196 protein-coding genes, 4 tRNA genes and 3 pseudogenes (1 of these 203 cut by a window edge) are annotated in these 230,686 nt (G+C 72.4%); 124 read left to right on the plus strand and 79 right to left on the minus strand.

All coding sequences use genetic code 11. The annotated features are described in order from the left end of the window. The 3 genes from ASD33_RS14470 to ASD33_RS14480 form a co-directional block, all read right to left on the minus strand. Positions 1-1,471, minus strand: the 5' portion of a protein-coding gene (locus tag ASD33_RS14470) for an FtsX-like permease family protein (protein ID WP_056561385.1). It extends 1,355 nt beyond the left edge of the window; only the first 1,471 of its 2,826 coding nucleotides appear in the window; the start codon lies at positions 1,469-1,471; its stop codon lies off the left edge, out of view. A gap of 200 nt (positions 1,472-1,671) precedes the next feature. After that, positions 1,672-5,034, minus strand: a complete 3,363-nt coding sequence (locus tag ASD33_RS14475; RefSeq protein ID WP_056558768.1) for an FtsX-like permease family protein — start codon at positions 5,032-5,034, stop codon at positions 1,672-1,674. Between the two features lie 188 nt (positions 5,035-5,222). Continuing rightward, a complete protein-coding gene (locus ASD33_RS14480; protein ID WP_056558771.1) occupies positions 5,223-5,627 on the minus strand; it encodes a globin in 405 nt (134 codons plus the stop codon). 85 nt (positions 5,628-5,712) lie between these two features. On the opposite strand from ASD33_RS14480, the gene ASD33_RS14485 reads away from it, so the two are divergent. Next, positions 5,713-6,666, plus strand: coding sequence for a methyltransferase domain-containing protein (locus ASD33_RS14485; RefSeq protein ID WP_056558775.1), 954 nt, complete (start codon positions 5,713-5,715; stop codon positions 6,664-6,666). Between the two features lie 9 nt (positions 6,667-6,675). Here the strand turns inward: ASD33_RS14485 and ASD33_RS14490 are convergent, their stop codons facing one another. The 14 genes from ASD33_RS14490 to ASD33_RS14555 form a co-directional block, all read right to left on the minus strand. Beyond that, positions 6,676-8,052 (minus strand): FHA domain-containing protein, encoded by a 1,377-nt coding sequence (locus ASD33_RS14490; protein ID WP_056558778.1) that lies wholly within the window; start codon positions 8,050-8,052, stop codon positions 6,676-6,678. A 41-nt stretch (positions 8,053-8,093) separates the two neighbouring features. Next, a complete protein-coding gene (locus ASD33_RS14495; RefSeq protein ID WP_056558781.1) occupies positions 8,094-9,419 on the minus strand; it encodes a VWA domain-containing protein in 1,326 nt (441 codons plus the stop codon). Positions 9,420-9,472: 53 nt separating this feature from the next. After that, the gene (locus tag ASD33_RS14500) at positions 9,473-10,963 is read right to left on the minus strand and encodes a PP2C family serine/threonine-protein phosphatase (RefSeq protein WP_107103720.1); all 1,491 of its coding nucleotides are present in this window, start codon (positions 10,961-10,963) and stop codon (positions 9,473-9,475) included. A 2-nt stretch (positions 10,964-10,965) separates the two neighbouring features. Further along, positions 10,966-13,434 carry a serine/threonine-protein kinase gene (locus ASD33_RS14505; RefSeq protein WP_242426982.1) on the minus strand — a complete coding sequence of 823 codons (2,469 nt, stop codon included), beginning with the start codon at positions 13,432-13,434 and terminating at the stop codon, positions 10,966-10,968. 59 nt (positions 13,435-13,493) lie between these two features. Further along, the gene (locus tag ASD33_RS14510; protein ID WP_056558787.1) at positions 13,494-14,771 is read right to left on the minus strand and encodes a hypothetical protein; all 1,278 of its coding nucleotides are present in this window, start codon (positions 14,769-14,771) and stop codon (positions 13,494-13,496) included. A gap of 72 nt (positions 14,772-14,843) precedes the next feature. Then, a complete protein-coding gene (locus tag ASD33_RS14515; protein ID WP_056558790.1) occupies positions 14,844-15,881 on the minus strand; it encodes a glutamate ABC transporter substrate-binding protein in 1,038 nt (345 codons plus the stop codon). Between the two features lie 11 nt (positions 15,882-15,892). After that, a complete protein-coding gene (locus ASD33_RS14520; protein WP_242427034.1) occupies positions 15,893-17,182 on the minus strand; it encodes a hypothetical protein in 1,290 nt (429 codons plus the stop codon). A gap of 390 nt (positions 17,183-17,572) precedes the next feature. Beyond that, complete coding sequence (locus ASD33_RS14525) at positions 17,573-18,553, minus strand: BadF/BadG/BcrA/BcrD ATPase family protein (RefSeq protein WP_056558794.1); 981 nt, start codon at positions 18,551-18,553, stop codon at positions 17,573-17,575. Further along, positions 18,544-19,809, minus strand: a complete 1,266-nt coding sequence (locus ASD33_RS14530) for a 6-phospho-beta-glucosidase (protein ID WP_056558797.1) — start codon at positions 19,807-19,809, stop codon at positions 18,544-18,546. Before ASD33_RS14530 ends, ASD33_RS14525 begins: the two co-directional genes overlap by 10 nt. Before the next feature lie 8 nt (positions 19,810-19,817). Further along, entirely contained in the window at positions 19,818-20,717 is a 900-nt protein-coding gene (locus ASD33_RS14535) for a carbohydrate ABC transporter permease (protein ID WP_056558798.1), read from the minus strand. Between the two features lie 3 nt (positions 20,718-20,720). Next, positions 20,721-21,722, minus strand: coding sequence for a sugar ABC transporter permease (locus tag ASD33_RS14540; protein WP_056558801.1), 1,002 nt, complete (start codon positions 21,720-21,722; stop codon positions 20,721-20,723). Positions 21,723-21,738: 16 nt separating this feature from the next. Further along, the gene (locus ASD33_RS14545; protein ID WP_056558804.1) at positions 21,739-23,082 is read right to left on the minus strand and encodes an ABC transporter substrate-binding protein; all 1,344 of its coding nucleotides are present in this window, start codon (positions 23,080-23,082) and stop codon (positions 21,739-21,741) included. A gap of 52 nt (positions 23,083-23,134) precedes the next feature. Then, positions 23,135-24,349: an ROK family transcriptional regulator gene (locus ASD33_RS14550; protein WP_056558807.1), complete on the minus strand. Its 1,215-nt coding sequence runs from the start codon at positions 24,347-24,349 to the stop codon at positions 23,135-23,137. Positions 24,350-24,549: 200 nt separating this feature from the next. Continuing rightward, positions 24,550-25,629, minus strand: coding sequence for a mechanosensitive ion channel family protein (locus tag ASD33_RS14555; RefSeq protein WP_079044777.1), 1,080 nt, complete (start codon positions 25,627-25,629; stop codon positions 24,550-24,552). 238 nt (positions 25,630-25,867) lie between these two features. Between ASD33_RS14555 and ASD33_RS14560 the strand changes: the two genes are divergently transcribed. Next, positions 25,868-26,431: an HNH endonuclease gene (locus tag ASD33_RS14560; RefSeq protein WP_056558814.1), complete on the plus strand. Its 564-nt coding sequence runs from the start codon at positions 25,868-25,870 to the stop codon at positions 26,429-26,431. Between the two features lie 99 nt (positions 26,432-26,530). Here ASD33_RS14560 and ASD33_RS14565 read toward each other — a convergent pair whose 3' ends face one another. Beyond that, positions 26,531-29,728, minus strand: coding sequence for a beta-N-acetylglucosaminidase domain-containing protein (locus tag ASD33_RS14565; RefSeq protein ID WP_079044778.1), 3,198 nt, complete (start codon positions 29,726-29,728; stop codon positions 26,531-26,533). Positions 29,729-29,963: 235 nt separating this feature from the next. Between ASD33_RS14565 and ASD33_RS14570 the strand changes: the two genes are divergently transcribed. From ASD33_RS14570 to ASD33_RS14580, 3 genes are read left to right on the plus strand one after another with little or no spacing between them, the layout of a single operon-like run. Next, positions 29,964-30,164, plus strand: coding sequence for a hypothetical protein (locus ASD33_RS14570; RefSeq protein ID WP_056558816.1), 201 nt, complete (start codon positions 29,964-29,966; stop codon positions 30,162-30,164). A 1-nt stretch (position 30,165) separates the two neighbouring features. Next, a complete protein-coding gene (gene malQ / locus ASD33_RS14575) occupies positions 30,166-32,274 on the plus strand; it encodes a 4-alpha-glucanotransferase (RefSeq protein WP_056558819.1) in 2,109 nt (702 codons plus the stop codon). Positions 32,275-32,294: 20 nt separating this feature from the next. Beyond that, positions 32,295-32,522 carry a hypothetical protein gene (locus tag ASD33_RS14580; RefSeq protein ID WP_056558822.1) on the plus strand — a complete coding sequence of 76 codons (228 nt, stop codon included), beginning with the start codon at positions 32,295-32,297 and terminating at the stop codon, positions 32,520-32,522. Between the two features lie 135 nt (positions 32,523-32,657). Here the strand turns inward: ASD33_RS14580 and ASD33_RS14585 are convergent, their stop codons facing one another. After that, positions 32,658-33,170 (minus strand): MarR family transcriptional regulator, encoded by a 513-nt coding sequence (locus ASD33_RS14585; RefSeq protein ID WP_056558826.1) that lies wholly within the window; start codon positions 33,168-33,170, stop codon positions 32,658-32,660. Between the two features lie 142 nt (positions 33,171-33,312). Here ASD33_RS14585 and ASD33_RS14590 point away from each other — a divergent pair, with 142 nt between their 5' ends. The 4 genes from ASD33_RS14590 to alc are packed head-to-tail and all read left to right on the plus strand — an operon-like array spanning position 33,313 to position 37,384. Continuing rightward, positions 33,313-34,266, plus strand: coding sequence for an EamA family transporter (locus ASD33_RS14590; protein ID WP_056558829.1), 954 nt, complete (start codon positions 33,313-33,315; stop codon positions 34,264-34,266). 5 nt (positions 34,267-34,271) lie between these two features. Further along, positions 34,272-35,249, plus strand: coding sequence for an EamA family transporter (locus ASD33_RS14595; protein ID WP_079044779.1), 978 nt, complete (start codon positions 34,272-34,274; stop codon positions 35,247-35,249). A gap of 25 nt (positions 35,250-35,274) precedes the next feature. Next, complete coding sequence (locus tag ASD33_RS14600) at positions 35,275-36,201, plus strand: LysR family transcriptional regulator (RefSeq protein ID WP_056558832.1); 927 nt, start codon at positions 35,275-35,277, stop codon at positions 36,199-36,201. Between the two features lie 58 nt (positions 36,202-36,259). Next, complete coding sequence (gene alc / locus ASD33_RS14605) at positions 36,260-37,384, plus strand: allantoicase (protein WP_056558835.1); 1,125 nt, start codon at positions 36,260-36,262, stop codon at positions 37,382-37,384. 120 nt (positions 37,385-37,504) lie between these two features. On the opposite strand, the gene pepN (ASD33_RS14610) is transcribed toward alc, so the two are convergent. From pepN (ASD33_RS14610) to ASD33_RS14620, 3 genes are all read right to left on the minus strand, one after another. Continuing rightward, entirely contained in the window at positions 37,505-40,078 is a 2,574-nt protein-coding gene (gene pepN / locus ASD33_RS14610; protein ID WP_056558838.1) for an aminopeptidase N, read from the minus strand. A gap of 159 nt (positions 40,079-40,237) precedes the next feature. Beyond that, the gene (locus tag ASD33_RS14615; RefSeq protein ID WP_056558841.1) at positions 40,238-41,257 is read right to left on the minus strand and encodes an aspartate-semialdehyde dehydrogenase; all 1,020 of its coding nucleotides are present in this window, start codon (positions 41,255-41,257) and stop codon (positions 40,238-40,240) included. Between the two features lie 114 nt (positions 41,258-41,371). After that, positions 41,372-41,926 (minus strand): CGNR zinc finger domain-containing protein, encoded by a 555-nt coding sequence (locus tag ASD33_RS14620; RefSeq protein WP_056558844.1) that lies wholly within the window; start codon positions 41,924-41,926, stop codon positions 41,372-41,374. Between the two features lie 134 nt (positions 41,927-42,060). Between ASD33_RS14620 and ASD33_RS14625 the strand changes: the two genes are divergently transcribed. From ASD33_RS14625 to ASD33_RS14640, 4 genes are all read left to right on the plus strand, one after another. Continuing rightward, complete coding sequence (locus tag ASD33_RS14625) at positions 42,061-42,963, plus strand: pyridoxamine 5'-phosphate oxidase family protein (protein WP_056558847.1); 903 nt, start codon at positions 42,061-42,063, stop codon at positions 42,961-42,963. Between the two features lie 132 nt (positions 42,964-43,095). Beyond that, positions 43,096-43,644, plus strand: coding sequence for an HPP family protein (locus ASD33_RS14630; RefSeq protein ID WP_056558849.1), 549 nt, complete (start codon positions 43,096-43,098; stop codon positions 43,642-43,644). Between the two features lie 9 nt (positions 43,645-43,653). Next, entirely contained in the window at positions 43,654-44,121 is a 468-nt protein-coding gene (locus ASD33_RS14635; protein WP_056558852.1) for an NUDIX hydrolase, read from the plus strand. Between the two features lie 101 nt (positions 44,122-44,222). Further along, positions 44,223-45,374, plus strand: coding sequence for a serine hydrolase domain-containing protein (locus ASD33_RS14640; protein WP_056558856.1), 1,152 nt, complete (start codon positions 44,223-44,225; stop codon positions 45,372-45,374). A 4-nt stretch (positions 45,375-45,378) separates the two neighbouring features. Here ASD33_RS14640 and ASD33_RS14645 read toward each other — a convergent pair whose 3' ends face one another. Then, on the minus strand, positions 45,379-46,386 hold the full coding sequence (locus ASD33_RS14645; protein ID WP_056558859.1) for a hypothetical protein: 1,008 nt from the start codon (positions 46,384-46,386) through the stop codon (positions 45,379-45,381). A gap of 148 nt (positions 46,387-46,534) precedes the next feature. Further along, positions 46,535-49,084 carry an aminopeptidase N gene (gene pepN, locus ASD33_RS14650; RefSeq protein WP_056558863.1) on the minus strand — a complete coding sequence of 850 codons (2,550 nt, stop codon included), beginning with the start codon at positions 49,082-49,084 and terminating at the stop codon, positions 46,535-46,537. Between the two features lie 145 nt (positions 49,085-49,229). Here pepN (ASD33_RS14650) and ASD33_RS14655 point away from each other — a divergent pair, with 145 nt between their 5' ends. Continuing rightward, positions 49,230-49,865 carry a DsbA family protein gene (locus tag ASD33_RS14655; RefSeq protein WP_056558866.1) on the plus strand — a complete coding sequence of 212 codons (636 nt, stop codon included), beginning with the start codon at positions 49,230-49,232 and terminating at the stop codon, positions 49,863-49,865. A gap of 112 nt (positions 49,866-49,977) precedes the next feature. On the opposite strand, the gene ASD33_RS14660 is transcribed toward ASD33_RS14655, so the two are convergent. The 3 genes from ASD33_RS14660 to ASD33_RS14670 form a co-directional block, all read right to left on the minus strand. After that, positions 49,978-50,622, minus strand: a complete 645-nt coding sequence (locus ASD33_RS14660) for a superoxide dismutase (RefSeq protein WP_056558869.1) — start codon at positions 50,620-50,622, stop codon at positions 49,978-49,980. A 214-nt stretch (positions 50,623-50,836) separates the two neighbouring features. Further along, positions 50,837-52,249 (minus strand): amino acid permease, encoded by a 1,413-nt coding sequence (locus ASD33_RS14665; RefSeq protein WP_056558874.1) that lies wholly within the window; start codon positions 52,247-52,249, stop codon positions 50,837-50,839. Between the two features lie 114 nt (positions 52,250-52,363). Continuing rightward, complete coding sequence (locus tag ASD33_RS14670) at positions 52,364-53,737, minus strand: amino acid permease (RefSeq protein ID WP_056558878.1); 1,374 nt, start codon at positions 53,735-53,737, stop codon at positions 52,364-52,366. Between the two features lie 254 nt (positions 53,738-53,991). Here ASD33_RS14670 and ASD33_RS14675 point away from each other — a divergent pair, with 254 nt between their 5' ends. Beyond that, positions 53,992-54,585 (plus strand): biotin transporter BioY, encoded by a 594-nt coding sequence (locus ASD33_RS14675; RefSeq protein ID WP_056558881.1) that lies wholly within the window; start codon positions 53,992-53,994, stop codon positions 54,583-54,585. A 113-nt stretch (positions 54,586-54,698) separates the two neighbouring features. Here the strand turns inward: ASD33_RS14675 and ASD33_RS14680 are convergent, their stop codons facing one another. Next, on the minus strand, positions 54,699-56,162 hold the full coding sequence (locus ASD33_RS14680) for an amino acid permease (RefSeq protein WP_056558885.1): 1,464 nt from the start codon (positions 56,160-56,162) through the stop codon (positions 54,699-54,701). A 196-nt stretch (positions 56,163-56,358) separates the two neighbouring features. Between ASD33_RS14680 and ASD33_RS14685 the strand changes: the two genes are divergently transcribed. Then, positions 56,359-56,853: a ribose-5-phosphate isomerase gene (locus tag ASD33_RS14685; RefSeq protein WP_056558888.1), complete on the plus strand. Its 495-nt coding sequence runs from the start codon at positions 56,359-56,361 to the stop codon at positions 56,851-56,853. After that, a complete protein-coding gene (locus ASD33_RS14690; RefSeq protein ID WP_056558890.1) occupies positions 56,853-57,662 on the plus strand; it encodes a DNA-formamidopyrimidine glycosylase family protein in 810 nt (269 codons plus the stop codon). Before ASD33_RS14685 ends, ASD33_RS14690 begins: the two co-directional genes overlap by 1 nt. Positions 57,663-57,687: 25 nt before the next feature. Here the strand turns inward: ASD33_RS14690 and ASD33_RS14695 are convergent, their stop codons facing one another. Next, the gene (locus ASD33_RS14695) at positions 57,688-58,917 is read right to left on the minus strand and encodes a GNAT family N-acetyltransferase (protein WP_056558893.1); all 1,230 of its coding nucleotides are present in this window, start codon (positions 58,915-58,917) and stop codon (positions 57,688-57,690) included. A 106-nt stretch (positions 58,918-59,023) separates the two neighbouring features. Here ASD33_RS14695 and ASD33_RS14700 point away from each other — a divergent pair, with 106 nt between their 5' ends. Next, a complete protein-coding gene (locus ASD33_RS14700; protein WP_056558895.1) occupies positions 59,024-60,169 on the plus strand; it encodes a PP2C family protein-serine/threonine phosphatase in 1,146 nt (381 codons plus the stop codon). Between the two features lie 155 nt (positions 60,170-60,324). Continuing rightward, positions 60,325-60,519, plus strand: coding sequence for a hypothetical protein (locus ASD33_RS14705; protein ID WP_056558898.1), 195 nt, complete (start codon positions 60,325-60,327; stop codon positions 60,517-60,519). A 9-nt stretch (positions 60,520-60,528) separates the two neighbouring features. Here the strand turns inward: ASD33_RS14705 and ASD33_RS14710 are convergent, their stop codons facing one another. Both ASD33_RS14710 and ASD33_RS14715 read right to left on the minus strand, forming a co-directional pair. Then, a complete protein-coding gene (locus tag ASD33_RS14710) occupies positions 60,529-60,960 on the minus strand; it encodes an amphi-Trp domain-containing protein (RefSeq protein ID WP_056558901.1) in 432 nt (143 codons plus the stop codon). A 138-nt stretch (positions 60,961-61,098) separates the two neighbouring features. Then, positions 61,099-61,172, minus strand: a tRNA-Gly gene (locus tag ASD33_RS14715). 132 nt (positions 61,173-61,304) lie between these two features. Between ASD33_RS14715 and ASD33_RS14720 the strand changes: the two genes are divergently transcribed. From ASD33_RS14720 to clpX, 5 genes are all read left to right on the plus strand, one after another. After that, positions 61,305-61,381: transfer RNA gene (locus tag ASD33_RS14720), tRNA-Pro, on the plus strand. A gap of 171 nt (positions 61,382-61,552) precedes the next feature. Then, positions 61,553-62,938, plus strand: a complete 1,386-nt coding sequence (tig, locus tag ASD33_RS14725) for a trigger factor (RefSeq protein WP_056558904.1) — start codon at positions 61,553-61,555, stop codon at positions 62,936-62,938. Positions 62,939-63,189: 251 nt separating this feature from the next. Continuing rightward, a complete protein-coding gene (locus ASD33_RS14730) occupies positions 63,190-63,807 on the plus strand; it encodes an ATP-dependent Clp protease proteolytic subunit (RefSeq protein WP_056558905.1) in 618 nt (205 codons plus the stop codon). A gap of 63 nt (positions 63,808-63,870) precedes the next feature. After that, positions 63,871-64,533, plus strand: coding sequence for an ATP-dependent Clp protease proteolytic subunit (locus tag ASD33_RS14735; protein WP_056561395.1), 663 nt, complete (start codon positions 63,871-63,873; stop codon positions 64,531-64,533). A 156-nt stretch (positions 64,534-64,689) separates the two neighbouring features. Then, positions 64,690-65,973 (plus strand): ATP-dependent Clp protease ATP-binding subunit ClpX, encoded by a 1,284-nt coding sequence (gene clpX / locus ASD33_RS14740; RefSeq protein WP_015033605.1) that lies wholly within the window; start codon positions 64,690-64,692, stop codon positions 65,971-65,973. Positions 65,974-66,042: 69 nt separating this feature from the next. Here clpX and ASD33_RS14745 read toward each other — a convergent pair whose 3' ends face one another. Next, the gene (locus tag ASD33_RS14745; RefSeq protein WP_056558909.1) at positions 66,043-67,020 is read right to left on the minus strand and encodes a hypothetical protein; all 978 of its coding nucleotides are present in this window, start codon (positions 67,018-67,020) and stop codon (positions 66,043-66,045) included. Between the two features lie 138 nt (positions 67,021-67,158). Here ASD33_RS14745 and ASD33_RS14750 point away from each other — a divergent pair, with 138 nt between their 5' ends. Then, positions 67,159-69,786: a valine--tRNA ligase gene (locus tag ASD33_RS14750; protein ID WP_056558914.1), complete on the plus strand. Its 2,628-nt coding sequence runs from the start codon at positions 67,159-67,161 to the stop codon at positions 69,784-69,786. Between the two features lie 137 nt (positions 69,787-69,923). Continuing rightward, complete coding sequence (locus ASD33_RS14755; RefSeq protein WP_242426983.1) at positions 69,924-71,063, plus strand: ATP-binding protein; 1,140 nt, start codon at positions 69,924-69,926, stop codon at positions 71,061-71,063. A 115-nt stretch (positions 71,064-71,178) separates the two neighbouring features. On the opposite strand, the gene ASD33_RS14760 is transcribed toward ASD33_RS14755, so the two are convergent. Continuing rightward, positions 71,179-72,201, minus strand: a complete 1,023-nt coding sequence (locus ASD33_RS14760; RefSeq protein ID WP_199863526.1) for a rod shape-determining protein — start codon at positions 72,199-72,201, stop codon at positions 71,179-71,181. 100 nt (positions 72,202-72,301) lie between these two features. On the opposite strand from ASD33_RS14760, the gene ASD33_RS14765 reads away from it, so the two are divergent. From ASD33_RS14765 to galE, 20 genes are all read left to right on the plus strand, one after another. After that, entirely contained in the window at positions 72,302-73,801 is a 1,500-nt protein-coding gene (locus tag ASD33_RS14765) for a folylpolyglutamate synthase/dihydrofolate synthase family protein (RefSeq protein WP_056558923.1), read from the plus strand. Between the two features lie 4 nt (positions 73,802-73,805). Then, on the plus strand, positions 73,806-74,162 hold the full coding sequence (locus ASD33_RS14770) for a DUF4233 domain-containing protein (protein WP_056558926.1): 357 nt from the start codon (positions 73,806-73,808) through the stop codon (positions 74,160-74,162). Between the two features lie 66 nt (positions 74,163-74,228). After that, positions 74,229-74,642, plus strand: coding sequence for a nucleoside-diphosphate kinase (ndk, locus tag ASD33_RS14775; RefSeq protein ID WP_056558929.1), 414 nt, complete (start codon positions 74,229-74,231; stop codon positions 74,640-74,642). 210 nt (positions 74,643-74,852) lie between these two features. Beyond that, entirely contained in the window at positions 74,853-75,872 is a 1,020-nt protein-coding gene (locus ASD33_RS14780; protein ID WP_056558932.1) for a rod shape-determining protein, read from the plus strand. 137 nt (positions 75,873-76,009) lie between these two features. Then, positions 76,010-77,008, plus strand: coding sequence for a rod shape-determining protein MreC (gene mreC, locus ASD33_RS14785; protein WP_056558934.1), 999 nt, complete (start codon positions 76,010-76,012; stop codon positions 77,006-77,008). Further along, positions 77,005-77,673 (plus strand): rod shape-determining protein MreD, encoded by a 669-nt coding sequence (gene mreD, locus ASD33_RS14790; RefSeq protein ID WP_056558937.1) that lies wholly within the window; start codon positions 77,005-77,007, stop codon positions 77,671-77,673. The genes mreC and mreD overlap by 4 nt, the downstream gene beginning before the upstream one ends. A 19-nt stretch (positions 77,674-77,692) precedes the next feature. Beyond that, the gene (gene mrdA, locus ASD33_RS14795; RefSeq protein ID WP_056558939.1) at positions 77,693-79,915 is read left to right on the plus strand and encodes a penicillin-binding protein 2; all 2,223 of its coding nucleotides are present in this window, start codon (positions 77,693-77,695) and stop codon (positions 79,913-79,915) included. 5 nt (positions 79,916-79,920) lie between these two features. Beyond that, positions 79,921-81,120 (plus strand): rod shape-determining protein RodA, encoded by a 1,200-nt coding sequence (rodA, locus tag ASD33_RS14800; protein ID WP_056558942.1) that lies wholly within the window; start codon positions 79,921-79,923, stop codon positions 81,118-81,120. Between the two features lie 19 nt (positions 81,121-81,139). After that, a complete protein-coding gene (locus ASD33_RS14805; protein WP_056558945.1) occupies positions 81,140-82,654 on the plus strand; it encodes a CYTH and CHAD domain-containing protein in 1,515 nt (504 codons plus the stop codon). Between the two features lie 52 nt (positions 82,655-82,706). Further along, complete coding sequence (locus ASD33_RS14810) at positions 82,707-84,635, plus strand: TIGR03960 family B12-binding radical SAM protein (RefSeq protein ID WP_056558947.1); 1,929 nt, start codon at positions 82,707-82,709, stop codon at positions 84,633-84,635. 64 nt (positions 84,636-84,699) lie between these two features. Beyond that, positions 84,700-85,362, plus strand: a complete 663-nt coding sequence (locus tag ASD33_RS14815; protein ID WP_056558949.1) for a hypothetical protein — start codon at positions 84,700-84,702, stop codon at positions 85,360-85,362. A 230-nt stretch (positions 85,363-85,592) separates the two neighbouring features. Next, positions 85,593-86,384, plus strand: coding sequence for a TIGR03936 family radical SAM-associated protein (locus ASD33_RS14820; RefSeq protein ID WP_056558952.1), 792 nt, complete (start codon positions 85,593-85,595; stop codon positions 86,382-86,384). A gap of 233 nt (positions 86,385-86,617) precedes the next feature. Continuing rightward, entirely contained in the window at positions 86,618-90,388 is a 3,771-nt protein-coding gene (locus ASD33_RS14825) for an Rne/Rng family ribonuclease (RefSeq protein ID WP_056558955.1), read from the plus strand. Between the two features lie 242 nt (positions 90,389-90,630). Then, positions 90,631-90,951 carry a 50S ribosomal protein L21 gene (rplU, locus tag ASD33_RS14830; protein WP_056558958.1) on the plus strand — a complete coding sequence of 107 codons (321 nt, stop codon included), beginning with the start codon at positions 90,631-90,633 and terminating at the stop codon, positions 90,949-90,951. Between the two features lie 13 nt (positions 90,952-90,964). Then, positions 90,965-91,219, plus strand: a complete 255-nt coding sequence (gene rpmA / locus ASD33_RS14835) for a 50S ribosomal protein L27 (RefSeq protein WP_056558961.1) — start codon at positions 90,965-90,967, stop codon at positions 91,217-91,219. A gap of 105 nt (positions 91,220-91,324) precedes the next feature. Next, positions 91,325-92,764, plus strand: a complete 1,440-nt coding sequence (gene obgE, locus ASD33_RS14840; protein WP_056558964.1) for a GTPase ObgE — start codon at positions 91,325-91,327, stop codon at positions 92,762-92,764. A gap of 578 nt (positions 92,765-93,342) precedes the next feature. Next, complete coding sequence (locus ASD33_RS14845; protein ID WP_079044780.1) at positions 93,343-94,980, plus strand: glycosyltransferase; 1,638 nt, start codon at positions 93,343-93,345, stop codon at positions 94,978-94,980. A gap of 208 nt (positions 94,981-95,188) precedes the next feature. Then, the gene (locus tag ASD33_RS14850) at positions 95,189-97,972 is read left to right on the plus strand and encodes a CDP-glycerol glycerophosphotransferase family protein (protein ID WP_056558970.1); all 2,784 of its coding nucleotides are present in this window, start codon (positions 95,189-95,191) and stop codon (positions 97,970-97,972) included. Next, complete coding sequence (locus ASD33_RS14855; RefSeq protein WP_056558973.1) at positions 97,965-99,119, plus strand: glycosyltransferase; 1,155 nt, start codon at positions 97,965-97,967, stop codon at positions 99,117-99,119. The genes ASD33_RS14850 and ASD33_RS14855 overlap by 8 nt, the downstream gene beginning before the upstream one ends. A 130-nt stretch (positions 99,120-99,249) precedes the next feature. Beyond that, positions 99,250-100,242: a UDP-glucose 4-epimerase GalE gene (galE, locus tag ASD33_RS14860; RefSeq protein ID WP_056558976.1), complete on the plus strand. Its 993-nt coding sequence runs from the start codon at positions 99,250-99,252 to the stop codon at positions 100,240-100,242. 121 nt (positions 100,243-100,363) lie between these two features. Here the strand turns inward: galE and ASD33_RS14865 are convergent, their stop codons facing one another. Beyond that, positions 100,364-101,941: a hypothetical protein gene (locus ASD33_RS14865; RefSeq protein WP_056558979.1), complete on the minus strand. Its 1,578-nt coding sequence runs from the start codon at positions 101,939-101,941 to the stop codon at positions 100,364-100,366. A gap of 230 nt (positions 101,942-102,171) precedes the next feature. On the opposite strand from ASD33_RS14865, the gene ASD33_RS14870 reads away from it, so the two are divergent. The 7 genes from ASD33_RS14870 (at position 102,172) to ASD33_RS14900 (ending at position 108,720) form a co-directional block, all read left to right on the plus strand. Continuing rightward, positions 102,172-103,167 (plus strand): glycosyltransferase family 2 protein, encoded by a 996-nt coding sequence (locus tag ASD33_RS14870; RefSeq protein ID WP_056558982.1) that lies wholly within the window; start codon positions 102,172-102,174, stop codon positions 103,165-103,167. Then, a complete protein-coding gene (locus ASD33_RS14875) occupies positions 103,167-103,634 on the plus strand; it encodes a GtrA family protein (protein WP_056558986.1) in 468 nt (155 codons plus the stop codon). The genes ASD33_RS14870 and ASD33_RS14875 overlap by 1 nt, the downstream gene beginning before the upstream one ends. Positions 103,635-103,767: 133 nt before the next feature. Then, complete coding sequence (gene proB, locus ASD33_RS14880; protein ID WP_056561396.1) at positions 103,768-104,871, plus strand: glutamate 5-kinase; 1,104 nt, start codon at positions 103,768-103,770, stop codon at positions 104,869-104,871. A 155-nt stretch (positions 104,872-105,026) separates the two neighbouring features. Beyond that, entirely contained in the window at positions 105,027-105,548 is a 522-nt protein-coding gene (locus ASD33_RS14885) for a hypothetical protein (protein WP_056558989.1), read from the plus strand. A gap of 64 nt (positions 105,549-105,612) precedes the next feature. Further along, positions 105,613-106,896 carry a glutamate-5-semialdehyde dehydrogenase gene (locus tag ASD33_RS14890; protein ID WP_056558992.1) on the plus strand — a complete coding sequence of 428 codons (1,284 nt, stop codon included), beginning with the start codon at positions 105,613-105,615 and terminating at the stop codon, positions 106,894-106,896. Positions 106,897-106,973: 77 nt separating this feature from the next. Further along, positions 106,974-107,534: a hypothetical protein gene (locus ASD33_RS14895; RefSeq protein ID WP_056558994.1), complete on the plus strand. Its 561-nt coding sequence runs from the start codon at positions 106,974-106,976 to the stop codon at positions 107,532-107,534. A gap of 97 nt (positions 107,535-107,631) precedes the next feature. Next, positions 107,632-108,720, plus strand: a complete 1,089-nt coding sequence (locus ASD33_RS14900; RefSeq protein ID WP_056558998.1) for a hypothetical protein — start codon at positions 107,632-107,634, stop codon at positions 108,718-108,720. A 23-nt stretch (positions 108,721-108,743) separates the two neighbouring features. On the opposite strand, the gene ASD33_RS14905 is transcribed toward ASD33_RS14900, so the two are convergent. Next, on the minus strand, positions 108,744-109,868 hold the full coding sequence (locus tag ASD33_RS14905) for a M48 family metallopeptidase (protein WP_056559000.1): 1,125 nt from the start codon (positions 109,866-109,868) through the stop codon (positions 108,744-108,746). Between the two features lie 128 nt (positions 109,869-109,996). Between ASD33_RS14905 and ASD33_RS14910 the strand changes: the two genes are divergently transcribed. The 7 genes from ASD33_RS14910 to ASD33_RS14935 all read left to right on the plus strand — a co-directional run bounded on the left by ASD33_RS14910 (position 109,997) and on the right by ASD33_RS14935 (position 114,365). Continuing rightward, a complete protein-coding gene (locus ASD33_RS14910) occupies positions 109,997-110,293 on the plus strand; it encodes a hypothetical protein (protein ID WP_056559002.1) in 297 nt (98 codons plus the stop codon). A gap of 83 nt (positions 110,294-110,376) precedes the next feature. Beyond that, complete coding sequence (locus ASD33_RS35775) at positions 110,377-110,538, plus strand: hypothetical protein (protein ID WP_188270280.1); 162 nt, start codon at positions 110,377-110,379, stop codon at positions 110,536-110,538. Positions 110,539-110,589: 51 nt separating this feature from the next. Continuing rightward, positions 110,590-111,210 carry a nicotinate-nucleotide adenylyltransferase gene (gene nadD, locus ASD33_RS14915; protein ID WP_056559007.1) on the plus strand — a complete coding sequence of 207 codons (621 nt, stop codon included), beginning with the start codon at positions 110,590-110,592 and terminating at the stop codon, positions 111,208-111,210. Between the two features lie 19 nt (positions 111,211-111,229). Next, complete coding sequence (locus ASD33_RS14920) at positions 111,230-112,996, plus strand: LCP family protein (protein ID WP_056559010.1); 1,767 nt, start codon at positions 111,230-111,232, stop codon at positions 112,994-112,996. Positions 112,997-113,079: 83 nt separating this feature from the next. Further along, positions 113,080-113,547 (plus strand): ribosome silencing factor, encoded by a 468-nt coding sequence (rsfS, locus tag ASD33_RS14925; RefSeq protein ID WP_056561397.1) that lies wholly within the window; start codon positions 113,080-113,082, stop codon positions 113,545-113,547. Then, on the plus strand, positions 113,544-114,197 hold the full coding sequence (locus tag ASD33_RS14930; RefSeq protein ID WP_056559012.1) for a histidine phosphatase family protein: 654 nt from the start codon (positions 113,544-113,546) through the stop codon (positions 114,195-114,197). The genes rsfS and ASD33_RS14930 overlap by 4 nt, the downstream gene beginning before the upstream one ends. 95 nt (positions 114,198-114,292) lie before the next feature. Continuing rightward, a tRNA-Ala gene (locus tag ASD33_RS14935) sits at positions 114,293-114,365 on the plus strand. A gap of 3 nt (positions 114,366-114,368) precedes the next feature. Here ASD33_RS14935 and ASD33_RS14940 read toward each other — a convergent pair. After that, complete coding sequence (locus ASD33_RS14940; protein ID WP_056559014.1) at positions 114,369-115,310, minus strand: helix-turn-helix transcriptional regulator; 942 nt, start codon at positions 115,308-115,310, stop codon at positions 114,369-114,371. A gap of 101 nt (positions 115,311-115,411) precedes the next feature. On the opposite strand from ASD33_RS14940, the gene ASD33_RS14945 reads away from it, so the two are divergent. Together ASD33_RS14945 and ASD33_RS14950 are read left to right on the plus strand one after the other, a co-directional pair. Continuing rightward, the gene (locus ASD33_RS14945; RefSeq protein ID WP_079044781.1) at positions 115,412-116,911 is read left to right on the plus strand and encodes an MFS transporter; all 1,500 of its coding nucleotides are present in this window, start codon (positions 115,412-115,414) and stop codon (positions 116,909-116,911) included. Between the two features lie 71 nt (positions 116,912-116,982). Further along, a complete protein-coding gene (locus tag ASD33_RS14950; protein ID WP_056559019.1) occupies positions 116,983-117,216 on the plus strand; it encodes a hypothetical protein in 234 nt (77 codons plus the stop codon). Here ASD33_RS14950 and ASD33_RS14955 read toward each other — a convergent pair. Continuing rightward, the gene (locus tag ASD33_RS14955) at positions 117,195-118,415 is read right to left on the minus strand and encodes a glycosyltransferase 87 family protein (RefSeq protein ID WP_056559022.1); all 1,221 of its coding nucleotides are present in this window, start codon (positions 118,413-118,415) and stop codon (positions 117,195-117,197) included. The genes ASD33_RS14950 and ASD33_RS14955 overlap by 22 nt on opposite strands. Before the next feature lie 123 nt (positions 118,416-118,538). Here ASD33_RS14955 and ASD33_RS14960 point away from each other — a divergent pair. From ASD33_RS14960 to ASD33_RS15000, 10 genes are all read left to right on the plus strand, one after another. Then, a tRNA-Ala gene (locus tag ASD33_RS14960) sits at positions 118,539-118,611 on the plus strand. A gap of 267 nt (positions 118,612-118,878) precedes the next feature. Beyond that, on the plus strand, positions 118,879-121,773 hold the full coding sequence (gene leuS, locus ASD33_RS14965) for a leucine--tRNA ligase (protein WP_056559024.1): 2,895 nt from the start codon (positions 118,879-118,881) through the stop codon (positions 121,771-121,773). Between the two features lie 121 nt (positions 121,774-121,894). Beyond that, the gene (locus tag ASD33_RS14970; protein ID WP_056559027.1) at positions 121,895-122,647 is read left to right on the plus strand and encodes a collagen-like protein; all 753 of its coding nucleotides are present in this window, start codon (positions 121,895-121,897) and stop codon (positions 122,645-122,647) included. A 114-nt stretch (positions 122,648-122,761) separates the two neighbouring features. Next, complete coding sequence (locus ASD33_RS14975) at positions 122,762-123,607, plus strand: DegV family protein (RefSeq protein ID WP_056559030.1); 846 nt, start codon at positions 122,762-122,764, stop codon at positions 123,605-123,607. 411 nt (positions 123,608-124,018) lie between these two features. Continuing rightward, positions 124,019-124,846, plus strand: a complete 828-nt coding sequence (locus ASD33_RS34165; RefSeq protein WP_347232285.1) for a ComEA family DNA-binding protein — start codon at positions 124,019-124,021, stop codon at positions 124,844-124,846. An 89-nt stretch (positions 124,847-124,935) separates the two neighbouring features. Continuing rightward, a complete protein-coding gene (locus ASD33_RS14985; RefSeq protein WP_056561403.1) occupies positions 124,936-127,467 on the plus strand; it encodes a ComEC/Rec2 family competence protein in 2,532 nt (843 codons plus the stop codon). A gap of 15 nt (positions 127,468-127,482) precedes the next feature. Beyond that, complete coding sequence (locus ASD33_RS14990; protein ID WP_056559032.1) at positions 127,483-128,112, plus strand: helix-turn-helix domain-containing protein; 630 nt, start codon at positions 127,483-127,485, stop codon at positions 128,110-128,112. After that, positions 128,109-129,059: an MFS transporter gene (locus tag ASD33_RS14995; protein WP_242426984.1), complete on the plus strand. Its 951-nt coding sequence runs from the start codon at positions 128,109-128,111 to the stop codon at positions 129,057-129,059. Before ASD33_RS14990 ends, ASD33_RS14995 begins: the two co-directional genes overlap by 4 nt. 29 nt (positions 129,060-129,088) lie before the next feature. Beyond that, a complete protein-coding gene (locus tag ASD33_RS36295) occupies positions 129,089-129,412 on the plus strand; it encodes a hypothetical protein (RefSeq protein ID WP_242426986.1) in 324 nt (107 codons plus the stop codon). A 179-nt stretch (positions 129,413-129,591) separates the two neighbouring features. Further along, on the plus strand, positions 129,592-130,494 hold the full coding sequence (locus ASD33_RS15000; protein ID WP_056559035.1) for a YceI family protein: 903 nt from the start codon (positions 129,592-129,594) through the stop codon (positions 130,492-130,494). A 92-nt stretch (positions 130,495-130,586) separates the two neighbouring features. Here ASD33_RS15000 and ASD33_RS15005 read toward each other — a convergent pair whose 3' ends face one another. Beyond that, positions 130,587-130,829, minus strand: a complete 243-nt coding sequence (locus ASD33_RS15005; RefSeq protein WP_056559038.1) for a hypothetical protein — start codon at positions 130,827-130,829, stop codon at positions 130,587-130,589. A 51-nt stretch (positions 130,830-130,880) separates the two neighbouring features. On the opposite strand from ASD33_RS15005, the gene holA reads away from it, so the two are divergent. Continuing rightward, positions 130,881-131,873, plus strand: a complete 993-nt coding sequence (gene holA, locus ASD33_RS15010; protein WP_056559041.1) for a DNA polymerase III subunit delta — start codon at positions 130,881-130,883, stop codon at positions 131,871-131,873. A 523-nt stretch (positions 131,874-132,396) separates the two neighbouring features. Here the strand turns inward: holA and rpsT are convergent. Then, complete coding sequence (rpsT, locus tag ASD33_RS15015) at positions 132,397-132,663, minus strand: 30S ribosomal protein S20 (RefSeq protein ID WP_056559045.1); 267 nt, start codon at positions 132,661-132,663, stop codon at positions 132,397-132,399. Positions 132,664-132,846: 183 nt separating this feature from the next. On the opposite strand from rpsT, the gene lepA reads away from it, so the two are divergent. From lepA to hemW, 3 genes are all read left to right on the plus strand, one after another. Further along, entirely contained in the window at positions 132,847-134,712 is a 1,866-nt protein-coding gene (gene lepA, locus ASD33_RS15020) for a translation elongation factor 4 (protein WP_056559047.1), read from the plus strand. Between the two features lie 198 nt (positions 134,713-134,910). Beyond that, on the plus strand, positions 134,911-136,788 hold the full coding sequence (locus ASD33_RS15025) for a long-chain fatty acid--CoA ligase (protein WP_056559050.1): 1,878 nt from the start codon (positions 134,911-134,913) through the stop codon (positions 136,786-136,788). Between the two features lie 117 nt (positions 136,789-136,905). Continuing rightward, positions 136,906-138,147 carry a radical SAM family heme chaperone HemW gene (hemW, locus tag ASD33_RS15030; protein ID WP_056559053.1) on the plus strand — a complete coding sequence of 414 codons (1,242 nt, stop codon included), beginning with the start codon at positions 136,906-136,908 and terminating at the stop codon, positions 138,145-138,147. Between the two features lie 84 nt (positions 138,148-138,231). Here the strand turns inward: hemW and ASD33_RS15035 are convergent, their stop codons facing one another. From ASD33_RS15035 to ASD33_RS15045, 3 genes are all read right to left on the minus strand, one after another. Next, entirely contained in the window at positions 138,232-138,606 is a 375-nt protein-coding gene (locus ASD33_RS15035; protein ID WP_056559055.1) for a hypothetical protein, read from the minus strand. Between the two features lie 118 nt (positions 138,607-138,724). After that, positions 138,725-139,531: a DUF3097 domain-containing protein gene (locus ASD33_RS15040; protein WP_056559058.1), complete on the minus strand. Its 807-nt coding sequence runs from the start codon at positions 139,529-139,531 to the stop codon at positions 138,725-138,727. Positions 139,532-139,541: 10 nt separating this feature from the next. Further along, positions 139,542-140,270: an MBL fold metallo-hydrolase gene (locus ASD33_RS15045; RefSeq protein ID WP_056559061.1), complete on the minus strand. Its 729-nt coding sequence runs from the start codon at positions 140,268-140,270 to the stop codon at positions 139,542-139,544. A gap of 148 nt (positions 140,271-140,418) precedes the next feature. On the opposite strand from ASD33_RS15045, the gene hrcA reads away from it, so the two are divergent. From hrcA to ASD33_RS15065, 4 genes are all read left to right on the plus strand, one after another. Beyond that, positions 140,419-141,438 carry a heat-inducible transcriptional repressor HrcA gene (gene hrcA, locus ASD33_RS15050; RefSeq protein WP_056561405.1) on the plus strand — a complete coding sequence of 340 codons (1,020 nt, stop codon included), beginning with the start codon at positions 140,419-140,421 and terminating at the stop codon, positions 141,436-141,438. Further along, complete coding sequence (dnaJ, locus tag ASD33_RS15055; RefSeq protein WP_056559063.1) at positions 141,439-142,575, plus strand: molecular chaperone DnaJ; 1,137 nt, start codon at positions 141,439-141,441, stop codon at positions 142,573-142,575. Between the two features lie 116 nt (positions 142,576-142,691). Further along, a complete protein-coding gene (locus ASD33_RS15060) occupies positions 142,692-143,774 on the plus strand; it encodes a nitronate monooxygenase (protein ID WP_056559066.1) in 1,083 nt (360 codons plus the stop codon). Continuing rightward, entirely contained in the window at positions 143,771-144,514 is a 744-nt protein-coding gene (locus ASD33_RS15065; protein WP_056559068.1) for a 16S rRNA (uracil(1498)-N(3))-methyltransferase, read from the plus strand. The genes ASD33_RS15060 and ASD33_RS15065 overlap by 4 nt, the downstream gene beginning before the upstream one ends. 62 nt (positions 144,515-144,576) lie before the next feature. On the opposite strand, the gene ASD33_RS15070 is transcribed toward ASD33_RS15065, so the two are convergent. After that, positions 144,577-144,939 (minus strand): hypothetical protein, encoded by a 363-nt coding sequence (locus ASD33_RS15070; RefSeq protein WP_063991957.1) that lies wholly within the window; start codon positions 144,937-144,939, stop codon positions 144,577-144,579. A gap of 96 nt (positions 144,940-145,035) precedes the next feature. On the opposite strand from ASD33_RS15070, the gene ASD33_RS15075 reads away from it, so the two are divergent. The 5 genes from ASD33_RS15075 (at position 145,036) to ASD33_RS15095 (ending at position 149,817) form a co-directional block, all read left to right on the plus strand. Continuing rightward, on the plus strand, positions 145,036-146,352 hold the full coding sequence (locus tag ASD33_RS15075) for an ATP-binding protein (protein WP_056559071.1): 1,317 nt from the start codon (positions 145,036-145,038) through the stop codon (positions 146,350-146,352). After that, positions 146,349-147,443 (plus strand): tetratricopeptide repeat protein, encoded by a 1,095-nt coding sequence (locus ASD33_RS15080; protein WP_056559074.1) that lies wholly within the window; start codon positions 146,349-146,351, stop codon positions 147,441-147,443. The genes ASD33_RS15075 and ASD33_RS15080 overlap by 4 nt, the downstream gene beginning before the upstream one ends. Positions 147,444-147,519: 76 nt before the next feature. Then, positions 147,520-147,879 (plus strand): histidine triad nucleotide-binding protein, encoded by a 360-nt coding sequence (locus ASD33_RS15085; protein ID WP_056559078.1) that lies wholly within the window; start codon positions 147,520-147,522, stop codon positions 147,877-147,879. Positions 147,880-147,893: 14 nt separating this feature from the next. Next, positions 147,894-148,796, plus strand: coding sequence for a ribonuclease Z (locus tag ASD33_RS15090; protein ID WP_056559082.1), 903 nt, complete (start codon positions 147,894-147,896; stop codon positions 148,794-148,796). Positions 148,797-148,806: 10 nt separating this feature from the next. Next, positions 148,807-149,817 (plus strand): adenosine deaminase, encoded by a 1,011-nt coding sequence (locus ASD33_RS15095; protein WP_056559085.1) that lies wholly within the window; start codon positions 148,807-148,809, stop codon positions 149,815-149,817. Between the two features lie 70 nt (positions 149,818-149,887). Here ASD33_RS15095 and ASD33_RS15100 read toward each other — a convergent pair whose 3' ends face one another. Continuing rightward, the gene (locus ASD33_RS15100; RefSeq protein WP_056559088.1) at positions 149,888-151,234 is read right to left on the minus strand and encodes an MFS transporter; all 1,347 of its coding nucleotides are present in this window, start codon (positions 151,232-151,234) and stop codon (positions 149,888-149,890) included. 270 nt (positions 151,235-151,504) lie between these two features. Between ASD33_RS15100 and ASD33_RS15105 the strand changes: the two genes are divergently transcribed. From ASD33_RS15105 to ASD33_RS15125, 5 genes are all read left to right on the plus strand, one after another. Beyond that, positions 151,505-152,623 (plus strand): PfkB family carbohydrate kinase, encoded by a 1,119-nt coding sequence (locus ASD33_RS15105; protein WP_056561409.1) that lies wholly within the window; start codon positions 151,505-151,507, stop codon positions 152,621-152,623. 105 nt (positions 152,624-152,728) lie between these two features. Continuing rightward, positions 152,729-153,763, plus strand: a complete 1,035-nt coding sequence (locus ASD33_RS15110; protein ID WP_056559090.1) for a PhoH family protein — start codon at positions 152,729-152,731, stop codon at positions 153,761-153,763. Positions 153,764-153,775: 12 nt separating this feature from the next. Next, on the plus strand, positions 153,776-154,273 hold the full coding sequence (ybeY, locus tag ASD33_RS15115; protein ID WP_056559093.1) for an rRNA maturation RNase YbeY: 498 nt from the start codon (positions 153,776-153,778) through the stop codon (positions 154,271-154,273). 5 nt (positions 154,274-154,278) lie between these two features. Beyond that, positions 154,279-155,574 (plus strand): hemolysin family protein, encoded by a 1,296-nt coding sequence (locus tag ASD33_RS15120; protein ID WP_056559096.1) that lies wholly within the window; start codon positions 154,279-154,281, stop codon positions 155,572-155,574. Then, positions 155,571-155,924 carry an MmcQ/YjbR family DNA-binding protein gene (locus ASD33_RS15125; protein ID WP_056559099.1) on the plus strand — a complete coding sequence of 118 codons (354 nt, stop codon included), beginning with the start codon at positions 155,571-155,573 and terminating at the stop codon, positions 155,922-155,924. Before ASD33_RS15120 ends, ASD33_RS15125 begins: the two co-directional genes overlap by 4 nt. A 1-nt stretch (position 155,925) precedes the next feature. Here ASD33_RS15125 and ASD33_RS15130 read toward each other — a convergent pair whose 3' ends face one another. After that, entirely contained in the window at positions 155,926-157,344 is a 1,419-nt protein-coding gene (locus ASD33_RS15130; RefSeq protein ID WP_056559102.1) for an MFS transporter, read from the minus strand. A gap of 91 nt (positions 157,345-157,435) precedes the next feature. Here ASD33_RS15130 and ASD33_RS15135 point away from each other — a divergent pair, with 91 nt between their 5' ends. The 6 genes from ASD33_RS15135 to era all read left to right on the plus strand — a co-directional run bounded on the left by ASD33_RS15135 (position 157,436) and on the right by era (position 163,062). Continuing rightward, complete coding sequence (locus ASD33_RS15135; RefSeq protein WP_056559105.1) at positions 157,436-158,323, plus strand: helix-turn-helix transcriptional regulator; 888 nt, start codon at positions 157,436-157,438, stop codon at positions 158,321-158,323. A gap of 123 nt (positions 158,324-158,446) precedes the next feature. Beyond that, the gene (locus ASD33_RS15140) at positions 158,447-158,809 is read left to right on the plus strand and encodes a hypothetical protein (RefSeq protein ID WP_056561412.1); all 363 of its coding nucleotides are present in this window, start codon (positions 158,447-158,449) and stop codon (positions 158,807-158,809) included. Positions 158,810-159,022: 213 nt separating this feature from the next. Further along, on the plus strand, positions 159,023-159,502 hold the full coding sequence (locus tag ASD33_RS15145; RefSeq protein ID WP_056559107.1) for a hypothetical protein: 480 nt from the start codon (positions 159,023-159,025) through the stop codon (positions 159,500-159,502). A gap of 202 nt (positions 159,503-159,704) precedes the next feature. Beyond that, the gene (locus tag ASD33_RS15150; RefSeq protein WP_056559110.1) at positions 159,705-161,039 is read left to right on the plus strand and encodes a hypothetical protein; all 1,335 of its coding nucleotides are present in this window, start codon (positions 159,705-159,707) and stop codon (positions 161,037-161,039) included. A 68-nt stretch (positions 161,040-161,107) separates the two neighbouring features. Then, on the plus strand, positions 161,108-162,082 hold the full coding sequence (locus tag ASD33_RS15155) for a DUF916 domain-containing protein (protein ID WP_056559113.1): 975 nt from the start codon (positions 161,108-161,110) through the stop codon (positions 162,080-162,082). A 38-nt stretch (positions 162,083-162,120) separates the two neighbouring features. After that, positions 162,121-163,062 carry a GTPase Era gene (era, locus tag ASD33_RS15160; RefSeq protein ID WP_030317458.1) on the plus strand — a complete coding sequence of 314 codons (942 nt, stop codon included), beginning with the start codon at positions 162,121-162,123 and terminating at the stop codon, positions 163,060-163,062. Between the two features lie 52 nt (positions 163,063-163,114). Here era and ASD33_RS15165 read toward each other — a convergent pair whose 3' ends face one another. Both ASD33_RS15165 and ASD33_RS15170 read right to left on the minus strand, forming a co-directional pair. Beyond that, positions 163,115-163,378, minus strand: coding sequence for a protealysin inhibitor emfourin (locus tag ASD33_RS15165; RefSeq protein WP_056559116.1), 264 nt, complete (start codon positions 163,376-163,378; stop codon positions 163,115-163,117). 20 nt (positions 163,379-163,398) lie between these two features. Next, positions 163,399-164,451 (minus strand): M4 family metallopeptidase, encoded by a 1,053-nt coding sequence (locus tag ASD33_RS15170; RefSeq protein WP_056559119.1) that lies wholly within the window; start codon positions 164,449-164,451, stop codon positions 163,399-163,401. 292 nt (positions 164,452-164,743) lie between these two features. On the opposite strand from ASD33_RS15170, the gene leuA reads away from it, so the two are divergent. The 3 genes from leuA (at position 164,744) to ASD33_RS15185 (ending at position 168,926) form a co-directional block, all read left to right on the plus strand. Continuing rightward, entirely contained in the window at positions 164,744-166,516 is a 1,773-nt protein-coding gene (gene leuA / locus ASD33_RS15175) for a 2-isopropylmalate synthase (RefSeq protein WP_056559121.1), read from the plus strand. Positions 166,517-166,757: 241 nt separating this feature from the next. After that, a complete protein-coding gene (locus ASD33_RS15180) occupies positions 166,758-168,101 on the plus strand; it encodes a choice-of-anchor A family protein (protein WP_056559124.1) in 1,344 nt (447 codons plus the stop codon). 132 nt (positions 168,102-168,233) lie between these two features. After that, the gene (locus ASD33_RS15185; protein ID WP_056559127.1) at positions 168,234-168,926 is read left to right on the plus strand and encodes a TerB family tellurite resistance protein; all 693 of its coding nucleotides are present in this window, start codon (positions 168,234-168,236) and stop codon (positions 168,924-168,926) included. A gap of 34 nt (positions 168,927-168,960) precedes the next feature. On the opposite strand, the gene ASD33_RS15190 is transcribed toward ASD33_RS15185, so the two are convergent. From ASD33_RS15190 to ASD33_RS15200, 3 genes are all read right to left on the minus strand, one after another. Continuing rightward, on the minus strand, positions 168,961-170,622 hold the full coding sequence (locus ASD33_RS15190; RefSeq protein WP_242426987.1) for a LuxR family transcriptional regulator: 1,662 nt from the start codon (positions 170,620-170,622) through the stop codon (positions 168,961-168,963). Positions 170,623-170,691: 69 nt separating this feature from the next. Then, positions 170,692-172,062 (minus strand): FAD-dependent oxidoreductase, encoded by a 1,371-nt coding sequence (locus ASD33_RS15195; RefSeq protein WP_056559131.1) that lies wholly within the window; start codon positions 172,060-172,062, stop codon positions 170,692-170,694. A gap of 195 nt (positions 172,063-172,257) precedes the next feature. Continuing rightward, a complete protein-coding gene (locus tag ASD33_RS15200; protein ID WP_056559135.1) occupies positions 172,258-172,551 on the minus strand; it encodes a hypothetical protein in 294 nt (97 codons plus the stop codon). A 441-nt stretch (positions 172,552-172,992) separates the two neighbouring features. Here ASD33_RS15200 and ASD33_RS15205 point away from each other — a divergent pair, with 441 nt between their 5' ends. The 5 genes from ASD33_RS15205 to ASD33_RS15225 all read left to right on the plus strand — a co-directional run bounded on the left by ASD33_RS15205 (position 172,993) and on the right by ASD33_RS15225 (position 175,643). Further along, positions 172,993-173,214: a hypothetical protein gene (locus tag ASD33_RS15205; RefSeq protein ID WP_056561414.1), complete on the plus strand. Its 222-nt coding sequence runs from the start codon at positions 172,993-172,995 to the stop codon at positions 173,212-173,214. Next, complete coding sequence (locus ASD33_RS15210; protein ID WP_056559138.1) at positions 173,211-173,426, plus strand: hypothetical protein; 216 nt, start codon at positions 173,211-173,213, stop codon at positions 173,424-173,426. Before ASD33_RS15205 ends, ASD33_RS15210 begins: the two co-directional genes overlap by 4 nt. 89 nt (positions 173,427-173,515) lie before the next feature. Next, positions 173,516-174,265 (plus strand): DNA repair protein RecO, encoded by a 750-nt coding sequence (gene recO / locus ASD33_RS15215; protein ID WP_056559141.1) that lies wholly within the window; start codon positions 173,516-173,518, stop codon positions 174,263-174,265. A gap of 13 nt (positions 174,266-174,278) precedes the next feature. After that, complete coding sequence (locus tag ASD33_RS15220; RefSeq protein WP_056559144.1) at positions 174,279-175,103, plus strand: isoprenyl transferase; 825 nt, start codon at positions 174,279-174,281, stop codon at positions 175,101-175,103. 21 nt (positions 175,104-175,124) lie between these two features. Continuing rightward, the gene (locus tag ASD33_RS15225) at positions 175,125-175,643 is read left to right on the plus strand and encodes a YcxB family protein (protein ID WP_056559147.1); all 519 of its coding nucleotides are present in this window, start codon (positions 175,125-175,127) and stop codon (positions 175,641-175,643) included. 80 nt (positions 175,644-175,723) lie between these two features. Here the strand turns inward: ASD33_RS15225 and ASD33_RS15230 are convergent, their stop codons facing one another. The 4 genes from ASD33_RS15230 to ASD33_RS15245 form a co-directional block, all read right to left on the minus strand. Then, positions 175,724-176,134, minus strand: coding sequence for a Fur family transcriptional regulator (locus ASD33_RS15230; RefSeq protein WP_030317431.1), 411 nt, complete (start codon positions 176,132-176,134; stop codon positions 175,724-175,726). A 71-nt stretch (positions 176,135-176,205) separates the two neighbouring features. Beyond that, positions 176,206-177,099, minus strand: a complete 894-nt coding sequence (locus ASD33_RS15235; RefSeq protein ID WP_056559149.1) for a metal ABC transporter permease — start codon at positions 177,097-177,099, stop codon at positions 176,206-176,208. A 2-nt stretch (positions 177,100-177,101) separates the two neighbouring features. Then, complete coding sequence (locus tag ASD33_RS15240) at positions 177,102-177,866, minus strand: metal ABC transporter ATP-binding protein (protein ID WP_056559152.1); 765 nt, start codon at positions 177,864-177,866, stop codon at positions 177,102-177,104. 26 nt (positions 177,867-177,892) lie between these two features. After that, a complete protein-coding gene (locus ASD33_RS15245) occupies positions 177,893-178,885 on the minus strand; it encodes a metal ABC transporter substrate-binding protein (protein ID WP_056559155.1) in 993 nt (330 codons plus the stop codon). Between the two features lie 242 nt (positions 178,886-179,127). On the opposite strand from ASD33_RS15245, the gene ASD33_RS15250 reads away from it, so the two are divergent. After that, positions 179,128-180,507, plus strand: a complete 1,380-nt coding sequence (locus ASD33_RS15250; protein ID WP_056559160.1) for a glycine--tRNA ligase — start codon at positions 179,128-179,130, stop codon at positions 180,505-180,507. A 95-nt stretch (positions 180,508-180,602) separates the two neighbouring features. On the opposite strand, the gene ASD33_RS15255 is transcribed toward ASD33_RS15250, so the two are convergent. The 3 genes from ASD33_RS15255 to ASD33_RS15265 all read right to left on the minus strand — a co-directional run bounded on the left by ASD33_RS15255 (position 180,603) and on the right by ASD33_RS15265 (position 183,233). Further along, positions 180,603-181,361: a VC0807 family protein gene (locus ASD33_RS15255; protein ID WP_056561446.1), complete on the minus strand. Its 759-nt coding sequence runs from the start codon at positions 181,359-181,361 to the stop codon at positions 180,603-180,605. Positions 181,362-181,495: 134 nt separating this feature from the next. Continuing rightward, positions 181,496-182,083, minus strand: a complete 588-nt coding sequence (locus ASD33_RS15260; RefSeq protein ID WP_056559163.1) for a TetR family transcriptional regulator — start codon at positions 182,081-182,083, stop codon at positions 181,496-181,498. Positions 182,084-182,186: 103 nt separating this feature from the next. Then, positions 182,187-183,233: an aldo/keto reductase gene (locus tag ASD33_RS15265; RefSeq protein ID WP_056559166.1), complete on the minus strand. Its 1,047-nt coding sequence runs from the start codon at positions 183,231-183,233 to the stop codon at positions 182,187-182,189. Between the two features lie 217 nt (positions 183,234-183,450). Between ASD33_RS15265 and ASD33_RS15270 the strand changes: the two genes are divergently transcribed. Then, on the plus strand, positions 183,451-183,720 hold the full coding sequence (locus ASD33_RS15270; RefSeq protein ID WP_056559169.1) for a DUF6243 family protein: 270 nt from the start codon (positions 183,451-183,453) through the stop codon (positions 183,718-183,720). Positions 183,721-183,870: 150 nt separating this feature from the next. Here ASD33_RS15270 and ASD33_RS15275 read toward each other — a convergent pair whose 3' ends face one another. Continuing rightward, the gene (locus ASD33_RS15275; protein ID WP_056559172.1) at positions 183,871-185,334 is read right to left on the minus strand and encodes an MFS transporter; all 1,464 of its coding nucleotides are present in this window, start codon (positions 185,332-185,334) and stop codon (positions 183,871-183,873) included. Positions 185,335-185,386: 52 nt separating this feature from the next. Here ASD33_RS15275 and dusB point away from each other — a divergent pair, with 52 nt between their 5' ends. The 3 genes from dusB to ASD33_RS15290 all read left to right on the plus strand — a co-directional run bounded on the left by dusB (position 185,387) and on the right by ASD33_RS15290 (position 191,174). Further along, positions 185,387-186,523 (plus strand): tRNA dihydrouridine synthase DusB, encoded by a 1,137-nt coding sequence (gene dusB, locus ASD33_RS15280; protein WP_056559174.1) that lies wholly within the window; start codon positions 185,387-185,389, stop codon positions 186,521-186,523. Between the two features lie 357 nt (positions 186,524-186,880). After that, positions 186,881-189,592, plus strand: a complete 2,712-nt coding sequence (gene ppdK / locus ASD33_RS15285) for a pyruvate, phosphate dikinase (protein ID WP_056559177.1) — start codon at positions 186,881-186,883, stop codon at positions 189,590-189,592. 547 nt (positions 189,593-190,139) lie between these two features. Next, positions 190,140-191,174 (plus strand): helix-turn-helix domain-containing protein, encoded by a 1,035-nt coding sequence (locus ASD33_RS15290; protein ID WP_056559179.1) that lies wholly within the window; start codon positions 190,140-190,142, stop codon positions 191,172-191,174. Here the strand turns inward: ASD33_RS15290 and ASD33_RS15295 are convergent. Next, on the minus strand, positions 191,144-192,301 hold the full coding sequence (locus ASD33_RS15295) for an alkaline phosphatase PhoX (RefSeq protein ID WP_056559183.1): 1,158 nt from the start codon (positions 192,299-192,301) through the stop codon (positions 191,144-191,146). The genes ASD33_RS15290 and ASD33_RS15295 overlap by 31 nt on opposite strands. A 174-nt stretch (positions 192,302-192,475) precedes the next feature. Between ASD33_RS15295 and ASD33_RS15300 the strand changes: the two genes are divergently transcribed. The 3 genes from ASD33_RS15300 to ASD33_RS15310 all read left to right on the plus strand — a co-directional run bounded on the left by ASD33_RS15300 (position 192,476) and on the right by ASD33_RS15310 (position 194,610). Further along, a complete protein-coding gene (locus ASD33_RS15300; RefSeq protein ID WP_056559186.1) occupies positions 192,476-193,555 on the plus strand; it encodes a hypothetical protein in 1,080 nt (359 codons plus the stop codon). A gap of 102 nt (positions 193,556-193,657) precedes the next feature. Beyond that, entirely contained in the window at positions 193,658-194,107 is a 450-nt protein-coding gene (locus tag ASD33_RS15305) for a group III truncated hemoglobin (RefSeq protein ID WP_056559190.1), read from the plus strand. Positions 194,108-194,196: 89 nt separating this feature from the next. After that, on the plus strand, positions 194,197-194,610 hold the full coding sequence (locus ASD33_RS15310; RefSeq protein WP_056559193.1) for a VOC family protein: 414 nt from the start codon (positions 194,197-194,199) through the stop codon (positions 194,608-194,610). 73 nt (positions 194,611-194,683) lie between these two features. Here the strand turns inward: ASD33_RS15310 and ASD33_RS15315 are convergent, their stop codons facing one another. From ASD33_RS15315 to ASD33_RS15335, 5 genes are all read right to left on the minus strand, one after another. Beyond that, entirely contained in the window at positions 194,684-195,445 is a 762-nt protein-coding gene (locus tag ASD33_RS15315) for an SDR family oxidoreductase (RefSeq protein ID WP_056559196.1), read from the minus strand. A 96-nt stretch (positions 195,446-195,541) separates the two neighbouring features. Beyond that, positions 195,542-196,126 (minus strand): TetR/AcrR family transcriptional regulator, encoded by a 585-nt coding sequence (locus tag ASD33_RS15320; protein ID WP_056559199.1) that lies wholly within the window; start codon positions 196,124-196,126, stop codon positions 195,542-195,544. A gap of 37 nt (positions 196,127-196,163) precedes the next feature. Beyond that, positions 196,164-196,496 (minus strand): nitrite reductase small subunit NirD, encoded by a 333-nt coding sequence (gene nirD / locus ASD33_RS15325; protein ID WP_056559202.1) that lies wholly within the window; start codon positions 196,494-196,496, stop codon positions 196,164-196,166. Then, on the minus strand, positions 196,493-199,039 hold the full coding sequence (gene nirB, locus ASD33_RS15330) for a nitrite reductase large subunit NirB (RefSeq protein ID WP_056559205.1): 2,547 nt from the start codon (positions 199,037-199,039) through the stop codon (positions 196,493-196,495). Before nirB ends, nirD begins: the two co-directional genes overlap by 4 nt. Continuing rightward, entirely contained in the window at positions 199,036-200,232 is a 1,197-nt protein-coding gene (locus ASD33_RS15335) for an FAD-dependent oxidoreductase (protein ID WP_056559208.1), read from the minus strand. The genes nirB and ASD33_RS15335 overlap by 4 nt, the downstream gene beginning before the upstream one ends. A gap of 237 nt (positions 200,233-200,469) precedes the next feature. On the opposite strand from ASD33_RS15335, the gene ASD33_RS15340 reads away from it, so the two are divergent. Together ASD33_RS15340 and ASD33_RS15345 are read left to right on the plus strand one after the other, a co-directional pair. Then, positions 200,470-201,876, plus strand: a complete 1,407-nt coding sequence (locus tag ASD33_RS15340; RefSeq protein WP_242426990.1) for a ferric reductase-like transmembrane domain-containing protein — start codon at positions 200,470-200,472, stop codon at positions 201,874-201,876. 266 nt (positions 201,877-202,142) lie between these two features. Then, positions 202,143-202,928 (plus strand): TSUP family transporter, encoded by a 786-nt coding sequence (locus ASD33_RS15345; protein WP_056559210.1) that lies wholly within the window; start codon positions 202,143-202,145, stop codon positions 202,926-202,928. Between the two features lie 34 nt (positions 202,929-202,962). Here ASD33_RS15345 and ASD33_RS15350 read toward each other — a convergent pair whose 3' ends face one another. From ASD33_RS15350 to ASD33_RS15370, 5 genes are all read right to left on the minus strand, one after another. Beyond that, complete coding sequence (locus ASD33_RS15350; RefSeq protein ID WP_056559213.1) at positions 202,963-203,580, minus strand: class F sortase; 618 nt, start codon at positions 203,578-203,580, stop codon at positions 202,963-202,965. Between the two features lie 98 nt (positions 203,581-203,678). Beyond that, on the minus strand, positions 203,679-204,191 hold the full coding sequence (locus tag ASD33_RS15355) for a hypothetical protein (RefSeq protein WP_056559216.1): 513 nt from the start codon (positions 204,189-204,191) through the stop codon (positions 203,679-203,681). A 196-nt stretch (positions 204,192-204,387) separates the two neighbouring features. After that, the gene (locus tag ASD33_RS15360; protein WP_056559218.1) at positions 204,388-205,785 is read right to left on the minus strand and encodes a carotenoid oxygenase family protein; all 1,398 of its coding nucleotides are present in this window, start codon (positions 205,783-205,785) and stop codon (positions 204,388-204,390) included. Next, complete coding sequence (locus ASD33_RS15365; RefSeq protein ID WP_056559221.1) at positions 205,782-206,483, minus strand: TetR/AcrR family transcriptional regulator; 702 nt, start codon at positions 206,481-206,483, stop codon at positions 205,782-205,784. Before ASD33_RS15365 ends, ASD33_RS15360 begins: the two co-directional genes overlap by 4 nt. An 82-nt stretch (positions 206,484-206,565) precedes the next feature. Then, positions 206,566-207,333, minus strand: coding sequence for an aminotransferase class IV (locus ASD33_RS15370; protein WP_056559225.1), 768 nt, complete (start codon positions 207,331-207,333; stop codon positions 206,566-206,568). A gap of 92 nt (positions 207,334-207,425) precedes the next feature. Here ASD33_RS15370 and ASD33_RS15375 point away from each other — a divergent pair, with 92 nt between their 5' ends. The 4 genes and pseudogenes from ASD33_RS15375 to cutA all read left to right on the plus strand — a co-directional run bounded on the left by ASD33_RS15375 (position 207,426) and on the right by cutA (position 212,317). Next, positions 207,426-208,088, plus strand: a complete 663-nt coding sequence (locus ASD33_RS15375) for an NAD(P)H-dependent oxidoreductase (RefSeq protein WP_056559228.1) — start codon at positions 207,426-207,428, stop codon at positions 208,086-208,088. Positions 208,089-208,100: 12 nt separating this feature from the next. Then, positions 208,101-209,709, plus strand: a pseudogene (locus ASD33_RS15380) (ABC transporter ATP-binding protein). Then, positions 209,706-211,601 carry an ABC transporter ATP-binding protein gene (locus ASD33_RS15385; RefSeq protein ID WP_056559232.1) on the plus strand — a complete coding sequence of 632 codons (1,896 nt, stop codon included), beginning with the start codon at positions 209,706-209,708 and terminating at the stop codon, positions 211,599-211,601. Before ASD33_RS15380 ends, ASD33_RS15385 begins: the two are co-directional and overlap by 4 nt. Next, a complete protein-coding gene (gene cutA / locus ASD33_RS15390; protein WP_056559236.1) occupies positions 211,598-212,317 on the plus strand; it encodes a divalent cation tolerance protein CutA in 720 nt (239 codons plus the stop codon). Before ASD33_RS15385 ends, cutA begins: the two co-directional genes overlap by 4 nt. A gap of 54 nt (positions 212,318-212,371) precedes the next feature. Here cutA and ASD33_RS15395 read toward each other — a convergent pair whose 3' ends face one another. The 3 genes from ASD33_RS15395 to ASD33_RS15405 form a co-directional block, all read right to left on the minus strand. After that, positions 212,372-214,492, minus strand: coding sequence for a molybdopterin oxidoreductase family protein (locus tag ASD33_RS15395; protein WP_056559239.1), 2,121 nt, complete (start codon positions 214,490-214,492; stop codon positions 212,372-212,374). Between the two features lie 149 nt (positions 214,493-214,641). Then, complete coding sequence (locus tag ASD33_RS15400; RefSeq protein WP_056559242.1) at positions 214,642-215,331, minus strand: ElyC/SanA/YdcF family protein; 690 nt, start codon at positions 215,329-215,331, stop codon at positions 214,642-214,644. Between the two features lie 37 nt (positions 215,332-215,368). After that, positions 215,369-216,091, minus strand: coding sequence for an aquaporin (locus tag ASD33_RS15405; RefSeq protein WP_079044786.1), 723 nt, complete (start codon positions 216,089-216,091; stop codon positions 215,369-215,371). A 75-nt stretch (positions 216,092-216,166) separates the two neighbouring features. Here ASD33_RS15405 and ASD33_RS15410 point away from each other — a divergent pair, with 75 nt between their 5' ends. The 6 genes from ASD33_RS15410 to ASD33_RS15435 all read left to right on the plus strand — a co-directional run bounded on the left by ASD33_RS15410 (position 216,167) and on the right by ASD33_RS15435 (position 223,568). Then, positions 216,167-216,868 (plus strand): hypothetical protein, encoded by a 702-nt coding sequence (locus ASD33_RS15410; RefSeq protein ID WP_056559245.1) that lies wholly within the window; start codon positions 216,167-216,169, stop codon positions 216,866-216,868. A gap of 89 nt (positions 216,869-216,957) precedes the next feature. Further along, entirely contained in the window at positions 216,958-217,785 is an 828-nt protein-coding gene (locus ASD33_RS15415) for a sirohydrochlorin chelatase (RefSeq protein WP_056559248.1), read from the plus strand. Positions 217,786-217,820: 35 nt separating this feature from the next. Then, positions 217,821-219,119 (plus strand): deoxyguanosinetriphosphate triphosphohydrolase, encoded by a 1,299-nt coding sequence (locus ASD33_RS15420; RefSeq protein WP_056559251.1) that lies wholly within the window; start codon positions 217,821-217,823, stop codon positions 219,117-219,119. Positions 219,120-219,250: 131 nt separating this feature from the next. Further along, entirely contained in the window at positions 219,251-220,513 is a 1,263-nt protein-coding gene (locus ASD33_RS15425) for an FAD-dependent oxidoreductase (RefSeq protein ID WP_056559254.1), read from the plus strand. Positions 220,514-220,544: 31 nt separating this feature from the next. Then, positions 220,545-222,437, plus strand: a complete 1,893-nt coding sequence (gene dnaG, locus ASD33_RS15430) for a DNA primase (protein ID WP_056559257.1) — start codon at positions 220,545-220,547, stop codon at positions 222,435-222,437. Positions 222,438-222,617: 180 nt separating this feature from the next. Continuing rightward, positions 222,618-223,568 (plus strand): RNA polymerase sigma factor, encoded by a 951-nt coding sequence (locus tag ASD33_RS15435; RefSeq protein ID WP_056561452.1) that lies wholly within the window; start codon positions 222,618-222,620, stop codon positions 223,566-223,568. Here ASD33_RS15435 and ASD33_RS15440 read toward each other — a convergent pair. The 7 genes and pseudogenes from ASD33_RS15440 to ASD33_RS15465 form a co-directional block, all read right to left on the minus strand. Next, a complete protein-coding gene (locus tag ASD33_RS15440; RefSeq protein WP_242426994.1) occupies positions 223,565-224,785 on the minus strand; it encodes a TerD family protein in 1,221 nt (406 codons plus the stop codon). The genes ASD33_RS15435 and ASD33_RS15440 overlap by 4 nt on opposite strands. A gap of 33 nt (positions 224,786-224,818) precedes the next feature. Then, positions 224,819-226,744, minus strand: a complete 1,926-nt coding sequence (locus tag ASD33_RS15445; RefSeq protein ID WP_056559263.1) for an ABC transporter ATP-binding protein — start codon at positions 226,742-226,744, stop codon at positions 224,819-224,821. After that, on the minus strand, positions 226,744-227,222 hold a 479-nt coding region (locus ASD33_RS34990), incomplete at its 5' end, for an ABC transporter ATP-binding protein (RefSeq protein WP_157870046.1). The genes ASD33_RS15445 and ASD33_RS34990, both read right to left, overlap by 1 nt. A gap of 1 nt (position 227,223) precedes the next feature. After that, positions 227,224-227,558: pseudogene (locus tag ASD33_RS34170) on the minus strand (ABC transporter ATP-binding protein); the annotation flags it as partial. Between the two features lies 1 nt (position 227,559). Beyond that, positions 227,560-228,688 (minus strand): annotated as a pseudogene (locus ASD33_RS15455) (ABC transporter transmembrane domain-containing protein); the annotation flags it as partial. Between the two features lie 74 nt (positions 228,689-228,762). After that, positions 228,763-230,202: an FGGY family carbohydrate kinase gene (locus ASD33_RS15460; RefSeq protein WP_056559268.1), complete on the minus strand. Its 1,440-nt coding sequence runs from the start codon at positions 230,200-230,202 to the stop codon at positions 228,763-228,765. Between the two features lie 30 nt (positions 230,203-230,232). Further along, positions 230,233-230,544 (minus strand): hypothetical protein, encoded by a 312-nt coding sequence (locus ASD33_RS15465; protein ID WP_056559272.1) that lies wholly within the window; start codon positions 230,542-230,544, stop codon positions 230,233-230,235. Between the last annotated feature and the right edge of the window lie 142 nt (positions 230,545-230,686).

Here is a 230,686-nt window from a genome sequence, read left to right on the forward strand (position 1 = left end):
TCCGGAGGGATGCCACGGCGCCCACGGCGAGGACGAGCAGGGTGAGTTCGAGGACCGTACGGCGCCGGGAGGGGCGCGCGGTCAGCAGGTCGTCGCGGCCGCCGTGCAGACGCGGCCGGCGGTGCACGACGAGGGCCCGTACCGGCAGCACCAGCATCGCGAGCAGGGCGACGGCGGTGGCGGCGAGCAGCGACGGCAGCAGCGGGATCTCCCCGGCGTCGACGCCGGGACCGGCGTCCGGCGGTCGTACCGTGACCACCGCGAGGGCCAGGGCGAGCGCGGCGGCCGGTACGGCGACCGCCGAGGTCTCGCCGAGCAGCCGCAGTCCGATGCCGGTGAGCGAGGCGCCGCGGGAGCGGATCAGGGACAGTTCGGCGTCCCGGCGGGCGACGAAGAGACCGCCCGTCATCGCGAGGACGACGGCCGCGACGGCGCCGATCCCGAAGACGGCGACGGCCACGACCGGGTTGATCGCGTCGCGCATCGAGCGGAACGAGCCGACGATCGCGTCGAGTTCGGTGGTCACCGCGCCGGTGCCCCCGACGACCTGGCGCAGCTTCACCAGGTCGGGGCCGCCCTCCATCGAGCCGAGCGCGGCACTGAGCGCGTCGGTGTCCCGGGCGGTGAGGTGGTCCGAGGTGGGCAGGTAGCGGAAGAAGACCTCGGGCTCGCCGGTGGTGGAGAGCACGCCCGGCGCGGAGGTGGGGGAGAGGAGCAGCCCCGCCTGCCAGTAGTAGAACACCTCGTCCCGCTTGATGATCGCGGCGAGCACGGGGGTGCGCAGCAGCGGCTCCACGGCCCAGTAGGCCTGGGCGGGGCCGCGCGGCTCCACGATCCCGGTGACCGTGACGGCGATCTGCTCGCCGCCGATCCGGCCCGGTACGTGCACGACGGAACCGGGCTTCAGGTGCAGCGACTCGGCGGTCTTCGGGGTGACGACGGCCTCGGGGGCGTCGGCGGTGCCGGCGGCGAGGCGGCCCGCGCGCAGGGTGGCGTGGGTGGTCAGGTCGGACGGGGAGGAGAGCACGAACTCGGGGGAGAGGCCCTGGGGCCGGGGCAGCCACGGGTCGAGGCCCTCGACCCGCTTGGTCGTACGGACGCCGTGGACGTTCTGCTGGGGGTCGGTCCGCAGCGGGGCCGGGATCAGGGCCTTCGCCTCGTCGTACTGCTTCCGCAGGACGGCCGGGGCGAGACCGGCCTCGCGGGCGGCCTGGGGGAGGTCCAGGCCGGGCGGCGCGGCGGTCAGTTCGAGGACGGAGTTGCGGGGCGCGGCGGTCCGGACGTCGTGCCGCAGGCCCTCGGTCTCGTAGCGGTCCATGGCGCGCGGCAGCGCGGCCGCGAGGTAGGCGGTGACCAGGACGAGGAGGGCGAGCGAGGCCGCGGCCCAGGGCGCGGTCCGGAGCCGGGTCCGCACCCAGGGCGCCACGGGGCGGGCGGGCTTGTCGGACCGGGACGACCGGGACCGGGGCATGTCGGGGGCCTTCCTGCGTACGGAGGGTGTGTCGGGGGTCGCCCGGGCGGGGCTCCGGGAGGCGCCCGTGTCCGGGGTCGCGCCGGGGGGCGTGCCCGTGCCGGGGGCGTCCCCGGCCGGCGTCCCCGGGTTGTCCCCGGCCGGCCCGGCCGGGTTCTCCCCGGCCCGCTTCTCCGGGTTCTCCCCGGTGGCGGCGGACATCAGTTCTCCCCCTGGTGGCGCAGGGTCACGGCCGGGTCGGTGCGGCGCAGGGCGATCACCGCGACCATGGCGAGCGGCAGTGCGGCGACCCCCGCGATCAGCAGGGCCACCTGTCCGACCGGCAGTTCGACGAGGACCGGCGGCACCGGCCGGGCCGCCTGGCCGGTCAGGACCACGAGCGGGACGACCGCACGGGCCAGGACCGTCCCCAGTCCGATGCCGATGAGCAGCCCGATGCCGATGAGCAGGCCCTGCTCGGCGGCGATCAGCCGGGCGAGCCGGCGCTGCGGTGTGCCGAGCGCCCGCAGCACGCCGAACTCGGCGGACCGTTCCCGCATGGCACCGGCCGAGCCGACGGCGAAACCGACGGCGGCGAGCGCCGCGGCGGCGGCCGCGACCGCCATCAGGGCGGCGTTGGGGCCCGCGCCGAGCGGGTCGCCGAGCAGCTCGGCGGCGATCTCGTCGCGGACCAGGACCTGGGCGGGGTCCGCGTTGGGGCGGGCGCGCAGGGCGGCGGCGACATCGGCCGTGCGGCCGGGTGCGACGGTCAGCCACCACTCGGTGGGCGGCACGGTCGAGACCTCGCCGCCCGCGGCCAGGTACCGGTTGACCGAGGCCAGGTCGAGGAGGATCGCACCGCCGTCGTCGGGGGTGGCGACCGCGCTGGACGCGGAGACGGTCCGGGCGCCGGGGCCGGTCGTCGGCAGTTCGTCGACGACGCGTTCCACGACGGCCTTGACGCGCAGTCCGTCGAGGGAGACCTCGATCAGGTCACCGGGCTTCGCCCCGGAGGCCGCCATGAATCCGCCGGTGGCCACGGCCGCCAGCTTGCTGGGCGCCTCGGGGCCGGGGGCGTCCATCCGCAGGGTGAACTCCTCCGAGGGCCAGAAGCGGACGTCGGTGGGCGCGCCCTTGGCGGCGAAGGTCAGGGTGTACGGGGCGGGCCGGCCGCCGGGTCCCGCGGCGCCGGGGACGCCGGAGGTGGGCTTGCCCGCCTGGGACTCGCCGTTCACCGTCTGCCCGAAGGTGTGCGCCCAGGTGGTGAGGACCTGCCCGGGGGCGTGCACCTGCTCGCCGCCGTCCGCGCGGACGACGCCGAACCGCTCGACGTGGAGGGTCTGGGTGCCCGTCCGGCCGTCGGCGACCGTGCCGGTGAACTCCAGGCCGATGAGGGTGAGCCGGCCGGCCGAGCCGCCGCCCGACGCGCCGCCGGGGCCTCCGGCCAGGCCGGCGATGTCGAGGGTCAGCCGGTGGCCGCGGGCGTCGGAGGGCACCGTGCCCATGGCCTGGCGGTACGGGACGCCGTTCGGGTCCTCCAGGACGGCGGTGACCCGGGCGTCGGTGCCGGGTTCGACGAGCCGCAGGTCGGCGGTGAGGGCCCGGGTGCCGGCGGGCAGCTGGAGGCCGGGGCGGGTCGTCGCCGGGGGCGCGAGCGGGGCGAGCAGGGAGCGGGCGGAGACGTCGGCGAGGTCGGGGCGGAGCAGCATGCCGCCGGCGGCGTTGCGGGTGTCCACGGCCAGGACGGTGGCGCTCTTCCCGGCCACGTCCATGGTGGTGCGGTGCACCGGGGCGACCGCCCGGACGCCCGGTACGGCGCCCAGCTGCTCGGTCTGGGTGGGTTCGCCGGGCCCGGCGCTGAGGACGCGGACGGCGGCGCCGGTCCGGAAGTCGGCCTGGTCCCGCTGCGAGCGCTCCCACGAGCCGCTCTGCCCGATGGCCAGCATGCCCATCGCGACGGCGAGCACGAGGAGGAGGACGGGGCCGGCGCCCCGCAGCGGCCGGCGGCTGAACTGCCAGCCGGCGAGCGCGGCGGAGAGCCCGCGCCCGGCCGCCGCGCGCCGCTCGGCCAGCTTGGCGGCGGGCGGCAGCAGACGCAGCGTCAGGACGGTGCCGGCGAGCAGGGCGAGGGCGGGCGCGGCGATGAGCACCGGGTCGATGGACCCGCCGCCGGACTCGTCCGCGCCGAGCGTGCCGCCCGTGGCGGCGGGGCGCTGGAGCTGCCAGTACGCGACGGCGGCGACGGCGAGCAGACCGAGGTCGGCCCCGGCCCGGACGGGACCGGGCAGCGAGGACGAGCGGGCCTTGCGCAGGGAGACGCCCGAGCCGTCCCCGGCGGCGAGCGCGGGGGCGACGACGGCCGCCGCGCAGCACAGGGCCACGGCGGCGGCGACCAGCCACACCGAGGCCGAAGGCGTGGTGTCGAGCTCGACGCCGAGCGAGGAGAGCGCGGACCGCTCGGCGAAGAGCCGGGTCAGCGGGCCGGAGAGCAGCGGGGCGGCGAGGGCCGCGGGCAGCGCGAGCAGCAGCGCCTCGGTGGCGGCGAGGCCCGCGATCCGGCGCCGTGATCCGCCGCGGGCGCGGAGCAGCGCGGTCTCGCCGGAGCGCTCGGTGCTGAGCAGCCGGGCGACGAGCAGCAGGGCGTACGCGGCGAGCAGCACCAGCTGCACCGCGACGATCAGCACGGTGGAGCGGGAGACCAGCAGCGACCGCTGGGTCTGCTCCAGGACGGTCGGCAGGGAGGTCGACGCGGAGATCGTCGTACCGAAGGCCTCGGCCTTGGTGCCGGACGCCAGGTCCTTCGGGCCCTCCGTGGCGCTGGTGCGCAGGGCGTCCATGCGGTCGGTGGTGAAGCCGGTGAAGTCGGCCGAGGCGAGCCAGGAGGTCTCGCCGGTGCTCAGGGCTCCGGCGGTGAGGACGGCCGGGTCGACGAGCAGCGGCCCGTAGGTGGTGAACGCGACGGTCCGCACCCCGCGCCCGCCGGCCTGGTCGAGCTGCCAGTACAGGTCGTGGGTGTCGACGGGCCGGTAGATGCCGGTGACCCGGGTCTTCACCCGCCGGTGGTCGAGCCGGTCGGAGAGGTCGAGGACGGTGCCGGGGGCGACGCGCAGCCGCCGGGCCGCCTCCTCGGGCAGCGCCGTCTCCACCACGCCGGCGGTCCGGGAGGCGGACGGCCAGGCGCCCTTGACCAGGGAGAGCCGCGAGCGGTCGAGCGCGGCGAAGTGGGTGAGGTCGGGGTCGCCCTTACGGGCGGCGGGCGGCTGGAGGGCGCGGGGCAGCGCGTACGGCCCGGAGCGTTCGAGCCGTTCCACGGTCACCGGCAGCCCCTCGAAGGTCCGCCGGGCCCCGTCCTGGACGGCCGCCTCCGCCGAGTCCCGCTTGGCCGGCAGCACCTGCCCGCTCACGAGCAGCGAGGCGGCGGCCGCCGAGCGGCCCCGCAGACCGGCCTGGAGCGCCGCGTCCCCGATCGCCCCGGAGAAGGAGGCGAGGGTGGCGAGCACCGAGGTGGTCAGGAGCACCGCGAGCAGTGCCGCGGCCAGCAGCAGTCGGTGCGCCCTGACGCGCAGAAATACGAACCCCGTCACCCATCCCCCTGGCCACCCTGATCACGGTGCGCCCGTCGAACATTTCCCGAACGCTCCCGAAACTTCTCTCGGATGCTTTCAGAGTGCACACGCCGCTGGAAACCGCTTGCGGACCGACCTTGATGCGATCGTGACCGTTATTCGGGGTTCCGTCTCCGGAATGTGTCCGTCCGTGACCGGGGGAGGGCTCAGCCGGCCGAATTCACCATCGACCCCGCCGCGTACGTCAGATAGCGCCACAGCTCGCGCTCGTGCTCCGGGGCCAGACCGAGCTCGTCCAGAGCGGTCCGCATGTGCAGCAGCCAGGCGTCGTGGGCGGCCTGGTCCACGGTGAACGGGGCGTGGCGCATCCGCAGCCGCGGGTGCCCCCGGTGGTCGCTGTAGGTGCGCGGGCCGCCCCAGTACTGCATCAGGAAGAGCACGAGGCGCTCCTCGGCGGGACCGAGGTCCTCCTCCGGGTACATCGGGCGCAGCAACGGGTCCCCCGCGACGCCCTCGTAGAAGCGGTGGACCAGACGGCGGAAGGTCACCTCACCGCCGACCTGCTCGTAGAAGGTCTGCTCCTGCGTGGTGTCCCCGGGAATCTCGTTCACCGTTCCATCGTCTCAGATGACCCGTCCTAGGACTTGGGGTCCAGGACCGCTCGCCGGGCGCTCGCCGGGGAGCGAAAGTGGAGGCATGGGTGCACGGCGGGACGAGTTCGCCGAGGCCGGCGCGCGGGAGCGGCGGGCGCTCGTGCGCGAGATCGACGCGGCGGGCGTCCTCACCGACCCCGCCTGGCGGGCCGCCTTCGCCGAGGTGCCCCGCCATCTGTTCGTCCCGTACCACTACGTCCCCGGCGCCGGCGGCTACGAGCGGCTCTGGTCCGGCGACCCCGATCCGGTCCGGCGGGACCGCTGGCTGAGCGGGGCCTACGCGGACACCGCCATCGCCACCCGTGTCCGGGACGGGGAACTGGTCTCCTCCGCGAGCCAGCCCTCCCTGATGGCGCTGATGCTCCAGGCCCTCGACGTGCGCGACGGACAGGACGTCCTGGAGATCGGCGCCGGCACCGGCTACCACGCGGCCCTGCTCTGCCACCGCCTCGGCGAGCGGCACGTCACCACCGTCGACCTCGACGAGGAGATCACCGAGTCCGCGAGGACCCATCTGGCCGCCGCCGGGTACCGGCCGGCCGTCCTCGTCGCCGACGGCGCCCGGGGCTGCCCCGAGCACGCCCCCTACGACCGGATCGTCGCGACCTGCGCGCTGCCCTCGGTCCCGCACGCCTGGCTCGCCCAGTGCAGGACCGGCGCCCTGATCCTCGCGCCGCTCTCCACCGGGCTGCTCCTGCTGCGGGTGCGCGACGGCACCCACGCGGAGGGAAGGTTCCTGCCGACGCCCGCGTACTTCGTGCCGCTCCGGGGCGTCGCCGCCCGCGCCCCGCGCCACGGTCCGGCCGGGGACTCGCTCTTCCACTTCTTCCGGGACCTGGTCGACGCGACCCTCGACCGCAGCGAAGCGCTCTCGCTCTGGCTGCGCGAACGGCGGCCGGAACGGGAGCGCTTCGGGGTGACGGTCAGCGGCGACCGGCAGTGGGCCTGGCTGGACGACCCGGCGGGGCCGTACGCCTGGCCCCTGCCGGGCGCCTGAGCGCGGCGGTCAGCCGAGCCGGACCGTGATCGTCGTCCAGGCGCCGACGTGCACCCGGTCGCCGTCCTGGAGCGGGACGGGTACGTAGGGCTGGATCGGCTCCTCGCCGCCGTTGACCGTGGTGCCGTTGGTGGAGTTCTGGTCCACCACCGCCCACGAGCCGTCCGGCTGCTGCACGAGCACCGCGTGCTGGTGCGAGACGCCCGGGTCCTCCGGCGGCACCGACAGGTCGATGTCGGGGGACTCGCCGGTGGAGTGCCGGCGGCGGCCGATGGAGATCTGGTTGCCCTGGAGCGGCAGGTGCTTCGCGGGCGAGTACGCGGGCAGGTTCAGGCCCGTCGCCTCCGGACCGCTGCGCTGCATCATCGCCATGAAGTAGTCGCGGTCCGGCGCGATGACCGCGGTCCAGGACAGCGGCTGCTGGGGCTGCTGCGGCTGGAACTGCTGTGGGGGCGGCGGCGCCATGTGCGGCGGCGGACCCTGGTGCGGCGGGGGCCCCTGGTGCTGCTGAGGCTGCGGCGGACCCTGGTGCTGCGGCTGCTGCGGCTGCTGCGGCTGCTGCGGGGGCGTCGGGTGCGACGGCGGGGACAGGACCCAGTCGTCGTCCGCGCGGGGCTGCGGCGGCGCGGGCTGCGGCGGGGCCTGGGCCGGAGCGCCGGGCGGGCCGGACGGAGCCTGGAGGTACCCCGGAGGCTGCTGCGCGGGCGGACCGGGCGGCTGCTGCTGGACCGGCGGGCGCTGCGGCGGGGCCTGGTGGTGGGTGGGCTCGGCGCCCAGCGGCTCGGCCGGCCGGTTCACCTGCGAGGGCCGCGAGCCGTGGTACCCGAAGGGGTCCTGGGGCTGCTGCGGGGCCTGCGGGGGCGGCGGCGGGGACTGGAAGCCGGGCGGCAGGTTCAGACCGGGCGGCGGTCCGGGCTGCTGCGGCGGCGGTGCCGGGGCGTTCTGCGGGGCGAGCGGCGTGTACGAGGTCGCCGTGTTCGTGAGGAAGTTCCAGCGGCACTCCTCGCAGAACGGCGCCATGTGCTCGCGCGGGGTGCGGCACTGCGGGCAGAGCTCCGCCTGCGCCGTCGCGTTCGGGTCGCCACCGGCGCCGAAGCCACCGGGAGCGGCGGGCGGAGCACCGTGGCCACCAGGAGCGCCGTAACCACCGGGGCCGCCGGGCGCACCGTAGCCACCGGGGGCGCCATGGCCCTCGGGGCCGCCGGGCGCGCCGTAGCCACCCGGGGCGCCATGGCCCTCGGGGCCGGGATATCCGTAAGCGGGAGGCGGCGGCGGGGGAGGCGGCGGTACGGCACCCGTCGGCGCACCCGCCCCGGCCATGCGATGGCCGCAGACCTCGCACCAGTCGTCGGAGACCGACTGGTGTCCGTTCGGGCAGGTCGGCATGTCGGTGCTTCCCCCTCTCGTCGTCCGGCCCGCTGGCCGGGCTACCTCTTGACGCGAACGGTCTTGGTGGAGCGGGTCTCGAGTGTCATCTCGTCCGCTTCCGCGACCTTCGCCTTCAAACGCACAGTACCGGTCGCCGCGTCGACCACGTCGACCACCTTCGAAAGGAGTTTCGCCGTATCCGCGTTGCCGGAGGCCGCCGCGAGCTGCACGGCGCGCCCCAATTTGGCCGTCGCGCCGTCGTGATCGCCCGATTTGCGGGCATCCAGACCCTGCTGGATGACGTCCGCCAGCTCGGCCTGGCCGGTGTAGTGCGCGACCTGCGGGTTGATCGAGGTCGACATCGCCAGGTCGTCCGTCCACACCGCCCGTACCAGTCCTTGGGACAGCGTCCGGGGGTCGCCGCCCAGCGGGTCCGGCGCGATCAGGGAGACCCGGGCGGCCAGCATCTCCCGGCCGACCGCCGCCTGCGGGACCCGCACGCTCACGTGGTAGTCGCGGGACTCGTCGCCCCACGAGCCCGTCGGGTAGTCCCCGGCGCGCGGCCCGGCCTCCGTACGCCGCCCGCTCAGGTCCTCGACCGTCGGCGCCACCTGCTTCACGAAGGCGATCTCCACCCCGACCGGGGTCCACAGGCGCAGCGCGACGTCCGCCACGCCCTTGCCCATCGCGTGCTCCATCATCGACGTGAAGTCGCCGGCGAGGGCGGCGGGGTCGGCGACGATGTCGGCGGTGCCGAGGAGGGCCGAGGCGATCCCGGTGACCTCCTTGACCTCCCAGTCGGTGCCCACCCCGCGCGCGTCACAGGTGAAGCGGCCCGCGCAGGCGTCGAGCGCGGCCCGCAGCTCCTCGGGCGTCTCGTGCTCGTTGCGGCCGTCGGTGAGCAGGATGCCGTGCCGGATGGTGAGGCCGGCGGAGGACAGCAGCCGGTCCGCGAGCCGCAGCCAGGTGCCGATCGCGGTGCCGCCGCCCGCGCTCAGCCGGCGCAGCGACTCCTTGGCCTCGGCCCGGGTGCGGGCGTCGGCCACCGCGAGGCGGCCCTGCCCCGGGTAGATCTCCGCGGCCTGGTGGGTCCCGGCGACGATGGCGAAGGCCGTGCCGTCGCGCAGGGTGTCGACGGCGGCGGCGGTCGCCTCGCGCGCGCCGCGCATCTTGGTGGCGGGGTAGTCCATCGAACCGGAGCAGTCGACCATGATCACGACCCCGGCGGCGCCGTCGCCCACCGGGCCGGACAGCCCGCTGGTGCCGCCGCCGGTCGAGGTGACCGTGACGATCGCGCTGACGTCCCTGCCGCCCTCGGGCAGGAACTCGTTCTGGTAGACGTCCACCGAGAACTGCGGCACGGTCGACTTGGAGAAGTTCGCCATCTGTTACGGCTCCTCGGGCAACGACGGAGAAGGGACGGGGGAGCGGCGACCGCTCAGGCGGATCCCGCCTCTGGGGGAGTGACGGTGAACGGCACGAGCGCGACCGTGATGTTGTCGTGGCCACCGCCGTCCAGGGCGTGTCCGACGAGGACCTGGGCGCTGTGCAGCGGGCGCTCCGCCGCGTCGGCCGGGACGACCCTGGCCATGTCCTCGGCGGCCTCGGCGTAGTTCCACAGCCCGTCCGTGCAGACGACGACCACACCCGACCGGTCGGGCTTGAACGCGGCCGTGTGCGGCTCCAGTTCGTAGGCGTCGGCGCCCAGCCAGCCGGTGATCGCGTGGGCGCGCTCGTCGGCGTACGCCTGTTCCACGTTCATCAGGCCGGCGGCGACCATCTGGGCGGCCCACGAGTCGTCCTCGGTGAGCCGGGCGGGCGGGGTGGCCCGGTCGTCCGGCACCCAGTAGGCGCGGCTGTCGCCGACCCAGCCCACGACGAGCAGGCCGTCGGCGACGACGGATCCCACGATGGTGCAGGCCGGAGCGTTGCTGCGGCGGTGCTGTTCGTGCTCGGCGCCGTCCCTGCCGGGTTCCTCCGCCAGGGAGTTGACGGCCTCGGCGGCGGCCACGATCGCCTCGTGCATCGCCTGCTGCGGGTGGGTGCCCCGGGGCAGCGCGGCGAGCAGCGAGGCGCCGGCCGCCTCGGCGGCGGCGGCGGAGGCCTCGTCGGGGCGGGTCGCCGAGGAGACGCCGTCGCAGACGATGGCGACGGTGGCGGGGGAGCCGTCGGGGAGTGTGGTCGAGGAGACGGCGAACGCGTCCTCGTTGCGGTGGTGGCGCAGCCCGCGGTCACTGACGGCGGCGACGCGGTCGAGCTCCCGCTCCATGTGGTCGCGCTCGCGGGGCTGCGCGTGCCCGCAGTTCTCGCAGTAGCCGTCGGTGTCGACCCGGCCGGCGCGGCAGGCGACACAGAGGGCGGCGGAGGCGGGGGCCGCCGGAGCCGCGGGGGCCGCCGGGGCGGGCGGTACGGGGTCCACCCGGACCGCCGTCCGCGGATCGGGGGCCGCCAGCTCGAAGTCGCCGCTGCCCGTGGTCGTCTCCCCACCGGGCGGCACCGGTCCGTCGGTACGCACCGGAGCCGGACCGGCGGGAGGCGTATTGCCCGGAGACGTACCGCCCGGGGCTGAACCGCCCGGCGTCGTACCGCCCGCAGCCGCACCCCCCGGCGTCACACCTCCCTGCTCCGTGCCCGCTTGCGCCGTGGCGACCGGCATCGTCGGCAGGTCGCGGCCGCCCGAGTCGGTGCCCGGCAGGTCTCCCGGGTGCTGGGTCAGCGTCGACAGCGAACCGGGGTCGCGGGGCGGGGCGTCCGGCCAGGCCACGGGCGTGCCGATGGCCACGGTCGGGCGGTCCGGCTCCTCCCCGGCGGCCGCCACGGCCGTCAGGTCGTACCCGCACGCCCCGCAGAACCGGTCGCCCGACTCCAGGGGTTCCGCGCAGTCCGGACAGGTGACCAGTCCGTGCGACGGCTTCGGCTTCTGGGACATCCTCACACCCACGTCCGGGGGCGGAAGCGGTTGGCCCGCTCCACCAGTTCGATCCTCTCCTCGCCCCGCTGGGCGAGCCGGGCCAGCACCCGGTACGAGCGTTCGAGGCCGAAGCGCAGTCCGCGCTCGTCCAGTTCACTCCCGAGCAGCAGCGCGCCGCCGCCCGGTTCCGCACCGGGACTCCCGGAGAGTACCCAGTCGAGAGCCGTCCCGAGCACCTCCGTCGACAACTGCTCCCGGCGCACCGCGTCCAGGCCGAAGCCCTGGAGCGCGGAGACCTGCGCCGCGGCGGCCGTCAGATCGGGTCCGAGCGGCTCGGCCGCCGGGCGCCGCCGCAGCCGCGCCCGCACGGTCGCCACCCGGGCCGCCGTGTAGTGGATCGAGGCCTCCGGCACGGACTCCAGGGTCCGTACGGCCCCGGCGCGGTCGCCCGCCGCGAGCTGCACCCGGGCGAGCCCGAAGGCCGCGCTGACGAAGCTCGGGTCGGTGGCCCACACCAGGCGGTAGTACTCGGCGGCGTTGTCCAGCTGGCCGAGCACCTCGGCGCAGATCCCGAGCGCCAGCTTCGGCGACGGCTCGCCGGGGAAGGCGTCGTACACCGCGTCGAAGGCGAGCGCCGCGTGCTCGTGGTCCCCGGTCACCAGGGAGGTGACGCCCCGGTACCAGACGATCCGCCAGTCGTCCGGGTCCCGCTCCTCCAGACCCGCCAGGGTCCGTACGGCGGAGGGCAGATCACCCAGTTCCAGCTGGGCCCGCAGGGTGCGCAGCCGCAGCTCCGTGGAGGGCGCGGGCGCGGCCTGCAGCGCGGCGAGCAGTTCGCCGGGGGCGGCGACCGCGAGTCCGGCGAGCAGACCGGCGTTGGGGTCGCCGATGTCGACGTGCGGCACGGGCAGCGCGAGCGCGGTGGCGGGCGTGTCGAGCGGCGCGAGCAGGGACCCGAGCCCCTGCCCGGACGCCGGGAGGGCGACGGGAGCGGGCGCCCCGGGCACGGCGGCAGCGGCCCGCTTGCGCCCGGTGCGCGCCCCCAGCAGCGACACGTCCTCCGTCAGCTCCGCGAACAGGGCCGTGTCCGTGACCCGGACCTCCGTGCCGAACAGCGTCGAGAGCGCCGGGCGCGGCCGCCCCGACTGGAGCGCCACGACCTCGCGCAGCACCCCGGTCAGCTGCTCGGCCATCTCCTGCGCGGAGGCGAACCGGCGCGCCGGGTCCGGGTCGGTGGCGCGGACCAGGAAGCGGTAGAAGGACTCGTACGTCCGGAAGACCTCGATGTGCTCCGGGTCCGGCAGCGAGTCCACGAAGACGTTCGTGTAGCCCTGGAAGTCGAAGGTCATCACGGCGAGCGTGCGCGCCACCGTGTACAGGTCGCTCGCCACCGAGGGACCGACCTCGGCCACCTCCGGCGCCTGGTAGCCGACCGTGCCGTAGATCGCGGACTCGTCGTCGTCCATCCGCCGGACCGCGCCCATGTCGATCAGCTTCAGCTGGTCCTCGGACTGGATGGCGTTGTCGACCTTGAAGTCGCAGTACAGCAGGTTCCTGCTGTGCAGGTGCCCGAGCGCCTCCAGGGCCTCGATCCCGTACGCGCAGGCCTGCTCGACCGGCAGCGGATCGCGCCGGCCGTCGGGGGTGCGCCGGTCGTTGGCGATCTCCTTGAGGGACTTGCCGCCGACGTACTCCATGACGATGTAGCCGTCCATGGAGCCGGTGCGCTGGTCGAGGTGCTCGACGAAGTTGTAGATGCGGACGATGTTGGAGTGCTCGATCTCGGCGAGGAAGCGGCGCTCCGAGATCGCCGCCTCCATCGCGTCCTGGTCGCCGGTGTCGAGCAGGCCCTTGAGGACCACCCACCGGTCGGAGACGGCCCGGTCGACGGCCAGGTAGATCCAGCCGAGGCCGCCGTGCGCGAGACAGCCCGCGACCTCGTACTGGCCGTGGACGATGTCCCCGCCGCGCAGCTTCGGCACGAAGGAGTACGGGTGCCCGCACTTGGTGCAGAAGCCCTCCGTACGGCCCGGCCGCTCGCCCCGCGAACGGCCCACGGGCGCCCCGCAGTCGGAGCGGGAGCAGAAACGCTTCCGCTCGGGGACCTCGGGGTTCTCCATGACCGCCGCCCGCGGGTCCGGGCGCGGCACCTCGGGGATCGACACCAGACCCGCGCCCAGCCGGTTGCGGGCGGACTGGCCGGTCGAGGTGCCGGAGCTGCGCACCGACACCGAGCGGGACGTGGACGCCCCGGAGAGCGAGCGCGACAGCCGCCCCGAGACCGAACGCCGGGACGTCGACGAACGCGACGAGGCCCGCGAGGACGCCCGCGAGGAGGCGGAGTCCGGCCCCCCGACGCCGGAAGCGCTGCCCGTGCCCGACTTCCTGCCGGGCACGGCCATCCCCGTCGGCGTCGACCCGATCAGCCCGCCGGGCGCCACCACCGGGGCGAGCCCGCAGGTGTCGCAGTACAGCTCGCCGCCTCCCATGTCCTCGTACGAACCCTCGCACGAAGGACGCTGACAGCTCCCCACACCCGTCTCCCCGCTCACCACTGTCGTCCTCCCGCGTCTCTCGGGCCGGACAGTACGTCCGCCGCCGCCTGCTGGTACCGCAGCACGGCCTGTTCCGCGACCCGCAGATCGCAGGGCGCGCTCCACAGCATCCTGCGCGCCGCGTCGTACCGCTCCACCAGCACCGGGTCCTCCGCCGCGCCCAGTCGCGCCACCTTCGCCTTGTACGCGTCCAGCCGGCCGCGCAGCTCCGCCCGCACCGCGAGCGGCGCCGTCACCGCGGTCAACGACTCCCGTGCCCGCAGCAGTTCGTCCTCCGCCTCCCGCTCCAGCGAATCCAGGAGCGGCGACAGCCGGTGCCACCGGGCGTGCCTGCGGTACTCGGCGGCGGCCGCCAGCCGTTCCTGCAGCACGATCGGCGGCCCGCTGACGGCCGGCACCTCGGAGGCGGCGATCTTCGCCAGCACCTCGCCGCGCGCCGCCCGCGCCTCCGCGAGCGTACGGTCCGCCCGCGAGAGCACGTCCCGCAGCCGCAGCAGCCGGTCCTCGGAGTCCTGCCGGACCGCGAGCACCGCCTCGATCTCCCGCCGGACGTCCTCCAGGGCCAGCGCCGCCCGGTCGTACCGCTCGGTGTCCGGCCTGCCGCCGCCGGGCGCCGAACTCCCCGCCGCCGGACGCCAGAAGGCCAGCGGATCCGTCACGACCTGGGAGCGCAGCGCGGTCAGCTCGGCCGTGATCGCCTCCAGCTCGTCCCCGGCCGGGTGCTCCCCGGGCCGCACGCCCACCGAGTGCGCGAGCGAACGCGTCCGGCCCAGCTCCGCGGCGAGCAGGTCTATCCGGGCGGGCAGCGCCGACCAGACCGCGTCCGCGGTCACCACCACGTCCAGCGAGGAGGCGTACAGCTCGTTCATCCGCCGGACCAGGCCCTCCAGCGTGAACCGCTCCGCCAGCTGCCCCTGCCCGCCCGCGCCGCCCGCGACCAGCACGCTCTCGCCGCGCAGCCGCTCGGTCAGCTCCACGAGCTCCTCCCGGCCGGGCCAGCGGCGCCGGGCGCGCAGCTCACGGGCGTCCCGCAGGGCGCCGGTGTACACGTCGAAACAGGTCCAGAGCAGGGTGATGGTCCGCTCGGTCGCCGCCCAGCGGTCCCGGGTCGCGCCGGTGAGACCGGCCCCTTCGAGCAGCCTGCGGCCCGCGTGGTCCTGGAGCGCGAAGAGCGAGTCCTCGACCGCCTTGTGCTCGGCGCCGAGCCGCGCCAGCGCACGGTCCACCTCGTCCCGGTCCATCACCGGACCGGGGGGTCCCGTGACGCCCATCGGTCACCTCTTCCTCTCCGTGTACGGGGCTGCTGGTACGGCGCTGCGCGTAGGGGCCGCGGGGGTACGGCGCTACTTGTACATGGGCGGGGGCGGCCCGGTTATCCCCGGCAGGTCCTTCTCCAGCCACTCCTTGTACGCCTTCTGCCAGGGACCCTGCCGGTACCCGACGAGCACCTGGTTGACCCGGCGCACCAGGTCGTCGTTGCCCAGCTTGGCCGCCACCCCGTAGTACTCCTCGGTGAACGGCCGGCCCTTGAGCTCGACCGCCGGGTCCTGCGCGGCCTGGCCGGCCGCCAGGGCGTTGTCCGTGACGACCGCGTCGACCTCGCCCAGCTGGAGCCTGACCAGGCAGTCCAGCTGGTTGGGGACGGTCAGCAGGTCCTTGTCGTCCTTGGTGCCGTCGGCCTCGTCCTTGAAGACCGCGCCGAAGGACTTCTCCGCCAGCGCGTCGTAGGCGGTGGACCCCTCGGCGGTGCAGATCCGCTTCCCGCGCAGCGAGGAGTCGTAGCCCGTGATGCTCTTGTCGGCCTTGGCCGCGAGGACCTGCTGCCCGGCCTGGAAGTAGGCGGTGGAGAAGGCGACCTCCCCGATCCGCTTGCAGTTGATCGTCATCGTGCGCACGACGAGGTCGATCTTCCCGCTGTTCAGGAGGGCGGTCCGCTGGTTGGTGGGGATCGCCCGCAGGATCACGGCGTTCCGGTCGCCGAGGATGTCCGCGGCGACGGCCCGGGCCAGCTCGATGTCGAAGCCCTCCAGGGTGCCCTTCTCCGGGTCCCGGTAGCCCCAGCGGTAGCTGGACTGGTCGACGCCGACGACCAGCTTCCCGCGCTGCTTGATCGCGTCGATCGACGGGCCGTCCGCCGACGAGGGGGTCAGCGAGGCCTCCGGGTTCCGGCAGGTGTCCGCCCTGACCTGGATGCCCGTGCCGAGGCCGGGGCCCGGACCGTACGTCCCGGGGGCCGCGGCGGCGGCGCTCCCGTCCTGCGCCAGCGGCAGCAGGGTCAGCGAGGCGGTGAGCCCGCACGCCACGGCCATCGCGGCCACCCCGCCCCAGCCCCGGAACCGCTTCGCCGTCCGCCGCACCAGCGGGTACGCGCCGTTCGGCATCCCGCCCCCTCTCACCGGTACTCCGACAGTCTGCGGTTGATGCCGAGCACGGCGCCCGCCGCACCCAGGATCCCGAGGGCGGCCGCGCCCAGCGGCAGCGCCGTCAGCGCGGCCCCGGCGTCCTCGGCGGAGCGGGTGAACTCGGCCTTCTCGTGGGCGAGGGCCCGCTCCAGGGCCGCGTCGACCTGGTCGAAGGCCTGGCCCGTCGAGTCCTTCGGGCCGACGATCCGGGTGAGGGCGCCCTCGTAGTCGCCGCCCTCGTCCTTCGCACGGGCTTCCTTGTGGAGGGTCTGCCACGTGCGGACGCGGTTCACGGCCTCGTCGACCGGCGTGCGGCCCGCGGCGTCGTCGGCCAGCTCGCCGGCGTCGGCGAGCGCGCCCGTCAGGGCCTCCATGCTCGCCGCGTAGTCCGCCTCGTACTTGTCCTTGGTGCGGTCCTCGGTGAGCACCGCGCCCCGGGCGACCAGGGTCAGGTTCTCGTTGGCGCGGGCCGTGAGCGAGCTGATCCGGGCCGTGTTGAGGACCTGGAGCGACTCCTGCCCGTGCGCCTGGGCCTTGTTCAGGTCGGCGCGCGCCAGGGTGTGCGCGGTGGCGAGCCAGAGCAGGGCGACCACGGTGGCGGCGGTCGCGGCGAGCAGCCCGTGGTTGAACACCCGGTGGGTGCGGACGTAGTTGCGGCGCTGGGCCCAGCCGAGGGCGGCGAGGACGACCAGCCCCACGGCGACCGACAGGTACGGCCAGGTGCGGGCGGCGGCGTCGTCCTTGCGGAGCCGCTCGGTCTCGGCCGTGTACAGCCGCTCGGCGGCGGGGAGCAGGGTGCTGGTCATCTGCTGGTTGGCGTACCGCAGATAGGCCCCGCCCAGCGGCAGGCCCTGCCGGTTGGCGGCCCGCGCGCGCTCCACCAGCCCCGTGTAGCGGGGGAGCTGTTCGTTCAGGGTGGCTATCTCGGCGGCCGACTGGCCCGAACCGTCGGTGCCCGCGGCGGCCTCGACGAGGAGCCGGGCGGCGGCGGCGATGTCCCGGTCGTACCGCTTGCGGGACTCCTCCGGTTCGAGCGTGCCCGCGAGGAAGCCGCTGGCGGCGGTGGTGTCCGCGTCGGCGAGGTAGCGGTAGATCGCGGCGGCGTCCCCGGACAGCGGCTGGCTGCGGTGCACGACGTCGTCGGCGGCGCCGGCCCGGTCGTCCACCTGGAAGGCGGTGACCGCCCCGAACGCGACGAGCAGCACCGCGAGTACGGCCCCGAGGATCTGCAGCCGGCCGGGCTCGGTCGTCGCGGCGACCCGCAGCCGCTCCCGGCCCACGGCCCACGCGCCCCGCCCCCCGGGCGGGACGGCGCCGGGCGCGGGCGACGGCTGCGCGGGCACGCCGGTCGGGCGTGCGGGCGCCGTGGCCGCGCCCCGCGCCACGGGGGCGGCGGGTGCGTTCGGCGGGTGTGTCACTTGACCTCCCCCTGGGTCGCTGACGTCGGCCGGTCCGGCCAGCAGTATGGCCGCAGGGGGCCCTCCGCACACCGGGATTGACTCGATCTTGTTCTTATCGTGCCGTATGCCCCCGGCAAGGCCGCGGGCACTCCCCTCACCTTGAATACGTCCTCACGCCGTCATCGGTTCCGTTCCGGACATCGCTCGAACAGGTGAACATGCCGGTGGGGCGCCCCTTCCCGTGGAAGAAGCGCCCCACACACCGCCGGCTCAGGCCCCGTAGTGCTCCCGCAGCCGGGCCGCCGCCTCCGGCCCCGCCGCCACCTCGTCCAGGGCGAGCAGCCCCGCCCCGAGGACCGGCGGCGCCGTCACGAAGCCGATGACGGCCTTCGGCGCCCGCTCGGCGAGGAGTTCGCGGATCCGCTCCTCCAACTGCGGGTGGCGGGCGGCCAGCACGCTGCCGCCCAGCATCACCGGTGCCTCCTCGCCGAGGAGTCCGAGCCGCCCGAGCGCGACCGAGGACAGGGCGACGACCTCCTCGGCCAGCCGGTGCACCAGCGACAGCGCCACCGGGTCGCCCGCCGCGCTCACCCGGAACAGCACGGGCGTCAGTTCGTGCCGCCGCTCGAACGGCACCAGGCCCAGGTGCAGCGCCTCGATCAGCGCGTACATCGACTCCAGACCGAAGTGCGCGGGCAGCGCGCGTGCCAGCTCGGACGGCTCGCCGCGCCCGTCCTCGGCACGCGCCGCGAACCAGAGCGCCTCCTCGGCCATGCCGCTGCCGCCGCCCCAGTCCCCGGAGATCTTCCCGATCGCGGGGAAGCGCGCGGTCCGCCCGTCCGGGGCCATCCCGACACAGTTGATCCCCGCCCCGCAGACCACCGCGACACCGCGCGGCTCGTCGATCCCGGCGCGCAGTATCGCGAAGGTGTCGTTGTGCACCCGCACCGACCCGCTCCACCCCCGGCCGAGCACCTCGGCCTGGAGCGCGGTCTCCTCGACGGGCAGGTCCGCGTTGGCGAGACAGGCCGTGACATGGGCGAACCCGGCCGGGACACCGGCCTCTTCGCACGCCCGTCCCACGATCTCCGCCAGCGAGTCGACGGCCGTCCCCACCCCCACCACCGGCGGCTGGAACCCGCCGCCGCGCGCCGCGCCCAGGACGGTGCCGTCCGGGGCGACGACCGCGACGTCGGTCTTGCTGTTCCCCGCGTCGACCGCGAGGAGGACGCCGTCCGGGTTCACGCCCACGCGAGGTGCTCCCGGTTGTGCGCGATCAGCCGGTCGGTGAGCCCGTCGGCGTACGCGTACTGGCCCACCAGCGGGTGGGCGAGCAGCGCCTTGAACACCCGGTCCCGGCCGCCGCGCAGCGCCGCTTCCAGGGCCAGGTCCTCGTAGGCGGTGACGTTCGCGATCAGTCCGGCGTACAGCGGGTCGACCGGGGCGACCGGCAGCGGGACGGCCCCGTGGGCGCCGACCGCGGCCTGCGTCTCGATGACGGCGTCGTCCGGCAGGAACGGCAGCGTGCCCTTGTTGTAGGTGTTGACCACCTGGTACGGCGAACCTCCGCCGCCCAGGAGGGAGGCCGCCAGGTCCACGGCCGCCTCCGAGTAGAAGGCGCCGCCGCGCTTGGCGAGCAGGGCCGGCTTCTCGTCGAGCGCCGGGTCCCCGTACATCTCCAGGAGTTCCTTCTCCATCGCGGCGACCTCGGCGGCCCGGGAGGGCTTGGTGCCGAGTTCCCGTACGACCTCGTCGTGCGCGTAGAAGTAGCGCAGGTAGTACGAGGGGACGACGCCGAGCCGGTCCAGGACCGGGCGCGGCAGGCGGAGGTCGTCGGCGACGGCGTCGCCGTGCTCGGCGAGCAGCCGCGGGAGGACGTTCTCGCCCTCGGGGCCGCCGAGGCGCACCGCGCGCTCCCAGGTCAGGTGGTTGAGCCCGACGTGCTCCAGGTGGACCTCGGAGGGGGCCACGCCGAGGAGTCCGGCGAACTTCCGCTGGAAGCCGATGGCGACGTTGCACAGGCCGACGGCCTTGTGCCCGGCCTGGAGCAGCGCGCGCGTGACGATGCCCACCGGGTTGGTGAAGTCGATGATCCAGGCGTCGGGGTTGGCGCGCCGGACCCGCTCGGCGATGTCCAGGACGACCGGGACGGTGCGCAGTGCCTTGGCGAGGCCGCCGGCTCCGGTGGTCTCCTGGCCGACGCAGCCGCACTCCAGCGGCCAGGTCTCGTCCTGCTCGCGGGCGGCCTGCCCGCCGACCCGGAGCTGGAGCAGGACGGCGTCGGCGCCCTCGACCCCGGCGTCGAGGTCGGAGGTGGTGGTGATCCGGCCCGCGTGGTCCTGCTTGGCGAAGATGCGCCGGGCGAGTCCGCCGACGAGGTCGAGCCGGTCGGCGGCGGGGTCGACGAGGACGAGTTCGGTGATGGGCAGGGTGTCGCGCAGGCGCGCGAATCCGTCGATGAGTTCGGGGGTGTAGGTGGAACCGCCCCCCACGACAGTGAGCTTCATGGTGTGATTCAGCCCTTCACTCCGGTCAGTGTGACTCCCTCGACGAACGCCTTCTGGGCGAAGAAGAAGACGAGGATCACAGGGGCCATGACCAGGACGGTCGCGGCCATGGTCAGATTCCAGTCGGTGTGGTGCGCGCCCTTGAAGGACTCCAGGCCGTAGCTCAGGGTCCAGGCGCCGGGGTTCTCGGAGGCGTAGATCTGCGGGCCGAAGTAGTCGTTCCAGCAGTAGAAGAACTGGAAGAGGGCGACGGCGGCGATGCCGGGCTTCGCCATCGGCAGCACGATCCTGATCAGGGTGCGGAACTCGCCGCAGCCGTCGATCTTCGCGGCCTCGACGTACTCGTTGGGGATGGTCAGCAGGAACTGGCGCAGCAGGAAGATGGCGAAGGCGTCGCCGAAGGCCATCGGGATGATCAGCGGCCAGAGGGTGCCGGAGAGGTCCATCTGCTTGGCCCAGAACAGGTACATCGGGATGATGACGACCTGCGGCGGCAGCATCATCATCGAGATGACCAGCAGCATGGACAGGTGCCGGCCGCGGAAGCGGAGCTTGGCGAGGGCGTACGCCACGGGGACCGAGGACACCACGACGAGGACGGTGCCGAGTCCCGCGTAGAGCAGCGAGTTCCTCCACCAGACGAGGAAGCCCTCGGTCCGGAACACCTTGACGTAGTTCTCCCAGTGCCAGGAGTTCGGCGTCAGGTCCCGGGTGAGCGCCTGCTGGTCGCTCATCAGGGAGGTGAGGAGGACGAAGACGAAGGGGAGGACGAAGAACAGGGCCGCGGCGATGCCGAGCGAGTGCACGGCGATCCAGTGCAGCAGCGACCTGCGGCGGGCCCGCTTCTCGGCGGGGCTCACGGGGCCGCTCGGGGCGGGGCGGGCGGCGCGGGCGGTTGCGGTCGTCATGAGTCAGTCACCCGAGCCGATCAGGCCGCCGCGCCGGCGCATGAGCAGCGCGGTGAAGGCCATGGAGAAGGCGAAGAGCACCAGGGCCACGACACAGGCGGCGCCGTAGTTGAACTGGCTGAAGCCGAGGCTGTAGACGAGCTGCGGCAGGGTCAGCGTGGAGTCGTCCGGATAGCCGGGCGAGAAGGTGACGCCGGAGCCGCCGATCACGCCCGAGGCGACCTTGGCGGCCACGATCGGCTGCGTGTAGTACTGCATCGCGCCGATGATCCCGGTGACGACCGCGAAGAGCACGATCGGCGAGATGTTCGGCAGGGTGACGTAGCGGAACCGCTGCCACGGGGACGCGCCGTCGAGTTCGGCGGCCTCGTACTGCTCCCTCGGTACGTCGAGCAGCGCGGCCATGAAGATGACCATGAGGTCGCCGACGCCCCAGACGGCGAGGACGGTGAGGGCCGGCTTGGCCCAGGCCGCGTCGTTGAACCAGGAGGGGGCGGGGATGCCGACCGCCTCCAGGAGCGAGTTGACCGGTCCGGTGCCGGGGTTGAGCAGGAAGACGAAGGCCAGCGTGGCGGCCACCGGCGGGGCCAGGTAGGGCAGGTAGAAGAGGGTGCGGAAGACGCCGGCGCCGGTCTTGATCTTGGTGATCAGCATGCCGATGCCGAGGCCGAAGACCACCCGGCAGGTGACCATGACGACGCCGAGCCAGAGGGTGTTCTGCAGGGCCGGCCAGAACTTCGGGAACTCCGTGAGGACGTACGTCCAGTTCTCCAGGCCCCGCCAGGTCGGCGGGTTGAGGCCGTCGTACCGCATGAACGAGAAGTACAGGGTGGAGATCAGGGGGTAGGCGAAGAAAACGCCGAAGCCGATCAGCCAGGGCGACATGAAGGCCAGGGCGACGAGCGCGCTGCGGCGGCGCTTGGCCCGCAGCGTGTTCGTCCCCCGCGGGGAGGCGGCGGCCGGGGCGGCGGCCGCCTCCTTCGGGGACAGGGTGTCCGTGCTCATGGGTGGGTGCCGGCCGTCACTTCGCCGCGGCGATGTCGCGGTCGATCTGGGCCGCGGCGTCCGCGAGGCCCTTCTTCAGGTCGGTGACCTGCCCCTTCTCGTACTGCTGGGCGAGGCGGGACAGGGTCTCCTGGTAGGAGGGGCCGTTCACGGCGCCGTCCGGGGTGGTGGACTCGGGGTGCCGGGCGATGTCCAGGAAGGTCTTGAAGCGCTTGTCGAACTTCAGGTCCGGGGACTTCAGCGCGTCCAGGGTGGAGGGGACGTTGCCGATCTCGTTGGCGAAGCCCACCACGGCGTCGGTGTTCGTGGTCATGTACTTGACCAGTTCCCAGGCGGCGTTCTGCTTCTTGCTCTGCGGGGCGATGCCCATGATCGTGCCCGAGAGGTAGCCCTTGCCGTACTCGGCCAGCTCGTCGTCGGCGACCGGCAGCGGCGCGACGCCGACCTCGAAGGGGACCTTGGCCTCCTTGATGAAGTTCAGCCGCCACTCGCCGTCGAGCTGCATGGCGACCTGGCCGGTCTGGAAGGGGTGCTTGACGCCCCACTCGTCACCGAAGGTGGTGCGGTACTTGTCGAGCTTCGCGAAGCCGCCGAGGCCGTCGACCAGGGACTTCTGGTACGTCATCATCTCGGCGAACGCCGGGTCCTTGGCGACGTTCGACTTGCCGTCCGCGTCGAAGTACTTGTGGTCCCACTGGGACATGTAGTGCTCGACGACGGTCTCGTAGCCGAGGTAGGTCGGCATGAAGCCGAGCTGCTCGTAGGAGTCGCCCTTGGACTTGGTGAGCGCCTTGGCGACCTGGGCGAACTGGGACCAGGTCTTCGGCGGGGCCTCGGGGTCGAGCCCGGCCGCCTTGAACGCGTCCTTGTTGTAGTAGAGGCCGTACGCGTCGGAGAGCAGCGGCAGGGAGCAGCGCTTGCCCTCGAACTGCGTGTACGACTGGAGGACCTTCGGGAAGATCTTGTCCAGGTCCAGCTTGTCCTTCTCGATGAAGGGCTTGAGGTCCGCGAGGGCGCCCGAGGCGCAGAACTTGCCGACGTTGGAGGTCGTGAAGGAGGAGACGACGTCCGGTCCGTTGGAGCCGCCCGCGCGCAGCGCCTGGCCGAGCTTGTCGTCGTTGATGTCGCCGACGACCTTCACCTTGATGTTCGGGTGGGCCTTCATGAAGCGGTCCACGTTGTTCTGGATCGCCTTGACCTCGCTGGGCGTCGACCAGCCGTGCCAGAAGGTGATGGTGGTCTGGGCGCTGGGGTCGTCGGGGGTCGCGTTGCTCGCGGAGCCCGTACAGGCGGTGGCGAAGAGGGCTATCGAGGCGGTGGCGGCGAGCGCTGCGGCTGCTTTGCGCGGACGTACGGGCATGACGGTGTCTCCCTGTGGCGGAGGGGCTATGGGGGCGGGGGAGGGCGGTGGGTCAGCGCGAGGTGTCGAAGACCTCGTCGCGCGTGGTGGCGAGGGCGCTTTCGAGGGCGCCGCGCAGGACGGGACGCACGGGGACGGAGGTGAGGACGAGCCGGGGCCGGGAGGCGGCGAGGTCGGCGAGTTCGGCCTGCACGCGGGAGCGCAGGGCCTCGCCGCCGGCGACGAGGACGTCACCGGAGAGCACGATGAGTTCGGGGTCGAGGACCGCGACGAGGGAGGCGAGCCCGGTGGCGACGCGCTCGGCGTACCGGTCGAGCAGTTCGGCGTAGCGGGGGTCCTCGCCGTGCGTCTCCGCCGCGTGCGCGAGCAGTCCGCAGGCGACCGGCACGTACGGCTGCTCGGGGGTGTCGATGCCGAGGGCGCGGGCGATCCGGGGGACCGCCTGGACGCCCGCGAGTTCCTGGTAGCCGCCGGAGTTGGCCTTGGTGACCTGCCGGACGAGCGGGGTGCCGGGCACCGGCAGGAAGCCGACCTCGCCGGCGCCGCCGGTGAAGCCGCGGTGCAGCCGCCCGCCGAGGACGAGGGCGGCGCCCATGCCCTCCTCGTTCCAGAGCAGCGCGAAGTCGGAGTGGCCCCGGGCGGCGCCCAGGCGCTGTTCGGCGACGGCGACGAGGTTGACGTCGTTCTCGTACTCGAACGGCATGGGCAGGGCGGCGGCCAGCTCCTCCAGGAGGGTGGGGGAGTGCCAGCCGGGCAGGTGGGCGGCGTACCGCAGGCGTCCGGTGGCCGGGTCGAAGGCGCCGGGGGTGCCGATGACCAGGCGCCGCACGTCCTCGCGGGTGATCCCGGCCGCCTTGACGGCCCCGTCGAGGGCGTCGGTGACCTGGCGGACGACGCCGGAGGCGGCGCGGCCCGGGGTCCGCAGCTCGAACTCGCCGACGATCGCGCCCGTGACGTCGGCGACGGCGGCGTGGATGCGGGACTGGCTGACGTCGAGTCCGGCGGCGTACGCGGCCCGCGCGTTGACCGCGTAGAGCTGGGCGTTCGGTCCGGGCCGGCCCTCGGTGGTGCCGGTGGCGACGACGAGCCCGGCCGCTTCGAGGCGGGCGAGCAGCTGGGAGGCGGTCGGCTTGGACAGGCCGGTGAGCTTGCCGATCCGGGTCCGGGAGAGCGGGCCGTGCTCCAGGAGGAGGTCCAGGGCGGCGCGGTCGTTCATGGCGCGCAGCACGCGCGGCGTGCCGGGGGTTCCGGGGGCCGTACCGGCCATGGGGGTCGCACCTGCCTTCGTACTGTTAGGAAAGTTTCCTATTGGGTTGGGAGGAAGGTAAGGCGGGCGTCACGGGGTCGTCAATACCCGGGTACGACAAACGCCCCCGAAGGCAACCGAAGTGTTACCCACGAGGGCGTCGATGTGCCGGGATCCCCCGCGGCCCGTCGCGGACTTCCGCGATCCGCCGCGAGGCCCCGCTACTTGGAGAGGTCCGGCCTCGGCAGCGGGGTCGCCGCCGTCGACTGGGGCGAGGTCGCCGACGCGAAGGCCGAGGGGGCCGCCATGCCCGCCGTCGGGTCCGCCGCCGGCTCCTCCGCCTGCGCGGGAAGCCCGCCCACGATCCGGATGCCGGCCTCGTCCAGGCCCCGCTTGATGCGCCAGCGCAGCTCGCGCTCCACACCGAGCGCCTTCCCCGGCATCGTCTTCGCCGAGACCCGGACGGTCATCGAGTCGAGCAGCACCTCGTTCAGACCCAGCACCTCCACCGGACCCCAGAGTCGCTCGTTCCACGGCTCCTCCTTGGCCATGGACTCCGCCGCCTCGGTGATCACCGCCCGCACCTTGTCCAGGTCCTCCGTCGGCCGGACCGTCACGTCGACGCCCGCCGTCGCCCAGCCCTGGCTGAGGTTCCCTATCCGCTTGATCTCGCCGTTGCGCACGTACCAGATCTCGCCGTCCACGCCCCGCAGCTTCGTCACCCGCAGGCCCACCTCCACGACCTCGCCGGACGCCACGCCCGCGTCGACCGAGTCACCGACGCCGTACTGGTCCTCCAGGATCATGAAGACGCCCGACAGGAAGTCCGTCACCAGGTTCCGCGCGCCGAAACCGATCGCCACACCGGCCACACCGGCCGAGGCGAGCAGCGGCGCCAGGTCGATCTTGAAGGCGCCCAGGATCATCAGCCCCGCCGTGCCCAGGATCAGGAACGACGCCACCGAGCGCAGCACCGAGCCGATCGCCTCCGAGCGCTGCCGCCGCCGCTCGGTGTTGACCAGGAGACCGCCCAGGGCGGTCCCCTCCACCGCCTGCGCCGAGCGGTTCATCCGCTCGATCAGCTTCGTCAGGGCGCGGCGGACGGCCATCCGCAGGAGCAGCGCGACGACCAGGATCAGCAGGATGCGCAGCCCGGTGTTCAGCCAGGTGGACCAGTTCTCCTCGACCCAGCTGGCGGCGTTCGTGGCCTTCTCCGCCGCCTCGTCCAGGGTCACCGGAATGGGTTCGGGATCGGTGGCAGCCGCAAGGGCGGACCAGGACACGGGAAGACCTCCAGGCATCGCGTACGCAGGCCATCCACAGTAACGGGGCGTCGGACATGGTCCCGTAGCCGTGTTCGAGGGAGAGACCGACCTCACCCGGGCAGACAGAAGGGAGACATGCCGATGTGGTCGAGAACACGCCGGGCCCGTCACCCCGATCCCGGTACGTGGTGGCGTTCCGACCAGGCATGAGGGGAGACTGAGAGCAGTTCGTCCCGGCGCGAGCCACGCGCCGCCGGCGTCATAGGAGGCATCCGTGCCGCACGTCCTGGTCCTCAACGCGTCGTACGAGCCGCTCGGCGTCGTACCGCTCCGCCGCGCACTCGTCCTCGTCCTGGAGAACAAGGCTCTCTGCCTCGAGGAATCCGGCGCCTTCCTGCACAGCGAGACCCAAGTCGTCCCCGCGCCCAGCGTGGTGCGACTGAAGCGCTTCGTGCGGGTCCCCTACCGGGGGCCCGTTCCCTTGACCCGCCGAGCGCTCTTCGCGCGCGACGGCGGGCGCTGCGCCTACTGCGGGGCGGTCGCGACCAGCGTCGACCACGTCATCCCGCGCAGCCGCGGGGGCACCCACGCCTGGGAGAACGTGGTGGCGGCCTGCCGCCGCTGCAACCACGTCAAGGCCGACCGGCACCTGCGCGAGATCGGCTGGCGGCTGCGCCACCAACCGGCCCCGCCCACCGGCCTGGCCTGGCGGATCATCGGGACCGGACACCGGGACCCCCGCTGGCTTCCGTACCTCCAGCCGTACGGAGCCGAGGACGTGATGGCCCGGATCGACTCCGTCGCCGACGCCCCCGTGAGGGCGCTGACGACGGGTTGAGCCGGGCCTTTCGCGTACGCGGGGGCGGTACGGCTCCGCTCGGCGGGGCGGTACGGCTTCGGGGACGCGGGGGCGGTACGGCGTCGGGCGGCGCACCCCTCAGGGGGTGGGCCGCTCGTCCGGCGTGCCCGCCGACCCCGCCGACGCGGCGTCCTTCGCCGTGTCCTTCGTCGTGTCCGGCGCGGTGTCCGGAGTCTCCTCCGGCGGGTCCACCGGCCCCTTCCCGGCGGACCGGGCGGCCCGGCCCTCGCCCGCGGGCGGCTTCGGCGCGGCCACCGCGTACGTCTCCACCGACCAGAGCGAGTAGCCGAACCGGGTCGCCCGCGACTCCCCCTGCACCCGCAGGAAACGGGTGTCCGCCGCGTCCATCCGGACCGCCTCCCGGCCGCCCCTGCCCTCCGCGACCGTCGCCGCCGTGCGCCACACGCGCCCGTCGGCCGAGACCTGGACCCGGTAGCGGGAGGCGTACGCGTCCTGCCAGTGCAGCACCACCTGCCCTATCCGGGCCGGCTCGGGCAGCTCCAGTTGCCACCAGGCGCCGTCCTCCGCGGGGGAGGACCAGCGGGTGGCAGGATCGCCGTCCACCGCCGAGGAGGCCGGGAAGTCCGCCGTCTCGTCGCCCGAGGAGGAGGCCGTCGCCGCCCGCGCCAGATCGGGACCGGCGGTACGGGGGAAGGCCCGCACGGTCAGCACCCGCTCCTCGCCCGCGAAGGACACCGGCACCCGGTACGCCCCCACCGGCACGTCCGGCGCCACCGAGACCTCCAGCGGGACGGTCGTCCGCGCGCCCCGCTCCACCACGGCCTCCTTCGGCAGCCGTACCGTGACGCCCTTCGGGGCCCTCGCCGTCAGCGGCCCGCGCACCTCGCCCGCGCGCCGCCCCGACAGTTCCACGTCCACCCGCCGGGCCGGGCCGCCGATCTCCGCGTCGGTCTCCGCGCGCGCCAGGTCGACCCCCGCGCGCGGCCCGTCCGCGAACCAGGGCACCAGCGCGCGCACCTCGGGCGCGGGCCCCTCGGCGTCCCACACGACCCGCAGCGCGTCGGCCCGCAGCCCCTTCGGCTCGGACTGGGTCCACCCGGACGCCGACAGCGGGCCCAGCGCCCGCCAGCCCTCACTCGGCACGAACGCCTCCACGCGCGCGTGGCCGCTCCCGCCGCCCGCGCCCGGATCGGCCGGATCGGCCATCACCGTCAGTGCCTCCACGGACCGCGCCCGGTCGAGCCGCACGGTGTACGAGCCGGCCGTGCGGTCGGCCCGGGCCGCCGCCGTCCGGTCGGCGCCGGTCCAGGCCGCGGCCCGGTCCACCGCGCGCGTGAGGAACGGGTCCAGCACCCCCGCGCCCACCGTCACCCGGCTCGCCGCGAGTTCCTTCCGCAGCGGTTCGAGCCGCAGCTGCGCCGCCCAGGCCGCCGCGCCGTCGCCGCGCGTCTGGGCGAGCAGCATGTCGACCGCCGTCTCGCCCGCGAGGCCGTACCGGGAGAGCTGGTCGAGCCAGGGGCCGGTCTCCTCGTCGAGGGCGCCGCCCGCGGTGTCCGCGAGCCGCTCGGGGGCCCCGCGCATCACGGTGAACGCGGCCCGCAGCTCCCGCGCCGCCTTCTCCCGCCGCGCGTCCGCCCCGGCGCCGGTGCTCGCGCGGGAAGCCCAGAAGTTCGCCAGGAGCGGCTTCAGATACGCCGATTCGCCCGCCGGGTCGAGGACCGAGGAGGCACCGTTCCCGGCGAGCGCCCGCAGCGCCTCACGGGCGGCGGGCCCGGGCCCCGCGAGGTCGTCGACGGCCGCCCGCCAGGACTCCCGGGGCCGGTAGCCGCGCGGGTTCCAGGCGTAGTCGGCGGCCGTGAAGAGCGGCACGCGGGAGACCGCCGGCTGCTCCATGGCGTGGGCCAGATAGGCGGCGGACCCGGCGGCCACCGCCGGGTCCCGGCCGGTGGCGGGGCCGAGGAACAGCCGGTCCTGGGCGTAGTCGTTGACCGGGTAGTTGTCCATGGTGACCAGCGGGTGGCGCAGGGCGCCGCGCGCCCCGGCCAGCTCGCCGCCGGTGATCGTGCGCGGGACGACCCCGACACCGGTCCACGCCACCCGCACGTCCGCGTCGAGCGCCTCCGCGAGCTTCGTCCGGTACGCGGTCGCGCCGTCCTGGTAGTACTCCGTCGGCATCACCGTCAGCGGCTCGGCGTCCGGGTGCCGTTCGGCGAACCGGCGGGCCACGGTGTTCGCCACGCGCGCGTGGGCGGCGGCCGCGGCCTCCGGGCCGCGCCCGAAGGTGTCGGCGTCCCGGTCGCAGTGCCACTCGTCGTAGGAGGCGTCCTGGAACTGGAGCTGGAAGGAGCGCACGCCGAGCGCCCACATCGCGTCGAGCTTCCGGGTCAGCGCCGTCACGTCGGAGTCCGAGGACAGGCACATGGACTGGGCGGGCGAGACGGCCCAGCCGAGCGTGACGTGGTTGGCGCGGGCCCGCTCCGCGAGCGCCCGGAACCCGGCCTGCTGGGCGGCCGGGTAGGGCTCGCGCCACTGCGCTCCCCGGTACGGGTCGTCGCCGGGCGCGTACAGATAGCGGTTCTGCTTGGTCCGGCCCAGGAAGTCGATCTGGGCGAGCCGCTGCTCCGCCGTCCACGGGCTGCCGTAGAAGCCCTCGGTGATCCCGCGCTCGGCCGTGCCCGGCCAGTCGCGGACCACGACCCCGGGCACCTCGCGGCCGTCGCCGAGGAGCTGACGCAGCGTCTGCACCGCGTGGAACAGGCCGTCCCCGCCGACCCCGTCCAGGACGACCGTGTCCCGGCCCTGGAAGCGGCCCGTGGCGAGCCGGTAGCCGCCGCGCGGCAGATCGAGCCGGTCGGGCACCCGCAGGGCGCCCAGCGCCTCCTCGGCGGCCGAGCCGTCGGGCCCCGCGACCCGGAGGACCGGCCCCCGGCCCGGGAGCCCCTCGTGGACCGTCCGCACCCCGGCGGACCGCAGCAGCCCGCGCAGGGCGGCGAGGGCGTAGGGATCGGCGTCCTCGTCCGCGAGCAGCGTCACCTCGTCCCCGAGGCGTACGGAGGCCCCGGCGGCGGTCAGGGACTGCGGACGGGGCCAGACGGCGGGAAGGCCGACGGTGGCGGTCCGCGCCCCTGCGGAGGGAGCCGTCGGGACGGGAGGCGTCACGGGGACCGGCGGCGCGAGCGGCGCGCGCGGGGCCCCGAGCGCCGCCGGGGCCTCCGGGAACGCCTGCGCCGAGCCCGCCGCCGCGCCGCCGAGGAGGCCGCCGATGACGGCGGCGGCCACGGCCGTCGCGGTGCGCTTCCTGCGCCCGAGGTGCACGGGGTCTCCCTTCGGCCGGGGGCCGGCCGCTCCGCCGGTTGGTCACGAGTAGGTCACGAGCCCACCACCCGTCGCACGGAGGTGTCAATGAGAGTGGCCGATGTGTCGGCTTTGCCCGGCGAGCCGTCGGCGAGGTGACGTCACTTCGCCACTTTCCGCCGGTAAAACGAGGTGCGGTGGGTAGGCCTCCTTCGTGACCCAGGTCCCACCTGTCGAGACGAACCGGGAGACCCCCGTGACCACGACCGCCCAGCACCTCGGACGGATACGGATTCCGCAGCAGCCGGCCCCCGGCGGCGAACCGCTGACCAGCGAACCGCCGCTGCCCGACGCCGAGCCCCTGACCAGCGAACCGCCGCTCACCGTGGCGGCCCCCCTCACCAGCGAAGCCACCGCCCCCGGCAGCGCGGTCGGCACGGAGTCCCCCGGAGTGTGAAGTGACCCTGGCCCGTCTCGCCGCCCGTCACGGCGTCGCCACCGCGTACAGCCCCTCCGAGGGCGTCACCGTGCCCGTGCCGGACACGACCGTGGTGGCCGTCCTCGGCGCCCTCGGCGTGGACGCGGCCACCCCCGAGGCGGCCGCCGCCGCCCTCGACGCGGTGGAACGGGCCGACCGGGAGCGGCTGTTGCCCCCGACCCTGGTCAGGCGGCACGGCGAGGGGCCCGTCCGCCCGCCCGAGGGCCTGCCGCCCGGCACCCGGCTCCGCGTCACCACCGAGGACGGCGACGTCGTCACCGGCGAGGACTGGGAGCGGCTGCCCCTCGGCGTCCACACGGCCGACGCGCAGGCCCCCGACGGGCGCACCGCCACCGCCACCCTGATCGTGAGCCCCGCGCGCGTACCCGCCCCCGGGCGGCGCTCGTACGGACTCCTCGTCCAGCTCTACTCGCTGCTCTCCACCCGCTCCTGGGGCATGGGCGACCTCGGCGACCTGCGCGAGCTCGTCACCTGGGCCGGCCGCGCCCACGGGGCCGGTTTCGTCCAGGTCAACCCGCTCCACGCGGGCGTGCCCGGGGCGCCGAGCGACCCCTCCCCGTACCGCCCCTCCTCCCGCCGCTTCCCCGACCCCGTGCACCTGCGGATCGAGGAGATCCCCGAGTACGCCCTGGTCGGCCCCGAGCGCCGCGAGGAGCTCGACGGCATCCTCGCCGACGCCGCCGACCTGCGCGAACGGGTCCTCGGCAAGGGCGCGTCCATCGACCGGGACGCCGTGTGGGAGGTCAAGCTCCGCGCCCTGGAACTCGTCCTCGGGAGCGTGGAGCCGGGGCCGGGGCGGCGCGCCGACTTCCACGACTTCCTGGCCGACCGGGGCCGCGCCCTGGAGGACCACGCCACCTACCAGGCCCTCGCCGAGCGGCACGGCCACCACTGGCGCGACTGGCCCGAGCCCCTGCGCGACCCGCGCACGGCCGAGGCCGCGGTCCGCGACGACCCCGCCCTGGCCGCCCGGGTCGACTTCCACTGCAGGCTCGCCTGGCTGACGGACCGGCAGCTCGCCGACGCCGCCGCGGCCGCCCGCGAGGCCGGGATGGCGGTCGGGATCGTCCACGACCTGGCCGTCGGCGTCCACCCGGAGGGCTCCGACGTCTGGGCCGGGCAGGCCGCCTTCGCGTCCGGCATGTCGGTCGGCGCCCCGCCCGACGCGTTCAACGCCCGCGGCCAGGACTGGGGCCTGCCGCCCTGGCGCCCCGACGCCCTCGCCGCCGCCGGCTATGCCCCGTACCGCGGCCTCCTGCGCGAACTCCTGCGCCACGCGGGCGCGCTGCGCATCGACCACGTGATGGGGCTGTTCCGGCTCTGGTGGGTGCCGGAGGGCCGCGAGCCCACCGAGGGCACCTACGTCCGGTACGACGCCGAGGCGATGCTCGCCGTCCTCGTCCTGGAGGCGCACCGCGCCGGGGCCCTGGTCATCGGCGAGGACCTCGGCACGGTCGAGCCGGGGGTGCGCGAGGAGCTGGCCGGGCGCGGGGTGTTCGGCACCTCCGTGCTCTGGTTCGAGCGGGACTGGGAGGGCACCGGACGGCCGCTCCCGCAGGACGCCTGGCGGGCCGCGTGCGTGGCCACCGCCACCACCCACGACCTGCCCCCGACGGCCGCCCGGCTCTCCGGCGACCACGTCGCCCTGCGGCACCGGCTCGGGCTGCTCTCCGGCGACCTGGCGCGGGAGCGGGCGGCGGACGCGGCCGAGACCGCCGAGTGGCTCGGCCTGTTCGAGCGGCTCGGACTCCTTCCCGAGGGGCCGGGCGGCCCCGGGGACGACGAGGCGGAGATCAGGGCCGTCCACCGGTTCCTGCTCGGCACCCCGGCCCGCATGGTGGGGGTGTGGCTGCCGGACGCGGTGGGGGACCGCCGACCGCAGAACCTGCCGGGCACCTGGGACGAGTACCCCAACTGGCGGCTGCCGCTGGCGGGCCCGGACGGGCAGCCGCTCACCCTGGAGCGGCTCGCCGCCTCGCCCCGCGCGCACGCGCTGCTGCGCGAGCTGAGGGCCGGGACGGAGGCCCCGGACGCCCGTACGGCACCCCCGGGCGCGCGGGCCGATTAGGTGTTCGCTACGTTTGCACCGTGGACAAGAAGAACGCACTGCGCGCCGGCTCGCTCGCGGCCGGTACGACGCTGATGATGCTGCTCATGTCGTCCCCCGCGCTCGCTCTCACCCGCGACGACGGCGACGACCCGGCTCCCAAGCTGGAGGTCATCGAGACCCTCGGTCTGTTCGTGGCCGCACCGCTGGTGCTGTTCCTGGTGATCGCCGGCCTGGTGATGGTGCTCGACAAGTCCAAGAAGGCCTGACGGCCGCCTCCTTCTCTCCGCCGAGGGCGCCGCACGGTACGAGGTACCGCGCGGCGCCCTCGCGTGCGTGAAGCCCCTTCGCGCGGGCCCGGCGCGCCTCGCACCGTCGTGAGGCGCACCTCACCCCGGCGCGTCTCACACCGTCGTGGCGAGCAGTTTCCGCAGCAGCCCGGTCAGCTGCGCCGCCTCCTCCTCGGTGAGCGCGGCCTCCAGGGCGGCGCGCTGCTCCGCGAGACCGGCCTCGACGGCCCGGTCCACCAGTTCCCGGCCGCGCTCGCTGAGCGTGACCCGCAGGCCCCGCCGGTCGTTCGGGTCGGGGCTGCGGGTGAGCAGCCCGGCCTTCTCCAGCTTGTCCAGCCGGCCCGTCATCCCGCCGGTCGTGATCATCAGCGTGGCGGTCAGCTGGCGCGGTGAGAGCGTGTACGGCTCGCCCGACCTGCGCAGGGTCGCGAGCACGTCGAACTCCCCGAGCGCCATGCCGTACGGCGCGTACGCCTTGTCCACCTTGCCGCGCATGCCGTTGGCCAGCCGGTAGATCCGCCCGAAGACGGCCATCGGCACGGTGTCCAGGTCGGGGCGCACGGCCGCCCACTGGTCGGCGATGGCGTCGACGGCGTCATGGGCGGGTCCGGGGTTCTTCGTCTCCATGCGGGCAGTCTCCTCTTCGGCGTGACTCGATGGCAAGAAAGCCACTTGCAAGTAAGTAGCTTAGTGGTAAGTTAATTGCCGCCAAGCCAGTCCGGCGCCCCTCGGGGGGCCGGCGCCGCATCGCATCAGGGGGGAACCCGTCATGTCCCGCAAGGCAGCCGTCGTCGCACTGACCGCCCTGGCCCCGATCTCCTGGGGCTCCACCTACTTCGTCACCACGGAGTTCCTGCCGCCCGACCGGCCGCTCTTCACCGGTCTGATGCGCGCCCTTCCCGCCGGACTCCTGCTGCTCGCCCTCACCCGCAAGCTCCCGCAGGGGGCCTGGTGGTGGAAGTCGGCCGTCCTCGGCGCGCTCAACATCGGCGCCTTCTTCCCGCTGCTCTTCCTCGCCGCCTACCGGCTCCCCGGCGGAGTCGCCGCGGTCGTCGGCTCCGTCGGCCCGCTCTTCGTCGTCGGCCTCGCCGCCCTCTTCCTCGGCGAGAAGCCCACGGTGAAGACCCTGCTCACCGCCGTCGCCGCCGCCTTCGGCGTCAGTCTCGTCGTCCTCAAGGCCGGGGCCGCCTTCGATCTGGTCGGCGTGTTCGCCGGACTGCTCTCCTCCCTCTCGATGTCCGCCGGCATCGTCTTCACCAAGCGCTGGGGCCGTCCCGAGGGCGTCGGCGCCCTCGCGCTCACCGGCTGGCAGCTCACCGCGGGCGGCCTGGTCATCCTGCCGATCGCCTTCCTGATCGAGGGCGCCCCGCCGGCCCTGACCGGCACCAACCTGGCCGGCTACGCCTACCTCGCCTTCGGCAACACCGCGATCTCGTACTTCCTCTGGTTCCGCGGCATCGAGCGGCTGAGCGCCTCCTCGGCCACCCTCCTCGGCCCGCTCTCGCCGATCACCGCGGCCGTCATCGGCTGGGTGGCGCTCGGCCAGGCCCTCGGCCCGGTGCAGGTGCTCGGCATGACGATCGCCTTCGGCGCGACGCTGGCGGGCCAGCTGAGCCCCCGTACCGCCAAGGCTCCGGCGGCGCCCGTCGCATCGTTCAGCGAAACTGAAAAGAATGGTCAGGAAGTTTCGATGGACCTGGATGTTTCGGGGGTGCGACGGTAGGCGGCATGAAGCTGATCACCGCCCGCCACCCGACCACCGCCCCCGACAAGACCGACACGACCGACACGACCGACACGACCGACACCACCACCGCAGCCACCGAGAGGCCGGCACCCGTCAAGGGCGCCGGCCTCGGCGTGCTCCTCGCCCTGCTCGCCACCGTCGTCTGGTCCGGCAGCTTCGTCGTCGCCCGCGCCCTCCACGACACCGTCCCCCCGGTCCAGGCCGCGTTCTGGCGCTGGATCGTCGCGCTCGTCGCCGTCGCCCCGCTCGCCGCCCGCGAGACCTGGCGGCAGCGCCATCTGATCCGCCGCCACCTGCGCTTCCTCACCCTCGCCGCGCTGCTCGGCATCACCGTCTACAACACCCTCGTCAACCAGGCGGGGACCGCCACCTCGGCCGGCAACATGGGCATGATCATGGCCGCCTCCCCGGTCCTCATGGCCGTCTTCGCCCGCCTCGGCGGCAACCGCCTCGGCCCGCGCCGCACCACCGGCATGCTCATCGCCTGCGCCGGCGTCCTGCTCCTCGTCAGCAAGGGCTCGCTCGCCCCCGACCTCGCCACCGGCGACCTCTGGGTGCTGGCCGCGGCCGTCTGCTTCGCCTCCTACAGCGCCCTCCTCAAGCGCCGCCCCGCCGAACTCGGAGGCCTCGCCTTCCTCTTCACCACCTTCGCCCTCGGCGCGCTCATGCTCCTCCCGGCGTACGGGATCAGCCTCGCCGTCCAGGGCGGCTTCGAGCCCACCACCGGGACCGTCGGCCCCCTCGTGTACGTCGGCGTGCTCTCCTCCGCCGTCGCCTTCTTCGCCTGGAACAAGGCCGTCACCCTGATCGGCGCCGCCCGCGCCGGCATCGTCTACTACCTCCAGCCCGTCTGCGTCGCCCTCCTCTCGTACGCCCTCCTCGGTGAACGGCTCGGCCTCCTCGGCGGCGCGAGCATGGTCCTCATCCTCGGCGGCGTGGCGCTGAGCTCGGCCAGGTGAGCGGGGGCCGGATATGTTGCGCCCCATGACCGAGTGGGACATCAAGAAGCTCCAGATCCTCCGCACCCTCCGTGACCGCGGCACCGTCACCGCGACCGCGGAGGCCCTGCTCATGACCCCCTCGGCCGTCTCGCAGCAGCTCACCAACCTCGCCAAGCAGCTCGGGGTGCGGCTCCTGGAGGCCCAGGGCCGGCGCGTCCGGCTCACCGACGCCGCCCATCTGGTGCTGCGCCACGCCGAGGTGGTGTTCGCCCAGCTGGAGCGCGCCGACGCCGAACTCGACGGCTATCTGCGGGGCGAGGCGGGCCAGGTGCGGGTGGCGGCCTTCTCGACCTCCGTCACCGCGCTCGTCGTCCCCGCCGTACGGCAGCTCCGCACCGCGCACCCCGGGCTCGACGTGCGGATCAGGGAGGCCGAGGCGGGGGAGGCGTACGAGCTGCTCTCGGCCGGCGAGGTCGATCTGGCGCTCTCGCTCGCCGCGCACGCGCCCTCCGCGCGCGACCCCAAGTTCAGCCGGGTGCCGCTGCTCGCCGACCCGCTCGACGTGGCCCTGCCCGCCGGGCACCCGCACGCCGACGCGCCGGGACTCCGGCTCGCCGACCTCGCCGCCGAGCCCTGGATCTTCGGCGGCTCGGGGCCCTGGTCGGAGATCACCACCGCCGCCTGCGAGGCCGCCGGATTCGTCCCCGAGCAGGCCCACAGCGCCTCCGGCTGGACCGCGATCCTCGCCATGGTCGAGGCCGGGATGGGGATCGCCCTGGTGCCCCGGATGGCCACCGCGGAGCGCCGGGGCGGCACCGGAGTCGTGATGCGGGTGCTCTCCGCCGACCAGCCGCGCCGCCATGTGGTCGCGGCGGTACGGCGCGGGGCGGAGGAGGGCCCGGCGGTGGCGCGGGTCCTCGCGGCGCTGCGCCAGGCGGCGGCGGCCCGGGAGACCGTTCAGCAGGGCTGAACAGTATCGTCGAAAACATTCGATGGACCGGGGTGCCCGGCCGGAGGAAGCTCGTTCCATGAGCAGCCTCGACGTGAACCAGGACCCGCACGCCAACGACGCCGCCCCCTACTCCGGAGGCGACCCGTACGCCGACTACCGCACCGGTGACTTCCCCTTCACCGAGCTGGTCGACCTCGCCGACCGCCGCCTCGGTGCCGGGGTCGTCGCCGCCAACGACGAGTTCTTCGCCGAGCGCGAGAACCTCCTCGTCCGCGAGCGCGCCGTCTTCGACCCGGAGCACTTCGGCCACAAGGGCAAGATCATGGACGGCTGGGAGACCCGCCGCCGCCGCGGCGCGGACGCCGGGAACGTCTTCCCGGCCCCCGAGGACCACGACTGGGCGATCGTCCGGCTCGGCGCCCCCGGTGTGATCCGCGGGATCGTCGTCGACACCGCCCACTTCCGGGGCAACTACCCGCAGCGGGTCAGCATCCAGGCGACCGCCGTCGAGGGGTCGCCCAGCCCCGCCGAGCTGCTCGACGCGAAGTGGGAGGAGCTGGTCCCGCCGACCCCCGTCCGCGGCCACGCCGCCAACGGCTTCACCATCGACGCCGAGCGCCGCTGGACCCACGTCCGGGTCTGCCAGCACCCCGACGGCGGCATCGCCCGCCTCCGCGTCCACGGCGAGGTCGTGCCCGACCCCGAGTGGCTGGAGCTGCTCGGCACCCTCGACCTGATCTCCGTGCTCAACGGCGGTTCGTACGAGGACGCCTCGGACAAGTTCTACTCCTCGCCGACCCAGATCATCCTGCCCGGCACCTCCCGCAAGATGGACGACGGCTGGGAGAACCGCCGCCGCCGGGTGCGCGGCACCAACGACTGGGTGCGCTTCCGGCTCGCCGCGCAGGGCGCCGTCCGCGCCGTCGAGATCGACACCGCCTACCTCAAGGGCAACTCGGCCGGCTGGATCGCCCTCCAGGGCCGCAACGGCGAGTCGGGCGAGTGGTTCGAGATCATCCCCCGGACCAAGCTCCAGCCCGACACCCTGCACCGCTTCAAGCTGCCCGCGCAGGCCGTCGTCACCCACGTCCGCCTCGACGCCTTCCCCGACGGCGGCGTGGCCCGGATGCGGCTGCACGGCGCGCTGACGGAGCAGGGCGCGGCCGATCTCCGCGCCCGGTTCGCCCGCCTGGGCGGCTGACACACTTCCGCCCGGCGGAGCGGCCGCGCGCCGACGCCCGCCCGCCGGGCGGACTCCACGCACGAGGAAGGGGCGCCCCCACGGGGGAGGGCGCCCCTTTCTTTCGTACGGCCCGCCCGCCTACTTCGCGGCCGCGTCCGCCGCCTGTGCCTTCAGGGCGCGCTCGACGCCCGCGCGGCACTCCGTCACCAGGCGACGCAGCGCCGGGACCGGGTCGTTCTCGGCGATCCACGCGTCCGTGGCGTCCAGGGTCCCCTGAGAGACCTGGACCGCCGGGTAGAGGCCGACCACGATCTGCTGGATCATCTCGTGGCTGCGGGTCTCCGAGACGCCCTTGATCGACGCGAAGTACTTCGCCGTGTACGGGGCGAGCAGCTCGCGCTGGTCGGACTGGACGAAGCCGCCGATGACGGCCTCCTGCACGGCGTTGGCCAGCTTGTCGTCCTCGACGACCAGGGCCCAGGCCTCCGCCTTCGCGGCCTCCGTCGGACGGGCCGCGCGCGCGGTCGCCGCGTGCCGCTCGCCCGCCGCCGTACGGTCGCGCTCCAGCTCGGCGGCGATCTCCGCCTCGTCGAAGCGGCCGGTGGCCGCGAGCCGCTGCACGAACGCCCAGCGCAGCTCGGTGTCGACGGCCAGGCCCTCGATCACCACGGAGCCGTCGAGCAGCCCGGCGAGCACGTCGAGCTCCGCGTCCGTCCGCGCGGTCGCCGCGAACGCCCGCGCCCACGCCAGCTGGTGGTCGCTGCCGCCCTCGGCCGCGCGCAGCTGCTCCTGGGCGAAGCTGCCCCAGCGCGCCAGGCCGGTGGCCCGGAACTCCGGCGCCGCGTACAGGTCGAGGGCCGCCTTGACCTGGCCCTGGAGCGACTGGACCATGCCGATGTCGGACTCCTTGGCGATGCCCGAGAGCACCAGGTCCAGGTAGTCGCGGGTGGCCAGCTCGCCGTCGCGGGTCATGTCCCAGGCCGAGGCCCAGCACAGGGCGCGCGGCAGCGACTCGGCGAAGTCGCCGAGGTGCGCGGTGACGTTCTTCAGGGACACCTCGTCGAGGCGGACCTTGGCGTACGACAGGTCGTCGTCGTTGAGGAGGACGACCGCCGGGCGGGACGTGCCGACGAGCTGCGGCACGGCGGTCAGCGCGGCCGCCTCGATGTCGAGTTCCAGGCGCTCGGTGCGGACGAGCTTGCCGGCCGCGTCGAGGTCGTAGAAGCCGATCGCGATCCGGTGCGGGCGCAGCACGGCCTCGCCCTTGGCGCCGGCGGGCAGCGCGGGGGCCTCCTGCCGGACGGCGAAGGAGGTGATGGAGCCGTTCTCGTCGGTCTCGATCTCCGGGCGGAGGATGTTGATGCCGGCCGTCTCCAGCCACGCCTTCGACCAGGTCTTCAGGTCGCGGCCCGAGGTCTCCTCAAGGGCGCCGAGGAGGTCGGAGAGGCGGGTGTTGCCGAAGGCGTGCGCCTGGAAGTAGGCCTGGACGCCCTTGAAGAACTCGTCCTCGCCGACGTAGGCGACGAGCTGCTTGAGCACGCTCGCGCCCTTGGCGTACGTGATCCCGTCGAAGTTGACGAGCACGTCCTCCAGGTCGTTGATCTCCGCCATGATCGGGTGCGTCGACGGCAGCTGGTCCTGGCGGTAGGCCCAGGTCTTCTCCGCGTTGGCGAAGGAGGTCCAGGCGTTCGGCCAGCGGGTGCCGGGCACCGAGGCCTGGCAGGCGACCGAGGTGAAGGTGGCGAACGACTCGTTCAGCCAGAGGTCGTTCCACCACTCCATGGTCACGAGGTCGCCGAACCACATGTGGGCCAGCTCGTGCAGGATGGTCTCGGCGCGCCGCTCGTACGCCGCGTCCGTCACCTTCGAGCGGAAGACGTACTGGTCGCGGATGGTGACCGCGCCCGCGTTCTCCATCGCGCCCGCGTTGAACTCGGGCACGAAGAGCTGGTCGTACTTCGCGAACGGGTAGTCGTACGCGAACTTCTCCTGGAACCAGTCGAAGCCCTGGCGGGTCACGTCGAAGATGTGGTCCGCGTCGAGGAACTCGGCCAGCGAGGGACGGCAGTAGATGCCGAGCGGGACGGTCTGGCCGTCCTTCTCGTACGTCGAGTGCACCGAGTGGTACGGGCCGACGATCAGGGCCGTGATGTACGTCGAGATGCGGGGGGTGGGCTCGAAGACCCACACGTCGTTGTCGGGCTTCGGCGTCGGCGAGTTCGAGATGACCGACCAGCCGCTCGGGGCCTTCACGGTGAACTGGAAGGTCGCCTTGAGGTCGGGCTGCTCGAACGAGGCGAAGACGCGACGCGCGTCCGGCACCTCGAACTGGGTGTACAGATAGGCCTGGTCGTCGACCGGGTCGACGAAGCGGTGCAGGCCCTCACCGGTGTTGGTGTACGCGCAGTCCGCGACCACCTTGAGCTCGTTGCTGCCCGCGGCGAGACGGTCCAGGGCGATCCGCGAGTCGCGGAAGACGGCGGCGACGTCGAGCGCGTGGCCGTTGAGCACGACCTCGTGGACGGCGGGGGCGACGAGGTCGATGAAGGTCGAGGCACCGGCCTCGGCGGAATCGAAGCGGACGGTGGTGACGGACCGGTAGGTGCCGCCCTCCTGCGCACCGGTGAGGTCGAGTTCGACCTCGTACGCGTCCACGGTCAGCAGCGCCGCCCGCTGCTGAGCCTCTTCACGGGTCAGGTTCGTGCCAGGCACCCGGTCAACTCCTCGGTTTTGTGATGTTTGGCCCATCCTTCCACGGGGCGTGTCGGCAGCGCACGGGACATTTCCCAGGGCGAACACGGGAGCTTTCCGGGGGAACGCGCGGGGGCGGCCACCCGTCTCCGGATGACCGCCCCCGTACCGCTCCGGGCGTCAGGCGCCCTTGAGCTCGGCGGCGACCAGTTCCGCGATCTGCACGGCGTTCAGCGCCGCGCCCTTGCGCAGGTTGTCGTTGGAGAGGAAGAGCGCCAGACCGTTGTCGACGGTCTCGTCCACGCGGATGCGCCCGACGTAGGAGGCGTCCTTGCCGGCCGCCTGGAGCGGGGTCGGGATCTCGGACAGCTCGACGCCCTCGGCGTCCTTGAGCAGCTCGTAGGCGCGCTCGACGCTGATCGGACGCTCGAAGCGCACGTTGACCTGGAGCGAGTGGCCCGAGAAGACGGGGACGCGGACGCAGGTGCCGGAGACCTTGAGCTCCGGGATCTCCAGGATCTTGCGGGACTCGTTGCGGAGCTTCTGCTCCTCGTCGGTCTCGAAGGAGCCGTCGTCGACGATCGAGCCGGCCAGCGGGACCACGTTGAACGCGATCGGGCGCTTGTAGACGGTGGGCTCGGGGAACTCGACGGCCCCGCCGTCGAAGGCGAGCTGGTCGGCGGTCTCGGCGACGGCGCAGGCCTGGGTGCGCAGCTCGGCGACACCGGCCACGCCCGAGCCGGAGACGGCCTGGTAGGTGGTGGCGATCAGCGCGGTGAGGCCGGCCTCCTGGTGGAGCGGCTTGAGGACCGGCATGGCGGCCATCGTGGTGCAGTTCGGGTTGGCGATGATGCCCTTGGGGCGGTCCTTGACCGCGTGCGGGTTGACCTCGGAGACGACGAGGGGGACCTCGGGGTCGCGGCGCCAGGCGGAGGAGTTGTCGATCACGACGGCACCCTGGGAGGCGACCTTCTCGGCGAGGGCCTTGGAGGTGGCGCCGCCGGCGGAGAACAGGACGATGTCCAGGCCGGTGTAGTCGGCGGTGGAGGCGTCCTCGACCGTGACGCCGTCGACGACGGTGCCGGCGGAGCGGGCGGAGGCGAAGAGCCGCAGCTCGTCGAGCGGGAACGCGCGCTCGGCCAGGATGCTGCGCATGACTGTGCCGACCTGACCGGTGGCTCCGACGATTCCGACCTTCACGGGGACTCCTCCGTACGTATGTGCAGGGTGCTGCCGGTCCATGATGCGTATGTCCCGTGCCGCCTTGTCCAATCCATTGTCCAAGGGCCGGGACGGACGGCGGGGTCCCCGGGCTCAGCTCTCCTTCGTACGGGCGTAGTGCCGGGAGGCCTTGGCCCGGTTGCCGCAGAGCGCCATCGAGCACCAGCGGCGGGTGCCGTTCCGCGAGGTGTCGAAGAAGTGCAGGATGCACGCCTCGTGGGCGCAGGCCCGGATGCGGTCGGGTGCGGTGCGGAGCAGATCGAGGTAGTCGCGGGCGGCGGTCCAGCCGGGTCCGTGGGCGGGGTCGGTGAACTCGGCCCGCTCGCCGGGGCCCTCGGCGGTGAGGGTGGCCCGGATGCGGCCGTGGCCGAGGACGGCGTCGACGCGGGCGGTGGCCCCGGGGTCGCCGGGGTGGTCGACGAGCGCGGCGAGCGCGTCCCGGGCGGTGAGGGTGTGGCGGAGGGTGGCCGCGTCGGCGGTGAACCGCTCGGCCAGGCCGTTGGCGGTGAGCCAGACGGCGAGGCCCTCGACCCCGGTGAGCAGGTCCTGCCGGACGCCGTCCAGGTTCCAGCGGGTGTTGAGGAGGTCCAGGGAGACGGGCTCGCCGGTGAGCGGTCGCGGGTCGACGGGGGTCGTGGCGGCGGTCATGGCGGCACCCTTCTCGGCGAACTAACCCCTCAAGAGTACGTGAGCGGTTGACGTTCTTCTTGGCTAACCATTAAAGTCGAATTAAGGGGTTAGCTTGCAGTGGCCCCGACCGTCCGCACCCTCCGGAGGACCCCATGGGCGCCCACGACACGCAGCCCGGACCCGCGTACCACCCCGGCTCCCTCGCCCTCCAGGACCGCTACGACGTCCGCGACCTCGCCGCCCACGTCGGCCGCTCCATCGCCCCCGGCATCCGCCCGGTCGCGGCCGCCTTCCTGGCGGCCCAGCCGATGCTGCTGCTCGGCGCCCCCGACCCCTCGGGCCGCGTCTGGGCGAGCCTGCTCGCCGGGGACCCCGGCTTCGTCCGCGCCACCGGCCCGCACACCCTCTCCGTCGCGGGCGGCGTGCCCGCCCACGACCCGCTCGCCGGGGCCGTCACCGAGGGGGGAACCCCCGTCGGCACCCTCGCCCTCGACCCCCGCACCCGCCGCCGGATGCGCCTCAACGGCACCGCGAGGCCCAGCGCGCGCGGGATGGTCATCGAGGCCGAGCGGGTCTTCTCCAACTGCCCCAAGTACCTCCACCGGCGGGAGTGGTACGGCTCCGACCCCACCGGCCCCGACGCCGGTGCCGTGCGGCACGGCGAGGTGCTCGGCCCCGACCAGGTGCGCCGCGTCCGCGCCGCCGACACCTTCTTCGTCGCCACCGTCGGCCCCGCCGGCGTCGAGACCAGCCACCGCGGCGGCAACCCCGGCTTCGTGCGGGTCGAAGCGCCCCGGGAACTCACCTGGCGCGACTACCCGGGCAACGCGATGTTCCTGACCCTGGGCAACCTGGAGGCGGACGGACGCGCCGGGCTGCTCTTCCTGGACTGGGAGACCGGGACGACCCTCCAGCTCAGCGGCCTCGCCCACACCGAGTACGGCCCCGAGGGGCGGGTCACCCGCTTCCGCGTCGAGCGCACGGTGGAGACCCCGGCGGGCAGCCCCCTGCGCTGGTCGGCGGTGGACCGCTCACCGATCGACCCGACCGCCTGAACCACCGGCCGCCCCGGCCGCTCGAACCTCGACTGCCCGGGCCGCCTGAACCACCGGCCGCTTGAACCACAGGCGGCCCGCACCACCGATTGCCTCCGAAGCCGCCCCCGCCGACACCCCCGAGGACCGCTCGTGACCACCACCCCGGCCCCCGAAGCCACCCTGCCCACCGCCGCGGCCCCCGTCCCGCCCCGAGCCGCCGCCCGCCCCGGCCCGCCCCCGCGCCCCCGGCTCCGGGTGATGCTCGGCTCCACCGTCGGCAGTGTCGCCGCGCTCCTGCTCCTGGTGGCCGTCGGCACCGTGCTCCACCAGCCGCTGCTGATCCCGCCGCTCGCGGCGAGCATGGCCCTCGTGGCGGGCGCCCCCGACCTCCCGCTGTCCCAGCCGCGCTCGGTCGTCGGCGGCCAGCTGCTCTCCGCGCTCACCGGCTTCGCCGTCCTGGCCCTCGCCGGCCCCGGCTTCTGGTCGGCCGCCGTCGCTGGCGGCCTCGCGCTCGGCGTCATGATGGCGGCCCGCACCCCGCACTCGCCCGCCGCGGCCACCGCCGTGATCGTCGCCCTCCAGTCGCCGCCCTTCTGGGCGTTTATCGGCCTTCTCGCCCTCGCCTCCGCGCTGTTGGTCGCCGTCGGCCTCGGGGCCGCCCGCGTCACGGGCCGGACGTATCCCGCGTACTGGATCTAACCTCGTTCCATGAAGCAGGAGTTGAGGGTGGCGGCCTACGCCGTGTGTGTCCGGGACGGCGACGTGCTCCTGGCCCGCTGGGTGGCGGACGACGGGACCAAGCGGTGGACGCTGCCGGGCGGCGGCATGGACCACGGCGAGGAACCCGTACGGACCATGGTCCGGGAGGTCGAGGAGGAGACGGGCTATCTCGTCGAGCCCACCGCCCTCCTCGGTGTCGACTCGATCCGGCGCGGCTGGATCCGCCGGTTCGCCGCCCCGGGCGACTTCCAGGGCCTGCGGATCATCTACGAGGCCCAGGTCACCGGGGGTTCCCTGCGCAACGAGACCGGCGGTTCCACGGACCTCGCCGCCTGGCACCCGCTCGACGCCGTCGCCGCGCTGCCCCGGGTGGATCTCGTCGACATCGGCCTCGACCTGTGGCGCGAACGGCCCCCGGTCGGCCGCTCCCGCCTCTCCGATCCGTCGAAAGGCTGAAAAAGGCTCAACCGCCCCCCACCCGCTCAACCGTCCCCAGGGCCCCGCGGTCCTCCCCGCCGACCGCAGCACACGCACAGCAGAGCCACAGGGGAGCCCGCATGTCAGCCGTACGCACCACCCGCACCGTCCTGGCCGCCGTCCTGGTCGCGGGGATCACCGCCACCGCGCTCACCGCCCCCGCGCTGGCGGCGGCACCGGCACCGGCGAAGCAGGGCCACGCGGCCACCCAGCAGGCGCTCGGGGACGCCGTCGACTCCGGCGTGCCCGGCGCCGTCGCCCAGGCCCGCGACGGACACGGCAGCTGGACCGGAACCGCCGGCGACCGCAAGGGCAACGACCGCTACCGCGTCGGCTCCATCACCAAGACCTTCACCGCCACCGTCCTCCTCCAGCTCCAGGCCGAGGGCCGCATCGACCTCGACGACCCGGTCGAGAAGTGGCTCCCCGGCGTCGTCCGGGGCAACGGCCACGACGGCCGCGGGATCACCGTCCGCCAGCTGCTCAACCACACCAGCGGCATCTACAGCTACACCGCGGACCCCGCCTTCCAGGAGAAGGTCTTCGGCCCCGGCTTCCTGGAGCACCGCTACGACACCTGGACCCCGCGGCAGCTCGTCGCGGTCGCCATGAGCCACGAGCCGGACTTCGCCCCCGGCACCTCCTGGAACTACTCCAACACCAACTTCGTCCTCGCCGGCATGGTGATCGAGAAGGTCACCGGCCGCCCGTACGGCAAGGCCGTCGAGAACCGGATCATCAAGCCGCTCAAGCTCCGCGCCACCACCGTCCCCGGGACCCGCACGGCCATGCCGGAGCCCAGCAGCCCGGCGTACTCCAAGCTCTCCCGGGACGTCGACGCCCCCGTCCACGAGGTCTCCGCGCTCAACCCGAGCATCGCGGGCGCGGCGGGCGAGATCATCTCCGACTCCCGCGACCTGCAGACCTTCTACCGCGCCCTGCTCAAGGGCCGGCTCCTCACCGGGGACGGCCTCAGGGAGATGACCACCACGGTGCCGATCTCCCCCGACTTCCCGAACGTGAGCTACGGCCTCGGGCTCATGAAGGAGAAGCTGAGCTGCGGGAAGGAGGTCTGGGGCCACGGCGGCGGCATCCACGGCTCCACCTCCCTCGCGAACGTGACCCGCGACGGCGAGCACTCCCTCGCCGGCAACTTCAACGCCGACTGGACGGGCGACACCCAGAAGGTCGTCGAGGCCGAGTTCTGCGGCACCGCCGCCGCCGACAAGTAGGCCGTCACCGCGGCAGGACGACGACGTACGCGGAGGGCTGCCGGTCCGCCGCCGCCATGAGCGCCGTACGCACCACGGTGGCCTGCTGGTCCATCGCCTCCCGCAGCTTGCGCGGGGTGAGGTGGACGACCGTGATGCCGAGCCGCTCCAGGTGCTCCCGTTTGCGGGTGTACTCGGACCACAGCGCGTCGTCGTCCTGCCGGGGCGCCCGGGTGTCCAGCTCGACGGCGACCGCCTGGTCCGGCCAGTAGGCGTCCACCCCGCCCAGGTGCGGGCCGCCCGGCAGTCGCAGGTCCACGTTCCACAGCGGGTCCGGCAGCGCGAACTCCCGCACCATCTCGAACAGCCGCTCCTCCGACAGCGAGCGGCTTTCGGCGAGCAGCGCGTCCACCGCGTCCACCACGTGTGTCCGGGTGAGCAGCCGGGCCCGGCTCAACTCCCTTACCACCACGCCCGGTTCGCAGTGCCCGCCGCGCACCGCCTCGGTGAGCAGCCCGCGTACGGCCGCCGCGTCCGAGAGGCCCGACACCGCGTCGGCGACGGCGCGGGCCACCGGGGCGACGGGGACCCCGGTGAGCTCCAGCGGCTCCGGGGACTCGGGGGCGCGCACGACCCGCACCCAGCCGGTCGAGCGCAGCCGCCGGGTCCTCGGCACCAGGACGTCGATCCGGTCCAGGGCGGTGAGCGGGGGAGCGGAGGAGAAGCGGTGCAGGGCCAGCGCGGCGAGTCCGGTGATCATCGCGTCGGGGCCCTGCGGGGGGACGGCCCCGGTCCCGCGGGCGTAGAGGAGGGCCGCGTGCAGCCGGTCCTCGCTGGTGGGCGCGCCCTGCTGGAGCAGGAAGACGCCGGGCAGCAGCTGCTGCCAGCCGCCGCCGGGCCGGCAGCGCGCCGCGACCTCACCGGCCGGGATCCCCAGCTTCCTCAACTGGTCGGCGGACGCCAGGCGTTGCGTGCGACCGGTGCGGGAGGCGAGGGGGAGGGGGCGGGGGGTGATGGGGGTGTTGTGGTTCATGCCGGGGGTCTTCCGCTTCCGAAGGCTCCCCTAACCCCTGTTACACGCTCGTCGACAATTGGGGACAACCTCGCCCTAAAGTACGCGCGTTCGAGTGCCGATGGGGAGCGGCGCCCTCTCCGGGAAGCCGCTCCCCATCGGCCACTCGCTACTCCGCCACGCGCCCGTCGCAGGCCTGCGCCCGCAGCGCCCGCGCCAGGTCGTCCCGGGCCTCCAGGACGAGTCGCCGCAGCGCCGGCGCCGCCGACTCGTGCGCCGCCAGCCACGCGTCCGTCGCGCCCAGGGTCGCCTCGTCGTCCTGCAGCCCCGGGAACAGACCCCGGACCACGTCCATGCCGATCTGGATCGACCGCTCGGCCCACAGCCGCTCGATCGCCGCGAAGTACTTCTCCGCGTACGGCGCGATCAGCTCGCGCTGCGAGGGCTGGACGAAGCCCGCGATGGTCGCCTCGACCAGCGCGTTCGACAGGGTGTCCGACTCGACGACCTGCGCCCAGGCCTGCGCCTTGACCGCCGCCGAGGGCCGCGAGGCGAGCAGCCGGGTCTGGTGGCGCTTGCCGGTCGCCGTGTCGTCCCGGCCCAGCTCCTCGTCGATCCGGGCCTCGTCCGCCCGGCCGTGCGCGGCCAGCGGGGAGAGCAGCGCCCAGCGCAGCTCCTGGTCGACGTCGAGGCCGTCGATCTTCGCCGTACCGTCGAGCAGCCCCTCCAGGAGCTGGAAGTCGGCGTCCGCGCCGGCCGTGGCCGCGAAGAAGCGCGCCCAGGTCAGCTGGTGCTCGCTGCCCGGCTCGGCGAGCCGCAGCTCGCGCAGGCCGCCCTCGGCGAGCAGCCGCCCGCCCTCCTCGCGCCACTCGGGAGCCGCGTAGAGCGTGACGGCCGACTTCGTCCAGGCGTGCACCATCTGCAGGACGCCGATCTCGGTCTCGCGGCCCGCGAAGGCGAGCACGACGGAGACGAAGTCCCGGGCGGGCATCAGCCCGTCACGGGTCAGGTTCCACAGCGCCGACCAGCACAGGGCGCGGGCCAGCGGGTCGGTGATGTCGCCGAGGTGTTCCCGCAGGGTGGCGAGGGAGCCCTCGTCGAAGCGGATCTTGCAGTAGGTGAGGTCGTCGTCGTTGACGAGGACCAGGTCGGGCTTCTCCTCGCCCGCCAGCCCGTCGACGACGGTCCGGGCGCCGGTGAGGTCGGCCTCGGCCCGCGCGTACCGCACGAGGTCCCCGCCGGAGATCCGGTAGAGGCCGACGGCGGCCCGGTGCGGGCGCAGCTCGTCGCCCTCCTGGAGGACGGCGAGCTCGGTGATCCGGCCCTCCGCGTCGTAGGTGACGGCCGGGGTCAGGCTGTTCACGCCGGAGGTCTGGAGCCAGGACTTCGCCCAGGCCTTCATGTCGCGGCCGGAGGTCTCCTCCAGGATGGTGAGGAGGTCCGCGAGGCGGGTGTTCCCGTAGGCGTGGCGCTTGAAGTAGCGGCGCGCGCCCTCCAGGAACGCGTCCCGGCCCGCGTAGGCGACGAGCTGCTTGAGGACCGAGGCGCCCTTGGCGTAGGTGATGCCGTCGAAGTTGAGCTTGGCGTCCTCCAGGTCACGGATGTCGGCCGTGATCGGGTGCGTGGACGGCAGCTGGTCGGCGCGGTACGCCCAGGACTTGCGGTTGTTGGCGAAGGTCACCCAGCTGTTGGTGAAGCGGGTGGCCTCGGCGTTCACGAACGAGCCCATGAAGTCGGCGAAGGACTCCTTCAGCCACAGGTCGTCCCACCACACCATGGTGACGAGGTCGCCGAACCACATGTGCGCCATCTCGTGGAGGATGACGTTGGCCCGGCTCTCGTACGCCGCCTGCGTCACCTTGCCGCGGTAGATGTACTCCTCGCGGAAGGTCACCAGACCCGGGTTCTCCATCGCGCCGAGGTTGTACTCGGGGACGAAGGCCTGGTCGTACTTCCCGAAGGGGTACGGGTAGTCGAAGTTGTCGTGGAAGAAGTCGAAGCCCTGCTTGGTGATCAGGAAGACGTCGTCCGCGTCGAAGTGCTTCGCCAGCGACTTCCGGCACATCGCGCCGAGCGGGATCTTCAGGTCGCCGCGCTCGTACGAGTCCGTCACGTAGTGGTACGGGCCCGCCACGACACAGGTGATGTACGTGGAGATCGGCGCCGTCTCCGCGAACCGCCACACGCCCTCGGCGTCCTGCTCGCCCGCGCCGTTCGACCAGACCGTCCAGCCCTCGGGCGCGGTCACCGAGAAGCGGTACGGGGCCTTGAGGTCGGGCTGCTCGAAGTTGGCGTACACCCGGCGGGCGTCGGCCGGCTCGTACTGCGTGTAGAGGTAGACCTCGCCGTCCTCCGGGTCGACGAAGCGGTGCATGCCCTCGCCGGTCCGGCTGTAGGCGCACCGGGCGTCCACCACGAGCGTGTTCTCGTCGGCGAGGCCGTCGACCGTGATCCGCGAGCCGTCGAAGACGACCGCCGGGTCGAGGGCGCGCCCGTTGAGGGTGACGGCGGTCACCGACGGGGCGATCAGGTCGACGAACGTCCGCGTGCCCTCGCCGGTGCGGCGGAAGCGGATCGTTGTCTCCGAGCGGAAGGTGCGCACCTCCTCGGCGGAGTCGCCGACCGCCGACCGGAGGTCGAGGACGACCTCGTACCCGTCGACGGACAGCAGCGCCGCCCGCTCGTGGGCCTCGTCGCGGGACAGATTCTCACCGGGCACGGTCACTCCTTCGTGGCACGTTCGAAACAGCACCGATCCTCCCATGTGCAGCTGACACCCGGCACGCGGGGAATGCCTTCGCGCCGCCGTGGCGTTGCCTCCTTTCGGCGCACCACCCATCCCGACGGCCTCACCGAGGAGCCAGATGTCCGAGAGCAGGACCACCGCCGACTTCTACTTCGACCCCCTGTGCCCCTGGGCGTGGATGACTTCGCGCTGGATGCTCGAGGTGGAGAAGGTCCGCCCGATCGACGTGCGCTGGAAGGTCATGAGCCTGGCCGTGCTCAACGAGGACCGTCTCGACGAGGTGCCCGCCGAGTACCGCGAGATGCTGGAGACCCAGGCCTGGGGCCCCGTCCGGGTCGTCGTCGCCGCCCAGCAGCTGCACGGCGACGAGGTCGTCGGCAAGCTCTACACGGCGCTCGGCACCCGCTTCCACAACAACAGCGAGGGCCCGACCCGCGAGGCCATCGCCGGCGCCCTGAGGGACGTCGGCCTGCCCGAGGACCTGGTCGAGTACGCCGACAAGGACACCTACGACACGGAGCTGCGCGCCTCCCACCAGGAGGGCATAGACAAGGTCGGCCAGGACGTCGGCACCCCCGTCGTCGCGGTGCCGGGCCCGGACGGCGACGAGGTCGCGTTCTTCGGCCCGGTGGTCACCCCGACCCCGCGCGGCGAGGCGGCGGCCCGGCTGTGGGACGGCACGCTGCTCGTGGCGTCGACGCCGGGCTTCTACGAGATCAAGCGCACCCGGACGGCGGCGCCCAGCTTCGAGTAGTCCCGGCCGCGCAGCCCGAAGAACCCCCGTGAGTCATGTCCTCACGGGGGTTCTTCCTTCATCCGCCTGCCCCGTGAACGGTGAGAAGACGATCACGGGCAGGAGTCGGGGTTCAGAAGGAGATCAGCGGTACGGAGGCCTTGGCCGCCTGGTAGCGCCTGTTCACGTCCTGCCAGTTGACGACCTGCCACATGGCTTCGATGAAGTCGACCTTCTGGTTCTTGTACTGCAGGTAGAAGGCGTGCTCCCAGGCGTCGAAGACGAGGACCGGGACGGAGCCCTGTCCGACGTTGCCCTGGTGGTCGTAGACCTGCTCGACGATGAGCCGGCCGCTGACCGGCTCGTAGGCGAGGACGCCCCAGCCGGAGCCCTGGGTGGTCGCGGAGGCCTTGGTCAGCTGGGCCCTGAACTTGGCGAAGGAGCCGAAGGACTCGGTGATCGCGTCCGCGAGGTCACCGACGCCGTCGGCGGCCAGCGGCTCGCCGCCACCGCCGTTCTTCGGGCTGTCCATGTTGTTCCAGTAGATGGAGTGGAGGATGTGGCCGGAGAGGTGGAAGGCCAGGTTCTTCTCCAGGCCGTTGACCGCGCCCCACTGGTCCTTGTCGCGGGCCTCCTCCAGCTGCTCCAGGGTGTCGTTCGCGCCCTTGACGTACGCGGCGTGGTGCTTGTCGTGGTGCAGCTCGATGATCTGCGGATTGATCACCGGTTCCAGCGCCGCGTAGTCGTACGGCAGCTCCGGAAGTGTGTAGATCGCCATGCCCGGCCCCTTCGACTGCTCCTGCTTATTGCAACCTATGTGCAAGTGCAGGCTAACAGTAGGTGCGGGGGAAGTTGATCAGCCCTTCGTCCTAGGTCCCGGGGCGTGGCGAAGCCCGGACATGGCGAGCCCCGGACATGACGAAGCCCCGGACCGACGGGCGGTCCGGGGCTTCGTGCGGGGTCCCGTACGGGTTCCTCGTACGGGGGAGGGCTCAGGCGGTCCGGCCGGCCGCCGCCCTCTGGCGGGCGTAGCCGACGACCGCGAGCACCAGCGTCAGCCCGCCGGTCCAGTACAACTGCACCCGGGTGCCCTCCTCGCGGGCCATCAGGAAGAAGATCGTCGCCATGCCGGCCAGCGCCACCCAGGTCAGCACCGGGAAGCCCCACATCCGCACGACCAGCTTCTCGGGCGCCTCGCGCTCGGTGCGGCGGCGCAGCACCAGCTGGGAGGCGGCGATGAAGAACCAGACGACCAGGATGATCGCGCCGATCGTGTTCAGCAGCCAGACGAAGATGTCGTCCGGACGCCAGTAGCTCAGCAGCACGCACGCGAAGCCGAAGACGGAGGAGACCAGCACCGCCGGGCGGGGGACCCCGCCGTAGGTGCGGCCGAGCGCCTTGGGGCCCTGGCCGCGCGAGACGAGCGAACCGGCCATCCGGGAGGCGCCGTAGATGTTGGCGTTCATCGCGGAGAGCAGGGCGACCAGGACGACCACGTTCATGATCTGGCCGGCCGCCGGGATGCCCAGGTGGTCGAGGGTCGCGACGTACGGCCCCTTCTCGACGACCGCCTTGTCGCCCCACGGGACCAGCGTGACGATGACCGCCATCGAGCCGATGTAGAAGAGCGCGATCCGCCACATCGCCGTGCGGACCGCCTTGGCGACGCCCTGCACCGGGTGCTCCGACTCGGCCGCCGCGATGGTGACCGTCTCCAGACCGCCGTACGCGAAGACCGAGGCGAGCAGGCCCACGATCAGGCCCTCCGAGCCGTGCGGGAAGAACCCGCCCTCGCCGGTGAGGTTCGCGGTGCCGGGGGCGTCCGTGCCGGGCAGGACGCCGACGATCGCGAGCACGCCGATGCCGAGGAAGAGGACGATCGCGCCGACCTTGAGCGCGGCGAACCAGAACTCGAACTCGCCGAAGTTCTTCACGGCCGCCAGGTTGGTGACGCAGAAGACCAGCATGAAGAGCGCGACCCAGGCCCACTCGGGGCTGCCCGGGAACCAGCCGGTCATGATCTTCGCCGCGCCGATGCCCTCCAGGCCGACGGCGACGCAGAGCAGGAACCAGAACGCCCATCCGGCGGTGAAGCCCGCCCAGGGGCCGAGGGCCCGCTCGGCGTGGACCGAGAAGGAGCCGGAGGCCGGGTTCGCCGCGGACATCTCGCCGAGCATGCGCATCACGAGCATGACGAGCACGCCCGAGATCGCGTAGGCGATCACGATCGAGGGGCCGGCGGCGGCGATGCCGGCGCCGGAGCCGACGAAGAGCCCGGCACCGATGACGCCGCCGAGGGCGATCATCGAGAGATGGCGCTGCTTGAGGCCGTGCGTGAGGCCCTCGGCAGCTGCGGTCGCGCCGTCCTTCCGGTCGGCCGGCGCGGGCGCGGTGGTCCGAGACATGGGCGAGCCCTGTTCACTAGCTGAGACGGGGAGAGCCCACAGTCTGAGCGCGCGCACCGCTCACAGGGAACAGGAGTCCGCTATACGGGCACCAGCCTCACACAAGGTGAAGATTCAGTTCCGGTTCGTGCGCAGCTCCCGCACCCACGCCACGAGCAGCACCGCCCCGGTCGCCGCGCTCGACCACAGCACCTGCGGCCTGGCCGTGTCGTCGAGCAGCATCAGCACCAGCACCACCCCCATCGCGGCGAGCGTCACCCAGGTCAGCCACGGGAAGCCCCACATCCTCAGCGTCAGCGTCTCGGGCGCCTCGCGCTCGATCCGGCGCCGCAGCCGCAGCTGCGAGACCGCGATCAGCGCCCAGACGAACAGCAGCACCGCGCCGACCGCGTTGAGCATGTAGAGGAAGACGGAATCCGGCCACTTCAGATTGAGCAGGACGGAGACGAAGCCGAAGGCCACCGAGGCGAGCACCGCCCGGCGCGGCACCCCGCCGCCCGAGACCCTGAGCAGCCCCTTCGGGGCCTCCCCGCGCTCCGCCAGCGAGAACACCATCCGGGAGGACCCGTACAGGTTCGCGTTGAGCGCCGAGAGCAGCGCCACGAACACCACCACGTTCATGATCTGGCCCGCCGCCGGCACCCCGATCGCGTCCAGGACCGCCACGTACGGCGACTCGCCGGGCTTCATCGACGTCCACGGCAGCAGCGTCACGATCACCAGCATCGAGCCCACGTAGAAGAGCAGGATCCGCCAGACCGCGCTGCGCACCGCCCGCGCCACGTTCCGCGCCGGGTCGTCGGACTCGGCCGCCGCGATCGTCACGACCTCCAGACCGCCGAAGGCGAAGACGACCGCGAGGACGCCCGAGACCACCCCCGACCAGCCGTTCGGCAGGAACCCGCCCTGCCCGGTCAGGTTGGCGAGCCCCACCGGGTCCGTGTCGGGCAGCCATCCGACGATCGCGAGCACGCCCAGGACCAGGAACAGCACGATCGCGCCGACCTTGAGCGCCGCGAACCAGAACTCGAACTCGCCGAAGTTCTTCACCGCCGCCAGGTTGGCCAGGGTGAACACCACCATGAAGACCAGCACCCAGCCCCACTGCGGCACCCCCGGCGCCCAGCCGTGCGCGATCCGCGCCGCGCCCGTCGCCTCCACGGCGAGGACCACGACCAGCAGGAACCAGTACAGCCAGCCCACCGAGAACCCGGCCCAGCGGCCGAGCGCCCGCTCGGCGTGCACCGAGAACGCCCCCGAGGCCGGCATCGCCGCCGACATCTCGCCGAGCATCCGCATCACCAGCATCGCGAGCGCGCCGGCGATCAGATACGAGACCACGATGCCGGGTCCGGCGACCGCGATGCCCGCGCCCGAACCGACGAAGAGACCGGCGCCGATCACGCCGCCCAGCCCCAGCATCGTCAGATGACGCTGCTTCAGGCCATGGGAGAGGGGCTCCGGTTCGGGAGCGAGGGGGTCGTGCATGTGGGGGCTCGTGCTCTCTGGCGGTTTATGGAGACTCCACAGTCTCTCCAGTGACCACCCCCTGGCGCAAAAGGGACCTCCACGGAGGAGTTCCCAGTGACAAGCGTCACGTGGCGCGAGGAGTGAGTGACGGGCTTTGTTCGAACTCCACGAAGCGCTCGCCCCGCGCTTTGTGGGCGGCTGACGGTGATCGAGCGTTCACTCCTGGCATACCGTCAACCTGTCCCACCCACCCTCACCCCCGCGGAGTACCGATGAGCACCGCCGCCGCCCCCGCCCGTACCCTCCGTGCGGGCACCGTCCTCGCCGACCTCATCCCGTCGAGCCGCGCCCGGGACATCACCCTGGTCGTCGGCGGCGCGGCCCTCACCGGCCTCGCCGCGCAGCTCTCCGTCCCGGTCCCCGGCTCCCCGGTCCCGGTCTCCGGCCAGACCTTCGCCGCCCTGCTCGTCGGCACCGCGCTCGGCGCCCGCCGCGGCTTCCTCGCCCTCGCTCTGTACGCGGTGGCCGGCATGGCGGGCGTGCCGTGGTTCGCCGAGGCCTCCTCCGGCTACGGCATGCCGTCCTTCGGCTATGTGCTCGGCATGCTCCTCGCCGCGACCGTCGTCGGTTCCCTCGCCCGCCGCGGTGCCGACCGCTCGGTCCTGCGCACCGCCGGCACGATGGCCCTCGGCTCCGCGATCATCTACGCCGTCGGCGTGCCCTACCTGGCGCTCGCCACCGGCATGACCTTCGGCCAGGCCGTCGCCGCGGGCCTGACGCCCTTCCTCATCGGCGACGCCCTCAAGGCGGCCCTCGCCATGGGTGCCCTCCCCGCCGCCTGGAAGTTCCTCGGCCGCAAGGGCTGAGCGCCCGTCCGCGCACACGAGGAGGGCCCGTCGTTCCCCGAGGAACGACGGGCCCTCCCGCGTACGGACCGCCGGATCACCGGCCCTGTCGTACGGGCCACCGGATCACCGGATCACCGGAGTTCGGAGACCTCCGGGGTCCCGTCGGCCCGGCCGGCCCTGCCGAGGCGCTGGCGGACCAGCGAGATCGCGATGACGAGCGCGGCGACGAGCAGCGACAGGACCACCTGGTCGCGGTTGCTGCCGCCGTCGTAGACCATGTAGCCGAGGACGCCGACGATCATGACGATGGTCGCCCAGGTCAGGTACGGGAAGAGCCACATCCTCACGACGAGCTTCTCCGGCGTCTCGCGCAGGATGATGCCGCGCATCTTCAGCTGGGTCACACAGATGACGAGCCAGACGAAGAGCGCCACCGCGCCGGACGAGTTCAGCAGGAAGGCGAAGACGGTGTCCGGCCACTTGTAGTTGAAGAAGACCGCGGCGAAGCCGAAGACGACCGAGCCGAGGATCGCCGCCGTCGGCACGCCCCGCTTGTTGACCTTGGCGAAGGCCTTCGGCGCGTCACCGCGCTGCCCGAGCGAGAAGGCCATGCGGGAGGCGGTGTAGAGCCCCGAGTTCAGGCAGGAGAGCACGGCGGTCAGGACGATCACGTTCATGATCTGCCCGGCGTGCGCGATGCCGATGGAGTCGAGGGCGGCGACGTACGAGCCCTTCTCGACGATCGACTTGTCGTTCCACGGCAGCAGCGTCAGGACGACGAAGATCGAGCCCAGGTAGAAGACGCCGATGCGCCAGATCACGCTGTTGGTGGCCTTGGTGACGGCCTTCTGAGGGTTCTCGGACTCGCCGGCCGCCAGGGTGACGATCTCGCTGCCCATGAAGGAGAAGACGACCATCAGCACACCGGTGAGGACCGCGCCCGCGCCCATCGGGAAGAAGCCCCCGCTGTCGGTGAGGTGCGCGAAACCGGCGCCCGGGTTGCCCGAGCCGGGGAGCACGCCGAAGACGGCGAGCAGTCCGATGACGACGAAGGCGCCGATGGCGACGACCTTGATGCCGGCGAACCAGAACTCGAACTCGCCGTAGGAGGCGACCGAGCCGAGGTTGGTCGCGGTGAGCACCACCATCACGATGAGCGCCCAGCCCCACTGCGGCACGGCCGGGACCCAGCTCTCCAGGATCTTGGCGCCCGCGGTCGCCTCGACGGCGAGGACGACGACCCAGAAGAACCAGTACAGCCAGCCGATGCTGAAGCCGGCCCAGCGGCCGAGTGCCCGGTCCGCGTAGGCGGAGAAGGAGCCGGAGGAGGGCCGCGCGGCGGCCATCTCGCCCAGCATCCGCATCACGAAGACGACCATGGCGCCGACGAGTGCGTACGAGAGGAGGATCGCGGGACCGGCCGCGGCGATGCCGGAGCCGGAGCCGACGAACAGGCCGGCGCCGATGACGCCGCCGATCGCGATCATCGACAGGTGACGGTTCTTGAGTCCGGCCTTGAGGCCGTCGGAGGACTGCGGGGCGCCGGCCGTGCCGGTGTCCTCGCCGTCCTTCGTCAGGGTCGGTTGCGTGTTCATCGACGCTTCCTCGTGTGTGGGGGGCGCTCGGGTCGCGAGCCCGAGCATTGAACCCCGTGGGAGGGGATGATCGGAAGCCCTCATTCCGGATCGTTGTACGGGCGACATCGCGAGAGTCGAAGGTCCGTACCAGGTCGGGTGAAGGTCCCGACCCCGATGCCTGCTACCCGGGCCCTGACGTGCCACACTCGGCATCATGCGCGTCTATATCGGTTCCGACCACGCCGGCTTTGAACTAAAGAACCACCTCGTCGAGTGGCTCACGGCACACGGCCACGAGCCCGTCGACTGCGGTCCCCACATCTACGACGCCCTGGACGACTACCCGCCGTTCTGCCTGCGCGCCGCCGAGAAGACGGCCGCGGACCCGGACAGCCTGGGCATCGTCATCGGCGGCTCCGGGAACGGCGAGCAGATCGCCGCGAACAAGGTGAAGGGGGTGCGCGCCGCCCTCGCCTGGAGCGAGCAGACCGCCGCCCTCGGCCGCGAGCACAACAACGCCAACGTGATCTCCGTCGGCGGCCGGATGCACACCCGGGAAGAGGCGACGAAGTTCGTCGAGATCTTCCTGACCACCCCGTACTCCGGTGACGAGCGCCACACCCGCCGGATCGACATGCTCACCGCGTACGAGAACACCGGCGAGCTCCCCCCGATCCCGGCCCACCACCCGCAGGAGCCGACCGCCTGATGCCCGAAGGGCACACCATCCACCGACTGGCCGCCGACCACCGGGAACGGTTCGGCGGCCGGTCCGTGCGCGTCTCCAGCCCCCAGGGCAAGTTCGCCGACTCGGCGGCCCTGCTCGACGGCACCGTCCTGGAGACCACCGAGGCCCACGGCAAACACCTCTTCCTCGGCTTCCCCGGCGAGGAATGGATCCACATCCACCTCGGCCTCTTCGGCAAGGTGAACTTCGGCGACGCCCCCGCGCCGCCGCCCACCGACACCGTCCGGCTGCGCCTCGCGAACCCCGAGTCCTACGTCGACCTGCGCGGCCCGACGACCTGCGCGCTCATCACGGACGCCGAGAAGCGGGCGGTGCACGACCGCCTCGGCCCCGACCCGCTGCGCACCGACGACGACCCCGACCGGGCCTGGCGCCGGATATCGAAGTCCCGCACCACCGTCGCCGCCCTCCTCATGGACCAGAAGGTCATCGCGGGCGTCGGCAACGTCTACCGCGCCGAAGTCCTCTTCCGGCACGGCATCGACCCCTACCGCGCCGGCAAGGACCTCACCGCGGGGGAGTGGGACGCGATCTGGACCGACCTCGCCGCACTGATGCGCGAGGGCGTCCGCCTCAACCGCATCGACACCGTCCGCCCCGAGCACACCCCCGAAGCCATGGGCCGCCCGCCGCGCGTCGACGACCACGGCGGCGAGGTCTACGTCTACCGCCGCGCCAATCAGCCCTGCCACCTCTGCGGCACCGGCATCCGCACCGCGGACCTGGCGGCCCGGAACCTCTTCTGGTGCCCGAACTGCCAGACCCGCTGACCGCGCCCCTCCCGTACTCCCGCCGCTAGAACCCGTGCGGCAGCCACGGCGCCACGGGCGAACCGAAGGCGACCGACGCCTCGACCAGCGCCCCCTCCCGCAGCTCCCGCACCCGCCCGGCCGAGGCCAGCGACACCAGCGAGGTGCCGCCCAGATAGGCCGCACCCAACTCCCGTACGGACAGGGCGAGATCGGCCGCGTCCCCGGTCCGCACGCAGCTCGCCCCCTTCGCGTCCCCGGTCAGCCGCCAACGCCCCGCGTTCCACGGGCAGAACGCGTCCTCCACCTCGAACACCACGTCCACCGGCGCCTGGTACGTCCGCGCCTCCAGCGCCGCGCCCACCTCCACGAGCCGGACGAACAGCACCTCCCTCGCCGTCGGCTCGCACCGCCGCACGTCCGACACCAGCTGCCGCCACGCACCGTCCACCGGACTGCTGTGGATCCGCACCGTCGACGTCAGGTCCACCGAGCACAGGAACCGCCACAGCGCCGCCTCCGCCGCCGGATCGAGCGCGAGCACCTGCTGCACCCCCACCGAACCGTCCGCCCCCGCGAACGACCAGTTCGGCTTGATCGCGTAGTGCGCGAAGCCCACGACCTCCCCGTCCCGCTCCGCGAGCACGCACAGCCGGGGCGAGGAACCCCCGCGCTCCGACTCCGGATCGATCAGCGGCAGCCGCTCCCAGCCCGGCCCCCGGGCCACCATCCCCGGCCGCCGAGGCACCAGCCGGGCGTACACCTTCTCGCAGGCCGCCGAGGACTCCGTCAGATCCGCCTGCCGCAGCCGCACCCCGTCCGTGCCCTCCGGCAACGAGAGCCGCACCCGGTTCGTGTCGATCGCCGCGTGCTCCGCCCACGACGCGGCGCCGTAGCCGAACCGCCCGTAGATCACCGGCTCCGAGGCCGTCAGCACGGCCAGCGGCTCACCCGCCGCCCGCACGTCGTCGAGCTGCCGCCGCATCATCGAGGTCAGGATCCCGCGCCGCCGGTGCGTACCCGCCACGCTCACCATCGTCACCCCGGCCGCCGGCACGAGACCCCCGCCCGGCACCGTCAGCCGGAACGAGAACGCCCCCGCCGTCCCCACGCACAGATCCCCGTCCCAGGCACCGAGCGACCGCTCGTACTCCGTGAGGTCCCGCCACAGCGCCCGCGACTCGGCGGGCTCGTGAAGGCCCCCGAACGCGAGGTCCAGCACCTCGAACCAACGGTCCCAGTCGTTCGGGTCGAGAACCCGCAGTTCAGTCGTCATATGCCATCGATATCAGCGGCGCACGCCCAGGGCGACCCGATTTCGCGCACATTGTCACCGGGGTACCCCTGCACGATGTCCGACGGGATGGATAGGGTCCAGGCCAATGGGACACCGCGCAGGAGTGAACACGTACGCGGCCCGCACGCGCAGACGCGCCCGCCGGGCCCGCGTCGCGCTGCGCAGATCCGGTGTCGACTACTTCCGGGGCGACGGCTCCGACCGGCTCGTCTTCGCCGGACTCCTCCTGATGATCCCGGCCATCGCCTGCGGCACCGTCCTCGACCCCGTCTGGTGCTCCCCGGCCGCACTGGTCCTGCCCATCGTGGCCGGCGGACTGCTGCTGCGCCCCGCCAGCCTCCTCGGTCTGTACGCGGCCGCCGCCGGCGCCCTGATCGTCGAGTCCTTCGTCCTCGGCCCCTACACCCAGGGCCCCGCCCGGGTCACCCCCGGCACCGTCCTCGTCGTCGCCGCCTGCGGCCTCTTCGGACTGCTCATCGCCCAGTTCCGGGCCCGCGTCGGCGTGCCCTGGCGGCGCGGCGGCACCATGCTCTTCGACCTCCGCGAACGCATCCGCGTCCAGAGCGCCCTGCCCCGGCTCCCCAAGGGCTGGCACCGCGAGATGGCCCTGCGCCCGGCCGGCGGCCAGTCCTTCTCCGGCGACTTCGTCGTCGCCGCCCGCACCCACGGCGGCCGCACCCTGGAGATCGTCCTCACCGACGTCTCCGGCAAGGGCATGGACGCGGCCTCCCGCTCCCTGCTGCTCTCCGGCGCCTTCGGCGGCCTCCTCGGCTCCCTCCCGCCGCACGCCTTCCTCCCCGCCGCCAACGGCTATCTGCTCCGCCAGGACTGGGACGAGGGCTTCGCCACCTCCATCCACCTGGTCCTCGACCTGGAGTCCGGCGACTACGAACTCTTCTCGGCCGGCCACCTCCCCGCCCTCCAGCTCCACGCGGGCAGCGGACGCTGGGAGGAGAAGGCCGCCGACGGCCCCCTCCTCGGCGTCTACGACCGCGCCGAGTTCCACCCCGTCAAGGGCACCCTGCGCACCGGCGACGTCCTCATGCTCTTCACCGACGGCCTGGTCGAGGCCGCCGACCGGGACATCGCCGAGGGCATCGACCGGCTCACCGGCGAGGCCGACCGCTGCGTCGCCGAGGGCTTCGAGGGCGTCGCCTGGCATCTGATCGAGGCCGTCGCGAAGGACGTCAACGACGACCGCGCGCTGCTCCTGCTCTCCCGGCCCGTCTGACCGGTCCGCCCGGTGTGACGTGATCTTCTCCACGACGATTCGTCACCAGGCAGCGGGGGCAGGGGGGTTGGTGGCACGATGGAGACAGCGGGGGGTGTTCCGGGACACGGGCTCCCTGGTGGGCAAGGCGGGACCGACCGAGGGTGTGATCAGTTGTGGCCATTTCACTGTCTGTGGTGTTGCTGTTGGCAATCATCCTGGTGGTGCTGATCCGCGGGGGGAACCTCAAGGCCGGCCCGGCCGTGGTGGCCGTGCTCTTCGGCTTCTTCCTCGCCTCGACCGGCATGGCCGACGACATCCAGCGCTTCCTGGACTCGATAACGCAGACGGTCGCGTCCATCAAGTTCTGACGCGGACGCCTACCGCTTCCTGCCCTTCTTCTTCCTCTTCTTCCTCGAAGGGGAGGCCGACTTCTGCTTCGCGGCGGCGGCGGGCTTCGCCTTCTTCGCCGGGACGTCCTGCTTCGCCTTGCCCTTCGGGGCGGGCGCGGCGGGCTTCTCGACGGCGGGCTTCTCCCCGGCGGCCTTCGCCGCCGCGGCCGCGGCCGCCGTGTCCTTCCGCGAACGGGCCGTCGGCCAGGTGAGTTCGAGCTCCAGCTCGACCTCTCCGTCACCCACCTCGAACTCCACCTCGGAGCGGAGTTCGTCGGGGATCCACAGGCTCACCGTTCCCGACCCCAGGTCGAGCTCGACCTCCCCGCCCTTCCGTAGCGCGGCGGCCAGCGCCGTCAGCCGGTCCGCGGCCTCACCGCGGGACAGGGAGCGCTTCTGCTCGAACTTCAGGTCCTTCATGGCTGCCTCCGATCCTGAGGCCAGTCTGCACGCGCCCGCCGGACCCGGCATCTCGGCCGGGAGACACCCTCGGAACGGCCCCGGAAACGCCTCGGGGCCGGTCCGGAGAAGACTTCTCCGGACCGGCCCCGACGCTCGTGGAGCGGGTGACGGGAATCGAACCCGCGTAGCTAGTTTGGAAGACTAGTGCTCTACCATTGAGCTACACCCGCACAGCATCGCGCCGCAGGTCACGAGGACCGCGGCACGAGGAGCATGTTAGCGGTTCGGGGGCCGTTCGCGCACACCCGTAAAAGAGGGGGCGCCGCACAGTCCCCGTCCATGTACCCTACGTGTCGCACCGACGGGGTGTGGCGCAGCTTGGTAGCGCGTCCGCTTTGGGAGCGGAAGGCCGTGGGTTCAAATCCCGCCACCCCGACCATGACGATCAGGCGCCCACCTCGCGCACTCTTGATCACGTTGTGGGCGTCATCCCGCTTGCGGTTACTATGCAAGCTGCGTGCCCGTGTGTCTTTCTGACCGGGCCGACCCGCCGGACCCGCGTCACGCGGCGACGGCGGTTTCCAGGAATCAGCCACAAGGAGACCGAACCGTGAAGAGCGCCGTGGAGACCCTGAACCCGACCCGGGTTCGGCTCACTGTCGAGGTGCCCTTCGAGGAGCTCAAGGACAGCCTCGACGCGGCGTACAAGAAGATCAACCAGCAGGTCACGGTCAAGGGCTTCCGTAAGGGCAAGATCCCTGCTCGCGTGATCGACCAGCGGTTCGGCCGCGGCGCCGTGCTGGAAGAGGCCGTCAACGACGCGCTCCCGAAGTTCTACACCGAGGCCGTCAACGAGGCCGAGGTCAACCCGCTCGGCCAGCCCGAGGTCGACATCACCGAGCTGAAGGACGGCGAGCTGCTGGCCTTCACCGCCGAGGTCGACATCCGCCCGACGATCGAGATCCCGGACTACTCCGGCATCGAGGTCACCGTCGACGCGGTCGAGGTCACCGACGAGGACGTCGAGAAGTCCGTGGAGCAGCTCCGCGAGCGCTTCGCCTCGACCTCCCCGGTCGAGCGTGCCGCCCAGGACGGCGACGTCGTCACCATCGACCTGCAGGCCAAGGTCGACGGCGAGGTCCTCCCGGACGGTGTCGCCGACGGTGTCTCGTACACCATCGGTTCGGGCGAGCTGCTCGACGGCATCGACGAGGCCGTCAAGGGCCTGGAGGCCGGTGGCGAGGCCACCTTCACCTCGCAGCTGAAGGGCGGCTCCGCCGAGGGCAAGGACGCGGAGGTCACCGTCAAGGTCACCACCGTCGCCGCCCGTGAGCTCCCCGAGCTGGACGACGACTTCGCGCAGATGGCGTCGGAGTTCGACACCCTCGACGAGCTCAAGGCCGACAGCCGCAAGCGCCTCGAGAACATGAAGCAGTTCGACCAGGCCACCCAGGCCCAGGAGCGCGTCCTCGACGAGCTCCTCAAGCTGGTCGAGGTCCCGATGCCCGAGAAGCTTCTCGAGGACGAGATCAACACCCGCAAGCACAACCTGGAGCACCACCAGCTCGGCCAGATGGGCCTCGACCTCGCGAAGTACCTGGAGATCCAGGGCAAGACCGAGGAAGAGTTCCTGGCCGAGACCAAGGAGCAGGCCGAGAAGGGCATCAAGACGCAGTTCATCCTCGATGAGCTCGTCAACAAGGAGAAGCTCGAGGTCTCCCGCGAGGAGCTCACCGAGCACCTGTTCCGCCGTGCCGCCTCCTCCGGCATGAGCCCGGACCAGTTCGCCCAGGCCGTGGCCGAGGGCGGCCAGGTGCCGATGCTCGTCGGCGAGGTCGCCCGCGGCAAGGCCCTCGCGGTCGTCGTCGAGGCCGCCAAGGTCGTCGACTCCAACGGCGAGGTCGTCGACCTCTCGGACGACGAGGACGAGGTCGAGGCCGCCGCCGAGGCCGTCGAGGCCGTCACCGGCGAGGCCGAGGTCTCCGAGGACAAGTAAGGCTCACCGCGAGGCCCGCGCCCCGCGCTGAACCCCGCTCCACGGGCCCGTACGCACTCCTGTGCGTACGGGCCCGTGGACGTAGCGGGACCCCGTTACACGCCCCCAACTACCTTGCGCTCCCAGCGAACAGTTCGGGAACCGGGATGGCGTTGTCCTACCTGCGCGTTAGGGTCCATGAATACGAGGGCAGTGCCCTCTGAACGAGACGCTGAGACGGCCCTGGCCGTCGGAGACGAGCAGGTGGATACGTGACGAATCTGAAGCCTTACGCCGCGGGTGAGCCGTCCATCGGTGGCGGCCTCGGCGACCATGTCTACAACCGGCTGCTCGGCGAGCGCATCGTCTTCCTCGGCCAGCAGGTCGACGACGAGATCGCCAACAAGATCACCGCCCAGATGCTCCTCCTGGCCGCCGAGCCGGAGAAGGACATCTACCTGTACATCAACAGCCCCGGTGGCTCGGTGACGGCCGGCATGGCCGTCTACGACACCATGCAGTTCATCCCGAACGACGTCGTCACCATCGGTATGGGCATGGCGGCCTCCATGGGCCAGTTCCTGCTCACCGCCGGCGCCCCCGGCAAGCGCTTCGCGCTGCCGAACACCGACATCCTGATGCACCAGGGCTCCGCCGGCATCGGCGGTACGGCCTCCGACATCAAGATCCAGGCGGAGTACCTCCTGCGCACGAAGAAGCGCATGGCCGAGATCACCGCGCAGCACTCCGGCCAGACCGTCGAGGCGATCATCCGCGACGGTGACCGCGACCGCTGGTTCACCGCCGACGAGGCCAAGGAGTACGGCCTCATCGACGACATCATCACCCACGCCGCGGGCGTTCCCGGCGGCGGTGGCACGGGCGCCTGAGCCCGGCCGACCGCTGAACAGCCCCAGCCCCCGCCGAACGCCACCAGGACGGTGAACACCCAGATGCAGAACAACCTCTCCGCGAGCGGCCTCTACACCGGCGCGCCGATGGACAACCGCTACGTCGTGCCGCGCTTCGTGGAGCGCACCTCGCAGGGCGTGCGCGAGTACGACCCGTACGCGAAGCTGTTCGAGGAGCGCGTGATCTTCCTCGGCGTGCAGATCGACGACGCCTCCGCCAACGACGTCATGGCGCAGCTGCTGTGCCTGGAGTCGATGGACCCGGACCGCGACATCTCGATCTACATCAACAGCCCCGGTGGCTCCTTCACCGCGCTGACGGCGATCTACGACACGATGCAGTTCGTGAAGCCGGACATCCAGACGGTCTGCATGGGCCAGGCGGCCTCCGCCGCGGCCGTGCTGCTCGCCGCCGGCACCCCCGGCAAGCGGATGGCCCTGCCGAACGCCCGCGTGCTGATCCACCAGCCCTCCGGCGGCACCGGCCGTGAGCAGCTCTCCGACCTGGAGATCGCGGCCCGCGAGATCCTGCGGATGCGCAGCCAGCTGGAGGAGATGCTGGCCAAGCACTCCTCGACGCCGATCGAGAAGATCCGCGACGACATCGAGCGCGACAAGATCCTGACGGCCGAGGACGCCCTGGCGTACGGTCTCGTCGACCAGATCGTCTCGACCCGTAAGAGCACGGCCTCCGCCGAGCGCTGACGCCCGACCTTCCCCTGGCACGGCCCGTGTGGCCGAATCACGACCATGTGAACCGTGCCAAGGGGGGCCCGAACGAGGGGCCCGGCAAGGTACCGTCGAATATGAGGCACCAGGAGTCGCTGAACCAAGCGCTCCCAGGCGAAGGGGAAGCACCTCGTGGCACGCATCGGTGATGGCGGCGACCTGCTCAAGTGCTCGTTCTGCGGAAAGAGCCAGAAGCAGGTGAAGAAGCTCATCGCGGGACCCGGTGTGTACATCTGCGACGAGTGCATCGACCTCTGCAACGAGATCATCGAGGAAGAACTCGCGGAGACGAGCGAGGTGCGCTGGGAGGAACTTCCCAAGCCCCGCGAGATCTACGAGTTCCTCGAGGGGTACGTCGTCGGGCAGGAGCCCGCGAAGAAGGCCCTCTCGGTCGCGGTGTACAACCACTACAAGCGCGTCCAGGCCGGCGAGAACGGCGGCGCGCAGGGCCGGGACGACGCCATCGAACTGGCCAAGTCCAACATTCTGCTGCTGGGTCCCACGGGTTCGGGCAAGACGCTCCTGGCCCAGACCCTGGCCCGCATGCTCAACGTCCCGTTCGCCATCGCCGACGCGACGGCGCTGACGGAGGCCGGCTATGTCGGCGAGGACGTCGAGAACATCCTGCTCAAGCTGATCCAGGCAGCCGACTACGACGTCAAGAAGGCCGAGACCGGGATCATCTACATCGACGAGATCGACAAGGTCGCCCGTAAGAGCGAAAACCCGTCGATCACGCGCGACGTCTCGGGCGAGGGCGTGCAGCAGGCCCTGCTGAAGATCCTGGAGGGCACCACCGCCTCCGTGCCGCCGCAGGGCGGACGGAAGCACCCCCACCAGGAGTTCATCCAGATCGACACGACGAACGTGCTCTTCATCGTGGGCGGCGCCTTCGCCGGCCTGGAGAAGATCATCGAGTCGCGGGCGGGCGCCAAGGGCATCGGCTTCGGGGCGACCATCCGCTCCAAGCGCGAGATCGAGGCGAGCGACCAGTTCCAGGAGGTCATGCCGGAGGACCTGGTGAAGTTCGGGATGATCCCGGAGTTCATCGGCCGTCTCCCCGTCCTCACCTCGGTCCACAACCTGGACCGCGAGGCGCTCCTGCAGATCCTCGTCGAGCCGCGCAACGCGCTGGTGAAGCAGTACCAGCGCCTCTTCGAACTCGACGGTGTGGAGCTGGACTTCGACCGCCCGGCCCTGGAGGCCATCGCCGACCAGGCGATCCTCCGCGGCACCGGCGCGCGCGGCCTGCGCGCCATCATGGAGGAGGTCCTCCAGTCGGTGATGTACGAGGTCCCGTCCCGCAAGGACGTGGCCCGCGTGGTCATCACGGCCGACGTCGTCCGAAACAACGTCAACCCGACGCTGGTCCCGCGGATCGTGAAGAACGACGGCAGGCACGAGAAGTCGGCCTGAGCCGTACGGACATGAAAGGGGCGCCCCGCCGGCCGGCGGGGCGCCCCTTCCGCATGTGCGGCGAGCCGGTCAGAGCTTGACGCGGATCTCCTTGCGGAGCTTGGCGGCGATGGCGGCGGCGTCCGCGGGCGCGGTGCCCTTGCCCGCCATCAGGTCGGCGATGTCCATGGGCATCACGTAGCCGAGCGTGCTGTGGTCGCTCCAGACGCACACCGGCATGGTGATCTCCTTCGGGCCGAGGCTGCTCGTGCCCGAACCGGTGTCCGTCTTGGACTTGATCTCCTGGCACTTCAGGAGAGCGCCGTCGAGCCCCTCGGGAGTGAACTCCTGCGGGTCGCCGACCAGCTGGGCCTTGCCGTCCTTCTCCTTCGCGGCCTCGGCGCGCATGTTCTCGAAGAGGGCGTCGAGGGTCTTCTCCGGGTCGTCGATCTGGCCGTACGCGCCACCGAACTGCAGCAGCTTTCCTGCCAGCGGGTTGCTCTCGTCCTTGACCTGCCACTGCGCGTTGACGCGCTGCGGGTTCTTCATGCCGAACTTCGCGGCGTCCTTGACGAAGTCATCGTCGTCGCTCTTGCTGCTCCCCTTGTCGGGAGACTTCTTGTACTCGCCGAGGACCGTCTCGGGGGTCGTCAGCTTGTGCGGGCCGTCGTCGGCCACCGACGCGCCGCCGCCTCCACCGAGCACGAAGTACACGCCCACGCCGATCGCCGCGACGACCGCCACCGCGCCGATGATCCAGCCGGCCTTCGACTTCTTCGGGGCCGGCGGGTGCGGCATGTAGCCGCCGGGGCCCTGCGGGGCGCCGTACTGCGGCTGCTGGCCGTACGGGCCGGGCTGCTGGGGCTGCTGCGGGTAGCCGTAAGGGGGCTGCTGCGGCGGGACGCCCTGCGGGGCCTGCTGCGGGTAGCCGTAACCCGGCTGGGGAGCCTGCGGCTGCCCGTACGGCCCCGGCTGCTGCGGCTGCTGGCCGTAGGGGCCCGGCTGGCCGTAGGGACCGGGCTGCTGGGGCGGCTGGCCGCCGTACGGCCCCGGCTGGTTGTAGCTCATCGACAGGTTCCCCTCACAGGATGTTTATGCCTGCCGGACATCCTGACGGAACCGCCGGGGCGGCAGTGCGGCGGGGGCCACACCGTTACCGAACAATCGCGTTTCAGGACACCGCCACCGCACCCCTAAACTGGCCCCGTGACCGAGAACACTCAGCAGCAGACAGCGCCCACCACCGAACTGCCGACCACCTACGCGCCGGCCGAGGTAGAGGGGGAGCTGTACGAGCGCTGGGTAGACCGGGGGTACTTCGAGGCCGACGCGAAGAGCGAGAAGCCTCCGTACACCATCGTCATCCCGCCGCCGAACGTCACCGGCGCCCTGCACCTGGGCCACGCCTTCCAGGTGACGCTCATGGACGCCCTGACCCGCCGCAAGCGCATGCAGGGCTTCGAGACGCTCTGGCTGCCGGGCATGGACCACGCCGGCATCGCGACCCAGAACAAGGTCGAGCAGCAGCTCGCCGAGGAGGGCAAGTCCCGCCACGACCTGGGCCGCGACGAGTTCGTCGACCGCGTCTGGCAGTGGAAGGACGAGTACGGCGGCCGCATCCTCGGCCAGCTGCGCCGCCTCGGCGCCGGTCTCGACTGGTCGCGCGAGCGCTTCACCATGGACGAGGGCCTGTCCAAGGCCGTCCAGAAGATCTTCAAGGACCTCTACGAGGACGGTCTGATCTACCGCGCCGAGCGCATCATCAACTGGTGCCCGCGCTGTCTGACCGCCATCTCGGACATCGAGGTCGAGTACCAGGACGACGCCGGCGAGCTGGTCTCCATTCGGTACGGCGAGGGCGACGACTCCCTGGTGGTCGCCACGACCCGCGCCGAGACGATGCTCGGCGACACGGCCGTCGCCGTCCACCCGGACGACGAGCGCTACAAGCACCTGGTCGGCAAGCAGATCAAGCTGCCGCTGACCGACCGGACCATCCCGGTCGTCGCCGACACCCACGTCGACCCGGAGTTCGGCACCGGCGCCGTCAAGGTGACCCCGGCGCACGACCCGAACGACTTCGAGATCGGCCGCCGCCACGACCTGCCCTCGCTCACCGTCATGGACGAGCACGGCATCATCACCGTCCACGGCCCGTTCCTCGGCCTGGACCGCTTCGAGGCCCGCTCGGCGATCGTCGGCGCGCTCAAGGAGCAGGGCCGGATCGTCGCCGAGAAGCGCCCGTACATGCACTCCGTCGGCCACTGCTCGCGCTGCAAGACGACCGTCGAGCCGCGCCTGTCGATGCAGTGGTGGGTCAAGGTCGGCCCGCTGGCGCAGGCCGCCGGTGACGCCGTCCGCGACGGCTCCGTCGAGATCCACCCGAAGGAGCTCTCCAAGCGCTACTTCGACTGGGTCGACAACATGCACGACTGGTGCATCTCGCGCCAGCTGTGGTGGGGTCACCGCATCCCGATCTGGTACGGCCCCGAGGGCCAGGTCGTCTGCGTCGGACCCGACGAGGAGGCGCCCGGCACCGAGGCCGAGGGCTGGACCCAGGACCCCGACGTCCTGGACACCTGGTTCTCCTCCGGCCTGTGGCCGTTCTCCACGCTCGGCTGGCCGGAGAAGACCCCGGACCTGGCGAAGTTCTACTCGACCGACGTCCTGCTCACCGGCCACGACATCATCTTCTTCTGGGTCGCCCGGATGATGATGTTCGGCCTGTATGCGATGGACGGTGAGGTCCCCTTCAAGACCGTCGCCCTCACCGGCCTCGTCCGCGACGAGTTCGGCAAGAAGATGTCGAAGTCCAACCCGAACGCGGTCGACCCGCTGGACTGGATGGACGCGTACGGCTCCGACGCCGTCCGCTTCACCCTGGCCAAGGGCGCCAACCCTGGCGCGGACGTCCCGATCGGCGAGGACTGGGTCCAGGCGTCCCGGAACTTCGCCAACAAGATCTGGAACGCGACCCGGTTCGCCATGATGAACGGCGCCACCATCGAGGGCCCGCTGCCGGACGCCTCCGAGATGTCCGCGACCGACCGCTGGATCCTGTCGCGGCTCAACGAGACCGTCGCCCAGGTCGACGCGTACTACGAGGACTTCCAGTTCGCCAAGCTCAGCGAGTTGCTCTACCACTTCGCGTGGGACGAGGTCTTCGCCTGGTACGTCGAGCTGTCGAAGACCACGTTCTTCGCGGGCGGCGAGGGCGCCAAGGTCTCCGGCCGCGTCCTCGGCGAGGTCCTGGACGTCATGCTGCGCCTGCTGCACCCGATCGTCCCGTTCGTCACCGACACCCTGTGGACCACCCTCACCGGCGGTGAGTCCCTGGTGATCGCCGACTGGCCCAAGGACTCGGGTTTCCGCGACGAGGCCGCGGAGAAGGAGATCGAGCTGGTCCAGCGGGTCGTCACCGAGGTCCGCCGCTTCCGCAAGGAGCAGGGCCTCCAGGACGCCCAGAAGGTGCCGGCCCGCCTCACCGTCGACGGCACCCCGCTCGTCGCGCACGAGGCCGCCATCCGGCAGATCCTGCGGCTCCAGCCGGAGGGCGAGGGCTTCGCCGCCACCGCCTCCCTGCCGGTCGCCGGTGCCACCGTCGCGCTCGACCTGTCGGGCACGATCGACGTGGCCGCGGAGCGCAAGCGCCTCGCGAAGGACCTCGCCGCGGCGGAGAAGGAGAAGGCCCAGGCGAACGGGAAGCTCGGCAACGAGGCCTTCCTCGCCAAGGCCCCGGACAACGTGGTCGACAAGATCCGCACCCGCCTCGCCAAGGCGGAGGAGGACATCGCCCGCATCGAGACCCAGCTGGCGAGCCTGCCGCAGGCCTGACCCACGGCATGAGGAAGGGCCCGGAACCGCTCGTCGGTTCCGGGCCCTTCCGCAAAGCGGACGAAGTGCCCGATGTCACATCAGACGGGACTTCAGGTCCTCGGCGTCGGGACGAAAGACCCTGGATGATGGTGGGCATGCTCCGCCTCCCCACCGTCCCCGCACTCCGCCGCTGCGTGGACCGGTGGGCGGTCTCGCCCCGCGCCCTCGACGTCGTCGCCGCGCTCAGCGCCTTCGGCCTGATGGTGCTGGACGTGCCGGGGCTCGCCCGCGCCGACAACTCCCTCACCGGGGTCACCGCGACGCTGGTCCTCGCCGCCGGCGCGGCCACCCTGGTGGTCCGGCGCCGGCTGCCGTGGCTCCCGTACCTCGTCGCCCTCGGCCTGATGGGATGGCTGCACGAACTGACCATGATCCAGTTCGCGCTGTACTCGATCGGCCGCTACCGGGGGCGCCGCGCCGCGATCGTCGCGACGCTGGTGTACGCCGCCGTCGCCTACGCCCTCTTCCAGACGCCCGGCTGGCCCGCCCGGCACGGCGACACCCTCAGCGACTTCCTGAGCCTGGTCGTCCCGATCGGCGTCCTCGCGGCGGGCGTCGGCATCGCCGCGTACCGGCAGGACCTCGTCCGCGCCCTGGAGGTCCAGCGGCGTGACGCCGCCGCCCGGCAGGCCGTCCAGGAGGAGCGGATCTCCGTCGGCCGGGACGTCCACGACCTGGTCGGCCGTGAACTGACCGTCCTCGCGGTCCGGGCCGAGGTCCTCGCCGTACGGGCCAGGGGCGAGGCCCACCAGCAGGACTTCGAGGAACTCGCGGACACCGCCCGCCGCGCCCACCTCATGCTCAACGAGACGATCGTGCGCCGCGCCGACCGGGACACCGCCACCCCCGGCCTCGAAGGGCTCACCGGGCTCGCCCGGGAGAGCGAGCGGATGGGCAGCCCCGTGGAACTCGCGGTCGCCGAGGAGGCGAAGGCCCTGTCACCGCTGCGGCAGGCGGCCGTCCACCGGGTCGTCCAGGAGTGCCTGACGAACGCCGCCAAGCACGCGCCCGGCCTGCCCGTGACGGTCACGATCACCGTCGAGGGCCCCGACCTGTGCATCGAGGTCCGCAACCCGCTGCCGGCGGACCCGCCGGACCGCGCCCCGGTCTCGACCGGCACCGGACTGCTCTCCATGGAGGAGCGCGTCACCAGCATGGGCGGCACGCTGAAGGCCCACCGTGAGCGGGACGAGTACGTGGTGACGGCGGGGCTGCCGACGGGACTGGCACGCTGACCGGCTGAGCCTCCCCGCAGGAGCCGGACCGGCCGCCCCGCAGGCCCCCGCCCCCGGCGGACCGGCCGCCGCGCCCCTGCCCCCGGTGGACCGGCCGCCCCGCCGCCCTCCGCCCTCAGCGGACCGTCTCTGCCTTCCCCAGGACCCGCTGGAGTGCGTCGAAGTCCTCCACGCACCGGCCCGAGCCCAGGGCCACGCAGTCCAGCGGCGCGTCCGCGACGAAGACCGGGATGCCCGTCGCCGAGGCCATCCGCAGGTCCAGGCCCGGCAGCAGCGCCCCGCCGCCGGTCAGCACGATGCCGTGCTCCATGACGTCGCCGGACAGCTCCGGCGGGCACTCCTCCAGGGTCACCCGGACCGCCGCGATGATCGCCTCCACCGGCTCGTCCAGCGCCGCCCGTACCTCCGGCACCGTCAGTTCCACCGTCCGGGGGAGCCCGCTGACCTTCTCCCGGCCCCGGATCGTGAAGGTCGCCCGCTCCAGTTCCTCGCCGCCCGGCACCGGCCACGCCGTACCGATGGCGACCTTGACGTCCTCCGCGGTCCGCTCGCCGATGAGCAGCGAGTGCTCCTTGCGGACGAAGTCGATGACGGCCGCGTCGAGCCGGTCGCCGCCCACCCGGAGCGACTGCGCCGTGACGATCCCGCCCAGCGAGATCACCGCCACCTCGGTCGTACCGCCGCCGATGTCGACGACCATCGAGCCGCGCGGGTCGGAGACCGGCAGCCCGGCGCCGATCGCCGCCGCCATCGGCTCCTCGATCAGATGGACCGCGCGGGCGCCCGCCGACAGGGAGGCGTGCACGATGGCCCGCCGCTCGACCTGGGTCACCCCGCTGGGCACACAGACCACCATCCGGGTACGGGGCCGCCGCCGGCCCGGGACGGCCTTGCGCACGAAGTGCCGGATCATCTCCTCGGCCGCCTCGTAGTCGCTGATCACACCGTCCCGCAGCGGCCGGATCGCGGTGATCGAACCCGGCGTGCGCCCGATGGTCTCCTTCGCCTCCGTGCCGACCGCGAGCGCGTGCCGCGAGCCCTCCTGCACCGCCACCACGGACGGTTCGTTGAGCACGATGCCCCGCCCGCGTGCGTAGAGGAGCGTGTTGGCCGTGCCGAGGTCGATCCCTATGTCCATGATCGCCAAGTTTGCCCGGTCGGTACGGCGGACGGCGGACCGAAGGTCCCGAAAGGGGTGGGTCCATGGTCCTGTCGGTACCGCTCCGTAGACTGGCCCCGTGAGCGAGCCGAGCGACCCGAATGACCAGTTCGACGACATCGTCGACAACGAGACGAACCGCGACCCCGACCTGGCGGTGATCGAGGCCGGCAGCCGCACCCTGCGCACGCAGGGCGGCGCCCCGCAGGGCGACCCCGTGCCCGGCCGTCCGGAGGACCCGGAGCTGGACAAGGCGCTGCGCGAGGTCGAGACCGAGCTGTCCACCCGCTGGGGCGAGACCAAGCTGGAGCCCTCGGTCACCCGCATCGCGGCCCTGATGGACGTCCTCGGCGAGCCGCAGCGCGCGTACCCCTCGATCCACATCACCGGCACCAACGGCAAGACGTCGACGGCCCGCATGATCGAGGCCCTGCTCGGCGCCTTCGAGCTGCGCACCGGGCGGTACACCTCGCCGCACGTGCAGACCATCACCGAGCGGATCAGCCTGGACGGCGCCCCGATCTCCGCCGAGCGGTTCGTCGAGACGTACCAGGACATCAAGCCGTACGTGGAGATGGTCGACGCCCGCGAGGAGTTCCGGCTCTCCTTCTTCGAGGTCCTCACCGGAATGGCCTACGCGGCCTTCGCCGACGCCCCGGTCGACGCGGCCGTCGTCGAGGTCGGCATGGGCGGCACCTGGGACGCGACGAACGTCATCGACGCCTCCGTCGCCGTCATCACCCCGATCGACCTGGACCACACCGACCGGCTCGGCGGGACGACCGGCGAGATCGCCGGCGAGAAGTCCGGGATCATCAAGCAGGGCGCGACCGTGATCATGGCCCAGCAGCCGGTGGACGCGGCGCAGGTCCTGCTGAAGAAGGCCGTCGAGGCCGACGCCACGGTCGCCCGTGAGGGCATGGAGTTCGGCATCGTCTCCCGCGAGGTCGCGGTCGGCGGACAGCTCCTCACCCTGCGGGGCCTGGGCGGCGAGTACGACAACGTCTTCCTGCCGCTGCACGGCGCCTACCAGGCGCACAACGCGGCGGTGGCGCTCGCGGCCGTCGAGGCCTTCTTCGGGATCGGCGCCGAGCACGCCCGCACCCTGGACCTGGACACGGTCCGTCAGGCCTTCGCGCGGGTGGCCTCGCCCGGCCGCCTGGAGATCGTCCGCTCCTCGCCGACGGTCGTCCTGGACGCCGCGCACAACCCGCACGGCGCGCGGGCGACGGCGGAGGGCATCAGCGAGGCCTTCGGCTTCTCGCGGCTCATCGGCGTGGTCTCCACAAGTGGCGACAAAGACGCCAGGGGCCTCCTGGAGGCCTTCGAGCCGCTCTTCGCGGAGGTCGTGATCACGGCGAACTCCAACCCCCGTGCCACCGACGTGGACGCGCTGGCCGCCGTCGCCGTCGAGGTCTTCGGCGAGGACCGGGTCGTCGTCGAGCCGCGGCTGCCCGACGCCATCGAGGCGGCCATCACCCTCGCGGAGGAAGAGGCCGAATACGGCGGCGCGGGCGTCCTGGTGACCGGTTCGATCTTCACGGTCGGCGACGCCCGGCTGCTGCTGCGGAGGGGCTGATCCGATGCGTACGCTCTGTTCCTCGACGCTCATCGGCGAGTTCTTCGTCATCGGCTTCGCCGGACTCGTGGCCATGAAGGACGACAGCCTCGCCCTGTCCACCGTCTGGTGGGTCTGCGGGATCGCCATGGTCCTTTCGGTGCTGCTGTGCGGGATGATCACCCGCCCCGGCGGTGTGCAGCTCGGCTGGGCCCTCCAGATCGGCCTGATCGCCAGCGGCTTCTTCGTACCGACGATGTTCTTCCTCGGCGCGGTCTTCGCCGGCCTCTGGTGGGCCTCCGTCCACTACGGGCGCCGGATCGACGACATCAAGGCCCGCTGGGCCGCGGCGCAGGCCTCGGCAGGGCCTGACGCTGCGTAATCGAGGGGCGTGCGGGGCCTGTAGCCTCGGAGGTCCCGCACACCGCATTTCCGAAGGAGTTTCCCCGTGAGCCAGCGCACGCTCGTCCTGCTCAAGCCCGACGCCGTCCGCCGCGGCCTGGTCGGCGAGATCATCGGCCGTATCGAGCGCAAGGCCGGCTGGACCCTGGCGGCCCTGGAGCTGCGCGAGCTGGACCAGGAGACCCTGGAGCAGCACTACGGCGAGCACAAGGGCAAGCCCTTCTACGAGCCGCTGATGGGCTTCATGTCCTCCGGTCCCGTCGTCGCGCTCGTCGTCGAGGGGGAGCGCGTCATCGAGGGCGTCCGCCAGCTGGCCGGCCCGACCGACCCGATCGCCGCCGCCCCGGGCTCGATCCGCGGCGACTTCGGCACCATCGTCCGCGAGAACCTGATCCACGCCTCCGACTCCGAGGAGTCCGCGGCCCGCGAGCTGAAGATCTTCTTCCCGGGTCTCGTCTGACACGGAGTCAGCCGAACGCAGCACCCTGTGGGGCGACCGAAGGAATTTCGGTCGCCCCCAGGCATATGAACGCCGAACCCGGGAACGGATCGCCGCGTCCTACCGTCACCTGTACAGAGGCGGACCACCGCGCGGTATCCGTGCGGGCGGCACTACGATGGAAAACTCCACGCCGCACCACTCTCAGCCATGGGAAACAAGGGGAACTCAATGTCGTTCATCGGCCGTGACATGGCTGTCGACCTCGGGACCGCCAACACGCTGGTGTACGTCAGGGGTCGAGGCATCGTCCTGAACGAGCCGTCCGTCGTCGCGATCAACACCAACACCGGTGGCATCCTCGCGGTCGGCGCCGAGGCGAAGAAGATGATCGGCCGGACCCCCGGCAACATCGTCGCCGTGCGCCCGCTCAAGGACGGCGTGATCGCCGACTTCGAGATCACCGAGCGGATGCTCCGCTACTTCATCCTCAAGATCCACAAGCGCCGCTACCTGGCCCGCCCCCGCGTCGTCGTCTGCGTGCCCTCCGGCATCACCGGAGTCGAGCGCCGCGCCGTCATCGAGGCCTCCACGCAGGCCGGCGCCCGCCAGGTGCACATCATCGAGGAGCCCATGGCGGCGGCCATCGGCTCGGGCCTCCCGGTCCACGAGGCCACCGGCAACATGGTCGTGGACATCGGCGGCGGCACCACCGAGGTCGCCGTGATCTCCCTCGGCGGAATCGTCACGGCACAGTCGATCCGGGTCGCCGGCGACGAGCTGGACAACGCGATCATCCAGCACATCAAGAAGGAGTACTCGCTCCTCCTCGGTGAGCGCACCGCCGAACAGATCAAGATCACCATCGGTTCGGCGTACGAGCTCGACAAGGACGAACACACCGAGATCCGCGGCCGCGACCTCGTCTCCGGTCTGCCCAAGACCGTGGTCATCTCCGCCGCCGAGGTCCGCAAGGCCATCGAGGAGCCGGTCAACGCGATCGTCGACGCGGTGAAGACCACCCTCGACAAGTGCCCGCCGGAGCTGTCCGGTGACGTCATGGACCGCGGCATCGTTCTCACCGGTGGCGGCGCCCTGCTGCGCGGCCTCGACGAGCGCCTCCGCCGCGAGACCGGCATGCCGATCCACATCGCCGAGGACCCGCTGGACTCGGTGGCGCTCGGCGCCGGCAAGTGCGTCGAGGAGTTCGAGGCCCTCCAGCAGGTCCTGGACGCCCAGCCGCGCCGCTAGCACCGGGGTCTCACCCGTACGGCCGCCTCAGCTGTACGGTCGCTCCACCGCACCACAGCTCCACCGGAACACCCGCTTCACCCGCACAGCCGAACAACCGAACAACCGAACCACGAGGAAAGGCACGGCCGCCGCACGTGAGGGACACACGAGAGAGCCGGCTGCTCCTGGTGCTGCTGATCGTCATCGCGTTCGCACTGATCACGGTGGACATCCGCGGCGGACAGGAGTCACCCGTCGACGGTGCCCGGCAGGCCGCAGCGGCGGTCTTCGGGCCCGTCGAGAACGGTGTGGCGGCCGCCGTCGACCCCATCGGCAACGCCATAGGGGCCGTCCGGGACTCCGGCGAGCGGCACACCCGCATCGCCGCCCTGGAGAAGGAGAACGCCGAACTCAAGGCGAAGCTCGGCAGCGACGACCGCAACCGCAACCGGCTCCGCGAGCTCGACACCATGCTCAAGACCGCCGGCGCCGGCCAGTACGGCATCAAGGGCGCGCAGGTCATCGCCATAGGAGCGGCCCAGGGCTTCTCCTGGACCGTCACCATCGACATCGGTGCCCGCGACGGCATCCAGCGCGACATGACCGTCCTCAACGGCTCCGGACTCGTCGGCCGGGTCACCACCGTCGGCCCCTCCACCTCCACGGTCCTCCTCGCCAACGACCCCGACTTCACCGTCGGCACCCGCATGGAGAAGTCCGACGAACTCGGCTTCGCCACCGGCCAGGGCGACCGCCCGCTGCTCGTCCAGCTCCTCAACGGCAAGGCCAAGGTGAAGCCCGGCGACCGGCTCGTCACCTTCGGCTCGCGCGCCGACAAGCCCTTCGTGCCCGGCGTGCCCGTCGGCGAGGTCGTCCGCGTCGACCCCGCGGGCGGCGGCCTCACCCGCAACATCTACGTCCGCCCGTACGTCGGCTTCACCAAGCTCGACATCGTCGGCGTCGTCGTCCAGGCCCCGCAGTCCGACCCGCGCGACGCGGTCCTGCCGCAGAAGCCGAAGCCCGCGCCGACCGTCACCGTCACGGTCACCCCGCCGCCACCGGACGGACAGCAGGCCGCCGACGGCACCGCGCAGGGACAGAAGCCGAACCAGAACCAGCAGGCACCGCAGGACCAGGGGGACGCGACACCGTGAAGTTCAACCGGATCCTCCTCTCCGCCACCCTGATCGTGGTGGCCCTGGTCGTCCAGGTCTCCGTCCTCGCCCGCCTCCAACTCCCCGGCGCGGTCCCCGACCTGGTCCTGCTCACCGTGGTCGGCCTCGCCCTCGTGTACGGACCCGTCAGCGGTTCGCTCATCGGCTTCACCGCCGGCCTCCTCGCCGACCTGGCCCCGCCCGCCGACCACGCCGCCGGCCGCTACGCCCTCGTGCTCTGCGTCGTCGGCTACCTCGTCGGCCTCGCCCGGCCCGAGAACGGCCGGCTGACCTCCGCCGCCGGCCCGATGGCCGTCGTCGTCGCGGCGGCCGTCGGCTCCACCCTGCTCTACGCGGGCGTCGGCGCCCTCGTCGGCGACACCGCCGCCCGCCATGTCGGCCTCGGGTTCCTGCTGTTCACCGCCGCCGTCTACGACCTGCTCCTCGCGCCCTTCACGGTGCCGCTCATCATGGCGCTCGCCCGCCGCGCGGAGAACGACCCGCTCGCCGACGCCGGCGGCGGCAACGGCGCCGACGTCGCCTCGGGCTGGCTCTCCTCCGGCACCGGCCTGAGGATCGGCACCCAGCGCGGCGGCCTGCGCGTCAAGGCCGCCCGGAGCCGCGCCTCACGGGCCGGACGCATCAAGGGAGTCAAGCGACTGTGACCGAGGGGGCACCGGCAGTATGAGCAACATTCCCGAGACAGGGCGGACCCCCCGGGTCCAGATCCGGCTCGTCGTCATCCAGATCCTCGTCTTCTCGCTGCTGCTGACCCTGGGGGGCCGGCTCTGGTACCTCCAGATCCGCAACGGCAAGGAGTACACCGACGAGGCGAAGAACAACCACGTCCAGCAGGTCGTACAGCCCGCCGTGCGCGGCTCCGTCCTCGACGCCCGCGGCGTCCCGCTCGCCGACAACGAGACCCGGCTCGTGGTCTCCGCGTCCCGCACCGAGCTGATGAAGATGAAGGACCGCGGGAAGTCCGTCCTGACCCGGCTCGCCGACGTCCTCGACATGAAGCCCGACGACGTCATCAACAAGATCCGGCTCTGCGACTCCAAGACCCCCAAGCCCTGCTGGAACGGTTCGCCCTACCAGCCGATCCCGGTCACCGACGAGGCCACCACCCAGCAGGCCCTCCAGATCCGGGAGCGCGCCGAGGACTTCCCCGGCATCACCGCCGAACCCACCGCCGTACGCCGCTACCCGGCCCCCGGCAAGTCCCGCACCTCCCAGGTCCTCGGCTACCTCTCGCCGGTCACCGACCAGGAGATCGAGAAGGCCAAGGACACCGACTCGCCGTTCCTCCGCTCCGACCAGGTCGGCCGCTCCGGCCTGGAGCGGACGTACGACAAGCAACTGCGCGGCAAGGCCGGCGTCACCCGCTACGAGGTCGACAACCTCGGCCGGGTCATCGGCCAGGCCAAGAGCGACCCCGCCGTCCCCGGCTCCAACGTCGTCACCTCCATCGACGCCCGCGTGCAGGCGGTCGCCGAGTGGGAGCTGAACAACGCGATGCTGGAGGCCCGCAAGACCTACGACAAGAACACCAGCGAGAACTACAAGGCCGACGCGGGCGCCGTCGTCGTCATGGAGACGAAGACCGGCCGGATCGTCGCCATGGCCTCGCTGCCCGACTACGACCCGAACGCCTGGGTCGGCGGGATCTCGGCCAAGGACTACGCGGCCCTCACCGGCAAGGACTCCAACTTCCCGCTCCTCAACCGGGCCATCCAGGGCCAGGCCGCCCCCGGCTCGATCTTCAAGGTCATCCCGACCACCGCCGCCGTCAACGCCGGATACGAGTTCAACGGGCGCTACCCGTGCCCCTCCTCGTACTCCATCGGCAACCAGGTCTTCAAGAACTTCGAGTCCCAGGGCCACGGCTCCATCACCCTCGGCCAGGCCCTCGAAGTCTCCTGCGACACCGTCTACTACGCCCTCTCCCACCAGCAGTGGCAGAAGGACGGCGGCATGAAGCCGAAGAAGGACGCCAAGGACTGGTTCTACAGGACGGCCCACCAGTTCGGCCTCGGCGCCGAGACCGGCATCGACCTCCCCAACGAGGTCACCGGCCGCGTCCCCGACCGGAAGTGGAAGCAGGACTTCTGGGCGGCGAACAAGGACTACTGGTGCAAGGTCGGCAAGCGCGGCGGCACCTACGTCGAGCAGCTCTCGTACGAGAACTGCCTCGAAGGCAACCTCATGCGCGCCGGTGACTCCGTCAACTACTCCATCGGCCAGGGCGACACCCTCGTCACCCCCATCCAGATGGCCACCATCTACGCCGCCATCGCCAACGGCGGCACCCTCTGGAACCCGACCGTCGGCAAGGCCGTCATCAGCCCCGACGGCAAGAAGGTCACCGAGATCGCGCCCAAGTCGCACGGCAGGCTCCCCATGGACGCCAAGACGCAGGCCTTGATAGAGGAGGCCCTCGCGGGAGTCGCGACCCGGGGTACGGCCGCCTGGCGATTCGGCGGCTGGCCGCAGGACAAGATCCCGATGCACGCCAAGACGGGTACCGCCGAGGTCTACGGCAAGCAGACGACCTCCTGGTTCGCCACGTACACCAAGGACTACTCGATCGTGATGACGATCGCCCAGGGTGGTACGGGCTCCGGCGCCTCCGGCCCCGCCGTGCGCAACATCTACGACGCGCTCTACGGACTCGACGACGCCGGCAACCAGGACCTCAAGCGGGCCCTGCTGCCGCAGCCGCAGCGGACCCTCCCGAAGATCGAGGCCGACGGCTCCATCGACGCCCCGAAGGTCGGTCCCTACGACCCCGAACTCCAGAAGATCGACCCGAACGCGCCCCCGAAGCAGGACGCCACCACCCCGGCGAAGAAGCCGGACGACGACCAGACACTCGCGGGACCGCCCGCCACCTGGCGGAGGGACTGAGACCGATGACCGCACCCCACGGCTTCTCCGTCTCGCGGTACGCCCCCGAGCGCGGCACGCTCGCCAAGCTGGCCGCCCGCGACTCGGTGGTCCGCCGCCTCGACTGGCCGATCCTGCTGTCCGCGCTCGCGCTCTCCGGCATCGGCGCCCTGCTCGTCTGGTCCGCGACCCGCGGCCGCACCGAGCTGAACAACGGCGACCCGTACTACTTCCTCTTCCGGCACCTGCTCAACACCGGCATCGGCGTCGCCCTGATGATCGGCACGATCTGGCTCGGCCACCGCACCCTGCGCGGCGCCGTCCCGGTCCTCTACGGCCTCTCGATCGTGCTGATCCTCGCCGTCCTCACCCCGCTCGGCGCCACCATCAACGGCGCCCACGCGTGGATCGTCGTCGGCGGCGGCTTCTCCCTCCAGCCCAGCGAGTTCGTCAAGATCACGATCATCCTCGTGATGGCGATGCTGCTCGCCGCGAAGGTCGACGCCGGAGACCAGCTCCACCCCGACCACCGCACCGTCGCCAAGGCCCTCACCCTGGCCGCGCTCCCCATGGGCATCGTCATGCTGATGCCCGACCTCGGCTCGGTCATGGTCATGGCCGTCATCGTGCTCGGCGTGCTGCTCGCCTCCGGCGCCTCCAACCGCTGGGTCCTCGGCCTGATCGGCGCGGGCGTCCTCGGCGCCGTCCTCGTCACCACGCTCGGCATGCTCGACGAGTACCAGATCAACCGCTTCGCGGCCTTCGCCAACCCCGACCTCGACCCGTCCGGCGTCGGCTACAACACCAACCAGGCGCGCATCGCCATCGGCTCCGGCGGCCTCCTCGGCTCCGGGCTCTTCAAGGGCTCCCAGACCACCGGCCAGTTCGTGCCCGAGCAGCAGACCGACTTCGTCTTCACGGTGGCGGGGGAGGAGCTGGGCTTCGTCGGCGCCGGCCTGATCCTCGTCCTCCTCGGCGTCGTGCTCTGGCGGGCCTGCCGGATCGCCCGCGGCACCACCGAGCTGTACGGCACGGTCGTCGCCGCCGGCATCATCGCCTGGTTCTCCTTCCAGGCCTTCGAGAACATCGGCATGACGCTCGGCATCATGCCGGTCGCCGGCCTGCCGCTGCCCTTCGTCTCCTACGGCGGCTCCTCGATGTTCGCCGTATGGGTGGCGATCGGACTGCTCCAGTCGATCCGCGTACAACGCCCGATGACGGCCTGACGGCGACTAGATTCGAGGTATGGCCGAGACGAAGCGCGAGATCGAGCGGAAGTACGAAGCCACCGGAGAGACACCCGTACCGGACCTCACCCGGGTCCGGGGGGTCTCCGAGGTCCTGGACCGGGGCGTCATGGAACTCGACGCCGTCTACTACGACACCCCCGGCCTGCGCCTCGCCGCCGACGCGCTCACCCTCCGCCGCCGCACCGGCGGGGACGACGCCGGATGGCACCTGAAGTTCCCGGTGGCCTCCGGAATCCGCGACGAGATCAGGGCCCCGCTGGCCGACACCCTGCCGGGTGAGCTGGCGGGGCTCCTGCGTTCCCGCGTCCGCGACGCCGAGGTCGTCCCCGTCGTCCGCCTCCGCTCCGCCCGCGACGTCCGCCACCTCGTCGACGCGGACGGCACGCTCCTCGCCGAACTCTCCGTCGACACCGTCCACGCCGAACGGCTGCCGGGCGGCGCGGTGGCCACCTGGACCGAGATCGAGGTCGAACTCGCCGACGACACCGACCCGGCCTTCCTGGACGCCGTCGAGAAGCGCCTCGGGAAGGCCGGCATCCGGCCCGCCGCGTCCGCGTCGAAACTGGCCAGGGCGCTGGCCGAGACGGGCGGCGGTCCCCGGGCGGCCGCCACCCCCGGGAAACCCGGTACCGCGGGCGCCGCCGTCCTCGCGTACGTCCGCGAACAGATCGACGCGATCGTCGCGTACGACCCCGCCGTCCGCCGCGACCTGCCCGATGCCGTGCACCAGCTGCGCGTCGCCTGCCGACGGCTGCGCAGCGCCTTCAGGACGTACCGGCGCGTCCTCGACCGCGAACGCACCGACCCCCTCGGCGAGGAACTGAAGTGGCTCGCCGCGGAACTCGGAGTCGCCCGCGACCAGGAAGTCCTCGACGAACGGCTCCGCGCCCACGTGAAGGCCCTGCCCCGCACCCTCGTCCTCGGCCCGGTGAAGGCCAGGCTGCGCCGCAGGGACGCCGCCCGCGGCGCGGACGCCCGGCAGCGGGCCCTCGCCGCCCTCGACTCCGACCGCCACCTCGCGCTCCTCGAAGGCCTCGACGCGCTCCTCGCCGACCCGCCGCTGCGCAAGGCGGCGGGCCGCGACGCCCGGAAGGTCCTCGCCCGCGCCGTCCGCCGGGACCACGACCGGCTCGCCGGCCGGATCGGCCACGCCCTCGCCCTCGACCCCGGCCACGAGCGCGACCTCGCCCTCCACGAGGCCCGCAAGGCCGCCAAGCGCGCCCGGTACGCGGCCGACGCCGCCCGCCCCACCCTCAAAAAGCCCGCGAAGCGGCTCGCGAAACGGGTGAAGGCCGTCCAGTCCCTGCTCGGCGAACACCAGGACGCCGTGGTCGCCCGCACGGCCCTGCGCGAAGTGGCCGCCCAGGCCCACGGCGCCGGCGAGACGGCCTTCACCTGGGGACTCCTCTACGGCAGGGAGGAGGCCGCGGCGGAGGCGGCCGAGCGGGAGCTGCCCCGGGTCTGGGCCCGCGCCTCCGCCCCGGAACTCAAGGCGGCTCTGAGCCGCTGAGCACCGGGGTACGCTTGAGAGTCGCCCCCCTGCCAGCTCACGAAGGTTCGAGATGTCTGCTGCCGAGTCTGTCTTCCCGCAGCTCGAAGCTCTGCTCCCGCACGTGCAGAAGCCGATTCAGTACGTCGGTGGAGAGCTGAACTCCACGGTCAAGCCGTGGGAGTCCGCCGATGTCCGCTGGGCGCTGATGTACCCGGACGCGTACGAGGTCGGTCTGCCCAACCAGGGCGTCATGATCCTCTACGAGGTGCTCAACGAGCGCGAGGGCGTCCTCGCCGAGCGCACCTACAGCGTCTGGCCGGACCTCGAAGAGCTGATGCGGGAGCACAAGGTCCCGCAGTTCACGGTCGACAGCCACCGCCCCGTCGGCGCGTTCGACGTGTTCGGCCTGAGCTTCTCCACCGAGCTCGGCTACACGAACATGCTCACCGCCCTCGACCTGGCGGGCATCCCGCTGGAGTCGAAGGACCGGACCGTCGACCACCCGATCGTGCTCGCCGGCGGCCACGCCGCCTTCAACCCCGAGCCGATCGCGGACTTCATCGACGCGGCGATCATCGGCGACGGCGAGCAGGCCGTCCTCGACATGACCGAGATCATCCGCGCCTGGAAGGCCGAGGGCCGGCCGGGCGGCCGCGAGGAGGTCCTCTTCCGCCTCGCGAGGACCGGCTCGGTGTACATCCCGCGCTTCTACGACGTCGAGTACCTGCCGGACGGCCGCATCGGCCGTGTCGTGCCCAACAGGTCCGGTGTCCCGTGGCGCGTCTCCAAGCACACCGTCATGGACCTCGACGAGTGGCCCTACCCCAAGCAGCCCCTCGTGCCGCTCGCGGAGACCGTCCACGAGCGCATGTCCGTCGAGATCTTCCGCGGCTGCACCCGCGGCTGCCGTTTCTGCCAGGCCGGCATGATCACGCGCCCCGTGCGGGAGCGAAGCATCACCGGCATCGGCGAGATGGTCGAGAAGGGCCTCAAGGCGACGGGCTTCGAGGAGGTCGGCCTCCTCTCGCTCTCCTCGGCGGACCACTCCGAGATCGGTGAGATCGCGAAGGGCCTCGCGGACCGCTACACGGAGGACAAGGTGGGTCTCTCCCTCCCGTCCACCCGTGTCGACGCGTTCAACGTCGACCTGGCCAACGAGCTGACCAGGAACGGCCGCCGCTCCGGCCTCACCTTCGCCCCCGAGGGCGGCTCCGAGCGCATGCGCAAGGTCATCAACAAGATGGTCTCGGAGGAGGACCTCATCCGGACCGTCTCCACCGCGTACGGCAACGGCTGGCGCCAGGTGAAGCTGTACTTCATGTGCGGCCTGCCGACGGAGACCGACGAGGACGTCCTGCAGATCGCCGACATGGCGATGAACGTGATCGCCGAGGGCCGCAAGGTCTCCGGCCAGAACGACATCCGCTGCACCGTCTCCATCGGCGGCTTCGTGCCCAAGCCGCACACCCCGTTCCAGTGGGCCCCGCAGCTGTCGGCCGAGGAGACGGACGAGCGGCTGCGCAAGCTCCGCGACAAGATCCGCGGCGACAAGAAGTACGGCCGCTCGATCGGCTTCCGCTACCACGACGGCAAGCCCGGCATCGTCGAGGGCCTGCTCTCCCGCGGCGACCGCCGCATCGGCGCCGTCATCCGCGCGGTCTACGAGGACGGCGGCCGCTTCGACGGCTGGCGCGAGCACTTCTCGTACGACCGCTGGATGGCCTGCGCCGAGAAGACGCTGCCCGACTTCGGCGTCGACGTCGCCTGGTACACGACCCGCGAGCGCACCTACGAGGAGGTCCTGCCCTGGGACCACCTGGACTCCGGCCTCGACAAGGACTGGCTCTGGGAGGACTGGCAGGACTCCCTCGACGAGACCGAGGTCGAGGACTGCCGCTGGACTCCGTGCTTCGACTGCGGCGTCTGCCCGCAGATGGACACCCACATCCAGATCGGCCCCACCGGCAAGAAGCTGCTGCCGCTGACCGTGGTCAAGTAGTAACGCTTGGATGACGGCCCGGCGAAGGGGAAACCCTTCGCCGGGCCGTTGCGTCATTGCGGGCATGAACACGGAGAACGCCAGGTCACAGCCGCCCAACGAGCCCGGTGGCTGCCTCACCGGGGTGGCGCGGGGGATCGCCCTCGTGGTGGTCCTGCCGGTCCGGCTGGTCTGGGACGCCCTGGCGTTCTGTCTGCGGCAGCTGTGGCGCTGGGTCCTCGCCCCGGTCGGCCGGGCCCTCGGATGGCTCATCGACGTGCTGCTCGTCACCCCGCTGCGGTGGCTCTGGGAGTGGGTGCTCGTCCCCGTCGGCCGGGCGCTGTGGTGGCTGGTCGACACCGTGCTCCTGACCCCCCTCGGATGGCTCTGGCGCTGGGTCCTCCTTCCGGTCGCGAAGGGCGTCTGGTGGGTCGTCGACCTGCTGCTCGTCACCCCGCTGACCTGGCTCTGGCGGTACGTGCTCGCGCCCGTCGGCCGGGCCGTCGGCGCCGCCCTCGCCTGGGCCTGGCACATCGCCGGGGTGATCTCCCGGGCCGTCGGACGCGCCGTCGGCTGGGTGCTGTGGAACGTGATCGGGCGTCCGCTCGCCTGGACGTACCGGGTGGTCCTCACGCCCGTCGGCCACTGGCTCCGCACCTGGGTGTGGGCGCCCGTCGCCGCCGCCGCGCGGGCCGTCCGCGCCGCCGCCCGCGAGGTGCGCGTCGCCCTCTTCGGCGGAAGCCGCTGACCCGGCCCGGGGAACCCGAGGTGGCTCGGGCGCGTACTCTGGGTAGTACAACGAACGTCCCCGGCGCGGCGCCCGCCCCCGAGATCTCCCCGCGGAAGCGGGGGTGAACCGGGCGGGACCCCCGGGGCAACCCGTACATCTCGTGGACGGCGCGCACCCGCGCCGCCCCGCACCGAGGAGAAGAACCACTGGGCAAGCGACAGCCCGAAGGCCCGCCGCCCGCACCGGCGGTGCAGCGCATCCGACTGCGCTACACCAAGCGCGGCCGCCTCCGGTTCACCAGCCACCGTGACTTCCAGCGCGCTTTCGAGCGTGCGCTGCGCCGTGCCGAGGTGCCCATGGCGTACTCGGCCGGCTTCACCCCGCACCCCAAGGTGTCGTACGCCAACGCCGCCCCGACGGGCACGGGCTCCGAGGCCGAGTACCTGGAGATCGCGCTCACCGCGACGCGCGACCCGGAGACCCTGCGGGCCCTGCTCGACGAGTCCCTCCCGGCCGGCCTCGACATCACCGACGCCGTCGAGGCCCGGACCTCGGGTCTCGCCGACCGGCTCACCGCCTCCGTGTGGGAGCTGCGCCTCGAAGGCGTCACCGTCGACGAGGCCGAGAAGGCCGTCGAGGCGTTTCTCGCGGCCGAGACCGTGGAAGTACAGCGCAAGACCAAGAACGGCGTCCGCACCTTCGACGCGCGTTCCGCGGTCACCGAGCTGACGGCGACAGGTCCCCAGGGCGATCCCCAGGGTGATAGGCCGCTGGACAGCGCCTGTGCGATACTGCGGCTGGTTGTTCGGCACGTGACACCTGCCGTGCGACCCGACGACGTCCTGTCCGGTCTCCGAGCTGTGGCCGACCTGGCGCCGCCGGTCCCCGCTGCGGTGACCAGGCTGGCGCAGGGGCTCTTCGACGAGGAGTCCGGCACGGTGACCGACCCGCTCGCGCCCGACCGCGAGGCAGTCACGGCCGCATCTACCACTGCCGCCGAGACCGCCTCTGCGACGGCGCCGGGTGCCGGCACCGCGTAAGGAGCGGTCGTTGTAGCGCAGCCCTCGTACTCGGGAGCCACCTGGGTCGGGCCGCGCACTGACCAGGAGACTTTCGCCAGGCCGTCCGCACAGGGCGTACGGAACCGGCGAGCCAGACATAGAGCTCCCGTGCGGCGCCCGCGCCCCGGACGGCGGCACCGCGCCCCAGGCGCGACCGTGCCGCCGGACCGGAACCAGACGCGGCGCCCGGGAGCGTGACGGGAGAACCCCGCATGCTCGAGTCCAACGAAGACACCAACGCCCCCGGTGACAAGCTGCCGCCGCGCCGCAGGCGCCGTGCCGCTTCCCGCCCCGCCGGTCCGCCGGTGACGGGCACCACCGCCGATTCGACCGAGGCCCCGGCGACCGCCGGGACCCCGGCCGCCGAGGCCGCCCCGGCGGAGCCCGAGGCCGCCGCGCCGCGCACCCGCCGCCGCGCCACCCGCAAGACCGCCGCACCGGTCGTCGAGACCGCCGCGGCCACCGAGGCGACGCCGGAGCCGGTCGTCGAGACCGTCGCCGCCGCGGCCGTCGAGGAGGCCCCCGAGGCCGCCCCGGCCCGCCCGCGCCGCCGTGCCACCCGTAAGGCCACCTCGCCGGTGACCTCCCCGGCCGCCGCCGAGCAGGTCGTCGAGGCCGTCGCGGCCGAGGCCGTGGAGGAGGCCGCACCGCCGGCCCGCACCCGCCGCCGTGCCACCCGCAAGGCCACCGCCCCGGCCGGCCCCGTCGCCGCCGAGGAGGCCGCGGAGACCGTGGCCGCCGCCGAGCCGGTCGCCGAGCCCGTCGCGGCCGAGGTCGTGGAAGAGGCCGCAGCGCCCGCCCCGCGTACCCGCCGCCGTGCCACCCGCCAGGCCACCTCGCCCGAGCCGGCCGCCGAGGCCGTCGCCACCGGCGAGTCGCTGCCCACCGCCGCCGTCGCGCAGATCGCCGCCGACGAGGCCGAGGTCACCGCCGCCGAGACCGCCGCCACCCGTGGCCGCGGCCGCCGTCGCGCGACCTCCCCGCAGTTCACCTCCGAGCCGGCCCCGGTCCGGGAGACGCGCCGCGCCGCGCGCCCCGCCGTCGCCGTCTTCCAGGCCCCGGTCTTCGCCGAGCCCATGTTCCAGACCCCGGAGACCGCCGCCGCGGCCGCCGCCGTCGTCGCGGTGGAGCCGGAGGACGAGGAGGAGACGGTCGAGGAGATCGAGGCCGTCGAGACCGAGGCCGTCGAGACCCCCGAGCCCGCCGAGCGCGAGGGCGGCTCCCGCCGTCGCCGTCGCCGCCGTGGCGAGCCCGTCGCCGTCGAGCCCGTGCCGGCCACCGTCGCCGACGAGCCCGAGGTCGAGGACGTCGCCGACGAGGCGGAGGCCGAAGAGGCCGAGGAGGCGGACGAGTACGAGGACCGCCCGTCCCGCCGTCGCCGTCGTGGCGGCCGTCGTCGCCGTCGCGGCGAGCTCACCGAGGTCGAGGAGGCCGAGGAGGGCGAGGAGCCGCACGCCGAGGACGAGACCGACGAGTCCGAGGAGGGCGAGGAGGAGCAGGACGAGGCCGAGGGCTACGCCGGCGGCTCCAGCAGCTCCCGCCGTCGCCGTCGTCGCCGCCGTCGCAGCGGGGACGCCTCCGCCGACGCCGAGGCCGACGCCGAGGACGGCGTCCGTACGGTCGTCAAGGTCCGCGAGCCCCGCCCGGCCCGTGAGAAGGCCGAGCCCGGCACCGGCGCCGACGAGGTCCAGTCCATCAAGGGCTCGACCCGCCTGGAGGCCAAGAAGCAGCGTCGCCGCGAAGGCCGCGAGCAGGGCCGCCGCCGCGTCCCGATCATCACCGAGGCCGAGTTCCTGGCCCGCCGCGAGGCCGTCGAGCGCGTCATGGTCGTCCGCCAGAACGGCGAGCGCACCCAGATCGGCGTCCTGGAAGACAACGTGCTCGTCGAGCACTACGTCAACAAGGAGCAGGCCACCTCGTACGTCGGCAACGTCTACCTGGGCAAGGTCCAGAACGTCCTGCCGTCCATGGAGGCCGCCTTCGTCGACATCGGCAAGGGCCGCAACGCCGTCCTGTACGCCGGTGAGGTCAACTTCGAGGCGCTCGGCATGGGCCACGGCCCGCGCCGCATCGAGTCCGCCCTCAAGTCCGGCCAGTCGGTCCTCGTCCAGGTGACGAAGGACCCGATCGGTCACAAGGGCGCCCGCCTGACCAGCCAGGTCTCGCTGCCCGGCCGCTACCTCGTGTACGTGCCCGAGGGCTCGATGACCGGCATCAGCCGCAAGCTCCCGGACACCGAGCGGGCCCGTCTCAAGACCATCCTCAAGAAGATCGTCCCCGAGGACGCGGGCGTCATCGTGCGCACCGCCGCCGAGGGCGCGAGCGAGGACGAGCTGCGCCGCGACGTCGAGCGACTGCAGGCGCAGTGGGAGGACATCCAGAAGAAGGCGAAGAGCGGCAACGCCCCGACGCTGCTCTACGGCGAGCCGGACATGACCGTCCGGGTCGTCCGCGACATCTTCAACGAGGACTTCTCCAAGGTCATCGTCAGCGGTGACGAGGCGTGGGAGACCATCCACGGCTACGTCCACCACGTCGCCCCGGACCTCACCGACCGTCTGTCCAAGTGGACGAGCGAGGTCGACGTCTTCGCGACGTACCGGATCGACGAGCAGCTCATGAAGGCGCTGGACCGCAAGGTCTGGCTGCCGAGCGGCGGCTCGCTGGTGATCGACAAGACCGAGGCGATGATCGTCGTCGACGTCAACACCGGCAAGTTCACCGGCCAGGGCGGCAACCTCGAAGAGACCGTGACGAGGAACAACCTCGAAGCGGCCGAGGAGATCGTGCGCCAGCTGCGGCTGCGCGACCTCGGCGGCATCGTCGTCATCGACTTCATCGACATGGTCCTGGAGTCCAACCGCGACCTGGTGCTCCGTCGCCTCCTGGAGTGCCTGGGCCGCGACCGGACCAAGCACCAGGTGGCCGAGGTCACCTCGCTCGGCCTGGTGCAGATGACCCGCAAGCGGGTCGGCCAGGGCCTCCTGGAGTCCTTCTCCGAGACCTGCGTCCACTGCAACGGCCGCGGTGTCATCGTGCACATGGAGCAGCCGACCACCGCCGGTGGCGGGGGCGGCGGCAAGCGGGCGAAGAAGCGCCGCGGCGGCGCCGAGCACGTCCACGAGCACGAGCACGCCGAGACCGCGGAGGCCGAGGCCGTCGAGGCCGAGACCGAGGACGAGGTCGCCGCCGAGCTGGCCGCCCCGGTGGCCCTGCCCGAGCCGATCGCCCCGGACGAGGAGCTGTACGGCTCCATCGCCGAGGCGGAGGCCGCCGCCACGCGCGGCCGCGGCCGCCGTCGCGCCACCCGCCGGGTGTCCGCGCCGGTCGCCCCGCGGCCGGTCGTGGAGACCGAGGCCGTGGAGTTCGAGCCGAAGCCGGAGCCCGTCGTGGCGCCGGAGCCGGTCGTCGAGCAGGCCGTGGCGCCCGAGCCCGTCGTCGAGCCGGTGGCGGAGCCCGTCGCCGAGGAGACCGCGGCCCCGGCCCCGCGCGGCCGTCGCCGTGCCACCCGCCGGGCGACCTCCCCGGTCGTCTCGACCACGGAGCCGGCCGCCGAGCCGGTCGTGGTGGAGCCGGTCGCCGAGCCGGTCGCCGAGACCGCCCCGGAGCCCGTCGTGGCGCCGGTGGCCGAGCCCGTCGTCGAGGAGGCCCCCGTGGCCGCCCCGCCGCGTGCCCGCCGCCGGGTGGTCCGCAAGGCCACCGCGCCCGCCGGTTCGCCCTCGGGCGCCGAGGAGGCGGCCGTGGTCGTGGTGACCGCGGCCCCGGCCGAGGCCCCCGCGGAGGCCGAGCCGGCCGCCGAGGCCGAGCCCGCCCCCGTCAAGAAGACGGCGGCGCGCAAGACCGCGGCGAAGAAGGCCACGGCCAAGAAGGCCGCCACCAAGAAGACGGCGGCGACCAAGAAGACCGCGGCGAAGAAGACCACCGCCAAGAAGGCCCCGGCCAAGAAGGCGGCGGAGAAGACCGCCGCTCCGGCCCAGGACTGACCGGCGGGTACGGGCCGCTCCCGACCGGGGGCGGCCCGTACCGCACGGGCGAATTTGACCCTCCGAGGGCGCCGCCCGTAACCTAGACCGTCGGCGTGTCGATCGACATGCCGCGCCTCTGAGCACCTCCCTCCCGCCCGTCGGGAGAGGCCGCTCGTCCGATTCCGGAACGCCGCGGGCCCTCGGGTCCGTGTGAGCGGCTGGCTTCAGAGGTTTCGATCCCGAGTGAGAGAGAGATCCGCGTGTACGCCATCGTGCGCAGCGGTGGTCGCCAGCACAAGGTTGCTGTCGGCGACATCGTTGAGGTTGACAAGATTCCCACGGCCAAGGTCGGCGACACGGTCGAGCTCTCGACCCTGCTCGTGGTCGACGGCGACGCCGTCACCAGCGACCCGTGGGTGCTGGCCGGGATCAAGGTCCAGGCCGAGATCGTGGACCACCACAAGGGTGCCAAGATCGACATCCTGCGCTACAAGAACAAGACCGGCTACCGCCGTCGCCAGGGTCACCGCCAGCAGTACACGGCGATCAAGGTCACCGGTATCCCCGCGGCTGCGAAGTAAGAGGGACTGAGACATGGCACACAAGAAGGGCGCATCGTCCACCCGTAACGGGCGCGACTCGAATGCCCAGCGGCTCGGCGTGAAGCGCTTCGGCGGTCAGCTCGTCAACGCCGGTGAGATCCTCATCCGCCAGCGTGGCACGCACTTCCACCCGGGCTCCGGCGTGGGCCGTGGCGGCGACGACACGCTGTTCGCCCTGCAGGCCGGTTCGGTGCAGTTCGGCACCCACCGTGGCCGCAAGGTCGTGAACATCGTTCCGGTCGCCTGATCGGTTCTTTTGCGGAGGCGGGCCTCACTTCCCTCACGGGAAGCGGGTCCGCCTTTCGCGTGTTACTAGATAGACATTCCGTACGTAATAGATGGAGGCACAACCATGACCACCTTCGTGGACCGCGTCGAGCTGCATGTCGCCGCGGGTAACGGAGGCCACGGCTGCGCCTCCGTTCACCGGGAGAAGTTCAAGCCGCTCGGCGGACCCGACGGCGGCAACGGCGGCCGTGGCGGCGATGTGACCCTGGTCGTCGACCAGGCGGTCACCACGCTCCTCGACTACCACCACTCGCCGCACCGCAAGGCGACCAACGGTCAGCCCGGTGCCGGTGACAACCGCTCCGGCAAGGACGGCCAGGACCTCGTCCTGCCCGTGCCCGACGGCACCGTCGTCCTCGACAAGGACGGCAACGTCCTCGCGGACCTGGTCGGCCAGGGCACCACGTTCGTCGCGGGCCAGGGCGGCCGCGGCGGCCTCGGCAACGCGGCGCTGTCCTCCGCGCGCCGCAAGGCCCCCGGCTTCGCGCTGCTCGGCGAGCCCGGTGAGGCGCGGGACGTCGTCCTGGAGCTCAAGACCGTCGCCGACGTGGCGCTCGTCGGCTACCCGAGCGCCGGCAAGTCCTCGCTGATCTCGGTGCTCTCGGCCGCCAAGCCGAAGATCGCGGACTACCCCTTCACCACGCTCGTCCCGAACCTGGGCGTCGTCACGGCCGGTTCGACCGTCTACACGATCGCCGACGTGCCGGGCCTGATCCCGGGCGCCAGCCAGGGCCGCGGTCTGGGCCTGGAGTTCCTCCGCCACGTGGAGCGCTGCTCGGTCCTCGTCCACGTCCTGGACACCGCGACCCTCGAATCGGACCGCGACCCGGTCACCGACCTCGACATCATCGAGGAGGAGCTGCGGCAGTACGGCGGCCTTGAGGACCGGCCCCGCATCGTCGTCCTCAACAAGGTCGACATCCCCGACGGCCAGGACCTCGCGGACATGATCCGCCCGGACCTGGAGGAGCGCGGCTACCAGGTGTTCGAGGTCTCCGCCGTCGCGCGGCTCGGCCTCAAGGAGCTCTCCTTCGCCCTCGCCGGCATCGTCGCGGAGTCCCGTGCGGCCAAGCCGCAGGAGGAGGCGACCCGGATCGTCATCCGCCCGAAGGCCGTCGACGACGCGGGCTTCACGGTCACGTACGACGAGGCCGAGGACGTGTACCGGGTGCGCGGCGAGAAGCCGGAGCGCTGGGTCCGCCAGACGGACTTCAACAACGACGAGGCCGTCGGCTACCTGGCCGACCGCCTCAACCGCCTCGGCGTCGAGGACCGCCTGATGAAGGCGGGCGCCCGCGCGGGCGACGGCGTCGCGATCGGCACCGAGGAGAACGCGGTCGTCTTCGACTGGGAGCCCTCGATGATGGCGGGCGCGGAGATGCTCGGCCGCCGAGGCGAGGACCACCGCCTGGAGGCCCCCCGCCCGGCAGCCCAGCGCCGCCGCGACCGCGACGCGGAGCGCGACGACGCCCAGCGCGAGTACGACGAGTTCGACCCGTTCTAGCGGGTCCGNCCACCGCCTGGAGGCCCCCCGCCCGGCAGCCCAGCGCCGCCGCGACCGCGACGCGGAGCGCGACGACGCCCAGCGCGAGTACGACGAGTTCGACCCGTTCTAGCGGGTCCGGGGGCGACGGGTTCCGTCGGCCCTGGCGACTTCGAAGGGGGTCGGGCCATTGGTCCGGCCCCCTTCGGTTGTTCGGGGCGGTGCGCCGGGACGCCGGGCGGAGTCCGGCGCGGCCGTCCGAAGCCGGTGAGGCCCTCCGGGGCCGAGCCGTGCGAGGGGGGCGGGTGGAGGTTCTGCCCACCGCCTGGAGGCCCCCCGCCCGGCAGCCCAGCGCCGCCGCGACCGCGACGCGGAGCGCGACGACGCCCAGCGCGAGTACGACGAGTTCGACCCGTTCTAGCGGGTCCGCGACCGCGACGCGGAGCGCGACGACGCCCAGCGCGAGTACGACGAGTTCGACCCGTTCTAGCGGGTCCGGGGGCGACGGGTTCCGTCGGCCCTGGTGACTTCGGGGGTCGGGCCGTTGGTCCGGCCCCCTTCCGCCGTTCGGGGGCGGTGGGGGCACGTAGGATTCTCGGGTGAGTGAGAGTTTCCGGCCGTTGGGCCCCGCGTGTGTCAGTGTCGTCGTCATCGCGTACAACGACGCCGCGCACGTCGGTGACGCCGTGCGTTCCGCTCTCGCGCAGGGGGACGCCGTCGGTGAGGTGATCGTCGTCGACGACGCCTCCGGGGACACCACCCCCGAGGTGCTCGCCGGGTTCGCCGCCGAGCCGCGCGTGCGGCCGCTGCTGCGGACCGAGAACAGCGGCGGCTGCGGCACCCCCCGCAACGACGGCATCGCCGCCGCCGTCCACCCCTACGTCCTGTTCCTCGACAGCGACGACCTGCTCCTGCCCGGCGCCGTCGACGGGCTGCTCGCCGTCGCCGCAGAGCAGCGCGCGGACGTCGCCGCCGGTGTCTGCGTGCGCCGCGAGCTTCCCGAGGGCCGCGAGACCGTCTGGGCGCCCTCGCTGTACGACGTGTCGCAGGGCGCCACGCTCCCCGGCACCGTCCTCGACGGCGTCGAGGAGCACCCCGAGTTCCTCCTCGACACCCTCTCGGTGAACAAGCTCTACCGCCGCGACTTCCTCGACCGGCACGCCATCCGCTTCCCCGACGGCGCCTTCCACTACGAGGACTTCGTCTACAGCGCCCGCGTCCAGGCCGCCCACCCCCGCCTTGCCGTCACCGACGTGCCCGTCTACGTCTGGCACGTGCGCCGGCAGGCCGCGACCCTGTCGATCTCGCTGCGCCGCGCCTCCCTCGCCAACTGGGAGCACCGGCTCGCCGCGCACGCCGCCGTCCTCGACGTGTTCCGCACCGCCGACCGGCCCGCGCTCGCCCGCGCCGCGCAGACGAAGTTCCTCGACTACGACCTCCCCATGTACCTGCGCGAGCTGCCGCAGCGCACCGCCGAGTACCGGGCCGGCTGGTGGACGGTCACCCGCGCCCACCTGGCCGGGTTCGAGGCCGCCGCGGTCGCCGATGCCGAGGCGCCCTCCCGCTGGCTGCACGCCGCCTTCTCCGCCCTGGCGGCCGTACCGGAGGGCCGGGAGCTGACCCGGCTCGTCGAGCTGGCCGCGCCCAGGCCCCGGCTCGTACCGCCGTACCCGCGCGCCGAGGACGGCACCCCGGTGCTGGCCGCCGCCCCAGCCGACGTACCCCTGGAGGGTCTCGCGGAGCTCGGGCCCGAGGAGCTGCCGGTTGCCGTGGACGGCGAGGTGACCGTCGGCGCGTCGACGCGGCTGACCCTGACCGTGCACGACCTCTACGGGCGTGTCGCCGCACTCGGCCCCGTCTCCCTCGGCGTGTCGTTCGCCGAGCGGGTCTCCGCCGACGAGGTGGCGGCCGAGGCGCCGCTGCTCCCCGCGGACGAGGGCTGGACGGCCACCGTGACGCTGCCGACCTCGAAGCTGCTGCGCGCGGGCCGGCTCGCCGCCTGGTCGCTCCGCGCCGAGCTGCGCTACGCGGACGGTTCGACCGGAACCGCCGAGGTCAGGGCCCCGCAGGGCTTCGTGGGCCGGCGCGGCATGGTCCTCGGCCGGCTCGGCCGGGTGCTGCTCGTCCAGGTCGTCGCCTCGGCGCGGCGGGGCCTCGTGCTCCGCTTCGCGGGAGGCGCGGTGGGCGCCCGTCAGGTCATGTCGGGCCGCTTCAAGAGGCTGTTTGCCATGCGGTGAACATCACCGAATGTGCGGGAGAGCGCGTATGGAACAATTCCTCCCGCCGGGTAGTCTTTCCGGTCGCCGGGTGGCGCTCATCGCGACGATGTGGCGGCACCCCCACCTTTGAAGGCCGTAGTGCGCCATCGACCGTGGCGCAGGCAGCGCCGCCGCCGGCCGGGACGCGTGCCAGACGTTGCCGCCCCGCACTTGTGAGAGGACTTGGATGCCGACTAGCGACGTCCCTGATGTGAGCGTCGTCATCATCGTCTACAACGATGAGGAACGGCTCCCGCGAGCGGTCCGGTCGGTGCTCGACCAGACCCTGAACAACCTCGAAGTGATCATCGCCGACGACTGTTCGACCGATGGCACCGAGCGCGTCGCGCGTTCTCTGGAAGCTTCCGACCCGCGCGTGCGCTACGTGCGTCTGGAGCAGAACAGCGGCGGCTGCAGCGCCCCCCGCAACCGCGGCATCGCGGTCGCCCGCGCCCCGTACGTCATGTTCCTGGACAGTGACGACGAGCTGCCCCGCCACGCCTGCAAGAGCCTGCTCCTCGTCGCCGAGGAGACCGGGGTCGACTTCGTCACCGGCGAGGTGACCCGTCTCTTCGAGGAGACGAACACCACCGGCCTCTGGTACCCGCACCTCTTCACCGAGAAGCGGGTCGTCAACGGCATCGCCGAGCGCCCCGAGTACTTCTTCGACCACCTGTCGACGAACAAGCTCTACCGGACCGGCTTCATCCGGGACAACGCCCTGACCTTCCCCGAGGGCATCCACTACGAGGACCAGCTGTTCTCCGCGCAGGCCTTCACGCTCGCGGAGTCCTTCGCCGTCGCCCCGTGGTCGGTCTACACCTGGCGGCTCGCCCCGGAGAGCGTCTCGATCTCCTCCAGCCGGCACAAGATCCAGAACGTCGCGGACCGCATCGGCGTGGCCCGGCTCATCGACGCCTGGTTCGAGGAGCAGGGCCGCGGGGAGCTGCGCGCGGAGAAGGACTACAAGTTCCTCCGCCACGACTTCCGCCTGTACCTGGGCGACCTGCCGTTCCGCGACCTGGAGTGGATCGCCGAGTTCGCCGAAGTGGTGAACCCGTACCTGGACGAGATCTCCGACGAGACCTACGCCCGGCTCTCCCGCGAGGAGCGCATCTGCATCCACCTGCTGCGCACCGGCCGCCTCGACGACCTCCAGGTCGCCGCGCGCCAGCTCGGCCGGCCGCAGATCGCCCCCCGCGCCGTGACCGAGCACGACGGCACCGAGTACTGGGGCGCCGTCGCGCCCGCCGACGACACGAGCCGCGCCGAGCTGGACATCAGCGAGTGGTACATGCGCGACCAGGTGCTCGCCACCGGCCGCATCCGGCACGAGCTGACCTCCGTGACGATGCGCGGCCCGGTCATGCGCCTGGAGATCCACACGTACGACCCGGCCGGTCTCATCACCGAGGGCACCGTGGCCTCCGTGAAGCTGGCCGCGCACAAGACGCCGCTCTCGGTGCCGCTGACGCTCCGCCCGGAGGGCGAGGGGGAGTACACCTCCTCGGTCGAACTGGACCTGCGCAAGGTGCCCGTCGGCAAGGTCGGCGTGGCGACCCGTCGCCACCCGGTCGTCGCGCTGGAGCGGGACGGCTCGCGCCGCACCGACATACTGCTGGCCCGGCACGACCAGCCGGACTTCCGCGCCACCGTGACGTACCACACGTTCGGCATCCACCACCTCCGCATCAGGGCGGAGCAGAAGGGTGCCGGCCGTCTGGAGGTCACCTGGGAGCGGTCGGGCGTCCTGAAGTCGCTCGAACCGTTCGGCCCGTACGCCCGCAAGGCCAAGGGCAAGGTCGGCAAGGTCAGGAAGATCCTCGTCGGCAACGAGGGCAAGGCCACCGCGTACGACGCCGTGTCCAGGCTCCCGCGCAAGCGCAGCCTCGCCGTCTTCGAGGCGATGGAGGGCCGCGGTTACGCCGACAGCCCGCGCTACATCTACGAGGAGCTCAAGCGCCGCAACCTCCCGATCGACGTGGTCTGGGCGTACTCCGGCGACCGTTCGTCCTTCCCGAAGGACGTCACCCTCGTCAAGCGCGGCAGCTTCGCGTACGGCCGGGCGCTGGCCCGCGCCACCTACTGGGTGGACTCGCACAACCTGCCGTACCTGTACCCGAAGCCGAAGGGCACCCGGTACCTGCAGACCTGGCACGGCCAGACGTTCAAGGCGATGGGCTTCGACGTGCCGTCGCTGCGCGGCGCCTCGGACATCGAGAAGGGGCGCTTCCGCGCCGCCGTCGGCCGCTGGGACGCGCTGGTCTGCCCGAGCGCCGAGTTCGAGCGGACCTTCGTCCCGGCCTTCGAGGTCTCGGCCGACCTGATCCGCTCCGGCTACCCGCGCAACGACGTGCTCGTGCGCTGGGCCGAGCCCGAGCAGCAGACCAGGGCCGCCGCCGTCCGGGAGGCCCTGCGCATCCCGGCCGGCAAGAAGGTGCTGCTCTACGCCCCGACCTTCCGCGACGCGGCCCGCCGCACCGGTCAGTCGGTGCGCGTGGACCTGGAGGCGCTGGCCCCGCACCTCTCCGACGAGTGGGTCATCATCGTGCGGACCCACCCGTACGACCGGTTCACCATCACCCCGGAGCTGGGTCACTTCCTGCGCGACGGCTCCTCCTACGCCGACATCAACGACGTGATGCTGGCCTCGGACGCGGTCCTCACGGACTACTCGTCGCTGATGTTCGACTACGCCAACACGGGCCGTCCGATCCTGCTCTACACGGACGACTACGAGGCGTACAAGGGCGGCGACCGCGGCACGTACTACGACCTCGAAGAGATCGCGCCCGGTCCGATGCTGACGACCACCGAGGACCTCGCCGCCGCCGTGCGGGACCTCGAGGGCACGCAGGAGCGCCACGCCCAGCGGTACGCGCGCTTCCAGGAAATGTTCTGCTCGTACGAGACCGGCCACGCCAGCAAGATGGTGGTCGATGCTTTTTTCGAAGGCGGCACCCATGACTGAGGCCTCCCCTGTCCGCAACGTGTTCTTCGTCGGCATCGACGTCGACTCGATGGGTGGATCCCAGCGGGTGCTGCACACCCTCGCCCAGGGCATGGGGGAGCGGGGTCACCGGGTCGAGCTGATCGGCATCCGGCCCAGCCCCGAGCCCTTCCCGTACAACGCCACGCGCGCGTACCGGCACTCGACGCTCTACCCGGCCCCGTCCGAGCCCAAACCGCCCGTGCGCACGGTCGGCGACCGGCTCAGCCTGGCCCGGCGCGCCGACACCCGGCGGGCGCGCTCCGACCGTGACAACGCGCGGGCGGAGTTCGAGCGCAAGCTCGCCGAGGTCGAGGACGGCTACATCGTCTTCGGTTCGCCGTGGGCGGTGGACTGGGTCATGCCGCTGAAGTGGCGTCACCTCAAGGCCATCGGCCAGTACCACGAGTCCTTCGCGCAGGCGAAGCGCAGTGCCAACCTGGGCCTGATCCGGCGCCACTACCCGGAGCTGGAGCAGACCCTGGTGCTCTCCGAGGGCGACGCGGTCGAGTTCGTCAACCAGCGCGTGCCGAACGTGCGGGTCATGCCGAACCCGCTGCCGTTCTACCCGGACGAGCTGGCCCCGCTCGACACCCGCAAGATCGGCGCGGTCGGTCGGCTCGACCCGATCAAGCGGTACGACCGGATGATCGAGGCCTTCGCGCAGGCCCACAAGGGCCGTGACGGCTGGGAGCTGCACCTCTTCGGCGAGGGCCCGCTGGAGGAGGAACTCCGGATGCGCGCCGAGGACCTCGGCGTCGCCGAGCAGGTCGTCTTCCGGGGCACGGCGCAGGACATGGCCGCCGCCTACCGCGAGCTGTCGGTCGTCGCGATCAGCAGTGAGCGCGAGGGCCGCCCGATGGCGCTGGCCGAGGCCGCCGCGTGCGGTGTGCCGTGTGTGAGCTTCGACGTCTCCGGCGGTGTCCGCGAGCTCGTCGCGGACGGCGTCACCGGCACCCTGGTGCCGCCGGCCGACGTGCCGGGACTCGCCGCCGCGCTCGGCGAACTGATGGACGACGACGAGATGCGCCTGCGGTACGGCAGGGCGGGGCGCGAGCACGTGGCGCACCTGGCGCTGCCGCACGTGCTGGACCAGTGGGAGGCGGCGTTCGAGGAGATCGAGCGCTAGGTCGTGCCGCGGGTCCCCGGACCCGTGTGGCCGCACGTACGGAAAGCCCCGCCGGGACACCTCTCCCGGCGGGGCTTTCCGCGTCCGGCGGGCCCGGCCGGGCCCCGAGGGGCATGGCTACACTGTCGGAATGACCTGGCTCATCACCGGCGGCGCCGGTTACATCGGTTCCCACGTCGTCAAAGCAATGACCGAGGGCGGCGAGCGCGTCGTCGTGGTCGACGACCTCAGCACCGGCAACCCGGCGCGCGTCCCGGCCGGCATCGTCCTCGAAGAGGGCACGGTCCTCGACCGCGCGTTCCTCGACCGGGTGCTGCGCGAGCACGAGATCACGGGCATCGTCCACCTGGCGGGCAAGAAGCAGGTCGGCGAGTCGGTCGAGAAGCCGCTGTACTACTACCACGAGAACGTGACGGGTCTGCAGACCATCCTCGACGCGGCGGCCTCGGCCGGCGTCAAGAGCTTCCTGTTCTCGTCCTCCGCCTCCGTGTACGGCATGCCCGACGTGGACCTCGTCACCGAGGACACCGCCTGTCTGCCGCTCAGCCCCTACGGCGAGACCAAGCTCGTCGGCGAGTGGATGGCGCGCGCCGTCGGCCAGGCCCACGGTCTGTCCACCGCCTGCCTGCGGTACTTCAACGTGGCGGGCGCGGCGGCCCCGGAGCTCGCCGACACCGGTGTCTTCAACCTGGTGCCGATGGTCTTCGAGCGGCTCGACGCCGGCGAGTCCCCGCGCATCTTCGGCGACGACTACCCGACGCCGGACGGCACCTGCATCCGCGACTACATCCACGTCGCCGACATCGCCTCCGCCCACCTGGCGGCGGCCCGTGCGCTCGCGGCGGCGGGCGAGGCCGGCGAGACGGCCACGCTGACCCTGAACATCGGGCGCGGCGAGGGCGTGTCGGTGCGCGAGATGGTGAACCTGATCAACGAGGTCACCGGTCACAGCATCGAGCCCCTGGTCACCCCGCGCCGGCCGGGCGACCCGGCCCGCGTGGTCGCCTCGGCGGAGCGCATCGAGTCGGAGCTGGGCTGGAAGGCGCAGCACGACGTCCGCGCCATGATCACCTCCGCCTGGGAGGGCTGGGGCGCGAACCGGGCGGTCGGCGCGACCGTCTGAGGTCGGAGGTCTGAGGCCTGAGGTCTGAGCGCTCGCAGCGGTACCAGCGGTACCAGCGGTTCTCGCGGTTCTTCGTGAAGGCGGGGCGTCCCGGTTCGGGGCGCCCCGCCTTCACGTGTGCTCAGGGCCGGTGGATGCGGTTCACGCGGTAGTACGTGGCCGTGCACTGCGCCGCCCAGTCCCGCGCGTAGGAGGAGGCGAAGAGCGGTTCGCTGAGGCCGCCGATGAGGAGCGGCCGGTACGCGACGTCCGGGGCGCCCGCCGCCTCCGCCCTGATCCGGGTGTTCTGCCGGTCCCAGGCCACGCTGCGGACCACCGTGTCCTTCGTCAGCGTGTACACAGGCTGTACCAGGGCCGCCGCGCTCCCGACCGCGACCGCGCCGGCCGCCACGAGCGTCGCCGCGCGTCCGGCGGGCCGCCCGGCCGCCCGCAGGCGCCGGCCGAGGACGTGGCCGCCCCAGGCCCCGTACGCGCAGAGCGCGAGCAGCAGCGGCAGGAGGAAGCTCGTCCAGGTGCGGCCGTACGTCCAGCCGACGTCCCCGTACCCGCTGCGCAGCCCGAGGACGACGGCGAGCGAGGCGAGGGCGATCAGCGGCAGCGGGAGCAGCACCGCCACCAGGAACAGTCGGCGGGGCGGGAGTCCGGCGGACGCACGGCGGGCGGTGGTGGCCGGCCGGGGTGTTCCGGCGGCCAGCGCCAGGCCGAGGAGCACGCCGACGGCGACCGCCCCCAGATACGCCCACTGGCTTCCGACCGTCTGCCAGAGGCGCCACCAGTCGTGGAACGTTTCTCCGATCTCCGCTGCCGACATCGGCTCCTGTGGATGCTGGGCGCGCCGCCACCGGGCGCCGGGGGAGGTGTAGAGCAGGGTCAGGCCGGCGGCGAGGCCGAGGCAGGCCGCCGCGCACCAGGTGCTCACGTACCGGTCCCGGGCCCAGCCGAGCCGGGGCAGACGGAGCACGCCGACGGTGACCGCGAGCAGCCCGGCCACCAGGGTGAACGGTTCGCTGAGCATGCCGACCGCCGTCCCCACCAGGAGCGCCGAGACGACGGCGGCGGTCCTCGCCCACCGCAGGCCGCTGCGCGCGGCGCGGACGGCGCCGAGGACCATCCAGAGGCCGATCACGCTCGGCAGGGTGTGGGAGATGGTCGCCGGCGCCCAGAGGAGTACCTGATAGGTGCGGGTCCCCGCGAAGAACAGCAGCGCCGAGAGGAGCGCGGCGGCGGCGACCAGCGGCACGACGGGCGGGGCGACGGGATCGCCGCCCGGTTCCGCCGCCGGGCGCAGCGCGCGCACCGCCGCCCGGCCGAGGAAGAACAGCCCCGTGCCGAGCGCGACCACCAGGAAGGCGGGCAGCAGCTTCGGCCCCCGCATGTCGTCGGAGTAGAGCAGGCCGGTCAGGAACGCGTTGGTGACCCGGCCGTTCTGGGTGCGGTAGAAGTCCCCGGTGATGCCCAGGACGCCCATGTCGCGGACCTTCCAGAGGGCGCACCAGTCGTCCGAGGTGGGGCGTACGTAGAGCCCGAGGAAGGCGCCGACCGCGAGCAGCGCCCCGGCGCCGGCGGCGACGACGAGCGCCACCGGGGGGAGTGCCCGCCACAGTCCGTCCCCGGAGTCCTCGTCCCGGCCGCGGTCGTTCCGTCCGTCGTCGTCCGGCATCCGTCCGTCACCACGCTCCGAGAGGGTCGTCCTGCTCACCGGTCATCGCTCCACGGGGCTCTATGGGTGACAAAAGGGTAAAAATGCCACGTATATCAATATCTTCCCTTCATGCTTTGCTGCATGGACGACATGCCGACCGGGGTCGGTCACTCGGTCGACGCCGGACGGTCACCGCCGCTCCGTACCCTGGCCGCGCTGCTCGAAGGAGAGTTCGGTGGCGGTCCCTCAGGACGTACTCTCGCCCATCCCTCTGGAGTGACCGTTCCATGACCAGGCTTTCCGTCGTCGTCCCCTGCTTCAACGAGGAAGATGTCGTCGAGCGCTTCGACGCGCGCATGCGCCAGGTGCTCGACGCGCTCCCCGTCGGCTACGAGATCTGTTACGTCGACGACGGCAGCTCCGACGGAACGCTGGCCAAGCTCCGCGGGATCGCCGCCCGGCACCCGCACCGCACCCAGTACGCCTCCTTCAGCCGCAACTTCGGCAAGGAGGCCGCCATGCTCGCCGGGCTGCGCAAGTCCACCGGCGACGCCGTGGTCATCATGGACGCCGACCTCCAGCATCCGCCGGAGCTCCTGGCGCGGATGCTCGACCTCCACCACCAGGGCCACGATCAGGTCATAGCGCGGCGCACCCGCGAGGGCGACAAGAAGCTGCGCTCTGCCCTCAGCCGGATGTACTACCGGGGCGTCAACCGCTGGGTCGACGTGGAACTCACCGACGGCGTCGGGGACTTCCGCCTGCTGTCCCGCCCCGCCGTCGACGCCCTGCTCTCGCTCCCCGAGTACAACCGCTTCTCCAAGGGCCTGTTCTCCTGGATCGGCTTCGACACCGTCACCTTCGACTACCAGAACGCCGCACGCGAGGGCGGTGAGACGAAGTGGAAGTTCAGCTCCCTCATCAACTACGGCATGGACGGGCTGATCTCCTTCAACAACCGTCCCCTGCGCATCGCCCTCTGGCTCGGGATGATGCTCAGCGGCCTCGCCGCGCTGTACGCCGTCTGGGTGACGGCCGCCGCCGTCACCCAGGGCGTCACCGCCCCCGGTTACGTCACCCTGGTCGCGATCATCGTGGGTCTCGGGGGCGTGCAGATGGTGATGCTGGGGCTGATCGGCGAGTACATCGGCCGCATCTACTACGAGACCAAGCGCCGGCCGCACTTCCTCGTGAGGGAGACCCACCGCTCCTTCGGCCGGGGCGCCGCCGAACGCGCCGCCGCCGAGCGCATCCGCGTCGTGGCCGCCGAGGGGGAGCGCTGATGGCGGCCGGCGCCGGCGCGTCCCGGCGCGGCCGGCTCGCCCAGATATTCCGCTTCGCGCTGGTCGGCGGGGTCAACACCGGGACCTTCTTCGGGTGTTACCTGCTGCTGCACCCCTGGATGCCGTACTTCGCCGCGTACTCCCTCGCCTTCCTCCTCAGCATGGTCGGCTCCTTCTTCCTCAACACGTACTTCACCTACCGCACCCGGCCGACCTGGAAGAAGTTCGCCCTCTTCCCGCTCACCAACGTCACCAACTACCTGGTGCAGAGCGTCGGTCTGTACGCGCTCGTCACCTGGGCCGGAATGGACGACCGGATCGCGCCACTCGTCGCCGCCGTCGTCGCCATCCCCTTCACGTACCTGATCTCCCAGCGGATCCTGGTGCCGCGCGGCGCCGGAGCGGACGCCGAGGACTCCGGTCCAGGGAGCGAAACGGACGAGCGGCAGCCCTCCCGCCTCGCGTAGATTGCCTGGCAGCCGCGGCCCGGGAGCGCGCGGCACGCAGGACAGCCGAGTGAGGACGACGCAGGTGGCGACGCACGTGACGACGGAGATGACGACCCAGGTGGCGGCAGGCGCGGACGTGGCGCGACCGTATGTGACGGAGGCCCGCAGGATCGTCGTCAAGGTCGGCTCCTCCTCGCTCACCACCGCCTCCGGAGGCCTCGACGCCGACCGCGTCGACGCCCTCGTCGACGTCCTCGCCAAGGTCCGCAGCGGCGGCGAGAAGGAGATCGTCCTCGTCTCCTCCGGCGCCATCGCCGCCGGGCTCGCACCCCTCGGCCTCACCCGCCGCCCCAAGGACCTGGCCCGCCAGCAGGCCGCCGCGAGCGTCGGCCAGGGCCTCCTCGTCGCCCGCTACACCGCCTCCTTCGCCCGCTACGGCGTTCGCGTCGGACAGGTCCTCCTCACCACCGACGACACCAGCAGGCGCGCCCACTACCGCAACGCCTACCGGACCCTCGACCAGCTCCTCGCGATGGGCGCCCTGCCCGTCGTCAACGAGAACGACACCGTCGCCACCGACGAGATCCGCTTCGGCGACAACGACCGGCTCGCCGCCCTCGTCGCCCACCTGGTCCGCGCCGACCTGCTCGTCCTGCTCTCCGACGTCGACGGCCTCTACGACGGCGACCCCGCCAAGCCCGGCACGTCGAGGATCGCGGAGGTCGCCGGCGCCGCGGACATCGCCCACGTCGAGATCGGCTCGGCCGGCAAGGCCGGGGTCGGCACCGGCGGCATGGTCACCAAGGTCGAGGCCGCCCGCATCGCCGCCGCCGCCGGCATCCCCGTCGTCCTCACCTCCGCCAGCCGCGCCGCCGACGCCCTCACCGGCCGCGACACCGGTACGTACTTCCACCGCACCGGCCGCCGCTCCGCCGACCGGCTCCTCTGGCTCGCCCACGCCTCCACCCCGCAGGGCTCCCTCACCCTCGACGACGGAGCCGTACGCGCCGTCGTCGAGGGCAAGAAGTCCCTGCTCGCCGCCGGTGTCGCGACGGTCGAGGGCGACTTCGTGGCCGGTGACCCCGTCGAGCTGCGCGACACCACCGGCCGGGCCGTCGCCCGCGGCCTCGTCAACTTCGACGCCAAGGAACTACCCCGGATGCTCGGGCGCTCCACCCACGCCCTCGCGAAGGAACTCGGGCCCGAATACGAGCGCGAGGTCGTCCACCGCGACGACCTGGTCGTCATCGGCTGACCCCCGCGCCCCACCCGAAACGGCTGAAAGTGCGGCCATCCGGAAGGGACGTTTACCAAAACCGCCCCAAGTGCCGCCTCGGACTGGTCAACTTTGTCTCGGGGGTAAGAGCAAGGCGGGGTACAGCACCACACGCATCACACAGGAGGCCGCCGGTGAGACGAGCGCGCCCTGGGGCACCGCCCCGCGGGACTGCCGAACGCGCCCTGACCAGTGTCGAGGCCGGAGCCGACTTCGACGAGGCACGGGACGGGTCCGAGAACAGGAAGACCGAACCCAGCACGGAGACACGCGAGGTGCGGGAGGCACGCGAGGCACGGGCCAAGGAACAGCCCGAGTCCAAGCTGTGGCACATCACCCTCAGTGTGTCGGGAATGGAGTCACCGCTGAAGGAGGTACGACGCGGGCTGGAACAACTGGCCCATGACCACCCCTTCCTGCTGACCAGCCGCTATGCCAACGACCACGCCGAGATCCGGTACTGGGAGGAGGCCCGCGACCTGCACGACGCGGCGGCCGTCGCCCTGCGCCTGTGGGGCGAGCACCGGCAGACCTCGAAGCTGCCGCCGTGGGAGATCGTCGGCCTGGAGGTCATCGACCGCGAGACCTACCACCAGCGCATCGCGGAGGGCTACGGCCCACCGCCGGCGGCGCCGGTCGGCGTCCACCCGTACTGAGCGGCACGTCTCGGAGTGCGGGATACGTGAGGGATGTCCGCAGGGGTGCCAGTACCCTGCGGGCATGACCTCGCTCACGCCCCTCGACAACCTGTCCCCGGTCACCCGGGCCGCCTACCGGGCCCGTGGCGCCGCCGCCGAAATCGCGCCACTCCCGCGCGCGGCGAAGGACGACGCCCTGCTGGCCGTCGCGGACGCCCTGGAAGTCCGTACCGCCGAGATCGTCGAGGCCAACGCCGAGGACATCGCCAAGGCCCGCGAGGCAGGCACCAGCGAGTCCGTCATCGACCGGCTCACCCTCACCCCCGAGCGCGTCCGGGCCATCGCCGCCGACGTCCGTCACGTGGCCGCCCTGCCCGACCCCGTCGGCGAGGTCGTCCGGGGCTCCACCCTCCCCAACGGCATCGACCTGCGCCAGGTCCGCGTCCCGCTCGGCGTCGTCGGCATCATCTACGAGGCCCGCCCCAACGTCACCGTCGACGCCGCCGCCCTCTGCCTCAAGTCCGGCAACGCCGTCCTGCTCCGCGGTTCGTCCTCCGCGTACGCCTCCAACACCGCCCTGGTGAAGGTGCTGCGCGACGCCGTCGGCGGCGCCGGCCTCCCCGCCGACGCCATCCAGCTGGTCCCCGGCGAGTCCCGGGAATCGGTCCGCGAGCTGATGCGCGCCCGCGGCCTCGTCGACGTCCTCATCCCGCGCGGCGGCGCCTCCCTGATCCGGACGGTGGTCGAGGAGTCCACCGTCCCCGTCATCGAGACCGGCACCGGCAACTGCCACGTCTACGTCGACGCGGAGACCGACCTCGACATGGCCGTCGACATCCTCATCAACTCCAAGGCCCACCGGGTCAGCGTCTGCAACGCCGCCGAGACCCTCCTCGTCCACCGGGACGTCGCCGAGGCCTTCCTGCCCAGGGCCCTCGAAGCCCTCGCGGAGGCCGGCGTCACCGTCCACGGCGACGAGCGGGTTCTCGCCCTCGCCGAGGGATCCAAGGCCACCGTCGTCCCGGCCACCGCCGAGGACTGGGAGACCGAGTACCTCTCGTACGACATCGCCGCCGCCGTCGTCGAATCCCTCGACAAGGCCGTCGAGCACATCCGGATGTGGTCCTCCGGCCACACCGAGGCGATCGTCACCACCTCGCAGGCCGCGGCCCGCCGTTTCACCCAGCTGGTCGACTCGACCACGGTCGCCGTGAACGCCTCCACCCGCTTCACGGACGGCGGACAGTTCGGCTTCGGCGCGGAGATCGGCATCTCCACCCAGAAGCTGCACGCCCGGGGCCCCATGGGCCTTCCGGAGCTCACCTCGACCAAGTACATCGTCACCGGTGACGGTCACGTGCGGTAATCACCTCCTTTCGGTACGGGCGGGGAGGCTTCGCACTCTCCCTGCCCAAAACCACCTCGCGGGTCTACTCTGAATCCGTGCCGGACGACGTGGGGGGCACGCCGTTCCAGAACGGCGGGGACCCTGAGGACTCTGTCGACCGCGGAGGCGCCGACGAGGTCTACGCCGACGTGGTGTTCGACGAGGAATTCGTACGGGCCGCGACGGTGCACGAGCCGACCGCGGTCGAGCGGCTGCTCGCCGCCGCCCAGGCCCGTGCCGAGGCCGAGGCGGCCCGCGCCCGCGCCGGTGCCGGCCCCGTCGACGACGACCCCTACGGGGACTTCCACGACACCTCCGACCTCACCTACGAGCCCGACGACGTGGGCGACGACGCCAGCCCCTACGGCCGCCACGGAGGCGCCCTGCGCCCCTACCGGGGCAGCGCTCGCTGGCACCGGCCCGTCGCCTGGCTGCTCGCCCTCGTCATGGGCGTCGGCATGGTCGCCCTCGCCTTCAGCGCCGTCTACCGGGGCGCGGCCGCCAACCGGCAGGACCAGGTCCCGCCGCCGGCCACCACAGGCGTCGACACGCCCCAGCCCCATCCGGCGGCGCCCGCCGCCCAGGCTCCCGCGCTGCGGTCCGCGTCCCCCGGGTAGCGGTCCGTCACCCCCACGCACCCTGACGGGGGAATTCTTCCGAACTTGTCGCGAAGCCGGGCGTTTACGGAAGCCCCCGCGGACCTACCCTGAAGGTATGGCAGGCCGTGGCGACCCGCCTGAGGGGACGCCCGAGGGGTTCCCCGGCGGTGGTGAGGACGAGTACCGATCCGTCGTCTTCGACGAGGCGTTCGTCCGCGCTGCCCGCCTCCAGGAGTTCTCCGCCAGCGAGCGGATGGGCGAGCACGCACAGGCCGTCCGCAGCCGGGCCTCCGCCTGGGAGCGCAGAAGCGGCTCCCGCCAGGCCCTCATGCTGGTCCTGCTGATCCTCCTCGCCTTCGGAACCGCCATCTACCTGGGCGTCCGCAACCCGTACCAGCCTCCCGTCGACCAGCGGGCCGAGCCGCTGCGGACCACCGTGGTGCCGCTCGCCCCCCGGGGCCCGGTCCCGGGCGGTGTGCCCGAGCGGCTCTTCGACCACAGCCCCGCCGCCGCGTACCGCACGGGCGCCGCCGGCATCGGCCTGCCCGTCCCCGGCAGCACCACCCACTTCGCCGAGAGCCAGGTCGGCGCGGCCCTCGGCATCGCCAAGGACTACCTCGTGGCCTCCGCGCTGGACCCCGACGTCCTGTCCGGGACGACCGTGCGGCCCCCGCGCCTGCTGCTCGACCCGGACCAGCTGGACCAGTTCGACCGGAGCGTCCAGGCACCGGCGGACGACGGCCGGCACGCCCTCGCCGCCTGGCTGATCCGCTTCGACCCGCGGCAGGTCGTCCTCGCGGATCCCGCCGCACGCGTCCAGGGCACCCTCCGCTTCGAGGAGACCGGCCCCGACACCCTGGACGTCACCGCGGACCACACGTACACCTACGCCCTGCGCCCGGCCGCCCACGGCCCGGGGCCGGTCGCGGCGGCGTCCCTCTTCACCGTCCATCGCGTGGTGCACTTCCGCTTCGACCGCGAGGACCTGCGCATGCACCGGGCCGAGCTGCTGACCAGCACCGTCGAGGCGGGACCCCAGGCGTGCGGCGCGGACACCACCGGCGCCCTGAAGCCGCTCCTGGCGGGCGCGCGGGCCCCCGGGCCGGGCGACGGACCGGCGCTCACCGACCCGTACGCCACGGCCCGCCCCGCCGCCCCGTCCCTCTGCGGAGCCCTGGCCCCGAGCGCCCAGCCCTCGCCCTAGCCCGGGCCGGCGCCGCGCGGGTGCTACTTCTTGGCGTCCCCGTCGCCCCGGCTGCCGTCGTCCTCGGTGCCGTCGGTCGGTCCGCCGTCGGGCGCCTGCTTGGGGCCGCCCTGACCGCTGCCGCCGAAGCGGTTGCGCAGTCGCCCGCCGAGGTCACCCGCGAGGTCACCGGCGCCGCCGGCTATGTCCCCGACCAGCTTCATCAGCGGATCCTTGCTGGTCCTCACCGTGTCGGCGTAGTGCCCGGCCGACTCGCGGAAGGAGTCCGTGACGGAGGTGTCCTTGTCCTCCGAGCGCTTCGGGTAGTGACCGTCCATGATCCGCTGGAAGTCGCGGCTCTCCGACCACTTCTTCAGCTCCGCCGCCCGGACGGTGGCGAAGGGGTGCGTGCGCGGCAGCACGTTGAGGATCTTCAGGACCGAGTCCCGCAGGTCCCCGGCCTTCTCGTACTCGTCGGCCTGGGCGAGGAACGCGTCCACGTTCATCTCGTGGAGGTGGTTGCCTCCGGCGAGCTTCATCAGGCCGCGCATCGAGGCCTGCACGTCCTGCCCGACGAGGAGGCCCGCCCGGTCGGCGGACAGCTCGGACTTGCGGAACCACTCGCGCAGCGCCGTCACGATGGCCGTGATCGCGACGTTCCCCAGCGGGATCCAGGCGATCTTGAGTGCCAGGCCGGTGAGGAAGAGCAGCACCGTGCGGTAGACGGAGTGCCCCGAAAGGGCGTGTCCGACCTCGTGGCCGACGACCGCCCGCATCTCCTCCTCGTCGAGGAGCTCCACCAGACCGGTCGTGACGACGATGATCGGCTCGTCGAGGCCGATACACATCGCGTTGGGCTTCGGGTCCTGGGTCACGTACATCGGCGGGACCTTCTCCAGGTCCAGGATGTAACAGGCGTCCCTCAGCATGTCGTTGAGATGGCTGAACTGCGCGTCGCTCACCCGGACGGAGTCCGAGAGGAAGAGGAGTCGCAGGCTGCGCTCGGGCAGCAGCCCGCTGAGCGCCTTGAAGACCGTGTCGAAGCCGCTGAGCTTGCGCAGCGCCACCAGCGCCGAGCGGTCGGCCGGATGCTCGTAGGCCCGCGAGGAGATGCCGGGGAACCGCTTCCGCTGCCTGCTCGGCACGTTCCCCTGGTCGTTCTCGGTCATGGATGCCCCCTGTTCGTACGAGTCGGTGCTCGTCCCCCTGACTGAACCCACCCTAGGCGCTGGCGCTACCGTGTGCCGGGGCCTGTGGATAACTCGGGCACCACGGACGACCGAGGAGCACGACCGACATGCCGGACACCGTCGACGCCGCAGCCGATCTGCTCGCGGCCGCCGCACAGCAGGGGCCGGGCAACACGCTCCGCATCGTGCTGCTCGTCTCGATCGTGGGCGGCGCCCTGCTCGCCTGGTTCCTCCTGCGGGGCTACCGCACCGACGACACGGCCGACACCGAGGGCACGGCCGACACCGAGCGCGCCGGTGACGCCGGGAACGCCGCCGCCACCCCCGGAGCCGGCACCGCGAACGCCGCCGGTGACCGCGCCACCGCCGCCGACGGCAACACGGAGCGCGACGCGAACGCCTGAGTCGGCGTGAGCCCGTCCGGACCGCCCGCATACGATGTGCGCGAAGTCTCCGCTCCCATCCCCGATCGATAGGTCTGTCGAAGATGAGCCTCCACAGCACCGCCGCCAACCTGGTCTCTCTCGCCGAGGGCGCCGAGCACGGCGGCAACCACGAAAGCCTCAGCCCCTACCTCACCGGCTTCGGTGCCTTCGGTGCCCTGCTCCTGCTGCTGTGGATCACCACCCGCTTCAACCGCGACCGCTGAACCGGCGACCCTGATCCGGCGTCCGCTGCCGTGCCAGTAGGCTCTGCACGCATGGGAGAGCAGGAAGTGCCTACTGGCGGGCGCGGGAAGCGCCGACTCGGCGTGATGGGCGGAACCTTCGACCCGATCCACCACGGACACCTGGTGGCGGCCAGCGAGGTCGCCGCCCTGTTCCACCTCGACGAGGTGGTGTTCGTGCCGACCGGGGAGCCGTGGCAGAAGAGCGACAAGGCCGTGTCGGCGGCCGAGGACCGTTACCTGATGACGGTGATCGCCACCGCGTCCAACCCGCAGTTCTCGGTCAGCCGGATCGACATTGACCGCGGCGGTGCCACGTACACCATCGACACCCTGCGGGATCTGCGCTCCCTCAACAGCGACTCGGACCTCTTCTTCATCACCGGGGCCGACGCGCTGTCGCAGATCCTCACCTGGCGCGACGCCGAGGAGCTGTTCTCGCTCGCCCATTTCATCGGCGTCACCCGGCCGGGCCACGACCTCACCGACGACGGACTGCCCAAGGGCGGGGTCTCGCTGGTCGAGATCCCCGCGCTCGCCATCTCCTCCACCGACTGCCGTGCGAGGGTCGGGCAGGGCGACCCCGTCTGGTACCTGGTCCCGGACGGCGTGGTGCGCTACATCGACAAACGCCAGCTGTACCGCGGCGAGTGAGCTTCGGGGAGGGGCACCGGTGAACGATCAGCAGCATCCGTACGATCCGTACTATCCGCAGCCGCAGATCATCGGCTACGACGCGTACGGGCAGCCGGTGTACCAGCAGTCGCAGCAGCCACAGGCGCCCCAGCAGGCTCCCGGGCAGCAGCAGTACGACCCGTACGGCGGTCAGCAGCAGGCGCATCAGCCGCAGCAGCCCCAGCAGGGCCACCCGCCGCAGCAGGCGTACGGCTACGACCCCTACGCCCCGCAGCGGCCCGCGCCCCCGCAGCAGCCCTCGTACGACGCGTACGACCCCTACGGGCAGCAGCAGGGATACGCCTACCCCTCCCAGGACACCGGGCAGCAGTGGGCCGTCCAGGCCGAGCCCGCCCAGGCCCCCGCGCCCGCCCAGGCCGCCGCGCCCGCTCCCGTACAGGCGCCGCCGGCCACGTCCGTCGCGGCCCCCGCCGGGGTCCCCGGGCAGCGCCCAGCGTCCGAGCGGTCCACCCCGGCCCGGCCGGACGGCGGTGACGACCGGGACTACCGCACCGAGCAGTTCTCGTTCATCGAGGAGCCCGACGAGGACTCCGAGGACGTCATCGACTGGCTCAAGTTCACCGAGAGCCGTTCCGAGCGACGCGAGGAGGCCCGGCGCAAGGGCCGCAACCGGGTCGTCGCGCTGGTCGTCGTCCTCGTCCTCGCGGTCGCGGGCGGCGTCGGCTACCTCTGGTCCGCCGGCCTGCTCCCCGGATCCTCCGACGGCGAGGAGAAGGGCGGCGCCGCCGCGACCGGTCCGCAGAAGCGCGACATGATCGTCGTCCACCTCCACGACACCAAGAACGGCGGCACCTCCACCGCCCTCCTCGTGGACAACGCGACCACCCGCCAGGGCAACACGGTCCTCATCCCCAACTCCGTCGTCGTCGCCGACGACGAGGGCGCCGCGACCACGCTCGGCAAGTCGGTCGAGGAGGACGGGTCCGGCGGCACCCGGGAGGCGGTCGACAACCTCCTCGGCACCACGATCACCGGCACCTGGCGCCTGGACACCCCGTACCTGGAGAACCTCGTCGAGACCGTCAGCGGCATCGAGGTCGACACCGACACGGACGTGCCCGACACCAAGAAGGGCGCCGAGCCGCTCGTCAGGAAGGGCGAGAAGCAGACCCTGAACGGGCGCGCCGCCGTCGCCTACGCGACCTACCGGGGCCCCGGAGAGGCCGAGGCCAAGCAGCTCCAGCGCTTCGGCCAGGTCATGTACGGCGTGCTGCGGAAGTTCTCCTCCGACCCCGAGGCCGCCACGGTCACCATCCAGACCCTCCAGCAGATCCTGGACCCCTCGCTCCCGGAGAAGGACCTGGCCGCCTCCCTGGCCAGGCTCGCCGACCACGCCAAGATCGGCGCGTACAAGACGGCCCTGCTCCCGGTGGGCCAGGACGGCTCGCTGACCGAGGGCGCCGCCGACAGTGTGGTGAAGGACATCCTCGGCGGAAAGGTCACCGCCCCCAAGGCCGACGACGTGCCCCGGATCTCGGTCAGGGACGGCTCCGGCAAGAACGCCACCGAGTCGGCCCGGGTCGTCCTGATCAACGGCGGCTACGCCTTCACGGGCGGCGTGGAGACGGCCACCCAGGAGAAGTCGCAGGTCGTCTACGGTGACGAGGCCCAGAAGGCGACGGCGGTCGAGGTGGCCAAGACACTGGGCCTGCCGACCGGCTCCGTCACCAGGGGCAAGCCCTCCGGAGCGGCCTCGGTGACCGTGATCCTGGGCCAGGACTACGTGGTCAAGGGGGCCCGGTAGGGGCGCCCCGGAAAACGTTGGCGGTGGCGTCGGCGGTCCGTGAGACCCTGGAGGGGTACTGGACCGCCGACGAAAGCCTGCTTGTGACCGCCACGGATCGTTCCATCGAACTCGTCAACGCCGCCGCTCAGGCGGCCGCCGACCGGCTCGCGCACGACATCATCGCGTACGACGTCAGCGATGTGCTGTCGATCACCGACGCCTTCCTGCTCGCCTCCGCGCCCAACGACCGCCAGGTCAAGTCGATCGTCGACGAGATCGAGGAGCGCCTGAACAAGGACCTCGGCGCCAAGCCGGTCCGCCGTGAGGGCGACCGCGACGCCCGCTGGATCCTGCTGGACTACGTCGACATCGTCGTCCACGTCCAGCACAGCGAGGAGCGGGTCTTCTACGCCCTGGAGCGGCTGTGGAAGGACTGCCCCGAGCTGCCGCTTCCCGAGGACGCGGCGAACACCCGCGGCAAGGGCGCCGAGCACGCCGAGCTCACCGGTGTCGACCTCTCCGCCCACGCCGCCGGCCTGCCCGACGGACCGGACGGTGAGCTCAGCTGAGCACCACCAAGGGCGGCACCGGCCGCCGCATCGTCCTCTGGCGCCACGGCCAGACCTCCTGGAACCTGGAGCGCCGCTTCCAGGGCTCGACCGACATCGAGCTGACGGAGACCGGCGTCGCCCAGGCGCGCCGGGCCGCCCGGCTGCTCGCCGCGCTGAAGCCGGACGCCATCGTGGCCTCCGACCTGAAGCGGGCGGCGGCCACCGCCACGGAGCTGGCCGCGCTGACCGGTCACACCGTCGACCACGACTCCGCGCTGCGCGAGACGTACGCGGGGGAGTGGCAGGGGCTGACCCACGAGGAGATCGTGGGGCGGTACGGCGAGCAGTACGCCGCCTGGAAGCGCGGCGAGCCCGTGCGCCGGGGCGGCGGCGAGCTGGAGACCGAGGTGGCCGACCGGGCCGCCCCGGTGGTCCTCCGGCACGCCGACAAGCTCCCCGTGGACGGGACGCTCGTCGTGGTCAGCCACGGCGGCACGATCCGCACCACCATCGGCCGGCTCCTGGGTCTGGAGGCCGAGCACTGGGAGAGCCTGGGCGGCCTCTCGAACTGCTGCTGGTCGGTCCTGGGCGAGGGCGCCCGCGGCTGGCGTCTGATGGAGCACAACGCGGGCACGCTGCCCGAGCCGGTCCTCGGCGACGACGACTGAGTCCCGTGACCGGCCTGCCGGAGCCGGATTTCACTTTCCGGCAGGTCACAGGCTAGAGTTCTTCTTGTTCGCAGCGCAGAGCGCGAAGAACACGAGGGGCTATAGCTCAGTTGGTAGAGCGCCTGCATGGCATGCAGGAGGTCAGGAGTTCAATTCTCCTTAGCTCCACAGTCACCGAATCCCGTCCCCGGCAGGGGGCGGGATTCGTCGTTCCGGCACCTGGTGCGGGACGGTCGCCTCACGTGGGTCCGGTACCTCGCCCAGGGACGCGAGCCGGTGGCGGCTCTCCTCGTCGTTGGGCGTGTAGGCCACGATCCGGCACTCCGGCATCCCGTTCACGGAGAGGGAGACCGAGGTCAACCGGATTTCGCCCACCCGGGCATGGCGGAAGACCTTCACCCGTGTTCCCGGCGGGACCACGTCACCGCTGCGCCACAGCCGGCCGAACTCCGGACTGACCTCCGCGAGACCCCGTACGAACTCCTCCCAGGCGGGCTCGCCCACATGCCGTCCGTACGCGCCCCGCAGCTGCGCCACCATCAGCGGCAACTCCCGCTTCCGGTCGACCACCGGGCACAGGGGGCCGGGCACGCTGAACAGCGCCCACAGCACGTTGCGTATGCCGAACGGGCCGGTGTCCGGGGTCTGCCCGTCCTGGAAGAACAGCCGCTCGTACACGGCGTTGGTCGCGAGCACGTCGTACCGCGCGTTGTAGAGCACCGCCGGGTGCGGCTCCAGCGCGTCGAGGATGCCCTGGATCTCCGGACTGACCACCTGGGCGTCCCCGGCGGACCGCTCCGGGGCGTACGGCACCTCGGCAAGGTGGTAGAGGTGCTCGCGCTCGGGGCGGTCGAGGCGCAGGGTGCGGGCGACCGCGTCGAGCACCTGCGCGGACGCGTTGATCGGGCGCCCCTGCTCCAGCCACGTGTACCAGGTCACGCCGACCCCGGAGAGCTGGGCGACCTCCTCACGGCGTAACCCCGGTGTACGGCGGCGGAGTCCGGGCGGCATCCCGACGTCCTCCGGAGTCACCCGGGCCCGGCGGCTGCGCAGGAACGCGGCCAGCTCCGGCCGCCGGCGTCGCTGTGTCGGTACCGCTGCCACGATCGTCACACCCCCATGGTCGAGTCCCCGTGCCGCCGCTGCCAGGTGGTGTCAGTACCAGCATCGGCGGGCTCTCGTTACCCGTATGCGGGCGAGGTCACGCTCGACGCATGACCTCGACCACAACACGTCCCGTACTCAGTAAAGACGGTGGCACCGACAATCGCCCCGGCCTGCTGCTCGGGGTGGTGCTCGCCGCCCAGTTCATGGCGCTCCTCGACGTCTTCATCGTCAACGTCGCCGCCCCCACGATCCGTGCGGAACTCTCCGCGTCCGGGGCCGCGCTCCAGCTCGTCGTCGCCGGATACACCATCGCCTACGCGGTGTTGCTGATCACCGGCGCACGCCTCGGGGACCTGCTCGGCCACCGGCGGACGTACCTCGCCGGCCTCGCCCTGTTCACCGCGGCCTCCCTCGCCTGCGGACTCGCCGCCGGAAGCGGCCAGTTGATCGCCTTCCGGCTCGTCCAGGGCGCCGGCTCCGCCCTGATGATCCCGCAGGTGCTCAGCCTCATCCAGCGCCACTTCACCGGCGAACACCGGGTCCGGGCGCTCAGCGCCTACTCCGCGGTCCTGGCCACCGGCGCCGCCGCCGGACAGGTCGTCGGCGGAATCCTGGTGAGCGCCGACCTTTTCGGCACCGGCTGGCGGCCCGTCTTCCTCGTCAACGTCCCGATCGGCGTCGCCCTGCTCGTCCTCGGCGCCCGGGTCCTGCCCCGGGACGCCGGAACCGCGTCCACGCGCACGCGTGCCCTCGATCTGCCCGGCCTGCTCCTGCTCGCCGCCGCCGTGTCCCTGCTGACCGTCCCGATGGTCCTCGGCCGGGAACAGGACTGGCCGCTGTGGTCCTGGCTCTCGCTCGGCGCCTCCGTGGTGCTGCTCGCCCTGTTCTGCGCGTACGAATCCGGGCTCGCCCGGCGCGGCGGCGCACCGCTCATCGCCCCGCGGGTCCTGCGCCTCCCCGGCATGGGACGGGCCGTCCTGTGGATCACCGTCGCGATGGGGGTCAACGCCGGCTTCCTGTTCACCCTCACCCTGCACCTGCAGGGCGGGCTCGGGCACAGCGCGTTGCGGGCCGGGCTCACCTTCGGGCCCGCGGCCGTCGTCTTCGGCGCCGTCGGACTCACCTGGCGGCGGCTGCCGGCCCGGCTGCGGCGCGTGCTGGTCCCGGGCGGATTCCTGCTCGCCGCCGCGGGCTCCCTCACCGTCGGCCTGGTCCTCAGGGACGGCGACGCGGGCGGCTGGGGGCTCTCCCTCGGCCTCGGGCTGGTCGGCGCCGGGGTCTCGCTGGCCTTCGGACCGGCCCTGACCGGCGCGCTGGCCGCCGTACGGCCCGAGGACGCCGCCGACGCCAGCGGACTGCTCGCCACCGTCACCCAGCTCGGGCAGCTCATCGGGGTGGCCGCGTTCGGCACCCTCTTCCTCGCCCGGGTGGCCGGACCCGGGGCCCGGGACTCCGCCGACGCGCTGTGGACCACCACCCTCGCCCTGGCCGTCGCCGCGCTCGTGGGCGGGGCCGCCGGGCTGCCGCGCCGAGCACGCCGACCCTCTTGCGAGGCCATGGCAGAATCGGACGGCCGGAGGGGGACGAGGATCCGGACGGGAGGGTGACCCAAGTGCTCGGCGACAACGGCAGGGTGTCCTATGGGTGCACGGCCTGCGGCCACAGCTGGAGCTGACTGATGGGTGCACACAGGCGGAAGTGCGACTGGTGCGGCAGCGGCACGCCCATCGTGCGCGACATGGAACCCGTCAACCCGGGGTTCCAGTACTGGTGCGAGGAGTGCGCGCGGGCGCTGATCATAAAAGGCGACCCCATCGAGACGTACCGCGAACTCGAGGGGGAGCCGATCTACGGCCGGCTCCTCGACGAGCACTGCACCCTCAAGCGGTTCTACTCCTTCGCGACGGCCTGACGCCGCAGCGTCAGCGCGTATCCCACGAGCAGCGCCGTCGCCGTCAGCGGGTAGACGGCGGACAGCAGCATCTGTCCCGCGTTCTGGTCCAGTTCGGGCCGGCCCGGGTCGTGCGGGACCCACCACAGCGCGAACGAGGCGAAGACCAGGGCCACCGGCCCCGTCACCGACCACGCGCGCGAGGCGCGGTCCGCCAGCAGGATCAGCAGCGGCACGCACCAGACCCAGTGGTGGGACCACGAGATCGGGCTGATCATCAGCGCCGTGAACGCGCAGACGACCACCGCCACCGCCTTGTCGCCGCGCACCGCGGCCCGTACCGCGAGCGCCATCGCCAGGCCGCCCAGGACCGCCGCGGTCACCGCCCACCACATGCCCGGGTCGTCGGTGTGCATCAGCCGGGCCAGGACCCCGCGGATCGACTGGTTGGCGGTCTCCTCGGCGAAGCCGACCCGGCCCGTCTCGAACAGGGTCTCCGTCCAGAACTTCTTCGAGTCCGCCGGGAGCACGAGCGCCACGGCCAGCGTCGTCCCGAGGAACACCCCGGTCGCCGTCACCGCCGTCCGCAGCCACTGGTTCCAGGCCCGGTCCCGGCGCCACAGCAGCACCCCCGCGACCAGCAGCAGCACCACGAAGAGCCCCGGTGTGAGCTTCACCGCGGTCGCCAGTCCGATGCCCAGGCCGGCCCAGCGGCTGCCCTCGCGCCGGGTGAGGTCCCAGAGCACCGCCACCGCTATGAGCAGGTTGATCTGGCCGTACCGCAGGGTCGTCCACACCGGCTCGCACCAGACCACCACCGCGGCGACCCACAGTGTCGTACGCCACAGATCCGTACGGGACAGCGTCGGGCGGACCAGCTGGAGCGAGAGCTGCACCAGCGCGACCACCAGGAGCAGGTTCCCCGCGGTGGTGAGCGTCCGCATCAGCGGCACGCCGACCAGGGTCAGCGGGACGAACAGCAGGGCCGCGAAGGGCGGATACGTCATGCCCAGGTTCGCCGAGGTGGCGCGCATCGCGTAGAGGTCGCCGCCGGCCCGGACCGTCTCGCCCTCGGCCCGGTAGACCATCACGTCGAGCATGTTCACGTGGGCGAGGCGTTGCGCCACCCAGAAGGCCGCGAACGAGAGCAGACAGACCGCCGCGGCGGTGGCCAGGGGCCACGGCCGGGCGCGGGTTTTGGAGAGCACGGTGACGGACACAGTCGGCGACCCTACCCGGCAGGTCAGGAGGGTCCGGAGAATCGATTTGGAGATCTGCCGGGGAGCCGGTTAATGTTCTGTCTGTCGCCGCGAGGGAAACCGAAACGGAGACGGAAACAGCAAGGGGCTATAGCTCAGTTGGTAGAGCGCCTGCATGGCATGCAGGAGGTCAGGAGTTCAATTCTCCTTAGCTCCACAGAAAAGAAAGCGGGCCACCCGGATCGGGTGGCCCGCTTCTTCGTGTGTCCACGCACGGAACGCCGGTGCGGCCCGTGTGGGCCCTGCGGTACCCTGGCGCCATGCGTGCCGTACGCCTTCTGCTTACCGAGCCGCGCTGATCAGTCCCGACGGATGACAGACATCTGTCGGAGTCGGCGCGGCGTCCCCTCCTGTGCGAGGGGATTTTTCATTTCACGGCAGTCCGTGGCAGTGGGCAGAGACGATCGATGGAGCTTCAAGGACCATGACCGAGATCAATACGGCCGCCGAGACGGCGGCCCCGCATCGCTACACGGCGGCCATGGCCGCCGACATCGAGGCACGCTGGCAGGACTTCTGGGACGCCGAGGGCACCTACGAGGCCCCGAACCCCACCGGTGACCTGGCGGGCGACCCCGAGGTCGCCGCCCGGCCCAAGAAGTTCATCATGGACATGTTCCCGTACCCCTCGGGTGCGGGCCTGCACGTCGGCCACCCGCTCGGCTACATCGCCACGGACGTCTTCGCCCGCCACGCGCGCATGACCGGCCACAACGTGCTGCACACCCTGGGCTTCGACGCCTTCGGCCTGCCGGCCGAGCAGTACGCCGTGCAGACGGGCACGCACCCGCGCGTGTCCACCGAGGCCAACATGGAGAACATGAAGGTCCAGCTGCGCCGGCTGGGCCTGGGCCACGACAAGCGCCGGTCGTTCGCCACGATCGACCCGGAGTACTACCGCTGGACCCAGTGGATCTTCCTGCAGATCTTCAACTCCTGGTACGACGGCGAGGCCGGCCGGGCCCGTCCGATCGCCGAGCTGATCGAGCAGTTCGAGAACGGCACCCGTGAGGTCCCCGGCACGCGCGCGTGGAGCGAGCTGAGCGCCGTCGAGCGCTCCGACGTCCTGGGCGAGTACCGCCTGGCGTACGCCTCCGACGCGCCCGTCAACTGGTGCCCCGGCCTGGGCACGGTCCTGGCCAACGAGGAGGTCACCGCCGACGGCCGCTCCGAGCGCGGCAACTTCCCCGTCTTCAAGTCCAAGCTGCGCCAGTGGAACATGCGGATCACCGCCTACGCGGACCGCCTGCTGGACGACCTGGACGCGCTGGACTGGCCCGAGGCCATCAAGCTGCAGCAGCGCAACTGGATCGGCCGCTCCGAGGGCGCCCGCGTCGACTTCCAGGTCGGCGACACCGGCGCCATCACGGTCTTCACCACCCGCCAGGACACCCTGTTCGGCGCCACCTACATGGTCCTCGCTCCCGAGCACGATCTGGTCGAGAAGATCGTTCCGGCTGTGTGGCCCGAGGGCACCCACGACGTGTGGACCGGCGGTCACGCCACCCCGGCCGAGGCCGTCGACGCCTACCGCAAGCAGGCCGCCTCCAAGTCCGACGTCGAGCGCCAGGCCGACGCCAAGGAGAAGACCGGCGTCTTCACCGGCGCGTTCGCGACCAACCCGGTCAGCGGCGCGCGGGTCCCGGTCTTCATCGCCGACTACGTCCTGATGGGCTACGGCACCGGCGCCATCATGGCCGTCCCGGCGCACGACAGCCGTGACTTCGCCTTCGCGCGCGCCTTCGAGCTGCCGATGCGCTGCGTCGTGGATCCGAGCACGGCGTCCGACGCTTCCGCCGCGGACCGCGGCACCGACCCCTCGACCTGGGACGAGGCCTTCTCCTCGTACGAGGCGAAGCTGGTCAACTCCTCCAACGAGGACATCTCCCTGGATGGCCTGGGCGTCGTCGAGGCCAAGGAGAAGATCACCGCCTGGCTGACCGACCGGGGCATCGGCGAGGGCACGGTCAACTTCCGCCTGCGCGACTGGCTGTTCAGCCGCCAGCGGTACTGGGGCGAGCCCTTTCCGATCGTCTACGACGAGGACGGCGTCGCCCACTCGCTGCCCGAGTCGATGCTGCCGCTGGAGCTGCCGGAGGTCGAGGACTACTCGCCGCGCACTTTCGACCCGGAGGACGCGGACACCCAGCCGGAGACCCCGCTGTCCCGCAACGAGGACTGGGTGTACGTCACCCTGGACCTGGGCGACGGCACCGGTCCGCGCCGCTACCGCCGCGAGACCAACACCATGCCCAACTGGGCCGGTTCCTGCTGGTACGAGCTGCGCTACCTGGACCCGCACAACGACGAGAAGCTGGTCGACCCGGCCGTCGAGCAGTACTGGATGGGCCCCCGCGAGGGCATGCCGACCGGTGGCGTCGACCTGTACGTCGGCGGCGCCGAGCACGCCGTGCTGCACCTGCTGTACGCGCGCTTCTGGTCCAAGATGCTGTTCGACCTGGGCCACATCTCCTCGGCCGAGCCGTTCCACAAGCTGTACAACCAGGGCATGATCCAGGCCTTCGTCTACCGGGACGAGCGCGGGATCGCCGTGTCGGCGGCCGAGGTCGAGGAGCGCGACGGCGGCTTCTGGTACGAGGGCGAGAAGGTCAGCCGCGTCCTGGGCAAGATGGGCAAGTCCCTGAAGAACGCCGTGACGCCGGACGAGATCTGCACCGAGTACGGCGCCGACACCCTGCGCCTGTACGAGATGGCGATGGGCCCGCTGGACGTGTCCCGTCCCTGGGACACGCGCGCGGTGATCGGCCAGTACCGGCTGCTGCAGCGCCTGTGGCGCAACATCGTCGACGAGTCGACCGGCGAGGTCACCGTCGTCGACGACGCGCCCGACGAGGACACGCTGCGCGCGCTGCACAAGGCGATCGACGGTGTCGCCCAGGACATGGCCGCGATGCGCTTCAACACCGCCATCGCCAAGATCACCGAGCTGAACAACCACCTGACCAAGACGGGCGGCGCGCTGTCCCGGTCGGTCGCCGAGCAGCTGGTGCTGCTGGTCGCCCCGCTGGCCCCGCACATCGGCGAGGAGCTGTGGCGCAAGCTGGGCCACACCGACTCGGTCGTCCACCAGGACTTCCCGGTGGCCGACCCGGCCTATGTCGTCGACGAGACCGTGACCTGCGTCGTGCAGATCAAGGGCAAGGTCAGGGCCCGCCTGGAGGTCTCCCCGTCGATCACCGACGCGGACCTGGAGGCGCTGGCGCTGGGCGACCCGCACGTGGTCGCGGCGCTGGGCGGCGCGGAGATCCGCAAGGTGATCGTGCGCGCGCCGAAGCTGGTCAACATCGTCGCGGGCTGACGGACATAGGGGTTTCCCCTACGGGCAGGTTGGGGGTTCCGATGGAACCCTCGGCCTGCCCGTTCCGTTTACCGTGGAGGGACCACATCAGTGGGAACCGACGAACGCCGGAGGGGCACCCATGGAAGCCACGGTTATCACGATCATGGCGCTGCTCTTCTTGTCGTTCGTGGCGCTCGGTGTCTTCGTCACCGTGAAGGCGGTCAAGGCCGCCAAACGCGGGGTCGACCGGACGATCGACCAGGCGCGGCGCACGGTCGAGGACACCACGCTGCGGGCCAAGAGTTTCGGCCAGACCGGAGTCCCCGGCGAGCTGGCCAGACTCCGGCTCTCGCTGCGCACCTCCATGCGGGCCACGCAGGAGGCGCTCCAGGCGGGTGTCGGCGAGGACGCCTCGCTGAAGGAGTCGCTGGACCTGTTCCGCCGGCTCAGCGGGCACGGGCTCGAACTGGACGACGACCTCCGGCGCCTGGAGCGGGAACCCGACCGGGCGTGGGTGGCCGGGCAGCTCCCCGAACTCGCCGCGCGGACCGAGCGGATCACGAGCTCGGCCGACGCGCTGCGGCGCGCCGCCCGGGACCGGGCCCTGAAGTTCGCCGAGGACGACCTGTCGGCGCTGAGCGACCAGATCGACGTCGAGGCGGGGGCACTGCGCCACTGGACCCGCCCGGAGAGCGCGCCAGGGGCGGCGACGGGCACCGAGGAATTCGGGTCGGCGCCGTCCGGGCAGGCCGGGCACGCCGGGCCCTCTGGGCAGGCCGGGCCCTCTGGGCGCGCCGGGGCCGGTGGTGAGCGGTCGGCGATCACGGCGTCCGATCCGCGTCGGGCCGCCTACCCCTGGGAGAAGTCGGCCCGCCCCGAGACCACCACCTGAGGGCGTTCGGGCGGAGGCCCGGAGCCCCCGGCGGGGTGTCCGGACGGACGCTCGACGTGTCGCCGGTGGGGGCCGGGCTGCCGCGCCGCCGTCTCGGCGGGTAACCTCCCGCTCATGTCCCGGCATGTCGCGATCGTCACCGATTCCACGGCCTACCTGCCACGCCAGACGAGGGAGCGGCACGCGATCACCACGGTCCCGCTGACCGTCGTCATCGGCGACCGCGCCTTGGAGGAAGGCACCGAGATCTCGGCCAAGGCCCTCGCCGAGGCCCTGCAGAAGAGGCGACCCGTCACCACCTCGCGGCCGAGCCCCGAGGTCTTCGCCGAGGCCTACCGCGACGCCGCAGAGGCCGGGGCCACGGGTGTCGTCTCGCTCCATCTGTCCGCCGAGGTCTCCGGGACCTATGACGCCGCCGTGCTCGCGGCGAAGGACGCGCCGCTGCCCGTACGTGTGGTGGACACCCGGATGATGGGGATGGCACTCGGCTTCTGCGCCCTGGAGGCGGCGCGGATCGCGGAGGCCGGCGGTTCGCTCGACGAAGCCGTCGCGGCCGCCGAGAAACGCGCAGCGGGGACCTCCGCCTACTTCTACGTCGACACCCTGGACTATCTGCGCCGGGGCGGACGCATCGGGACCGCGCAGGCGCTGCTCGGCTCCGCGCTCGCGGTGAAACCCCTCCTCGAACTCGACGGCGGACGGATCGAACTGAAGGAGAAGGTGCGTACGGCCTCGAAGGCCATCGCGCGCCTGGAGGAGATCGCCGTGGAACGGGCGGGTTCCGGCGATGTCGACATCGCGGTCCATCATCTCTCCGCCCCGGAGCGGGCCGCGGCGCTCGCGGACCGGCTCAGGGAGCGTGTGCCGGGGATGGCTGAGATCCAGGTCAGCGAGGTGGGAGCGGTCATCGGCGCGCACACGGGACCCGGGCTGCTCGCGGTCGTCGTCTCACCGCGCTGAGCCCGTCCATCACTCGGAGGAGTGACGGAGTTCTCCACAGCCGGGCCGCTGTCCACGGAATCCGGTCGGGTCCCGCACGGGGCTGTTGCGCTACCTAGCGTCATCCGCATGACTCTTCGTACACGTACGGCATCGACCACCCCGCGCACCCTGGGCACGAGGGGCGCCCCGACGAGCGGACCCGGCAGGGCGGCGGGTTCCGACGGACGGAGCCGCCCCGGAGCGCGCGGCGCGCCTCCTGGACGGGCCGCGAGTCGGGCCCGGGTGGGGAGGGCGACCACGGCTGCGGGGGCAGGGGTACGGCGACGGGGCGAGGAGCTGTTTCCGGGGGCGGCGGGAGTGCCTGTGACGGGGGTGCCCGCAGCGGTGCCTGGGCCGTCGGTGCCTGCGGCGGGTGTGCCTTCGGCGACGGTGTCCGTGGGGGTGGTCGGCGGTCCGGTGGCGCGGGGGGTGCCGGAGGCGCCCGAGGCCCTGGAGCGCGGGTCGCCGCCCGGGGCCCGGGGGCGGCTGGCGGAGGCTCTGCGTGAGCGGACGCCGGTGTGGGTGCAGACGAGGTGTGGACTCGAACCCAGGTCGCTGGCCGCGCTGGTGGTGGTCCTGGTCGTCGCCGCGGGGCTCGCGGGCGGCTACTTCTGGACGGGGCGGCCGGAGCCGGTGCGGGCTCCCGAGGTCGTGCGGGCCGCGCCCGTCGCGGCGGCGCCCGCGCCGCGGGCCGGGGCAGTAGCGGGAGCGGGAGTGGGGACGGGGACGGGGGCGGAGCCGCGACGTGGGCCGGGCGCCGCGTCGGGCGGGGCGTCGGGCGGGGCAAAAGTGATCGTCGATGTGGGTGGGAAGGTGCGCAGGCCGGGAGTGCTGACGCTGCCCGCGGGCTCCCGGGTGGCGGATGCCCTGCGCGCCGCGGGCGGGACGGAGCCGGGCGCCGATCTCACCGGGGTCAACCGGGCCCGGGTCCTGTTCGACGGGGAGCAGGTGCTCGTCGGGCTGCCGGGGGTGACGGCGGGCGGTTCCGGTCCTGGTACAGGGAGTGCGGGTGGAGGCGGGCCGGGTGTGCCGTTGAGCCTGAACACCGCCACGGCGGAGCAGCTCGACACCCTCCCCGGGGTCGGTCCCGTCCTCGCCCGGCACATCGTCGAGCACCGGACGGAGCACGGCGGCTTCCGGTCGGTCGGGGAGCTGCGGGAGGTCAACGGAATCGGTGAGCGCAGGTTCGCCGACCTCGAACCCCTGGTCCGGCCGTGAAGGGCCGGGAGAGCACGGCCGGCGAGCGGGAGAGCGGCGAGCCCGGGGCGGAGCGCCGGGCGGCCGGGTGGGAGGAGGGGCCCGCGGATCTGCGGCTGGTGCCGCTCGCGGTGGCGGCGTGGGCGGCGGCGGCCTGCGCGCTGGGTGCCACCGGGTGGTGGACGTTCCTGGGGGTCGCGGTCTGCCTGGTGGTGGCCGCCGGTCTGCTGGTGCCGGGGGTGGCCCGGAGGCTCGGTGGCGGGGAGACCCGCCGGGACGCTCCGGAGGGAGAGTCCGGAGCGGCGGCCGGGGGCGCCCGAGCTGTGGTGGCCGGGGGAGTACGTCGGCGGTCGGGCTCGCCGGGGTGGCTCTTGCGGGCGACCGCGTGTGCCGGAGCCCTGTTGTGCGCCGCCGCGGGAGCCACCTCGGCGGGGCTGCACGCGGCGGATCTGCGGCGCGGTCCTGTACCGGTGCTGGCCGGGGAGTCGGCGCGGGTGTGGCTGGAGGTGACGGTGGCCTCCGATCCGAGGGTCACCCGCCCCCGGGTGCGGGGCAGTGCGACGGTCCCGGTCTCCGTCGTCCTGGACGGGGTGGTCACCCGGGCCGAGCGGTCCGACGGCACGGCCCACCGGACCAGGGCCCCGGTCCTGCTGATCGTGCCGCCGGGGGAGGGGCAGAAGGAGTGGTTGCGGCTTCTGCCGTCGACCCGTCTGAGGGTCGGTGGCAGGCTCGCGCCGCCGATGCGGCCCGGCGATCCGTTCGCGGCGGTGCTCAAGGTCGACGGGGCCGGAGGGCCCCGGATCATCGGGCCGCCGAGCGCGCTGCAACGGACGGCGGGGGAGCTGCGCGCGGGGCTGCGGCGGGCGACCGAGGGGCTCGAACCGGATGCGCGGGCCCTGCTGCCCGGCCTGGTCGTGGGCGACACGTCCAGGATCGAGCCCGAGCTGCGGGACGCCTTTCAGGCGACGGATCTCACCCATTTGCTTGCCGTTTCAGGGAGCAACCTCTCGATCGTGTTGCTTCTGCTCGTCGGGCGGCCCGGGCGGGCGCACCTGGTGGAGCGGGGCGGGCTCGCGCCCCGGCTGGGGCTTTCGCTGCGGGGCACCGCACTGGCGGGGGGAGCGCTGACGCTCGCGTTCGTGGTCGTCTGTCGGCCCGATCCGAGTGTGCTGCGGGCGGCGGCCTGCGGGTTCGTTGTGCTGCTCGCGATCGGGACCGGCCGGCGGAGATCTCTGATTCCGGCGCTGGCCGCCGCCGTCCTGGCGCTGGTGCTCTACGACCCCTGGTTGGCCCGGAGTTACGGGTTCCTTCTCTCGGTGCTGGCCACCGGTGCCCTGCTCACGGTCGCCCCGCGGTGGAGCGAGGCGCTGCGGCGGCGTGGGGTGCCCGGCGGGCCGGCGGAGGTCCTCGCGGCCTCCCTGGCGGCGCAGGCGGTCTGCGCCCCGGTCGTGGTGGTCTTCGCCGCCCGGGTGAGTCTGGTCGCGATTCCGGCGAACCTGTTCGCCGAGCTCGCGGTGGCGCCCGCGACGGTGCTCGGGTTCGCCACGCTCGCCCTGGCGGCGGTGTGGACGCCTGCGGCGGAGTGGGTCGCTTGGGTGGCGGGGTGGCCCGCCGGCTGGATCGCGTGGGTGGCCCGTACGGGCGCCGCCCTGCCGGGGGCGGAACTGAGCTGGCCCGGCGGGTGGTGGGGCGGTCTGGCCCTGGCGCTGCTCACGGCCCTGGTGGTGCTCGGGGCGCGCAGGCTGCCGTACCGGCGGCCGATCGGTGCGCTGGTCGTCGCGGTGCTCCTCCTGGTGGTGGTGCGGCCGGTGCCGCTGACCCGGTGGGCCACCGGGTGGCCGCCACCGGGCTGGGTGTACGCGATGTGCCAGGTGGGGCAGGGGGACGCGACGGTGTTCGCGGCGGGCGGGGACGCGGCTGTCGTGGTGGACGCGGGGCCGGATCCGGTGGCGGTGGACCGGTGTCTGCGCGAACTCGGGGTGCGGAGGGTGCCGTTGTTGCTGCTCACTCATTTCCACGCGGACCATGTGGCCGGGCTGCCCGGGGTGTTGCGCGGGCGGGCGGTGGGGGCGATCCAGACGACGGGGCTGGAAGAGCCGCCGGGCCAGGCGGCGTTCGTCCGGCGGACGGCGGCGGCCGCCCGGGTACCGCTGATCCGTGCGGGGCCGGGGGAGCGGCGGCGGACCGGGGCACTGGAATGGCGGGTGCTCTGGCCGGCTGCGGGGGCGGGAGTGGGGGCCGGGGAATCCGCCGCCGGGCCGAACGACGCCAGTGTGACCCTGCTCGTCCGGGCGGCCGGAGGGCTGTCCCTGCTGCTGCTCGGTGATCTGGAGCCACCGGCGCAGCGGGCGTTGCTGCGGGCTCATCCGGACCTCGCGCCGGTGGACGTGCTCAAGGTCGCCCATCATGGCTCCGCGCACCAGGATCCGGGGCTGATACGGGCCGTCCGGCCGAGGCTCGCGTTGGTCTCCTCCGGGCGGGACAACCCGTACGGCCATCCTTCGCCCCGGACTCTGGAGATGTTGCGGAGCGGTGGGGCGCGGGTGCTGCGGACCGACCGGGACGGGGCGGTCGCTGTGGTGGGGGCGGGGCCGGGCCTCGTGGCGGTCCCGAGGGGCGTCCTTGTAAAGGAGTCTTTCTAAAGATATCTTTTCATCATGCCGGAGAACAGCGATCCGCGGCCCGAGGCCGAGCAGCCCCGCAGCATTCGACTCACCGACCCGCGCGCACTCCGCGCGTACGCCCATCCCCTGCGGATGTCCCTGGTGGGGCTGCTCCGCACCAACGGGCCGTTCACCGCCACCCGGGCGGCCGAGCTGACCGGGGAGTCCGTCGCCAGTTGCTCCTACCACCTGCGGATACTCGCCAAGTACGGGCTGGTGGAGGAGGCGCCGGGGGGCAAGGGGCGGGAGAAGCCCTGGCGGGCGACGGCCCGGTACACGGAGTGGCCGGAGTACAGCGAGGACGCGGCGGTGGCGGAAGCGGCCGACGCGCTGGGGGCGGCGGTCGTCGAGCGCTACTTCGAGCGGGTCACCCGGGCCATGGAGCGCCGGCACCGGTTGCCCAGGGAGTGGCGGGAGGCCGAACAGTTCGGTGACCGCGTGCTCCACCTCACCCCGGAGGAGCTGGCCGGGATCGGGGAGCGCATCGACGAGCTGTTCCGGCCCTACGAGACGCGTAGCGCCGATCCGTCCCTCCGGCCGGAGGGTTCGCGGCCCGTCACCGTTCTGCAGATCGCGTACCTGGACCAGGACGCCCCCGGAAGTGAAGAGGAGCGAGGGGAATGAGAGGCGTGAGAGAGGTGGGAGAGGCGAAGCGCAGGGGTCTCGCGGACCGGGTGCCGCTGCTGCTGCGCCGGCGGACCTTCCGGCGGTACTGGACCGGGCAGACCATCTCGCTCGCCGGGGACCAGATATCGCTGATGGCGATCCCGCTCGCCGCCGTGCTGGTCCTCGGAGCCGACGCCGCCGCGATGGGCTGGCTCAAGGCCGCCGAGCTGCTGCCCGCCCTCCTGTTCAACCTGCCCTTCGGGGCCTGGGCCGACCGGCAGGCCGGTCGCAGGAGGGCCATGATCGCGACCGACCTCGGGCGGGCGGCTCTGGTGCTGTCCCTTCCCGTGGCCTACGCCCTCGACGCCCTGACGCTCACCCAGCTCTACGTGGTGGCCTTCGGGGTCGGCGCGCTCACCGTGCTCTTCGAGGTCTGCAACGCCACGCTCTTCGTGGCGCTGGTGCCCACCGAGCACTATGTACAGGCGAACTCGCTGGTCAACGGCAGCCGTTCGACGGCCTGGCTCGCGGGGCCGGGGATCGGTGGCCTCCTGGTGCAGTTCCTCACCGCTCCCTTCGCCCTGGTCGCGGACGCCCTCACGTACCTGGTGTCGGCCGGGTACCTGGCCCGGATCGCTCCGGCCGAGCCCCCGCCGGCGCCCGTCGCCAAGGGGCACTTCACCGAGGGGATGCGCTGGGTGCTCCGGGAGCGTTCGATGCGCGCGCTGTTCTCCGCCTCCGGCACGGTGCAGTTCTTCAACTTCATGTTCCACACGCTGTTCGTGCTCTACGCGACCACCGAACTCGGCCTCGGGGCGGGGCTGCTCGGCCTGGTGCTCGCGACCGGCGCCGTGGGCGGTCTCCTCGGTGCGGTGCGGTGTGGAGCGGGGCGGTCGTCCGGAGGATCGGTATCGGTGGCTCGCTCGTCGTCGGCTTCCTCGGGTTCACGCTGCCGCTGCTCCTGATACCCCTGGCCGGCGGCCCGAAGCCGCTGGTGGTGTCCGTGCTGTTCCTGGCGGAGTTCCTCTCCTGCGTCGGCGTGATGATCGTGGACGTGGCGGTGGGGTCGTTCCTCATGGCGCTGATACCCGACGCCGTACGGGCCAGGGTCATGGGCGCCTTCCGGACGCTCAACCACGGGTTCCGTCCGCTCGGCGCACTCGTCGGAGGGCTGCTCGGCACCGCGATCGGGCTGCGGCCGACCCTGTGGATCGCCACGGGCGGGGCCGTCTTCGCCGTGCTGTGGCTGCTGCCCTCGCCGCTGCCGTGGATGCGGGAACTGCCGAAGCGGGAGGAGGAGTCGGCACCGGTCCCGTAGGGGTGGGGCGGTGGGTTCTCCCGCGAGGGGGTGGGCCCGGTGACCGGGCTAAGTGGAATTTCCGATTCGAACCGTCGGTAACACTTGCTGACGCTTGCCCGGTTTGCCTAGAACGTGCTGGCGGTGATCGAATGCAACTTCGTTGCACTATGAACGAGTCGCACGGGGGTGCGTGAAGAATGTTCGATCGTCTCTTCGGGAAGCGTGCGGCGGGAGCCGTGCGCGGCGGTCCGCTCGCCGGTCTCGCCGTCCCCGCCTCGGCGGGAATGCTGAGCTGCCGGGTCCTCGACCCGGTGCACGAACCGGTCCGGCAGGCCGAGTTCGTCGTCAGCGACGCCGCGGGACGCAAGGTGCTCGCCGGGGAGACCGACCCGTACGGCACCGCACTCGCGACGGTACCCGCAGGTGAGTACCGGCTTGCGATCACCGCGGAGGGCTACACGCCGCACCACGGCACGGCCGTCGTCGCCGAGGGCGGCCACACCGGTCTCGGTGACGTCCTGCTCCAGATCGCCCCGCAGCCTCCGCTCCCCGAGGCCGGTGACTGGGAGATCGACCCGGTGCACTCGCAGATCGGGTTCACGGCGCGCCACATCGGTCTCGCCCGGATCCACGGCCGGTTCAACAGCTTCGCGGGCGCGGTGCGGATCGGCGAGCGGATGGAGCAGTCGGCGATGCACGTCGTCATCGACGCCGCGTCCATCGACACCGGGGTGCAGATGCGCGACGACCACCTGCGCTCCGGCGACTTCCTCGACGTCGGCGCCTACCCGACGCTGGAGTTCTTCAGCGAGCGCTTCACGCACAAGGGCGGCAACCGGTGGGCCGTCACCGGCGCGCTCACCCTGCACGGTGTCAGCCGCACGGTGACGCTCGACACCCAGTACCTGGGCCTCGGGAGCGGGCTGGAGGGGGAGACCCGCGGTGCCTGCCGGGCCAGCACCGAGCTGCACCGGGAGGACTTCACGCTCACCTGGCAGACGCTGCTCGCGCGGGGGATCGCGGCGGTGGGGTCGAGCATCAGCATCGAGCTCGACGTGCAGATCGTTCCGAAGACGGCGGGGGCTGAGGGGCGGGGCTGAGGGGCGAGGGGGCGCCCGTCGCGGTCCGTCGCCGCCCGTCGGTCCTCCGGGCCGTCGCCGGTGTGCGCCCCCGGCATGTTCCCGCCCGTCCCTTACGGGGCTTCCAGCCAGCCCTCGTACTCGGCGGCCAGCTCGTCGAGCGCCGCCGGGTCCAGTCGGCCGTGCGGGTCCTCGACCACCACCAGCCACTGGGCGTCCTCCGCGTCGTCCTCCCCGGCCAGGGAGTCCCGTACGAGCTGAGGTTCCTCCGCCACGCCGAAGCGGTCGGGGAGTTCGCCGGCGACCTCCTCGGCGGCGTCGCGGTCGGGGAGTACCAGTACGTGTCGTTCGCTCACCCCGCCATTCTCGGGCATGGGTGTCAGTGGCCCGTGGGATGCTGGATCGCGATGGCCACCAGAAAGACTTCCCCCGAAGACCTCCTCGGTCCCGTGACGCTCGCCGTGGGGCAGGAGGACCTGCTCCTCGACCGTGTCGTCCAGGAGGTGGTGGCGGCCGCCCGTGCCGCCGACGCCGACACGGACGTGCGCGACCTCACGTCCGACCAGCTCCAGCCCGGGACGCTCGCCGAGCTCACCAGCCCCTCGCTCTTCGCCGAGCGGAAGGTCCTGGTCGTGCGGAACGCGCAGGATCTCGCCGCGGACACGGTCAAGGACGTCAAGGCGTACCTCGACGACCCGATCGAGGACATCTCGCTCGTCCTGCTCCACGCGGGCGGAGCCAAGGGCAAGGGGCTGCTCGACGCCGCGCGGAAGGCGGGGGCGCGGGAGGTGGCCTGTCCGAAGACCACCAAGCCGGCGGAGCGGCTGACGTTCGTACGGCAGGAGTTCCGGGCGCTGGGGAGGTCGGCCACGCCGGAGGCCTGCCAGGCGCTCGTGGACTCGATCGGCAGCGACCTGCGGGAGCTCGCGTCCGCGGCGGCGCAGCTCACGGCCGATGTCGACGGGACGATCGACGAGGCCGTCGTCGGGCGGTACTACACGGGGCGGGCCGAGGCGTCGTCCTTCAACGTCGCGGACCGTGCCGTCGAGGGACGGGCGGCGGAGGCGCTGGAGGCGCTGCGCTGGTCGCTGTCGACCGGGGTCGCGCCGGTGCTCATCACGAGCGCGCTCGCGCAGGGCGTACGGGCGATCGGCAAGCTGTCCTCGGCGAGGGGCGGCCGGCCGGCCGACCTCGCCAGGGAGCTGGGGATGCCGCCCTGGAAGATCGACCGCGTACGGCAGCAGATGCGGGGCTGGACCCCGGACGGGGTGTCGCTCGCGCTGCGGGCGATCGCGGAGGCGGACGCGGGGGTGAAGGGCGGCGGGGACGACCCGGAGTACGCCCTGGAGAAGGCGGTGGTCGCGGTGGCGCGGGCGGCGAGGATGAGGCGCGGGGAGTAGGGGGCGGGGTGTTCTGCCCCGTGCGGGTGCGGGTGCGGGTGGGTACGTGGCCGGCGCCGGAGGATTCCCCCACCCCACCCCTTCCCGAAACCCTGCCGGGGCTGGTGGAGGGTGAGCCTGGTTCCCGGGGGGCTGCGCCCCCGGCCCCCCGACGAGCGCGGCAGCTTCGCGCCCCAGGGCGTTGCCCCGGGGTAGCTACGCACCGTGGCGCCCCCTGCCTCCGGCGTGTGCGGCAGCTTCGTTCCGCACGGCCTCCGGCGTGCGCGGCAGCCCTGCGTCGTCGGGTTCCGGCCCCCGCCCCGGCGAGCGCGCCAGCCACTCTCACCAGTGGTTCGTGCACATCCCCGACCCCCGGAAACGGCGAAAGCCCCGTGGCTCCTGGGGAAGGAGGCTCGGGGCTTTCGGCGTGTTCAGGGTGGGCTCGCACCCGCGTGGCGAACGCGTCCGCGTGCGAGTCCTGGGTGGCCGGGCGGGAGCGGGAGAGAGGGCCCGCTGGGTCCCGTACGGCCGATCACATCAGAGCTCAGCCCTGGAGAGCGGCAGCCTTGGTGGCCAGCGCCGACTTCTTGTTGGCGGCGGCGTTCTTGTGGATGACGCCCTTCGAGACAGCCTTGTCGAGCGCGCGGGAGGCGGCGCGAGAAGCCACGACGGCCTTCTCGACGTCACCCGCGGCGACGGCCTCGCGGGCCTTGCGGATCGCGGTCTTGAGCGAGGACTTGACGGCCTTGTTGCGCAGGCGCGCCTTCTCGTTCGTCTTGTTCCGCTTGATCTGGGACTTGATGTTCGCCACGAAAAGAGCCTTTACAGGTTCGATGTTCCTTCTGGATGCGCCTCGCAGCTGAGAGGGCATACGAGACACAGCTGTCCACAGTATCAGCGACCCTCGTGCCCGCCCAAACCGGGCGCGGGGCGACGGGCATGGGACCATGGAGCCTACGTATCGATCCGACATCGCCCCGAGACGAGACCCTGCGTGCCCGCGACTCCTACCCACGTGCCCGAGCCGAGCCGTACCGACCCGGCTCTGATCCGCAACTTCTGCATCATCGCGCACATCGACCACGGCAAGTCCACGCTCGCCGACCGGATGCTCCAGCTGACCGGTGTCGTCGACCAGCGGCAGATGCGTGCCCAGTACCTCGACCGCATGGACATCGAGCGGGAGCGCGGCATCACGATCAAGTCCCAGGCGGTGCGGCTGCCCTGGGCGCCGACCGAGGGGCCGGCTCAGGGCGACACGCACATCCTGAACATGATCGACACCCCCGGACACGTCGACTTCACGTACGAGGTCTCGCGTTCGCTCGCGGCCTGTGAGGGCACGATCCTGCTGGTGGACGCGGCGCAGGGCATCGAGGCGCAGACGCTCGCCAACCTCTACCTGGCGATGGAGAACGACCTCACCATCGTCCCGGTCCTGAACAAGATCGACCTGCCGGCCGCCCAGCCGGAGAAGTTCTCCGAGGAGCTGGCCAACCTCATCGGCTGCCAGCCGGAGGACGTCCTCAAGGTCTCCGCGAAGACCGGCATGGGCGTCGAGGCCCTGCTCGACCGGGTCGTCCGCGACGTGCCGGCCCCGGTCGGCGTCGCCGACGCGCCCGCCCGCGCGATGATCTTCGACTCGGTCTACGACTCCTACCGCGGCGTCGTGACCTACGTCCGTGTGATCGACGGCCAGCTCAACAAGCGCGAGCGCATCAGGATGATGTCGACCGGCGCCACCCACGAGCTGCTCGAGATCGGTGTCTCGTCCCCCGAGATGACCCCGTCCGACGGTCTCGGCGTCGGTGAGGTGGGCTACCTCATCACCGGTGTGAAGGACGTCCGCCAGTCCAAGGTCGGTGACACGATCACCACCCTGAACAAGGGCGCCACCGAGGCCCTCGGCGGCTACAAGGACCCGAAGCCGATGGTGTTCTCGGGCCTCTACCCGCTGGACGGCTCGGAGTACCCGGACCTCCGCGAGGCCCTCGACAAGCTCCAGCTCAACGACGCCGCGCTCGTCTACGAGCCGGAGACCTCCGCCGCGCTCGGCTTCGGCTTCCGCGTCGGCTTCCTCGGCCTGCTCCACCTCGACGTGATCCGCGAGCGGCTGGAGCGCGAGTTCGGTCTCGACCTCATCGCCACCGCGCCGAACGTGGTCTACCGCGTGGTCATGGAGGACGGCAGCGAGCACACGGTCACCAACCCGAGCGAGTTCCCCGAGGGCAAGATCGACGACGTGTACGAGCCCGTCGTACGCGCCACGATCCTGGCCCCCAGCGAGTTCATCGGCGCGATCATGGAGCTGTGCCAGACCCGTCGCGGCACGCTCATCGGCATGGACTACCTCTCCGAGGACCGCGTCGAGATCCGCTACACGCTGCCCCTCGCCGAGATCGTCTTCGACTTCTTCGACCAGCTGAAGTCCAAGACGCGCGGCTACGCCTCGCTCGACTACGAGCCCACCGGCGAGCAGGCCTCCAGCCTGGTCAAGGTCGACATCCTGCTGCACGGCGACAAGGTCGACGCCTTCTCCGCCGTCACCCACAAGGACGCCGCCTACGCCTACGGTGTGCGTCTCGTCGCCAAGCTGCGCGAGCTCATCCCGCGGCAGGCCTTCGAGGTGCCGATCCAGGCCGCCATCGGCTCCCGGGTCATCGCCCGCGAGACCATCCGCGCCATCCGGAAGGACGTCCTCGCCAAGTGCTACGGCGGTGACATCTCCCGTAAGCGGAAGCTGCTGGAGAAGCAGAAGGAAGGCAAGAAGCGCATGAAGATGGTCGGCTCCGTGGAGGTGCCGCAGGAGGCCTTCATCGCCGTCCTGTCGAGCGACGAGTCCACCGGCAAGAAGAAGTAGCCGCAGGCGGCCGCACCGGCTGCCCCGTGCACACATCGGGCCCACGCGTCACGCGCGCGTGGGCCCGTTCGTTATCAAGCGGGACCCTGCAGGCCCTTACGCGCCGGTCCCCGGCCCTTTACTCTGATCCCGGCTCGAAGGTTACTCGCCAGTTAGTTACGAACCACCAGAAGGCACCGCCGCCGCCCGGAGGACGTCGTGAGCGACACACAGACCCAGATCGAGAACCGGCCGCCCTCCGTGGCGACCCTCTTCCTTGAGCGCGTCGAGCGGACCCCGGATGCCGAGGCCTACCGCTACCCGACGCCCGCCGCCTCCGGCGCGGGCCCGGACGACTGGAAGTCGCTCAGCTGGGGGCAGGCCGCCGAGCGGGTCTACGCCATCGCCGCCGGGCTCGTCGACCTCGGCGTGGAGTCCGAGGAGCGGGTCGCCCTCGCCTCCTCCACCCGCGTCGAGTGGATCCTCGCCGACCTCGGTGTGATGTGCGCGGGCGCCGCGACCACCACGGTCTACCCGCAGACCAACGCCGAGGAGTCGGCGTTCATCCTCTCCGACTCCGAGTCGAAGGTCCTGATCGCCGAGGACGCGGCCCAGCTCGCGAAGGCCGTCGAGCGGCGCGCCGACCTGCCGAACCTCCGCCACGTGGTCGTCGTCGACGCCACCGGCGTGGAGACCGACGGCGAGTGGGTCATCTCCCTCGCCGAGCTGGAGGCGCGCGGCAAGGCCCACCTGGAGAAGCACCCCGAGGCCGTGAAGGAGCGGGTCGCGGCGATCACCTCCACGCAGCTCGCGACCCTCATCTACACCTCGGGCACCACCGGCCGCCCCAAGGGCGTCCGCCTCCCGCACGACAACTGGTCGTACATGGCCAAGGCCATCGCCGCCACCGGCCTCGTCACCCAGGCCGACGTGCAGTACCTGTGGCTGCCGCTCGCGCACGTCTTCGGCAAGGTCCTCACCTCCGGCCAGATCGAGGTCGGGCACGTCACCGCCGTCGACGGCCGTGTCGACAAGATCATCGAGAACCTGCCGGTGGTCCAGCCGACCTACATGGCCGCCGTGCCCCGCATCTTCGAGAAGGTCTACAACGGCGTCGCGGCCAAGGCCCGCGCCGGAGGCGGCGCCAAGTACAAGATCTTCCAGTGGGCCGCCGAGGTCGCCCGCGCGTACGCCAAGGCCACTCAGGACAACTTCCGCCGCACCGGCACCGCCTCCGCGCCCTTCGGCCTCACCGCCAAGCACAAGGTCGCCGACGCCCTCGTCTACGCCAAGATCCGTGAGGCCTTCGGCGGGAACCTCCGCGCCTGCATCTCCGGCTCCGCCGCGCTCGCCCCCGAGATCGGCTACTTCTTCGCCGGCGCCGGCATCCACATCCTGGAGGGCTACGGCCTCACCGAGACCTCCGCCGCCTCCTTCGTCAACCCGGGCGAGGCCTACCGCACCGGCACCGTCGGCAAGCCGCTCCCCGGCACCGAGGTCCGGATCGCGGACGACGGCGAGGTGCTGCTGCGCGGCCCCGGCGTCATGGAGGGCTACCACGGCCTGCCCGAGAAGACGACCGAGGTCCTGGAGTCCGACGGCTGGTTCCACACCGGTGACATCGGCGAGCTGTCCCCCGACGGCTACCTGCGGATCACCGACCGCAAGAAGGACCTGATCAAGACCTCCGGCGGCAAGTACATCGCGCCGGCCGAGGTCGAGGGCCAGTTCAAGGCGGTCTGCCCGTTCGTCTCGAACATCCTCGTCCACGGCGCCGACCGGAACTTCTGCACCGCGCTCATCGCCCTCGACGAGCCCACCCTGCTGGGCTGGGCCGCCGAGCACGACCTCGCCGGCAGGTCGTACGCCGAGGTCGTCGCCGCGCCGCAGACCGTGAAGATGGTCCAGGACTACGTCGACCGCCTCAACGAGGGCCTCCAGCGCTGGCAGACGATCAAGAAGTTCCGTCTGCTGCCGCGCGACCTCGACATCGAGCACGGCGAACTCACGCCCTCGCTGAAGCTGAAGCGCCCGGTGGTGGAGCGGGAGTACAAGGGGCTCATCGACGAGATGTACGCGGGGTCGCGGGAGTCCTGACCGCCGTGACCGCGGTGTCTCCGGCGCGCTGACCCCCGCACCCCCCCGGCCCGTGCGCCCGGCCCTGTGGACAGGTTGTCCACAGGGCCGGACGTCCACCCCGGGCAGTACGGGACAATGGGGCTCATGCCTTCCGTACTGCCCGATGGTGAGTCCGTTCCCGACGACGGGGCGCTGCCCCCGCACGCCCTCGAAGGGGCGGGGGAGCGGCCGCTCGGGTTCTATCTGCACGTGCCCTACTGCGCGACCCGCTGCGGCTACTGCGACTTCAACACCTACACCGCGAGCGAGCTGCGCGGCACCGGCGGGGTGCTCGCCTCCCGGGACAACTACGCCGAGCAGGTCGCCGAGGAGATCCGGCTCGCCCGGAAGGTGCTCGGCGACGACCCCAGGCCCGTGCGGACGGTGTTCGTCGGCGGCGGTACGCCCACCCTGCTCGCCGCCGGTGACCTCGTACGGATGCTGGGAGCGATCCGGGACGAGTTCGGGCTCGCGGACGACGCCGAGGTGACCACCGAGGCCAACCCCGAGTCCGTGAACCCGGCCTATCTGGCGGAGCTGCGGGAGGGCGGCTTCAACCGGATCTCCTTCGGCATGCAGAGCGCCCGGCAGCACGTGCTCAAGGTCCTCGACCGGACGCACACCCCCGGGCGTCCCGAGGCGTGCGTCGCGGAGGCGCGGGCCGCCGGGTTCGGGCACGTCAACCTCGACCTCATCTACGGCACCCCCGGCGAGTCCGACGACGACTGGCGGGCCTCCCTCGACGCCGCCATCGGCGCCGGGCCCGACCACGTCAGCGCCTACGCGCTGATCGTCGAGGAGGGGACGCAGCTGGCCCGCCGCATCCGGCGCGGCGAGGTGCCGATGACCGACGACGACGTCCACGCCGACCGGTACCTGATCGCCGAGGACGTCCTCTCCGGAGCCGGCTTCGAGTGGTACGAGGTGTCCAACTGGGCCACCTCCGAGGCCGGCCGCTGCCTCCACAACGAGCTGTACTGGCGCGGCGCCGACTGGTGGGGCGCCGGACCGGGCGCCCACAGCCACGTGGGCGGCGTGCGCTGGTGGAACGTGAAGCATCCGGGGGCGTACGCGGCCGCGCTGGCCGGCGGGAAGTCGCCCGGCGCGGGCCGGGAGCTGCTCTCCGAGGAGGACAGGCGGGTCGAGCGCGTGCTGCTCGAACTGCGGCTCAAGGAGGGCGTGGAGCTTTCGCTGCTCAAGCCCGCGGGCCTCGCGGCCTCCCGCAAGGCGCTCACCGACGGGCTCCTCGACCCCGGGCCCTACGCGGCCGGGCGCGCGGTCCTCACCCTGCGGGGCCGGCTGCTCGCCGACGCCGTGGTGCGCGACCTCGTGGACTAGGGCCTGCCTTTCGGATCATGCCGGGCTCCCGGCCCGGGCCCGCCCCGCCGCGGAACAGAAGCAGGGCGGGGCGCGGCAGGCGGGTCAGTAGTGCGAGGGCAGCACGTCGTAGCAGAACTCGTACATCGCCGGGTTCTGGCCCAGGACCGCCAGCATCTTGTCGCCGGTGTCGGGGCCGACGACGCCGTCCGCCTGGGCGCCGCCCAGCTTCGCGGTCTGGAAGGTCACCACGCCGGACTGCGTCCGATCGCCCCAGATGCCGTCCTCCTCCAGCCGCGTCGGCGCGACATGGGACCAGTTCACGGCCGCCTGTACGCACCTCACACCGTCCCCCTGGCTCCCGTACGCGAGGTACGGGGCGGAGGTGGCGGCGGTCGCGGTGCCCGCGAGACCCACCAGGGCGACGGCGGCGGACGAGGTCAGCAGGGCCGCTCTCTTGAACACGGGGCGGGAGAACACGGTTCCTCCAAGGCGTGGGTGGTGCGAGTGATCGTTCCGCCACGCTGGCACGGCCCCGTGCGTCCCGGCACGGCCCCGGTGTCCCGGGACACCGGCCGTACCGTCCCGGGACGACGCCCTACGGCGCCGTCACGAAGTCGATCAGTTCCTCCACCCGGCCCAGCAGCTCCGGCTCCAGGTCCTTGTAGGACTCCACGCGCTTGAGGATCGCCTGCCAGACCGCGCCGGTGTTGTCCGAGGGCCAGCCCAGGGCCCGGCACACGCCCGTCTTCCAGTCCTGGCCGCGCGGGACCGCAGGCCAGGCCGGGATGCCGATCGAGGAGGGCTTCACGGCCTCCCAGACGTCGATGTACGGGTGGCCGACGACGAGCACGTCCGGGGAGGCCACCCGCGCGGCGATCCGCGACTCCTTCGAGCCCGGGACGAGGTGGTCGACGAGGACGCCCAGCCGGGCGTCCGGTGCGGGGGCGAACTCCGCGACGATCGACGGCAGGTCGTCGACGCCCTCCAGGTACTCCACGACCACGCCCTCGACGCGCAGGTCGTCGCCCCAGACCCGCTCGACCAGCTCCGCGTCGTGGCGGCCCTCGACGTAGATCCGGCCCGCCCGCGCCACCCGCGCCCGCGCCGCCGGGACGGCCACCGAGCCGGAGGCCGTACGGGTGGGGCGCACCGGCGACGACGAGGACGGGCGGACCAGGGTCACCACCCGGCCCTCCAGGAGGAAGCCGCGCGGGTCCAGCGGGAACACCCGGTGCCTGCCGAAGCGGTCCTCCAGGGTCACCGTGCCCGCCTCGCAGCGGATCACCGCCCCGCAGAAGCCCGTGGAGACCTCCTCGACGACCAGATCGCGGTCGGCCGGGATCTCCGGGACGGGCTTCGGCTTCTTCCACGAGGGCGTCAGGTCCGGGTCGTAGCTGCGCATTCGGTGGACGCTACGACACCGCGAAGCGCGTTGCCAGTTCACCGCGCTGGGTCCGTACGAACGTGGCGTCCACCACCGCCCCGTGCCCCGGCACGTACACCGCGTCCTCGCCGCCGAGCCGCAGCAGCCGGTCCAGCGCGTCCGGCCAGCGGGACGGGACCGCGTCCGGGCCCGCCTGCGGTTCGCCCGACTCCTCCACCAGGTCGCCGCAGAAGACCACCTCCCGCTCGCCGGGCACCAGGAGCACCAGGTCGTGGCCGGTGTGGCCGGGGCTCAGGTTCGCCAGGAGGACCTGCCGGCCGCCCAGGTCGAGCGTCCACTCCCCGGAGACCGTGTGCCGCGGGGCCACCAGGGCGTCCACCGCCTCCGCGGCCGCCGCCGCGTCGACCCCCTGCCGTACCGCGTCCTCGCCCAGCGCCTCCCGGTCCCGCACCCGGCCCATCAGCTCGTCCGAGCCGACCGCGCCGAAGACCTCCGCGCCGGCGAAGGCCGCCGTGCCGAGGACATGGTCGAAATGGGGGTGGCTCAGTGCGATGTGTGTCACTCTCCGGCCGCCCGTGAGCCCCGCGATCTGCGTCCGCAGCTCGGCGCCCTCCGCGAGCGAGGAGCCCGTGTCGTACAGCAGCACCGCCCGCTCGCCCAGCACCAGTCCGACCGTGGCGTCCCAGCCGGGCAGCCGTCGCCGGCCCACCCCGTCCGCGAGCCGCTCCCATCCGTACGCTTCCCAATCCACGTCCATGGGGCGACGCTAACCGGTGGGGGCGTCGCCACCTTGCCAGGAGCGACGCCCGCCGCCGTACACTGACCGGGGGATCGCTGGCACTCGGACAGGGCGAGTGCCAAAAGCGGAGCAACCGGAACGACGACGACAGCTGGAGGTGCGCACGATGCTCAGCGAACGCAGACTCGAGGTCCTGCGCGCCATCGTCCAGGACTACGTCGGGACGGAGGAGCCCGTCGGCTCCAAGGCGCTCACCGAGCGCCACAAGCTCGGCGTGTCACCCGCCACCGTGCGCAACGACATGGCGGTGCTGGAGGAGGAGGGGTTCATCGCCCAGCCCCACACCAGCGCCGGCCGGATCCCGACCGACAAGGGCTACCGGCTCTTCGTCGACCGGCTCGCCGGCGTCAAGCCGCTGTCGACGCCCGAGCGGCGGGCCATCCACAACTTCCTCGACGGAGCCGTCGACCTCGACGACGTCGTCGGGCGCACGGTCCGGCTGCTCGCGCAGCTGACCCGTCAGGTCGCCGTGGTCCAGTACCCCTCGCTGACGCGTTCGACCGTCCGGCACGTGGAGCTGCTCTCGCTGGCCCCGGCCCGCCTGATGCTCGTGCTCATCACGGACACCGGCCGCGTCGAGCAGCGGGTCGTCGACTGCCCCGCGCCCTTCGGCGAGACCTCGCTCGCCGACCTGCGGGCCCGGCTCAACAGCCGGGTCGTCGGCCGCCGGTTCGCCGACGTGCCGCAGCTGGTGCAGGACCTCCCCGAATCCTTCGAGGAGCCCGAGGACCGCGCCACGGTCTCGACCGTGCTCGCGACCCTCCTCGAAACCCTGGTGGAGGAGCACGAGGAGCGGCTGATGATCGGCGGCACCTCCAACCTCACTCGCTTCGGCCCCGACTTTCCCCTGATGATCAGGCCCGTCCTGGAAGCTCTGGAGGAGCAGGTCGTGCTCCTCAAGCTGCTCGGCGAGGCCAAGGAATCGGGCATGACCGTACGCATCGGGCACGAGAACGCCCACGAGGGGCTGAGCTCCACGTCCGTCGTCTCGGTCGGCTACGGTTCGGGCGGCGAGGCAGTCGCCAAACTCGGCGTGGTCGGACCGACCCGCATGGACTACCCCGGAACGATGGGAGCGGTACGCGCAGTGGCACGTTACGTCGGACAGATCCTGGCGGAGTCGTAAGTGGCCACGGACTACTACGCCGTACTCGGCGTGCGCCGCGACGCTTCCCAGGACGAGATCAAGAAGGCGTTCCGGAGGCTCGCCCGCGAGCTGCACCCGGACGTCAATCCCGATCCGAAGACGCAGGAACGCTTCAAGGAGATCAACGCCGCCTACGAGGTCCTCTCGGACCCGCAGAAGAAGCAGGTCTACGACCTGGGCGGCGACCCCCTCTCGGCCTCCGGCGGAGGCGGCGCGGGCGGCTTCGGGGCCGGTGGCTTCGGCAACTTCTCCGACATCATGGACGCCTTCTTCGGCACGGCCTCGCAGCGCGGACCGCGCTCGCGGACCCGCCGCGGCCAGGACGCCATGATCCGCCTGGAGATCGACCTCAACGAGGCGGCCTTCGGCACGACCAAGGACATCCAGGTCGACACGGCGGTCGTCTGTACGACCTGCTCGGGCGAGGGCGCCGCACCCGGCACCTCCGCGCAGACCTGTGACATGTGCCGCGGCCGCGGCGAGGTCTCCCAGGTCACCCGGTCCTTCCTCGGCCAGGTCATGACCTCGCGGCCCTGCCCGCAGTGCCAGGGCTTCGGCACCGTCGTCCCGACCCCGTGCCCCGAGTGCGCGGGCGACGGCCGGGTCCGCTCCCGCCGCACCCTCACCGTCAAGATCCCGGCCGGTGTCGACAACGGCACCCGGATCCAGCTCGCGGGCGAGGGCGAGGTCGGCCCCGGCGGCGGCCCCGCCGGCGACCTGTACGTCGAGATCCACGAGACGCCGCACGAGACCTTCCAGCGGCGCGGGGACGACCTGCACTGCACGGTCACCCTCCCGATGACGGCGGCGGCGCTCGGCACCAAGGTGCAGCTGCAGACCCTCGACGGCCTCGAGGAGATCGACGTCCGCCCGGGCACGCAGTCCGGCCAGTCGATCCCGCTGCACGGCCGGGGCGTCACCCATCTGCGGGGCAACGGCCGGGGCGACCTGATCGTGCACGTCGAGGTCCAGACGCCGGGCAAGCTGGACGCGGAGCAGGAGCGCCTCCTGCGCGAACTGGCCAAGCTGCGCGGCGAGGAACGGCCCACCGGCCAGTTCCAGCCCGGGCAGCAGGGGCTGTTCTCGCGGCTGAAGGACGCGTTCAACGGGCGGTAGGCCCGTACGGACGGAGGGGCGGTGCCGTGATCGTACGGGCCGCCCCTTTCCCGTACCTGACGGACGAGCGGCATACGGATTCGGCCCCCGAAGCGGGGTCATGACACGATGCCCATATGTCCACCAGCGCACTGAACGATCTCTCTCGGTTTCCGATCGTGCAGGCCCCCATGGCGGGTGGCGGCTCCAGCCCCGAGCTCGTCGGAGCCGTCTGCGAGGCCGGGGCGCTCGGCTTCCTGGCCGGCGGGTACAAGACCGCCGGAGGCATGTACCAGGAGATCAAGCAGGTGCGCGCGCTCACCTCACGGCCCTTCGGCGTGAACCTCTTCCTGCCGCAGTCCGGGCGGCCCGCCGACCCGGCCGCCGTCGAGGTCTACCGCCACCAGCTCGCCGGCGAGGCCACCTGGTACGACACCCCGCTCGGCGAGACCGACGACAGCCGCGACGACGGCTACGACGGCAAACTGGCCATCCTCCTGGAGGACCCGGTCCCCGTCGTCTCCTTCACCTTCGGCTGCCCCGCGCCCGAAGCCCTCGCCGCCTTCGCCCGCGCCGGCACGTACACGATCGTCACCGTCACCTCCGCCGAGGAGGCCCTCGCCGCACAGCTCGCCGGGGCCGACGCCGTCTGCGTGCAGGGCGCCGAGGCCGGCGGACACCAGGGCACCTTCCGCGACGAACCGTCCGACGACGACACCCCCGGCACCGGGCTGCTCACCCTCCTCACCCAGGTCCGCGAGAGTGTCGCCCTGCCGATCGTCGCGACCGGCGGGATCATGCGGGGCGCGCAGATCGCCGCCGTCCTCGCGGCCGGGGCCGACGCCGCGCAGCTCGGCACGGCGTTCCTCTGCTGCCCCGAGTCCGGCGCCCACCCGCTCCACAAGCGGGCCCTGACCGACCCGCTGTTCACCAGGACCGCGTTCACCCGGGCCTTCACCGGGCGCCCGGCGCGCGGCCTGGTCAACCGGTTCCTGCGCGAGCACGGGCCGTACGCCCCCGCCGCCTACCCCGAGATCCACCACCTCACCGCCCCGATCCGCAAGGCCGCCGCCACGGCCGGCGACGCCCAGGGCATGGCCCTGTGGGCCGGCCAGGGCCACCGGCTCGCCCGCGAACTCCCCGCCGGGCGGCTGGTCGAGGTGCTGGCCGCCGAACTCGACACCGCCCTCTCCGGCCAGGCCCACAGGAGCGCCTCATGACCGCACCCGTCTTCGTCGTCGATGCCGTTCCCGGCGCCGGGAGCTTCCTCCTGGACGGCCCCGAGGGACGGCACGCCGTCTCCGTGAAACGGCTGCGGGAGGGCGAGGAACTGGTCCTCGCCGACGGCCGGGGCCGCTGGGCGGCGTGCGTGGTGCTGGCCGCCGAGGGCAAGGACCAGCTGACCGTGCGGGTCGACGAGGTCCACGAGGACCCCGAGGAGGAGCCCCGGATCACCGTCGTCCAGGCGCTGCCCAAGGGCGACCGGGGCGAACTCGCCGTCGAGACCATGACGGAGACCGGGGTGGACGCGATCGTGCCGTGGGCCGCCTCCCGCTGCATCACCCAGTGGAAGGGCGACCGGGGCCTCAAGGCGCTCGCCAAGTGGCGGTCCACCGCGCGCGAGGCCGGCAAGCAGTCGCGCCGCTCCCGGTTCCCCGAGGTCGCCGAGCAGATGACCACCAAGCAGGTCGCGGCGTTCCTCGCCGGGGCCGATTTCGCGGCCGTCCTGCACGAGGACCGCGACCACCCGAGCGGGGCGCTCGCCACCGCCGAACTCCCCGCGAAGGGCTCGGTCGTGCTGATCGTCGGCCCCGAGGGGGGCGTCTCCCCGGAGGAGCTGGCCGTGTTCGAGGCGGCCGGGGCGAAGCCGTACCGGCTGGGCCGCAGCGTGCTCCGCACGTCGACGGCCGGCACGGCGGCGACGGCGCTCGTCCTGGGCCGTACCGGGCGCTGGAGCTAGCTCGTGTCCGGGAAGTGGTCCCGCCCGGCCCGGGCGGGCGGCACCGCTTTCCGGCCGAGACCTTAAGCCTGCTCCGTCGCCGTCAGGCTGTCGTAGAGGGGCCAGCCGTCCTCGTCGTGGACGCCGTGCGCCTCCGGGTGGAGGCCGCGGGCGGTGGCCTCGTCGAGGAAGCGGCGTACGACACCCGGCTCGTTCAGGTTGAGGATGCCGCCGTCGGCCGAGGCGATGTCGCCCGCACCGAACGGATAGCCGGCCACGATCCGGCCCGGGCCCTCCCGGAAGACCAGCCGGAGCCGGCGGTGACGGTGCTCGGCACGGTTCAGGGTGAGGTACGTCAGACACTCCGGGTCGTGCCGGTGGCCGAGCGTCCACAGCCACACCGTGTCGTCCACCGTCAGTCTGCGCGGCACGCGGTCACGTCTCATCCGGCGAAGTGTAGGAAGCCAACGGCGGGCAGGGCCGACGAATTCCGGCCAGCCCCCGGTGGACGGGCGCCCCCGCGCCCTCCTTAGGCTGACCGCATGGCCGACGAGTCCCCCCTGATCCGCAGTCTGCGCGCCGCGGTCGCCGCCGCGCCCGACGACGTACCGCTCCGTCTTCACTTCGGTGAACTCCTCCTCGCGGAGGGGCGGAACGACGAGGCCGTCGCGGAGGCGGCGGTCGCGCTCCAGCACGCGCCGGGGGACGCGGACGCCCGCGCCCTGATGATGCGGGCGATGGGGATGCCGCCCGCGCCGGTGACGGCGGCCCCGGTGACGGCGCCCGCGCCCGCCCCGGAGGAGCCCGTACGGCCGGAGACACCGTCGCCCGCCCGCCCCGAGACGCCCCCCGCGCAGCCCCCCGCCTTCGACTGGGCCGCCGCCGAGCAGCAGGTCCAGGACGTCGTCGGGCCCCGGTTCCTGGAGGACCCGCAGGCCGCCGACGGCGAGGGGGCCGCCGGGGACGCCGCCGCCTGGGACGTCGACGCGCCCGGCTCCGTGCGCCTCGCCGACGTCGGCGGCATGGAGGAGGTCAAGGACCGCCTCGAAGCCGCCTTCCTCGCCCCCATGCGCAACCCCGAACTCCGCAAGCTGTACGGCAAGTCGCTCCGCGGCGGACTGCTCCTCTACGGGCCGCCCGGCTGCGGCAAGACCTTCATCGCGCGCGCCGTCGCCGGCGAACTCGGCGCGAACTTCCTCACCGTCTCCCTCTCCGACGTCCTCGACATGTGGATCGGGGCCTCCGAGAAGAACATCCACGACATCTTCGAGACCGCCCGCCGCCAGGCGCCCTGCGTCGTCTTCCTCGACGAGCTGGACGCCCTCGGCGCCAAGCGTTCCCGCAGCCACCACAGCGGCCTGCGCAACGTCGTCAACCAGCTCCTCACCGAACTGGACGGCATCGCGAGCGGCGCGGGCAACGAGGGCGTCTTCGTGCTCGCCGCCACCAACGTGCCCTGGGACGTGGACATCGCCCTGCGCCGCCCCGGCCGCCTCGACCGCACCCTGCTCGTGCTGCCGCCGGACGCCGCCGCCCGCGAGTCGATCCTCCGCTACCACCTGCGCGAGCGCCCCATCGAGGCCGTCGACCTCGGCAAGCTCGTCAAGGCCACCGAGGACTTCTCCGGCGCCGACCTCGCGCACGTCTGCGAGACGGCCGCCGAGGCCGCCCTCCTCGACTCCGCCCGCAGCGGCTCCGTACGCCTCATCTCCACCAAGGACCTGCTCGGCGCGGCCAAGCAGATCAAGCCGTCCACGGAGCCGTGGTTCGCGGCCGCCCGGAACGTCGCCATGTTCGCCAACGAGGGCGGCCTCTACGACGACCTCCTCGCCCACCTCAAGAAGAAGCGCAAGCTGTGACCGCCCCGACCGCGCTCCGGCGCGCCGAGGCCCTCTACGACACCGGGCGGTACGCACAGGCCGGGGAACTCGTCGCCCAGCACCTGGCGACCGAACCGGAGGACGCCGAGGCGCTCGTCCTGCTCGCCCGCTGCCACCACCGGGCCGAGGACCACGCCGCCGCCCTGGACGCCGTGGACCGGGCGCTGCGCGCCGAACCCGAGCTGCTCATGGGCTGGCTGATGCGGGTGCAGATCCTGCTGGGCCTGCGCCGCTTCCCGGAGGCGGAGGCCTCCGCCCGGCACGCCGTCGAACTCGCCCCGCAGTTCTGGGGCAGCCACTACGCCCTCGGCACCGCCCTCGCCCAGTTCGGGGAGCACGCGCACACGCCCGCGCGCACCGTCGCGGCGTACGAGGCGGCGCGGACCGCCGTGAACCTCGGCCCCGAGGAGGACGCGGCGCACTTCCTGGTGGGGCTCACCGCCCAGCGCCGGGGCGACCACGCCACCGCGCAGCGGGCGTACGAGACGACGCTGCGCCTCAACCCGCAGAGCAGCGAGGCCCACAACAACCTGTCGCTGCTGCGGCTGCGGCGCCGCTGGTTCCGGCGCGGGGCCTGGACCCAGGCCGCCGAGGGCTTCGTCGCCTCCGCCGCGCTCGACCTCCAGGACCGCAAGGCCCGCTACAACCTGGAGGCCATGGCCTGGAACACCGTCGCCGGGGCCCGCTGGGTGGCCCTGCTCGGCTTCGTCGCCTCGACGTTCGGCGCCGCCGCCGTCCGCGGCGGGGCGACCGGCGCGGAAGCGGTCGTGCCCCTCGTGACCGGGGCGGTCGTGCTCGTCGGCGCCTGGACCGGCTGGGTGCTGTGGATGGGCCGCCGGGTGCCGCCCCGGCTGCGCCGCCCGATGCTCCTGGTGGCGCGTTCCTGCGGGCCGGTCGTCGCGATGGCCGTCGCCGTGGGCCTGCTCGGGCTCTACTCGGCGGTGTCCATGGCCCTGTGGTCGATGGGCACGGGGGTGGCCGGCGGACTGGGGTCGCCGCTGTTCTGGGCCGTGATCATCACGTACTGGGTGAGCCGCTCGGCGCTGAACCGGCGCGCGCCCAAGGACTGACCGGGGACGCGGTCGTGTCCGAGGCGGCCGATAGCATGCGCGTGTACTGATCGACGGAGGCGAGGAGGACCGGGCCATGGCCGGAGAGCCGCAGGGCGACTGCCTGTTCTGCAAGATCGTGGCGGGTGACGTGCCCGCGACGATCGTGCGGGAGACCGAGACGACCGTCGCGTTCCGCGACATCAACCCGCAGGCGCCCACCCACGTCCTCGTGATCCCGCGCCTCCACTACCCGGACGCGGCCTCCCTGGCCGCCGCCGCGCCGACCGTCGCCGCCGACATACTGCGCGAGGCCGGCGAGGTCGCGACGCAGGACGGCGTCGACGGCAGCGGATTCCGGATCGTGTTCAACACCGGTTCCGGAGCGGGCCAGACCGTGTTCCACGCCCACGCGCACGTGCTGGGCGGCCGCGGTCTCAACTGGCCTCCCGGCTAGAGCGGGACGCGCCCGTGTCCGTACGCGAACTGGTCGTGCTCGGGACCGCCAGCCAGGTCCCGACCCGGCACCGCAACCACAACGGCTACCTGCTGCGCTGGGACGGACAGGGCCTCCTCTTCGACCCGGGCGAGGGCACCCAGCGGCAGATGCTGCGGGCCGGGGTCGCCGCGCACGACATCGACCGGATCTGCGTCACGCACTTCCACGGCGACCACTCGCTGGGCCTCGCCGGGGTGATCCAGCGGATCAACCTCGACCAGGTCCCGCACCCGGTCACCGCGCACTACCCGGCGAGCGGGCAGCACTTCTTCGAGCGGCTGCGGTACGCCACGGCCTACCGCGAGACAGTGCGGCTGACCGAGGCGCCGGTCGCCGCCGACGGGCCGCTCGCCGTCACCGAGGCGTACACGCTCGACGCGGCACGCCTCTCGCACCCCGTCGAGTCGTACGGCTACCGGCTCACCGAGCCCGACGGGCGCCGCATCCTGCCCGAGCGGCTCGCCGCGCACGGCATCCAGGGGCCCGACGTGGGCCGGATCCAGCGCGACGGCGTCCTGGACGGCGTGACCCTCGACGAGGTCAGCGAGGTCCGGCGCGGCCAGCGCTTCGCCTTCGTCATGGACACCCGCCTCTGCGACGGCGTGCACGCCCTCGCGGAGGGCGCCGACATGCTCGTCATCGAGTCGACCTTCCTCGACGAGGACGTCCGCCTCGCCACCGACCACGGCCATCTGACGGCCGGACAGGCCGCCGCCGTCGCCCGGGACGCGGGCGTACGGCACCTCGTGCTGACCCACTTCTCGCAGCGCTACTCCGACCCGGAGGAGTTCGAGCGGCAGGCACGGGCGGCCGGGTTCGACGGCGAGCTGAGCATTGCCAAGGACCTCATGCGGGTCCCCGTACCGAAGAGATAGAGCACCACCCATGCACCTCCCGGCAGACCTCCCCAAGGCCGAACTTCACCTCCACATCGAAGGCACCCTCGAACCCGAGCTGGCCTTCGCGCTCGCCGCGCGGGGCGGCGTCACCCTGCCGTACGCGGACGCCGACGCCCTGCGCGAGGCGTACCGCTTCAGCGACCTCCAGTCCTTCCTGGACCTGTACTACGGGCTGATGGCGGTCCTGCGCACCGCCGAGGACTTCACCGAGCTGGCCGACGCCTATCTGGAGCGGGCCGCCGCCCAGGGCGTCCGGCACGCCGAGATCTTCTTCGACCCGCAGGCGCACACCGCCCGCGGCATCCCGATCGGCACCGTGATCGAGGGCCTGAGCGCCTCCCTCGAACGCTCCGAGGAGCGGTACGGGATCTCTACGCGGCTCATCATGTGCTTCCTGCGCGACGAGTCGGCCGAGTCGGCACTCGCGACCCTGGAGGCCGCGAAGCCGTACCTGGACCGGATCACCGGCGTCGGCCTGGACTCGGCGGAGGTCGGCCACCCGCCGGCCAAGTTCCGCGAGGTGTACGAGGCCGCCGGGGCGCTCGGCCTGCGCAAGGTCGCCCACGCGGGCGAGGAGGGCCCGGCGGACTACGTCCGGGAGGCCCTGGACGTCCTCGGCGTGGAGCGGATCGACCACGGCCTGCGGTGCATGGAGGACCCGGAGCTCGTCGGCCGGCTGGCCCGCGAGCGGGTCCCGCTCACCCTCTGCCCCCTGTCGAACGTCCGGCTGCGGGTCATCGACACCCTCGCCGACCACCCGCTGCGCGCGATGATGACCGCGGGGCTGCTCGTCACCGTGAACTCGGACGACCCGGCGTACTTCGGGGGATACGTGGGGGACAACTTCGCGGGCGTGCGGGAGGCCCTGGGCCTGGAGCCGGAACAGCTCCGCGAGCTGGCCCGCAACTCGTTCCTGGCCTCGTTCCTGGAGGACGACGAGCCCCGCAGGGCGCGGTACCTCGCGGAGGTGGAGGCGTACGAGTTCCCGGGCCGGTGACCCGGGCACACCCGCTCCCGGCGGCTCGGACGGGCTCGGGCCGGGCGGGCGCCCGTCTCCGGATCGGGTCCTAGCCCCGGTCGTTCGGTCTCGCCAGCCGGAAGGTCGCCTTCGTCGGACGGCGGCGGCCCGCGGACGCCGGGAGCGGGATCGGGGCCAGCTGGGCCTCCGGGGCACCCATCTGCGGGACCGTGGGCGGGGTCGCCGCCGCCGTGCCCGCCAGGACCGCCGCCGGGGCGCCGCCCCTGCGGTGGACCGAGCCCGGGACCAGCGGACGGCCGGAGGCATGGCGGGCCACCGCCGTCATCGGGGCGGCGACCAGCAGGAGCAGCGCGCACAGGACCACGCCCATGCCCGGGTAGCCGGCCCCCTCCGAGAGGAGGCTGCCCGTGACCGGGCCGCAGGCCACGCCCAGGGAGGACGCCGAGCCGACCAGGACCGCCCAGCGGCCGCGCGGGTCGAGGGAGGCCGCCAGGCCGAGCAGGTACGACAGGACCACCGGGTAGACGGCGTTCCACAGGATCTCGCCGGTCGCGAAGGACGCCAGGTCACCGGCGGCCGAGCTGAGCAGCACACAGCCCGCGATGAGGACCGTGCCCACCCCGATCGGCACGGCCCGGCCGAGGCGCGAACCCAGGGCGCCCGCCGCCGTCACCCCGGCCAGACCCGCGCCGAGCGCCGCCGCGAAGACCGCGCCGACGGTGACCTCGGAGAGCCCCGCCTGGGTGAGCCCGATGCGGCCGCTCACCCCCCACAGGGCGTTCTGCGCGAGGGACCAGCAGAGGATGCCCGCGGCGAGCACCGCCCCGGCCCCCCGGTACGGCAGGGGACCCGCCGGGGCGCTCCGCCGCTCCGCCCCGTCACGCGCGTGCGTGGTGCCCGGCAGCCGGCTCGTCAGCGGCCACACCAGCGCCGCCGCGCAGGCGATGGCCAGCAGCGGCGGGGCATGGCCGCCCGCCAGGTGCGGAAGGGTCAGATAGAGCGCGCCCGCCGCGGCCGAGACCGTCAGCAGGCCGAGCGTGGCCGCCCGGTGCGGGTCCCGCTGCCCGGCGATCCCGGCAGCGGCCACCGCCGTCGCCGTGCCCGAACCGACCCCGCCGAGGACCGCGCCCGCCACCACCAGGGGGACGAGGCCGGTCGCGGCGGCGGAGCCGTATCCGACGGCCATCGCGAGCAGGCCCGCGCGGGCCGCCCGGCGCGGTGCGATCCGGTCCCCGCGCGCGGCGAGCGTGAAGCCCGCCGAGGAGGAGCCGAGGAGCAGGACGGAGCCGACGAGGCCCGCCTGCGCGGGGCTGAGGCCGAGCCCGGCGGAGAGCCGGCCGACGACGGTCGGCAGCAGGTACGGGGCGAGATATCCCGCCGTGAAGAGGGCGACGAGGGCGACGAGAGCCCCCGGGACGCGCGGGCGCGACGACATGGGCGTTCCAGGAACTGAACAGGGAAATGAGATGGGGGCCCGGTGATCCACGGGCCGCGGCACCATGTGTATCAAGCATCCGAGTGGGCGGAGAAGACGGAATCCCCCGATTCGACCTGTGATACGGGCCACAATCGGTTTGGGGGCGGAACGGCGGGGTAACGCGCGACGACCGCGTCGCGTCACCCCCGTCTCTCCACCCCCATCGGGCACACTGTCCAGACCGGCACCACGGTGCCGGTCCAGCGCACCACGACCGGGGAGTCCGCCGTGACCACAGCAAGGGGAGACCAGCCGCAACACGACGCCGGGGTCGACCCGTTGGTGTGCCTGCGCGAGCCCACCGACCCCGCCTGCGACGTCTTCCTCACCGGCACCGTCTTCCTCGACATCATCTTCACCGGCCTCGACAGCGCCCCCGTCCGCGGCACCGAGTCCTGGGCCCGCGGCATGGGATCCAGCCCCGGCGGCGTCGCCAACATGGCCACCGCCCTCGCCCGGCTGGGCCTGCGCACCTCGCTCGCCGCCGCCTTCGGCGACGACCACTACGGCGAGTACTGCTGGGACGCGCTCGAACAGGGCGAGGGCATCGACCTGTCGCTCTCCCGCACCGTCCCCGGCTGGCACTCCCCGGTCACCGTCTCCATGGCCTACGAGGGCGAGCGGACGATGGTCTCCCACGGCCACGAGGCCCCCCACCTGGACGGAGCCCTCCCCGCCTACCCGCCCCACGCGCGCGCGGCCGTCGCCTCCCTCGTCCCCGGCCGCTCCGAGGACTGGGTCGCCAGGGCCGCCCGCGGCGGGGCCAAGGTCTTCGCCGACGTCGGCTGGGACGACACCGGCCGCTGGGACCTCGACGGACTCACCGACCTCGCCCACTGCGAGGCCTTCCTGCCCAACGCCGCCGAGGCGATGCGCTACACCCGCACCGACTGCCCCCGGGCCGCCGCCCGCGCCCTCGCCGACAAGGTCCGCTACGCCGTCGTCACCCTCGGCTCCGAGGGCGCCTACGCCGTCGACGGCGCCACCGGCGAGACCGCCGAGGTCCCCGCCATCCAGGTCTCCGCCCTCGACCCGACCGGCGCCGGGGACGTCTTCGTCGCCGGATTCGTCACCGGCACCCTGGCCGACTGGCCGCTCGCCGACCGACTCGCCTTCGCCGGCCTCACCGCCGCCCTCTCCGTCCAGGAGTTCGGCGGTTCGCTCTCCGCCCCCACCTGGGGCGAGATCGCCGCCTGGTGGCAGCACGTCCAGGGCCACGCCATGCAGGACCCCGAGGCCCTGCGCGACCGCTACGCCTTCCTGGAGCGCCTCCTGCCCGCCCCCGCCCGCCCCTGGCCACTGCGCCGGGCGGTGCCCACGATCGGCTTCCCCGCCTCCCACGCGTAAACCGCTACGGCCTTGTCGGCACCGAGTCGTAGGCTGGGAAGCCGAGAGGTTGTCGAGCAGCGAGAACCCCGCAACGGGAGGTATGCGCAGGCCTAGTGCCGGCCCATGACTCAGACACCCACAGCCCACGACGGATCGCCCCAGGACGGGACGCCCGGACAGGCCCGCGCCCAGTTCACCGTCCCCGCCAAGCACCCGATGGTGTCCCTGCTCGGCTCCGGTGACGCGCTGCTCCGCGTGATCGAGCAGTCGTTCCCGGGAGCCGACATCCACGTCCGGGGCAACCAGGTCAGCGCGGTCGGCGACGCGGCGGAAGTCGCTCTGATCCAGCGCCTGTTCGACGAGATGATGCTGGTGCTCCGCACCGGTCAGCCGATGACGGAGGACGCAGTGGAACGCTCGATCGCCATGCTCAGGGCGAGCGAGAACGGCTCGGAGGGCGGCGAGGAGACCCCCGCCGAGGTGCTCACCCAGAACATCCTCTCCAACCGGGGCCGCACGATCCGCCCCAAGACGCTCAACCAGAAGCGGTACGTCGACGCGATCGACAAGCACACGATCGTCTTCGGCATCGGCCCCGCCGGCACCGGAAAGACCTATCTGGCGATGGCCAAGGCGGTCCAGGCCCTGCAGTCCAAGCAGGTCACCCGGATCATCCTGACCCGCCCGGCCGTCGAGGCCGGCGAGCGCCTCGGCTTCCTGCCCGGCACGCTCTACGAGAAGATCGACCCGTATCTGCGCCCGCTCTACGACGCGCTGCACGACATGCTCGACCCGGACTCGATCCCCAAGCTCATGGCGAGCGGCACGATCGAGGTCGCACCCCTGGCGTACATGCGCGGCAGGACCCTGAACGACGCGTTCATCATCCTGGACGAGGCGCAGAACACGAACCCCGAGCAGATGAAGATGTTCCTCACCCGCCTCGGTTTCGACTCGAAGATCGTCATCACCGGTGACGTCACCCAGGTCGACCTGCCGAACGGGACGAAGAGCGGTCTGCGGCAGGTGCGCGACATCCTGGAAGGCGTCCAGGACGTCCACTTCTCGACGCTCACGTCGCAGGATGTCGTCCGGCACAAGCTCGTCGGCCGTATCGTCGACGCGTACGAGCAGTACGACAGCCGCAACGGGAAGTAGCAGAAACAGCACATGTCGATCGACGTCAACAACGAGTCCGGCACCGAGGTCGACGAGCAGGCGATCCTCGACATCGCCCGCTACGCGCTCGCGCGCATGCGCATCCACCCGCTCTCCGAGCTCTCGGTGATCGTGGTGGACGCGGAGGCCATGGAGCAGCTCCACATCCAGTGGATGGACCTGCCGGGCCCGACGGACGTCATGTCCTTCCCGATGGACGAGCTGCGCCCGCCGGCCAAGGACGACGAGGAGCCCCCGCAGGGGCTCCTCGGCGACATCGTGCTCTGCCCCGAGGTCGCCACCCAGCAGGGCAAGGACGCGCCGACGGAGCACTCCATGGACGAGGAGCTCCAGCTGCTCACCGTCCACGGCGTGCTCCACCTCCTCGGGTACGACCACGAGGAGCCCGAGGAGAAGGCCGAGATGTTCGGCCTCCAGGCGGCGATCGTCGACGGCTGGCGCGAGGAGAAGGGCCTGACCGGCCCGTCCCCCGCGCCCACCGTCTCCTGACCCCGATGGACGTTTCACTGATCCTCGGGGCGGTCGCCCTGGTCGTCGTGGCCTGGCTGGCCGCGTGCGCCGAGGCCGGTCTCGCCCGCGTCTCCAGCTTCCGCGCCGCCGAGGCCGTACGGTCCGGGCGGCGCGGGGCCGCGAAGCTCGCCCAGGTCGCCGCCGACCCGACCCGCTACCTCAACGTGGCGCTGCTCGTCCGCGTCGCCTGCGAGATGGCCGCCGGCGTCCTCGTCACGTACGCCTGCCTCGAAGCCTTCCCGGAGACCTGGGAGGCGCTGCTCGTCGCCATCGCCGTCATGGTCCTCGTCTCGTACGTGGCCGTGGGCGTCTCGCCGCGCACGATCGGCCGCCAGCACCCGCTGAACACCGCGACGGCCGCCGCGTACGTCCTGCTGCCGCTCGCCAGGATCATGGGCCCGATCCCGCAGCTGCTGATCCTCATCGGCAACGCGCTGACCCCCGGCAAGGGCTTCCGGAAGGGTCCGTTCGCCTCCGAGGCGGAGCTGCGGGCCATGGTGGACCTCGCCGAGCAGGAGTCGCTCATCGAGGACGAGGAGCGCCGCATGGTGCACTCCGTCTTCGAGCTGGGCGACACCCTCGTACGGGAGGTCATGGTGCCCCGGACCGACCTCGTCTGCATCGAGCGGTACAAGACGATCCGTCAGGCCCTCACGCTCGCGCTGCGCTCCGGCTTCTCGCGCATCCCGGTCACCGGGGAGAACGAGGACGACATCGTCGGCATCGTGTATCTGAAGGACCTGGTCCGCAAGACGCACATCAACCGAGACTCCGAGGCCGACCTGGTCTCCACCGCGATGCGGCCGGCCGCCTTCGTGCCCGACACCAAGAACGCCGGTGACCTGCTGCGCGAGATGCAGCAGGAGCGCAACCACGTCGCCGTCGTCATCGACGAGTACGGCGGCACCGCCGGCATCGTCACCATCGAGGACATCCTGGAGGAGATCGTCGGGGAGATCACCGACGAGTACGACCGGGAGCTGCCGCCGGTGGAGGACCTCGGCGAGGACCGCCGCCGGGTGACCGCGCGCCTCGACATCGGGGACCTGGGCGAGCTGTACGGTCTGGGGCCCGACGAGTACGACGACGAGGACGTCGAGACCGTCGGCGGTCTCCTCGCGAAGGCGCTGGGCCGCGTCCCGATCGCCGGCGCGAAGGCGGTCGTGGAGCTGCCCGACGGGCGTTCGCTGCGGCTGACGGCGGAGTCCCCGGCCGGCCGGCGGAACAAGATCGTCACCGTTCTCGTGGAACCCCTGGAACCGGAGGAGAACCCGGAATGACCCCCGACGAGCTGCGCGCCCTCTGCCTGGACTTCAACGACGCGGCGGAGGAGTTCCCGTTCGGTCCGGACGTCTCCGTCTTCAAGGTCGCCGGGAAGGTGTTCGCGCTCTCGTGGCTCGAGTCCGAGCCGCTGCGGGTCAATCTGAAGTGCGATCCGGACGACGCCGTACGGCTCCGTGAGGAGCATCCGGCGATCATGCCCGGCTATCACATGAACAAACGGCACTGGAACACGGTGAGCGTGGGAGAGCTCCCGGACCGCATGGTCCGGGAGCTCGTCGAGGACTCGTACGACCTCGTCGTCGCCGGTCTTCCGAAGGCGGTTCGGCTCCGCCTCGACCGCCCCTGAGTCACCGGCGCCGCAGTCCGAGGCCGAGCAGGAGCGCGGTGCCGAGCACGATCGCCGCGTCCAGGAGGAGGACCGTGCGGACACCGCCGTAGAGGTTGCCTCCGGTGGTGGCGAGGACGCCGAGCAGCGGGATGCCGATGGTGAGGCCGACCTGCTGGGTGGTGGTCACCAGGCCGGTGGCCAGGCCCTGCTCCTCGTTCGGGACGCCGGAGGTGACGGTCAGTCCGTACGAGACGATCGCACCGAGGTGGAACATGGACGCCACCGAGACGGCGACGGTCGCCAGGATCGCGCCCGACTCCGCGCCCACCCCGAGCAGCGCGGCCGTCAGGAGGCCCTGCCCGGCGAGCGAGCCGACGAGGGTGCGGCGGGCGCCGAACCGGCCGATCACCTTCGGCGCGAGCATGCCGGCCACGACCGACACCACGCCCTGGACGCCGAAGATCAGGCCGGTCTGGAAGGCCGACAGGTCCAGCGTCTCCTGGAAGTACAGGGTCAGGACGAAGACGACGGTCGACATCATCGAGAAGGTGATCAGACCGCCCAGGTTGCCGAAGGCGACCGTGCCCCTGCGGAGCATCGGCAGGGAGACCAGCGGGGCCGCGTGCCGGGACTCGACCCGTACGAAGACCGCGAGCAGCAGCAGGCCCGCCACCAGGGTGACCAGGACGTCGGCGTCGCCGAAGCCGCGCTGGGCGGCCGTGGACAGGGCGTAGATCAGGGCGAGCAGACCGCCGGTGACGGTGACCGCGCCGGGCACGTCGAGCCGGGGCCGGTCGGGGGTGCGGGACTCGGGGAGCAGACCGGGGGCCAGCGGCAGGACGATCACGCTGAACAGGGCGAGCAGGCCCATGGTGGAGCGCCAGCCGAGGGTGTCGGTCATGACGCCGCCGAGGACCATGCCGACGGTGAAGCCGAGCGAGAGCAGGGTGCCGGAGATGCCGAGCGCCCGGTCGCGCAGCGGGCCCTCGGGGAAGGTCGTGGTCAGCAGGGACATGCCGGTGGGCACGATCGCGGCGGCGCCGATGCCCTGGAGGGCGCGTCCGGTGAGGAAGGCGGCCGGGTTCCAGGCGAAGGTGGCGAGCAGCGAGGCCGCGCCGAAGAGGGCGAGCCCGGCGAGGAACAGCTTCTTGCGTCCGTAGAGGTCGCCGATGCGTCCGAAGAGGAGCAGGAAGCCGCCGGAGGGGAGCGCGAAGGCGGTGACGGCCCACTGGAGGGCGGACTGTCCGAGGCCGAGGTCGGCGCCGAGGACGGGCAGGGCCACGTTCAGGACGGAGAAGTCGAGCGCGACCATGAACTGGGCGGCGCACAGCACGAAGAGGATGAGGCGGGTGCGGCCGGTGAGGGCCGGGGGAGTCGGCGGGGCGGTCGGGGCGCCGGTCGCGGTGGGGGCGGTCGGGGGTGAGGTCGTCGTTGCCATGCCCCCACCTTCGGCGTCCGGGAACAACGCTGGGGAGCGGGAACTTATCCTGTTGGTCGTACCACCAGGCATCCAGGGGGAGGAAGCACACGTGGCCACCGCTCTCGAGAGCACCACGACGAAGCAGCACCGACTGGGCGAACTGCGCGAGTTCCTGATGAGCCGCCGGGCCCGGGTGAGCCCGGCCGAGGCGGGGCTGCCGGACGGCGGTGCGCGGCGCCGTACGCCGGGGCTGCGCCGGGAGGAGGTCGCGGTCCTCGCGGGGGTCGGGGTCTCCTGGTACCAGTGGCTGGAGCAGGGCCGGGACATCACGGTCTCGCCGCAGGTGCTCGACTCGGTGGCGCGGGTGCTGCGGCTGAGCCCGGCGGAGCGGCGCCATCTGTACGTCCTGGCGGCGCTGAACCCGCCGGCCCCGGAGACGGCCCCGGAGGACCGGGACATGTGCGAGGGGCTGCGGCGGCTCATCGACGGGTGGATGCCGTACCCGGCGCACATCATGGACGCCTACTGGAACACGATCCTGTACAACGACGCCGCGTCGATCGTGCTCGGGATGCGGCCGGACATCTCGCAGAACTGTCTGGTGAACTTCTTCACCGATCCGCTCTACCGCGCGCGCGTGGGGTACTGGGAGGAGCTGGCGCCCAGGGTCGTCGCGCAGTTCCGCTCGGCCTGCTCGGAGTGCCCGGACGACGAGGGCTTCCGGGCGGTGGTGGACGAGCTCAAGGAGCTGAGCCCGGAGTTCGTGGAGCTGTGGGAGCGGCGGGACATCCTGCCGGGCGGGCAGAACCGCAAGGAGCTGACGCACCCGCTGGTCGGCGCGCTGTTCGTGGAGGCGACGCAGCTCAGGGTCCCGGCCCGGCCGGACCTGGTGATCGTGATGCACACGCCGCTGCCGGAGGCGGGCACGGCGGAGAAGCTGGAGTGGCTGGTGTCACCGGAGGGACGCCGGGGAGCGATGTACCCGGTCGCGGGCTGAACCCGGGGACGGGCCGGTCGTGGGCCGATTCCCGGCCGTACCCGGTCGCGGGCTGAGACGCCGGGCGGTCGCGGGCTGAGACCCGCCCCGGGCCCGCCCCTGCTTCGACCTATGCTCAGGGGCATGACACTCAGCAGCGAGCACGGCGACCTGGGCGCCGAGGACCTCAAGATCATCACGCTGGCGCGGAGCGCCCGCGCCCGCAACGGCGTGCCCGAGGGGGCCGCGGTGCGGGACGAGACCGGGCGTACGTACGTGGCGGGCACGGTGGAGCTGGAGTCGCTCAAGCTGAGCGCGCTGCGGACCGCGGTCGCCATGGCGGTGGCCAGCGGTGCCCGATCGCTGGAGGCGGCGGCCGTCGTGTCGAACGCCGGGGCCGCCTCGGACGAGGACCGCGCGGCGGTACGGGACCTGGGCGGGCCGGACACCCCGGTGCTGCTCGCGGGTCCGGACGGGCAGCTGCGCGTGGCGGTCACCGCCGGCTGAACCGAGCGGCGAGAACAGGACACGGAGGGCCCGGCGGGGAGCCGGGCCCTCCGTGTCTTTGTGTGTTTGTGAAGGATCACCGCACCTTCTCTTGCCTTCCCTGGCGGTCTGCGTCTCAATGAACAGCGGTTCGCCCGACGGACCGTCAGATCTCCACCATTCACGCAGTGTCCGCACCCCTGCGTTCGTCATCGGAAGGGGTTCGAACTCGCCATGAGAAGCAGAAGCACCTTAGGGACCGTCGCGGTCCTCGCCGGCGGCATCGCCGCCGCCTCGCTCGCCTTCGCTCCGACGGCCGCCGCCGTGTCGCCGGGGTCGGCCACGGCGACGTACGACTGCGGAAGCTGGGGCGGTGGCACCGCCACCCTCACGGCCACGCAGAGCGGCACGTCCGCGACCATCACCGTCACCTCCGCCGTCACGACGCCGATCGCGGTCGGCGCCGACACGATCAGCTCGACCCTGACGCTGGCCAAGGCCGGCGGCGGCACCCGGGTCTTCACCGGGAAGAAGAACCCGGCGCTCGGTGCCGGGCAGTCCGTCGTCATGGGCCCGCTGAGCGGGACCGTGGCCTCGGGCGACAGCCTCAACTCGTACTTCGCGGGTGTCGCCCTCAAGATGGTGATCTTCGGGGTCACGGTGAACTGTGACGCGGTGACCTCGCAGTCGCCCGGCCCGTTCGTGTTCAGCTGAGCCCTGCCCCCACCGGACCGGTGTCGCCCTCGGGCGGCACCGGTCTCCGTCGTGTTCCGGGGCGGTGACCTGGGCAAACGCCGAAGTCGGCGATCTTGACAGTATCTGATGGGTCATCAGTCGATGTCTTTCGCTTGCATTGACTTCTTTTCGCCCGCGGCCGTCAATGGCGCCCACTCATTCCTCAGGAGGGGGCACTCCCATGGCACTCACCCGATCCCGGGCGGCGGCCCGAAGACGGCGCTGGACCGCCGTCCTCGGCGCCACCGCCCTCGCGGTCGTCGGCGGCGGCGCCGTCGCCGCCCCGGCCGGCGCGACCAGCACCTCCGCGGAGGTGCAGTTCCCCACGCGCTGCATCCCGCCGCCGATCGCCGGCATCCCGCCCATCGAGGGCACGACCACGTCCGCGATCACGGTCGACAAGTCGGCGCCCAAGGTCGGCGACACGGTGACCGTCACCTACACGATCACCAAGCCCGCCGCGTCCAACCCGGTCGACCTGGCGCTCCCGGCCGACATCATGACGCCGAGCGGCAAGGTCGTCCTCGGCGGCGCCCAGTCCGGCGCCGTGACCGTCACCGGACCCAAGAAGAACCCGCCGGTCCCCGGCAAGGGCTCCTTCCCGGCCTTCTCCATGACCGGCACCTTCACGGTCACCGAGGCCGGCTCGATCACCCTGTCGCCCGGCGACTACAACATCCACACCAGCTACCTCATGGAGCTGGACACCCCCTGTACGGTGCTCAACCCGCCCGCCCCGGTCTCCGAGACGGTCGTCGCGAGCCCCGTCACCAGCCCCAACGCCCGGTCGCTCCAGCTCGACAACGCCTCCGGTGACCCCGGGGTCCGGGTGACCGTCAGCGGCGCCAGGTTCACCCCGCTCACCGAGGTCACCGTCGTCGGCCGGGCCGGCGGCGCGGAGACCGCCGACCGGATGACCGTCACGACCGACACCGACGGCGCCTTCGCCGCCCGGCTGAAGGTCAACGACGTGGCGACCACCGGGATCGTGGCGTACGAGGGCGCGGCCTGGGACCCGGAGAAGGGCGCGGGTCCCGCGGCGTACAAGGTCGTCGTCCCCGCTCCGCCGAACAGCCAGACGATCACCGCGACCGTCACGGCCGGCGAGCTGTCCATGACCCAGGCCGGTGACGCCGTCCAGCTGTCCGCGGTCGACTTCGGCCAGGGCGGCGCGGCCTCCGGAGCCCTCCAGACGGTGACCGTCAAGGACTTCCGCGGCGGCCCCGCGGGCTGGTCCCTGACCGGCAAGGTCACCGACTTCACCGGCCCCGGCGGCGCCATCGGCGCCGGGAACCTCAGCTGGACCCCGGCCTGCACCGCCAAGGCGGGCAGCCCCAGCACCTGCGCGGCCGGTTCGGCCGGCCCGGTCGGCAGCGGCGGCGCGACCCTCGCCTCCACGCCGAACGGCGCCCTCACGGGCGGCGAGTTCACCGTCGACGCCGGGCTCTCCCTCGACGTCCCGGCGTTCACCGCGCCGGGCGCGTACGCGGGCGTGCTGACGCTGACCCTGTCCTGACCGCACAGCGGGCCGGGCGCGCACCCGCGCCCGGCCCGCTCCGATCCGCACCCCGGGGGTTCCGCACCGTGCGCGTCAAGCCGTACGTCCTCCTCCTGAGCGCCCTCCTCCTGCTCCTGGGCCTCGCGCCGGGCGCGCGCGCCGCCGAGAACGGCGAGTGGGCCGTCTACCCGGCCGCCGCGAAGCTCGGCAGCCGCCCGTACTTCTTCCTCACCGCCGACCCCGGCTCCACGGTCACCGACCGGGTCACCGTCGCCAACAAGACCGCCGCCCCGCTCACCTTCCGGCTCTACGGCGCCGACGCCTACAACACCGACCGGGACGGCGGCTTCGCCGTCCGCGCCCAGCAGGAGAAGCAGACCGGCGCCGGCGCCTGGATCAAGCCCGAGCGGACCCGGATCACCGTCCCGCCCGGCTCCGCCGTCACCGTCCCGTACACGCTGACCGTGCCCGCCGACGCCGACCCCGGCGACCACCCCGGCGCCCTCGTCGCCCTCGACGAGCGGCTCACCCCCGGCGCGAAGGGCTCCGTCGCCGTCGCCGTGCAGCGGGCCGTCGCCGCCCGCGTCTACCTGCGGGTCAACGGACCGACCGTCCCCGCCCTCGCCGTCGAGGACATCACCCTCGACCAGGACCGGCCGCTGGTCCCCGGCACCCGGACGAGCAGCGCCGTCGTCTCCTACACCCTCTACAACCGGGGCAACGTCACCCTCAGCCCCAAGGTCGTCCTCAAGGCCCAGGGCCTCTTCGGCCGCACCCTCCTCGACCGCGACCTGGCGAAGGTGCCGGCCGAACTGCTGCCCCGGCAGAAGATCCGGCTCACCGAGCGGTGGACCGGCTCCCCGCAGCTCGACTGGGGTGACGTCACCCTCACCGCGACCGCGAAGGACGTGAAGGAGACCGGCACGGTGTCCTTCCTCGCACTGCCCTGGCTCGCCGCAGGAACCCTGCTCGTCGGGGGTGCGGCGGGTGCCTTCGCCCTGCGGGTACGGCGCCGCCGGGCGGCCCCGGCGGACGCGGGTACGCACACGAGTACCCACTGAGTGCGTGAGGCGGGCGCTCATCGGGGACAATGGCCCCCATGAGCGCTCGCAACCAAGAAACCGAAGCCGTCCACCGGGCCGGCTTCGCCTGCTTCGTCGGCCGCCCCAACGCGGGCAAGTCCACCCTCACGAACGCTCTGGTCGGCCAGAAGGTGGCCATCACCTCGAACCGGCCGCAGACCACCCGGCACACGGTGCGCGGCATCGTGCACCGCCCCGAGGCGCAGCTGATCCTGGTCGACACCCCCGGGCTCCACAAGCCGCGCACCCTCCTGGGCGAGCGGCTCAACGACGTGGTGCGCACCACCTGGGCCGAGGTCGACGTGATCGGCTTCTGCCTGCCGGCCGACCAGAAGCTCGGCCCCGGCGACAAGTTCATCGCCAAGGAACTGGCCGGGATCAAGAAGACCCCCAAGGTCGCGATCATCACCAAGACCGACCTGGTCGACTCCAAGACGCTCGCCGAGCAGCTGATCGCCGTCGACCAGCTCGGCAAGGAGCTGGGCTTCGAGTGGGCGCAGATCGTGCCCGTCTCGGCCGTCGGCAACAAGCAGGTCCAGCTCGTCGCCGACCTGCTGATCCCGCTGCTCCCGGAGTCCCCGCCGCTCTACCCGGAGGGCGACCTCACGGACGAGCCCGAGCAGGTGATGGTCGCGGAGCTGATCCGCGAGGCCGCGCTCGAAGGCGTCCGGGACGAGCTGCCGCACTCCATCGCCGTGGTCGTCGAGGAGATGATCCCGCGCGAGAACCGCCCGGCGGACCGGCCGCTGCTCGACATCCACGCCAACGTGTACATCGAGCGCCCCAGCCAGAAGGGCATCATCATCGGCCCGAAGGGCAGCCGCCTCAAGGAGGTCGGCATGAAGTCCCGCAAGCACATCGAGGCCCTGCTCGGCACCCCGGTCTTCCTCGACCTCCACGTGAAGGTCGCGAAGGACTGGCAGCGCGATCCGAAGCAGCTGCGGAAGCTGGGGTTCTAGGCGAAGAGGGGCCCCAGCAGCGGTGGAAGCCGGGGTTCTGGGGCCCCTGGTTCTACGCGCCTTCCTTGAGGACCCTCGTGATGAGGGTCCTCTGCGCGTCCGTGAGGCGCGGGTCGCAGCAGCGGACCGTGACGCCGTCGACGGTGATCTCGTAGGCGAAGCCGTCCGGCACGCCCCGGCCCCCGTCGCTGCCCCCGTCGAGGACAGCTCCGGCCAGGGCGTGCCAGCCGTCCGCGTCGGGCAGGCCGGCGGTGTCCACCTCCGCCGACCGCTCGATGCCCGCGAAACCGCCCGTGCGCCGCACTCGAATCCGCATGGGCCCTGTCTACCAGCCGGTCAGTCGGTGGGCACCCCCACCGCCGCCCAGGCCTTCAGGACGGCCTGGATCTCCTCCCCGTCGCCGTACCGCGCCTTCGCCGCCGCCACGGTGGCCGCCGCGAACTCGGAGAAGCGGGCCTCGGGGGTGAGCGTCCCGCCGGTCATCACGTCGTACCAGATCCGCCCCGCCCGCTCCCAGGCGTTGCCGCCCAGCTCGGTCGCGGCCAGGTAGAAGGCGTGGTTGGGGATGCCCGAGTTGATGTGGACCCCGCCGTTGTCGCGGCCGGTGCGGACGTAGTCGTCCATGTGGCCGGGCTGCGGGTCCTTGCCGAGGACGTCGTCGTCGTACGCGGTGCCCGGGGCCTTCATGGAGCGCAGCGCCGTCCCCTCCACGTTCGGGTGGAAGAGGCCCTCGCCGATGAGCCAGTCGGCCTGCTCGGCGGTCTGGCCCAGCGCGTACTGCTTCACGAGCGAGCCGAAGACGTCGGAGACGGACTCGTTGAGCGCGCCGGACTGGCTGAAGTACTCCAGGTTCGCCGAGTACTGGGTGAAGCCGTGGGCCAGCTCGTGGCCGATGACGTCCACGGGGAGGGTGAAGTCGAGGAAGATCTCGTCGTCGCCGTCACCGAACACCATCTGCTCGCCGTTCCAGAAGGCGTTGCCGTAGTTCTCGTCGTAGTGGACGGAGGCGATCAGCGGCAGCCCGGAGCCGTCGATCGAGTCGTGCCCGAAGGCGTTCATGAAGAGGTCGAAGGTGGCACCGAGGCCCGCGTACGCCCGGTTGACGGTGGCGTCCCCGGTGGCCTCCTCACCCTCGCCGCGGACCTTGACGCCGGGCAGCACCGTGCCGCGCTCGCAGTCGTGGACGGTGCGGTGCGGCCGGCCGGTCTCGGCGGGGGCGAGCGTGGGCGCGGTGCCGGGCAGCGGCAGGACCCGGAAGGTACGGGCCGAGGCGTCCGCGACGAGGGTGCGGCGGGCGGTCGCCGCGACGGCCGGGTTCGAGGAGCGCGCGAGGTGCTCCAGGAGGTGCGGGGGGACGATCGAGCAGAAGACAGGCGTGTGGGGAGTCATCCCCGCAATGTGGCACTGCGTGAGGCCGCTGTCACGGGATGAGACGAGGATTGGCGAAATGGAGTGATGCGTCACTGTTCGGCCTTGACGCGGGCGCCGTCCCGCATACTGATACAGGACGTCCGTCTCCGTCGTCCTGGGCTAGGCTGCCGCCATCATGCGTTTCGGGCTGCTTCTCCTTAGCTGCCGCGGCGAGGGCCTGTAGTCGTAGGCCGACCCCCTCCCCGCGGGACCTGGTGTTGCGTTCGACAGTCGGCCGTCCTTCTTGCTGGACCCGAGGAGCCCAACGCACATGACCCAGTCCCCGTTCGTCAGCCGCCCCACGCCGGTCACCAACGCGACGCAGCTGCAGAAGCCGTCCGGGATGCCGATCCACAAGTACGGCCGGTACGAGCAGGTGCGCATCCCCGACCGCACCTGGCCCGAGCAGCGCATCACCAAGGCGCCCCGCTGGCTGTCCACCGACCTGCGCGACGGCAATCAGGCCCTGATCGACCCGATGTCCCCGGCGCGCAAGCGCGAGATGTTCGACCTGCTGGTCCGTCTGGGCTACAAGGAGATCGAGGTCGGCTTCCCGTCCTCCGGCGAGACCGACTTCGCGTTCGTGCGCTCGATCATCGAGGACGGCGCGATCCCGGACGACGTCACCATCTCCGTACTGACCCAGGCCCGCGAGGACCTGATCGAGCGGACCGTGGAGTCCCTGGTCGGCGCAAGGCGCGCCACCGTCCACCTGTACAACGCGACCGCGCCCACCTTCCGCCGGGTCGTCTTCCGCGGCTCGAAGGAGCAGATCAAGCAGATCGCCGTGGACGGCACCCGCCTGGTCATGGAGTACGCCGAGAAGCTGCTCGACGAGCGGACGACCTTCGGCTACCAGTACAGCCCCGAGATCTTCACCGACACCGAGCTGGACTTCGCCCTGGAGGTCTGCGAGGCGGTCTGTGACGTCTGGCAGCCCGGCCCGGGCCGCGAGATCATCCTGAACCTGCCCGCCACCGTGGAGCGTTCGACGCCGTCCACGCACGCGGACCGCTTCGAGTGGATGTCCCGGAACCTGACCCGCCGCGAGCACGTCTGCCTGTCGGTCCACCCGCACAACGACCGCGGCACGGCGGTGGCGGCGGCCGAGCTGGCGATCATGGCGGGCGCCGACCGCATCGAGGGCTGCCTGTTCGGCCAGGGCGAGCGCACCGGCAACGTCGACCTGGTGACCCTGGGCATGAACCTGTTCAGCCAGGGCGTCGACCCGCAGATCGACTTCTCGCAGATCGACGAGATCCGCCGGACCAGCGAGTACTGCAACCAGATGGAGGTCCACCCGCGCCACCCCTACGCGGGCGACCTGGTCTACACCGCCTTCTCCGGCTCCCACCAGGACGCCATCAAGAAGGGCTTCGACGCCATGGAGGCCGACGCGGCCGCCGCGGGCAAGACCGTCGACGACATCGAGTGGGCGGTGCCGTACCTGCCGATCGACCCGAAGGACGTCGGCCGCTCCTACGAGGCCGTCATCCGGGTCAACTCGCAGTCCGGCAAGGGCGGCATCGCGTACGTCCTGAAGAACGACCACAAGCTGGACCTGCCGCGCCGGATGCAGATCGAGTTCTCGAAGATCATCCAGCAGAAGACGGACACCGAGGGCGGCGAGGTCACGCCGGCCGCGATCTGGGCCGTCTTCCAGGACGAGTACCTGCCGAACCCGGAGGACGCGGCGGCTCGCTGGGGCCGGATCCAGCTGCGCTCCGGTCAGACCACCTCCGACACCGACGGCACGGACACGCTGACGGTCGAGGCGGTCGTGGACGGCGCCGACACCGTCCTGACGGGCTCCGGCAACGGCCCGATCTCCGCCTTCTTCGCCGCGCTGCAGGGCATCGGCGTGGACGCCCGGCTGCTGGACTACCAGGAGCACACGATGAGCGAGGGCGCCTCCGCGCAGGCCGCCTCGTACATCGAGTGCGCCATCGACGGCCAGGTCCTGTGGGGCATCGGCATCGACGCCAACACGACCCGCGCCTCCCTGAAGGCGGTCATCTCGGCGGTCAACCGCTCGGCCCGCTGACCCGCTCGGACGTGACACCGCCCCGCCCCCTTCTGAAGGGGCGGGGCGGTGTCGTATCCGAGCCGCCGTGTGAGCTGCGTCACGGTTTCAGGTTCGCTTAAGGAAGGTCATCCGGCTATGCCGGAATCAATGGGATATCGGATGAGTTGACGGCACATCAGGGAATGGCGGATGGTCGACGCGTCCCTTCGGACACTCCCCCCACGCGCCCCCTTCGTACCTCCCTGACCTGGAGTTCCGTATGCGTACGACCGCTGCCGTGGCCACCGTTCTCGCGGTGACCGGCGCCGCCCTCGCCTGGGCCCCCGCCGCTTCCGCCGCCGGCTCCGCCGCCACCACCGAGTGCGTGGCGCAACCGCTGGGCACGGCCGGTCTGTACGCCGAGTTCGTCGAGAAGGACTCCACCCGCCACTCGGACTCCGAGGGCGCGGTCGCGGTCGGCGGCGACGCGTACTTCGGCGACCCGAAGCGGCCCTCCGGCTTCTCCATCGGCCACAAGCTCACCGGCGCCGACCTCGCGAAGCTCCCCGGCGGCCACAGCCTCGTCGTCGGCGGCACGCTCTACGCGAACCAGGTCGTCCTGGACAACGGCACCGGCATCGCCGGCAAGGTCGTCGACCGCTCCACCCCGGGCCAGGGCTTCGGCGTCGACGGCGACAAGGTCGCGGAGGGCGCCTCCCCGGTCGACTTCGGCAAGGAGTTCACGAAGCTGCGGGCGCTGTCCACCGGCTGGGCCGCGACCGAGCCCAACGGCACGGTCGCCACCTCCGGCGACGGCGTCTTCCTCACGGGCACCGACCCGAAGCTCAACGTCTTCGCCGTGAACGCCGCCGACCTGGAGAAGTTCCGCGCGATCACCCTGGACGTACCGGTCGGCTCCTCGACCCTGGTGAACGTGCTCGGCGCCTCGTACGACATGAGCACCTCGGCCACCTACGGCGTCTACTACAACAACCTCGACGGCGGCGCCCCGGTCGTCGACGACTACGCCGTGCCGCGCGACGAGTACCGCCAGATCCGCTCCAAGCTGCTGTGGAACTTCCCGCAGGCCGAGAGCGTGAAGAAGAACTACACCTCGTGGCCCGGCACGATCTTCGCGCCGAACGCCAAGGTCGAGATGGGCGGGAAGAACGTCGGCCCCGGCCACGTCAACGGCTCCGTCGTCGCCGAGGAACTCGCCACCGTCCCCGGCGCCGAGACCCACCAGATGAACTTCACCGGCTGCCTGCCGGGGGAGAAGACGCCGGGCCCGGTCGTCACCCCGGAGACCCCGAAGCCGACCGACACCCCCGTCCCCACCCCGCCGGCCACCCCCGAGCCCACCCCCAGCGAGGGCGGCTCCGTCCCCCCGTCCACGCCGTCGACGCCGGGCGGCTCCGCCTCCCCGTCCACCCCGGCCGGCCCGGGCGAGGCCACCACCGCCCCGGCGACGACGCCGACCCCGGCGCCGTCCGCCACCCCGGAGGGTGATCTCGCGACGACCGGTTCGGCCATCGGACCGGGTGCGATCGGCGCCGCAGCGGCCGCCGTCCTCGTCGGCGGAGGCTTCCTGGCCTTCGCAAAGCGCCGTCGCCGCGCTTCCTGACCGGATCCGGAAGCATGACGTGTCTCGGCCAACTCCTGAGTGAACTCCTGACGGGGTGCTGACGCCACATCAAGGATGTGGCTAACATCACGCCAACGCCGGCAGTGCAGCCGGGCCGTTGAGGAGGTGCGTGTGCGGTCTGCCCGGAATTCACGTGGTGGGAAAGTGGGCGTCTGCGGAATCCGCACCTCCTGGAACACCGTCGGAGACGGCGAGTTCTTCTGCGAGGAGTGCGGGGGCGACCGCAACTACCGGCGGCGCACCGGCCGCCGCAGGTTCGCCGTCCTCGGGGTCCCCGTCCTGCCCCGGGGCTGTACGGGCCCCGTCGTCGAATGCGCGGCCTGTCACACGCACTTCGGCACCGAGGTCCTCGACCACCCGACGACGAGCCGCTTCTCCGCGATGCTGCGGGACGCGGTGCACACCGTCGCCCTGGCCGTCCTCGCGGCCGGCGGCACCGACTCCCGCGAGGTCCTGGACCGGGCCGTCCACGCGGTCCGGTCCGCCGGCTTCGCCGAGTGCACGGCCGTCCAGCTCGTCGACCTCGTCGAGGCCCTGGAAGCCGACACCGGGCGGTTCATGCCCGAGGTGAACCCCGAGGGCGCGCTCCTCGCGATCGAGCTGCACGAGGCCCTGGAGCCGCTCACCCCGCACCTGGCGTCCTCGGGGCGGGAGTCGATCCTGCTCCAGGCCGCCCGGATCGCCCTCGCGGACGGCGCCTACAGCCCGTCCGAGCGGGAGGTCCTCGGCACCGTCGGGAACGCGCTCGCGCTCACCCCCGACGACGTGACCCGGCTGCTCGCCTCGGCCAGGACGGTCTCGTAGGCGTCCTGGAGGTCCCAGGGGCCTGCCCGGCCCTTCAGCGCCGTACCGCTCCCGCGGCGGCGAGCATCGTCGCGCGCCGGGCGTCCGGTACGGCTCCGAGCCGTTCGAACAGGGCCCGCGCGGTGCCCAATTCCCGGCGTGCCTCCGCCTCGTCGCCCCTCTCCCTGTGGGCGACCGCGAGGAGCGTCCGCACCCGCGCGGCCTCGTACGGCACGCGCAGCTCCCGCCAGCCGGCGAGGGCCCGCCGCAGCACGTCCCGGGCCTCCCCGGCCGGTGCGACGGAGCCGAGCGCCGTGTCGGCGAGGGCCCGCGGCAGCTGTACGTCCCCGGCGAGGGCGTCCAGCGCGGCCGCCGCCTCCGCCGCCCCGGCCGGGTCGCCGACGGCGAGCGCGATCTCGGTACGGGCGGCGAGGAGCCGGGCCCGGCCCAGGAGGTCACGGCCGCCCGTTCCGTGGTGGGCCAGGGCGAGTTCGACGCCCGCGACGGCCGCGTCGGTCCGGCCCTGCGCGAGGCGCAGCAGGGCGAGGCCGGGCTGCGGGACGCGGCCCAGACCGTGGGCGTGCCCGTACGAGACGGCGGCGGCGTCCGTACGGCCCTGGCGCCGCTGGACCTCACCGGCGGTGTAGCACGCGGCCGCGGCCGCCTCCAGGCGGTCCACCGGCACCTCACGGCAGGCCTGCCGGGCCTCGGCCTCGGCGAGCGCCCAGGCGCCGAGGAGATCGAGCACCTCGGCGCGACGGGCCCGGCAGACGCCCCGGAACGGATTCTCACCGGCGGGCACGGCCATGGGCGGCACGGGCGCGTCGGCGGGGAGACCGCCGGTGGCGCGGTCGTCGGCGGGGAGGCCGTCCGCCGTGGGGCCGGGGTCCATGAGGCCCGGGGCCATCAGGCCCGGGGCCGGCGCGGCCCGCTCCGGCGCGGGCTCCGCGCCGCGCGGTTCCTCCGCCGTCCGTCGTCCCGACCACGGCGGCGCGCACCACTCCATCGCCGCGTTCGTCCACTCCACCGCCCGGTCGAGCGCGGCCGTCTCCATGCACCGGGTCAGGGCGAGCTCGTACAGGCGGCCCGTGAACATGCCGCTCAGTTCTCCTGCCGCCACCCTCCGCATCGCCTCGTCGAGCAGGGCGAGCGCCTCGGTCCTGCGGCCGGCCGTGAGCAGCGCGCCGGACTCGGCCTGGAGGCTCAGGGCGAGCAGATCGGGGCTGCCGGAGCGGAGGGCCTGCTCCGTCATGCGGCGGGCCGCGGCGAGCGCCGCCCCGGGGTCGCCCCGGGCCTCGGCCTCCTCGGCCGCCGTCCAGGCGAGGAAGCACTGCTCGGGGCAGTCCGGCAGGTCCTCCAGGTGGTGCCGCGCCCGGTGCAGCCAGCCGGCGGCCGCCGCGGGCCGCCCGAGGCCCCGGTACTCCTCGGCCAGCCGCCAGGAGGCGAGCCCGGCGCCCCGGTGGTCGTCGGCGGCGACATGGGCGGCGTGCGACCGGAGCCGGGCGGTGACGGACTCCTCGACGTGTCCGGTCCACCAGGCGGCGTCGGCGAGGACGGTGAGGTCGCCGGCGGTCAGGCCGCGCGAGGGGTGGCGGTCGTGGGCGTGGAGCAGTGCGTACGCCTCGGCCCAGGCCTCACGGGCGGCGGCGTCCCGCGCGCGGACGACCGCGTCGACCGTGCCCGCCGTGCGCGGGCCGTGGACGGTGGGTGCGGACATGGCTCACGCCCCTTCCCGGCTCCATTTCAGGGTAGGGCCGGGAAGGGGCGTGGGCTCGTCGCGCGGGGACTACTCGATCGCGCCGCTCGCGCGCAGCATGTCCTCGCGCTCGACGATCTTCACGCGCTCGCGGCCCTGCGCCTCGCCGAGCGCCTTCTCGGCGGCGTCCAGGGCGTGCCAGCCCTCCCACGTCGTGTACGTGAGGCCCCGGCTCTCCAGGAAGGACACGACCGCGTCCTCCTCCGGGGTGTCCGGGGTGAGCAGGCGCCCGTTCGCGAAGTCGTCCAGGAGGTTCGCCACGGTCTCGTTGGCGTCGCCCTTGGTGTGGCCGATGAGGCCGACGGGGCCGCGCCGGATCCAGCCGGTGCAGTAGGTGGAGGCCATGTGCTCGCCGGTCTCCTCGATGACCCGGCCGCCCTCGTCCGGGAGGGTGCCGCTGGTGGTGTCCCATGGCAGCTTGGGCAGCTCGTCGGAGAGGTAGCCGACGGCGCGGTAGACCGACTGGACGTCCCAGTCGGTGGTCGTGCCGGTGCCCTTGACGTTGCCGGTGCCGTCCAGCTCGGTGCGCTCGGTGCGCAGGCCGACGACCCGGCCGTCCTCGCCGAGGATCTCGACGGGCGACTCGAAGAAGTGCAGGAAGAGCTTGTGCGGGCGGTCGCCGACGTCGCGGATCGCCCAGTTCTCCAGGGTCTTGGCGACCATGTCGGTCTGCTTGTTCTTGCGCCGCTCGGCGATCGAGCCCTCGTCGTAGTCGATGTCCTCGGGGTTGACGATGACCTCGATGGTGGGGGAGTGGTCCAGCTCGCGCAGCTCCATGGGGCTGAACTTCGCCTGGGCAGGACCGCGGCGCCCGAAGACGTGGATCTCGACGGCCTTGTTGGCCTTGAGGCCGTCGTACACGTTGGCCGGGATCTCGGTCGGCAGCAGCTCGTCGCCGGTCTTGGCGAGGATGCGGGCGATGTCGAGCGCCACGTTGCCGACGCCGAGGACGGCGACCTTCTCCGCGTCGAGCGGCCAGGTGCGCGGGACGTCCGGGTGGCCGTCGTACCAGGAGGCGAAGTCGGCGGCGCCGTACGAACCGTCCAGCTCGACGCCGGGGATGCCCAGCGGGCGGTCGGCCATGGCGCCGGTCGAGAAGACCACCGCGTCGTAGAAGGCGCGCAGGTCGTCGAGGTGGACGTCGGTGCCGTAGTCGATGTTGCCGAAGAGGCGGACCTGCGGCTTGTCGAGGACCTGGTGGAGGGCGTTGACGATGCCCTTGATGCGGGGGTGGTCGGGGGCGACGCCGTAGCGGATGAGACCGAAGGGGGCCGGCATCCGCTCGAAGAGGTCGATGGACACACCCGGCTCGGCGGCGGCCTCGGACTTCAGCAGCGCATCGGCGGCGTAGATTCCGGCGGGGCCGGCGCCGACGATCGCGACCCGGAGGGGGCGGGGCATGACTGGGTTCCCTTCGCAAAGCGACGTGGCGGCGAGGCCGCCGACACTTAGGCCACCCTAAATAATGCCGCGCCCGGATCGGTACCCGACCCTGGTCTATGAACTCATAAGGCGGACTTATGACTTCCATAAGTCCGCCTGTGCATCGTAAGGGCGGTCCGGCGACGCCCGGTCCCGAAGGGCCCCGGACCGTCCCTAGCTGACGACGACGTTGTACGCCGGGATGATGACGGGCTGGATGTCCGCCTGGCCGAGGTCGGCCAGGACCGGGCCGAAGGCCTTCGCGTGGGCTTCGAGGGCCTCCGTGCTCTCCCAGACCTCGGTCACCCGGAATCCGCTCTCGGACGGCCCCGCCGCGTGGGAGATCAGGCCCGGGTTCGAGACGTCCGCGAACCGTGTGAAGCCCTGCCCGTCGGTCATGCGGTCGATGACCGCGTCGTAGAGGTCCTGTCCGGCGCCGGGGAACTCGAAGGTGACGATGATGGCCATGGCGATGCCCCTGTCTCGGTCGGCCGCCGCACGGCTGCGGCGGCAACGCCCGAGATCCTAGCCCTAAGTAATCGACTGATCTCACAGAGCGACGGGCGGGGTTGCCTCGCCGCCGCCGTCTCCGCGGCCTCGTGGAAATAGGGCGCGCGTGGCGACTTGTCGATGGGTTCGCGTCGGATCCGTTCGAAAATACCGCCGGTTCGCGGTGCCGTCGTTTCTCTTCGCCGCGGCCCGCCGCGACTTTCGAATTCCCCGCTCGAACAGGCCGGGGCGTTCGCCCGAAACGAACACCCGTGCTCCTTCGGACGGGAACTAACTCCCCGAGCCCGCGCCGCAGTTGCGCGACCTGTGCATCTGCCGATTCTACGGATCCGCATCCACCCTGGTGAGGCGAAGCGGGAAATGGATTCAGAAAGGCATACGTTGGTGAAGGAAGACATCATGAAGACGACCACGGGGACACTCGACGCCGCACAAGAGGCCGTGACGGAATTGCGCGAGGCGCTCGCCAGGGCGGGAATCACGCTTCCCTCGCTCGGGCTCGACGCCGTCACGCTCACCGCGGACCCCCCGAGGCCGCTCGTCGAATTGGGACGCTGCACGGTGGGAACGGCCCGGCTCCTCGCCGCCGCCGTACTGCCGGAGGAGGAGGGCCGGTCATGACGCTGCCCATCGGGTCGTACGTCGTCGAGATCCGCACCGGGCGGGTCGGAAGGGTCATGGGCCACGAGGGCCCGTACGTCCAGATCCGTCCGCTCGGCGGCGGGCGCGAATGGGACGTGGAGCCCCAGGACGTACGGGAGGCCACCTCGGCCGAGCGGCTGAGCGCGGCCACCGCGCACGTGAACGCGCGCAGCCGGGGCGAGGTGCCCTGACCCGGGCCCGCAGCGGCCCGTTCCGCGACTCCCGGTCCGTTCCGCGACTCCCGGTCCGGGCTCGCCCTCCCGTACGCGAGAATGGGCCCATGAGTCTGTTCCGCGACGACGGCATCGTGCTGCGCACCCAGAAGCTGGGTGAAGCGGACCGCATCATCACGATCCTCACGCGCGGTCACGGGCGGGTACGCGCCGTGGCGCGGGGCGTCCGGCGGACCAAGTCGAAGTTCGGCGCACGGCTCGAACCGTTCTCGCACGTGGACATCCAGTTCTTCGCCCGGGGGAGTGAGCTGGTCGGACGCGGACTGCCGCTCTGCACCCAGAGCGAGACGATCGCCCCCTACGGCGGCGGAATCGTCGCCGACTACGCCCGGTACACCGCCGGCACCGCGATGCTGGAGACGGCGGAGCGCTTCACCGACCACGAGGGCGAACCCGCCGTCCAGCAGTACCTGCTGCTCGTGGGCGGTCTGCGGACCCTCGCCCGCGGCGAGCACGCCCCCCACCTCATCCTGGACGCCTTCCTCCTCCGCTCCCTCGCCGTGAACGGCTACGCGCCGAGCTTCGAGGACTGTGCGAAATGCGGAATGCACGGGCCGAACCGGTTCTTCTCGGTCGCGGCCGGCGGCGTCATCTGCGGCGACTGCCGGGTACCCGGAAGCGTCGTACCCTCTGCGGAGGCCATCGGCCTGCTCAGCGCGCTGCTCACCGGCGACTGGGAGACGGCGGACGCGTGCGAGCCGCGTCACGTCAGGGAGGGCAGCGGACTCGTGTCCGCCTATCTGCACTGGCACCTGGAGCGCGGCCTGCGCTCCCTGCGGTACGTAGAGAAGAGCTAGGAGATCCATCGCCATGGCCATCGCACGACTCCTCGGGCGCCAGCGTCGGGAGTACAGCACCCCCGAGCCGCACCCGTCCGGCGCCCGCCCGCCGAAGCTCCAGTCGGAGCTGGTCCCGGAACACGTCGCGATCGTCATGGACGGCAACGGCCGCTGGGCGAAGGAGCGCGGACTGCCGCGCACCGAGGGCCACAAGGTCGGCGCCGAGCAGGTGCTCGACGTGCTCCAGGGCGCGATCGAGATGGGCGTGGGATCGATCTCGCTGTACGCCTTCTCCACCGAGAACTGGAAGCGCTCGCCCGAAGAGGTGCGCTTCCTGATGAACTTCAACCGCGACTTCATCCGCAAGTCCCGCGACCAGCTCGACTCGCTCGGCGTCCGGGTGCGCTGGGTGGGCCGCATGCCGAAGCTGTGGAAGTCGGTCGCCAAGGAGCTCCAGGTCGCCCAGGAGCAGACCAAGGACAACACCAAGCTGACGCTGTACTTCTGCATGAACTACGGCGGTCGCGCCGAGCTGACGGACGCGGCGCAGGCGATGGCCGAGGACGTCAAGGCGGGCAGGCTCGACCCGGCGAAGATCACCGAGAAGACCATCCAGAAGTACCTGTACTACCCGGACATGCCGGACGTGGACCTCTTCCTGCGGCCCAGCGGCGAGCAGCGCACCTCCAACTACCTGATCTGGCAGAGCGCGTACGCCGAGATGGTCTTCCAGGACGTGCTGTGGCCCGACTTCGACCGCCGTGACCTGTGGCGGGCGTGCGTCGAGTTCGCCCAGCGCGACCGCCGCTTCGGCGGCGTGGACCCGGCCGACATGGCCGTGCTCGACAAGGCCTGAGCCGAACCCGGGGGGATCACCATGGACGAACAGCTCGTGCTCGCCTATTCGCCCGACCTCGGCGAGGTGAAGGAGGCCGTACGGGTCCGGCTGCGGGCGACCGTCTGGTGGCGGCTGCTGCGGTGGGCGGCCTGGGGCGCCGGCGTGCTCGCCCTCCTGGTCGTCGGCCTGGCCCTGCTGCCGCCCTCGCCGGAACCGGGCACGGCAGCCCGGCTGGCGGCACTCGGCCTCGTCGCCGTGGGCTGTGCGGAGGCGCTGCCCTGGCTGACGGCCCGGATCGTCTTCCGGCTGATCAAGGCCCAGGGCGATGCCACGGCCGTCGTCGGCGAGGACGGGGCCCGGTGGACCTCCCGGGACACCGACACCACGATCCGGTGGGGGCTGCTGCCCCGGTACGTGGAGACGCCCCGGCTCTTCGTCCTGCTCACGTCCCAGCAGTCCGGCACCGGCTTCGCGTACCTGCCCAAGCGCGGACTCGCCGCCCCGGCCGACGCCGACCGGCTGCGGGCGATCCTGGACCGGAACATCACCCACGCCTGAGACGACGAGCGGGCCCGCACCGGATTCCTCCGGTGCGGGCCCGCTCGTATGTCAGGTCACCGCTCAGGTGACCGCTCGGGTCACTTCCCCGCGCAGTCCGCGCACGTCCCGAAGATCTCCACCGTGTGCGCCACGTTCACGAAGCCGTGCTCCGAGGCGATCGTCTCGGCCCACTGCTCCACCATCGGGCCCTCCACCTCCACGGCCTTGCCGCAGACGCGGCAGACCAGGTGGTGGTGGTGGTCGCCGGTCGAGCAGCGGCGGTACACCGTCTCGCCCTCGCTCGTGCGCAGCGCGTCGACCTCGCCCGCGTCCGCGAGGGACTGGAGCGTGCGGTAGACGGTGGTGAGGCCGACCGAGTCGCCGCGGTGCTTGAGCATGTCGTGCAGCTCCTGGGCGCTGCGGAACTCGTCCACCTCGTTCAGCGCCGCCGACACGGCGGCCCGCTGCTTGGTCGAGCGGCCTCGTACGGGGGGTCCTGCCGTCACCACGGGGGCCTCCTAGAATGCTTGTCTGCCCCCGCCATTCTGCCAGTCCCCCGTGTCCCCGAGGCCTGACCGGATCAGACCTTCACGTCGTCCGTCGGCCGCCGCGTGGCCGGAACCTGCGCGTCGCAGTCCCTCGTGGCCGCCTCCGCCGCCCGCGCCCGCCGTTTCGCGAGCGGGGTGGCGAGCAGGGTCAGGACGATGAAGACCCCGATCGCGTACAGGACGATCGTCGCGCCGGGCGGTACGTCCTGGTAGTACGAGGTGACCGTGCCCGCGAGGGTGACCGTGATGCCGGTCGCCACCGCGAGGACGAAGGTCGTGCGGAAGGACTTCGACAGCTGCTGGGCCGCCGCCACCGGCACCACCATCAGCGCGCTGACCAGGAGCAGGCCCACGACCCGCATGGCGACCGTGACGGTCACCGCCGCCGTGACGGCGATCAGCAGGTTCAGGGCGCGCACCGGCAGACCGGTGACCCGGGCGAACTCCTCGTCCTGGCTGACGGCGAAGAGCTGCCTGCGCAGACCGACCGTGACCAGGACGACGAAGGCCGCCAGGATCGCGATGGCGGTGATGTCCTCGGTGGACACCGTGGAGAGCGAGCCGAAGAGGTACGAGCTGAGGTTGGCGTTGGAGCCGGTCGGCGAGAGGTTGATCAGCAGGACGCCGCCCGCCATACCGCCGTAGAAGAGCAGCGCGAGCGCCAGGTCGCCGCGGGTCTTCCCGTACGCTCTGATCAGCTCCATCGCGACCGAGCCGACGACGGCGACCAGGGTCGCCATCCAGACCGGGCTGGAGTTCAGGAGGAAGCCGAGGCCGACGCCCGTCATGGCGACATGGCCGATGCCGTCGCCCATCAGCGCCTGGCGGCGCTGCACCAGGTAGATGCCGACGGCGGGGGCGGTGATGCCGACGAGGACGGCCGCGAGGAGCGCCCGCTGCATGAAGGCCGGTTCGAGGAAGTCCATGGTCAGCTCAGCAGTCCCGTGCGGAGCGGCTCGCCGGCCGCGTGCGGATGTACGTGGTCGTGGCCGGGCAGCGCGTGCTGGCCGACGGCCTCGGGCGGCGGGCCGTCGTGGACGACGCAGCCGTCGCGGAGCACGACCGCCCGGTCGATCAGCGGCTCCAGGGGGCCCAGCTCGTGCAGGACGAGGAGGACCGAGGTGCCGCCCGCGACCTGCTCGCGCAGGGTCGCGGCCAGGATCTCCTGGCTCGCGAGGTCCACGCCCGCCATCGGCTCGTCCATGATCAGGAGTTCGGGTTCGGAGGCGAGCGCGCGGGCGATCAGGACCCGCTGGTGCTGGCCGCCGGAGAGCGCGGAGACGGAGTCCCCGGCGCGGTCGGCGAGGCCGACGAGATCGATGGCCCGCTCGACGGCGGCCCGGTCCTGCCGGGACAGCCAGCCGAGCTTCTTGCGGGACAGCCGGCCGGAGGAGACGACCTCGCGGATCGTGGCGGGCACGCCGCCGGCGGCGGTGGTGCGCTGCGGCACGTAGCCGACCCGGGCCCAGTCGCGGAACCGCTTCCGGTCGGTGCCGAACAGTTCGATCGTGCCGCCCGTCAGCGGCACCTGGCCGATGACCGAGCGGACCGCGGTGGACTTGCCGGAGCCGTTGGCGCCGAGCAGCGCGACGACCTCGCCGCGGCGCACGGTGAGGTCGACGCCCCGGAGGACGGGCCGGGCACCGAGGGCCGCCGAGGCTCCGCGGACGGAAATGACGGGGTCCGGTTCCATGGCTCGTACCTCCTGGGATGCGGTGATCACTTGGCGCCGAGGGCCTTCTGCAGCGCGGCGAGGTTGGAGCGCATGACCTCGATGTAGTCATCGCCCTTCGACTTGTCCGTGATTCCCTCCAGCGGGTCGAGCACGTCGGTCCGCAGACCGGTGTCGCCGGCGAGGGTCTTCGCGGTCTTGTCGCTCGCGAGGGTCTCGAAGAAGACGGTGGTGACCTTGTCCTTCTTCGCGATGTCCTGGATCTCCTTGATGCGGGCGGGGCTCGGCTCGGACTCGGGGTCGACGCCGGAGATGCCCTCCTGGTCCAGGCCGTACCGCTCGGCGAGGTAGCCGAAGGCGGAGTGGGTGGTGACGAAGGTCTTCGTCGGGGTGTTCTTCAGACCGGTCTCGAAGGAGGTGTCCAGGTCGCCGAGCTTCTTCACCAGGGCGGCGGTGTTCTTCTTGTAGTCGGCGGCGTGGTCCGGGTCCGCCTTCTCCAGGGCGGCGCCGACTCCCTTGGCGACCTCGGCGTACTTCACGGGGTCGAGCCAGATGTGCGGGTCGCCGCCGACCTCGGAGCCGTGGTCGTGACCGGCCTCCTCGGAGGCGTGGTCGTGGCCGGCTTCCTCGCCGCCGTGGTCGTGGCCGACCTCGGTGCCGTGCTTCTCCAGCGTGGTGAGGGCGGCCGCGTCGACGGTGTTCTTGACGCCGGCCTGGGCGATGGCGTCGTCGACGGCGGGCTGGATGCCCTTGAGGTAGAGGACGACGTCGGCCTCGCCGAGCTCGCCGATCTGCCGCGGCTTGAGCTCCAGGTCGTGGGGTTCGACGCCGGGCTTGGTGAGCGTGTCGACGGCGACGTGCGCGCCGCCTATCTGCTCGGCCAGGTACTGCATGGGGTAGAAGGACGCCACCACGTCCAGTTTGCCGTCGCTGCCCTTGTCGGCCGCACCCGAGGTCCCGCCGCAGGCGGAGAGGGTGACGGCGCCGAGGGCGACGGCTCCGGCGAGCGCGGAACGGGGTATGAGGCGGCGTACGTTCATGACACCCATTTTCAACAAAGATGGAAACGATTGTCAATTGTCGTAGCTGTGGTCCGCCCCACGCGCTCCCGCGCACGCCTCCCGAGCGCCCCGCGCACACCGCCCACGTGCCCCGCGCGGGCCTGCTTCGCCCCCTTCGGGGCCTCTCGCGGGCTTCCGTCACCGAACCGATTTGATACGGGGGGTGCGGGCGCCGGTAACCTGAGGCATTCGCACTTCGTCGTCGTAATGAAGAGAGCACCGTGGCCGCCGACAAGATCGACACCATCGTCAGCCTGAGCAAGCGCCGTGGCTTCGTCTACCCGTGCAGTGAGATCTACGGCGGCCAGAAGGCCGCCTGGGACTACGGACCGCTGGGTGTCGAACTCAAGGAGAACCTGAAGCGTCAGTGGTGGCGTTACATGGTCACCGCGCGCGAGGACGTGGTCGGCATCGACTCGTCGGTCATCCTGGCCACCGAGGTCTGGGAGGCCTCCGGCCACGTCGCGACCTTCACCGACCCGCTGACCGAGTGCACCTCCTGCCACAAGCGCTACCGCGCCGACCACCTGGAGGAGGCGTACGAGGAGAAGCACGGCCGCCTCCCCGAGAACGGCCTCGTCGACCTCAACTGCCCCAACTGCGGCAACAAGGGCACCTTCACCGAGCCCAAGCAGTTCTCCGGCCTGCTCTCCACCCACCTCGGCCCGACCCAGGACTCCGGCTCCGTCGCCTACCTGCGTCCCGAGACCGCGCAGGGCATCTTCACCAACTTCGGCCAGGTCCTGCAGACCTCGCGCAAGAAGCCCCCGTTCGGCATCGCGCAGATGGGCAAGTCCTTCCGGAACGAGATCACTCCGGGCAACTTCATCTTCCGCACCCGCGAGTTCGAGCAGATGGAGATGGAGTTCTTCGTCAAGCCGGGCGAGGACGAGCAGTGGCAGGAATACTGGATGGAGCAGCGCTGGAACTGGTACACCGGCCTGGGTCTCCGTGAGGAGAACATGCGCTGGTTCGAGCACCCGCAGGAGAAGCTCTCCCACTACTCGAAGCGCACCGCCGACATCGAGTACCGCTTCTCCTTCGGCGGCAGCGAGTGGGGCGAGCTGGAAGGCGTCGCCAACCGCACCGACTACGACCTGAACGCCCACTCCAAGGCCTCCGGCGCCAACCTGACCTACCTGGAGCAGGAGGGCGAGCGCTACACGCCGTACGTCATCGAGCCCGCCGCCGGTGTCGGCCGCGCCATGCTGGCGTTCCTCCTCGACGCGTACACCGAGGACGAGGCCCCGAACGCCAAGGGCGTCATGGAGAAGCGCGTCGTCCTGCGCCTCGACCCGCGCCTGGCGCCGATCAAGGTCGCGGTCCTGCCGCTGTCCCGCAACCCGCAGCTCTCCCCGAAGGCCAAGGGCCTGGCGGCTGACCTGCGCCAGAACTGGAACATCGAGTTCGACGACGCCGGCGCCATCGGCCGCCGCTACCGTCGCCAGGACGAGATCGGCACCCCGTTCTGCGTGACCGTCGACTTCGACACCCTCGACGACAACGCGGTGACCGTGCGCGAGCGCGACACCATGAAGCAGGAGCGCGTCTCCCTGGACCAGATCCAGAGCTACCTGGGCAGCCGCCTGCTCGGCTGCTGACCCGCCCACGCGACACGCGAAAGCCCCCGGTTCCGGAAACGGAACCGGGGGCTTTCCCGTGGTCGGGCCGGCTGTACGGGCCGGGTGACGTGCGGTCAGGCTGCGGGGGTCTCCGCTGCCGCTCCCGCCGCCGCTGCTGCCGCTGCCGCCTCGGCCTCCGCCTGGCGCCTCGCTCCCTCGGCCGCGCGGCGCTTGCCGAACCAGGCCGTCCACACGCCGAGGACGCCGAGCACGCCGTAGATCATGAGCGGGCTGAGCGTGACCATGGTCGAGGTGCTCAGCGCGTACGCCAGGCCGATCCGGACCAGCGCCTCGATCACGTACGCCACGCCCCACACCAGCGTCATCGTGCGCATCGTGGAGCGGAAGCCCTCGAACTGCCACATGCCGTTCCACCAGGCGGTGGAGGCCGGGGTGCCGTCGGTCGCGAACTTGCGGCCGAAGTAGAACATCAGCGGCCGCGGCGCCAGCAGGGTCACCAGGCAGAGCAGCCCGAACAGCCCCGTCACGCCCGAGTCCTTGATCAGCAGCGCGCGGGCGGTGTGCGCGCCGATCAGCGAGACCAGGGCCGTGATCACCAGGAAGACCAGGGTGACGACGGCGAACTCGTCGATCTTGCGCCGCCAGGCGACCATGATCGCGCTGTCCAGGACCGGCCAGACACTTCCGGCGAGCAGGGCGGTGAACTCGGACCAACCGTGGTTCTCGGTCAGTGTGTTGTAGGTGACGATCGGCGCGACGACGTTGAGGCCGATGGTCAGGATCCAGCCGAGGGCGGCGGAACCTCCGGAGCGGGCGGGCCGCCCCGGCTGTCCGTCGGCCGCTGCGGCCGGTGGCCCGCCGGGTGCGGACATGGCGTCGGACATGGTTCCCCCTGGTGCTGAAATCGGGCGCGGTGCGGGAGAAGGCTAGTCATGTTCCGGACAAGGAACGGGAAAGTCCGCTCCAAGCGATCTTCAAATGCCGCCGACGCGCGCCCCGAGGGGGTTCAGGCGCGCAGCCCGCGCAGCAACAGGCCCACCACGGCCTCGAATTCGGTCCCGATCGTGGGCCGACGCCACTCCGGCGCGTACGCCGGGTCGTGGAAACGGGAGGTCGCGTCGAAGAGTGCGCGGGCCGTCGCCTCCGGGTCGGGGGCGGCGAACTCCGCCTCCCGGGCCCCCTCTTCGACGATCGACCGGACCTGGTCGATCAGGATCCCGACGTGCTGGTCGACCACGCCGCTGTTCTCGTCGATCAGCACTCCGTACGTCGCGAACAGCTCCGGGTCGTCGCCCGCCTTGTGCCGCTTGGCCTCGAAGAGCAGCGCGAACCAGTCGTGCAGCTTGGCGGGCGCCGCCAGCTCGGGCTGCGCGGTCAGTTCGGCGAGCGCCTTCTCGGTCCGCGAGAGCCACCGCTCGGTGACCGCCTCGCGCAGCGCCGCCTTCGTGCGGAAGTGGCGGTAGACGCTGCCATGGCTGACCCCGAGCACCCGCGCCACGTCCACCACGGTCGCCTTCGCCGGCCCGTACCGCCGCAGCACCTCCTCGGTTGCTTCGAGGATGCGCTCTGCGGTCAGGGTCTCGGTGGCGGCCATGGAATGACAGTACCTGTCAGCCCCCACAGGTCGATGGCCCCGGCCCCGGCTCGGGTCCCGGTGTCGGGACCGGCCCTGGCCCCGGACGGAGTTCCCGGCACGGTCAGTGCTCGCTGTCCAGGTGGGCCATCTGGGCCGCCGGGTAGCGGTCGCCGGATGCCGCGTCCGCCGGGACGGCCTGCTCCATCGCTGCCAGGTCGGCCGCGTCGAGGGTGACGTCCAGGGCGCCGAGGGCCTCCGCCAGCCGGTCCCTTCGGCGGGCGCCGACCAGGGGGACGATGTCCGTGCCCTGGGCGAGGACCCAGGCGATGGCCGTCTGCGCGACCGTCACGCCCTTCGCCTCGGCGAGCGTCCGCAACCGGTCCACCAGGTCCAGGTTCCGCCCGAGGTTCTCGCCCTGGAATCGCGGGCTCATGCCCCGGAAGTCGTTCGGCGCCAGTTCGCGGTCCCGGGTGAAGTGGCCGCTGATGAGCCCGCGCGACAGCACGCCGTACGCCGTGACGCCTATGCCCAGCTCGCGCGCGGTGGGCAGGATCTTCTCCTCGATGGAGCGGGAGATCAGCGAGTACTCGATCTGGAGGTCCGCGATCGGGGCCACGGCCGCCGCCCGGCGCAGGGTGTCCGCGCCGACCTCCGAGAGCCCGATGTGCCGCACGTGCCCCGCCTCCACCAACTCCGCGATGGCGCCGACGGTCTCCTCGATCGGCACGTCGGGGTCGACGCGGGCGATCCGGTAGATGTCGATGTGGTCCGTGCCCAGGCGCTGGAGCGAGTACGCCGCGAAGTTCTTCACGGCGTCCGGCCGTCCGTCGTACCCGCTGAAGCCGCCCTCGACCGTGCGCAGCGCGCCGAACTTCACGCTCGTCAGCGCCTGCTCGCGGGCGCCGGCCGGGGCGCTCCGCAGCGCCTCGGCGATCAGCAGCTCGTTGTGCCCCATCCCGTAGAAGTCGCCCGTGTCGAGCAGGGTCACCCCCGCGTCCAGCGCGGCGTGGATCGTCGCGATCGACTCGGCGCGGTCCGCCTCTCCGTACAGCGCGGACATCCCCATGCAGCCGAGGCCCAGCGCGGAGACCCGAGGGCCGGTGGTGCCCAGCGGGCGGGTGGGAACGGAGGTCCGTGCCGTCGTCTTCGTCGTCTCTGTCGTCTTCATGGAACAACCATGACATGACCGATGACAGATTTCAATATCTGTCATTCGTGTGGGTGAAGCGGAGGAGGGCCGGGGCGGTGCCGGAAAACCGGGTGCCGACGGGAGCGGGCCGGGGGTAGCGTCGCCGGCATGTATTCGTTCTTCCAGATCTACGAGTGAGCGCCTTCGGCGCCAGGCCGAGTCCCACCGAAGCCCACCTCACCGACGGGAGAACACCGTGTCCAAGAGCCGTAACAACCTCCTCGGCGTTGGCGGACAGCGCAAGAAGCTGTCCCGCGCCGACCAGCACGGCGCCGGCCAGGGCCGCACCGCGGCCCAGAGTTCCGCCGACGACCGCAAGCAGGAGCTGCTGAAGAAGATGCGCGAGCGCGCGCAGGCGGCAGCGGAGAACACCACCGGCCCGGCAGCGGAGAGCGCCGACGCCGCCGCGGAGAGCACGCAGGCGGCGGACACCGCCGACACCGCCGCCGACACCGGCCGGCAGTAACCACCACGAAGGGCCCGGGGCGCACAGCACCCCGGGCCCTTCGCCCTGCCCGGCCCCAACCTCGGTCCCGGCCCCGGCCTCAGCCCCGGCCCGCCCTGCCCCGCCCCGCCTCTCCGCCCGCCCGGCCCCCTCAGACCCCCTTCACCCCCTTCACCGCGACGTCTCCCTCTCCGCCGCCACCCGCCCCTCCCCGTCCTCCTCCGCCAGGCACATCGCCGTCCGTTCCGCCGTGCCCCGCGCCCATCTGCCGCTGGTCAGTGCCCCGACCGCGAGGACCGCCAGCCCGCAGGCCGTCACCACCCAGTAGGCCGGCCCCGCCGCCGCCGCGAAGGCGTCCGGCGGCATCCCCGTCCCCGCCCCCGCTCCCACACCCGCCGCCAGGACCGCGCCCACGACCGCCACCCCGAGCGTCTGTCCCACCTGGCGGCTCGTCGAGGCCACCGCCGACGCCACCCCGGCCTGCGCGCGGGGCATGCCCGAGACCGCCGTGTTGGTGATGGGGGCGTTCACCAGGCCGAAGCCGATGCCGAAGACCACGTACCCGGCGAAGAGCAGCGGATCGCTGGTCTCGGCCCCGAAGGCCGAGAAGAGCAGCGCCCCCGTCGCCATCGCCGTCCCCGCGAGGAGCAGCGGGAGCCGGGGTCCACGCGCGCCCGTGAGCCGTCCCGACAGCGGCGCGAAGACGAAGGTCATGCCCGCCATCGGAAGCATGTACAGACCGGCCCGGAGCGGGGAGAGACCGCGCACGTCCTGGAGGTACAGCGTGTTCAGGAAGAGGAAGCCGCCGAAGCCCGCGAAGGCGCAGACCGCGACGACCGTGGCCCCGCTGAACGGCGCGCTGCGGAAGAACCGCAGGTCGATGAGGGGTTCGCGGCGCCTCGGCTCGTACAGGAGGAGTCCGGCGAGCGCCCCCGCGGCGATGCCGGCGAAGAGCGGGTCGGTCTCGATGATCGCGTACGTGAGCGAGCCGAGGAGCGCCGCCACCAGGAGCTGCCCGACCGGGTCGGGGCGGCGGGGGCGGGGCGCGCGGGACTCGGGGACGTACCGCAGGGTGAGGAGCAGGGCGAGGAGGGCGACCGGCAGGTTGACCCAGAAGATCGCCCGCCAGCCGACCGATTCGACGAGCAGACCGCCCACCAGGGGCCCCGCGGCCATGGAGACGCCGACGACCCCGCCCCAGACGCCGATGGCACGCGCGCGTGCGGCGGGTTCGGTGAAGGTGTTGGTGATGATCGACATGGCGACCGGGTTCAGCATCGAGCCGCCCACGGCCTGGACGGCCCGGAAGGCGATCAGCGCCTCCAGGTTCGGCGCGAGGGAGCAGAGCAGCGAGCCGAGCGCGAAGACGACGAGGCCGGTGACGAAGACCTTGCGGCGGCCGATGCGGTCGGCGGTGGAGCCGGAGAACATCAGGAGCGAGGCCAGGACCAGGGTGTACGCGTCGATGACCCACTGCAGGCCGGCGACGGAGGCGCCGAGGTCGCGCCGCAGGGAGGGCAGGGCGACGTTGAGCGCGGTGTTGTCCAGGCTGACGATCAGCAGGCTCATGCAGCAGATCGCCAGGACGAGGAGTTGCCGGCGCCGGGGGAGCGGCGAGCGTGTGAGCTCGGGCATGTTCGGATAGTACGACTAACTAATGACCGCCGCAGTACGCGACAATGGCCCCATGACCGCGTTCTCCCCCCTCGCCATCGGGCCGCACATCGTGCAGCCGCCGGTGGTGCTCGCCCCCATGGCCGGCATCACCAACGCCCCCTTCCGTACCCTCTGCCGCGAGTTCAGCGGCGGCAAGGGGCTGTTCGTGAGCGAGATGATCACGACGCGCGCCCTGGTCGAGCGCAACGAGAAGACGATGCAGCTCATCCGCTTCGACGCGACCGAGCAGCCGCGCTCGATCCAGCTGTACGGGGTGGACCCGGTCACCGTCGGCAAGGCCGTACGGATGATCGTCGACGAGGACCTGGCCGACCACATCGACCTGAACTTCGGCTGCCCGGTCCCCAAGGTGACGCGGAAGGGCGGCGGCTCGGCCCTGCCCTACAAGCGGCCGCTGCTGCGCGCGATCCTCAACGAGGCCGTGACCAACGCGGGCGACCTGCCGGTCACCATGAAGATGCGCAAGGGCATCGACGACGACCACATCACCTTCCTGGACGCGGGCCGGATCGCGGTGGAGGAGGGCGTCACGGCCATCGCGCTGCACGGGCGGACGGCAGCCCAGCACTACGGCGGTACGGCCGACTGGGACGCCATCGCGCGCCTCAAGGAGCACGTGCCCGAGATCCCGGTGCTCGGCAACGGCGACATCTGGTCGGCCGACGACGCCCTGCGGATGATGCGGGAGACGGGCTGCGACGGCGTGGTCGTCGGGCGCGGCTGCCTGGGGCGCCCGTGGCTCTTCGCGGACCTGGTGGCGGGCTTCGAGGGCACGGGGGCGTACGCGGCGCCGGGTCTGCGGGTGGTCGCGGACGCGATGGTGCGGCACGCGCGGCTGCTCGGCGAGTGGCTGGGTGACGAGGCACGCGGTGTCATCGACTTCCGCAAGCACGTGGCCTGGTACCTGAAGGGCTTCTCGGTGGGTTCCGAGATGCGCAAGAAGCTGGCGATCACCTCGTCTCTGGACGAACTGAGCGCTCAGTTGAGCGAGCTGGACCTGGACCAGCCGTGGCCGGTGGGTGCGGACGGTCCTCGGGGTCGTACGTCCGGAAACAACCGAGTTGTCCTGCCGGACGGCTGGTTGAAGGACCCCTACGACTGCTCCGGGGTGAGCGAGGACGCCGAGCTGGACACGTCCGGCGGCTGAGATCAGGCCTTTCCGGGGGAGTGATCCTCGCCACCCTTGAGGGGGGTGGTGCTCAGATGAGCAGGTTACGAACGGCTGCACTGCCTGAAAGGGTGGCACTGGGTGCCACCCTTTTTGTGTTCAAGAGTTGAACGCAAATGGGCGCCAAGGGTGCTCGGATGAGCGAATTCTCGGCGATTCCGCCCCCTCTGGCTTCGGGGCCTGAAAGCGGAAGCTTCGCCTCGGTAACTTTCGAAGTGCTGGCGGACGGGTGGTTAAGACCACGTGTCCGCTAGGCGTACCTCCCCAGAAGCCTTCGATCTGGGTATGTTCCTCGCCGTCAGGGCAGCCAACCGAGTCATCGAGGAGTCGGGACCCGTGTCGGAAAACAATGATCAGAAGTTCGTGTACGACTTCACCGAGGGCAACAGGGACCTGAAGGACCTGCTCGGTGGCAAGGGCGCGAACCTGGCCGAGATGACCAACCTCGGTCTGCCGGTCCCCCCCGGCTTCACGATCACCACCGAGGCGTGCAAGGTCTACCTCGAGAGCGGTTCGGAGCCCGTCGAGCTCCGCGACGAGGTCAGCGCGCACCTCGACGCCCTCGAGCGGCAGATGGGCAAGAAGCTCGGCCAGGCCGACAACCCGCTGCTCGTCTCCGTCCGCTCCGGAGCCAAGTTCTCCATGCCGGGCATGATGGACACGGTCCTCAACATCGGCCTCTCCGACGAGTCCGTCGTCGGACTCGCCCGCCAGGCCGACAACGAGCGCTTCGCCTGGGACTCGTACCGCCGCCTCATCCAGATGTTCGGCAAGACCGTCCTGGACGTCGACGGCGAGCTGTTCGAGGAGGCCCTCGACGAGGCCAAGGCCGAGAAGAAGGTCGCCAGCGACACCGACCTCGACGCCGCCGACCTCCGGAAGGTCGTCGAGCACTTCAAGGGCATCGTGAAGGCCGAGACCGGCCGCGACTTCCCCCAGGACCCGCGCGAGCAGATGGACCTCGCCATCGAGGCCGTCTTCAACTCCTGGAACACCGACCGCGCGAAGCTGTACCGCCGCCAGGAGCGCATCCCGGGCGACCTCGGCACCGCCGTCAACGTCTGCTCGATGGTCTTCGGCAACCTCGGCCCCGACTCCGGCACCGGCGTCGCCTTCACCCGCGACCCCGCCTCCGGCCACGCCGGCGTCTACGGCGACTACCTGCAGAACGCGCAGGGCGAGGACGTCGTCGCCGGCATCCGCAACACCGTGCCGCTGGCCGACCTCGAGTCGATCGACAAGGCCTCGTACGACCAGCTCATGCACATCATGAACACGCTGGAGACCCACTACAAGGATCTCTGCGACATCGAGTTCACCATCGAGCGCGGCCAGCTCTGGATGCTCCAGACCCGCGTCGGCAAGCGCACCGCCGGTGCCGCCTTCCGCATCGCGACCCAGCTCGTGGACCAGGGCCTGATCGACGAGGCCGAGGCGCTGCAGCGCGTCACCGGCGCGCAGCTCGCCCAGCTGATGTTCCCCAAGTTCGACGAGAACGCCAAGGTCGACCAGATCGGGCGCGGCATCGCCGCCTCCCCGGGCGCGGCCGTCGGCAAGGCCGTCTTCGACTCGTACACGGCCGTCAAGTGGTCCCGCTCCGGCGAGAAGGTCATCCTGATCCGCCGCGAGACCAACCCGGACGACCTGGACGGCATGATCGCCGCCGAGGGCATCCTCACCTCCCGCGGCGGCAAGACCTCGCACGCCGCCGTCGTCGCCCGCGGCATGGGCAAGACCTGTGTCTGCGGTGCCGAGGAGCTGGAGGTCGACACCAAGCGCCGCCGGATGACCACCTCCGACGGCCAGGTCGTCGAGGAGGGCGACGTCGTCTCCATCGACGGCTCCACCGGCAAGGTGTACCTCGGTGAGGTACCCGTCGTACCGTCCCCGGTCGTCGAGTACTTCGAGGGCCGGATGCACGCCGGCGCCGACGACGCCGACGAGCTGGTCGCCGCCGTCCACCGGATCATGGCCTACGCGGACCGCGTCCGCCGCCTCCGGGTCCGCGCCAACGCCGACAACGCCGAGGACGCCAACCGCGCCCGCCGCTTCGGCGCCCAGGGCATCGGCCTCTGCCGCACCGAGCACATGTTCCTCGGCGAGCGCCGCCAGTTCGTCGAGCGGCTGATCCTGGCCGACACGGACACCGAGCGCGACCAGGCCCTCGAAGCCCTGCTCCCGCTCCAGCAGACGGACTTCGTCGAGCTCTTCGAAGCCATGGACGGGCTGCCCGTCACGGTCCGGCTGCTCGACCCGCCGCTGCACGAGTTCCTGCCCGACATCACCGAGCTGTCGGTACGCGTGGCCCTCGCGGAGTCCCGCAAGGAGCCGCACGAGAACGACCTGCGCCTGCTCCAGGCCGTGCACCGGCTGCACGAGCAGAACCCGATGCTGGGTCTGCGCGGCGTTCGCCTCGGCCTGGTCATCCCCGGCCTGTTCACCATGCAGGTCCGTGCCATCGCCGAGGCCGCGGCCCAGCGCATCGACGCCAAGGGCGACCCGCGCGTCGAGATCATGATCCCGCTGGTCGGCACCGTCCAGGAGCTGGAGATCGTCCGCGAGGAGGCCGAGCAGGTCATCGCCGAGGTCCAGGCCCGGACCGGCGTCGAGCTGAAGCTCGCGCTCGGCACCATGATCGAGCTGCCGCGCGCCGCCGTCACCGCCGGCCAGATCGCGGAGGCCGCGGAGTTCTTCTCCTTCGGCACCAACGACCTGACCCAGACGGTCTGGGGCTTCTCCCGCGACGACGTGGAGGCCTCGTTCTTCACCGCGTACCTGGAGAAGGGCATCTTCGGCGTCAGCCCCTTCGAGACCATCGACAAGGACGGTGTCGGCGCGCTCGTGCGCAGCGCCGTCCAGGCCGGCCGCGCCACCCGCCCCGACATCAAGCTCGGTGTCTGCGGCGAGCACGGCGGCGACCCGGAGTCGGTGCACTTCTTCCACGAGGTCGGTCTCGACTACGTCTCCTGCTCGCCCTTCCGGATCCCGGTGGCGCGTCTGGAGGCCGGCCGTGCCGCGGCCGAGTCGAAGGGCAGCGACAGCCGCTGAGCCCCGGGAGTCCGGGGCGCGGGGCCGCAGGGCCCCGTGACCCCGGTCCCGGCGCACCACCGGGGCCGCCGTCGGTCAGCTCTGCGACCCTCACCGGCGGGCGGCGGCTCCGGATTCACAAAAAGAGACGGGACGGACACCTTTGTGCGGAGGTGTCCGTCCCGTTGTTTGTTTGCTTGTAGAGCTGATGTGAGTCAATGTTCAATTGCGCCTGATTGAATTATTGGCCATTGAACTTCCTCGGTTCCGTACCGAAAAGAATGGAGTGGGCGCGACCCCCGGATCCCCACCCGGAGGCCGCGCCCTTTACCGTTGCCGGGCAGGTGAGCCGCAACCTCGCCGACCGCCGCCGGACGGACAAAGCCCCCCACGGTCTTCGCCACGTCACCTCGGTCCTGAAGGTTTCCTGCCCGACCCGTACAGCTTTTCGGTTCCCCGGTGATTGCCGCGATGCCTTTCAACTGTGGCTGAAACACCCTGGTAACCTGCAGTGATGCTGTGCATACTCGTTGTCGGGGGTGGTTGCGAGTGCACAGGTGGGGACGTCATGCTGCGGATTCATTTCACCGGAACCGACTTGGCGGGGGTGCGGACGGCCGCCCGGCCGGACGTTCTGTGGGAAACGATTCTGAGCTTTCACCGTTTAAGGGACCGGCGCGGACCCGTCGTCTTCGGGGAATGGCGCTCCGAAACGCGGATGCGGCTCGGCGGTGAGACGAGGCTGCTCGCCGCGCTCGTTCCCAGCCGCGGCTATTTCCCCGACTTCCTGACGCCCGCGGAAGGCGTCCAGGGACTCGACGAGGGACTCCAGGCGATCCGCGCGACCGACTCCGGCCGGCTGCGCGGCGAACTCTCGCTGCTCGCGGCCGACCGCTCCGGCGGGCGGACCGTGCCGCATTCGCTGCGCGCCCTCGCCGACGGCGGCGCGGAGCCCTTCGACCGGCTCGTGGGGGCCCTCCGGAGCTACCACCGGGCGGCAGTCGAGCCGTTCTGGCCGCACATCCGGGCCCGCGTCGAGGCCGACCGGGCCCGCCGGGGCCGCGCGCTCCTGGACGGCGGCGCCGAGGAACTCCTCGCCTCGCTGCCGCCGATGCTGCGCTGGAAGGCGCCCGTCCTGGAGGCCGACTACCCGGTCGACCGGGACGTCCACCTCGACGGGCGGGGGCTGCTGCTCCAGCCCTCGTACTTCTGCCGGGGGACCCCCGTCGTGCTGCGCGATCCCGGGCTGCCGCCGGTCCTCGTCTACCCCGTCACCCACGGCGAGGCGCCGACCGTCCGCGCGCCGGGCGGCTCCTCGCTCGCCAAGCTGGTCGGGCAGACCCGCTCCGAGGTCCTGCACGCGATCGGGGACGGCGGTACGACCAGCGAACTGGCCCGCAGGGCCGGGGTGTCGCTCGCCTCGGCGAGCCAGCACGCGGGCGTGCTGCGCGAGGCCGGGCTCATCGCGACCCTGCGCCACGGCAACGCGGTCCTGCACACCCTGACGCCGTTGGGCGCCGCCCTGCTCGGCGGCGCCCAACGGACGGTGGACCTGCGCTGCTACGCGGGGAGCTACGCGCGGAACGGGCCGGTCACCTCGTAGGTGATGCCGCCCGAGGAACTGCCGCTGGTGCCGCGCTGGCTGGAGAAGTAGAGCCGCTTGCCGTCGGGGGAGAAGGCGGGGCCGGTGATCTCGGAGCCGGACTGGCCGCTGATCCGCAGGAAGGGCGCGACGACGTCGTCCGGGGTGATCAGGCAGATCTCCATGTTGCCGCCGTCCTCGGCCACGAACAGGTCGCCGGAGGAGCTGCCGGTGACGTTGTCGACACCCGTGAGCGGGGCGCCGCCGCCGGAGACGAGCGAGTCGTCGTAGGCCAGCTCGTAGGTCCCGGCGGCGAGGTCGACCTGCCAGACGCGGTTGTCGCCCTTGGTGGTGAACCAGACGGTGTCGTCGGAGTAGTAGCAGCCCTCGCCGCCGTTGAAGTGCTTCGCGCCGGAGACCTGGGTGCGGGTGGTAGCCGGGGAACCGTCCGGGTCCGGCACGTTCTGCCAGGTGAAGGTGCCGGAGGTGGCGGTGGAGGCCTTGAAGACCTGGAGGGTGCCGGAGGAGAGGTTGCCCCAGGTGGTGGGGATGAAGCGGTAGAAGCAGCCGTCGGTCTCGTCCTCGGTCAGGTAGATCACCTTGCGGACCGGGTCGGCGGCGGCGGCCTCGTGCTTGAAGCGGCCCATGGCGTCGCGGCGGTAGGCGGTGCCGCCCCAGGGGTTCGACTCGTAGACGTAGCCGAGGGACACCTCCTCGCAGGAGAGCCAGGTGTTCCACGGGGTGGCGCCGCCGGCGCAGTTCTGGCGGGTGCCGGAGAGGATGCGGTAGGCGCCGGTGACGGTGCCCGCCGCGTCGAACCTGACCGCGCTCGCGCCGCCGCTCGGGTTGATCTCCGAGTTCGACACGTAGATCCAGCCCGTGCCGTCGGCGAAGCAGGCGCCGCCGTCGGGGGCGCTGTGCCAGGCGTACGAGGTGCCGGGGACCGACTGGCCGGACCGGGCGATCACCCGGCTGGTGAACCCGGCGGGCAGCAGGATGCCGTTGGCGTCCGCCGGGCCGAGCGCGCCGTAGGGGCCGGCGCCGGGCTGGGCGGGGGCGGCGAAGGCCGCGCCGTGCCACAGGCTGCCGCCGAAGGCGGCGGCCGAGGTGCCGATGACCGCTCCACGCAGGAAACTGCGTCGCTCCACGTCTCACTCCTGAGAAGGGTGGTGAACCGCCCCGTCACGCCGGTCGGGCGACGGGGTCGCGCGCTTCCGGAACCTAGGAGTACGGAATTGACTGTGCATCAACAAGCGGTGAAGGGGAAGCGGCGGGCGGCGGGCGGGCGTCCGCCTGTCGGTGCGGGCCGCTACCTTCAGGCCATGTCGATCTCCGCACGTCCGATCCTCGCCCGTCCGCTCGGCTCGGCACGGCTGCCCGCCGGCTCGGGGCTGCTCCGGAACACAGCCGTGGAGAGCCGGGCCGACGGCACCCGCCGCGCCCTGCTGTTCCGCGGCGACAGCCTGGAGGTGTACGACCTGGAGGACCTGTTCGCCGGGGAACGGGCGCCGCGGACGGTCTTCCCGAGGCCCTGGCCGGGCTGGGACGGGGGCGGGGCCTCGGTCGGCCCGGACGGCACCTTCGCGGTCTTCTCCGGCCAGCGGGCGGTCCGGGCCGTCGGCGCGGACGGCGCGACGCTGTGGGAGCACCGGCACCCCTGCTGGGGCCCCGAGGCGGGCCACCCGCACACCGGCGACGAGCAGCAGATCTGCGGTGGCTTCGAGCACGGCTCCTGCCGGATCTCCGACGACGGCCGCTTCGTCTGGGCGCACGCCCTGGTCCCGGGGGAGGCGTACGAGGAGTGCTGGTCGGTGCTCGACGCGCGGGACGGCCGCGAGCTGGCCCGGCTGCCCCTCGACGACAGCGCGGCCGCCGGCTCCTCCCACCTCTCCCACCCCGACGGCGTCCACATGGGGCTCTGCATCGGCATGGGCCAGGACGGGGTCCTGCTGTACTGGGCGTGCTGGGACGGCGAACGGCCGACCGTGTGGGACCTCAACGAGACGCTCGACCGCATCCTCGCGGACGTCCACCCGGCCCACGAGGGCTTCCTGACCATCGAGCACTACGGGGACGACCTGCGGCTGCACGCCCTGGACGGCACGGTCCTGGCCGAGCGGGGGCCGGTCCCGGCGTCGGAGGAGTCCGAGGAGGACGAGCTGCCGTGGGACCACCGGCCCGGCTTCGTGGACGCCGGCACCGTCCTCGCGACCACCGGCGTCGAGTACGACGTCGACGACGCGGGCCCCCGCCACTGGCTGCTCGACGCCCGCACCCTGGAGATACGCGGGACCGTCACGTATCCCGGCGGCCCCGTCGACGGCCCGGCCCACCCCCTCGGCGACGGCAGTTGGCTCACCCGCGACGAGGCGGGCGCGACGCTCCACCGCTGGACGGTCTGAGGCGCGGGGCTTTCGGCCGCGGTCCGGCGTACGGTGCCGCGGTCCGGCGTACGGGGCCTTCGGCCCTTGGGCACGCCCGTGCCGACGGGGGACACTGGGGGCATGCGTGCCACCCGGGACATCAGCGACCGCGACGACCTCGACGTGCTGCTGCGGCGCTTCTACGGCGCCGCCTTCGCCGATCCGCTCATCGGGCCCTTCTTCACCGAGGTCGCCGGGACCGACCTGGAGGCCCATCTGCCGCACATCGTGGACTTCTGGGAGCGGGCCCTCCTCCGTACCGCCGACTACCGGCGCGACGCCTTCGCCCCGCACGCCGCCCTGCACCGCGCGCGGCCCCTCACCGCCGCCCACTTCGGCCGCTGGGTGCAGCTCTGGCGGGCCACCGTCGACGGGCTGCACTCCGGGCCCCGGGCCGAGCGCGCCAAGGCGCAGGGCGAGCGGATCGCCCTCGCCCTGCTGCGGCGGCTCGCCGGGCCCGGGGCGGCGACCGGCGGCGGGGGCGGCGGGTTCGTCCCCCTGGCGGCCCTGGAACTGCGTTCCGTCGCCTGAACGAAAAGAATTCCGGGGAGAGCGATGAGTTTCGAGGGGCGGGCCCGTCCTACCTCTCGACAGCACCGCACGAGGGAAGAGAGCACATCATGGCCCCGCAGATGATCTTCGTGAACCTGCCCGTCAAGGACGTCTCCGCCAGCAAGACCTTCTTCGAGAAGCTCGGCTACTCCATCAACCCGGCGTTCAGCGACGAGACCACCGGCTGTGTGGTCATCAGCGACACGATCTTCGCGATGCTCCTCGAAGAGCCCAAGTTCCAGTCCTTCATGGCGCCCGGCAAGGAGATCTCCGACGCGACCAAGAGCACCGAGGTCCTGGTGACGCTGAGCGCCGAGAGCCGCGCGAAGGTCGACGAGCTGGCCGACGCCGCGCTCGCCGCCGGTGGCACCCCGGCGAAGGAGCCCCTGGAGATGGGCTTCATGTACGGCCGCTCGTTCACCGACCTGGACGGCCACCACTGGGAGATCTTCTGGATGGACCCGGCGGCGGCCCAGGGCTGAGCCCCGGACCCGTGCGTACGCGGCCGGGCCCGGAGACGTGCGCACGCGGCCGGGCCCCCGAAGGCGTAACCGCTCAGGCGGAGACGCCGCCGTCGATCACCAGGTCCGTGCCGACGGCGGAGCCCGCCGCGTCCGACGCGAGGTACAGCACGGCCGCCGCCACCTCGGCCGCCGAGGAGATCCTGCCCAGCGGCGACTCCCCCTTCATCCGGACCTCCCGCTCGGCCTCCGTCTCGCCGGGCCGCAGCGACATGGTGGACTCCGAGGCCCCGGGGCTCACCGCGTTGATGCGGACCCCGTCGCCGATGTGGTCCAGGGCCGCCGCCCTGGTCAGCGCCGACACGGCCGCCTTCGACACCTGGTAGCCGAAGAGGCCGGGGATCCGGACGTGCGGGCCCAGGTTCGACGCGATGTTCACGATGGCCCCGCCGCCGTGCGCCCGCATGTGCGCCACCTCGGCCTGGAGGGCGTGCAGCACCCCCGTGACGTTGATGTCGAGCAGCGTCCGCCAGTCGTCCAGGGGGAAGTCGGCGGCGCTGTGCCCGCCGCGGAAGACCCCGGCGTTGTTCACGGCCACGTCGAGACCGCCGAACAGCTCGACCGTGCGCCGGACCAGCTCCCTTGTGGACGCGGCCCCGGACACGTCGGCGGTGACGGCCGCGGCCGTGCCCCCGGCCGCCTCGATCAGGGCGACCGTCTCCTTCAGCGGCCCTTCCGTACGGCCGGCGACGACGACCTTCGCGCCCTCGGCGGCGAAGGCGAGCGCGATGGCCCGGCCGAGACCGGAACCGGCCCCGGTGACGAGGGCGACGCGGTCGGTGAAGCGTGCGGACATGAAGGACTCCCCTGTGATGTTCATCAGTCGATGAAACTTGACCGTACGTTCCAAAATGAGGTCCGAAGAAAGGGCGCCCCCCGTGGGCGCCCGTCCTCAGTCCAGCAGGCCCAGGGCCTGTTCCGTCGCGTCGCGGACCCGCGCCGGATCGCTCGTCACCTTGCCGACCACCCGGACGCCCTGCATCAGCACGAGCAGCATCCGGGCGAGCGCCCGGGGGTCCCGGTCGGCCGGGAGTTCACCCCCGGCGCGGGCCCGGGTGAGCGCCCCGTGCAGCAGCGTCTCGATCAGCTCCCAGCTGAGCTCGACCCGGCGGGCGACCGCCGTGTCGTGCGGTCCCAGCTCCGCCGCCGAGTTGGTGACGAAGCAGCCGTTCAGCCGCTCCCCGTCCGCCGTCGCCTCGGCGGCGAAGCGGCGGACGAGCGCGCGGACGGCCGGCAGGGCGGGGCCCGGCGTGGACAGCTCCTCGACGATCCGCGGGTCGCGGGTCTCCAGGTAGCGGTCCATCGCCTTCAGGTACAGCGCGTGCTTGTTGCCGAAGGTCGCGTAGAGGCTGGCCCGGCCGATGCCGAGGTGCTCCACGAGGTCCGACATCGTCGTCGCCTCGTAGCCGCGCGCCCAGAACAGTTCGAGCGCCGCCTGGAGCACGGCCTCCGGATCGAATTCCTTGGTCCTGGCCACGAGATGACCGTACGGCTTTCTGGAACGATCGGTCAAGCTACTTCAGGCGCACCGGATACACCGCCACCGTCACCCCGTCGTCGTCCAGGCACCGGCCCGTCTCCAGGTCGAAGCGCTGCTTCAGGAGCGGCGAGGCCACGAACGGCCGCCCGTCCGAGGAGCCGACGAGCCCCCGGGAGAGCACCTGCGCCCCGGTGAACGGGTCGCGGTTGTCGATCGCGTACGTCCGGCCCGACCGGTCACGGAAGACCGCCGCCTGCCGGCCGTCCGGCAGCAGCGCCGCCACGCCCCGGCCGGGGGTCAGCCGGGCCTCCTCGCAGACCGACAGCCAGGAGTCGGGGGACGGGGAGAGTTCGAGGGTCGTCGTCATCGCGAGGTGGCCCCTTCCAGGGTGCTGTTCGTCCTGCCGAGCGTCAGGATCGTCAGGTCCGGCTTGATCTGGTCGCGCTCCGGCACGAAGCGGACCGAGGGGTCCGGCGCCCCGGGCGCGTTCACGAAGGAGACGAAGCGCCGCAGTCGCTCCGGGTCGTCCAGGGTCCGCGCCCACTCGTCCTGGTAGCCGGCGACGTGCGCCGCCATCAGGGCCTCCAGTTCGTCGCAGAGCCCGAGCGAGTCCCCCACCACCACGTCCTTGAGGTGGTCGAGCCCGCCCTCCAGGCGCTCCAGCCAGGTCGACGTCCGCTCAAGGCGGTCCGCCGTCCGGATGTAGAACATCAGGAACCGGTCGATCAGGCGCACCAGTTCGGCGTCCGACAGGTCCTGGGCGAGCAGGTCCGCGTGGCGCGGGGTCGCGCCGCCGTTCCCGCCGACGTAGAGGTTCCAGCCGTTCGCCGTCGCGATGATCCCGAAGTCCTTCGACTGGGCCTCGGCGCACTCGCGGGCGCAGCCCGAGACCGCCGACTTCAGCTTGTGCGGGGCGCGCAGGCCCCGGTAGCGCAGCTCCAGCTGGATCGCCATCCTCACGGAGTCCTGGACGCCGTAGCGGCACCAGGTCTGCCCCACGCAGGACTTGATGGTGCGCAGCGCCTTTCCGTACGCGTGCCCCGACTCGAAGCCCGCGTCGACCAGCCGGGTCCAGATGGAGGGGAGCTGGTCGACCCTGGCGCCGAAGAGGTCGATCCGCTGACCGCCCGTGATCTTCGTGTAGAGACCGAAGTCCCGGGCCACCTCGCCGATCACGATCAGCTTCTCCGGGGTGATCTCGCCGCCGGGGATGCGCGGCACCACCGAGTAGGAGCCGTTGCGCTGCATGTTGGCGAGGAAGTGGTCGTTGGTGTCCTGGAGGGCGGCCTGCTCCCCGTCGAGGATGTATCCGTCGATGCCGAGCACCGGGGCCAGTGAGGCGAGGATCGAGCCGACGGTCGGCTTGCAGACCTCGCAGCCCTCGCCGCCCCGCGCCTCCTCCCGTCCGTGCGAGTCGAGCAGCGCGGCGAAGGAGGTCAGCCGCAGGGTGCGGGCGATCTCGTACAGCTCGCTCCGGGTGTACGAGAAGCAGCCGCAGAGCCCCTTGTCGACGGCGGCCGGCAGCAGCTTCTCGATCGTCTTCACGCAACTGCCGCAGCCCGTACCGGCCTTGGTGCACTTCTTCACCTCGGGCAGCGAGGAGCACTGGCCGATCGCGTGCTTGGTCACGTTGTGGCAGGAGCAGATCACCGCGTCGTCCGGCAGCGCCGAGGGGCCGAGTGCCACGGGGGCGCCCGCACCGGCCGGGAGCACCAGCTGCTCGGGGGAGACGGGCGGCACGGAACCGGTGAGCGGGCGGAGCAGCCCGTACTGCTCGGCGTCCCCGACCAGGACACCGCCCAGCAGCACCCCGTCGCCGGAGATCACCAGCTTCTTGTAGACGCCCGAGCGGGAGTCGGCGTACACGACGTCGAGGCAGCCCTCGGCCGCGCCGTGCGCGTCGCCGAAGGAGGCCACGTCCACGCCGAGCAGCTTCAGCTTCGTCGACATGTCGGCACCGGTGAAGCCGTCTCCGCCCTCCTCGTCGGCGATCGTCGCCGCCGCCGTCTGCGCCATCTCGTAGCCCGGCGCCACCAGGCCGTAGACCCGCCCGTCCGAGGCGAGCGCGCACTCGCCGATCGCGAAGACCGCCGGGTCGGAGGTGCGGCACCGTTCGTCGACGGCGATGCCGCCGCGCTCCCCGACGGTGAGGCCGCAGTCGCGGGCCAGCTGGTCCCGGGGCCGTACCCCGGCGGAGAACACGACCATGTCCGTGGGCAGTTCGGAGCCGTCCGAGAGCTTCATCCCGGTCACGGCGCCGTCCGTCGTCACCACCTCCTGGGTGCCCGTGCCGGTGTGCACGGTCAGACCCATCCGCTCGATCGTGCGGAGCAGGGCCGCGCCGCCGCCCTCGTCGACCTGCACCGGCATCAGGCGCGGCGCGAACTCCACGACGTGGGTGTCGAGTCCGAGCCCGCTGAGCGCGCCCGCCGCCTCCAGGCCGAGCAGCCCGCCGCCGACGACCGCGCCGGTCGTCGCCGTCCGCGCGTACTCCTCGATCGCGAGGAGGTCCTCGATCGTGCGGTAGACGAAGCAGCCGCGGGCGTCCTTGCCGGGGACGGGTGGCACGAAGGGGTACGAGCCGGTGGCCAGGACCAGCGTGTCGTACGCGAAGACCCGCCCCGAGCGTGCGGTGACCGTACGGGCCTCCCGGTCCACCGACTCGGCCGGGTCGCCCACGTACAGCTCGATCGAGTGCTTCTCCAGGAAACCCGCCTCGACCATCGACAGGTCCTCCGGGGTCTTCCCGGAGAAGTACGAGGTCAGCTGTACGCGGTCGTAGGCCGGGCGCGGCTCCTCGCAGAGGACCACGATCCGGGCCCGCTCGGTGACGCCACGGTCCGCGAGCGCCTCAAGGAACCGCTGGCCGACCATTCCGTGGCCGACCAGGACGATGGTGGGGGTGGTCATGAGGAGCCTCCGTCGTGGGTGAGCAGGTGGAGCAGGGGGGCGTCGTCGGGCAGGGCTTCGTCGCCCTCCCAGGCGCGGGCGAGCGACCCGACCGCGGCCAGATCGCCGAGGAGGACGCCCCCGACGAGCCGGTCGCCGCGGACGACGACCTTGCGGTAGGCGCTGCGCGTGGCGTCGGTGAGCTGGACGACCTCGTCGCCCGGCCGCGCCGTGACCTCGCCGAAGGCGGCGAGGTCGAGCGGCCGCGCACCGCCGAGGGTGAGCCGGGTGAGGGCGCGGGTGCCGGTGTAGCGCGCGCCGGAGAGTTCGGCGGTGAGCAGGTCCGCCAGCACGTCGGCCTGTTCGAGCGCCGGTCCGGCGAGGCCGTAGCTGCGGCCCCCGTGCTCCGCGCAGTCGCCGACCGCGTGGATGTACGGGTCGGAGGTGCGGAGTTCGTCGTCGACGACGACGCCGGTGGCGACGTCGAGCCCCGCCTCGCGGGCGAGGGCGACGCGGGGGCGCACCCCGCAGGCGAGGACGACGACCTGGGCGTCGAGGACGAAGCCGTCGGCGAGCTCGACGGCCGTGACCGCCCCGTCGCGCTGCCGGAGGCCGCTGACCCGGCACTCGGTGTGCACCTCGACGCCGAGCGCCTCGACGTGCTCGTGCAGCAGGGCCGAGGCCTGGGCGTCGAGCTGGCGCTCCATCAGCCGCTCGCCCTGCTGGGCGAGGACCACCTCCGCGCCGAGCGCGGCGAGGGCGCGGGCCGCCGAGACGCCGAGGAGGCCGCCGCCGATGACCACCGCCCGTACCCCGGGCCGGACGACGGAGCGCAGCTCCAGACAGTCGTCGAGGGTACGGAAGGGGTGGACGCCCTCCGGCAGTTCCGCCCCGCGCACCCCGCGCAGCGGCGGCAGCACCGGGTTGGAGCCGGTGGCCAGGACCAGCCGGTCGTAGCCGACGAGGGAGCCGTCCGCGCACTCCACCGTCCGCGCCGCCCGGTCGATCCGCACCGCCCGCGTCCCGAGCCGCGCGGGCTCCCGGGTCCCGGGCAGGGCGATCACCTCGGGGGCGTACCGCCCGGCGAGGACGTCGGCGAGCAGCACCCTGTTGTACGGTGCGTGCCGCTCCTCGCCGAGGAGGGTGACGGGGAGGCGCTGGGCGAGCCGGGCGCCCGCCGTTCCGCCCCCGACCACCACGATCCGTGTACTCATGACGGGAAGCGTGCGCGGCGGGTGTTACCCGACGGCATCCCGGCTGTTTCCCGTACGGAACGCTGATCTCCGTGGCCCGCCGGGAGCGCTGTGAGGGCACGGCCGGACCGGTGGACGCACCGAAGACCGGGCCGAGGGTTAACCCGTGGTCAGGCTCGGCTCAAGCCCGCCTTAAGGATCGGGCCGACGGGCCTGAGCTGCGGATTGCCGTACCCGGGCGACCCTAGGGTGCCGGATGTGACCTCCGAGGCCCGCCCCCACCCGCTCTACGTGCCCCTGCCCGGCAGGCCGGCCCCCGCCCCACCGGCCACCGCGGCGCCGGCCCCCGTCCCCGCCCTCCGCCTCGCCCCCGACCGGCTGCGGACCGGCATCCTCGCCGGGGCCGGAGCGGTCGCCCTGTTTTGGGGTCTCCAGGCCCGGCCCTCCGCCCGGCTCGACGCCTTCTTCGCCACCGGCGCCCACCTCACCGGCCTCCTCGCCGGCTACGGCGTCCTCGTCCTCCTGCTGCTCATGGCCCGCGTCCCCGCCGTCGAGCACGGCGTCGGCGCGGACCGGCTCGCCCGCTGGCACGCCCTCGGCGGCCGGTACGTCCTCGGCCTGATCGGCGCCCACGCGCTCCTCGCCCTCATCGGCTACGCCGTGCACACCCGTACCGACCTCGTCACCGCCACCGGGGGCCTCCTCGGATACGGGGCCATCGCCGCCGCCACCGCGGGCACCGCCCTGTTCGTCGCCGTCGGCGTCACCTCCGCCCGGGGCGTACGCCGTCGCCTCCCGCACGAGACCTGGCGGGCGGTGCACCTCGGCGGGCTCCTTGCCGCCGCCCTCGGCTTCGTCCACCAGCTCGCCGGGCCCGACCTCGCCGACAGCCTCCTCGCCCGCTGGCTCTGGTCGATGGCCCACGGCACCGTCGCCGTCCTCCTCCTCTGGTACCGGGTCGTCGTCCCCGTCCGCGCCGCCCTCCGTCACGAACTGCGGGTCGCGGAAGTCCGCGACGAGGGCCCCGGCGTCGTCTCCGTCCTCGTCCGGGGCAGGGGAGTGGCCCGGCTCCAGGCGGAACCCGGCCAGTTCTTCCGCTGGCGCTTCCTGCGGCGCGGACTCTGGGCGACCGCCCTGCCCTTCTCCCTCTCCGCGCCCGTCCGCGACGACACCCTGCGGATCACCGTCAAGGCGCTCGGCGACCACACCCGCCGCATCCGGCGGCTCCGCCCCGGCACCCGGGTCCTGGCCGCCGGACCCTTCGGCGCGCTCACCGCCCACCGCCGCACCCGCCGCAAGGTCCTGCTGCTCGCCGGCGGCGTCGGCATCACCCCGCTGCGCGCCCTCTTCGAGACCCTGCCCGGCGGGCCCGGCGACGTGACCCTGCTCTACCGGGCCTCGGACGCGGCCGGACTCGTCCTCCGTACGGAACTGGAGGCCATCGCCCGCGAACGGCAGGCCGCGCTCCACTTCCTCCTCGGCCCCTCGGACGACTCCTTCGACCCGCTCGCGCCCCGCGCCCTGCGCCACCTCGTGCCCGAACTCGCCGCCCACGACGTGTACCTGTGCGGGCCGCCGGCGATGGCACGGGCCGCCACCGCCCATCTGATCCGGGCCGGGGTGCCGGCCTCCCGCATCCACAGCGAGGACTTCGACCATGGCTAGACACGACGCATCCGGACGACACGGCGGACCCCGCGTCCCCGGACGGCACGGCGCACCGCGCGTTCCCACCGTCCGGCAGGCCCGGCGCAGGCTCGCCGCCGCGCTGATCGGCGCCGGGGCGCTCGCCGCGACCTTCCTCACCGCCTCGGTCAGCCCGGCCGCCCCGCCGGCCCCCGACCGGGAGCCGGGCGCCGCAAGCTCAGACGTAGCTCAACTCTCCAGGGATTGATGGACGGGGCAACGACCGCCTCCCTAGTCTCACGGACATGCCCGAGATATCTCTGACCACCCTTGTCCTGCTCTGCCTCGCCGCGCTCGTGGCGGGCTGGATCGACGCCGTGGTCGGCGGTGGCGGGCTGCTCCAGCTGCCCGCCCTGCTGCTCGGGCTCCCGCACGTCCCGGCCGCGCACATCCTCGGCACCAACAAGGCGGTCTCGATCGTGGGCACCACCGGGGCCGCCGTCACCTACCTCCGCAAGGCGCCCGTCCAGGTGGGGACGGCGGTGCGGATCGGACTCGCGGCCCTCGCCGGCTCCATGTGCGGCGCCTTCTTCGCGGCCGGCATCAGCAGCGAGGTCCTGCGCCCGGTGATCATGGTGGTGCTGCTCGCGGTCGCGGCCTTCGTGATGCTGCGGCCGTCCTTCGGGGTGAAGGCCGAGGGGGAGGACCGGGCGCCGCTGACCCGGGCCCGGATCGTCACCGCGATCGTCGTCGTGGGCGGCGGGATCGGCTTCTACGACGGCCTGTTCGGGCCCGGCACCGGCACCTTCCTGGTCCTCGCGCTGACCGCCGTGCTCCACCTCGACCTGGTGACGGCCTCGGCCACCGCGAAGATCGTCAACGTCTGCACCAACGCGGGCGCGCTCGCGATGTTCGCCTACCAGGGCACCGTGTACTGGCAGCTCGCCGCCGTCATGGCGGTCTTCAACCTGATCGGCGGGACCGTGGGGGCGCGGATGGCGCTCAGCAAGGGCGCCGAGTTCGTGCGGGGGGTGCTGCTGGTCGTCGTGCTCTCGCTGGTCGCGAAGCTCGCCTTCGACCAGTGGGCGTGAGGCCCGTCCCCGGGCTGGGCGTGAAGCCCGCCGCCTACCTGACCCCGATGAGGTGCCCGAAGGCGACCACGTTCCCCTGGTAGCCGTTCTTCTTCGAGAAGCCGCCGCCGCAGGTGATCACCCTGATCTCGGCCCGGCCGGCCTCGTCGTACACCTTCCGGTCGGGGAAGTCCTCGTTCCCGTAGACCTCGACCGCGTCGACCGTGAACACCGCCGTACGCCCGTCCTGCCGGTCCACCTCGATCCGATGGCCCTTCTTCAGCGCGCCGAGGGTGTAGAAGACGGCGGGCCCGTCGGCGTTGTCGACGTGGCCCGCGACGATCGCCGTGCCCTTGGCGCCGGGCGCGGTGCCGTCCCCGTACCAGCCGGCCATGTTCCGGTCCCGCGCCGGCGGCACGTCGAGCGAACCGTCCGCGGCCAGACCGAGCCGCATCATCGGGGTGTCCACGTCGGTCTCCGGGATGCGCAGCCGGACCGGCGGCGACGGAGGCAGCGGGTCGGCGGCGGCGTCGGTGTGCACGCTCGGCCCGGCGGCGAAGGCCTGCGCGGCCGACGGTACGGGCGGGGTGACCTGCTCCGAGCCGTTCTGCACGAGCCAGATCCCGACGCCGGCGGCCACGGCTATGCCCCAGCCCTTGCTCCTGTTGCTCACCTGGTTTCCTTCGTGTCCTCACGGGGCCGGTGGTGATGTGGCCCTGCCCCCGCCGGGCCGTGTTCGGGCGCTCGGCGGGGGCAGGACAGGCGGGGGTCTCAGTGCCCCTGCGCGCCGCTCGCCCGGCGTCGCAGGAGCCAGACCCCGCCCACGGCAGCAGCGGCCAGCACCGCCGCACCTGCCGTGACCTGGGCGGTGTCGGGGCCCACACTGCCCCCGACACCGGTCTGGACGTGGCCGCTCGGACCCCGGTGCTTGACGGTCAGGTCGCCCCGGGCCGTCCTGCCGTTGTCGCAGGCCACACTGATGCCGTAGGTGCCGGGCTTGGCGTGCTCCGGCACGTCGAACTGACCGACCACGACCTCTTTGTGGGTGCTCGGGTTCAGCTGGAACTCGCCCGCGCCGAGCGAGTTCGCGTCCCCGACGCCGTGACCGTGCTTCCCGCAGGCGAGGGTGTTGACGGTGACGGTGGTGCCGGGGGATGCGGAGGAGGGGAAGACTTCGAGCGACTCCGGATTGTTGTTGTTGGCGTACGCCCCGGGGGCGGCGAACGCCCCGAGCGCGGCGACCGTCAGCGCGGTACCGGTGAACAGACGGACAGTGGTGCGCATGGGGGCCTCCGGGGCGCGCGAGCGGTCATGCCGTGCGGTCCTCCCGGGAGGGACTTCCCGGGTGGACCTTCTGAGACCGAGATAAGAGCCGCCGCGCGCCCCGCGCCTGCTGATGAGGCATCAGGATTGGGCCGTCCGATACGGTGTGTCGACTGGATCTCCGATGTCTACGCAGGTCAGAGCGGGTTTCGCGGCGTCAGCTGACACCCGGTGCCGAACGGGTGACGAGGTCCGGGACCCAGTTCCCGTGCAGCCCCAGCGGGACCCGTACCGGCAGGTGGACCCGGGCGAGCGGTGCGCCGGAGAAGTCGCGGGCGGCCAGGACCACCAGATCGGTCGCGGCCCGCTCCGGCGCGAAGACGTACGCCATCACGTACCCGTCGTCCTCGGCCACCGGCGACTCGGCGGGCACGAAGACCCCCTCGCCGACGGTCCCGTACCGCCCGAACTCGTGCGCCTCCGTGGTGCCGCGCTCCAGGTCGTGCTTGAGGAGGGCGTTGCTGAACCCCTCCTCCGGCCGGTCGTCGCCGGGGCCGGCGGGCGCGGCGTACAGCTCGACGGCGGCGGTGTACCCGTACCGGTGCGGGCGCCCGGTGCGGGAGGAGGCGACGCGCGGGAACTCCTGGACGCGGTCGTCGAGCCGGTCCTCCCGCACCGTCCCCCGCGCGAGGTCGACCGTCCAGCGGTCCAGGGTCGGGCGGCTCGCGCCCACGTCCCTGATGTCGAAGCCCTCGCCGTGCCGGACGACGTCGACGACGATCTCCCCGGCGCCCGTCTCGTACGCGTTGAGGGTGTGCCCCACCAGGCCGGGCGCGAGACCGAACCACCGGACCTCCCCCCGGCCGTCGCGGGGGAGCACGCCCAGCCGGGCCCCGCGCCCCTCGTCCCAGGTGAAGGGCACGCCGGTGGCGAGGTGGGCGGGGCTGAACACCACGGGGGAGTCGAAGAGCAGCACGTGGTGCTCGGTGAGCGCGAAGTCGTGCATGTACGGGTTGCCGGGCACCCGGACGGTGGTGGTGCGCCGTACCGTTCCGGCGGCGTCCATGACGATGTGCTGGACGTCGTCCGAGCCGTAGCGGAAGGCGAGCGAGTGCAGTTCGCCGGTGTGCGGGTCGAAGAGCGAGTGGGCGTTGGCGCTGTACCCCTCCGGGGTCGCCCCCAGGTCGCAGGGGCCCAGAGTGTCCAGCTCGTAGCCGAGTTCGTACGGGCGGATGCCGCCCTCGATGAGTGCGTAGGTGCGGCCCGCGAGCCCCGCGACCTGCACGTTCGGCGAGACGTCGAGGCGCTCGTCGACCGGGGTGCCCCGGCGCGGCTCGCCCAGCAGGTCGGCGACGGAGCCGGAGCGGACCCAGCGGTTGCGGTACCACTCGGCGCGCCCGTCCCGGATGCGGACGCCGTGCACCATGCCCGCGCCGAGGGTCCAGATGTGGGCGGTGGGGTCCTCGACGCCGAGCGGGTTGGGGCCGTTCCGTAAGTAGCGGCCGGTGAGGTGGGCGGGGATCCGCCCGGTGACCGGCAGGTCGTGCGCAGTCACCTCCTCGGTGACGGGGGCGAAGCTGCCGGAGAGGTAGCGGTTGCGGCGGGTGGTCGTCATCGGGGGCTCCCGGCGGGGGCGGTGTGTGGCGTGTCGCGGGTGGGCTCGGGGTCGGTGGGCTCCGGCGTGTCGCGGGTGGGCTCGGGGTCCGTGGGCTCCGGCGCGTACGCCCGGCCCACCGCCGCCATCAGCGCCTCGTAGCGGGCGCCGGCCTCCTCCGGGGCGAAGTGTCCGGCGATCTCCAGGCTCACCGCGCCGTGCGAGGCGGCCCAGAAGATCTTGGAGACCTCGTGGGCGTCGCCCGGCCGGAGGAACCCGGCGTCCATGCAGGCGGCGACGGCGGCGGTCGAGGTCTCGAAGGCGGTCCCGGCGACGGCGAGTGCCTCCGGGCTGGGCCGGTAGCCCGGCACGGGCTGCTCGAACATCACCCGGTAGTAGGCCGGTTCGGCCAGCGCGTGGCGGCGGTAGGCGGTGCCGAGCGCGATGAGGTGGGCCAGCGGGTCGTCGCCGCGAGGGATGCTCTCCTGGGTGCGGCGCAGCCGGGCGAAGCCCTCCCGGTACAGCGCGTCGATCAGCCCCTCCTTCCCGCCGAACATCGTGTAGATGACCTTGGTCGAGGCGCCGATGTCGGTGGAGATCCGCCGGACGGTCAGGGCGGCCGGGCCCTCCGCGACGAGCAGGGCGATGGAGCGGTCGAGGATCGTGGTGCGCACGGCGTTCTGGCCGAGGCGCTGGGCGTCCTGGTAGGGCGTGCTCATGGGTAACACCGTATCCAAGCGGTAACGGTGTTACCAGGGTGATGCGCGGACTTCCTGGCGAGCCGTGCGCGAACAGGGCGTCTCAGGGCCGGAGTTCGTCCCACTCCACCGCGTCGTAGGCCGCGTGCACCCGGCCCATCAGCTCCTCGTCCACCGCGAACGCGACCTCGTCGATCGCCGTCACGGGCGCGACGGAACGGGAGTTGGTGACGAGCGCGGCCCGGTAGCCCGCGAGATCGGCCAGGGTGACCGGGCGCCGCACCGACGGCAGCCGGGGCGCCAGCAGCGCCATCGTGATCCCTTCGAGGCAGGGCGCCGACGGCCAGACCAGCGAAGTGCCGTCCCAGAAGGCGATGTTGGTGATCGAACCCTCGGCGATCTCGCCGTACGGGGAGGTCAGCACGGCCTCGTCGTAGCCGGCCCGCACGGCCGCCTCGCGGTGGTAGCTCTGGCCGAAACCGCCCAGGTGCTTGATGTGCGGCGCGGGGCGCCAGTACTCGGCGGTGGCCAGTCGCTGCGGGGCGCCGGGGCCGTCCGGGGCCGGCGCGGCGACGGTGACCGCGACACGGACGCCCGGGTACACGTACACCCGCAGCGAGGCGTCCCGCCGCCCGGCCCGCTCCAGGGCCCCGGCGGCCAGCGCGCGGACCTCCTCGCCGTCGAGGCCCCGGCCGAACAGCTCCCGGGTGGAGCGGTCCAGGCGGGCGAGGTGGAGGTCGAGCCCCTTCGCGCGGCCGTCCCGCACCTGCATGGCCGTGAAGTGGCCGAAGCCGGTCATGACGGCGGCCAGCGTCCCGGGGTCGGCCACCGGGGCGCCGTCGATCTCGATGTGCGGAGGCGGAGTCGTCATGGGCTCACCGTACGTCCCGGGAAAGGGGCTCGGGGAAGTCCCGGAGACCGGCGCTTGACCTCAACCAAACTTGAGGTACCACGATCCTCGGCATGGACATCACGAACTCCACCCAGACGCAGGTTCAGGCCCAGGCCCAGGCGCAGACACAGACGCAGACGCAGGGTCAGGCCCGGACCCGGCCCCTCACCCTCGCCCTCGTCGTCGCCAGCGACCGCGAAGGCCGCTTCGCCCCCGTCGTCACCGACTGGTTCCGCTCCCGTCTCGCCGAGCGCGAGGACTTCGCCGTCACCGTCGTCGACCTCGCCGAGGTCGACCTCCCGACCTCCCTCTCCCACCACCCCTCCCCGGCCGTCCGTGCCGAACTCGCCAAGGTCACCCCGCTGTTGGAGGAGGCCGACGCGTTCGTCGTCATCACCCCCGAGTACAACCACTCCTTCCCCGCCTCCCTCAAGAACCTGATCGACCGGCACTACACCGAATGGCAGGCCAAGCCCGTCGGCTTCGTCTCCTACGGCGGCATCTCCGGCGGCCTGCGCGCCGTCGAGCAACTGCGCCAGGTCTACGCCGAGATGCACGCCGTCACCGTCCGCGACACCGTCTCCTTCCACCACGCCCACGGGCAGTTCGACGAGGACGGCCGCCACAAGGACCCGGTCGGCGCCGAGATCGCCGCCAAGGCCCTCCTCGACCAGCTCGCCTGGTGGGGCCGTGCCCTCAAGGACGCCAAGGCCGTCCAGCCGTACGGCAAGTGAGGAGCCGTCACCGTGCTGCTGCGACTCCTCGCGCCCCGCCTCCGGCCCCACCGGCGCCTCCTCACCCTCCTCGTCGGACTCCAGCTCGTCCAGACGCTGGCCTCCCTCGCCCTGCCCACCCTCAACGCCGGAATCATCGACCGGGGCGTCCTCCGCGGGGACACCGACCGTGTCCTCCAGGGGGGCGCCGCGATGATCGCCGTCACCCTCCTCCAGGCGGCGGCCGCGGCCGCCGCCACCTACACCGGCGCCCGGATCGCCATGGGCGTCGCCCGCGACCTGCGCTCCGAGGTCTTCCGGCACGTCCAGGACTTCTCCGCCCGGGAGCGGGGCCGCTTCGGCGCCGCCTCCCTCATCACCCGCACCACCAACGACGTCCAGCAGATCCAGACCTTCACCGTCCTCGTCCTGACCATGCTGGTCGCCGCGCCCCTCCTCTGCTTCGGCGGCATCGCCATGGCCCTGCGCCAGGACGTGCCGCTCGCCCTGGTCCTGCTGCTCTTCGTACCCGTGATGACCGGGGCCGTCGGCACCGTCGTGCTGCGGATGCGGCCGCTCTTCCGGGGCATGCAGGAGCGCGTCGACCGCGCCAACCGGGTGCTGCGCGAGCAGATCACCGGCGTCCGGGTGGTCCGTGCCTTCGTCCGCGACCGGCACGAGCGGGAACGGTTCGCCGCCGCCAACGACGAACTCCTCTCCGTCGGGCTGCGGGCCGGCCGCCTCCAGGCCCTGATGTTCCCCACCGTGCTCATCGTCTGGCAGCTGACGACCGTCGCCCTCGTGTACGTCGGAGCCCACCGCATCGACTCCGGCGCCCTCCAGCCGGGCGGGCTCGTCGCCTTCCTCGGCTATCTCCTCCAGACCTCGATGTCCGTGATGATGGTCCTCTTCCTGCTCATGAACATGCCCCGGGCCGAGGCGGGCGCCGAACGCGTCCGCGAGGTGCTCGACACCCGCCCGTCCGTCGCCCCGCCGGTGGACCCGGTGAGGACGGCGGTCCGGCGCGGGCACCTGGAGGTCAGGAGCGCGGACTTCCGTTACCCGGGCGCGGAGGAATCCGTCCTCAGGAACGTCGGGCTGGTGGCCCGGCCCGGTGAGACCACCGCGATCATCGGTTCCACCGGCAGCGGCAAGTCGACCCTACCTCTTCTCCGGGACCGTCGCCACCAACCTCCGCTACGGCAAGCCCGACGCCACCGACGAAGAACTCTGGCACGCCCTGGAGACCGCCCAGGCCGCCGACTTCGTCCGCGCGCTCGACGAAGGCCTCGACGCGCCCGTCTCCCAGGGCGGCACCAACTTCTCCGGCGGCCAGCGCCAGCGCCTCGCCATCGCCCGGGTCCTCGTCGCCCGCCCCCGCCTCTACCTCTTCGACGACTCCTTCTCCGCCCTCGACCCCGGCACCGACGCCCGGCTCCGCGCCGCCCTGCGGGAGGAGACGGCGGACGCGACCGTCGTCATCGTCGCCCAGCGGGTCTCCACCATCCGGCAGGCCGACCGGATCGTCGTCCTCGACCGGGGCCGGAGCGTCGGCACCGGCACCCACACGTCCCTGATGCGGGACAACGCCACCTACCGGGAGATCGTCCTCTCCCAGCTCACCGAGGAGGAAGCCGCGTGAGCACGCCGACCGCGACCCGTACCCCTGCCCCCGCTCCCTCCGCCCCCACCCCCGCGGCCGCCCCCGCCCGCACCGGCCCCCCGCCCCGGCGCGGCCCCGGCCTCGCCACCCCCTCCCTCGAACGCTCCCTCTCCTTCCGCGCCTCCGGCCTCCGCCTCCTGCGCACCCTCGCCCCCGACCGGGCCCGCCTCCTCGGCGTCCTCGCCGCCGGCGCCGCGGCCGTCTCCCTCTCCGTCCTCGGCCCGCTCCTCCTCGGCCGCGCCACCGACCTCGTCATCACCGGCGCGACCGGCCCCGCCGGGGTCGACTTCCCGGCCGCCGGCCGGCTCCTCGCCCTCTCCGCCCTGGTCGTCGCCGGGTCCTCCCTCCTCACCTGGACCCAGCTGCGGATCGCCACCACCGTCGTCCAGCGGGCCGGCCACCGGCTCCGCCGGGAGGCCCAGCACAAACTGGCGAAGCTGCCCCTCACGTACCTCGACCGGCAGTCGCGCGGCGAGGTGCTCTCCCGCACCACCAACGACATCGACAACGTCACCCAGACCCTCCAGCAGGCCTTCAGCCAGATGGTCCGCGCCCTGCTGACCCTGGCCGGCGTCCTGGTGATGATGTTCTGGATCTCCCCGCTGCTCGCCCTCGTCGCCCTGGCCACCGTGCCCGTCTCGATCGCCGTCGCCGCCCTCGTCGGCCGCCGCGCCCAGCCGCAGTTCGTGAAGCAGTGGGCGGTCACCGGCCGGCTCGGCAGCCACGTCGAGGAGATGATCACCGGCCACACCGAGGTCGTCGCCTTCGGCCGGCGCGCCGAGGCCGTGCGCCGCTTCGACGAGCTGGGCGAGGAGCTGTACCGGGCGAGCTTCCGCGCCCAGTTCGTCTCCGGCTTCATCCAGCCCGCGCTGACCTTCGTCGGCAACCTCAACTACGTCGCCATCGCCGTGGTCGGCGGACTGCGGGTGGCGAGCGGCACCCTCTCCGTCGGCGACGTGCAGGCCTTCGTCCAGTACTCGTACGACTTCAACGGCCCGATCACCCAGGTCGCCGCGATGGCCAACCTCCTCCAGTCCGGGGTGGCCTCCGCCGAACGGGTCTTCGACCTCCTCGACGCCGAGGAGGAGACCCCGGACCCGGTGGCGCCGCAGCGGCCCGCCGAGCTGCGCGGCAGGGTCTCCTTCGAGAAGGCCGCCTTCCGCTACGAGCCGGGCAGGCCGCTCATCGAGGACCTCTCGCTCACCGTCGAGCCCGGCCGGACCGTCGCGATCGTCGGCCCGACCGGCGCCGGCAAGACCACCCTGGTGAACCTGCTGCTCCGCTTCCACGAGGTCACCGGCGGCCGGATCACCCTCGACGGGGTCGACACGGCCACGATGACCCGGGAGGAACTGCGCTCCGGCATCGGCATGGTCCTCCAGGACACCTGGCTGTTCGGCGGCACCATCGCCGACAACATCGCGTACGGGGTGCCCGGCGAGGTCTCCCGCGAGCGGATCGTCGAGGCGGCGCGGGCCGCGCACGCCGACCGATTCGTCCGCACCCTGCCCGCCGGGTACGACACCGCGCTCGACGAGGACGGCGGCGGCCTCAGCGCCGGCGAGAAGCAGCTGATCACCCTCGCCCGCGCGTTCCTCTCCGACCCGGTGATCCTCGTCCTCGACGAGGCCACCAGCTCCGTCGACACCCGCACCGAGGTCCTCGTCCAGCAGGCGATGACCTCGCTCCGGGCCGGCCGCACCAGCTTCGTCGTCGCCCACCGGCTCTCCACGATCAGGGACGCGGACACCATCCTGGTCATGGAGGACGGAGCCATCGCCGAACAGGGCGGCCACGAGGAACTCCTCGCCGCCGGAGGGGCGTACGCCCGGCTGCACGCCGCCCAGTTCGCCCGTACGGTGGAGACGTGATCGTCACCGTCCGCACCACCACCGACGCGCGCGCCAAGGCCGAGGCCCTGGCGCGCGGCGCCGTCGAGGCCCGGCTCGTCGCCTGCGCGCAGATCTCGGGGCCCGTCACCTCCGTCTACCACTGGCGGGGCGCGATCGAGACGACCGAGGAGTGGCAGGTGGAGTTCAAGACCACCGAGGCCCGCTACCCGGCCCTGGAGGCGCACCTGCTCGTCGCCCACGACTACGAGACGCCCGAGATCCTCGCCACCCGGACGACCCGGGTCGGCGCGGAGTACGCCCGCTGGGTCGAGCGGGAGACGGAGGCGGCCGAGGCGGTCGTGAGCCCGACGGACGACGAGCGGCCGTTCTTCGTGTACGGGACGCTGCGCCCCGGCGCGTACAACCACGACCGGTTCCTCGCCGGCCGCATCGGCACCGAGGCGGACGCCGTGCTGCACGGGGCGGTCCTGCACGACGGACCCGGCTACCCGTACGTCGTCCCGGCCGACGGCGGCACGGTGGTCGGCACGCTCCTCACACCCTCGCCCGGTGACTACAGCGACCTGTTCGGGCTGCTCGACCGCCTGGAGCTGCCCGTCGGGTACGAGCGGGTGGCGATGGACGTCGAACGGGTACGGGACGGGGCGCGGGTGTCCGCCTGGGTGTTCCTGGCGGCACCGGACGCGCCGCTCGGCGAGGTCATCGAGAGCGGGGACTGGTTCAGGCGGCCGTAGGGCGTGGGGTGCGCACGGCGGTCGGCCCCGGGGTCCGTCGCGTGCCCGGCCGGTTCAGCCCGCCTCGGCGCCCTCGGCGGCCACCGGCTCCAGGCGCACCGCGCACACCTTGAACTCCGGCATCCTGGACACCGGGTCCAGCGCCGGGTTCACGAGGGTGTTGGCCCGCCCCTCCCCGTACCAGTGGAACGGCATGAAGACCGTGTCCGGCCGGATGGCGGCGGTGATCCGGGCCGGTGCCACCGCCCGCCCGCGCCGCGACACCACCGCGATCCGCTCGCCCTCGGCCACCCCCAGCCGCTCGGCCAGCCGGGGGTGCAGCTCCACGAAGGGGCCGGGCGCCGCCGCGTTCAGCTCGGCGACCCGCCGGGTCTGCGCCCCGGACTGGTACTGGGACACGACCCGCCCGGTGGTGAGGACCACCGGGTACTCGGCGTCCGTCTCCTCGGCCGCCGCCCTGTGCACCACCGGCACGAACCGGGCCCGCCCGTCCTCGGTCGCGAACCGGTCCAGGAACATCCGGGGCGTCCCCGGATGGACCCCGTCGCCCTCCGGGGCCGCCGGGCAGGGCCAGAAGACGCCCTGCTCCTCCTCGATCCGCCGGTAGTCGATGCCCGAGTAGTCGGCGGGACCGCCGGCCGAGGCGCGGCGCAGCTCGTCGAAGACCTCCTCCGGCTCGGCGGGGAAGCCCTTCTCCCAGCCGAGGAGCCCGGCGAGCGCGTGCAGCACCTCCAGGTCGCTGCGCACCCCGGCGGGCGGGGTGAGGGCGCGGCGCCGGAGCAGGACGCGTCCCTCCAGGTTGGTCATGGTGCCGGTCTCCTCCGCCCACTGGGTGACGGGCAGGACGACATCGGCGAGCGCGGCGGTCTCGGAGAGCACCACGTCCGCGACGGCGAGGAAGTCCAGCGACCGCAGCCGCTCCTCCACATGTGCGGCGCGGGGTGCGGAGACCACCGGGTTGGAGCCCATGAGCAGCAGGGCCTTCACGTCGCCGCCGAGCGCGTCGAGGAGCTCGTACGCGCTCCGCCCGGGGCCCGGCAGCGACTCGGGTGGCACCCCCCAGACCCCGGCCACGTGCGCGCGTGCGGCGGGGTCGTCGAGCTTGCGGTAGCCGGGTAGCTGGTCGGCCTTCTGGCCGTGCTCGCGGCCGCCCTGGCCGTTGCCCTGGCCGGTGAGGCAGCCGTAGCCGCTGAGCGGGCGGCCCGCCTTGCCGGTGGCCAGGCAGAGGTTGATCCAGGCGCCGACGGTGTCGGTGCCCTTGGACTGCTGCTCGGGGCCGCGCGCGGTCAGGACCATGCCGGTGGCGGCGTCGGAGAACAGCGCGACGGCCTCCCGGAGCTGCGGCACCGGTACGCCGGTGATCCGCTCGACCTGCTCGGGCCAGTGGGACATGGCCCCGGCGCGGGCGGCCTCCCAGCCGGTGGTGCGGTGGTGGACGAACTCCTCGTCGACCCGCCCCTCGGCGACGACCAGGTGCAGCATGCCGAGGGCGAGCGCGAGGTCGGTGCCGGGGCGCGGGGCGAGGTGCAGGTCGGCCTGTTCGGCGGTGCGGGTGCGGCGCGGGTCGACGACGATCAGCTTCCCGCCGTTCTCCCTCAGCTCGGTGAGGTACCGGAGGGCGGGCGGCATGGTCTCGGCGAGGTTGGAGCCGACGAGGATCACGCACCCGGTCTTCGGGATGTCCTCCAGGGGGAAGGGGAGTCCCCGGTCGAGGCCGAAGGCCCTGCCGTGGGCGGCGGCCGCCGACGACATGCAGAAGCGCCCGTTGTAGTCGATCTGCGAGGTGCCGAGGACGAGCCGGGCGAACTTGCCCAGCGTGTATGCCTTCTCGTTGGTGAGACCGCCGCCGCCGAAGACCCCCACGGCGTCGGGGCCGTGACCGGCGCGGGTGCGGCGCAGCCCGTCGGCGACGGCGGCGAGTGCCTCCTCCCAGGACGCGGGCGCCAGGGCCCCCGTGTCAGGGCGCCGGACCAGGGGCTCGGTGAGCCGGACCCGGGAGGAGAGTACGGAGGGGGCGGTGCGGCCCTTGCCGCACAGAGCGCCCCGGTTGACGGGGAAGTCGGCCCGCTCGACCACCTCGGCGGGCAGCTCCGGGGCGCCGGTGGGGCGGAGCGACATGCCGCACTGCAGGGCGCAGTAGGGGCAGTGGGTGGGTACGGCGGTGACCTCGGACATGCGGTTCAGCGTGCGTCAGGAGTGTTACGCGGGGCGGCACCGCTCATTACGGGCGCGGTGCCATGCCCTCCGGGCCGCGCCGTCTCCGGGGTGAGGGCGCGGCCCGGAGGGAAGGGCCGGCCGCCCGCCTCACGCGCCGGCCCCTCGCGTCACCGACGGGCGTGGGCCGAGGCCAGCGCCTCGGTGACGCCCTTCTCCTCCGGTCCGAGGAAGTGCGGGTCGGGCCGCAGGGCGGCGTCGAGGGAGGCCTTGCCGGCCGCGAACAGCTCCCGGGTGGTGCCGTAGTACCAGGTGCGGTCGTGGGGCTCGGGCACCCCGACGCCGTACGCGTCGACGCCCGCCCGCCCGCAGAGCGCGACGGCCCGCTTGATGTGGAAGTCCTGGGTGACGAGCACGGCCCGGTCGACGCCGAAGACCTTCCGGGCGCGGACGCAGGAGTCCCAGGTGTCGAAGCCCGCGTAGTCGCTGACGATCCGGCCGTCCGGCACCCCGCGCGCCGTGAGGTACGCGCGCATGGCGCTGGGTTCGTCGTACGCGGTCCGGCTGTTGTCGCCGGTGACGAGGAGGACCCGGACCTTGCCCGTCCGGTACAGCTCGGCGGCCGTGTCGAGCCGGTGCGCGAGGTACGGGGTGGGGCGGCCGTTCCACAGCCCGGCGCCGAAGACGACGCCGACGTCCCGGGCGGGCACGTCGGCGGTGGTACGGAGCTTCCCGGCGGCGACGGTGTGCATCCAGGTGGCGGGGGCGAGGGCGAGCACGGCCCCCAGCATCACGGCCTGGACGGTACGGCGGCGGGCCCGGGTGGTGCGGGGGATCAGCCGGGTGAGCCGTGCCGGCATGCGGGGACCTCCGTGGTGCGGGAGCGGTGTCGGTCTGTCACCCCGTCCGACGCGCGTCGGCGGGATTCGGTTCGCCGGACGTGCGGGTTGTTCCGTACAACACACCGGCCAGGGCCATCCCGAGCAGCATGCCGAGCAGTTGGGCGGCGGCGAAGGCGGGCACGGAGGCGGGCGCGATCCCGGTGAAGGAGTCGGTGAGGGCGCGGCCGACGGTGGCCGCCGGGTTGGCGAAGGACCCGGACGAGGTGAACCAGATGGCGGCGCCGATGTAGCCGGCGACGGCGACCGGGGCGAGGGCGGGGCGGCCGATGTGCCGCAGGCCCTGGACGACGAGGACGAGCCCGGCCGTGGCGACGGCCTCCCCGAGGAGGAGGTGGAGGGAGGACCTCGGCTCGGTGGCCCAGCCGCCGGGGGTCCGGCCGAACATGGCCTCGGCGAGCAGGGCCCCGGCGACGGCACCGGTGACCTGGGCGCCGATGTAGGCGGCGGCCTCGCGGCCGCCGCGCTCGGGGCGGTCGGACCACCACTCGGAGAGGGTCACGACGGGGTTGAAGTGGGCGCCGGAGAGCGGCCCGATGAGGGCGATGAGCAGCCCGAGGCCGAGGGCGGAGGCGGCGGCGTTGGCGAGCAGCCGGACGCCGATGTCCTGGCTCAGGGAGTCGGCGCGGATGCCGGAGCCGACGACGACGGCGACGAGGGCGCCGGTGCCGATGAACTCGGCGGCGACGCGCCGGGGGAGCGCGGGCGGGGACATTCTCATAGCGGAAAAGATATTCCGTGATTCGGAAGGAAAAAAGAGGGGAGGGGAAGGTGCGTCGACCCATACGATCCGCCCATGATCATCGACGACGCCCTCGGGGACGCGGTCCGCAACAACGCCGAGTGGTGCCAGGCCATGTGCCACGCCCACGGACACCCCGGCACCTTCGGCGTCCGCGCCTGGACCAACGACCGCCGCACCCCGCTCTACTACCCGGAGGCGGTGACGCTGACCGGGGACGCGACCGTCGAGGACGTCCTGACCGGCATCGACCGCACCACCCCCTATGCCTCGGTGAAGGACAGCTACGCCCGCCTCGACCTGGCCGCCGAGGGCTTCCGCGTCATCGTCGAGGCGCAGTGGATCCACCGTGCCGCCGGACTCCCGCTCCCCGCCGCCACCGGCGACTGGCGCCCGGTCCGCACCCCGGAGGAGCTCGCCGCCTGGGCCCTGGCCTGGAGCGACGGAGACGCGGGCGACGCGACGCTGTTCCGGCCCGAGCTCCTCGCCGATCCGGCGACGACGGTCGTCGCCGGATACACGTCCCACGGGCGGATCCTCGGCGGTGCCGTCCTCACCGCGAGCGCCCGCGTCACCGGTGTCTCCAACCTCTTCACCACGGAGGGCACCGACCCGTCCGCCGCCTGGGCGGGTGTCCTCGGCGCCGCCCCCACCGACCGCCCCGTCGTCGGCTACGAATCCGGTGAGGACCTGCCGCCCGCCCTCGCCACCGGCTTCGAGGAGATCGGCCCGCTCCGGGTCTGGCTCGACGCCTGACATCCCTCGCACGGCACCCGTGAGCCCACGGAAAGAAGTCGTCACCCCCGCGCAACGGGCAGGCAATCTGCGGCCCGCACGATCGGTGCATGACGGAGCCGGACAGCACCCTCGCCAACGCCGCCGAGCTGCTCGGCAGGATCACCGAGCAGCTCGGGGCCCAGCTCGGCCACCTTCCCCTCCCGAAGGCGCGGCCGCGCGCGACCGCCCCCGCCCTCGTCGCCGTCGGCCACGGCAGCCGCGACCCCCGCGCCCGTGCCACCCTGAACCGCCTCCTCGACCGGGTCCGCGAGCTGCGCCCCGGGCTCGACGTACGGCTCGCGCACATCGAGCTGAACGCCCCGCTCCTCGACGCCACCCTCGCCGACCTGGCCGCCGAGGGCCGCGAGGCCGTCCTCGTCCCGCTGCTCCTCGCCCCCGGCCACCACGTCACCCACGACCTGCCCGCCGCCCTCGCCGCCGTACCCGCCCTCCGGGCCCGCGTCGCCGGACCGCTCGGCGCGCACCCGCTCCTCGTCGAGGCCCTCGCAGACCGGCTCGCCCAGGCCGGCTGGACCTCTCGCCGCGGGGACGGCGTCGTCCTCGCCTCCGCCGGCTCCCGCGACCCCCGGTCCGGCGCCGAGATCCGCCGGATCGCCGCCCTGCTCGGCGAGCGTCTCGGCGGTGTCCCCGTCGTCCCCGCGTACGCCTCCGCCACCGCACCCACCGTCCCCGACGCCGTCCGCACGCTCGCCGCCCGGGGCCGGCACCGGGTCGCCGTCGCCTCCTGCTTCACCGCCCCCGGCCTCTTCGCGAGCCGCGCCGCCGCCGACGCCCCCTGGATCGCGTCGGACCCGCTCGGCGCCCACCCGGCCCTCGCCCGCCTGCTCCTCCACCGGTACGAGATGGCCCGTGTGCGGGAACCCGCCGCCGTCTGAGCGCTTCTGTCGGTCCCTCCGGTTACCTTCGAGGCATGGAAGGCATCGCAGACACCGACACCCCCGGCTACGACTCCGCCGCCACCGAGCGCTGGGCCACCGAGCCCGACAAACGTCCCGGCCGCACCGCCTTCCAGCGCGACCGCGCCCGCGTGCTGCACTCCGCCGCGCTCCGCAGGCTCGCCGGGAAGACCCAGGTCGTCACCCCCGGCACCCGGGGTCACGCCTGGGACGCCAGCCCCCGCACCCGGCTCACCCACTCCCTGGAGTGCGCCCAGGTCGGCCGCGAGCTGGGCGCCGCCCTCGGCTGCGACCCCGACCTCGTCGAGGCCGCCTGCCTCTCCCACGACATGGGCCACCCGCCCTTCGGGCACAACGGCGAGCAGGCGCTCAACGACGTCGCCAAGGACTGCGGCGGCTTCGAGGGGAACGCCCAGTCGCTCCGCCTCCTCACCCGCATCGAGCCCAAGCGCTTCGTGAAGGACGCCGAGGGCGAGCTCGTCAGCGTCGGGCTCAACCTCACCCGGGCCGCGCTCGACGCCGCCACCAAGTACCCCTGGCCGCGCGGCGGACACCCCGAGGACCCCGGCTCGCCCAAGTTCGGCGTGTACGAGGACGACCTGCCGGTCTTCGAGTGGATCCGCAAGGGCGCCCCCGCCGACCGCAAGTGCTTCGAGGCCCAGGTCATGGACTGGTCCGACGACGTCGCCTACTCGGTGCACGACTTCGAGGACGGCCTGCACGCCGGGCACATCGACCCCAACCTGCTGCTCGCCGAGCCCGAGCGCGCCGACATCTGGGCGGTCGCCATCGGCCGCTACGTCCCCGAGGACACCGACCCGCAGGAACTGGCCGAGGCCCTCGACCGGCTCGTCGACCAGGAGTGGTGGCCGCACGGCTACGACGGCTCGGCCGTCGCCCAGGCCCGTCTGAAGGACGCCACCAGCCAGCTCATCGGCCGCTTCTGCCTCGCCGCCGAGGGCGCCACCCGGCAGGCGTACGGCTCCGGCCGCCTCACCCGCTACGGCGCCGAGCTCGTCGTCCCCCGCGAGGCGCGCAACGAGTGCGCGGTCCTCAAGGCCGTCGCCGACCGGTACGTGATGCAGCGCCCCCAGCAGGAGGCCCTCCGCGCCGACCAGCGCATCGTCGTCGCCGAACTCGCCGAGGCCCTCGTCGCCCGCGCCCCCGACGGCCTCGAACCCCAGTTCCGGTCCCACTTCGACACGGCCCGCGACGACCGCGCCCGCAAGCGCGTCATCGTCGACCAGATCGCCTCCCTCACCGACGCCTCCGCCCGCGCCCTCCACGCCCGCCTCCGCCCGCACCACGCGTAGGGGATCTTGCCGAGGTCCTCTTCCGTCACCCGGCTCGGTACGGGACCCTCGCAGGCACGGCCCGGAGCGGTACGACGGGACGAACTCCCGGGGGCGTAGGTTGGAACCGGTCGCAAAGAGGAGGAAACGACGTGGTCGACGCAGATCAGACCTTTGTCATCGTCGGCGGGGGCCTGGCAGGGGCCAAAGCGGCGGAGACCTTGCGCGCGGAGGGGTTCAACGGCCGGGTGATCCTCATCGGCGACGAACGTGACCACCCCTACGAGCGCCCACCCCTCTCCAAGGGCTACCTCACCGGCGCCAAGGAACGCGACAGCGTCTTCGTCCACGAGGCCGCCTGGTACGCGGCGAACGACGTGGAACTGCACCTCGGGCAGTCCGTCACCGCCGTCGACCGCGAGGCCCGCACCGTACGCCTCGGCGACGGCACCGTCATCCGCTACGACAAGCTGCTCCTCGCCACCGGCGCCGAGCCCCGCCGCCTCGACGTCCCCGGCACCGAACTCGCCGGCGTCCACCATCTGCGCCGGCTCGCCCACGCCGACCGGCTCCGCCAGGTCCTCTCCGGCCTCGGCCGTGACAACGGCCACCTGGTCATCGCCGGCGGCGGCTGGATCGGCCTGGAGGTCGCCGCCGCCGCCCGCGGCTACGGCGCCGAGGTCACCGTCGTCGAGTCCGACCCCACCCCGCTGCACCGGGTCCTCGGCCCCGAGCTCGGCCAGCTCTTCGCCGACCTCCACACCGACCACGGCGTCCGCTTCCACTTCGGCGCCCGGCTCACCGAGATCGTCGGCCAGGACGGCATGGTCCTCGCCGTCCGCACCGACGACGGCGAGGAGCACCCGGCACACGCCGTGCTCGCCGCGATCGGCGCGGCCCCCCGCACCGCCCTCGCCGAGAACTCCGGGCTCGCCCTCGTCGACCGCGCCGACGGCGGCGGCATCGCCGTCGACGAGTCGCTGCGCAGCTCCGACCTCGACATCTACGCCGCGGGCGACGTGGCCGCCGCCCACCACCCGCTCCTCCGCACCCGGCTCCGCGTCGAGCACTGGGCCAACGCCCTCAACGGCGGCCCGGCCGCCGCCCGCGCCATGCTCGGACAGCCCGTCTCCTACGACCGCGTCCCCTACTTCTTCTCCGACCAGTACGACCTGGGCATGGAGTACTCCGGCTGGGCGCCCCCCGGCTCGTACGACCAGGTCGTCGTCCGCGGCGACACCGGAAAGCGCGAGTTCATCGCCTTCTGGCTCAAGGAGGGCCGGGTCCTCGCCGGCATGAACGTGAACGTGTGGGACGTCACAGAGCCCATCCAGCGGCTCATCCGCTCCCGCACCGCCGTGGATCCGCACGCCCTCGCCGATTCCTCGGTCCCCCTGGAGAGCCTGGCTCCGTAGGGGACCCCCGGCCCCCCCGTACACTTCATGCGTGGCAGGCAGGATCAACGATGACGACGTGAAGGCGGTCCGGGACGCGGTCCCGATCGACGCCGTCGTGTCCGAGTACCTCCAGCTCCGCAACGCGGGCGGCGGAAACCTCAAGGGCCTCTGCCCCTTCCACGACGAGAAGTCGCCCTCCTTCCAGGTCAGCCCCAGCAAGGGACTCTTCCACTGCTTCGGCTGCCAGGAGGGCGGCGACACCATCGCCTTCGTGATGAAGATCGACCACCTCTCCTTCTCGGAGACGGTCGAGCGCCTCGCCGCCAAGGCGGGCATCACCCTGCGGTACGAGGAAGGCGGCTACAACCCCGGCCACCAGCGCGGCGAGCGCATCCGGCTGGTCGAGGCGCACAAGGTCGCCGCCCAGTTCTACATCGACCAACTCGACTCGCCCGAGGCGGAGATCGGCCGCAAGTTCCTCGCCGAGCGCGGCTTCGACCAGGCCGCCGCCGCCCACTTCGGCGTCGGCTACTCCCCGGCCGGCTGGGACCACCTCACCCGCTATCTGCGCGGCAAGGGCTTCTCCGACAAGGAACTCATCCTCTCCGGGCTCTCCCAGGACGGCCGCCGCGGCCCCATCGACCGCTTCCGCGGCCGCCTCATGTGGCCGATCAAGGACGTCGGCGGCGAGATCGTCGGCTTCGGCGCGCGCAAGCTCCGCGACGACGACAACGGCCCCAAGTACCTCAACACCCCCGAGACCCCGATCTACAAGAAGTCCCAGGTGCTCTACGGCATCGACCTGGCCAAGAAGGACATCGCCAAGGTCAGCCGCGCCGTCGTCGTCGAGGGCTACACCGACGTCATGGCCTGCCACCTCGCCGGGGTCACCACCGCCATCGCCACCTGCGGCACCGCCTTCGGCGGCGACCACATCAAGATCCTCCGCCGCCTCCTCATGGACAACGGCTCGGCCCGCGTCATCTTCACCTTCGACGGCGACGCCGCCGGCCAGAAGGCCGCCCTGCGCGCCTTCGAGGACGACCAGAAGTTCGCCGCCGAGACGTACATCGCCATCGCCCCCGACGGCATGGACCCCTGCGACCTGAGGCTCGCCAAGGGCGACGCGGCCGTCGCGGAACTCGCCGAACCCCGCACCCCGCTCTTCGAGTTCGCCCTCCGGCAGATCGTGAAGCGGTACGACCTGGAATCCCCGGCGGGCCAGGCCGCCGCCCTTGACGAGGCCGCTCCGATCGTCGCGAAGCTCAAGAACCTCTCCGTGCAGCACAGAGTCGCCGTTCAGCTCGCCGGCCTGGTCGGATTTCTCGACACTCAGTTCGTCGTCCGCCGGGTCGCGCAGATCGCCCAGTGGCAGCGCGGCGGCGGTGGCGGCAAGGGCCCCGCCCAGCCGGCCCGGCAGCGTACCTACGACACTCCCGCCCCGTCGGCTGCGGCCTCCGGCCCCGCGCTCAACCTGCGCAGCCCCGCCCACCGCACCGAGCGCGAACTCCTCAAGCTCGCCCTCCAGCGCCCCGAACTCGTCTCCCCGGCCTTCGACGCGTACGGCATCGACGAGTTCACCGCCCCGCCCTACGCGGCCGTCCGCCAGTGCGTCCAGGACGCGGGCGGCGCCACCGGCGCCCCCTCCGACTACCTGGACACCGTCCGAGAGGCCGCCCCCAACGACGGCGTCCGCGCCCTCGTCACCGAGCTCGCCGTCGAGACGATCTTCGCCAAGAACGTCGACGAGGCCTACGCCGGAGACCAGCTCGTCACCGTCCGCCTCCGTGCCGTCGACCGCCGCATCCGTGAGGTCCAGGGCACCCTGGCCCGGCTCGGCCCCCAGGGCGACCCGGAGCAGGTCGCGGCCGTCCAGAACGAACTGTGGGTCCTCACCCAGTACGGGCAGTCCCTGAGGAACAACGGCGCCGCCGCGCTCTGACGCACGTTCCGTCACGCCCCGGTCTCAAAAAGTCACCGCACGCCCCTCGTGGCCTCCGTGTGTCGTACCCCACACTGGATGACGGAGTCGTTCCGCCCCTCCAGGAGGTCGCCCGCCGTGCAGACCCAGACCGTGCCGCAGGAACCGGCCGAACCCGGCGAGGAGGCGGAGGAGCGGGCGGTGCCGCCGCAGCGCCGCCGGCCCGAACCCGGAGGCAACGGGCCCTCCTCCGACCTCTTCCGCCAGTACCTCCGCGAGATCGGCCGCATCCCCCTGCTCACCGCCGAGGAGGAGGTCGAACTCGCCCGCCGGGTCGAGGCCGGACTCTTCGCCGAGGAGAAACTCGCCAACACCCCAGACCTGGACTCCCAGTTGGCCGGCGATCTCGACCGGATCGTCGTCCTCGGCCGGATCGCCAAACGCAAGCTCATCGAGGCCAACCTCCGCCTCGTCGTCTCCGTCGCCAAGCGGTACGTGGGCCGCGGCCTCACCATGCTCGACCTCGTCCAGGAAGGAAACCTCGGCCTCATCAGGGCCGTCGAGAAGTTCGACTACGCGCGCGGCTACAAGTTCTCCACCTACGCCACCTGGTGGATCCGCCAGGCGATGTCCCGGGCCCTCGCCGACCAGGCCCGGACCATCCGCGTCCCCGTGCACGTCGTCGAACTCATCAACCGGGTCATCCGCGTCCAGCGCCGGATGCTCCAGGAACGCGGCTACGAACCCACCGCCGAAGAGGTCGCCGCCCAGCTCGACCTGGCCCCCGAACGGGTCGGCGAAGTCCTCCGCCTCGCCCAGGAACCGGTCTCCCTGCACGCCCCCGTCGGCGAGGAGGACGACGTCGCCCTCGGCGACCTCATCGAGGACGGCGACGCCGCCTCACCCGTCGAGTCCGCCGCCTTCCTGCTGCTCCGCCGCCACCTGGAGGACGTGCTCTCCACCCTCGGCGAACGCGAACGCAAGGTCGTCCAGCTGCGCTACGGCCTCGACGACGGCAGGCCCCGCACCCTGGAGGAGATAGGCCGCATCTTCGGCGTCACCCGCGAACGCATCCGCCAGATCGAGTCCAAGACCCTCAGCAAACTGAGGGACCACGCCTACGCCGACCAGCTGCGCGGCTACCTGGACTAGGGCCTGTCTGACAACTCCTTCACCGTGAACGTCCACGCCCCCTCGGCGCGGAGGCTCAGCAGCTGCGGACCCCGCGGGACCGGGACGGTCTGGTGCAGCGACCCGGTCTCGTTGAGGAGCAGATCCATGTCGGGCAGCCGTCCGCCGGTGCGCCCGCCGACCCCGTAGCTCTGGATGCCGATGTAGCCGCCGCCGTCCTCCTGCCTGCCCTTGAAGTCCACCCGGAGGTCCGCCCCGTTGCCGAGGTAGATCAGCGCCGCCGGGCCGTGGCCGTGGAGGGTTCCCTCCAGCCGGCGGGCGGCGGCCAGCGGCTTCACCCGCATGATCCACCGGTTGTCGGCCGAGAGCCGCATCCGCAGCGGCCGGCCCTTGGGGACCCGGGCGACCGCGCCGCCCACGAAGTCGGGCAGCAGGTCGTTGAAGAGGAAGTCGACCTCGTCCTTGTTGCGCCGGTCGAGCGTGAAGAGGCCCACGTACCCGCGGCCCTCGTGCGCGAGCTCGACGAGCACCGGGCCGTCCCCGACCCGGTCGTCGAGGGCGATCACGTCGTTGCCGAGCCCCTCGACGACATAGGGCTCGAAGACCGGGCCGAACGTCCAGCCCTCGGCCGGCTCGTACGGCCGGTCCGCCGGCGGGAACGGCCCGGCGGGGACGGCCACCGGCACGGGCTCCGCGGAGACGGGCTCCACCAGCTCCCCGTCCGCCGGCGGCGCCTGCCCCGGCACCTTCACGACCCCCGTCAGCGGTACGGGCCCGGCGACGGCCGGCTCCTCCTCCGCCACCTCGATCCCGAACTCCGTGACCAGGCCCGCGAGTCCGGAGGCGTACCCCCGCCCGGTCCCGCCGAACTTCCAGCCGCCCGACTCCCGGAAGAACTCCCCGAACGTGACGGCCGCCGCGTCCGGCGCACCCGTCACCGAGCACGAGGCGACGGCCTCCCCGTCCGGGGCGACCGCCGACAGGACGCCGGCGCCCGCCGACCCGGCGACCACGATCCGCTCGACCGCCGCCTCCACCTCGTGCAACACGAGGACCAGCGACGCCGGTTCGTGCCGTACGGCACCCGAAGGATGGACCGGCTGCCCGTCGAAGACCATGTCCGCGTCCCCCCGGACCCGGCCGTCCGCCCCGAGCAGCAGCGCCGCCAGCTCCACACCCTCGGCACTCACTCGCAGCGGAACCGACGGCACCCAGGAATTCTTGGTTATGTGACCCATGCCGCACATCATGCGGCATGGGTCACATGCCGGTCAGTCGACCTCGGCGACCGCCTGCGCGAACTGCGCCGCGTACAGCCGGGCGTAGGCCCCGCTGGACGACAACAGCTCCTCGTGCGTGCCCTGTTCGACGATCGAACCGTTCTCCATCACCAGGATCACGTCCGCGTCCCGGATCGTGGAGAGCCGGTGCGCGATCACGAACGACGTACGCCCGTGGGCGAGTCGGGCCATCGCCTTCTGGATCAGCACCTCGGTACGGGTGTCGACCGAGCTGGTGGCCTCGTCCAGGACCAGGATCACCGGGTCCGAGAGGAACGCCCGCGCGATGGTGATCAGCTGCTTCTCGCCCGCGCTGACCCCCGCCCCGTCGTCGTCGATCACCGTGTCGTAGCCCTCGGGCAGGGTGCGGACGAACCGGTCGGCGTGCGCGGCCCGCGCCGCCGCCTCGATCTCCTCCCGCGTCACCTCGCGCGTCGCGCCGTACGCGATGTTGTCGGCGATGGTGCCGCCGAACAGCCAGGTGTCCTGGAGGACCATGCCGATCCCGGACCGCAGCTGCTCCCGGGACATCCGCGCGATGTCCACCCCGTCGAGGGTGATCCGGCCGCCCGTCACCTCGTAGAACCGCATCAGCAGGTTCACCAGGGTCGTCTTGCCTGCGCCGGTCGGGCCGACGATCGCGACCGTCTGGCCCGGCTCGACCGTGAGCGACAGGTCCTCGATGAGCGGCTTGTCGGCCTCGTAGCGGAAGGAGACGTCCTCCAGGGCGACCTTCCCCTTGAGGTCCACCGGGTGCGCGCTCGTAGGCGAGTCCGGCTCCTGCTCCTCGGCGTCGAGCAGCTCGAAGATCCGCTCGGCCGAGGCGACGCCCGACTGCACCAGGTTCGCCATCGACGCGACCTGCGTCAGCGGCATCGAGAACTGGCGCGAGTACTGGATGAAGGCCTGCACGTCACCGATGGAGAGCGTGCCGCTCGCCACCCGCAGACCGCCGACGACGGCCACCAGGACGTAGTTGATGTTCGAGATGAAGAACATCACCGGCTGCATGACCCCGGAGTTGAACTGCGCCTTGAAACCGGCCTCGTACAGGGCGTCGTTCTGCTCGCGGAAGTCCTTCGCGGACTCCGCCTGCCGGCCGAAGACCTTCACCAGGGTGTGTCCGCTGTACATCTCCTCCACGTGCGCGTTGAGCGTGCCCGTGGACTTCCACTGCTGCACGAAGTGCGGCTGCGAACGCTTGCCGATCTTCGCCGCGACGAACACCGAGACCGGCACCGTCACCAGCGCCACCAGCGCGAGCAGCGGCGAGATCCAGAACATCATCGCCAGCACGCCGACGATGGTGAGCAGCGAGTTGATCAGCTGCCCCATCGACTGCTGGAGGGTCTGCGAGATGTTGTCGATGTCGTTGGTCGCCCGCGACAGCACCTCACCGCGCTTCGCCTTGTCGAAGTACGACAGGGGGAGCCGCGCCAGCTTCGTCTGGACGTCCTCCCGCATCCGGTAGACCGTCCGGTTGATCACCTTGATCGACATGCGGGTGGAGACCAGCATGAGCAGGCCCGCCGCCACGTACACGCCGAGGACCACGAGCAGCACCTCGGCGACGGCGGAGAAGTCGATCCCCTGCCCCGGCGTGAAGTCGACACCGGACAGCATGTCCGCCATGCCGGAGTCGCCCGAGGCGCGCAGCCGTTCGATCGCCTCCGCCTTCGTGCCGCCCTCGATCTGGCGCCCGAGGACGCCCGCGAAGACGAGGTCGGTCGCCTTGCCGAGGATCTTCGGGCCGACCACGGAGGCCGCCACCGAGAGCACACCGGCGATCAGCATCACCCAGAGCGCGCCGCGCTCGGGCGCCAGCTGCTTCACCAGCCGCTTGCCCGAGCCCTTGAAGTCCATCGACCGCTGGTCGGGGCCGCCACCGGCCATCATGCGTCCGCCAGGACCGGCCATCAGGCTGCCTCCGCCTCGGTGAGCTGGGAGAGCACGATCTCCCGGTACGTCTCGTTGTCCGCCATCAGCTCGTGGTGCCGTCCGGTGCCGACGACGCGGCCCGCGTCGAGGACGACGATCCGGTCGGCGTCGCGGATGGTGGAGACCCGCTGGGCGACGATGACGACGGTCGACTCGGCCGTCTCCTCGGCGAGCGCGGCCCGGAGCAGGGCGTCCGTCTCGTAGTCGAGCGCGGAGAACGAGTCGTCGAACAGATAGATCTCCGGCCGCTGCACCAGGGTCCGCGCGATGGCGAGGCGCTGGCGCTGGCCGCCGGAGACATTGGTGCCGCCCTGGGCGATCGGCGCGTTCAGGCCGTTCTCCAGCTTCCGTACGAAGTCGGCGGCCTGGGCGGTCTCCAGGGCGTGCCAGAGTTCTTCGTCGGTGGCGTCGGGCTTGCCGTAGCGGAGGTTGGTGGCGACGGTCCCGGAGAAGAGGTNACGAAGTCGGCGGCCTGGGCGGTCTCCAGGGCGTGCCAGAGTTCTTCGTCGGTGGCGTCGGGCTTGCCGTAGCGGAGGTTGGTGGCGACGGTCCCGGAGAAGAGGTASGGCTTCTGGGGGACGAGTCCGACGGTCTTCGCCATCAGCTCGGGGTCGAGCTTTCGGACGTCGACGCCGTCGACGAGGACTTCGCCGCCGGTGGCGTCGAAGAGGCGGGGGACGAGTCCGAGGAGGGTCGACTTGCCGCTGCCGGTGGAACCGATGATCGCGGTGGTCTCACCGGGCCGGGCCACCAGCCCGACGTTCCTGAGGACGGATTCCTCCGCGCCCGGGTANGGGTCGACTTGCCGCTGCCGGTGGAACCGATGATCGCGGTGGTCTCACCGGGCCGGGCCACCAGCCCGACGTTCCTGAGGACGGATTCCTCCGCGCCCGGGTATCGGAAGTCCGCGCTCCTGACCTCCAGGTGCCCGCGCCGGTCCAGCGTCCTCACCGGCTCCGCCGGAGGCACCACGCTCGACTCGGTCGAGAGGACCTCCTCGATGCGCTCGGCGCAGACCTCGGCCCGCGGCACCATCATGAACATGAAGGTGGCCATCATGACCGCCATCACGATCTGCATCAGATAGGCGAGGAACGCCGTCAGCGCGCCGATCTGCATCCCGCCGCTGTCGATGCGGTGCGCGCCGAACCAGACGACGGCGACGCTGGACACGTTCACCACGGTCATCACCGTCGGGAACATCAGCGCCATCAGCCGGCCGGTCGCCATCGACACGTCGGTCAGCTCCGCGTTGGCGCCGCGGAACCGCTCCTCCTCGTACCCGTCCTTCACGAAGGCGCGGATGACGCGGTTGCCGGTGATCTGCTCGCGCAGCACCCGGTTCACCGTGTCGAGACGCGTCTGCATGGTCCGGAAGAGCGGCCGCATCCGCCGCACGATCAGCGAGACGGAGACGCCGAGGATCGGCACCACCGCGAGCAGCACGCCCGAGAGCGGCACGTCCTGGCCGAGGGCCATCACGATGCCGCCGACACACATGATGGGCGCGGAGACCATCAGGGTGAACGCCATCAGGACGAGCATCTGGATCTGCTGCACGTCATTGGTCGTACGGGTGATCAGCGAGGGCGCCCCGAAGTGCCCCAGCTCCCGTGCCGAGAAGGACTGCACCCGGTCGAAGACCGCGCCGCGCACGTCCCGGCCCAGGGCGGAGGCGGTCCGGGCGCCGTAGTAGACGGCCCCGATGTTGCAGACGACCTGGACGACGGACACGCCGACCATCAGGGCGCCGAACCGCAGGATGTAGCCGGTGTCCCCGGCGACGACACCGTTGTCGATGATGTCCGCGTTCAGGGTCGGCAGGTAGAGGCTCGCGCAGGTCTGCAGGAACTGCAGGAACACGAGCAGCGCGATCGGTTTTCGGTAGGGCCCGAGGTGGGTTCGGAGAAGTCTTATGAGCACGGCTCCACTATCGCCCGCACCCGCAGGACGTTACGACTCGGTTTTGGGGTGCGGGCCGAGCCCTGGGCAAGACTTTACGAAGCGAACGCGCCGGGGTGGAGCTGCTCCCGCGTCGCCACGTACTGCTGCCGTACGGCCTGTCCCGTCGCCAGTTCCTCGCCGGGCTCCAGGATCTGCGCGGCGGCGCCCTGCCAGGCCGGGGGAGCGGACGGCGACAGCGTGCCCTTCGCGACCCCGAGGGCCCAGGCGGCCTGCCGGGCGGCACCGAGCGCCGCGTAGTCGGCCGGCTGGGGGACGACGACCTGGGCGCCGAACAGCGCGGGCGCGAGCGCCTGCACCGCGGGGAGCGCGGCGGCGGCGCCGAGCAGGAAGACCCGTCGCACCTCGACGCCCCGCCCGCGCAGCACGTCCATCGCGTCGGTGAGGGCGCAGAGCATCCCCTCGAACGCCGCCCGCGCCAGGTGCTCGGGCTTCATCGACCCCCGCCGCAGTCCGCTGAGGGTGCCGGCGGTGTGCGGCAGGTTCGGGGTCCGCTCGCCCTCCAGATAGGGGAGCAGGACGAGCCCGGAGGAGCCGGGGGTCGACTTCAGTGCGAGCGCCGACAGCTCGTCCAGGGATTCCACGTCCAGCATCTCGGCGGTGCCGCGCAGCACCCGCACCGCGTTGGAGGTGTGGACGACGGGCAGGTGCATGCCGGTGGCGTCGGCGAAGGAGGTGATCATGCCGCTGGGGTCCGAGAGGGCCTCGTGGTGGACGGCCATCACGGAACCGGAGGCGCCGAGGGAGACCACCGCGTCGCCGGGGCCGAGACCGAGGCCGAGCGCGGCGGCCATCGTCTCGCCGGTGCCGGCGGAGATCAGCAGCCCCTCGGGGGTGGTGCCGGCGGCCTCGGCGGGCCCGAGCACCTCGGGCAGGACGGCCTGGTGCCCGAGCGCCAGCTCGACGAGGTCGGGACGGTAGGTGCCGGTGCGGGCCGACCAGTAGCCGGTGCCGGAGGCGGCGCCGCGGTCGGTGGTGCGGCGGGCGGGCCGGCCGAGCAGCTGCCAGACGAGCCAGTCGTGCGGCTGGAGCACCAGCGCGATCCGCCGGGCGTGCTCGGGTTCGGTGCGGGCGAGCCAGCGGAGCTTGGCGACCGGCTGTCCGGCGCCGGGCACCGAGCCGACGGCCTCGGCCCAGGCCTGGCGGCCGCCGAGCGAGTCGACGAGGTCGGCGGCGGCGACCTGGGCCCGCTTGTCGTTGCGGACGAGCGCGGGCCGTACGAGGCCGCCCTGCGCGTCGAGCGGGACGAGTCCGTGCTGCTGCGCGGACACGCCGATGGCCTGCACGCCCTCCAGGAGTCCGCCGGTGGCGGCCTCCCCGAGTGAGAGCAGCCAGGTCTGCGGGTCGACGTCGACGGCCTTGGGTTCGCCCGGATGGGGGGCGTACCCCTGCCGTAGTACGGCACCCGTGTCCGTGTCACAGACGACGATGCGTGTGAACTCCGCAGAGCTGTCGAGTCCGGCGACTATCCCCATGACACATGATTCTGCCGCACGCGGGGCGATTCAGGTGTTGCTGGTGCCCCAGTCGTCGTCCTCGAACTTCCCGTTCGACCGTCCGTGGCCGCACAGGGCCTGGAACCGGTCGGTCACGGAGGACGGCAGCCGGTCGCCGACCTTGTCGCCCACGACGTGCGCGGCCTTGCCCGCGGCCTGCCGCCCGGTCTGGGCGGCCGACTCGGCGGCGTTCCGCACGGCCGGGTTCTGCGCGAAGTCCTTGGCGGACTTCTTCATCTGCTCGTAGCGCTCGCGTCCCGCGCGCGTGCCGACCACGTAACCGAGGGCGAGTCCTACGACGAACGTCAGCTTGTATCGCATGGCCACCACCTTCCCTGGAGAGCTTCCCTGATGCATCGTGGGTGCCCGGGCGGTGCCGACGGCGATACCGATTGGCGGAGCACCCCCCTGCTTGCGCTAATGTATGTCTCGCAGCGAGCGAGCGCCCTCCCGGTACGACCGG

The organism is Streptomyces sp. Root1304 (genome assembly GCF_001426405.1).
Classification (GTDB): Bacteria; Actinomycetota; Actinomycetes; order Streptomycetales; family Streptomycetaceae; genus Streptomyces.

Excerpts from the sequence above, each read along its gene's own strand:
- ASD33_RS15400 (WP_056559242.1), bottom strand. The coding sequence starts at position 215,331 with ATGCCGGCACGGCTCACCCGGCTGATCCCCCGCACCACCCGGGCCCGC.
- ASD33_RS15245 (WP_056559155.1), bottom strand. The coding sequence starts at position 178,885 with ATGAACGTACGCCGCCTCATACCCCGTTCCGCGCTCGCCGGAGCCGTC.
- hemW (WP_056559053.1), top strand. The coding sequence starts at position 136,906 with ATGGGGCTCATGCCTTCCGTACTGCCCGATGGTGAGTCCGTTCCCGAC.
- recO (WP_056559141.1), top strand. The coding sequence starts at position 173,516 with ATGAGTCTGTTCCGCGACGACGGCATCGTGCTGCGCACCCAGAAGCTG.
- ASD33_RS15110 (WP_056559090.1), top strand. The coding sequence starts at position 152,729 with ATGACTCAGACACCCACAGCCCACGACGGATCGCCCCAGGACGGGACG.
- ASD33_RS15070 (WP_063991957.1), bottom strand. The coding sequence starts at position 144,939 with ATGAGACGTGACCGCGTGCCGCGCAGACTGACGGTGGACGACACGGTG.
- nirD (WP_056559202.1), bottom strand. The coding sequence starts at position 196,496 with ATGACGACGACCCTCGAACTCTCCCCGTCCCCCGACTCCTGGCTGTCG.
- obgE (WP_056558964.1), top strand. The coding sequence starts at position 91,325 with ATGACCACCTTCGTGGACCGCGTCGAGCTGCATGTCGCCGCGGGTAAC.
- ASD33_RS15465 (WP_056559272.1), bottom strand. The coding sequence starts at position 230,544 with ATGCGATACAAGCTGACGTTCGTCGTAGGACTCGCCCTCGGTTACGTG.
- ASD33_RS14595 (WP_079044779.1), top strand. The coding sequence starts at position 34,272 with ATGAAGCTGATCACCGCCCGCCACCCGACCACCGCCCCCGACAAGACC.
- ASD33_RS15125 (WP_056559099.1), top strand. The coding sequence starts at position 155,571 with ATGACCCCCGACGAGCTGCGCGCCCTCTGCCTGGACTTCAACGACGCG.
- ASD33_RS14990 (WP_056559032.1), top strand. The coding sequence starts at position 127,483 with ATGCCGGAGAACAGCGATCCGCGGCCCGAGGCCGAGCAGCCCCGCAGC.
- leuS (WP_056559024.1), top strand. The coding sequence starts at position 118,879 with ATGACCGAGATCAATACGGCCGCCGAGACGGCGGCCCCGCATCGCTAC.
- ASD33_RS14695 (WP_056558893.1), bottom strand. The coding sequence starts at position 58,917 with ATGACGACTGAACTGCGGGTTCTCGACCCGAACGACTGGGACCGTTGG.
- ASD33_RS15000 (WP_056559035.1), top strand. The coding sequence starts at position 129,592 with ATGTTCGATCGTCTCTTCGGGAAGCGTGCGGCGGGAGCCGTGCGCGGC.
- ASD33_RS15085 (WP_056559078.1), top strand. The coding sequence starts at position 147,520 with ATGGCCGGAGAGCCGCAGGGCGACTGCCTGTTCTGCAAGATCGTGGCG.
- ASD33_RS14995 (WP_242426984.1), top strand. The coding sequence starts at position 128,109 with ATGAGAGGCGTGAGAGAGGTGGGAGAGGCGAAGCGCAGGGGTCTCGCG.
- ASD33_RS15405 (WP_079044786.1), bottom strand. The coding sequence starts at position 216,091 with ATGAGAATGTCCCCGCCCGCGCTCCCCCGGCGCGTCGCCGCCGAGTTC.
- ASD33_RS14680 (WP_056558885.1), bottom strand. The coding sequence starts at position 56,162 with ATGAACACGCAACCGACCCTGACGAAGGACGGCGAGGACACCGGCACG.
- ASD33_RS15075 (WP_056559071.1), top strand. The coding sequence starts at position 145,036 with ATGGCCGACGAGTCCCCCCTGATCCGCAGTCTGCGCGCCGCGGTCGCC.
- ASD33_RS15210 (WP_056559138.1), top strand. The coding sequence starts at position 173,211 with ATGACGCTGCCCATCGGGTCGTACGTCGTCGAGATCCGCACCGGGCGG.
- ASD33_RS14905 (WP_056559000.1), bottom strand. The coding sequence starts at position 109,868 with ATGACCGAGAACGACCAGGGGAACGTGCCGAGCAGGCAGCGGAAGCGG.
- ASD33_RS15275 (WP_056559172.1), bottom strand. The coding sequence starts at position 185,334 with ATGCCCGAGCTCACACGCTCGCCGCTCCCCCGGCGCCGGCAACTCCTC.
- ASD33_RS15200 (WP_056559135.1), bottom strand. The coding sequence starts at position 172,551 with ATGGCCATCATCGTCACCTTCGAGTTCCCCGGCGCCGGACAGGACCTC.
- leuA (WP_056559121.1), top strand. The coding sequence starts at position 164,744 with ATGACCCAGTCCCCGTTCGTCAGCCGCCCCACGCCGGTCACCAACGCG.
- ASD33_RS14530 (WP_056558797.1), bottom strand. The coding sequence starts at position 19,809 with ATGAAGCTCACTGTCGTGGGGGGCGGTTCCACCTACACCCCCGAACTC.
- ASD33_RS14900 (WP_056558998.1), top strand. The coding sequence starts at position 107,632 with ATGGCAGGCCGTGGCGACCCGCCTGAGGGGACGCCCGAGGGGTTCCCC.
- ASD33_RS14535 (WP_056558798.1), bottom strand. The coding sequence starts at position 20,717 with ATGACGACCGCAACCGCCCGCGCCGCCCGCCCCGCCCCGAGCGGCCCC.
- ASD33_RS15145 (WP_056559107.1), top strand. The coding sequence starts at position 159,023 with ATGAGAAGCAGAAGCACCTTAGGGACCGTCGCGGTCCTCGCCGGCGGC.
- hrcA (WP_056561405.1), top strand. The coding sequence starts at position 140,419 with ATGCTCAGCGAACGCAGACTCGAGGTCCTGCGCGCCATCGTCCAGGAC.
- ASD33_RS14735 (WP_056561395.1), top strand. The coding sequence starts at position 63,871 with ATGCAGAACAACCTCTCCGCGAGCGGCCTCTACACCGGCGCGCCGATG.
- ASD33_RS14640 (WP_056558856.1), top strand. The coding sequence starts at position 44,223 with ATGTCAGCCGTACGCACCACCCGCACCGTCCTGGCCGCCGTCCTGGTC.
- ASD33_RS14970 (WP_056559027.1), top strand. The coding sequence starts at position 121,895 with ATGGAAGCCACGGTTATCACGATCATGGCGCTGCTCTTCTTGTCGTTC.
- ASD33_RS14590 (WP_056558829.1), top strand. The coding sequence starts at position 33,313 with ATGTCCCGCAAGGCAGCCGTCGTCGCACTGACCGCCCTGGCCCCGATC.
- ASD33_RS14855 (WP_056558973.1), top strand. The coding sequence starts at position 97,965 with ATGACTGAGGCCTCCCCTGTCCGCAACGTGTTCTTCGTCGGCATCGAC.
- ASD33_RS15220 (WP_056559144.1), top strand. The coding sequence starts at position 174,279 with ATGGCCATCGCACGACTCCTCGGGCGCCAGCGTCGGGAGTACAGCACC.
- ASD33_RS15040 (WP_056559058.1), bottom strand. The coding sequence starts at position 139,531 with ATGCGCAGCTACGACCCGGACCTGACGCCCTCGTGGAAGAAGCCGAAG.
- ASD33_RS14675 (WP_056558881.1), top strand. The coding sequence starts at position 53,992 with ATGAGCACCGCCGCCGCCCCCGCCCGTACCCTCCGTGCGGGCACCGTC.
- ASD33_RS15100 (WP_056559088.1), bottom strand. The coding sequence starts at position 151,234 with ATGTCGTCGCGCCCGCGCGTCCCGGGGGCTCTCGTCGCCCTCGTCGCC.
- ASD33_RS14770 (WP_056558926.1), top strand. The coding sequence starts at position 73,806 with ATGCGTACGCTCTGTTCCTCGACGCTCATCGGCGAGTTCTTCGTCATC.
- ASD33_RS14670 (WP_056558878.1), bottom strand. The coding sequence starts at position 53,737 with ATGCACGACCCCCTCGCTCCCGAACCGGAGCCCCTCTCCCATGGCCTG.
- ASD33_RS14780 (WP_056558932.1), top strand. The coding sequence starts at position 74,853 with ATGTCGTTCATCGGCCGTGACATGGCTGTCGACCTCGGGACCGCCAAC.
- era (WP_030317458.1), top strand. The coding sequence starts at position 162,121 with ATGAGCGCTCGCAACCAAGAAACCGAAGCCGTCCACCGGGCCGGCTTC.
- ASD33_RS14545 (WP_056558804.1), bottom strand. The coding sequence starts at position 23,082 with ATGCCCGTACGTCCGCGCAAAGCAGCCGCAGCGCTCGCCGCCACCGCC.
- ASD33_RS14485 (WP_056558775.1), top strand. The coding sequence starts at position 5,713 with ATGGGTGCACGGCGGGACGAGTTCGCCGAGGCCGGCGCGCGGGAGCGG.
- dusB (WP_056559174.1), top strand. The coding sequence starts at position 185,387 with ATGACCGCGTTCTCCCCCCTCGCCATCGGGCCGCACATCGTGCAGCCG.
- ASD33_RS14505 (WP_242426982.1), bottom strand. The coding sequence starts at position 13,434 with ATGGGAGGCGGCGAGCTGTACTGCGACACCTGCGGGCTCGCCCCGGTG.
- ASD33_RS15360 (WP_056559218.1), bottom strand. The coding sequence starts at position 205,785 with ATGACGACCACCCGCCGCAACCGCTACCTCTCCGGCAGCTTCGCCCCC.
- ASD33_RS15310 (WP_056559193.1), top strand. The coding sequence starts at position 194,197 with ATGGCCCCGCAGATGATCTTCGTGAACCTGCCCGTCAAGGACGTCTCC.
- ASD33_RS14585 (WP_056558826.1), bottom strand. The coding sequence starts at position 33,170 with ATGGAGACGAAGAACCCCGGACCCGCCCATGACGCCGTCGACGCCATC.
- ASD33_RS15300 (WP_056559186.1), top strand. The coding sequence starts at position 192,476 with ATGTCGATCTCCGCACGTCCGATCCTCGCCCGTCCGCTCGGCTCGGCA.
- ASD33_RS14665 (WP_056558874.1), bottom strand. The coding sequence starts at position 52,249 with ATGTCTCGGACCACCGCGCCCGCGCCGGCCGACCGGAAGGACGGCGCG.
- nirB (WP_056559205.1), bottom strand. The coding sequence starts at position 199,039 with ATGACCACCCCCACCATCGTCCTGGTCGGCCACGGAATGGTCGGCCAG.
- ASD33_RS15150 (WP_056559110.1), top strand. The coding sequence starts at position 159,705 with ATGGCACTCACCCGATCCCGGGCGGCGGCCCGAAGACGGCGCTGGACC.
- ASD33_RS15255 (WP_056561446.1), bottom strand. The coding sequence starts at position 181,361 with ATGTCCGCACCCGGCGGGCCACCGGCCGCAGCGGCCGACGGACAGCCG.
- ASD33_RS14910 (WP_056559002.1), top strand. The coding sequence starts at position 109,997 with ATGCCGGACACCGTCGACGCCGCAGCCGATCTGCTCGCGGCCGCCGCA.
- ASD33_RS14755 (WP_242426983.1), top strand. The coding sequence starts at position 69,924 with ATGCTCCGCCTCCCCACCGTCCCCGCACTCCGCCGCTGCGTGGACCGG.
- ASD33_RS15140 (WP_056561412.1), top strand. The coding sequence starts at position 158,447 with ATGACACTCAGCAGCGAGCACGGCGACCTGGGCGCCGAGGACCTCAAG.
- ASD33_RS15180 (WP_056559124.1), top strand. The coding sequence starts at position 166,758 with ATGCGTACGACCGCTGCCGTGGCCACCGTTCTCGCGGTGACCGGCGCC.
- ASD33_RS14620 (WP_056558844.1), bottom strand. The coding sequence starts at position 41,926 with ATGACCGCCGCCACGACCCCCGTCGACCCGCGACCGCTCACCGGCGAG.
- ASD33_RS15095 (WP_056559085.1), top strand. The coding sequence starts at position 148,807 with ATGCACCTCCCGGCAGACCTCCCCAAGGCCGAACTTCACCTCCACATC.
- ASD33_RS15335 (WP_056559208.1), bottom strand. The coding sequence starts at position 200,232 with ATGAGTACACGGATCGTGGTGGTCGGGGGCGGAACGGCGGGCGCCCGG.
- ASD33_RS15240 (WP_056559152.1), bottom strand. The coding sequence starts at position 177,866 with ATGGAACCGGACCCCGTCATTTCCGTCCGCGGAGCCTCGGCGGCCCTC.
- rpmA (WP_056558961.1), top strand. The coding sequence starts at position 90,965 with ATGGCACACAAGAAGGGCGCATCGTCCACCCGTAACGGGCGCGACTCG.
- ASD33_RS15130 (WP_056559102.1), bottom strand. The coding sequence starts at position 157,344 with ATGGCAACGACGACCTCACCCCCGACCGCCCCCACCGCGACCGGCGCC.
- ASD33_RS15375 (WP_056559228.1), top strand. The coding sequence starts at position 207,426 with ATGGACATCACGAACTCCACCCAGACGCAGGTTCAGGCCCAGGCCCAG.
- ASD33_RS14805 (WP_056558945.1), top strand. The coding sequence starts at position 81,140 with ATGGCCGAGACGAAGCGCGAGATCGAGCGGAAGTACGAAGCCACCGGA.
- ASD33_RS14950 (WP_056559019.1), top strand. The coding sequence starts at position 116,983 with ATGGGTGCACACAGGCGGAAGTGCGACTGGTGCGGCAGCGGCACGCCC.
- ASD33_RS15415 (WP_056559248.1), top strand. The coding sequence starts at position 216,958 with ATGACGGAGCCGGACAGCACCCTCGCCAACGCCGCCGAGCTGCTCGGC.
- ASD33_RS14515 (WP_056558790.1), bottom strand. The coding sequence starts at position 15,881 with ATGCCGAACGGCGCGTACCCGCTGGTGCGGCGGACGGCGAAGCGGTTC.
- ASD33_RS15120 (WP_056559096.1), top strand. The coding sequence starts at position 154,279 with ATGGACGTTTCACTGATCCTCGGGGCGGTCGCCCTGGTCGTCGTGGCC.
- ASD33_RS14890 (WP_056558992.1), top strand. The coding sequence starts at position 105,613 with ATGACCTCGCTCACGCCCCTCGACAACCTGTCCCCGGTCACCCGGGCC.
- ASD33_RS15445 (WP_056559263.1), bottom strand. The coding sequence starts at position 226,744 with ATGGCCGGTCCTGGCGGACGCATGATGGCCGGTGGCGGCCCCGACCAG.
- ASD33_RS14600 (WP_056558832.1), top strand. The coding sequence starts at position 35,275 with ATGACCGAGTGGGACATCAAGAAGCTCCAGATCCTCCGCACCCTCCGT.
- ASD33_RS15370 (WP_056559225.1), bottom strand. The coding sequence starts at position 207,333 with ATGACGACTCCGCCTCCGCACATCGAGATCGACGGCGCCCCGGTGGCC.
- galE (WP_056558976.1), top strand. The coding sequence starts at position 99,250 with ATGACCTGGCTCATCACCGGCGGCGCCGGTTACATCGGTTCCCACGTC.
- nadD (WP_056559007.1), top strand. The coding sequence starts at position 110,590 with ATGGGAGAGCAGGAAGTGCCTACTGGCGGGCGCGGGAAGCGCCGACTC.
- alc (WP_056558835.1), top strand. The coding sequence starts at position 36,260 with ATGAGCAGCCTCGACGTGAACCAGGACCCGCACGCCAACGACGCCGCC.
- ASD33_RS15460 (WP_056559268.1), bottom strand. The coding sequence starts at position 230,202 with ATGGGGATAGTCGCCGGACTCGACAGCTCTGCGGAGTTCACACGCATC.
- ASD33_RS14700 (WP_056558895.1), top strand. The coding sequence starts at position 59,024 with ATGGGACACCGCGCAGGAGTGAACACGTACGCGGCCCGCACGCGCAGA.
- ASD33_RS15290 (WP_056559179.1), top strand. The coding sequence starts at position 190,140 with ATGCTGCGGATTCATTTCACCGGAACCGACTTGGCGGGGGTGCGGACG.
- ASD33_RS14850 (WP_056558970.1), top strand. The coding sequence starts at position 95,189 with ATGCCGACTAGCGACGTCCCTGATGTGAGCGTCGTCATCATCGTCTAC.
- ASD33_RS15225 (WP_056559147.1), top strand. The coding sequence starts at position 175,125 with ATGGACGAACAGCTCGTGCTCGCCTATTCGCCCGACCTCGGCGAGGTG.
- ASD33_RS15165 (WP_056559116.1), bottom strand. The coding sequence starts at position 163,378 with ATGCGGATTCGAGTGCGGCGCACGGGCGGTTTCGCGGGCATCGAGCGG.
- ASD33_RS14815 (WP_056558949.1), top strand. The coding sequence starts at position 84,700 with ATGAACACGGAGAACGCCAGGTCACAGCCGCCCAACGAGCCCGGTGGC.
- ASD33_RS15440 (WP_242426994.1), bottom strand. The coding sequence starts at position 224,785 with ATGGGTCACATAACCAAGAATTCCTGGGTGCCGTCGGTTCCGCTGCGA.
- ASD33_RS15170 (WP_056559119.1), bottom strand. The coding sequence starts at position 164,451 with ATGACTCCCCACACGCCTGTCTTCTGCTCGATCGTCCCCCCGCACCTC.
- ASD33_RS14870 (WP_056558982.1), top strand. The coding sequence starts at position 102,172 with ATGACCAGGCTTTCCGTCGTCGTCCCCTGCTTCAACGAGGAAGATGTC.
- ASD33_RS15420 (WP_056559251.1), top strand. The coding sequence starts at position 217,821 with ATGGAAGGCATCGCAGACACCGACACCCCCGGCTACGACTCCGCCGCC.
- ASD33_RS15315 (WP_056559196.1), bottom strand. The coding sequence starts at position 195,445 with ATGTCCGCACGCTTCACCGACCGCGTCGCCCTCGTCACCGGGGCCGGT.
- ASD33_RS14810 (WP_056558947.1), top strand. The coding sequence starts at position 82,707 with ATGTCTGCTGCCGAGTCTGTCTTCCCGCAGCTCGAAGCTCTGCTCCCG.
- ASD33_RS14875 (WP_056558986.1), top strand. The coding sequence starts at position 103,167 with ATGGCGGCCGGCGCCGGCGCGTCCCGGCGCGGCCGGCTCGCCCAGATA.
- ASD33_RS14555 (WP_079044777.1), bottom strand. The coding sequence starts at position 25,629 with ATGCCTGGAGGTCTTCCCGTGTCCTGGTCCGCCCTTGCGGCTGCCACC.
- ASD33_RS14710 (WP_056558901.1), bottom strand. The coding sequence starts at position 60,960 with ATGAAGGACCTGAAGTTCGAGCAGAAGCGCTCCCTGTCCCGCGGTGAG.
- ASD33_RS14490 (WP_056558778.1), bottom strand. The coding sequence starts at position 8,052 with ATGCCGACCTGCCCGAACGGACACCAGTCGGTCTCCGACGACTGGTGC.
- ASD33_RS15365 (WP_056559221.1), bottom strand. The coding sequence starts at position 206,483 with ATGAGCACGCCCTACCAGGACGCCCAGCGCCTCGGCCAGAACGCCGTG.
- mrdA (WP_056558939.1), top strand. The coding sequence starts at position 77,693 with ATGAGCAACATTCCCGAGACAGGGCGGACCCCCCGGGTCCAGATCCGG.
- ASD33_RS15305 (WP_056559190.1), top strand. The coding sequence starts at position 193,658 with ATGCGTGCCACCCGGGACATCAGCGACCGCGACGACCTCGACGTGCTG.
- ASD33_RS15045 (WP_056559061.1), bottom strand. The coding sequence starts at position 140,270 with ATGGACGTGGATTGGGAAGCGTACGGATGGGAGCGGCTCGCGGACGGG.
- ASD33_RS15355 (WP_056559216.1), bottom strand. The coding sequence starts at position 204,191 with ATGCGCACCACTGTCCGTCTGTTCACCGGTACCGCGCTGACGGTCGCC.
- ASD33_RS14500 (WP_107103720.1), bottom strand. The coding sequence starts at position 10,963 with ATGTCCCAGAAGCCGAAGCCGTCGCACGGACTGGTCACCTGTCCGGAC.
- holA (WP_056559041.1), top strand. The coding sequence starts at position 130,881 with ATGGCCACCAGAAAGACTTCCCCCGAAGACCTCCTCGGTCCCGTGACG.
- ASD33_RS14760 (WP_199863526.1), bottom strand. The coding sequence starts at position 72,201 with ATGGACATAGGGATCGACCTCGGCACGGCCAACACGCTCCTCTACGCA.
- ASD33_RS14625 (WP_056558847.1), top strand. The coding sequence starts at position 42,061 with ATGGGCGCCCACGACACGCAGCCCGGACCCGCGTACCACCCCGGCTCC.
- ASD33_RS15205 (WP_056561414.1), top strand. The coding sequence starts at position 172,993 with ATGAAGACGACCACGGGGACACTCGACGCCGCACAAGAGGCCGTGACG.
- ASD33_RS15265 (WP_056559166.1), bottom strand. The coding sequence starts at position 183,233 with ATGAAGACGACAGAGACGACGAAGACGACGGCACGGACCTCCGTTCCC.
- ASD33_RS14510 (WP_056558787.1), bottom strand. The coding sequence starts at position 14,771 with ATGGGCGTCACGGGACCCCCCGGTCCGGTGATGGACCGGGACGAGGTG.
- ASD33_RS15190 (WP_242426987.1), bottom strand. The coding sequence starts at position 170,622 with ATGTCCGCACCCACCGTCCACGGCCCGCGCACGGCGGGCACGGTCGAC.
- ASD33_RS14745 (WP_056558909.1), bottom strand. The coding sequence starts at position 67,020 with ATGAGCTACAACCAGCCGGGGCCGTACGGCGGCCAGCCGCCCCAGCAG.
- ASD33_RS15065 (WP_056559068.1), top strand. The coding sequence starts at position 143,771 with ATGACCGCACCCGTCTTCGTCGTCGATGCCGTTCCCGGCGCCGGGAGC.
- ASD33_RS14975 (WP_056559030.1), top strand. The coding sequence starts at position 122,762 with ATGTCCCGGCATGTCGCGATCGTCACCGATTCCACGGCCTACCTGCCA.
- ASD33_RS14540 (WP_056558801.1), bottom strand. The coding sequence starts at position 21,722 with ATGAGCACGGACACCCTGTCCCCGAAGGAGGCGGCCGCCGCCCCGGCC.
- ASD33_RS15060 (WP_056559066.1), top strand. The coding sequence starts at position 142,692 with ATGTCCACCAGCGCACTGAACGATCTCTCTCGGTTTCCGATCGTGCAG.
- ASD33_RS14655 (WP_056558866.1), top strand. The coding sequence starts at position 49,230 with ATGTCCGAGAGCAGGACCACCGCCGACTTCTACTTCGACCCCCTGTGC.
- ASD33_RS15395 (WP_056559239.1), bottom strand. The coding sequence starts at position 214,492 with ATGTCCGAGGTCACCGCCGTACCCACCCACTGCCCCTACTGCGCCCTG.
- ybeY (WP_056559093.1), top strand. The coding sequence starts at position 153,776 with ATGTCGATCGACGTCAACAACGAGTCCGGCACCGAGGTCGACGAGCAG.
- ASD33_RS14635 (WP_056558852.1), top strand. The coding sequence starts at position 43,654 with ATGAAGCAGGAGTTGAGGGTGGCGGCCTACGCCGTGTGTGTCCGGGAC.
- ASD33_RS14550 (WP_056558807.1), bottom strand. The coding sequence starts at position 24,349 with ATGGCCGGTACGGCCCCCGGAACCCCCGGCACGCCGCGCGTGCTGCGC.
- ASD33_RS14945 (WP_079044781.1), top strand. The coding sequence starts at position 115,412 with ATGACCTCGACCACAACACGTCCCGTACTCAGTAAAGACGGTGGCACC.
- ASD33_RS15235 (WP_056559149.1), bottom strand. The coding sequence starts at position 177,099 with ATGGACTTCCTCGAACCGGCCTTCATGCAGCGGGCGCTCCTCGCGGCC.
- ASD33_RS15410 (WP_056559245.1), top strand. The coding sequence starts at position 216,167 with ATGATCATCGACGACGCCCTCGGGGACGCGGTCCGCAACAACGCCGAG.
- ASD33_RS15195 (WP_056559131.1), bottom strand. The coding sequence starts at position 172,062 with ATGCCCCGCCCCCTCCGGGTCGCGATCGTCGGCGCCGGCCCCGCCGGA.
- ASD33_RS14495 (WP_056558781.1), bottom strand. The coding sequence starts at position 9,419 with ATGGCGAACTTCTCCAAGTCGACCGTGCCGCAGTTCTCGGTGGACGTC.
- ASD33_RS14660 (WP_056558869.1), bottom strand. The coding sequence starts at position 50,622 with ATGGCGATCTACACACTTCCGGAGCTGCCGTACGACTACGCGGCGCTG.
- ASD33_RS14690 (WP_056558890.1), top strand. The coding sequence starts at position 56,853 with ATGCCCGAAGGGCACACCATCCACCGACTGGCCGCCGACCACCGGGAA.
- rodA (WP_056558942.1), top strand. The coding sequence starts at position 79,921 with ATGACCGCACCCCACGGCTTCTCCGTCTCGCGGTACGCCCCCGAGCGC.
- ASD33_RS14685 (WP_056558888.1), top strand. The coding sequence starts at position 56,359 with ATGCGCGTCTATATCGGTTCCGACCACGCCGGCTTTGAACTAAAGAAC.
- ASD33_RS14825 (WP_056558955.1), top strand. The coding sequence starts at position 86,618 with ATGCTCGAGTCCAACGAAGACACCAACGCCCCCGGTGACAAGCTGCCG.
- ASD33_RS15345 (WP_056559210.1), top strand. The coding sequence starts at position 202,143 with ATGCCCGAGATATCTCTGACCACCCTTGTCCTGCTCTGCCTCGCCGCG.
- ASD33_RS14645 (WP_056558859.1), bottom strand. The coding sequence starts at position 46,386 with ATGAACCACAACACCCCCATCACCCCCCGCCCCCTCCCCCTCGCCTCC.
- ASD33_RS15260 (WP_056559163.1), bottom strand. The coding sequence starts at position 182,083 with ATGGCCGCCACCGAGACCCTGACCGCAGAGCGCATCCTCGAAGCAACC.
- ASD33_RS35775 (WP_188270280.1), top strand. The coding sequence starts at position 110,377 with ATGAGCCTCCACAGCACCGCCGCCAACCTGGTCTCTCTCGCCGAGGGC.